The sequence below is a fragment of the Salinibacterium sp. NG22 genome (assembly GCF_015864925.1).
Taxonomy (GTDB): domain Bacteria; phylum Actinomycetota; class Actinomycetes; order Actinomycetales; family Microbacteriaceae; genus Rhodoglobus.
In genome coordinates this window covers 57672-284602 of record NZ_JADYWG010000001.1, presented here as the reverse complement: position 1 = coordinate 284602, position 226931 = coordinate 57672, and the positions used below count along the sequence as shown (strand labels likewise).

The following is a 226931-nucleotide window of genomic DNA, read 5'->3' as shown; positions in this document are numbered from 1 at the left end:
TTGTGGTGTTGGGCAGATCAACAATCATGGTCGTCTCCAGACTCGTCCATCGCGTTCCATGAGGTCGTCGGCAGATTTGGGACCCCACGTGCCTGGACGGTACTGCTCCGGTGCGCCTTGCGTTGCCCAGAACTCTTCAATGGGATCGAGAATCTTCCAGCTAAGCTCGACCTCTTCGTGACGAGGGAACAGCGGCGGATCGCCAAGCAATACATCGAGGATGAGTCGTTCGTAAGCTTCGGGGCTGGCCTCGGTGAACGCGTGGCCGTAGCCGAAGTCCATGGTGACGTCGCGCACATGCATTTCGGCGCCGGGAACTTTCGACCCGAAGCGAATCGTGACGCCCTCATCGGGCTGTACGCGGATTACGAGAGCGTTTTGCCCCAGCGCCGAAGTGCGGCTCTCTTCAAAGAGATACTGCGGAGCGCGCTTGAAGACGACGGCAATTTCGGTGACCCGTCGTCCGAGACGCTTTCCAGCGCGGAGGTAGAACGGAACGCCTGACCATCGACGCGTGCCAATGTCGAGGCGAATCGCTGCGTAGGTTTCTGTCTCGGATTCGGGATTCATCCCGTCTTCTTCGAGGAAACCGGTGATCTTTTCGCCACCTTGCCAACCGCCGGCATACTGCCCGCGCGCGGTGTGCTCGCCAAGATTGTCAGGAAGGCGAACCGCCGAAAGTACCTTCTCCTTTTCGGCGCGCAGATCCGCGGCGTCAAAAGAAACAGGTTCTTCCATCGCCGTGAGAGCGAGAAGCTGAAGGAGGTGGTTCTGGATGACGTCGCGAGCTGCGCCGATTCCGTCGTAGTACCCGGCCCGGCCCCCAACTCCGATGTCCTCTGCCATCGTGATCTGAACATGATCGACGTGGTTGGAGTTCCAGATCGGCTCAAAGAGCTGATTGGCAAAGCGCAACGCGAGGATGTTCTGAACGGTCTCTTTGCCCAGATAGTGATCGATGCGAAACACACTGTCGGGAGGGAATACCGATTCAACGACGTCATTGAGCTCGCGAGCCGTCGTGAGATCGCTACCGAATGGCTTCTCGATGACAACGCGACTCCACTGCCCGTCGCGCTGTTCTGCGAGCCCGGAGTTACGGAGCTGCTCCGTTACCTGCGGGAATGACTTCGGAGGGATCGAAAGATAGAACGCGTGGTTGCCCATCGTGCCTCGCTCACTATCCAAATCGGAGAGTGTGTCCTTCAGGCGTTCGAAGGCCGCGGCATCATCAAACTCACCCTGCACGAAGCGAATGCCTTGAGCCAGCTGCTTCCACACATCCTCGTCAAAAGGCGTGCGAGCGTACTGTTTGACAGCGTCGTGAACGACTTTCTCGAAGTCTTGGTCTTCCCAGTCTCGTCGAGCAAAGCCGACGAGTGCGAAGCCTGGGGGAAGTAGCCCCCGGTTGGCGAGGTCATAGACGGCCGGCATGAGCTTCTTGCGCGACAGGTCGCCGGTTACGCCAAAAATGACCAGAGCGCTCGGACCAGCAATACGGTTAAGCCTGCGGTCAGAACTCAACCGCAGGGGATTGAATTCAGCACTGATGTCAACGGGGGACATACTTCTCCTCTACGTGCGGCACGTACGTGCTGCAGCTATCCGATCGCGTCGAGAACCTGCGGCAACGACACCTTCGGGTTCGATACCGTGAGGCTCAAGACGGGGCGGCCGTGCTCAGCAAGCACGCTAGCGTCACCGGCAGCCTGAGCGCGGATGAGCTGTCCAAACGTGAATGGACGGTCGGGAATCTGCAGATCAGATTCTTCGACCACAATGATTTGAAGGAACACACCAATTGCAGGCCCGCCCTTGTGGAACTGACCAGTGGAGTGCAGGAACCGGGGTCCCCAACCGAAAGTGACTGGGCGCTTGGCGCGCGCCGCAGTCTTCTCTCGAAGTTCCGAAAGTTCCGGGTAGCCAGTGCGGTCGGCGTAGACCTGAATGGCGACGTAACCGTCGTCATCGAGGTAGGACAGAAGCGAAGACACAACTCCGGCGAGGTCGCTGCTATCAGCCACTACGCCCTCGGTGCCCCGAACCTCGATGTCGCCAACCGAGAAGGCAGGCGCCTGCTGAGGAGTCGGGTTATCAATGAGTTCCCGCGCTGCGTTCTTTGCAGCCTCAACATCGGGCTGATCAAAGGGGTTGATGCCGAGAAGGCGACCAGCGACGACAGTGGCGTACTCCCAGAGCAGCAACTGTCCACCGAGCGAACCAGCGATTTCAATCTCGCCCTCTGCTACCTCTTTGGTGTCGTCCCAGTCTCCGACGAGTCGAACGATTTGGAGGTCATCCAAACCTTCCGTGACCTCGGGGGAGTCAGTGCGCAGGACAACGGGAAGAAGTCCCTTGCCGAGCTTTCCCGTCGACTCAGCGATGAGCTGCTCAGCCCAATCTCCAAAGCCGAGGATGTGGGTTCCGTCGGTCACGATGCCGAGCTTGTCTTTCAGCGGGTCAGTTCCTGCAATCGCAGCGCCAAGCACGAGACCAGGGTTGCTCTCGTTGTCGACAGCAAGCTCAACCATGACGGCTTCGGCCTCGTCGAGAAGCTCGGTCAGATCGACACCAGCCAGTCCAGACGGAACGAGTCCGAAGGCGGTGAGCGCCGAGTAACGGCCGCCGACGTTGGGATCAGCGTTGAACACGCGGTATCCCGCAGCGCGAGCCGCGACATCCATCGGCGAACCGGGATCAGTGACGATTACGATGCGCTCCCGTGGGTCGATTCCGGCATCCGTGAAGAACTTTTCGTAGATGCGTTTCTGGGAATCAGTCTCGAGCGTAGAGCCCGACTTGGACGAGATGACGACGGCCGTCGACTGAAGACGATCCGCGAGGGCAGCCTGCACCTGTGCGGGGTCTGTCGAGTCGAGAACTGTGAGTTCAACTCCGTACGTGCGAGTAATGACCTCAGGGGCAAGCGACGAACCGCCCATACCGCCGAGGACAAAGTGATCCACGCCGTCGGCGCGCAGTTTGTCGCGCAGAGCGTAGATGTCCTCGATCATCGGCCGACCGACGGAAACAGCTTCGACCCAGCCCAGGCGCTTCGCCGACTCTTCTTCGGCCGCAGGGCCCCAGAGAGTTGCGTCGCCGCCAGTGATGCGGCTTGCAACTAGATCATTGACGAGCTGCGGAACGATGCGGTCGACGGCTTCTGCCGCCGCACCGGATACTGCAAGCTTCACACTCATTTTGCGGCCTCAAGAGCAGCTGACACGGTGTCGAGCAGCTCGTTCCAGGACACGATGAACTTCTCAACGCCCTCCTTTTCGAGCAGCGCGGTCACCTCGTCATACGAGATTCCGAGTGCGGAGAGTGCGTCGAGAGTGAAGTTTGCCGCGTCGTAGTGAGCCGTGACCTGCTCGCCCTCGATTACGCCGTGGTCGAAGGTCGCTTCAAGCGTCTTCTCCGGCATCGTGTTCACCGTCTCGCCAACGGCAAGCTCCGTGACGTAGAGCGTGTCGGGCAGGCTCGGGTCCTTCACACCGGTGGAAGCCCACAGCGGACGCTGCTTGTTTGCGCCAGCGGCAATGAGAGCCTGAGCGCGCTCCGTAGCGAAGGCGTTCTCGTAGACCTGGTACGCAAGACGAGCGTTTGCAATACCGGCCTTGCTCTTGAGAGCCTTGGCGTCATCGGTGCCGATCGCGTCAAGACGCTTGTCGATCTCGGTGTCGACGCGGGAGACGAAGAACGACGCGACCGAGTGAATCTTCGAAAGGTCGTGGCCGGCAGCCTTCGCCTTCTCCAAACCAGCGAGGTAAGCCTCGATAACTTCGCGGTGACGCGCCAAGCTAAAGATCAAGGTGACGTTGACGCTGATTCCGGCTGCGATCGTTGCAGTGATGGCCTCAAGGCCCTCAACGGTCGCGGGAATCTTGATCATTGCGTTCTCGCGGGCAACCTTCGCCCAGAGCTGCTGAGCCTGAGCAATCGTGCCAGCGGCATCATGAGCCAGTCCAGGTTCAACCTCGATCGAGACTCGACCATCGCGGCCGTCAGTTGCGTCATATACGGCGCGGAAAATGTCGCTGGCGGCAGCAACATCATCGGTCGTGATCTCGAACACAGCATCAGTGACGCTCGTGCCCTTGGCCGCCAGAGCAGCGACCTGCTCGTCGTAGGCCTCGCCCTTTGCCAACGCCGTGGCAAAGATCGTGGGGTTAGTCGTGACGCCAACAACGTTGCGTGAAGCAATGAGCGACTGGAGTCCACCCGAGTTGATTCGCTCACGCGAGAGGTCGTCGAGCCAGATGCTTACGCCGACGCCCGAGAGCGCTGCGGTGGGTGTTTCGTTAGTCATTTCTTGTCTCCTTATCTGGGGCGCCTAGACGGCGTCCAGAGAATCGCGTGCAGCGGCCACAACGGCCTCGGTGGTGATTCCAAACTCACGGAAAAGAGTCTTGTAGTCGGCGGATGCTCCAAAGTGATCGATCGAGATGCTGCGACCTGCGTCGCCAACGTACTCGCGCCATCCAGTGGATACTCCTGCTTCAACCGATACGCGTGCACGCACAGTAGAAGGCAAAACGGACTCGCGGTATTCCGCGGTCTGCTCGGCGAACCACTCAAGGCTAGGAGCGGATACGACGCGCGCATTGATTCCGTCAGCCTTGAGCGTCTCGCGCGCTTCCACAGCGAGCTGCACTTCAGAACCGGTGGCAATCAGGATTACGTCCGGAGTTCCGTTCGGCGCCTCAGCGAGCACGTAAGCTCCCTTGGCTACGTTCGCAGCGGAAGCGAAGGTCTCGCCAGACGCGTCGGCATCCCCACGATCGAATGTGGGCACGTTTTGACGGGTGAGGGCGATACCCGCTGGGCCGTTACGACGCTCAAGGATGGTCTTCCATGCCCAGGCGGTCTCGTTGGCGTCGGCTGGGCGAACTACGTCCATGCCAGGAATCATGCGCAAGCTAGCAAGCTGCTCGATCGGCTGGTGAGTAGGACCGTCTTCGCCGAGGGCGATCGAGTCGTGAGTCCAGACAAAGATCGACGGCACACCCATGAGAGCGGCCAGTCGAACAGCAGGACGCATGTAGTCGCTGAAGATCAGGAACGTTCCGCCGAAAGCACGAGTGTTTCCGTGAAGAACGATGCCGTTGATAATCGCGCCCATGGCGTGCTCGCGGATACCGAAGTGGAGTACGCGGCCGTACTCGTTTCCGCTCCACTCGCCGGTGGAGTGCTCGCTCGGCACGAAGGACTTCGCCCCGGCGATGGTGGTGAGGTTCGATTCGGCGAGGTCGGCAGAGCCACCCCACAGCTCGGGCATGATGGCACCAATAGCGCCGAGTACCTTGCCGCTTGCCGCACGAGTCGAGACGTCTTTGCCTGCTTCGAACTGGGGGAGTGCTTCTTCGACGCCCTCAGGCAATGCACCAGAGAGAACACGGTCGAGTAGAGTCTTGCGCTCGGGGTTTGCCGCAGCCCACTTGTCGAAGGATTCTGTCCACTCAGCGCGCTGTTGCTTGCCACGGTCGATAGCTTGACGCGTGTGAGAGATAACGTCGTCGTCGACGACGAAGCTCTGTTCGGGATCAAAGCCGAGAGCCTTCTTAGTGCCAGCAAGTTCTTCAGCGCCCAGAGCGGATCCGTGGATCTTTCCGGTGTTCTGCTTGCTGGGGGCTGGCCAGCCGATAATGGTGCGCAGAATGATGAGCGAAGGCTGGTCGGTGACGGACTTGGCGTCTTCGATCGCGGCGTTGAGCGCCTCGACGTCTTCGACGTATTCGCCGGTCTTCTTCCAGTCGACGACCTGTACGTGCCAGTTGTAGGCCTCGTAGCGCATCTTAACGTCTTCGGTGAAGGCGATGTTGGTGTCGTCTTCGATAGAGATCTGGTTGCTGTCGTAGATCGCAATGAGGTTGCCAAGCTTCTGGTGTCCCGCGAGGGACGAAGCTTCTGCTGATACGCCTTCTTGAAGGTCGCCATCACCGGCAATGACATAAACGAAGTGATCGAAGGGGCTCGTGCCTGCTTCAGCCTCAGGGTCAAATAGTCCACGCTCGTACCGTGCTGCGTAAGCGAAGCCGACAGACGATGCGATTCCTTGCCCGAGAGGGCCCGTGGTGATTTCTACACCCTTGGTGTGCCCGTACTCGGGGTGCCCCGGAGTGAGCGAGCCCCACGTGCGTAGAGCCTTGAGGTCGTCGAGTTCAAGCCCGTACCCCGCGAGGTACAACTGAACGTACTGAGTCAATGAGCTGTGGCCCACCGAGAGAATGAACCGGTCGCGGCCAATCCACTGATCGTCGCTCGGATCGCGACGCATCACCTTCTGAAAGAGCAAGTACGCTGCAGGCGCCAAACTCATCGCGGTACCGGGGTGACCGTTACCTACCTTCTCAACAGCATCTGCCGCCAGAATTCGAGCGGTGTCTACCGCTTTGTTGTCGATGTGATCCCATTGAAAAGCTGCCATGAGAATAATGACCCTTCTGCAAGCGAAGTGCCTAGCCAGAAACGGCTAGGGCACATGAACGACCCGCCACACGCCTTCGTTGGCTCGGTCAGTGGTTTTGCCGTAGTGCACTGGTGGTGCGCGCGAGCATGCCACCGACAGGCGGGCACCCCAAGTATAGGGAACCCAGTAGATGATCGCTCCCTTGCTACGGTGACGGTCAGCAGTTTTTGTTATGCGGTTTAGAATCGTAGGTATGGATGTCACTTTAGAAGCCCCCACGCAGCAGCAACGCATTGGCATCCTTCGCAAGATTCGCGCCTACGTTGCTCTCACGAAACCGCGGGTCATCGAGCTTCTGCTCGTCACCACGGTGCCCGTTATGGTGCTCGCCGCTGGCGGAATCCCTAATCTGTGGCTGGTTTTGGCCACCTTGGTCGGTGGAATTCTCAGCGCATCCTCGGCTAATGCCTTCAATTGCTACATCGACCGCGATATCGACCGCGTGATGGCCCGCACCAAGAACCGACCTCTCGTGACAGGCGAGCTCAGCGACCGCGAGGCTCTCTTGTTCGCGTGGATCAGCGGAGTCGGCTCGGTTGTGTGGCTCGGGTTGCTCACGAACTGGCTTGCAGCAGCGCTGTCGCTGTTCGCGATCCTCTTCTACGTTTTCATCTACACGCTTCTTTTGAAGCGTCGTACACCCCAGAACATCATTTGGGGTGGCATCGCCGGTTGCATGCCCGTGCTTATTGGCTGGGCTGCCGTCACCAATGATCTCTCGTGGGCAGCGTGGATCTTGTTCGCCGTTGTCTTCCTTTGGACGCCGCCGCACTACTGGCCGTTGTCAATGAAGTACCGGGCTGAGTACCAATCTGTTGGCGTTCCCATGCTCGCTGTCGTTCGTGGCCGCGCCGCTGTCGGACTCCAGGTGATCTTGTACGCCTGGGCAACCGTCGCGTGCTCGTTGCTTCTTGTACCGGTTGCTGACATGGGCATCGTATACACGCTCGTAGCGAGCCTGAGCGGCGCCTGGTTCATTATCGAATCTCACCGTTTGTACTCGACGGCGATCCGTCATGGAGACGTCAAAGCTATGCGCGTATTCCACAGCTCGATCAGCTATCTGACGCTCGTATTCCTCGCGGTGGGCATCGACCCGCTGCTGCCGTTCTAGCAGACACAGCAACACCGGGTCGCACCTCGCGGGCTACGTTGTGGCGAAAGACTTCTCGTCGGCTGCCGCTCGCTGCGTAACGCTGGGGCGCAGCGAGAGCACTACGGCCGTCATAGCGGCCGCAATTGCACAAGCAATAACCATGTGGCTACCGACCAGAAGGATCGGCAGTCCACTACGGGACTGAATGATTCCGATTGTGGCCTGAACGACTTCGAGCACGAGCAGAATCACTGCGAAGTCAAGGATTCGACGGTGGCCGCCCTTGGCGAGCAGAATCACCAACGCGAGAGTCGTAGCGAGAAGCACATAGCCCGGCCAACTGTGGACGTGTTGCAGGATGCCCGCATCCAAACCATTGCGCGCCGTGCCATCGTCGCCCGCGTGCGGACCAGCACCGGTCGTGAGAATACCGGCAACGATCGTCAACGCGACGAAGAGGCTCGTCACATGGGTCACGATCGTGATGGGGCGCGACACTTCACTCTGGGTCCCACGAAGCCCGGTCCAGACTCGATAGACGAGGGCCGCGCTCACCGCGACAAGGATCGCTGAGATCGCGTAGTGGACGCCTACGATGCTGGGGTCGAGCTGAACGCGCACGGAAAGCCCACCGATGAGTCCCTGGAGAACGGTACCGCCGAGGATCAGAAGGGCGAGCGACATCAGGTCGCGACGTTCACGGCGGATTCGCAGCACCATAAGAACCATCAGGATGGCGACGAACCCCACGATGATCGATAGCAGTCGATTGCCGAATTCGATAGCGCCGTGCAGCCCCATCTCCGGGGTTGCCACGAGAGATGCGTCGGTGCACAGCGGCCAAGTAGGGCAACCGAGGCCAGAACCAGTCAATCGAACGGCCCCGCCCGTCGCCACGATCAGTATTTGGATGACTAGCGTCGCCACTGCAAAAATTCTCACTCGAGTGTCTACAGATTGGGGCAATCGTGCGATGACGGCGTTCACGGCCGTACCTCCTGTTATTTCGGGCTTCTGCCTGTAGAATGGATTGCGTTCAGGAACACAGCCCACGCCGGGAAGTCAATGTTGACAGCGAGAGAATCTTTCGCTCGTCCTGTTTCAGTCTAAGTTCGCCCGCGCAGTGTTGTGACACAGCGCACGCGGCCCCACTAAATATTCCCGGCAAAGTGCTGTGCGAAGGAATGCCAACGCAGCCACCTTGGTTGATAGGGGCAGGAAAAGAGGTACCAATGTCCGACGTGCTGATCGATCGTCCGGAACTCAATGGCATGGGCCAGTATGAGTTTGGCTGGGCTGACTCCGACGTTGCGGGAGCCTCTGCGCGACGGGGCATCAACGAAGAGGTCGTTCGCGACATCTCTACGCTTAAGAACGAGCCTGAATCTATGCTCAAATTGCGGCTTAAGGGCCTTGAGCTCTTCGGTCGCAAACCGATGCCGAAGTGGGGCGCCGACTTGTCGGGCATCGACTTCGACAACATCAAATACTTTGTGCGCTCCACTGAAAAGCAGGCGCAGACGTGGGAGGACCTTCCCGCAGATATTCGCGATACCTACGAGAAGTTGGGTATTCCGGAGGCAGAGCGCAACCGTCTGGTTTCGGGCGTTGCTGCACAGTATGAGTCCGAGGTTGTTTTTCACTCGATCAACGCCGAGCTTGAAGCCAAGGGCGTCATCTTCATGGACACTGACACGGCGCTGCGCGAGCACCCCGAGTTCTTTGACGAGTACTTCGGCACTGTGATTCCCGCCGGCGATAACAAGTTCGCTGCGCTGAACACCGCCGTGTGGTCGGGTGGTTCCTTCGTTTACGTGCCCAAGGGCGTCCACGTTGAGATCCCGCTTCAGGCCTACTTCCGTATCAACACGGAGAACATGGGCCAGTTCGAGCGCACGCTGATCATCGCTGATGAAGGTTCGTACGTTCACTACATTGAGGGCTGCACGGCTCCGATCTACAAGTCGGACTCGCTTCACTCGGCGGTCGTTGAGATCATCGTAAAGAAGGACGCTCGCGTTCGCTACACGACGATTCAAAACTGGTCAAACAACGTGTACAACCTCGTCACCAAGCGCGCTATCGCTCACGAAGGCGCAACCATGGAGTGGATCGATGGCAACATCGGCTCCAAGGTCACGATGAAGTACCCGTCGATCTACCTGGTGGGGGAGCACGCAAAGGGCGAAACCCTTTCGGTGGCCTTCGCCGGCCCCGGTCAGCACCAAGACGCCGGAGCCAAGATGATCCACATGGCGCCGTACACGACATCCTCGATCGTCTCGAAGTCTGTGGCGCGCGGTGGTGGTCGTGCTGGTTATCGTGGAGAAGTCCGCGTTGACGAGAAGGCCCATCACTCAGCAAACACTGTTCGCTGTGATGCGCTGTTGGTCGACACTATTTCGCGCTCTGATACGTATCCGTCGATTGACATTCGAGTGGATGACGTTCAGCTTGGCCATGAAGCAACGGTTTCCAAGGTCAGCGCTGAGCAGCTCTTCTACCTCCAGTCGCGCGGCATGGAAGAAGATGAGGCGATGGCGATGATCGTGCGTGGCTTCATCGAACCCATCGCGCGCGAACTGCCCATGGAGTACGCCTTCGAACTCAATAAGCTCATTGAACTGAGCATGGAAGGATCCGTCGGCTAAATGACCGTCGTTACACCAGAACAGCACGGACTCACGGCTCACAGCGACGGTGGATGGGACGCAAGCGAAAAAGGCTTCGTTCCCGTTCAGACTCGCTCAGCACGCCCTCAGTCTTTCGAACACACCGATTTCGCTCCCGTCAACGGGCTAGAAGCGGAGTGGAAGCTCACGCCAGTGAAGCTCATCAAACCGCTCCTTGACGACGCACTTGACGGCGCTCCCTACGCGATCGATACCGAGGCCCCTGAGGGCATCAGTGTCGAGTGGGTAGCGCGTGACGACGCGCGCATTGCTTCGGCAGGCGCGCCAGAAGAGCGTGCCTCCGCCAATGCGTGGACCAGCTTCGAGCAGGCCCTCGCCATCACCATTACGGGCGAAGAGCACTCAACCGTGCGAATCTCTCGCTCAGAGTTGGGCAGCACTGCACGCGCCGGCCACATCGTGATTACCGCGCGCCCACACAGCAACGGCACCGTCATTGTGGAGTCCACTGGCTCCGCACTTCTCAGCGAGAACGTTGAGGTCGTTGTTGAGGAAGGCGCAACGCTGAACTTTGTCAGTGTTCAGGACTGGGCAGACGACGCCATCCATCTCGCGAGTCATTTCGTACAGGTCGGACGCTCAGCCACGCTCAAGCACACGATCGTGTCGCTTGGCGGCAAGGTTGTTCGCGTCAACCCTTCGGTGCACTTGTCAGGCGAAGGCGCCGACGGCGAACTCTACGGTCTCTATTTTGCGGATGCGGGACAACACCTCGAGCAGCGTGTTTACCTTCACCATGAAGCGGCCCAAACTCGCGGTCGCGTCAGCTACAAGGGTGCCCTTCAGGGCACCGGTGCACGCACGGTATGGGTCGGAGACGTCCTCATCGGCCCTCACGCTGCCGGCACCGATAGCTACGAACAGAACCGCAACCTCGTTTTGACCGAGGGAACGCGCGCTGACTCAATCCCGAACCTTGAGATTGAGACTGGCGACATCCAGGGTGCCGGCCACGCTAGCGCAACCGGCCGTTTCGATGATGAGCAGTTGTTCTACCTGCAGGCTCGCGGTATCTCCGAGTCAGAAGCACGACGCCTCGTCGTGATCGGCTTCCTCTCTGAGATCGTTCAGAAGGTCGGCGATGAGCAACTCGAAGCCCGCCTTCACACCGCCATTGAGGCGGAGCTGGAAGGAACCATCTCGTGACCGCTCAGCGCGTGTGTGGCGTGGACGAACTTGAACCCAACAAGGCCTACCGCGTAGAGCTTGAGGGCACAGCGATCTGTGTCGTAAAAGACTCTGCCGGCACGGTCCATGCCATTGGTGACACGTGCACTCACGGCGACATTTCGCTTGCGGAAGGTTTCGTCGAAGACGGAGCCATCGAGTGCTGGGCCCACGGCTCACTCTTTTCGCTCGACACCGGTAAGCCCTTGAGTTTGCCCGCCTATGAACCTGTACCGGTCTTTGTAGTGAAGATCGACGACGACGGAGGGGTCCACATCGACCCCGAGGACACCGTCGCCATCGAGAGCTAATAGCTCTCCATACGAGACCATTAAGGAAAGAAATAATGTCAGTACTGTCAGTCAAAGACCTGCACGTCAGCGTCGAAACCGAGCAGGGCACGAAGCAGATCCTCAAGGGCGTCAACCTTGAGATCAAGCAGGGCGAAACTCACGCCATCATGGGCCCTAACGGTTCGGGCAAGTCCACGCTTGCCTACACAATTGCGGGTCACCCCAAATACCACGTCGAAAGTGGTTCCATCACGCTCGATGGTATTGAGGTGCTCGACATGAGCATCGACGAGCGCGCTCGCGCAGGTCTCTTCCTCGCGATGCAGTACCCGGTTGAGATTCCCGGTGTCAAGGTCGCTGACTTCTTGCGCACGGCAAAGACCGCTCTTGCTGGCGAAGCTCCGGCGCTTCGCCCGTGGATCAAGGAAGTCAACGGTGCGATGAAGGCACTGCGTATGGACAAAGCTTTCTCCGACCGCAATGTCAATGAAGGCTTCTCCGGTGGCGAGAAGAAGCGCAACGAGATCCTCCAGCTTGAACTGCTCAAGCCAGGCTTCGCAGTCCTCGACGAGACCGACTCCGGCCTTGACGTCGACGCCCTCAAGATTGTGTCCGAGGGTGTTAATCGTGCGCAGGAAGCAACGGGTCTCGGGCTGCTGCTGATCACTCACTACACGCGTATCCTTCGTTACATCAAGCCCGACTTCGTTCACGTCTTTGTTGATGGTCGCGTTGCTGAACAGGGCGGACCCGAGCTTGCAGATCGCCTTGAAAACGAAGGTTATGATCGATTTTTGACCGACACGAGCGTAGCGTAGGCGTATGTCTACTGTTTTGGCGCCCGCCCTTTTCGACGAGGTCGAAGAGGCTCTCAAAGATGTTGTAGACCCTGAGCTCGGGGTCAACATTGTCGACCTCGGACTCATCTACGACCTCAGCTGGGATCCCGAGAACAACGCACTGATCATCAGCATGACGCTCACGTCCGCGGGTTGCCCGTTGACCGACGTTATCGAAGAGCAGATTGCACAGTCGCTCGACAATGTCGTAGAGGCATTTCGCATCAACTGGGTCTGGATGCCCCCGTGGGGTCCAGAGAAGATTACTGACGATGGTCGCGACATGATGCGGGCTCTCGGCTTCTCGATCTAACGTAGGTTTCTGCGCCTCGCAGATTCCGGAACTTGTTGGTTCGGCTCTGCAGCACGGGAATCGTGTTGCAGAGCTTTTCTCCATGCGTAGGAGAGCAAGGTTGCAGCGAGGACCACTTTGATTGCTGCGCCGACTAGAAACGGTGTGACCCCGATATCGACGAGGTCCGGCAGGGTGTACTCGCGGCCCAGACTAGACAGAGCGCGCGCCAACCCCAGCAGTCCCATTGCGTAAATGGCTGCCGCTCCCAGAGCTGCAGCTGCTGTTGTCTTCCAGAATGTTCGATCCCAGCGCCGCTCGGCAAGCGCACCCATCAGCCAGGCGCCAACGATGTAACCGATGATGTAGCCGCCTCCGGTGCCCGTCAATACGTCAAGCCCTCCGCCAGCGTCACTAAAAACCGGGAGCCCCAGCGCGCCAAGCACGGCGTAGAGCACCATCGCCAGGGCTGCCCGAGTTGCCCCCAATGAGAGTCCTACGATCATGACGGCGAGTGTCTGACCGGTAATCGGAACTGGGTACAGAGGAATCACGAACTGCGCAGCCAGCGCAGTGAGCCCCGCTCCAGCCACAACGTAGATGACGCTCGCAGCCCAATTCGGCCCGAAGATGAGATCGACAATAGTTGGCTTGAACAATCGAGTAGCGATGCTCACGATGGCAGCCTCTTGCCTCTCTAATCTCCGAACTGCACTGCGCAGTGGATGGTAGGAAGTAGACTAGTTGGTTGGTGCTGTCGCCCACTAACCCCAACCCCCAAGATTTGGACGTTTTGCCGTGCTTGCTGTGCATGATCTCGAGTTGCGCGTTGGCGCACGCATGCTGATGCAGGGCGTCAACTTCCGTGTCGATCGCGGAGACAAAATTGGGCTGGTTGGCCGCAACGGCGCTGGCAAGACCACGCTCACTAAGACGCTCGCCGGGGAACTCGAATCCACAGGCGGCAAGATTGAGCGCACCGGCGAGATCGGGTATCTCCCGCAAGACCCCCGTTCCGGAAATCCGGAAGACCTCGCCCGCACCCGCATTCTTGATGCTCGCGGCCTCGGCAGCATCGTATTGAAGATGCGTCAGGCGCAGGACGAGATGGGCAGCAGCGATGCCGCGGTGAGCACCGCTGCGATGGATCGTTACGGCAAGCTCGACGATCAGTTCATGGCCTTGGGCGGATACGCCGCCGAGGCTGAGGCAGCTTCCATCGCCAGCAATCTGAGCCTTCCCGATCGCATCCTTGACCAGCAACTCTCCACGCTCTCGGGTGGTCAACGCCGCCGCATCGAACTTGCGCGAATCCTGTTCTCTGGCGCAGACACCATGCTCCTCGATGAGCCCACAAACCACCTCGACGCCGACTCTGTTGTGTGGCTGCGAGAATTTCTGAAGAACTTCAGTGGCGGTCTGATCGTGATTAGCCACGATGTTGAGCTAGTCGAAGACACTGTTAACAAGGTCTTCTACCTCGACGCGAACCGTCAGCTTATCGATCAGTACAACATGGGTTGGAAGCACTACTTGCGCCAGCGCCAGTCAGATGAGGAACGCCGCAAGAAGGAACGTGCCAACGCCGAGAAGAAGGCATCGACCCTTCAGGCTCAGGCTGCTCGCTTCGGGGCCAAGGCCTCCAAGGCGGCGTCTGCTCACCAGATGGTTGCTCGAGCCGAGAAACTGCTTGCCGGTCTCGACGACGTTCGGACCGCTGATCGTGTTGCCGCTCTGCGCTTCCCCGATCCTGCTCCCTGTGGTCGTACGCCGCTCATGGGCCACAACCTCAGCAAGAGCTATGGCTCGCTCGAGATCTTTGCGTCCGTCGACCTCGCAATCGATCGCGGTTCGAAGGTAGTCATCCTCGGCTTCAACGGTGCGGGAAAGACGACCCTGCTCCGGATGCTGGCCGGCGTCGATGAGCCAGACACCGGTGAAGTCGAAGCTGGTCATGGCCTGCGCATTGGTTACTACGCTCAAGAGCACGAAACCATTGACGTCAAGCGCTCTGTTCTCGAAAACATGGTGTCGTCGTCGCCGAACATCACTGAGATGGAAGCACGTCGAGTTCTCGGCTCCTTCCTGTTCAGTGGGGATGACGCCACGAAGCAAGCCGGCGTGCTGTCGGGTGGAGAGAAGACTCGTCTCGCTCTCGCAATGATCGTCGTGAGCGGTGCCAACGTGCTCCTCCTCGATGAGCCCACTAACAACCTTGACCCGGCCAGCCGTGAAGAGATTCTCGGTGCTCTCGCGAGCTACACGGGCGCTGTTGTGCTTGTAAGCCACGATGAGGGCGCTGTCGAAGCCTTGAACCCTGAACGAGTTCTGATCTTGCCTGACGGCATCGAGGACCACTGGAACAAGGACTACGCCGACCTCATCAGCCTCGCCTAGCTAGGGGAGCGCGGCGACGACGACGCATCCGGCTTATTCCGCGAGCGGAAGCGTCGGGTGCTATTTAGGCGTCGAGGATCGCGTCTTCGATTTCCGCATCAGTAGGACCGCGTTTCACTGCCTTGTCGCGACGTTTCTTAGCGCGCTCCCGTTCAGCGGGATCCTCTTCGTTGACGAGACGATACTCCTGACGCACAGCCCAGGCGAGCCCAATGAAAGCAAGCACGCCAAAAGCGACCCACTGGAAGGCGTAGGAGAGATGCGCGCCTTCATCGAGGAGAGGTTTCGGGTAGGCCAGTGGCATATCGGCCACCGCGGGGGACTCAGACGCCAACAGGCCGTACCCGCCGACATAGGTTGGTTCGCCCACTAGTTCCGCAACGGTCGGCAAATGAATAGTCGCGATCTGTCCCTCGGGCGCTGAGCGGTTGTAGACCGTTGGTTCGCTCGGCTTGAGTCGGAGGACAAGGTCAACCTGTCCCGTGGGGGCAGCGGGCACAAAATCGGGTTCGTCTTGGCTGTTTCCCGACGGAACCCATCCGCGGTCGACAGCAATAATTTCGCCGCTGACGAGTTTGAAAGGCACGAGCACTTCGAATCCCGGCTGGCCACCATACGGTCGCCCGCGCACAAGAAGTTGTTCAGCAGTCAGGTATTCCCCAGTGACGGCCACCGACATCCACTTGTTGTCGACATCGAACTCATCGAGCTCGGGCATCACGCTCGCGAGATCCTGAGGCGTTGCGTCCCAGTTGTCACTGACGCGCGCAACTTCAGCGGCCGCTTCCTCCCGCCGGTCAAACTGCCAGTGTGAGAGAAAAACGCAGCCGATAGCGAAGGCGATGACCAAGGCTAGGTACCCAAACCACCGGCGAGAAAAAGCGAAGCGCCACCGATTCATGCGCCGCTCCCATCCGGAACCACAGAAACGGCCTCAGTGAGATCGCTCACTACGACAGGAAAATTGCGGGTTGTTAGATACTCACTGAGGTAATCGACGTGGTCAGTACACGCCAGCCACACCTTCACCCGATCCAAGCCGTGGATGCGCGGATTTCGCCAGTTAACATTCCACTGCGCGGGCGCTGTGCACCCTGCGCGCGAACACTGTTGTGTGCTCGGGCCGCTCTCACCGATCACCGAGCGGCCTCATCCGTTCCTTGAGCGCCGAAGGAGTCACCTGAGGTCAACGCGAATTGGCCTGGCGTAGTGACCGTGTCTCCACGCCGGGAACCAACGTTGGCCATCACGACGGCAACGTACGGGAGAACGACAGCGCCAAGCACGGGCAGCACAAGCCACCACCCCCGCACAAAGACGCACAGCAGGACGCACACGATGCGGATCCCCATAGCTATGGAGTAGTTAATGACACGGCGACGCCGTTCATCATCGGGCCGCTCAGGGAGCGACGTAATCGACTCAGGAGTGTTCATGGGCTTTCTTAGGTTGCCGAGGTGACTGCACCCTAAGCCTACGCCGCTGCTGGCGACTATATGCTGGGAACCATGAGCACCACAGCAACTGAATCACGAATCGTTCTCGTCACCGGCGGTAACCGCGGTATTGGCCGAGCAATTGCCGAAGAGTTTGTGGCTCAGGGCTACCGCGTGGCCGTCACCGCCCGATCGGGCACGGGCCCCGAGGGCACCCTCACGGTGACCGCAGATGTCACGGATGCGGCAAGCATCGATGCTGCCTTCAGCGAGGTTGAGTCCAAGCTCGGCCCCGTCGAGATCGTTGTAGCGAATGCCGGAATCACCCGCGACATGCTGCTGATGCGCATGAGCGATGACGACTTCACCGATGTCATCGACACCAACCTCTCTGGAGCTTTCCGCGTCGTGAAGCGTGCGTCCAAAGGCATGATGAAGGCCAGATTTGGCCGCGTCATCCTCGTCTCGAGTGTTGTAGGCCTGCTCGGCTCGGCCGGCCAGGTCAACTATTCCGCCTCCAAGAGCGGACTAATTGGACTCGCTCGGTCTCTCACTCGTGAGCTCGGCAGCCGGGGGATCACCGCCAATGTTGTTGCTCCCGGCTTCATTGAGACCGACATGACTGCGGCGTTGCCTGCCGAGCAACAGGATGCCTACCTCAAGCAGATTCCCGCGAACCGTTTTGCACAGGCCGCTGAAGTCGCAAAGGCGATCACGTGGCTTGCCAGCGACGATGCCGGCTACATCTCAGGCGCGGTCATCCCCGTCGATGGCGGACTAGGAATGGGTCACTAGCGAGGTTTCGTTCTCGAGTCTCTAGCCGCGGAGGCCCAGTAGCGGTAGGACCGCGCTGAGGTCACGCGTGTCAATGTGCACGTCAGCATTTGCTCGCACAATCGGCTTAGCCGTGATGCCGATGGAAAGCGCGGCAGCGGCCATCATCAATAGATCGTTGGCGCCGTCACCGACCGCAATGGTGCGAGACAGGGGAGTGTCGGAGTCGGCCGCCCACTCTCGCAGTGAATCTGCTTTGGCCTGAGCGTCGATTACGGGGCCGAGGACAGCGCCCGTGACCAGACCGTTTTTCACTTCGAGGCGGTTAGCGCGGGCGTAGTCCAGACCGAGGCGCGCGGCAAGAGGATCAAGAAGCTCATGGAAACCGCCAGAAACTGCCGCAACACGGCCGCCGGCCGCTTTGACGCCAGCTATGAGCTCCTCAGCGCCGTTCGTGACGCGGATGTCGCGAGCACACTCGGCAATCACTGACTCGGGCAGTCCGGCCAGGGTCGCTACTCGCGCTCGAAGGCTCTCTTCGAAGTCAAGTTCCCCGTTCATCGCGCGCGTAGTGATCTCCGTCACCTGCGGCTCGGACCCTGCCCGCGCAGCGAGTAACTCGATTACCTCGTTCTCGATCAACGTGGAGTCGACGTCAAAAACTACGAGAAATTGTGCCAAGGCGAGGACCCTTCAATCGACGGTTCATGTCGTGGGTTTCGAGAACCGCACGACTTCACTCGTCAGACTATCGGGATCGCCCTCGTTGCCTCGCCCATGGGAGCCAGCAAAGCAATAGGATGAACACATCATGGCTAGCGTTCTCACCTTCTCCGACGTCACCGTCACTCGTAGTGGCAATACGATCCTCGACTCTGTTTCTTGGAGTGTAGAAGCTTCCGATCGGTGGGTGATTCTCGGTCCCAATGGGGCAGGCAAGACCACGCTGTTGCAGCTGGCCGCCGCTCAGATTCATCCAAGTTCGGGAGAGGTCACGGTGCTCGACAGCACTCTTGGCGCCTCCGATGTATTTGATGTGCGTCCGCGCATTGGTTTCGCCTCGACCGCTCTTGCCCGCCGCGTTCCCGGCAACGAGAGTGTTCTCGATGTTGTCTTGACCGCTGCATACTCGGTGACGGGTCGCTGGAACGAGCAGTACGAGAATGTCGACGTGCGTCGTGCACGTCGCGTGCTCGCCGAGTGGAGTCTCTCGCACTTGGAAGAACGTCGGTTCGGCGATCTGAGCGATGGCGAACAAAAGCGGGTGCAGATTGCACGCTCCGTGATGACCGACCCAGAACTGCTCTTGCTCGATGAGCCGGCAGCAAGCCTCGACCTCGGCTCGCGTGAAGAACTAGTTCAACTCCTGAGCGGTTACGCTCAGGCAGATACCGCGCCAGCAATCGTGATGGTGACGCACCACGTGGAAGAGATTCCGCGAGGATTTACCCACGCGCTGGTTTTGTCCAAGGGTTCCGTGCACAGCGCGGGTAAGATCGATGACGTTGTTACGTCAGAGAACTTGAGTGCCGCTTTCGGTCTCGAACTCATCATCACAAAAGACTCCGGCCGCTACACCGCGCGTGCTGCCTAATCCTCTGATAGGCTTGTGTGTCGGTCCGCGTGACCGCCTACGTCTTTTATTTATTCAAGAACCCAGGGAAATCCAATGAAGTCCGAGACCCACCCCACATACATGCCCATCGTCTTTCGCGACCTCGCGTCTGGCTCCACGTTCCTCACTCGTTCAACTGTGACGAGCGAGAAGACGATCGAGTGGGAAGACGGAAACACCTACCCGGTCATCGACGTCGAAATCTCCTCCGAGTCGCACCCGTTCTACACGGGTAAGCAGCGCATCATGGACTCCGCAGGACGCGTTGAGAAGTTCAAGAACCGTTACAAGGGCTTCGGCAACTAGTAACACCCAGTTTTTCCTGAAGGCGATCGGTTATCCGGTCGCCTTCAGTCGTTAACGGCACGACCTCATTCGTGCACCGTCACCGTGCGGCAGCAACAGCAACCACAGAAAATGCGCAACGTTCCACAGAACGTTGCGCATTGCTGATTAAGGCTGGGGGAGCGCTACTGCGGGAACGAGCGTACTGGCCACTCCAGGTTCGCCACGAAGCTCTCGTCGCCCTTGGACCTGCGGATGAACTCCTGAAAGCTTGCCGACTGCTCGGCGTACCAGCGCTGTTGCAGCGCGTGCAATTCGCCAAATGGAATGCTGAGCTGCTCCGTGTACTTCAGGAGCAAGGCCTGAGCAACGCGGGCGGCAGCGATCGCATCGGCGCCGGCGTCGTGCGCATCGTCCAGAGTGACACCGTACAGCGCCGAGGTCGCTTCGAGAGTGCGCTTGCCCCGGCGGTAACGATCAACGCCTTTGTCGATAACCAGGGGATCGATGACGATATACGGCTCCGCAAGGCCCTCGATTGAATGCCGGCGACATTCGCGGTCGAGCAGCGAAAGATCGTATGGCGCGTTGTAGACGACCAGGGGAATGCCCTGTGCGCACGTGTCTTTCAACGTGTTCGCAATCTCAGCGACGACAGTCGCCGCGTCTCGACCCTCAGCTCGTGCTCGTTCAGTAGTAATTCCGTGAATCGCGGCAGCGCCATCCGGAATCTCAATGCCCGGGTCGGCGAGCCAATCCCACCGAGACGTCACCACTCCCACCTCATCGACGAGGGCGATACAGGCGGAGACGATGCGACTGGTCTCCACGTCGACGCCAGTGGTTTCAAGATCGAAGGTGGCTAAGGTGCCGGAGTTGCTCATGAACTCAGCGTAGGGCGAGACACTGACACCGGGAACTCGGCTCGCGGAGTTGCGGCGTCGAACTCGCCGGGCAACGCATTCGAAGCCAGGATGTCAGCAACCACCGGCACACTGCATAAGATTGTTCGAATGAGACCAGCATCGCCGTACGGAGCACTGCTCGACGCCACCCCGGCGAGGCACTCCGTTGTTGAAGTGCTCGGCTCATCAACGCACTACTGGGAGTACGGCCCGAAAGATGCCGACACCGTTCTGGTTCTGGTGCATGGTTTTCGGGGCGACCACCACGGCCTCGAGGCAGTCTGTGCTCACATTCGCGGCATCCGCATCATCAGTCCCGACATTCCGGGTTTCGGTGCGTCCGAGCCGCTCAGCGGTCGGGCACACGACATCGAGGGGTATGCGCTCTGGCTTCAGAGCTTCGTCGAAGGACTCGACCTCAACGGGAGCGCCATTATTCTCGGGCATTCCTTCGGATCGATTGTGGTCTCTGCCGCACTTGCCCGTGGCCTTGTTACGCCACGGCTCATTCTCGTCAATCCCATCGCAGCGCCGGCACTCTCGGGGCCCAACGGCGTGCTCAGCAAGATAACGCTCTGGTTTTATCAACTCGCCCGGGCTCTGCCGCACGCGATCGGCGCGCCAATGCTCAGCAACTGGCTCGTCGTGCGCGTGATGAGTCTTGCCATGGTGAAGACTCACGACCCAGAACTTCGACGCTGGGTCCATCACCAGCACCACGCGCACTTCAGCAGTTATGCCAATCGCGACAGCCTGCTTGAAGCCTTCGAGGCATCCATCGGATCGGACGTCAGCATGTTTGCCTCGGAGATCACCGTTCCCACGCTCTTGATCGGGGCTCGCAATGACCCCATCAGTCCCGTTCCTGCTCAGGAGCGACTGCACACGCTCTTCGCTGACTCACAGCTCGAAATTTTCGACAACGTTGGCCACCTCATCCACTACGAACGGCCGCGCGAAGCCGCCGAACTGATCGTTAGGTTCCTGAATGCGGGAACAGTTGCGGAGCCAACCTCATGAAAATCATTTTTGATTGCCGCTACACGCGCATCGGCCGCCACGACGGCATCAGCCGCTATGGGGCGCGCCTCGTCGAGGAATTGAGCAAGCTGCACCCCGTGACGATGTTGGTTTCCGACAAGCGCCAACTTGAGCTGCTGCCTGACTTGCCCTGGGAACTGGTCTCATCACCCACGGGCATCCTAGAACCGCTCGTTGCCCTGCAGGTCAATAAGTTGAAGCCGGATGTCGTGTTCACCCCCATGCAGACGATGGGCCCGTTCGGTCGCAAGTACACTCTCGTCACGACAGTGCACGACCTCATCTACTACAAGCACCCCACTCCGCCTCGCAACCTGCCGTGGGCAGTGCGTGTGATGTGGCGTGCGTATCATCTGACCTGGGCTTTCCAACGGGCACTTTTGAACAGAGCAGATGCCCATGTCTCCGATTCCCAGACGACACGTGACCAGATGCTGGAGCATAACCTCACGCGCAACCCCATTGCCGTCGTGACTCTTGGCACCGATAGTCCAGCCGAATACGTTCCCCGGGTGGCACCGACGACTCGCGAACTCGTCTACATGGGCTCGTATATGCCGTACAAGAACGTGGGGCTGATTGCTCGTGCACTCCACGATCTGCCCGGCTACACCCTGCACCTGATGAGCCGCGTAGACGAGACGACGAAGGCAGAGTTGACAGCACTCGCGCCGGAGTCGAGCCTCATCTTCCACAACGGAGCAAGCGACGAGGTCTACTCGGAGACACTCTCGCGGGCGACCGCTCTTGTGACAGCATCTCGCGATGAAGGCTTTGGCCTCCCACAGGTTGAGGCGATGGTTCTTGGCACGCCGGTGGTCGTCAGCGATACGGCGATCTTCCGCGAAGTTTCAGGCCCCGCCGGCGGATTCTTCAACCCAGACAAAACTTCAGAACTAGCACGGGAAGTCAAAGCCCTCGAGGATCCCGCTACCTGGCAAGCGCGCTCAACCGCCGCTCGGCAACGGTCTGCAGAATTCACTTGGCAAAAGGGTGCCGCAACGCTTTACCAAGTCCTTCAGGATGCCGTAGCTGCCCGCGAGGCGAAAAAGAACGGTTAGAGAGAAGCTACCCGTCACCCTCGCGTCGAGCTAGGGCGTTCTGTGCTGCGAAGTCGTCGCCGCCCTGGCGTTCTGATTCCTCTTCGATGGGGTCATCGAAATCGATGAGCGTCAGTGTGCCTTCGTCGTGGCGGAAGCTATGCACTGAGCCGTTGGCGATTCGTCCGTGGGGGTGCCCCGGAGCGACCGTGGCGAGCACCGTCGCGATGACTCCGCCGTGAGCCACCACGATAATTGACTCGCCGTGATGGTGCTCGGCCAAACGAACGAGAGCGGGAACCACACGCTTCGCTACATCCTCGCGTGGCTCTCGGCCAGGAACCTCAACGTCGGTCGGATAACGGGCATCGATTTCACTATCGGTGCAGCCTTCGGCAACACCATAGTTGCGTTCGACAATCGCGGCTACGGGTTGGGGAGCAGGAAGCCCGACGATGCCCGCAATAATCTCTGCGGTTTCCATCGCCCGTGAGAGCGGACTCGCGAAGATACCGTCCCACTGACGGCGAGCAAGAAGTTGCCCAGTTGTGCGTGCCTGCTCGCGACCCGTGTCATTGAGAGGAATGTCGGTACTGCCCTGAATGCGACGCTCGAGATTCCAGTCAGTCTCTCCATGGCGCACGAGATAAATGAACACAACGCTCCGCTCACAACACAATGATCAGCACAGAACACTCGGGCGATCTGCGCTGCTAGGCAGCTAAGCGCTCCACAAGTTCGCCAAGAACTGCGGAAGCGCCACCATCGATCTTAACGTCGGCGCGCTTATCGGCTTTGGTCACTCCACGATTGATGATGACAAGGGGGATCTTCTTGCGCATCGCTCGCTCAACAAGGCGGATGCCGGAATTGACGACGAGAGATGACCCCGCGACGATCATGGCATCCGATTGGTCCACGAGCGAGGCACCCAGCTGGAATTTTCTCGTGGGAACGAACTCGCCAAAGAACACGACATCCGGCTTCAGAACGCCGCCGCAGACGGTGCACTCGGGGATCACGAAGTCATCGACATTGTGCACGTCAGCATCGCCGTCTGGATTAAGCGTGTGAGAGTCATCTTGTTCGAGCCACGGGTTCAGTTCAGAGATACGGGCCGCTAGGGGAGTGCGGGCAAAATACTGTCCGCACCGCAAGCACCGAGCACGATCGATGCTGCCATGCACATCAACAACACGGGTGGAGCCAGCGCGTAAGTGCAAACCATCGACGTTCTGAGTCACGATGCCGTTGCTGATCCCTCGGCGTTCAAACTCGGCAAGGGCATCGTGGCCCTCATTCGGCGTCGAAGAAGCGAAGCGTTTCCAGCCAAGGTGGCTACCCGCCCAATAGCGTTTGCGAAAATCGGGCGAACTCTGGAACTGTTGAAAAGTCATCGGATTGCGCACCGCGGCGCCTTCACCGCGATAATCGGGTATGCCTGAATCGGTGCTAATTCCAGCGCCGGTGAGTACGCTAATGACCTTGCCCTGAAGCAGTTCTGCAGCACGATCGATTTCGTTGCTGATCGGGAGTGTGTTCACTCTCCAAGCGTAAGCACTTCAGGCTCGTCCTCTGCCATTTCAGATTCACCTGATGGCGAAACCGCACAGTAGGGAACACACCGTGAACGTCATTCGGGTAACCGATCTCTCCGATCCTCGCCTTAGCGACTTCGCCAACCTCACGGATGTTGCTCTGCGTCGCCGCACAGAACCGGCTGGCGGTCTCTACATTGCCGAGTCGTCCAAAGTGATTGCGCGTGCACTTCGGGCCGGTCATGTGCCACGCGCGGTACTCGTTCTCGAACAGTGGCTCGACGACGTGGCCGAGTTGCTCGGAGATTCTCCGGTTCCGGTATACGTGGGGGAGTCGCAGCTGCTTGAACAGCTCACGGGCTTCAATCTGCACCGCGGCGCCCTGGCATCCATTCACCGTCCTGCCCTTCCCAGCGTTGCCGATCTAGTGGCGGATGCGCGCCGCATCGTCATCCTGGAAGACATCGTTGATCACACCAACGTCGGTGCAATTTTCCGCTCTGCCGCTGCGCTTGGAGCGGACGCCGTGCTCATTACGCCACGGTGCGCCGATCCGCTTTACCGGCGGAGCGTGCGGGTCAGCATGGGAACGGTTCTTCAAGTGCCGTGGACTCGCCTCCAGAACTGGCCTGCTGACGCGGCCGATCTCAAGGCCGCTGGCTTCCATCTCGCAGCACTCGCCCTCAACGATGACTCCGTCGACCTCGATACCTTCGCCGCTGATGCCCCTGAGAAGGTTGCGCTGATCTTGGGGACAGAGGGCGATGGTCTTTCTCTGAGCACGATCGAAGCGGCCGATACCGTCGTCAAGATTCCGATGATGCACGGCGTCGATTCGCTCAATGTCGCCGCCGCCAGCGCAGTGGGTATGTACATGCTTCGAGCACGCTAGCCACCGCCATAGCTTCACCTGTTAGCGTTATCCGGTGCCGCTGACTCAACGCCAAATCTTCCGTCGCCGTCGTATTGTCGTATTTGCTGTTGTTGGTGCCGTTCTGGCGACAGCGTTCTATCTGCCGCTGACGCTACTCGCGCCGCTCGACGAGGTTTCGGCCCACGTTCTCCCCCTTGATGCACCGGTGCCAACGGAGCCCGAACTCACTCTTCCCAGCTATGGCGCCTCGGCGATCGGCGCCCTCGACCGCCCCGGCGTGCTCGCGCAAGCGGGCAGCACTGATGCGGTTCCCATCGCATCGATTACGAAAATTATTACCTCTCTTGTAGTGCTCGACGCTAAACCGCTTGAGGTGGATGAAGCGGGCCCGACCATTACGTTCGGACCGACCGACCTCGACTACTACTACGAACAGCTCGCGCAATACGGGTCGGTTTCACCGGTCTATGACGGCCAGCAGCTGTCTCAACGCGACGTCATGACTGTTGTTTTACTCCCCTCAGCCAATAACTATGCTCAATCACTCGCGCACTGGGCATTTGGCTCTGAGGAAGCGTTCGTCGCCGCGGCGGCAACGTGGCTGGCTGACAACGGCCTCGAAAATACGACCCTCACAGAAGCATCCGGAATTCAGGAAACGAATCGAAGCACGGCGGGCGACCTCACTGAAATCGCGCGCTTGGCGATCGAGAATCCGGTCATCGCGCAAATCGTATCGACCTCATCCGCAGACATTCCGGGTATCGGTGCAGTTCACAACAGCAACCAACTTCTCGGCATCGACGGCGTCGACGGGATCAAGACGGGAACTCTCGACGTGGGGTGGTCCTGCCTTCTGTTCTCCGCCGACGTGACCGTTGGTGATGAAGTCATCACCCTGGTTGGCGCGGTCGTCGGCGGGCCAGACCACCCCACGATCAATGCGGCGATTCGCGAGCTCATTGCGGATGCCACTGCCGGGTTCTCCGAAGTTGAAGTGGCGACAGATGGGGAAGAGTTCGCGGACTATGACACGCCGTGGGGCGATGAGTCTGCTGCGATCGCTGCGTCGACCGTTACGGCTGTGGTGTGGGGCGAGGATGAGATCTCCGTAACAGTGGAAGCTGCCCCTGTTCGCCTTGCTGCGGCCGGGGAAAACGCGGGCACGCTTCACGTGCAGGTCGGCACGGAAACCTTCGAGATCCCACTGGTGTTTAGCAACGAAATCGATGATCCAGGGGCCTGGTGGAGGCTCACAAACCCACAAAGTTTGTTTTAGTTATGGAATAAACACGGCACTCACAGGAGGTCGCGATAAGGTGGAGTGCATCTGGAGCACCTGCTCGATTGACAAATGGCTGGGAAGTCATTCAAAACATCTGAGGTCACGTGAGTAGTTCTCTCTCAGCCGATCCCACACGAATCATCAAGACTGGGCCCCGCGGAGTCGGTAGCCCGATGAGCGAATTCGCATCATTGTTGCGCACCGTTCGCGAAGCAGGTCTGTTGCGTCGCAACAGACGCTTCTACATCATCACTTTTGCCGTGATTACCGTCGCTATGGCCGCCGCTTGGGTTGGTTTCGCGATGCTTGCCGGCACGTGGTACATCTTGTTGATCGCCGCGGCGATGGGCATCATTTTTACGCAATACGCATTTTTGACACACGAACTGGCGCATCGCCAAGTTTTTCAGTCCAGCAAGCTCAATGACACTCTGGGGCGGCTTATGTCCGACCTCGTCGTGGGTATTAGCTACGCCTGGTGGATGAACAAGCACTCGCGTCACCACGCGAACCCCAACACGGTCGATAAAGACCCTGATATTGAGACTGACTTCATTATTTTCCAGAAGGAAAAGACTGTCGGCCTCAAGGGTATGACTAAGTTCATGGCGAAGCGCCAGGGCTACCTGTTCTTCCCAGCGCTTTTGCTTGAGGGCTTCAACCTTCATTCACACGCTTTCCAAGAGGTCTTCAACTTCAAGAAGAAGGTCGACAAGCGCTGGCTCGAGATCAGCCTCTTGCTCGTGCGCAACATCGGCTACCTTGCCGTCGTGTTCAGCTTCCTCCCGCTCGGCATGGCATTTGCCTTCTTGGGCGTTCAAATGGGAATCTTCGGGCTTTACATGGGCGCATCGTTCGCTCCCAACCACAAGGGAATGCCGATCTTGCCCAAGGGGTCGAAGGTTGACTTCCTGCGTCGTCAAGTTCTGACGAGCCGCAACATCCGTAGTGGTGTGTTCATGAACCACTTCATGGGTGGACTCAACTTCCAGATCGAGCACCACCTTTTCCCCACGATGCCGCGTCCGCATTTGCCTCTCGCCGCTGAAATGGTGAAGGAGTACTGCAAGACCAAGGACATCAAGTACACCGAGGTCGGACTCGTCACTTCGTACGGCATAGTGATTCGCCACCTCAACGAAGTCGGCCTGAGCGCTGACGGTGATCCCTTCGACTGCCCCGCAGCCGGCCGCACCGGTTACACCGGGTAGCGAGCTAAGAAACATAAGAAAAGAGGGCCCCTGCCAATGGCAGGGGCCCTCGTTTCGTCTCCAGCCGCTCACTAGCGGTGCGCTGACCACGCGGGTGCTGTGGCGCGCGTTGATGCCCTCACGGGCCTCCTAGAGTCCGTGAGGGGCGCTTACGTTTAGAAGCCCGGTCGTTTCGCTGTGACGTTGTCGCCCGACGACTGGTGACGGATTCGACGCAACACCCACGGCACAAGGTGTTCACGCGCCCAGCCAATGTCTTCGACGCGCGCTTCGCGCCAGAGACGCGGAGGAAGCGGCTCAGGCCGGAAAGGTTCAAGTTCGTTGGCAACATTGAGCGAGTCGAGCACCATGCGAGCCACCGTGTGATGACCAACGGGGGAGAAATGGAGGCGGTCGGGTGACCACATGCGTGGGTCGCCGAGTTCGCGCAGGGCCCACATGTCGGCGACAACGGCATCGTGGCGTTGGGCTACAGCGCGAATGTTTTCGTTGTAGATGGCAACCTTGCCGCGCATGCGATTGAGGACGGGAGTCATCCCGATATCAGGGCCGGTAAAAAGCACGACGGTCGCGCCGTCCCGGCGAAGCTGCTCGACGAGAGTATCTACGCGCTGAGCGACCTCATCGGCATCCGAACCTGGGCGGATGATGTCATTGCCGCCAGCGGAGACGGTGATGAGATCAGGCTTGAGCTCCATTGCCGGCTTGAGCTGTTCAGCGGCAACCTGGTTGAGCAGCCGACCGCGAATTGCCAAGTTGGCATACGCAAAGTCTGGTTTGTGGGCGCCGAGCACTTCCGCAACGCGGTCAGCCCACCCGCGGTTACCGCCGGGGGAGTTGGGTTCGGGGTCGCCGATGCCCTCTGTAAAGGAATCTCCGATGGCAACATATCTGCTCCACGGGTGTTGTTCTTGCATACGTCTAGCCTGTCTCAAAATCTGCCTGTGCGCTACCCGGGTGGTTCCTGTGAACAGCCTGTATTGCTTTGACCCCCGGATAGGGCACGTGGTTATCTCTTCTCTGTTGGTTTTCATACCGAAGACCACTTAACAACCGTTTGGAGAACACACAATGGGAATCATCGGCTGGATCGTACTGGGACTCATCGCCGGAGCTATCGCTAAGGCAATCTTGCCCGGACGCCAGGGCGGCGGTTGGCTCGCAACACTCCTTCTGGGTGTCGTTGGAGCACTCGTCGGAGGATTCGTGGGAGGCGCCATCTTTGGCATTGGCCTCGAAGAGTTCTTCTCCATCGAAACGTGGCTCGTAGCCATCGGCGGCTCAGTGCTCGTGCTCTTCCTCTATGGACTGATCACGCGCGGCTCACGTCGCTAAACACTCTTGGGTAAAAGGGGCGGTGCACTTCGGCGCACCGCCCCTTTTCTGTCGTTGCCGCGGTTCTCCGGCGACGGTGTCCGAGTCTTGTCCTCACCGTCAGAGCCACCTGCGACAATGGCGCTATGGGTAAGCAAGACGGTCGCACGCGGCATGTAACCGCGCCGGGCGTTGACGACAGCACTGCCACCATCCTGCACGTCGACATGGACGCGTTTTTCGCCTCCGTCGAGCTGCTCGATCACCCCGAGCTCATCGGCAAGCCCGTCATAGTGGGACACAACTCCGTTCGCTCAGTGGTCACAGCTGCGACCTACGAAGCTCGCAAGTACGGCGTCAATTCTGCGATGCCCATGGCCCTTGCCCTGCGCCGGTGCCCGAATGCAATCGTCCTAGAGCCACATTTCGAGCGCTATCAACATTTCTCTTCCGTCGTCTTCGATATCTGCGACCAGCTCACACCCAAGGTGGAACGGCTGGGCATCGACGAAGCATTTCTGGATGTCGCGGGCGCACGTGCCATCTACGGCTCACCCATCGAGGTAGCCACGCTGCTGCGCCGGCGGGTATTTGCAGAGACCGGCCTCGTCTGTTCGGTAGGGGCCGCCGCATCGAAGTACGTGGCGAAGGTTGCGTCGGGGTTGTCTAAGCCCAATGGACTGCTGGTTATTCCTGCCGACCAGACGATCGAATTCTTGCATCCGCTGCCCATCACCGCCCTGTGGGGCGTCGGCGGCAAGACTGCTGAGTCGCTGCAGCAGCGTGGTTTCAGCACAATCGCAGACATCGCCCATGCAGACCGAGAAACTCTGACGCGCGCGGTCGGTGAAACTGGCGCAGTGAAGCTCCACAACCTCGCCTGGGGCAACGATCCCCGCAGCGTCGTTGAACGTGCCGCGGAGAAGAGCATCGGCCACGAGACGACCTTTGAGTACAACGTGTTAGATGCCGATGAGATCCGCCGCGAATTGCTCCGGCTCTCCGGGAAGGTTGCCGCACGGTTACGAGGCGCTGGAATGGAGGCGAGCACCGTGGTGTTGAAGCTTCGGTTCGAAGACTTCAGCACAATCACCCGGTCGAAGAAATTGCCCGCCCCCACCGATCTCGGCCGGACCATTTACGAGACCGTGAGAGACGTGTATGCCGACTTCGCTCGCGAAGGTCGCCCCGTACGCCTTGTCGGCGTGCGCGGTGAGCAACTCGTCGAACCGGGCGGCGGACAGCTGAGTTTGTGGGACACCACCGACGGATGGCGAGACGCCGAAGAGGCCATGGAAGCGGCATCCGCTCGCTTCGGAACCGGTGCCATTGGACCAGCGCGTCTCCTGGGCTCGCAACGTTCAGAACGGCCGCGCCTAGGTCAACGCGACTAATCGCTCGCGCTTTTCACGCCCCCAGGCCCGAAACGCTCCGAACACGAACTCAGTTGTCAGTAGAGAACGGTAAAGTCTTATCAAGTGAGCACTCCATTGCCTGGCCCCACCGTGGGCACCTTCGCGGCGGAACACCTCTCACCGTCGTACCCTGAACGAGCCGCCCGAGGCACCGCATCCAAATTGCGAGCGTGGCAGGCAGAAGCCCTCGATCTCTATTTTGAGAAAGAGCCCCGCGACTTTCTTGCCGCCGCAACTCCGGGTGCAGGAAAGACCACATTCGCACTCCGACTGGCCGTTGAACTCTTCGCCAGACGGGAAATCGATCGTGTGACCGTCGTGGCGCCGACCGATCACCTCAAACGCCAATGGGCCGACGCCGCCAACCGCGTCGGAATCCGCCTCAATCCCTCGTTCTCCAATGGAGACGCGTGGGGTGGTCGCCGTTTCCACGGTGTCGCCGTCACCTATGCCCAAGTCGCCATGAAGGCGTCGCTGCATCAGGAAATCACAGATTCGGCCCGCACCCTCGTGATTCTCGATGAAGTGCATCACGGCGGAGACGCCCTCAGCTGGGGCGATGCCATCCGCGAATCGTTTGGCCGTGCCACCCGGCGGCTCTCGCTCACCGGCACCCCGTTCCGCAGCGACACCGCCCCGATTCCCTTCGTGACCTATGCGCCCAATCATGAGGGCATCCGCACTTCGGTCACTGATTACAACTACGGTTACGGTCGCGCGCTCGAAGACGGCGTTGTTCGTCCGGTCATCTTCATGGCCTACGCCGGCAAAATGCGCTGGCGCACCCGCATGGGCGACGAGATGGAAGCCCGCCTCGGTGAAGGCGACACTAAAGACGTCACCGCGCAGGCGTGGCGCACAGCTCTTGACCCCAAGGGCGAGTGGATGCCGGCGGTGTTGCGGGCGGCAGATCGTCGCCTCAGCGAAGTGCGGCATTCGGTCCCTGATGCCGGAGGGCTCGTCATTGCGACCGACCAGCTCACCGCTCGCGCCTACGCCACACTCATCAAGGACATCACGGGGGAGTCCGCCACGATCGTGCTCTCCGACGAGAAAGAGTCATCGTCGCGCATCGAGAAGTTTGCCGAAAGCGATAGTCGCTGGATGGTGGCCGTGCGCATGGTGTCTGAAGGTGTCGACGTTCCGCGACTTGCCGTCGGCGTGTATGCGACCTCGGCATCTACCCCGTTGTATTTCGCTCAAGCTGTTGGTCGTTTTGTGCGCACCCGTCGCCGCGGTGAGACAGCATCAATCTTTTTGCCGAGCGTTCCGAACCTGATGAATCTCGCCGGCAAGCTCGAGAAAGAGCGCGACCACGCTCTCGATCGCAAAGAGTCGCCCGATGACCTGCTCGATGACAGCCTTCTCGATGCAGAGAACCGTGAAGAGAAGACCAGCGATGAACTCGCCGACGAGTTCACCTGGGAAGCCATTGAGTCCGAAGCAAACTTTGACCGGGTGCTCTTCGACGGCGCCGAGTTTGGTTTTGCCGCCGAACCGGGCAGCGACGAAGAGCTCGACTTCATTGGGCTTCCCGGCATTTTGGAGCCAGAGCAAGTGCGCGAACTTTTGCTGCAGCGCCAAAAGCGCCAGTCGAAACGCGCCGAGAGTCGCCCCAAGGAAGAACAGCCGCCGCCCCTGTACCGCACGCTCAAAGAACAGCGAACCCTATTGAACAACCTCGTGGGCCGCAGAGCGAAGCTTTCTAACGAAGCGCACGGATTGATCCACGCGGAACTCCGTCGCGTCTGTGGCGGTCCTGCGGTTGCTCAGGCTACGGTGACGCAATTGCAGACCCGCATCGATTACCTGCGTAAGGGCATGCACTAGTCGCTAGCAGCGAGGCCTCACAGGTGTCGCGTTGTGCGTTTCGCCGGGCGAGACGCGAAGACCGCCGGGTGCTGCGCGTGTGGTTAGTCGTGCATCCGTCTGTTAACAAGAAAACGCCCCCGGTATAGGACCGGGGGCGTTCTCATTACTGAACTATCAAGATCAGAGGGGGCGGATGTTCTCCGCCTGGGGACCCTTGGGTCCCTGTGTGATGTCAAACTCAACCTTTTGGTTCTCGTCGAGCGACTTGTAGCCATTTGTTGCGATGGCCGAGTAGTGGGCGAACACATCAGGACTTCCGTCCTCGGGGGCGATGAATCCAAAGCCCTTTTCTGCGTTGAACCACTTGACGGTACCTAGTGCCATTTAAAACTCCTCCAGGAGCGTTCCTCAGGCCCCGACAGTCGAGGCCTCATTCATGCCTTTGTCTAGAACATGAACGATGGCCTAAGGCTATATCAGGAAAGCCCTGCATGTGTCATCTATTTCGAAAAAGTCACATAACGGTAATGAAGTCGTCATCAGTGGAAATCTCGTGATCGGGTGTGGGGGAGCCCCGAAAGCGGTTCAAAGCGGTCTGCGACAACATTAATCACACCGTCAACGGAGCGTTCAAGAACGCCACGAACGATGAGCGCTGCGCTGTCACGAGCCACTCGACGGTAGCGCCCCCAGACTCCAACACTGCAAATAACATTGATAAGGCCGGTCTCATCTTCGATGTTCATGAACGTGATTCCGCTGGCCGTTGCGGGACGTTGGCGATGAGTGACAACACCGCCAATTTCGATACGACGCCCGGATTCAGCGGTCATCAGGTCGGTTGCGCTCAGGATTCCTCGCGCGCTCAGGGCCGACCTCAGATGGGCAACCGGATGGCTTGCCGGCGAAATCCCCGTAGACCAGAGGTCGGCCATCAGATCATCCACCGGGCTCGACATCGAAAAAAGTGGCGGCTGAACGGTGACCATACTGTGGGGAAGATACTCCTCGCGATCCTGTGCCGCGCTACCCGCATTCCACATTGCTTCACGACGAGTGAGCTCGAGAGAGTCGAAAGCTCCCGCCGCTGCCAAGGCCTCCAATTGTTTCGTCGTGAGACCAACCCGCCGCACCAGATCATTCATCGACACGAACTCGCCGGACTCCCGTGCGGCCACAATTTTCTCCGCAATCGCCGTTCCGACACCCTTTACTTCGTCAAATCCCAGACGGACCGCAAATGCTCCGTCACGGCGGTGGTCGTCGGTATCGAAGGGCGCTGAACGGTCGAATGGTCCAACGGGAGGTTGTTCTGCATCGAGGCAGCGGTCGCTTCCTGTCGCCTCGACCCCGTCTCCCAACGCTTCCAATCCGGCAAAGACACCCGAGCGCTGGAGGTCAGGGCCCAGCACGACCACACCGTGACGGCGAGCATCCGCCACCAAAGATTGCGGCGAATAGAAACCCATTGGTTGCGCCCGCAGTAGAGCAGCCAAGAACGCAGCGGGGTAGTGGAGCCGCACCCAGGCACTCGCGTACACGAGAAGCCCAAAGCTCAAAGCGTGGCTCTCGGCAAAGCCAAACCCGGCAAAGGCCTGGATGCTTTCGTAGATACGGTCGGCATCCGCGTCGATGATGCCGTTGCTTGCCATTCCCGCATAGAGCTTGGTGCGCAGCTTGTCGATGCGTTCAATCCCACGTTTCGACCCCATTGCCCGCCGGAGCAGATCGGCATCGTCAGCCGAGCATCCGCCAACTGCGACCGCAATTTGCATCAGCTGCTCTTGAAAAATCGGAACGCCAAGAGTGCGTTCGAGCGGCTCTTTCAAGTTGGGGTGCAGGTAGGTGATCGGTTCGGCGCCCATCTTGCGACGGACATAGGGATGCACAGCACCACCCTGAATCGGGCCGGGGCGCACGAGCGCAATCTCGACAACAAGATGGTAAAACTCGCGCGGTTGAAGACGCGGCAGCAGCCCCATCTGAGCACGGCTCTCGACCTGGAAGACGCCAATGGCATCTGCTCGACACAGTTGGTCGTAGACGCCCTGCTCTTCAGCGGGGATAGTCGCAAGATCCCATCGTTCGCCCAGCGCCTCGTCAACGAGATCGAAACTGTATTGCATCGCCGACAGGATGCCGAGACCCAGCAGGTCGAACTTGACCAGCCCCATCCACGCACAGTCGTCTTTGTCCCACTGCACCACGGTGCGTTTGTCTTTGCGCGCGTGCTCAATCGGCACGACCTCACCGACCGGTCGCTGCGTGAGCACCATGCCACCAGAGTGGATGCCGAGGTGCCGCGGAAACTTCATCACCTGCTGGGCAAGCTCCAAGACCGAATCGGGGATGTCATGGTCAACTCCCGAAACGTCGGAGCCCCAGCGCTCCATCTGTTTCGACCACGCATCTTGCTGCCCTGGGCTGTGCCCGAGGGCTTTCGCCATATCGCGCACCGCAAACCGGGGACGGTACTGAATCACGTTCGCGACCTGCGCCGCGTTCTCGCGCCCATACCGTTCGAACACGTACTGGATCACTTCTTCACGACGCTCGGAGTCGAAGTCGACATCGATGTCTGGTTCCTCTTCTCGCATCGCTGAAATGAAGCGCTCGAACGGGAGCTTGTACCGCAAAGGGTCAACCGCCGTGATCTTGAGCAGGTAACAGACCACAGAACTGGCGGCCGAACCGCGCCCCTGGCACAGGATGCCGCGCCCGCGCGCAAAGGCGACAATGTCGTGCACGATCAGAAAATAGCCGGCGAAGTTTTTCTCTTCGATGACATCAAGTTCCCGCTGAATGCGTGCCCGGTTAGCTTCCGACAATTCAATAGAGCGGTCTTTTACTCCGGCCCACGTCAACTCGCGCAACCAACTCGCGGGCGTGTGCCCTTCGGGAACGTCCTGATCAGGAAGTGCCGGCTTCGCCTGCCGAAGTTCGAATGCTGCCTCGTCTGCGATCTCCACTGTCGTCGCTACTGCTCCGGGATAACGCGCAAAAAGAGCAGCCATCTCAGCTCCCGACCTCAGATGAGCTGTGCCTGCAGCCGGAAGCCAACCATCCATTTCGTCGAGACTGCGACGAGCCCGCACTGCCGAGATTGCCGAGTGCAAGTGATGCTGGCGAGGAGTCGCGTAGTGAGCGTTTGACGTTGCAACGACCCTCAAGCCGCGTTCGGCCGCGAGCACGACAAGAGCATCGTTGAGAGCGGAGTCGAGCGGGTAACCGTGGTCGAAGAGTTCAACGATCACCGCCTCTGGCCCGAATAACTCACTGAGCCGATCAAGCTCCGCTCCTGCCGCGAGCATGGATGCCGTGGTAGGAGCGCCATTACCCTCGGGGCCGCTGAGCGCACGACGAACCGCCCCCTTGCGACATCCCGTGAGCACAAACCAATGCCCGGATGCCAGCTCGGCGAGTTCGTCGAGATCATAACGAGGTCGCCCCTTTTCGCCGCCAGCCAATTGAGCTCGCGTAATGGCCAAGGCAAGACGGTGGTAGCCCTCCTCTTTTCGGGCAAGCACGAGAAGATGATCGCCTTCGGGGTCGGCTATACCGTTTTGGGGCCCGCTGAGCCCGAGCGAGAGCTCGGCGCCAAACAGAGTGCGCAACCCCAATTCAGCGGCAGCCTCGGCCATGCGCACAATTCCATAGAGCCCATCGTGGTCGGTGAGAGCCAGAGCACTCAGCCCAAGCCGCGCTGCTTCTTCTGCGAGCTTCTCGGGCATACTCGCGCCATCGAGAAAGCTGAAACTTGAGTGAGCATGCAACTCTGCATACGGCACGGCGGTGGCGTCCGGGCTCGCCGCGGCTGCCTCGTCGGTCGGCGGCGCGCTGGGAGCGATGTAGGGAGCGCGTTTGCTGGAGACCAGCGACATAGCTCGACCATCACCGGCTTCACCAATCGGCGTGACGGTGCCAAAACCCGACAGCGTGCGTTCAAGCTGCCGCCACGGTATGGGTGGATTAGACCATGCCATCAGTCATACCTCGCTTCAGCCCACCAACCGCCGTCATCGAGCACAAGCAGCCACGCACAGCCGGTGTCGTCAACAGCTTGAAAACGCCACGAACGACCAGGAGAATCAGCCTCCCACCAGCGCTCAGCGAGCGGCCACGGCCCCGCCCACGCCGTGAGGGTGCGGGAACGCGAATCGCTGGTGGAAAATTGGGCGGGCGGTGCAGCAACGTGGCCACGCTCATCCACCGACACCGTGGTGCCATCTTCGGCAAACACGTGCACGGCATGACGGGTGGAGAAGACTGTTCCCGGCAGTGGAGCAGGTAAGACGCCGGGCCACGGTCGTTGTGGTGATCGTTCGGTGACGCTGCGGTCGCCCCACGCGGTGAGCCGTTGACGCGATTGCAGAGTTCGCCCACCCTCAATCGTGGGCACAAGAACACCACCGTGACCGAGCATGCTCTGCACTCGAGAAAGTCCGTGATGGATGCGCGGCTCTAGCCCCGACCCCCACAGCCCCGTCTCATGATTGCCGATCTCATCCACTGTTTCGGGCACGATGCGCACCCGGCTAATGCCCGAGCTGAGCCCGGCTTCGATGAGATTGGACCCTTGCACTTGCCAGCGCACGCGGTCAACAACATCGCTGGCGCTGAACGACCGCGGATGCAACCACACCCGTTCGGCGACCTCACCCGATTCTGAATCAAGTTCGATTCGAATCGCGGTCGCCACCAGTCGAGCCCGGACAAGGCCCGCTACAAAATCGTCGGCGCGACTGCGAATACCGAAGGCAACCTGATCTACGCGATCAAGGGCAGGTTCAAAGTCGATCACGACGTCAAGGTCGAGTGGGGGAGTACGTGCGATAAAAGCCTGCGGATCCCGGCCGCTGGCAAGAGCGTGCAGTCGACCGCCGAGTTCCCCAAAACGAGAGCGAACGTCGAAGCGATCGAGGTTCGCAAACTCACCCAGTGTTGAGATGCCGAGTTTCATCAACAGCGTCACGATGGGTGGCTCTTCTAATACCGCAATCGGAAGTGGCGCCAAAAATTCGGCAGAGCCGCCAGCGGGCACCAACCGCACTCGCCCTCCTCGCGAACGCGGGTCTGCGGCAATGGTGCTGCGCGCAGCGTGAACCGCAGTGAAAAGGGCGTCAGCGATGCCTACCCGTGCATCGGATACCGCAATCTCATTTACCCGATCGACAACAGTCAACGCCGCGGCTTTCTCTCCGCCGTAATACTGGGCAGCACCCCGCACGCGAACGGCACACATGCCTGGTCGCAACACCTGCACTCCCGGAATCAGCTCTTCGACCCCGGCAAGCACTGGTTCGAACGCTCGACTGTCGAGAGCCGGATCGTAGGGTCGGTCGATAATTCCCGGAAACCGCGACTGGGCTTCTCGCAGCCGCAACCCGCGAGTGATGCCCTCGGCGCGAGCAGATGCTGCCGCCGCAAAGACAAGCCCATTCTCGATGAGGACGAGCGGGGCATCCGCTGGCAACTTCTCCTGTTGTCGCGCAGCAACCACGGGCCAATCCGGAGCCCAGAGGACCAGAACTCGGGGGAGTGGCTCAGGCAACGCCCCCGACCTGGCATTCATGCCGAGACCTGCTGCGGCAAAAGCGTCAGCGGCGCAGGAGCCATCTCCGGCGCGCCATAAGCACGAATTTGTTCCGAAGCATCAGGTAGCCAGATGCGTGCGCTGCGTGGTCGCCCCGCATTCTTGCTCGTCACCGTGACCGTCACTTCACGCGCAGCCAAATGCCCATGGCCGTTGCCAATACCGTGCCACTGGCTCTCGCCCAATGACACCATCGCCTCACTCTGCGGCCACGACCCCACCATGAGCAGCGTTGATTTGCGTTGCCTGAGCCGCGAAGCCAACCTGGCCACCGCAGAATCGGATGCCCGTGCCGGTGGGCGCGCGACGACGACCTCCACAACGTCAGCAATCGCTGCTGTCACCGCCAACCACTGGTCACCCGGATGCGGCACCAGTACGAGTCGTTCAAGATCGACCCCGAATCGTTGAGCAGCTTCGATCCCAAACTCGGGAATCCCCACGACAGCACACCACGACCCTGCTGCGGAGGGAGCGGCTAAGAGTGTCATGATGAGCATCGCCGAACTATCGACCGAGTAGACGCTGCCCTGCTGCAAACCGCCGCCAGGTAGTAACGACGCAATAGCGGGATGCGTGGGAATGAGCGTTGAGCTCAGCGTGCGGGACTGCATCTGGCTGATGCGGGACTGCAATTCAGCGACGCGTTCTGCCGCCGTGAGTGTGCTCCCGACACGGGCTTCTCGCCCAGCCGAAAACTCTTCAGCGGTCGCTGAAGTGGCGGAGGCGGATACAGGGGACACCTGTTCATATTCGAACATATGTTCGAGTGTGTCAATTGCGTACGACATCCATCGGCGTGTCTTTGCGATGTCGCCGGCATGTTCTAGCGTTACCCCGTGAGTTATATCGAAGCAGTAGATCTCAAGAAGACGTATACGCCTAAGGGCGCAGCCCCGGTGCATGCCCTCGACGGCCTCAACTTGGAGGTTCCTCAGGGCACAGTAACGGCTCTGCTTGGTCCGAATGGTGCGGGCAAGACGACCACCGTGAAAGTCCTGACGACACTCATCCGCCCCGATTCAGGTTCAGCGACCATCGACGGTGTCGATGTCATCGCTTCCCCTGAGCGCATCCGCCCCATGATTGGCGTCTCCGGCCAATATGCCGCCGTCGATGAGAACCTCACTGGCTTCGAGAATCTCGATATGGTCGGCCGGCTTTACCACCTCGGCGCTAAGCAATCTCGCGAGCGAGCACGCGAACTTATCAACCTCTTCGACCTCACCGAAGCCCAAAACCGTCCCGTCAAAGGATTCTCCGGCGGCATGCGTCGCCGCATTGACCTCGCCGGTGCCCTTGTTATGCGCCCACCGGTGCTCTTTCTCGACGAGCCAACCACCGGTCTCGACCCGCGCAGCCGCATTGGCATGTGGGACGTCATTACAACGCTCGTGGGGGAGGGCACCACTGTGCTCCTCACCACCCAATACCTTGAAGAAGCAGACCAACTCGCCGACAGCATTTCTGTCATCGACGACGGCAAGGTCATTGCCCAGGGCACCTCAGATGAGCTCAAAGCATCCATCGGCGGTCAGCGAGTTGAAGTGAGCCTCGTGTCGCGGGATGACGCGACCGCCGCCCACGAGATCCTCACTCGTTTCGGCAGCACCGAACCTGCCGTGAGTCTCGACGGCCGCGGCCTGACCGTCAACGCGGAAGATGCTCCCGCCGCGCTGCAGTTGATTCTCACGGAGTTCGCGAGCCGCGGCATCCAGCTCTACGACGCAGGAATGCGTCGCCCCACTCTCGACGATGTGTTCCTCAAGCTCACCGGACACACGGCAAGCGCCGACGAAACCGACACTGATACGACGGATGCAGCACCAGCACAGAAGGCACAGAAATGACCGCCACAGCACCCACGACAGCACCGAGCCCGACCGCCACGTCATCGGTCATGAACTGGCTGAATGACGGGTGGATCACCACCCGTCGCAACCTCATCAAGATCAAGCGTGTGCCCGACATTCTGGTCTTCACCACGTTGCAGCCCATTATGTTCGTGCTGCTCTTCACCTACGTCTACGCCGGCGTGATCGATATTCCCGGCAGCACGTACACCGAGTTCATCATGGCTGGCATCTTTGCTCAGACAGTGGTGTTCGGGTCAACCTATTCGGGGTCGGCGATGGCCCAGGACCTCAAAGACGGCATCATCGATCGCTTCCGCACTTTGCCCATGAGTCCCTCCGCGGTATTGGTCGGTCGAACCAACGGTGACCTTCTCATCAACTCGATATCGATGATCGTCATGATGGCCACGGGTTTGATTGTCGGATGGCGCATCAACTCGAGCCCGTTCGAAGCGATCGCTGCGATCGCTCTGCTCTTGCTCTTTGCTTATGCGCTGTCGTGGGTGATGGCATTTATTGGAATGAGCGTGCGCAGTCCAGAGGTCATCAACAACGTCTCGTTCTTGGTGCTCTTTCCACTGACCTTCATCTCCAACGCCTTTGTTCCCGCCGAGACCCTCCCGGGACCGCTACGCACGTTCGCTGAGTTAAACCCTGTCTCAGCTCTCGTTCAGGCAGCCCGCGAGTTGTTCGGAAACACCCCGGCCGGGGCGGTGCAGTCCGGTGTGTGGTCACAACAGCACCCCGTCCTTACGGTGCTGATTGGCATCGTCGTGATGCTCGCAATTTTCGTTCCGCTCGCGATCCGCAAGTTCGCGAGCATCAGCACGCGCTAAGCGTGAGAGCGCGACCACTCCTTGAAAAATCTAGGCAGTGGACCCCAACGGTGCTAAGGTGCGGATACTTAGAGACGCCCCACCCACCGGGGTAATTGCGCCACGATAAACCTCCGGGCGCACTCCGACACCGCCCGAAACGGAGTTCGAGATGTTCGCCACCCTTGGACACGTCGTCATGAAACTCTTCATGCTCGCCTGGGTCCACACATCTCCTCATTCGTGGCGCGGCCTCCCCAAACCGGAGGCTGGCCCACCCGTCCTCGCCGACGGACCCCACGTCCAGAAGGTTCTGCTGTGCGGCTCCGGAATCGTCGTGGGATACGGGGTTGCGTCTCACGAACTTGCCCTCGGGGGATCGCTCGCTCGCTCGCTCGCCGCTCTGACGGGTCAGGGCATCGAGGTTGCGACCGTCACGAGTGCTCGGCTGACAACACGCGAGGCGCAAGCAAAGGTCGCAGTAAGCGACCTCACCGATGTGAAAGCGGTCGTCTTGTCCTTCGGCGTCTTCGAGTCACTCACCTTCACCCCGGCCCGCACATGGGGGCGCGACATGGCACGGCTCGTCGATTTTCTACTAGAGAACTCCACACCCGATGTCGGAGTCTTCATTTTGGGATGCGTGCCGCCCAAGATGTCACGCTTTCCCGATAGCTATCAACGCCGCATCCACCTGATGACCGAGCGCTACAACACAGAAATTGAGCGGTTGGTGGCACACCGCGAGCATGCCCACTATGTGCACTTCTCGCCACCCATCGAAGACCCTGAGGCAATCGACGGCCGTCAAAGTTATCGGGCGTGGGCCGACGCCATGGCCCCCGATGTCGCAGAATTCATTCTGAGCGGCTCGGTCAGCGAATAGTCGTTGGACCTTGTGCGGTTAGCCCTTGCGCGGTTGGGGACGGAAGCTCTTTGCGCGCGCGGGGCGCTTCGACGCACCCTTACCGTTGTGGGTGCGTCCCGATGATCGAGCTCCGGTGCCCTTTTTATTTCCACTTCCCGACTTCTGAGCCGCTCGGCTCGGGGGAGCGTCCTCGGCAGCATCGTTGGCGGTTCCGGTCCCGCGCGAGCTGCGCGCCGTGCGACCACGCACGATGCCGATGAACTCTTCCACGAGCGGGTCGACTGAACCATCGCGCCAGACCACGGCAACCTGCCACTCGGGGCCGTCGTCGAGCATTCGGGCAACAACGTCTTTTCGTGTCAACGCTCGAGCAACTGCTTGGGGCAGAACAGCAACCCCCACGTTGGCAGCGACGAGCTCGACCGCATCGCGCCAGTCGCCACGAATAACGTTCTCGGCTTCCAGCTCAGCGAGAGCAAGCGAATCAAGCGCTTCGATGGCATGCCCCTTGGGAACAACAACGACGGCGCGCTCCGTATAGAGCGGAATAGCGGCGAGTGGCCGATCACTGTTCTCAGCACGGTCGACCGGAAGGCGCAGCAATGCGACATCAGCTGTTCCCGCCCGCAGCATGTCGAGCGCAGGCTCTTGTTCTGCTGCGACAAGATCGAGAGTCGTCTCGGGCAGGCGTTCATTCCAGACGCGAGCCCACTTACCGGGAGTCGCTCCGAGCACAAATGCGACCGTGAATGGTGAAGACATGTCTTCAGGTTAGTCTTGGGGGGTGCCAGTCCAGACCATGAAGCCCGCAACCGTCGCCAAAAAGCTGGGGATTTACCTCCCCGCCGCTCCGGAAGAGTTCCGCGATTCCGAGATCAGTCGCGAACAGTTCGCAGAATTGCTCGCCACTCCGCCCGAGTGGCTCACGCAGTTGCGTGCAGAAGGACCGCACCCACGGCAGGTTGTCGCCCAAAAGCTCGGCGTTTCCACGTCGGGGCTCGCCCGCGCCGGAGCACCCGACGTCATGACTTCGGATGAAATCAAGGCACTTCTCGTCGAAATGCCTGCGTGGCTCGTCGAGGAGCGCGCAGTTCACGCCGCCGTCAACAATGAGAACGCGCGAATCAAGACAGAGCGCGCCGCCAAAGCAGAACGCAAATAATTTCAGTTTTCCTCATTCTCGCTGGTTCTGAATAGTTTTCAGCTCTATACTCGTTACCTTGAGGGTGCCCGTGTCTGGGCGTTCGGGTGGGGAATTGATTGCTACGTAGCTATGCTGCGCTATTGGCGTGGCCAATAGTCAAACTGTGGCTTGCAGTGAAGCCACAACGGTGGCGCGCGCTCACTCTTCCCGCTGATGACCCCCGCGTCGAAGCGATTGGCCCCGATCCCGACCGCGTACTCCTTCTCGGTCCAGGAAAATCATCGGGCTATGGCGTGCACACGCATCAACTCGGACTCGGCGGTCATCTCGCTCGAGAACTGTCATCCCTGACCCAGCGCGGTTGCAGCGTCGACATTGTCTCCGACCCCTCGATGTCTGCCGCTGATACCGGTGTCGTCATCCGATGGGCAAACCTTGAACGATTTGACGCCCTTGTGCTCACGCTCGGCGGGGGAGATGCCCTGCGTTTCCGATCCCTTTTCGCTTGGCGAAGGGATGTCACTGACCTGTTGAACACGATCGAAGAGTGCGGCGGCGGCGCAATGCACACGTTCATCGTTGGCGTAGCTCCGCTCGATGACTTCGTGTCGCTTCCCGCACCGTTGCTGCGCATCGTTAACCACAACGTCGCCAATCTCAACGCGATTAGTCAGCAGTTGTGCTCTACTCGCCCGAGCGCGACCTTCGTTCCCGCCACGGCATCTGCGGGAAACACTCGGGTGTCGCTCGATAGCCCCACCTACGAGCACTGGGCCCGCGCACTTGCGCCCGCCGTTGCGCGTTCTCTCACTGCCGTGGCTGTGCCTCCCACTGAACGCCCCGGTTCGATTGTCACTCCGCCACCATTCGAGAGTTCAGTACTCACCCGCAAGACGGTGTCGACATCGTTGGCAACAATCATGAATTCGGCGCGCGAGCTTTTCGGCACAGCAGGCGCCGCTATTACCTTCCATGATCAAGACGCCCACTGGTTCACGTCGATATCGGGCGTTGGCTCGATGCATCGTGATGAAGCTGGCGCGTTCTGCAGCGCAGCGTTCACGGATCGTGGTCTTGTCGTTTTGGAAGACACCCTGAACGATGAACGGTTTGCCGATCATCCGTGGGTCATCGAAGGCCCGCGCATCAGGTTTTATGCTGGCTACCCGGTAGCAGCCCCCAACGGCGACATCGTGGGGGCCGTGTGTATCTTCGATACGGGGCCGCGCCGCTTCGATCCCAGCCACGAAACATTGCTGCGCGAGCTCGCTCATCGTGCAGAGACGGCGATACGCAGTCGATAATTGCCGTACCTTGGATACGGAGGTCATTTCTGAACTCCGAGAAAGGCTCCAATGTCTGGCACTGAGTGCATCCACGGCTTCGAAAACGGTCTCTGCGATTCCTGCTTTCCGAAGGCTGTCCCTGTCAAGCCGGTAACGCGTGCCACGACCTCTTCTCGCACCAAGCGAGTTCCCGGAACTCCTCGCGCGTCGAGCGCGAAGGTCCCGTCGCTGTCGGACCAGCGTGTGTATCACGTCACGCACATCAGCAACTTGGAGAGCATCCTTCGGGAGGGTCAGCTCGTCGCGGCCGCCTCAATTGAGGATGCAATCCTCGACATCAGTTCGCCCCTCACTCGCGAGCTCCGCGGCGCAGCATCGCTCAGCACCGGCGAGCCTGTTGACCGCTACGTTCCGTTCAGCTTGGTCCCGGAATCCGCCGCGTGGCGCGAGCTCCGTGCCGGCGCCTCAGAACCGCGCTGGTCAGATGCCGCTCGCACTGCAACTCCCACAGATTTCGTGTTCTTGGTCAGCACTGTTCGCGCTCTCGGCGAGGATGCCGTTCTGGCAGATGGCGACGCCGCAGCAAGCTTGACGCGCTTCGCCACTGATGAAAAGGCCATCACCCGGATGCTCGGCAACCTGCGTGCCGATGAGCTCACCGACGACGCTGAAGTTCTCATTCATGGCTCCTTCGCTTTCGACGATGTGCAACTCGTCGGAGTTGCCAGTGATAAGGCTCGCGAGCGTGTGAAGTCGCTTCTTGATGGCGCCTCGTTTAAGACGAAGGTGGCGGTTTATCCGCCATGGTTCATTCTGTAAAGTTCGCGGTACCGTTGGTACATGGCCAACGACTTTTCGCACCACCCTGTTGATCCCACGTCGGCTGCTGCCCTCGCTGCAAGCGGATTGCGTTACGACCTAGTCGATACGTCTAATCGGGCTGCGTTCGAGGCGTGGTTTCAAGCTGATTCCCGTGGATTTCACGGCCCGGCGATGTCGAAAGAACAGGTCGATTCAAGTTTTGCCGGCGTAACGTATCGCCGCACGATCGGTGTTTGGGATGACCGCTTGGTCGCCCCGGAGGTTCCGGTCGCAACCACCAGTTCGTGGACCGAGCAGTTGACGGTTCCTGGCGGCACGAGCATTGCTGCGTGGGCTATCAGCTCGGTCACGGTGTCGCCGACGCATCGTCGTCGCGGAATCGCTCGTTCGCTTCTCGAAGGCGAACTGCGCTCGGCCGCTGCGATGGGTCTGCCGATGGCGATGCTCACCGTGTCGGAGTCGACGATCTATGGCCGCTTCGGATTCGGTCAAGCCGTCTTCGCTGCTGATCTCACGATCGATACGACTCGGGCTTCGCTCGTGGCTCATGAGCGCCGTGGCACTCTGCAGCACGTGGCACCCTCCGTCTTCGTCAGCGAAGCGCCTACGGTGTTTGAGCGTGTCCGTCTGGCCACTCCGGGACAAATCGCCGTGTGGCCGCTGCGCTGGGAGCAGATCGCCGGCACTTCGCCCGGCGATGAGGAGTACACCAAGAACACCCGTGTGGTGCGATTCGATGACGAGAGCGGAACGCCGCGCGGATTCGTGGTGTACCGGGTGGCGGCCGGCGGAGCCGACTTCACCCACCACAAGCTCACGGTCGATTATCTGCTGGCTGAGACTCCGGAGGCCTATGAGGCGCTGTGGCGCTTCGTGTTGGAGGTCGACCTGGTGCGTGAGGTGAAAGCAGAACTTCGCTCTATCGATGAACCGTTGCTGTGGCTGCTGTCCGACATGCGTGCCGCCCGAGTGTCCCCAATTGACCACTTGTGGTTGCGCATCCTCGATGTGCCCGCCTCGCTCACCGCTCGCACGTACTCGACGTCCGCCCAGCTCGGATTCGATGTCAGCGATGACCTCGGCTTCGCGCACGGCCGCTTTGTGCTCTCGACAGATGACGCCGGGATGCCGCAGGTGCGTCAAGTAGACGATCTTCCCTCCGATATTGCCTCGGTGTCCCTCTCGGTCAATGAACTCAGCTCGCTGTATCTCGGCGGAGTCACGGCATCAGCGCTGGTTGCTGCCGGCCGCGTTCATGAGCTGACTGAGGGTGCTGCGGCGGTGGTGGAGCGTGTGTTCCACGCACCGACGACGCCGTGGTTGAGCATCTGGTTCTAGCCGTCACTCGTGCGCTGCTGGGCGTTGCTCACGGCGAACAGTGCGAGAATGAGTCCATGACTGCTGCCCTGAATCATGTCCACGATCTTGCCTCTTTTGTCTCCGCATCACCGTCGTCTTTTCACGCCGTAGCGGAGGCTGCGCGCCGCTTGCGTGACGCCGGTTTCAGCGAATTGCACGAGGCTGATGACTGGAATGGCGCGCGCACTCGCAAGGCAGCGAAGTACTTCGTGATCCGCGACGGTGCGATTGCGGCATGGATTCAGCCGACGAAGGCTACCGGCACGACGCCGTTCCGCATCCTCGGCGCCCACACTGATTCACCAAGCTTCAAGCTCAAGCCAAAGCCCACCACAGGCTCGGAGGGGATTCTTCAGGCCGGAGTTGAGATCTATGGTGGCCCGCTGCTTAACTCGTGGCTTGACCGCGAGCTTGAGTTTGCTGGCCGGGTTACGTTCCGCGATGGCAGCACTGAGCTTGTACGCACCGGTCCGTTGCTGCGTTTTCCGCAGCTCGCCATTCACCTCGATCGTGGCGTCAATGACAAGCTCACGCTCAAGCGCCAAGCTCACATGAACCCCATGTTCGGTTTGGGCGAGCGCGACGACGCCGACGTGCTCGGTCATCTCGCCTCAATCCTGTCGTCGAAGGCAAAGAATCGTTCTGCTGAGGACATCGACGGGTACGACATTGTGGTTGCGGACACCGCGGCTCCCGCCGTCTTTGGTCTCGATGATGCGCTCTTCGCCTCCGGTCGTCTCGACAACCTGTCGTCAGTGCACGCCGGTCTCGTCGCTCTGCTCGGTCTCGACACCAAGCTCGATCACATTCCGCTGTTCGTCGCGTTTGACCATGAAGAAATTGGTTCGGCATCACGCTCAGGTGCTGGCGGGCCGTTCCTCGCCGACCTCATTGCCCGCATCAGTGCTGGTTTGGGCGGTTCCGAAACGGATCGGATGCGTGCCGTCGCTGACTCCTGGTGCCTGTCGTCGGATGCCGGCCACGCCGCGCACCCGAACTACCCCGAGCGTCACGATCCCGCCAACCGTCCGCGTCTTGGTGGGGGACCGCTGCTCAAGATCAACGCGAACCAGCGCTACGCCACCGATGCGCTTGGCGCTGCGGAGTGGGCTCGCGCGTGCCGTCAGGCTGGCGTTGAGTACCAAGAGTTCGTGTCGAACAACGACATGCCCTGTGGCTCCACCATCGGGCCCATTACGGCAACCCGGTTGGGCATCCGAACGATTGATGTGGGGCTTCCGTTGCTCTCGATGCACTCCGCTCGCGAATTGTGCGGCGTCGCTGACCCGCTGGCGCTCAGTTCAGCAATCGCCGCGTTCTTCTCGCCCGAGTAAGGCGAGCGCTCGGCGCCCCAAGCCCGACTGTACTGACAGCGCGCTCATGCGGCACCGCCGCTGATCGCCACGCTGTCTAAGCCGCGACGGGTTAGAACAGGGGAGCGATCTCGTCGGTTGCGCCGGGCAAGCTAGCGTCACTCGCGGTGGCTCCGGGGTAACCGGGGCCTGCGGGGCAGACTGAGCGGCGCTGGAATGCTTCGGCAGCACCGCGCGCTCTGACATCCGCAGCCTCGTTGAGCGGATGCCCTACGTGCCCTCGGACCCATTCGAAGCGGTAGCGGCGGTCGGTGATGGCGTCGTCAATCTGCTTGATGAGGTCGACGTTCATGACGGGCTTGCCATCGCCTTTGCGCCAGCCCTTTTTCTTCCAGCCGGGCATCCATTTGGCGATCGAGTTGATGACGTACTGGCTGTCGCACAAGATCAGCAGATCATCGTCAACATGCGCCGTTGCCCGGAACAACTGCAGCACCGCCATGAGCTCACCCTGGTTGTTGGTGGCGTGATCCCAGCCGCCAGCTGCCCAGGTATTGTCGTCGACGTACCACGCCCATCCGGCTGGCCCGGGGTTGCCGAGCGCCGATCCGTCAGCAGCAGCAGTAATCGTCATAACAACCTTTCGAAGAACTCGCGGAGTGAGAGAACTGCCGCGTCCTATCGACTCTAGTAGCTGGTTATCGTCACAGATTCTGCAGGACACACCTCTCTGAGGACGAATCGGTTTTAGGGTAGTACCGTGCCCGAAACCCCCACTCTCGTTCCTGCGCTTGAAATAAGCGGACTTACCAAGCGTTTTGGCGAGAAACTCGCCGTCAACGCTGTCGACCTCACGGTTCCCCGTGGATCTTTTTTCGGCCTCGTTGGTCCCAACGGTGCTGGCAAGACCACGACGCTCTCGATGGCCACGGGCCTTCTCCGGCCCGACGCTGGCACCGTTTCCGTGCACGGTCTTGATGTGTGGAGCAATCTTGTCGAGGCAAAGAGGCGCATCGGCGTGTTGAGCGATGGTGTTCGGCTCTTTGACCGCTTGACAGGCCTTCAACTCGTAACCTACGCGGGCCTCTTGAGCGGGATGGACCGTGCCGTCGTCGCCGAACGCGCCGCTGATCTTCTCGAGTTGTTCGACCTCGATGCCGTGAGTGGCACTCTCGTCGTCGATTACTCCGCCGGCATGACGAAAAAGATAGCGCTCGCCTGTGCTCTGATTCACGCCCCGCAGTTGCTCGTGCTCGATGAGCCGTTTGAATCCGTTGATCCGGTGTCTGGCGCCAATATCCGTGACATTCTGCACGGGTTCGTTGAGTCCGGCGGCACCGTCATCGTGTCCAGCCACGCCATGGATCTCGTTCAGCGCATGTGCGACCATGTTGCCGTGATCGCCGATGGTCGAGTGCTGGCATCCGGAACCACGGATGAAGTACGCGGCTCATCGACTCTCGAGGACCGCTTTGTGGAACTCGTCGGCGGGCGCCGTCACGGAAAGGGCCCCGAGTGGTTGCGCATCTCGTAAGGCTGCGCTTCAGGCTCCTTGCCAATTCGCTCACTCGAAGTCCGTGGCAGGCGGTTGCCGTGGTGCTCGGCACTGTCTACGGCATGTTCATGCTGTTCCTCGTGGTCGTGGGCCTCCTCTTCCTCAGTACGGCCCCCGAAAGCCTCGGGCGCACCGTCAGCGTTGTTGGCGGTGCCATTCTGGTGCTGGGATGGACCTTCCTACCGCTGCTTAGTTCGGGCATCGACGAAACGGTAGACCCGGCACGGCTCGCAACCTTCCCCATCCCCATCAACACGTTGCTGCTGGCCCTCGCCGTGAGCGGAGTTCTTGGGGTCCCCGGAATCATCACCACTCTGGCCGCGCTTGCAACGAGTCTGGTGTGGTGGCAAACGCCACTCATCGCGATCGTCGCTCTGCTCTGTGCGGCAATCGGTGCCCTCACGAGCGTCGTAGGGTCACGGATGCTCGCTGCCCTCACGGTGCGCATCTCGTCGGGGCGTCGAGCTCGTGAAGCAAAGACAGTGCTCGTGTTGATTCCGCTCTTGCTGCTCGGGCCGGCGGTGCTCGCGCTGTCCACACTGTTTCGTGAGCTTCGAACCGTGCTTCCGATCATCGCCGACGTGGTGGCTTGGACGCCGTTCGGGGCTATTTGGGCTGTTCCTGGTGATCTGGCTCTCGGGCGGCCGGGCGCAGCAGCTCTGCACGCCCTCATCGGCATCGGCACGCTCATCGCAGCGACCGCGGTATGGCGCTGGGCATTGGATCGCGCCCTCGAGCGCCCGGCGACCTCCACATCCCACAGCAGTGCTCAACGCGGACTCGGTTGGTTTGCTGTTTTCTCCGGCACTCCCACGGGCGCCGTGGCAGCCCGCGCACTCACCTATTGGGCGCGCGACCCGCGCTACGCACAGTCGCTCATCAGCGTGCCGCTCGTGCCCGCGATCGTATTCTTCTATAGCGGAGCAAGCGGCGATTTGAGCGGTCTGCTCTTCGTCGGCCCCATCGTCGCGGTGCTTCTGGGCATGTCGATCTACACGGATGTGTCGTACGACAACACCGCTTTCAGCCTCCACTTGCAGTCCGGGGTGAGCGGCCGCGCCGATCGATGGGGAAGGGTGATCGCCGTGAGCGTCTTTGCCGTCCCTACGACGATCATCCTCACGGTTGCGAGCGTCTGGGTCAGTGATAGCTGGGAGAGACTGGCCGGGATGCTCGGCATCTCCCTTGGCCTCTTCATCACCGGTCTGGCACTGTCATCGCTTGTTTCCGGGCGATTCGCATTCGCTGTGCCAGCTCCCGGAGACAACCCATTCAAGTCCCGCCCCGGCGGGGGATTCACCCTTATGCTCTCGATGTTTGCATCGTGGACCGCATTGGCGCTCTTGGCTCTTCCCGAAATGGTGCTCGCCATTATCGGTTTCGCAACGTTCAACCAGTCACTCGGCTGGGTCTCTCTTGCCGTCGCACTCGTGCTGGGAGGCACGCTGCTGATCATTGGGGTGCGCTGGGGCGGAAAGCTGCTCGATGACAACGGGCCAGAGATGCTGGTGCAACTTCAACGCCAGAAGTAGCAGACCGTCGCTCTGAGCGTCGGCACCTCACAACGGCCGGCACTTCACAAGAATTGCCGAGCAGGCTAACGCGTGAGCAGCTCCGCCCGCTGAGGGTTAGCTTCGAACCAATCGGAAACGTACCAGCACATGGGCAGCACGCGCAGCACCGAATTCACTTCGACATCATCGACCGCAAACTTCACAAGCTGGGCCGCGTAACCCTTGCCGCGGTGAGCGGGCTGGGTATACGTGTGGTTGAAAGAGATAGACGATCCGTTAGTGCGATAGTCCGCAACGGCAACTAGCGCGCCATCAACTTTCATGATGTACCGCGCAGCATCTTCCTCATGCACAAACTCTGTAGCCATAACTCTCTACCCTAGGCCGGAAGTGCCGCTTCGATGGCACCAACGATGGCCGGGTCATCCGGAACCACCGTCGGGCGAAAACGAGTGACGTCATCACCTGGCGTCACGAGGAACTTTTCGAAGTTCCACGCGACTCGACCAGCTTTGCCTGAACCATCCGCCGTCTTCTTGAGCTCGGCGTACAACGGGTGGGCTGACTTGCCGTTGAGCTTGACCTTCTCAAACATGGGGAACGTGACGCCCCAGGTCGTGGAGCAGTATTCCGCAATCGCTTCTTCCGTGCTCAGTTCCTGCAAGAACTGATTACTGGGGAAGCCCAAGACAGTGAAACCGCGATCACCATACGTCTTCTGCAGTTGCTCCAACTGCTCGTACTGGGGCGAAAGGCCACACCGTGATGCCACATTGACGATGAGCACCACCTTGTCTTGATAATCCGCCAGCGTCGTCTGGTTGCCGTCAATAGTGGTGAGGGGAATGTTTCTCAGTTCGGTCACGTTTCAAAACTACGCCCGCAGTCTGTACGCGCGCCGACGACATTCCGAATGTTGCCAGCGAGGGTCGGTAGCATGGGAGTTTCCCCACTTCCGCATTCGTGCGGTTCACCGAAAGTGAGTTCATGCCCGATAGCCCCCTGTCAGCAAGCGCGTACGAGGTGCTTGGTGTTGAGGCGTCGGCATCGGAGTCTGAGCTGAAGAAGGCATTTCGGCGGGCGCTCCGGGAGACTCATCCCGATACCGGGGGAGACCCCACACGGTTCGCAGCCGTTCAGGATGCGTGGGAACGTGTCGGAACGCCCGAGAAGCGACGTCACTACGACGCCGGGGCAGGATCACACGCTCGCTCCGCCTCCGGCAGTTCTTCTTCATTCTCGTCACGCGGGTCAGCGCCACCGCGGGAGGATTCTCGACCCCGCGCTCGAACCCACGGTCACCCTGGAGGATGGCGCCGAGAACGATTCCTCGCCAGTATGCGGGAATGGGCGGGCCGCGGTGTCTCGCTCGACAACCCTTACGACCCAGCCCTAGTTCGGAGCGCTCCGCGCGAAATTCGCCGAACCCTCGCCGACGCCCTCGCCGAAGAAGCAACCGCCCGCACAGTGAGTGCTCTCGGCATTGGGTTCACCATTTGGCACGACGTCTCCACCGGCCCCCCTGAGCGCAAAATCGATCACGTGGTACTTGGTCCGACAGGCCTCTACGCGATGCTCTCAGAGGACTTTGGTGGGCCCGTGAAGGTGCGCCGCGGCGAACTCATCGGGCCTGACGTTCAGCCCGAGAAGCCCATGCACGAACTTGCCTCGCGCGCCAAAACTCTTAGTCGGCAGCTGAAAGTCAATTTCACCTGCTTCGTGATCGTCGTGCCAGACGATGCGCTCGCCCAGCCCCAAGAATCACTCGGCACCGTCAAAGGTCAACCTGCCGTTGCTGTGCGTCAGAGCGTTCTGGCGCATCTGCTTCGCACAGGCCCAGAGTCGAGCCACGGGCGCCAACTGGGCGGCAACGAACTCTTTGATGTTCGCACTCGACTCTCGAACGGCATCCGCTTCGTCGAATAGCGAGGTGCCGGTCGCTGTTTCACGCGGCGACACTGAGCGTTCATCTGCGAGAAGCGCTTGGTGCGGCTGACGGTGTTGATCGCGGGAGTAGGGTGAACCCGTGAACACCAACGCCACGCTTGCTCGGCGATTGACCACAACTGATGCGACGGTCATCGGTGTGGGATCAATGATCGGTGCCGGCGTCTTTGCGGCGTTTGTTCCCGCGGCTCAGGCAGCAGGCGCCGGACTTCTAATCGGCCTAGGCATCGCAGCGATAGTCGCGTGGTGCAACGCGGCAGCAAGCGCCCAGCTGGCTGCGGTGTATCCCGTCGCGGGTGGCACCTATGTCTACGGTCGAGAGCGTTTGGGCCCCTGGTGGGGCTATTTCGCGGGGTGGTCCTTTATCGTCGGCAAGACGGCCAGCTGTGCCGCCATGGCTCTCGTTTTCGCGGCGTACGTAGCGCCGGACGGATGGGAAAAGCCCGTCGCTGTGCTTGGCGTGGTGGCTCTCACGATCGTGAACCTTCTCGGGGTCACACGCACTGCAGCAGCCACAAAGGTGATCGTCGTCTTCGTACTCGTAGTGCTTGTCGGTGTATTGATAACCGTTGCGGCGTCGCCCCTCGTGGAACCCGAACCGATCTCTCTCTCGGGGCCGATCGATGCGTACGGCGTGCTTCAATCAGCCGGCATTCTCTTCTTTGCATTCGCTGGCTACGCTCGGATCGCGACACTCGGCGAAGAAGTGTCCAATCCACACCGCGCCATCCCTCAGGCGATCATGATGGCTCTGGCCATCACGGCCGGGCTCTATCTGGTGCTTGCAATCACGATGTTGTCAGTCCTCGGCCCTGAAACCCTCGCTGCCTCTCAAGCGCCGATTGCTGACCTACTTGTCGCCGCTGGCTGGGGCTGGGCCACGGGCCTGATCTCGCTTACCGCTGGCGTAGCTGCGTTGGGCGCACTGCTGGCATTGATGGCGGGGATTGGTCGTACCACCCTCGCAATGGCTCGAAACTCTGACCTACCGCGCTGGCTAAATGCCGTGCATCCTCGTTTCAGGGTTCCTCACCGCGCAGAATTGGTGCTCTCCGGTGTTGTAATCGCCGTCGTGCTTGTGTCGGACCTTCGCGGCGCAATCGCGTTTTCGTCTTTCGGCGTTCTGCTGTATTACTTTGTTGCCAACATCGCAGCCTTTACTCAACCTGCGACGCAACGCCGCGTTCCCCGAGTCATCAATGTCATTGGGGCACTCGCGTGCCTCGTTCTCGTCGTCACGGTTCCGGTAGTGGGACTCGCGGTTGGAGCAGTAGTCCTTATGATGGGGATTCCTGTACGTTTGCTCTCCAATCGCCAATCTCGCAAACTTTCTGACCATGACGCATAGGCTGGTTCTCTCTTAAGAAAGAGGTAAATAGGTTCGTGATTCGCGTAATTAGCTACAACCTTCGCAAGCACAAGGCCGCCATCGAACTTGATGCGCTCGCCCAGACTCCTGATCTCGATGTTCTCTGTCTTCAAGAAGTCATTTCGTCTCAATTGCCCGACGAAATTGGGGGATTACACTTGGCAGACTCGACCAAGAACAATCGGCTTGGCCTTGCCGTCTATTACCGCCGTGACCGCTACGAGCATCGCGCTAGCCAGTCGTTCGAGCTAAAAAAGTCTCTGCATGACCGCATTTTCACCCCGACCACTGAGCGCTTGGTCGGCACCCATCTTGTCGATCGCGCCACCGATGAGGACATGATCGTCGCATCGTTCCACGCGGCACCGCTGACCGCGCTCAATTCGCTTCGCCGTAACCAAATCAAGGCCGCGCACGAGATGCTTCACACCCTCGGGTCAGGTTCGCCTATCTTGATGGTCGGGGATTACAACTACCCTCTCTTCAAAGATGGCCTGACGCAGCGCGTCAAGCAGACTGGGTATGACCTTTCGTTGAGCGATCGCACCACGTACACGAACTACAAGTTCTTCCGTGGGCACTTCGATTTCGTCACATCGCAGGGGTTCTCGATCGAGGGCGTCGAGACGCTTGCGCGAGGGGTATCCGACCACTTGCCCATCTTGGTGACGGCCTCGTACGGCACTGAGAGCACGCATAAGTCAACAATGTCGGCTGAGCCGCTCGCGAGCTAACTCTCCACTCTGTGAGTCACACAACGAGGGCCCACTACGCAATTGCGTAGTGGGCCCTCGTTGTCTGTCGCGAACGTTGTTTGTCACGAACGTTCTGTGCTGCGAACGGTGCCGTCAGCGGACTGTGACTAGCCTTCGCCGCCGAGATTTCCGGCAAGACGCTCGTGCATGTACTGGCTGGCTTCGTTCATGCCGACGAGAACGACGCGCTTTTCTAGACGCTCGTATTTCGTCGTGATCGCGTCTAGCGCCGCAACCGTCGATGCGTCCCAAATGTGGGAGTTCGACATGTCGATGATGATGCGGTCCGGGTCATCGGTGTATTCGAACTGTGTTGTGAGGTCATTGCTCGAAGCGAAGAACAACTCTCCGTTGACACGGTAGTAGGCGGTCGGCACAGCCTCGTCATCGGGCAGCGTGCGCTCAACTGTCGCGAAGTGCGCAACGCGGCGTGCAAAGGCAACCATCGCGACGATCACTCCGACTAGCACGCCAATTGCAAGGTTTTCGGTTGCTACTACGACGGCAACGGTTGCGACCATCACGGTCGTTTCGCTCTTCGGCATGCGCTTGAGCGTCGACCAGCGGATGCTGTGCCAGTTGAACGTCGAGATTGAGACGATGATCATGACTGCCACCAGCGCGGCCATCGGGATGATCGCCACGACGTCGCCCAAAACCACCACCAGGATGAGCAAAAAGATGCCGGCGAGGAAGGTCGAGATGCGGGTGCGCGCACCCGATGCCTTCACGTTGATCATGGTCTGGCCGATCATTGCGCAGCCGCCCATGCCACCGAAGAGACCGGAGAGCACGTTGGCAACGCCCTGGCCCCACGCCTCGCGAGTCTTACGCGAGTGGGTGTCGGTAATGTCGTCGACCAGCTTGGCGGTGAGGAGCGATTCGAGCAGTCCCACGAGAGCCATTGCGATCGCGAACGGTCCGATGATCTGGAGAGTCTCCAGGGTCAGCGGCACGTTGGGAATGAAGAGCTCCGGCAGGCTACGGGGAAGTTCACCCTGGTCGCCAACGGTGGGGACTGCAATGGCCATCGTGACCGTGATGACTGTCAGGAGCACGATAGCGACGAGGGGTGCGGGAATCACCTTTGTGAGTCGTGGCATCAGCACCATAATGAACAGCCCCGCTCCGACGAGGGGGTAGACCATCCACGGCACGTGAATGAGGTGTTCAAGCTGAGCCATGAAAATCAGGATCGCGAGCGAGTTCACGAAGCCAAGCATTACGCTGCGCGGGATGAAGCGCATGAGCTTGGCAACACCAATCACGCCAAGGAAAACTTGAAGCAGACCGCCGAGGATGACCGTCGCGATGAGGTAGTCCATGCCGTATTCACGCGCGACGGGCGCGATCACGAGAGCAATCGCTCCGGTTGCCGCAGTAATCATTGCAGGGCGGCCGCCAAGGAAGGCGATGGAGACAGCCATCACGAAGGAGGAAAAGAGCCCAACTCGTGGGTCGACTCCGGCGATGATCGAGAACGAGATTGCTTCAGGGATCAGGGCGAGAGCAACGACCAACCCGGCCAAAACCTCTCTAGTGAGGATGCGTGGCGTGCGCAGTGCCGTCATTACTGACGGATCTGCACGATACCGGTTTGACTTGGGTGCTTGAGCAATGGCGATGAGATTCTCCTACGGACAGTGCTGCGCGGTCGCGCGGCGGGAAAAAGAGTGAGGAGCCTGAGTGCGTGATTCGCACGACTCATTGCCGGCGACAATGCTGACAAGAGACCAGAGATGATCCGATCAGACGAGAGCGGACGACAGTAGGTGTGTCTGAGTCCTCGTCCACGATAGCCGATCGCGCAGATTCATGGGTGACTCCCAGCCTGCGCGACGCCGTTAGAACAGTCGGGTGCGCGTAAAGACGCCAGCGAAGAGCGCATGGGTCAGAGGAAGCGCCGAGCTAATCATCAGCACCAGGCCGAGCGTCGGATCGGTGGCGCGCAGCAGAATGCCACCGATGAGAAGCGCCGTGAAAAGAACAGAAGAGAGCACACGACGAACTAGCTGTTCAATGGCGCGAAGGCGCTTATCGGCGCTTGGCGTCTCGACGGCGAGTTGGCCACGCTGCATGAGGGTCGCAACGCTCTCGAGTTGCTGCGGGAGGCGCAGAATGAGGCCAGCGGATGACAGAGCTTGTTTCGCGAGCTCCTTCACTGTTCCGCCGCCTTCGTTTCGGGCAAGACGTGCGGCGAACGGCTCAATCGCGGTCCACACGTTGTAGCCGGGGTTGAGGTCGCTGGCGACGCCAGACGTCACCGACACTGCACGGATGATGAGCAGAAAGTTTTCGGGTAATTGAAACGGCATGGTGCGTACGACTTCGCTGAATTCGTTGCCAAACGCACGAAACTCTTGGGGATCGACCTGTTGAAGTTCGCTAAAGCCCATTCCGCCGAAGCGGTCGAACAGTTCTCCCATGGCGCGTTCGAGAGGCGCGCTTTCAGCGGTGCGCAAGAGGATTCCCATGTCCCGCACGCTCGCGACCAGCCCGGGGGCATCTCTCGCGGCTGCGGCAATGATGAGGCGTTGAAGACCGCGACTGAGGTTCTCGGGAACTTCGCCCATCATCCCGAAGTCGATAAACGTCAGCGTCCATGCCGGGGTGGACACGTCGGCACGGGCAGGATCTGCCGGCGTCACGAAGATGTTTCCCGGATGCGGGTCGGCATGGAAGAAGCGATGAATGAAGAGTTGTTCAAACATTGCGCGCGACAACTCGTCGGCAACTTCAGCAGGATCAATTCCAGCCGCGATAAGCCGTGCATGATCGTTGATCTTGATGGCGGTCGCGTCGGCGAGGGTCAGAATCCGGCGAGTCGACCGCTCCCAGACCACATCGGGAGCGCCAATGCGGGGGTCGTCAGCGAAGTTCTCCGCGAAGCGTTCAGCGTTGCTGCCCTCATTGAGATAGTCAATCTCTCGCAAGCTAATAACGGCGAACTCTTCGAGCAGAGCGGGCAGATCGACGCGCCGAGATACAAAGCGAACACGACTGAGCCATCGGGCAACCCGGCGAAGGGCTGCGAGGTCGACGGTGATGATGTCGGCGATACCTGGTCGCTGCACCTTGACTACGACACCGGAGAAACCGACATCCATCGCGTCGCTAGGAGTGAGGCGTGCTCGGTGCACTTGACCGAAGGATGCCGCGGCCACGGGCGTTGCATCGAAGTAGTCGTAGGCACGTTCGAGAGGAATGCCGAGTTCTCGTTCGACACTCTCGCGGATGAGTGTGAAATCGACCGCAGGAACTTCATCCTGCAGTCCCTCAAGTTCGCGCGTGATCTCGCCCGGAAGCACGTCGAGGCGCGACGACATGAATTGCCCGACTTTGATCATGAGCCCGCCGAGGTCGACCGCGAGGCTGTGAAAACTCCGAGCGATATGGGCTGCACGCGCAAGACGGCGTCGGGCAGCAATCCATTCGAGCCCGAAGCGTGGCAGAACGAGTTCGAACCACCACTCGAGGACCATGTACCGGGCAGCAAAGCGCAGGATACGACGATAGCGAGCGCGCAGCTGTCGAGTGTCGGTCATCAATTCTCCCTAGTGCCGACGATGGCGGCTTGTCCGCTCAGTCTTGGGCGAGGATCGCGTAAAGCTTACGGCGCGCATCATCGATGACACTGATGGCTTCTTCCACCTGTTCGGGGTTTCCGGTGCGCATCAGCGGCACAACTGCCTCCGCCAGTTTCGCGGCGGCGTGGGGGAGTGCGGTGGGGCGCGAGGAGTCCTTCGCTTCAGAGTTCTCCCACGGAGCTGGGCGGCCAGCCTGAGCTTCGCCGTGGCCCTTCTCAGTGAGCGTGTAGGTCTTCTTGCCGTCGGCTTCGTGCGCTTCGATCAGCCCTTCGTCCGCGAGCAACTGAAGGGTGGGATATACGGAGCCGGGGCTCGGCTTCCACGCTCCATTACTGCGCTTGTCGATTTCTCGAATGATTTGGTAGCCATGCATTGACTCCTCCGCCAGCAGGGAGAGGATGGCGACGCGAACGTCTCCGCGGCCCATGCGGGGGACTACGCGACGTTCGAACTCGGAGCGCACGTTGTCGAGCGCGTCCCAGAGTCCTTTGCCTGCGTGGTCGAATGCGTCTGCGAACGGACGGCGAGAATCCCGGCCGCCGGTTCCGAATGAGTTGTTCATGCTGATCCTCCAGTCGGTGGATGCGGGGCACGAGCGGCCTCGCCGATACTCAACGATACATCGTTACCATTCGCTCTCCACAAAGCTCAGCGAACCCGCAGCATTCTCGTCGATGGCGGCGGCAACCGAGTCAGTTCGCTGTGATCGTGCAGGTGGGAGGAGTTAACTGGGGGCATGGCAGCTACCGTCTCAGATCAGCTCATCGGCCAACTACAACACGCAGGGGTCACCCGCATCTACGGAATCGCGGGTGACAGCCTCAACCCCATCGTCGACGCGGTGAGGCGCACCGGCGGGTCCGCCAAAGGCGGCATCGATTGGATTCATGTCCGCAACGAAGAGGCCGCAGCATTCGCGGCCAGCGCCGATGCACAACTGACCGGACAGCTCGCGGTCTGCGCCGGCAGCTGCGGGCCTGGCAACCTGCACCTCATCAATGGCCTCTTCGATGCGCACCGCAGTGGAGCGCCGGTGCTGGCAATAGCCAGCCAGATTCCCTCGGCTGAAATCGGCAGCGAATACTTCCAAGAGACTCATCCTGACCGCCTCTTCGTCGAGTGCTCCAACTACCGCGAACTCATCTCAACGGCCGCACAAGCTCCCCGAGTTGTGAACTCCGCACTTCGCCATTCGATTAGTCTCGGCGGAGTTTCCGTCATCACGCTTCCCGGAGACATCGCCGGGCTCGACGCTGTCGGCAGCGCACCACAGCTGGCTCGCCCGGGTATTCCGGTCTTGGCCCCTGCGGCTACCGATGTGGCGTCTCTCGCTGAGGCCATCAATTCATCAGAACGGATCGCGATCTTCGCGGGAGCCGGAGTGGCGGGCGCGCACGATGAGGTCGTAGCGTTCGCAGACCTGCTTGCCGCTCCGGTCGGCCACACCCTCCGGGGCAAAGAATGGATCCAGTACGACAACCCGTTCGATGTCGGGATGACCGGAATGTTGGGTTACGGCGCAGCGCACGATGGCATCCACGATGCCGATCTCCTCATCCTGCTCGGCACCGACTTTCCCTACGAACAGTTCTTGCCCGATGGCTCACACGAACGCATCGCTCAAATCGACACGAAGGCAGAGCATTTAGGGCGACGCACCAACGTCGACATCCCTGTTCACGGCGACGTGGCAGCCACTATCTCCGCCGTGACACCGTTGATCACGAACCGCCCCAACCGGAGCTTTCTGGAGAAGACCCTCAAGCGTCATCACCGTCTGTTGAATAGCGTGGTTGACGCCTATGCCAAGAATGTCGACAAGAAGATTCCGATTCATCCTGAGTTCGCCGCGTCGCTGCTCGACGATCTCGCCAACGACGACGCGATCTTCACGGCCGACACGGGCATGTGCAATGTATGGCAGGCCCGCTACATCAACCCCAACGGCCAGCGCCGTCTCATCGGCTCGTTCCTGCACGGCTCGATGGCGAACGCTCTACCTCAGGCCATTGGCGCTCAAATGAGCCACCCTGACCGGCAGGTGATCGCAATGTGCGGTGACGGGGGACTCTCAATGTTGATGGGCGAATTGATTACCGTCGCTTCGCACAAACTGCCAGTAAAGATCGTCGTCTTCAACAACTCAACCCTGGGCATGGTCAAGGTCGAGATGCTTGTTGACGGGTTTCCCGACTTCGGCGTGGATGTTCCGTCCGTTGACTTTGCGGCGGTAGCGAATGCTCTCGGAATCTTTGGCCAGCGAGTAGAAAAGCCCACCGACATCCACTCGGCACTCGAAGCGGCGCTCGCCCACGACGGGCCAGCGCTCGTCGATCTCGTTACCGATCCGCTTGCGCTGTCACTTCCGCCCACCATCACCGGAGAAATGGCCCGTGGATTCGCACTTGCGATGTCGAAAGTGGTCATGAATGGGGGAGCGGGCGAGGCTGTGAAGCTCGCGAAAAGCAACATTCGGTTGCTCCCGGGCGCCCTGTAACCCGGCCATATCAGGCGCCTGCGGAAGCTCCCACGAGTTTCTGCAGGCGCGCATTCTGGCCCGGGTGATCCGTCAGGGCAAAAAAATAGCTCGGACCCATAATCATGGATCCGAGCTATTTCGATGTCTTACGACACCTCGCTGTGCGCGAAGGGGGACTTGAACCCCCACGCCCTTTCGGGCACTAGCACCTCAAGCTAGCGCGTCTACCAATTCCGCCATCCGCGCGCATCTGCGGCGCTACAAGAGCACCGCCGAGATAAGAGAATAGCATCCTTTTTGAGCACCAGATGACGCCATGAATAACCACCAGCGAGAGTCCTGTTTCGGGTATGCCGTGGCGTGCAGATATTTACTGGCGAGACGGCTAGCGTGGGCATATGACTTCTGAGCCAGAACTCGAGCGCACAGCACGCATTGCGCAAGATCTCATCCGTTTTGATACTTCCAACTATGGGGAGGGTCGATCGAACGGCGAGACTGATGCAGCCGAATACTTGGGTGCGTTGCTCGAGGAGATGGGCCTCACCACTCAATACTTCGATGCTGCCACCGGCCGCACGACGGTCATTGCCAAGGTGGAAGGCAGCTACGACACCGAGTCTTCTGCGCCGCACGCGAAAGAGCGTCCCGCGCTCATTCTGCACGGCCACACGGATGTCGTGCCGGCTGATCCCAAGAACTGGTCAGTAGATCCGTTCGGAGGAATCATCCGCGACGGCCTCCTGTGGGGCCGCGGCGCCGTGGACATGAAGAACATGGATGCCATGATCATCACGGCGCTCGGCGACATTCTGGGTGCCGGCAAGCGCCCCGCTCGCGACCTCACGATCGCCTTCTTCGCTGACGAAGAAAACGGCGGCGAATACGGTTCGCACTTCATGGTCAAGAAGCACCCCGAAATTTTTGCGGGAGCAACCGAAGCCATCAGTGAGGTGGGCGGCTACTCTGTCGATCTCCAGGGCCAACGCGCTTACCTTCTGCAGACGGGCGAAAAGGCTCTTATGTGGATCAAGCTCACCGCTCGGGGCATGGCCGCTCACGGCTCGCGCGTTATCAGCGACAACGCTGTCACGAAGCTCGCGGAAGCTATCGCGATCCTTGGCCGCCAAGAGTGGCCAGTGCATCTCACTGACACTACGAAGCTGCTCATCTCTGAGCTCTCTCGCATTCTCGACATTGATCCAGAAGAGGTCGGTCCCGATCAGTTGATTCTGGCTACCGGCACCGCTTCTGGGTTCCTGCAGGCGACGTTGCGCACCACAAGCAACCCGACGCTACTGAAGGCCGGCTACAAGCACAACGTTATTCCAGACGTCGCAGAAGCACTCGTCGACATCCGCACCCTTCCCGGCGAAGAGGATGCGGTGCTCGCGCAAGTGCGTGCACTCTTGCCCGATGAGATCGAGATCGAGATGATGCACCGCGACATCGGCCTCGAAACAAGTTTCGATGGGCCCCTTGTCGATGCGATGGTCGCAAGCCTCGGAGTCTTCGATCCCGGTGCCCCTGTTTTGCCGTACCTCATGTCGGGTGGCACGGACAACAAAGCGCTCAAGCTTCTCGACATCACCGGCTATGGTTTTGCTCCGTTGCAGTTGCCGCCCGAGATCGACTTCCCGGGGATGTTCCACGGCGTTGACGAACGTGTGCCGTTGGACGCATTAGTCTTTGGCAGGCAGGTCTTGGGAGACCTGCTTCTCAAGTACTAGTTCTTACCTAAACGGGAGCGTTCCATGGGGTTCATTGAGGCCATAATTCTCGGGCTTGTTCAGGGCCTCACGGAGTTTCTTCCGATCTCTTCGAGCGCCCATTTGCGCATCATGGGCGAGTTTTTGCCCTCCGCGAGCGACCCGGGTGCCACATTCACGGCAATCACCCAGTTGGGCACTGAGCTCGCCGTCATCCTCTTTTTCCGCAAAGATATCGCTCGCATTCTGAGTCGCTGGTTTCAGCAATTCCGAAAGCCTCATGGTTCCCACGGCGAGAAGATCGATCGAAATCATCCGGATGTACGGCTCGGCTGGCTTGTCATCATCGGCACTATTCCCATTGTGCTCGTGGGCTATTTCGCTCAGGAGTACATCCGTTCGACGTTCCGTTCACTCTGGTTGGTTGCCACAGTCCTGATCGTGTTCGGCATCATCTTGGGAATCGCTGACTACCTCGGCAAGCGCACGCGCGCTCTGGAAGACATGAGCTACGGCCATGGCATCACGATCGGCCTTGCCCAGATGCTCGCCTTGGTGCCGGGTGTCTCACGGTCAGGGTCGACGATGACAGCGGGCCTCGCTCTCGGCTACACGCGCCCCGCTGCGGCACGCTTTGGCTTCTTACTGGCGATCCCTGCCGTCTTCGGCAGCGGACTCTATGAGCTCGTGCACAGCTTTGGCGAGCCCAACCAAGTGTTTACCTATGCAGAAACGGCCGTCGCCACGGTGATTGCATTTTTCGTGGGCTACGTCGTGATCGCAGCGCTTATGCGCTACATCGAAAAGCGTTCGTTCCTGCCGTTTGTCATCTACCGCGTGGTCTTGGGCGTGACGCTGTACGTGCTGCTGTCGCTCAACGTGATTCAGCCGGTCTAGCCGCACTAGAGTTTCGGGCCGGGCTCGTCATGTTGCCCTGGCCCTTTCCACGGTCAGAACACCGAACAGAGCGCGATTAGTCCTTGCCGCGCCACGGCTCGTCGCCGGCGGCACCCGGATCGGGCTTGTCATCGCCGCTTCGCAAGTATTTCTCGAACTCTTGAGCAATTGCTTCGCCGCTGGCCGAAGGAGAGTCGACCGTGTCGCGAGCACGTTCGAGCTGCTCGATGTACGACGACATGTCATCGTCTTCACCGGCGAGAGCGTCAATGCCTGTTTCCCAGTCGGTCGCTTCAGTCACGAGATCGCCGCGGGGAATCACAACATCCACAATTTCTTCGAGCTTGTCGATGAGAGCGAGAGTCGCTTTCGGCGATGGTGCGTTGTGCACATAGTGCGGAACGGATGCCCAGATCGACATCGTCGTAATGCCGCTAGCTTCTGCGGCCTGACCGAGTACCGACAGGATGCCAACGGGGCCTTCGTAACTGCTGCGCTCGATGTCCAATGCGGTGCGAACGGCGGAATTTTCGCTCGACGTGAAGACTGAAATGGGGCGAGTGTGGGGCACATCGGCCAGCATCGCTCCGAGGAACACGATCGAAGAGATGCCGTTGTCGACCACGGTCTCGAGGATGTCGCGGGTGAATGCTTTCCAGGAGCGCGAGGGTTCTGTGCCGAGCAAGAGATAAATGTTCGACTGATTGTTGGCGCTCAACTGCAGTTCTGCATCAGCGGCGATACTCTCAGGACGCTCGGCGTTGGGGCGAGACGGGCCGTACATTGTGACCGACGGCCACGTCATGACGCGGTTGCCGTCGTCGTCGTGGGAGAGCACTGGACGGTTGAACTGGTAGTCGAAGTATTCTTCGGGATCGACTTCTGAGATGGGATACACGTCGAGTTGCTCTTTGAGCGATCGCACTGCGCCGCTCGCTGCTTCACCGGCGTCGTTCCACCCCTCGAAGGCGACGACGAGGAGTCGTCCGTTCGCAAATGGGGTGTTAGTCACTGGTCTCCTTGTGGTGCGTGGCAGGAATGTTGTTCAGTCAAGGATAGAACTACGATGGTCCGTTGTGACTCACTCCACTCCGGCGGCCGTCTTGTGGGACATGGACGGCACCCTCATCAACTCCGAACCGTACTGGATTTCTGCGGAAACCACGCTTATCGAATCGTTTGGCGGCACTTGGACGCATGACGATGCCATGGCCTGTGTGGGCAAAGGACTTTTCGAGTCCGCTCGAGTCATGCAGACGAAGGGCGTCACTCTCGACGCCGTCACGATCGTTGACCGTCTCACCGACAGCGTGATGGCGCAACTCAAGGAATCCGGCATCCCGTGGCGACCGGGAGCTCGCGAACTATTGCAAGAACTGCGCACTGCTGGTGTTCCCACCGCAGTCGTCACCATGTCAGTCGGCCGCATGGCTCATCACGTTGTCGAGAACCTGGGCTTCCACGGCTTTGACGCCGTCATCTCCGGGGACGACGTCGAAAACGCTAAACCCCATCCTGAGGCCTACCTCGCGGGCGCGGCGGCACTCGGTGTCGAAATCACCGACTGCGTTGCCATCGAAGATTCCCCTCCCGGTGCCACTTCGGCGTTCGCCTCGGGTGCCACTGTCATCGGTGTTCCCTTCATGGTGGACATCCCCGAAGACAAAACCCACGCACTCTGGCCAACTCTTGACGGCCGCACCCTGAACCATCTCTCCGAACTGCACACAAAGGTGACCACGCGATGAGCGACGTATTCCGACGACAGAGCGGCCCCTTCCGTGAAGGGGACCGCGTACAACTCACCGGGCCCAAAGGGCGCCTCAACACGGTGACTCTCGAAGCTGGGGGATCGTTCCACACTCACCGTGGCGTCCTCAGCCACGACGTCATCATCGGTCAGCCGGATGCCAGCGTTGTAACGAGCACCAATGACATCGAATACTTGGCGATGCGCCCACTGCTCACCGATTTCGTCATGTCGATGCCGCGCGGTGCCGCAATCATTTATCCGAAGGATGCCGCCCAGATCATCGGCCAAGCCGACATCTTCCCTGGCGCCCACGTTGTAGAAGCCGGTGTCGGTTCAGGTGCGCTCTCCCTATGGCTGCTGCGCGCCATCGGCGCGAGCGGACAGTTGAACTCCTTCGAGCGTCGTGAAGAGTTTTCTGAGATCGCTCAATCGAACGTCGAGACCTTCTTAGGCGCGAAACCCACGAACTGGACGGTCACGGTTGGCGACCTACAGGAGCAGTTGCCGGCATCCGTTGAGCCAGGTTCTGTTGACCGCATCGTGCTGGACATGCTCGCGCCCTGGGAGTGCATCGAGGAGTGCGCCGACGCGCTCACTCCCGGCGGAGTGTTGCTCTGCTACATCGCAACGGTCACCCAGCTGTCTCGTGTCGCGGAGGCGATCCGCGCTACTGGCCTCTTTACGGAGCCCGATTCCAACGAAACGATGGTGCGCGGCTGGCACGTTGAAGGACTCGCCGTTCGCCCAGATCACCGCATGGTCGCCCACACTGGTTTTCTCATGACGGCCCGTCGTCTCGCGCCAGGATCAGTACTGCCCGAGCTCAAGCGTCGCGCCTCAAAGACTGACTTCAAGGACGAAGATGTCGAAGTCTGGACACCCGGAGCGCTCGGCGAACGAAACGCCAGCGCCAAACGTCTCCGCAAGACGGCGCGCGAAGCGAAGGCCGCGGCTGAGGCCGGGGCTTCTGACCGGTAGAGTGTTGGCGATGTCTGTGACGATGAAAAGAGTGTTTGTGCGCAAGCTTGCAGTGGTGGCCCTCAGTGCCGGAGTTGTTGTCTCGTTGGCGGGTTGTGCCAATGGTCCGTTGAGCTTCGCGGACTGCACCCCGGTTTATTCCTCTGGCTCCAATTCCGCGCTCGTGAGTGCTTCTGGCGCTCTCAGCACCGACCCCGAGGCCGAGTTCCCGACTCCGCTTATTTCAACGGATGTCGAGAGCGAGCTCGCTATTGAGGGCGACGGCGATAAGGTCGGCGCTGGTGACATCACGACCCTTCAAATCACGATTTACAGCGGCGAGACCGGCGAACAGCTCATCTCGACCGGACACGACACCGCGGGATTGCGTGTGGCTGTCACCGAGGGTGCACCGCACTTTGGTGACATTGCTCAGTGTGCGACTGTCGGTTCGCGCATTGTGACCACGGGCACGGCAGGCGACATTCTCGGCACAGAGAACATCGCTCAGAACCAGCTTCCGCTCGCCGACGACGACACCATCGTGATGGTGAGCGACGTCGAAAATCGTTATCCCGGCAAGGCAGATGGAGCCAACAAGCTCGCTCCTGCAGGATTCCCCTCCGTTGTGCTGGCTCCGAATGGTCAGCCCGGTTTCACGTTCCCGTCCGGCGATGTGCCGAGTGACCTCATGTTCACAGCGCTGAAGGTAGGCTCTGGCGCGCCTCTCGAAGAGGGCGACGCAGCAGTAATGCACGTGAGCGGAATCGAGTGGGGTGCTGAAAGCACGTTCACCAATAGCTGGGCAGAATCTGGCGTTCCCGGAACCTTCCTCGTAACGGGCACAGAGACCGCCGATTCGAGCCTCCCTCCCGGACTCACCGAAGCCCTCATCGGCCAGACTGTTGGCTCGCAGGTGCTCGTCGTGTTGCCCGCGGATGTCGGCTTCGCCGCTGATGCCTTGCCGACTGGCGTCACGAGCGGCGCCACCCTCGTCTTCGTATTCGACATCCTCGGAATTCAAGAGCAGTAACCGCAACCCACGACACGGCCGGGTGTCAGAGACATAGGATTTGACTCGTGCCAACACCGAAAGTTCCCAACGAAGAACGGCTCTTTAGCCTCGTTTTGGCGTTGCTTTCCACCGAAAATGGGCTCACAAAGAGTGAGATCCTGTCGACGGTGCAGGGCTATCGCCAACGCTTCGTACACTCGGGGGATAACGCGAACCTTGAGCGCCAGTTTGAGCGCGATAAGGACGACATTCGCGAGCTTGGGGTTCCGCTCGAAACGATCGAGCCTCCCGAGCAGGCTGGTAATAATCAGAATCTTCGCTACCGCATCCCTCGCGTCGACTACGAACTTCCCGAGGACATCAAGTTTTCGGCGGAGGAATCCACGCTTCTCGGTCTCGCCGCGATGGTGTGGCGTGAGGGTTCTCTCTCTGAGGGTTCACGCCGCGCCATGGTAAAACTCCGATCGCTCGGCATCGAGACGGCGGAGCCGGTCCTCAGCTACGCGCCACAATTGCGGGTGCGCGATGCATCCTTCGAACCGCTCCGCGAAGCGATGGATCGGCGCGTGCTTGTCAGCTTCGAGTATTTGAAGCCGGGGGAGCAGTCATCGACTACTCGGCTCGTAGCGCCACTCGCGCTCGTGCAACATCAGGGCCGCTGGCACCTGTATGCCAAAGACCCGAAGACGGAACAGTTCAAGACGTTCCTCTTGCGACGCATCGTCAGCGACATCCAGCGCAGTAAAAAGACATTCGACTACGTAACGGATGACGCCGCTGCTCAGGCCTTGTCTGGGCTTGAGCAGGTCTGGCAGTCCAACGTCGCTGTGCTGCGGGTGGAACCCGGCACCGACGCCGCTACTCGTCTGGGCAAACGTCGTGGAGCGGTGTTGCATCCGGATTGCATGCTTGAGGTCAACTTCACTGACGTCAACATCATGGCCGACGAGCTCGCCAGCTTTGGGCCCGAGGTTGTTGCAGTGTCTCCGCCCCATTTGCGGTCCGCCGTTATTGAACGACTCACGAGAACGGTGGCAGACCATGGCTAAAAAAATTCCGCCGCTGCGCGCTCAAGACAAGCTGGTCTTTTTGCTCGCGCTCGTGCCTTATCTCATGGACCGTGACCGCGTCAGTGTCGCAGAAACAGCTCTTCACTTTGGCGTGCCCGAGCAGAACATTCGCGACGCAGTACGACTCATCGCGGTTTCAGGAATCCCTGGCGATACCGCTACCTATCAGGCAGGCGATCTCTTCGATATTGCCTGGGACGACTTCGAAGATAACGACCAGATCGTGTTGACGCACCTGGTCGCTATCGATGACACGCCACGTTTCTCCGCCCGTGAAGCGTCTGCGCTCATCGCGGGCTTGCAGTACCTCTCGAGCCTGCCCGAGCATGCCGATCGCGAAGCTATCGCAACCCTCACCTCGAAGCTGTCACGGGGAGCATCCGCGCAACCAACGGCCGTCGCGGTAGAGTCGAGTGCGCTCGACGAGACGCTTGCCCTCATCCGTGAGTCCGTAGCAGCGGGTACCCAAATTGAGTTTGACTATCGCAACTCGCGCGGCGAGTCCGAGCGGCGCCGGATTGACCCGCTCCGGGTTGAATCAGTGGACGCGGACTGGTACGTGCGTGGCTGGTGCCATTCACGGGAGGATGTGCGCACCTTCCGTCTCGACCGCATCTCCAAACCGGCGATGACAACCGAGGCGATCACGCACACTGCTGGCGATGTGAACTTGCCGGAAACGCTCTTCGATACTTCTGCCGAAGACATTGAGGTCACCGTCGAGGTGGCCCGGAGCGCCATCGGCCTGCTGGGGGACTACGTGCCAGAAGATGCTGTTCTGGTACCCGCGGGGGATCGCGTGCGCACGGTGGTTCGTGTTCCCCACTTTCACGGTCTCAAGCGACTCATCGCTGGCCTCCCCGGCGTCGTAACCGTCGTGGCGCCCGACGAGGCCCGACGTGCGGTAGCGGGCTGGGCCCAGGCTGGGTCCGACCTCTACGCGGAACAGCGATAGGTGCCGCGATGATTGCATGGTGGGGCTGGCTGCTCATCTGGGTGGGGCTCGTACTCATCTTGGTCGCGATGCTGGGTGTTGTTGCGTGGATCTTGTTCCGTAAGGCAATGGTTCTGATGAAGGATCTTTCGGATGTCGTCGAGAAGACGTCGATTCTGGATGTCGAGTCGGAGAAACTCAGCAAGCCACAACTGGCAATCCTCACCGAGATGGTGGAGATTCGCGATCGCCATGAAGCGCACAAGCGCCAGCGCGCTGAAGTCAAGCTCGCTAGGCACGAACGCCGCATTGCTCGCGCTAAGACAATCACTAAGCGCGACGCTTCTCAGATGCAGTGGCCCAAGGAGTGGTCATAGGTGGGCTGGGTCTTTGCTGCTGGCCTGATTCTCATCGCTCTGCTCTGGTTCGCAACGTGGTTGCGACGCCGGACTATCCGGGCGTATTTGCTCACGGCCGGCGCGCAGACAGCGGGCATCAGTAGCGAGTATCGCCGCCGACGGCGAGCTCCCCGCATTGCGGTGCGCTACACCGACAGCGCGGGAATCGAGCGAGTAGTCGTGAAGTCGTTGGTGAGCGCGGGCGATGCGCAATTGCTCGCGAAACCCGCCGTGGTGCTTTACCACCCCAAGCATCGCAGCCGTTCTGATTACGTTCTTCTCGGCTTTGGGCGACAGCCTCAACGGTGGTTTCCCGTTGAGTTCGCACCGCGCGAACCATCAGCCCGATAACGGTTCATTGTTCGGCGCATCACGGCAAATCTAGGTATGATTGGCCAACGCAGCCTTCGATTTTTAAGGAAGTTCTCCATGCTCGGCAATCTCAGCGGTTGGCACCTCGTTATTCTCTTGGTCGTCATCCTCTTGCTCTTCGGCGCACCGAAACTTCCTGGGCTCGCGCGCAGTCTCGGCCAGTCAATGCGCATCTTCCGCAGCGAGGTCAAGACGATGAAAGACGAGAACAGTTCCGATTCCCCAGCCGACACTTCGGCGGATTCGAACAGCGACACTCCTCCTAAGTCCTAGCCCCTATGGCAGTTCGCGCCGAGAGGTGGCGTTCCAAGAGTGAAGAACGGATGTCACTCGGCGCGCACCTCGTAGAGCTCAAGAAGCGGTTGTTCATTTCCGCGATTGCGATCATTGTGACCGCTATCGCAGGTTTTATCTTTGCGAATTTCTTTATCGACGCCTTGCGCGCACCGATTACCAACATCGCTGACGCAACCGGCCGCGGTGCCGCTCTCAACTATGACGCGGTAACTCAAGCATTCGATATCCGTATGCAGATCGCGTTCACGGTGGCGATCGTCGCCGCAAGCCCGGTGTGGCTGTACCAAGTCTGGGCGTTTTTGGTTCCCGGCCTTGTGCGCAAAGAAAAGCAATATGCAATTGGCTTTTTAGCAACCGCGATTCCCCTGTTTCTCGCAGGGTGTGCCGCCGGCTGGTATGTAATGCCGAACATCATCACGCTCATGTTGGGCTTCGCGGGTGACCAAGATCTCTCCAATCTGAACGCAAAGTACTACTACGACTTCATCGTGAAGCTGCTGCTCTCGGTTGGGATCGCTTTCGTATTGCCCGTTTTTGTGGTGCTTCTCAACTTGGTGGGGGTGCTGTCGGCGAATGCAATTCTCAAGGGGTGGCGCGTCGCCATTTTGACGATCTGCATCTTCACCGCAATCGCTACGCCTGCCGCCGACGTCATTTCAATGTTCCTGCTCGCCATTCCGATGATCATTCTCTACTTCATCGCAGCACTGATTGCGTGGCTTCATGATCGACGTGCGGCCAAGAAAGCTGCCGCCGTTGACGCCGAGTTGCGAGCAGAAGGCTAAGCAATCACCGTTTAGGCTGTAGTCAATGACTGAACTGTCTCCCGCCGAACGGTACGCCGCGGCAAAGAAGCGTCGGGGATACCCCGTTCTTGAAGCCTTTCGCGCCAGCCAGCGCTTCGATCTCGATGAGTTTCAGATCTCAGCCTGCCAAGTTGTCGAAGACGACAAGAGCGTTCTCGTCGCTGCTCCGACTGGAGCTGGCAAGACGATCATCGCTGAGTTCGCTATCTACCGCGCCATGCAGCTCGATGGGCCGAAGGTGTTCTACACGGCGCCGATGAAAGCGCTGAGCAATCAGAAATTTCAGGAGCTCGTCGCCGAGTACGGTCCCGAGAACGTAGGGCTGCTCACCGGTGACACAAACGTCAATGCCAGCGCGCGCATTGTGGTCATGACCACCGAAGTGCTGCGCAACATGCTCTACGCCAAGTCTGACCTGCTGAAGAACCTCAGCACGGTCGTGATGGATGAGGTGCACTTCCTGGGCGATCGCTTCCGCGGCGCCGTGTGGGAAGAAGTGATCATCCATTTGCCTGAGGACGTTCACATGGTCTCGCTGAGCGCGACTGTGTCGAATGCTGAGGAGTTTGGTGACTGGCTGCAGGCCGTTCGGGGCGATACCGAAGTAATCGTCTCAGAAGACCGCCCAGTGCCTCTGGAGCAGCATGTGCTCGTGGGCACGAAGCTCATTGACCTCTTCGACTCGTCAGGCTTGGCCGCAACGAACCGCGTGAATCCAGAACTCGCGCAGATGGCGCGCTTCGGTGGTCGAAGCCAGAGTGTCGGCAATCGCAGAAAGAGTAGTCGCCATGACTCTCGCGGCGGTCGCCCGGCACGTTCTCGCATGGATCGCGCCGATGTCGTCGCAATGCTGTCGTCAAAGAATCTTGTGCCAGCCATTTTCTTCATTTTCAGTCGCATGGGCTGTGATCAGGCGGTGAATCAAGTGTTGCGCGCGGGCGTTCGCCTGACGACATCCGAGGAGCGCGACGAGATTCGCGAGATCGTGGAGGCTCGCTGCCGCACGCTCCTCGATGAAGATCTGGCTGTTCTCGGCTATTGGGATTGGCTCAGCGGTCTCGAGCGGGGCGTTGCCGCCCATCATGCTGGCCTTCTTCCCGCATTCAAAGAGGTCGTCGAAGAACTTTTCCAAAAGAAGCTTGTCAAGGCTGTTTTTGCGACAGAGACGCTCGCGCTCGGCATCAACATGCCGGCCCGTACCGTTGTGCTCGAAAAGCTTGAGAAGTTCAACGGCGAAGCTCGCGTTCCGATTACTCCGGGGGAGTACACCCAGCTCACCGGTCGTGCCGGCCGTCGCGGCATCGACATCGAGGGTCACTCCGTCATCCAGTGGGTGGACGGGCTCGACCCGCAGGCGGTGGCATCCCTCGCGTCACGCCGCACCTACCCGTTGAACTCGAGCTTCAAGCCGACCTACAACATGGCCGTGAACCTCATCGAGCTGTTCGGTCGGGAGCACACTCGCGAGATTCTGGAATCGAGCTTCGCGCAATTCCAAGCCGACCGCGCTGTCGTCGATTTGGCTCGCAAGGTTCGTTCGCAGAAGAACTCGCTCGACGGCTATGCCAAGTCAATGGAGTGCCACTTGGGCGACTTTGGCGAGTACTCCCGCATCCGTCGTGAACTCAATGATCTTGAAAAGAAGTCGCAGCCCAAGAACGATGCGGGGCACCGCGCCGAGCGTGAACGGCGTCAGCGCAAGCTCGCCGATCTGCGTCGCCAGATGCGCAAACACGAGTGCCATGCCTGTCCAGAGCGCGAATCTCACGCACGCTGGGCCGAACGCTGGTGGCGCCTGAAGCGCGAGACGGATCAGCTGACTCGTCAGATTCAGAACCGCACAGGAGCGGTTGCCAAGATCTTCGACCGCGTCACCGATGTGTTGACCAAGCTCGGCTACATCGAGCCGGGAGCCAACGGTGAAATGACGATCAACTCCTACGGCCGCACGCTGCGACGCATCTATGGAGAACGCGACCTCCTCGTTGCCGAATCACTGCGACACGGGTTCTGGAACGAGCTCGACGCCCCCTCTTTGGCCGCTATGGCTACGACGCTGGTGTACGAGCCCCGTCGCGACGAAGGTGACCTCAGCGATCGTTACCTCCCGCGTGGTGCCTTCCGTGAGGCCTTCGACAAGACGACCACGCTGTGGGCAGAGCTCGACGATCTCGAGCGTGACAACCGTCTCCCCGGCAGCCAACCACTCGCGGCTGGGCTCGCGCTCGCTATGTACCGCTGGGCGAACGGAGCCAACCTTGACTCCGTGCTCGATCTCGCGGATATGGCTGCGGGTGACTTTGTGCGCGTCACCAAACAGACGATCGACCTTCTTGACCAGCTCTCGGTCGTCGCTGATGGCAATGTCGGCCCGACCGCGCGCAAGGCGCTCGACGGCATCCGTCGCGGAATCGTCGCCTACAGTTCTGTCGCTTAGGCTCGAACGCGTGATGCCCGATAAACCCGTTGCTGTGCTGCCCTTCTGGGCTGCGATTGTGGTTGCACTGGCATCCGGCCCCATTTTGGATGCAGGGTTCCCAGACAAGAGCGTCTGGCCGATGACCTTTGTCGGCATCGCGCTCGTGCTCATCGCCCTTCGCGGGCGGAGCTCCCGTGGGGCATTTCTCGTCGGTTTCCTTGGCGGAGTGGCGTTCTATTTGACGCACATTTCCTGGGCATCTCTCTTTTTGGGCCCTGTGCCGATGCTGGCACTGTCGTTTCTTGAGTCGCTGTTCGTCGCGCTCGGCGGGCTCGCAATCACCCTGGCCTATCGCTGGTTGCCGCGCGCTTTTGGAGCGGGCTGGGGAGCAACGCTGGGCCTCGCCGTTGTGGTTTCAGGCCTCTGGACGGCGCGCGAAGCGTGGATGAGCGTCTGGCCCTATGGCGGCTTCTCCTGGGGCCGCGTTGCTCTATCTCAGTCGGAGAGCCCGCTTGCAGCCCTCTTCCCGTGGCTCGGCGTCTCGGGCGTCAGCTTCGTAATGGTTCTTGTTGTCGCGCTTTCGCTTGCCGCCGCCGAATACACCTGGCGTAACTACCGCGAACTTCCCTTGGATGAACGCGCCCAGCACCTCTCGCGGGCGCTACGCACCGCCTTCATACCGGTAACGGTCGTCACTCTGCTGCTGAACGCACCCTCGTGGCACGCGACCCTCGACGGAACACTCCGCGTCGGCGCAGTCCAAGGAAATGGAAAAGCCGCCTATTTCGACGAGCGCGACCGCGGTGACCTACTTCAGGCGCAACTCACCGCCACCGAGCCGCTCTACGGCCAGGATCTCGATCTCGTGGTGTGGCCCGAGGGCGGCACCGATCTCTCGCCGCTGAGCAATAGTTACGCGGCAGCAGCCTTCGATTACGTCGTCGATAACGCCAATGCACCGCTGATTTCCGGCGACATCACCGAGCGTGACGGAAACATCTATAACAGTCAGTTGTTGTGGATGCCGGGGGAGGGCGTCGTCGATATTTACGACAAACGCCATCCCGTTCCCTTTGGCGAGTATGTCCCCAACCGCGAGATCTGGGAGCAGTTTGCGCCCGACCTCATCGGGCTCATTGGGCGCGACTATTCAATCGGCAGCACCGATATGGTCTTCGATGTGAACGGTGTGACCCTCGGCGTCAACATCTGTTTCGACATCGTCGACGACCAGATCCTTACAGAGTCCGTCGAAGAGGGCGCTCAGCTCATCATCGCGTCCTCCAACAACGCGGATTTCGGCCGCACCGATGAGAGCGCCCAACAGCTCGCAATGGCCCGCATTCGCGCGCTCGAACTCGGCCGCAGTGTCGTCAATATCTCGACTGTCGGTTTGAGCGCGATCATCGCCCCCGACGGAACCACAATTGCTGAAGTACCGTGGTACACGGCGGCCACCATGGTCGAAGACGTGCCGCTCTCCACCAGCATCACTCCGGCCGTTGTCTGGGGTCGCGAGCTCGAGTGGCTCGTGTCAGGAATAGGGCTCGGCGCACTCATCGTCGCAGCAATGGCCGGTCGGAGAAAAAATGCCTAACGTCGTCGTGGTCGTCCCGACCTATAACGAGATCGAGAACATTTCCGCGATCGTTGGCCGACTTCGGCAAGCCGTGCCACGCGCCCACGTGCTCGTGGTCGATGATTCGAGCCCTGACGGCACGGGGGAGCGCGCCGAAGAGCTCGCCGCCGCCGATCCGGGCATCACTGTGCTGCACCGCGCCAAGAAAGAGGGACTCGGCAAGGCCTACCTCGCCGGCTTTGCGCTGGCCCTTGAGCGCGGTTATGACTACATCGCGGAGATAGACGCCGATGGTTCCCATGATCCGTCTGATCTTCCGGCGATGATTGCTCTCGCCAAAGCAGGCAACGATCTTGTCATCGGTTCCCGCTGGGTGCCCGGCGGTTCCGTCAAGAACTGGCCATGGTTTCGGCACACCATTTCGCAAACGGGGAACGCCTATGCCCGCGCGGTGCTGCACTCCGACATCCGGGACATCACTGCAGGGTTCAGAGTGTTTCGCGCGAGTGCGCTGCGAGAGTTAGGCCTCGACGGAGTCTCGTCGCAGGGCTACTGCTTTCAAGTAGAAATGGCCTGGAACTTGGAACGTGCGGGCTACCGAGTGGCGGAGCATCCGATCACGTTCGTTGAGCGCTCAACAGGTCGATCAAAAATGCATGCAGGAATTGTTGCAGAAGCACTGCTCAGGGTCACCGGCTGGGGAATAGCGGCGACCCTGAATGCAGCACGTCGTTAGTTAGGCGCCGATCTTCTGCTGGCCGCGACGGGCACGCAAGAAGTCGAGACGCTCTTGGAGAAGCTCTTCTAATTCGGGGCGGGTACGACGTTCGAGAAGCATGTCCCAGTGGCTACGGGGAACCTTCACGTCGACCTCATCGAGTTCTACCAGCTCGCCGTTGTCATCGAGGAGTGTTCCTTCGTGACCCGTCTTGGCGTCAAGCCACTGCTGGGGAACTTCGGCGTCAGACGAGAACATCACTTCAAACGTGGTGCCGTCGGCCGCCTTGTATACGCTCTTTTTCCGCGGGGAAAACTCGACACCCTCTTCGCTCTGTAAGCTCTGGGTACCAAGTCTCATGCCGCGCAAGCTGCGATCTGCCATCGTGTGGCCTCCTTCAATTCGCGGTTTCTACAAGTAATAAACCCTCTTGCTGAACGTATGCTTCCAAGGGCGCACTGTTCACAGCGACTTGTCAGCATTTGCCAACATTTTCGCTGCCCAGAAGTGGAGTGTGCGCCGCCTTGATCAGGCGCGCGATTTCACAACTTCGAGGGCGAGGTCTGCTCGATCGGTGACGATTCCATCGACACCGAGGTCGAGCAGGTGACGCATTCGCTGCGGTTCATTGATCGTCCAGACGTGCATCTCGAGTCCGAGAGTGTGCACGCGGTCGATCATCCGCTGAGTGGTCACACGCAACCCTAGTGCCTTCTCGGGTACTTGGATGGCAACCAGTCCACTGAGCGCGCGGCGAACGGCGGGCGAAATTCCGGTCTTGGCGCTCAGTAGCGCCAGAATGAAACGTCGAGCGGATGCCGAACTCGCCACTCCTGGCAATTGTTCGACTGTGGCGGCACGGCGGGCTTCATCGAATGAAGTCACGAGCACTCGATCGACCGCGTGGATATCGCGGATCGCGCGCGCGGTGGGAAGCACCGCGCCTTTGTTCTTGACGTCGATATTGAAGCGAGTCTCGGGAAAGGCATCGAGAGCCTCTCCCAACGAGCAGAAGCCTTGACCTTCGCCCAGATCAATTCGCCGCAACTCTGTCATCGTGAGCTGATCGACCATGATGTTCCGGCCGGCGACGCGAGTGAGACTCGGGTCGTGAGCGACCACAGCTACACCGTCGAGGCTGACGTGAACATCCGTCTCGATGTAGTGCGCACCCACCGCGACAGCTTTCGCGAACGCAAGGAGCGTGTTCTCGGGTGCTTCCACCGCAAGCCCCCGGTGCGCGAGCACTCGGGGGCGAGCGGGGGAGAGGAACGACGAGTTGGCGCTAACGCGCGACTGGTCCTTTGCCACTAAAGAATCCTTCACCAATGCCCTTGAGCGCTTCCGTCAGTTCAGACGGGATAATCCACATCTTGTTGGAATCACCTTCTGCAATCTTAGGCAGCGTCTGGAGGTACTCGTACGCCAGCAGCTTCGGGTCGGGGTCGCCCTCATGAATCGCCGCGAAGACGGTCTTGATCGCAGCAGCTTCACCATCAGCACGCAGCACAGCAGCCTTAGCCTCACCCTCAGCCTCAAGGATCGCTGCCTGGCGCGAACCCTCCGCTTCGAGAATCGCGGCCTGCTTGGTTCCCTCAGCGGTCAAGATCTGCGCACGGCGGTCGCGCTCGGCACGCATCTGCTTTTCCATCGAATCTTGGATCGAGAGGGGCGGGTCAATGGCCTTGAGCTCGACGCGACCTACGCGAATTCCCCACTTGCCTGTTGCTTCATCAAGAACAACGCGCAGTTGCGAGTTGATGTTGTCTCGGCTCGTGAGCGCCTGTTCAAGGTTGAGGCCACCGACAACGTTTCGCAGCGTCGTGGTCGTCAACTGTTCAACGGCCCCGAGATAGTTGCCGATCTCGTAGGTCGCGGCACGGGCATCCGTTACTTGGAAGAAGACGACGGTGTCAATGGAGACGACGAGGTTGTCTTCGGTAATAACGGGCTGCGGGGGGAACGAGACGACCTGTTCACGCAGGTCGATGAGGGGCAGCATCCGGTCGATAAAAGGAACAAGGATGTTGAGGCCCGGCAGCAAGGTCTTGCGGTACTTGCCGAGGCGTTCGACGACTCCGGCACGCGCCTGCGGAACAATGCGGATTGCACGGAACAACGTGACGATCACGAAGATCGCCAGAACGACGAGCAGAATAATCACAAAGATCTGGCCTATGAAGCCAGCAGGATCAGTCACTTTTCTTCCTTTCTCGGCGATTTTGTGGTCGCACGAGGTTGAGTGGAGCCGGGTTTGGCAGATTCAAGAACGACAACGGCCATGGCACCTTCGATGGCCGTGACCGAAATTCGCTTGCCGACGGGAACCGCCGACGGTGGCGAGCTGTCTCCGATGCGGGCAGTCCAGGTTTCGCCATTGTCGAGTTTGACTTCGCCAATGCCATTGGCGAAGGGGCCTGTTACGCGACCGCCGAGATCATAGAGAGCGTCGACGTTGCTCTTTGCAGGGTCGGATCCCTTTTCGAGATTCATCAGCAAAACCGGCCTGATGGTGAAGATGAGAAGGCCAGAGATCGCTGCGGCGAGAGCGATCTGGATGTACCACGGCCAGCCGAGAAGGTTGGAGCCGAGCCCACCGATGAGAGTGCCCGCGGAGATCATGAGGAACGTGAATTCGAGAGTCATGACTTCGATCACGATGAACAACACGACGAGGGCAAGCCAGAGAATCCAGAGGTACTGGGTCAGATCAATAAGCATTGTTCCGGCGCCCTTCATCGTTGCGCGGTTCGACAAATCTTCAGTCTCGACGCTAGCACTTACCTCACTGCACAGCACGGCATTGACCGCTAAAGTCGTAGGGTGAACAGCGATAATTCGAATCCTCTGGCAGCCCACTCGCTCGATGGCGCTCGCGCGCTCATCACTGGTTCTTCGCGGGGGATTGGCGCCGATACGGCCGCCTACTTCGCCGAAGCGGGCGCCCGCGTTGCCGTGAACTACCGCAACAAAGAGGCTCGCGCCCTCAAGCTTGTCGCTCAGCTCAACGAGACTGACGGTTCGGCGATTGCCATTGGCGCCGACCTCACTAACCCCGAGACTGTTTCTGCCCTGTTCGAGACGGTGAAGACTGAGTTCGGCGGGCTCGAGATTCTGGTGCTCAATGCCTCCGGCGGCATGGAGGGTGGCATGGCTGAGGACTACGCCATGCAGCTCAACCGCGACGCTCAAGTCAATTTCTTGAAGACCATGATGCCGCTGCTGCACGAAGGTTCACGCGTTGTCTTCGTCACTAGCCACCAGGCGCACTTCATCCGCACCGTTGAGACGATGCCCGAATACGTTCCGGTCGCGCTGAGCAAGCGTGCCGGCGAGGATGCCCTTCGCGAATTGATCCCTGAGCTTGAGGCTAAGGGCATCGGCTTTGTCGTTGTCTCGGGCGACATGATTGAGGGAACGATCACCGCGACGCTGCTGCAGCGCGCCAACCCTGGAGCGATCGAGGCTCGCAAAGAGGCTGCTGGCCGCCTGTACAACGTGAGCGAGTTCGCCGCCGAGGTTGCTTCTGCTGCCGTTGAGCCTGTGCCCGAGAACAACACTCGCTACGTCGGCGACGTCTCAGACTTTCTGAACAAGTAGCGACCCGCGGATGCCGGTGAACCGAACTACCAGCCGTGTGCTGTTGTTCGACCGCGAGCAGCGCTTCTTGCTTTTTCTGACGAAAGCGCCGGATACAAGCGGTGTCGCGCGCTGGCTGACGCCGGGTGGCGGCGTGGACCCGGGGGAGTCACACCACCAAGCGGCACTACGCGAGCTTGAAGAAGAAACCGGACTTGTTATCGAGGATCTCGGTGCTCCCGTGTGGTCGCACGACTTCGTGGTGGAGTGGGATGAAGCTGATCATGACACGGGTCACGCCGAGTTCTACCTCGCTCACACGGATGCCTTCGAGCCGTCACAAGAACAATGGACAGCCGACGAACGCGTCGACGTGTTGGCACACCGGTGGTGGACCATCGATGAGTTGGCCGCCACATCCGATCGTTATGAACCCGCCGAGCTTGTCGGCGTCATTCGAACGCACCTCCAGGAGATGAACTGATGAGCCGTCCGCTACCGCACTACTCAGTGCCGGATGTCGAGTACTTGAATGAGATTGAGTTCGACACCATCACCAATGATGATGCTGTCGCGCTGGGGCTGATTGCCGTACAGGTCATTCAGGAATGGGATCTCAATCTCGCAGTCGAAATCGTTCTCCACGGTGACGTTGTCTTCAAGGCGAAGCTGAAGTCGACAAACGCAGACAACGACCCCTGGCTGGCGGGAAAAGCTGCAGTTGTGAACCATTTCGGCGAAGCGTCGCTCGTGGTCAAGCTGCGCCACCTCGCGACCGGTACGCCGTTTGAAGATCGAACGGATGTCGACCACGACAGGTACAAGGCTCACGGTGGATCGATTCCGCTGTGGGTCGACGGCGCCATCATCGGCACAATGACCATGTCGGGGGAGCCTGACGCTATCGATCACGAAGCCGCTGCTGAGGCGCTGGCGAGGTTCGTCAGCAGCCGTAATCCGAGTTTTTAGTGTGCTGCTGCAGTGAGCACGGGTAGAACTTCATGTCCTCAAACCGGGGCTTAGTTGACAGACTCTCATGTTTTTGCTAACCTGCCTATGCGGCTAAGGCGCAAGCCTTCGACGCCAGCGCAAGGTGAAATCACGAGTGTTTAAGTGGGGGAGCGCCATGAGCGAGGTGCGCAGCGGGCTGCACATTGTTGCCGCTGCGGCCGTTATGGCGATGCTGACCGGGTGCACCGGCGCCTCAGAGGCAGACGTCGAAGTGAGAGTTCACGCGCCGGACCGCACAAACACGGCCAGTGATTCCGTTATGTCAGAAACTCCAGAATTGATGGCGTTCGACACCGAGGGCGAGGTTGTCCTAGCGACGAGCACCAATGCCGGCGGCTCTATCGATGTGTCGCCATTCGCCCCCACAACAGAACGAATCGCAGTGTATTCAGATTGTGTTGGTCTTGGCCGCATGACAGTGTCGCTCGGTGACGTCGCACAGTCTTCTCACGACTGTCGCGAGAGTTCAGATGACGCAGTCCACCGAGACGAGCTGGATATCGATCCCAGCGGCAGCTATTCAATCGCAGTAACGACCGACAACCAGCAGCCCTGGACCGTGGCGGTCGTGGCGTTGCCGCCGTTGCAGCCCTGACCTCTGCCGCCCCTCTCGTATACGTGTTTAGTATCCGATAATGCACATTATGTCAGCTCAAGGAGATTTCAACACTCTCTAGCGTTTAGCCGACCGGCTGGCAACGAACAAAGGATTCCGGAATGGATTTCGTTTTCACCGTCGTCGTCATCGTCATTCTGTTTTATGTGCTGCACCGAGTCGTTCGCAGCGCCGTGCGTGATGGCATCCTCTTGGCTGACGAGGAACGCCAGTCAGTCGATCACCACAAACCTGAATAAATCTCTATCAAGAACTTGGTTCGAGAACAAAGAAAGGGAGCAGGCAGCCCGATCGGCCGCCCACTCCCCTGCGCCCTCGTCAGATAACGACGAGAGGTGACCTAGTACTTGTAGGACTGCCCGCCATCGATCGGCAGAACGGTTGCGTTGACGTAGCTGGCGTCATCGCTCAGCAGGAATGCCACAACGGCCGCGATCTCAGGTGCTTCACCAAAGCGCTTGGTCGGGTTTCCCTGAATGAACTGCTCGGCAGCGCCACGCGGGTTTTCGGCATCAAGCTGCTTCATCGAGTTTTCGACCATCGGCGTCCAGATGGCGCCTGGTGCGATCGCGTTGATACGGATGCCGTGCTCAGCATATTCAATACCCGAGTTGCGAGTGAGACCCACGACGCCATGCTTGGCTGCTGCATAGCCGGACTGGTTTCCGATCCCGCGGATGCCGCCAACGCTCGCCGTGTTCACGACCATGCCGGAACCCTGCTCGCGCATGATCTTGAGAACCTTCTCGAGGCCCAAGAACACACCGCGCAAGTTAATGGCGACGACCTTGTCGAACTCTTCTGCGGAGAAATTTTCAGTGAGGTTCTGCTTACCTTCGATGCCGGCGTTGTTGAAGAAGCCATCGATGCGACCGAAGCGTTCTACGGTTTCCGCGACGTAACGATCAACATCCGACTCTTTGGACACATCAGCGACGACAGTGAGAACTTCGGCGTCGGGCGCGGTCTCAGCGATCGCGGTGACGGAGTCGGCCAAGCCGCTTTCGGATACGTCGACGAGAGCGAGTTTGGCGCCCTCCCCCGCTAGTCGCACTGCGGCCGCCCGGCCGAGGCCTGACCCTCCGCCAGTGATGAGAACTACGCGGTCTGTGAAGCGATTCATGAATTGCCTTTCGAGTGGTTTCACCGCTCAACTGAATTCAGAGCGGCGGTAATGAGTGCGCGTGATGCTGTCCAGCGCACAACCTCAGCTCGAAAAGTCAGAAGCGTGCGTCGAACGATTGCACAAGTTTGACTATACGATTGCTGGCTGAATGTCGCCTCAGAACTATCACCGCGATTCTCCACAGCGCTCGGTTGCGGCAATGCCAGCCCATCGTGATGCGGGACGAGCCACGCGTGCCCGAATCCCCGCTCGGCTCTCCGGCTGGCCAGCCTATGTGCGTTGGGCTGGCCGACCGAAGTGGGAGTTAGAACGCCGCGTTGATATCTACGACGTCAATGACCTTCTTGTTCACGAACTCTTGAATACCAAGGTTGGTGAGCTCGTGGCCATATCCCGAATGCTTAACGCCACCGAACGGAATGTCAGCCTTCACCATCGTCGGGTGGTTCACGTACACCATCCCCGTGTCGATCTTTCTGGCTACCTTTTCACCGTTCACGGTGTCCCTCGTAAAGACCGAGCCGCCAAGACCGAACGGCGAATCGTTCGCCACCGCAATCGCCTCCGCTTCATCTTTGACCCGGATGACGATGGAAACAGGTCCGAAGAACTCTTGGTAATAAGACGGATTTTTCGAGTCGATTTCGGTGAGAATCGTTGGCTGGAAGAACGCTCCGGTTGTGGGCACCGGTGTGCCGAGGGTTTCTGCCTTCGCTCCCCCGGCAACGGCATCCTTCACCTGGTCTGCAAGCTTGTCCGCTGCTGACTGAGACGACAGCGGAGCGAGGGTCGTCGCCGCATCCATCGGGTCGCCCGCTTTCAAAGCGGATACGCCGGCGCGGAACTTCTCGAGAAACTCATCGAACACATCGTCGACCACGATCATTCGCTTGGCTGAAACGCACACCTGACCGGCATTCCAGTGGCGGCCGAATACGGCCCACTCGACTGTTTTGTCCATATCGGCGTCCTTGAGGACGACGAACGCATCGGAACCGCCCAGTTCGAGAGTGCTTTTCTTCACCGCTTTCGCTGCGTAGGCCGCAATAATCGACCCCGCTTCCTCACTTCCGGTCAATGCAACACCGCGCACGCGCGGATCGTCAATGACGTGCTGAGTGAGGTCATGAGGCAGGTAGAGGTTCTTGAATCCGCCCGCGGGAAGCCCCGCACGCGCAAACAGATCATCGAAGATTGCCGCGGACTGCGGAACATTGCTTGCGTGCTTCAGGAGGATGGTGTTGCCCGCGACCAACTGCGGCGCGGCCACACGAACCACCTGGTAGTAGGGGAAGTTCCAAGGCTCAACCGTCAGGAGAACACCGAGCGGCTGGCTAACGATCTCGACGTTGCCCTCTGCGGCGTATTCCACGGGAACCTTCTCGGTTTCCAGCAGCGACTCGCCACGCTCTGCGTAGTACTCGAGGATGTCGGCCGATAGGTCAACTTCGGCCTCAGCCTCGGCGATCACCTTTCCCATTTCCAGAGTGAGCAGCTCTGCGTAGCGACGCTTGTCGGCTCGCAGGAGCTTCGCGGCCTTGGCCAACACCGCCATCCGGGTCGCATACGAGGCTTCGCGCCACGACAAAAATGCTTCGTGCGCCGCGGTGATCGCTTCATCCACTTCACTCACCGTTGCATCGGGGAAGGTGGCGACGACTTCATTCGTATACGGGTTAATCGTTTGGTAGGCCATTCTGGCTGATCCTTTCGTTGGTTGATACTTTTCGGGAGGGAAAACTGCGGCTTACTGGGCCGCGGAAAACGATACGAGCCGGGCGAGCGCGGACGAGTCACTCAGTGTGGAAGGGTCGATCGGTGTTGGCGACACGAGCGTGGCCGCTGGCGCGACAGGAAGAAACCTTTGCGTGGCTTTCGCAGTCTCGGTGAGAGGAACGATGCGAAGCGCTGCGGCTTTAAGGGTGAAAATTGCGGTCATGGTGGTCCTCAGGCGAGAGCGAAAGATATTCGCTGCCGAGGACTAGAGCAACAAGATAAACGTTACTCCTCATGCCTGAGAGTTTCGCAAGTCTCGGGCATTTACGAGACGGAGAATTGTGCCTATGTGTGCAAAAAACTCGCCGTGCCGCCCCAGAGTTCTGAGTTGCGGATCACGGCGAGTCTCGTGTTCATGGGGCGCTGCCCCACCTGTAGTCAGGTTACGTCGGACTATTCCTTGTCCAGGTTCTGAGGACCGTCCTCCGAGTTGAGTTCGTGTTCGTCATAAACCGGAGAAACCTCGTGGAGCTCTGAACCTTCGGGCGCACCGCTCTCGGCAAAAGGAACGACTGGCTCGCCCGCGACCGCATCGTTAGTGGCGACCGCATCGGCTTCAAAAGCGTCATCCGGGTACTCGAATCCGGATGGAGTGGAATCTGACTTCATGGTGCAGCCTTCCTAGGTTGAGCAATTGCGCAGGAGTAACCTCACGCGTCTGTGTCTATTGAACGCCGCAGTGGCACCTAGGGCAAGCGTGATTCTCCGCTGAGGAGTGCCCCGACCTCGCGGCGACGAATCATGACCAGCGCGAGGCCAGCGACGAGCAGCATCAACGGCAGTTGAATCGGCAACACTGACCCAGAACCGGTGAACGCGAGCGAACCAGACTCAAGTGCGGTGATCGTGATGTTCGCCCAACCGATCAAGGAGCCATCCGCTGCGGTAACTGCCAAGCGGTGAACGCCTGGTGTGAGCGTCGAAGGAATAGTTGCTGAGACAGTTCCGGCGGCGGTGACCGTCGGCGATCCCAATAGAGTCGGCGTGGAGTAAATCCACGTATTCACGACATTGCCGGCATGCGCTGTGCCCACAGTGATCGTGATGGTCTCCCCCGGACTCGCGCTCGTGGGGGCAGACACCGAACCCCGGTTCGCCGCCGTGAGGGTGGCTTCAGGAACAGCTACAGGAGTAGTCGGCGTCGCTGGATCAGTCGGATCGGTCGGGTCAGTGGGGTCAGTGGGATCAGTGGGATCAGTCGGGGCCGTCGTCACCGTGCAGTCGATGGTGCCGGCCCGCAGCGCGATGCCGTCGGTGTTCGAGTCATCCGACCAAAACACCGCTTTGGAGTCGGAGACGCACTCGGACTGCGGCACGATCGTGAAGCCCTCGTTGTTGAGGTTCGGCATTCCTGTGGGGCGTTCGAAGACGGTGGCGACTTCGAAGGAACCAGCCGTGGCGCCATCCTGAGCAATCTCGAGAATGGCGCTGCGACCGTTGCAAGTGTCGTCACAGATCGCCCAGAGTGCCCCGAGAGCGGGGTCGAACTCGAGTTCCATGACGCTAGAGAAGCCACTCTCGATCGTTGCAACCCGCTGGAATGCACCCGAATTCTGGTCGAGCGCGTAAGCGTAGATCGTGCCATTGGCTTCGAGCCCCACGAAGAAGAGTCCCTCACCGTGGCCGGCGTAGGTGCTGGGATTGTAGAGCGCGCTCGTGGTCTCATCCCTGAATCCTTCAGCGACCAGGTAACTGTCGGGAACCCACGCGATGCCCTCAAGCCCCGCATTCGCTGCCACAGCGGGCAGGTCAGCGGTGAGGTTCCACTCCTGGCTGGCCGTCAATTCGGATGCAGCGCCCGCCACCCCATAGCGAAGAATTGTCGGGCGGCTCACCCCGCTGTTCGCGTTGTCACGTTCGCTCGCGATGAAAACTCCCCCGGAGGCGCCAGCCGAGGTCAGCGCGACGCCTTCGGCATCCACGTCTCCGGTACCGTCGGCGTAGTGCAGCAGCTTGCCGTCGTTCCACGAGTTCGTTGCCACTGGCGCCCAGTTGGTGCCATCAAAGACAAGCTTGTACAGCGCACCGGGGCCGTTCTTTGCCGCCCAGAGCACGTCACCTGACACTGCGGCTTCAAAAGCAAGCCCGCTCATGTTGTCGCTGAACGCGTCCTTCGCGTTCGCCGTCGAAATCGTCGACGCCCCAGGCCATGTCGACGTTTCGAGTTCACCTACGCAACTGTTGGGCGTCCCTCTGGTCGAGGCCTTCGACGTCGCGAAATCGCCGGTGCCGTCGGGGCAGCGCGCGTAGGTTGTGGCGGCATGCGCCGTCCAGACGTAACTGTCGATCAGGGTCACGCCGTCAGCATCGAAGAGCCTCGCCGAGTCTCCCCCGCCGAGCCCAAAGTCGGGCTCGACGACGAGATAGTCGCCCGCAGCAATCGTCGTGCCGGCAGCGAGCGTGAAGGCGTGACTGTCGTCGTTGTCCTTGAGGATGAAGCCCGAGACATCCATTGAATCTGAACCGTTGTTCTTCAGCTCGACCCAGTCGCTCGAATCGCCGCTTGACTCGATTTCGTTGATGCGGATGGGCGCGCTGCAGTCGTTGACTGAACCCTTGGTGGAGCTTGTCGTGTCGCCAAACCCAGTGCCGCACACCCCGAGGGTTGTGGGCGAATGGCCGCTCCAACTGCGTGAATCGATTGCGGTGAAGCCGTCGGCAGCGAAAACGCGGACCGAGTCGGCCGTGCCGAGGCCGAAGCTCAACGCCGGCTGGTCAAAGACGTAGAAAGCCCCGGCCGCAAGTGATGTCCCGGCAGGGATCCGCGCGACGTGGCTATCGTCATTGTCTTGGATGACCCAGTTAGAGAGGTCAACAGGGGTGCTGCCGCTATTGAAGAGTTCGATCCAATCGGTAGCATCACCATTCGACTCGATTTCGTTGATGCGAACGCTCGGGAGCTCGGTGGCAACGCAGTCGTTGGCGGCACCCTTTGTCGTGGTGTTCGTCGTCGCAAACTCGCCGATGCCGTCTGGGCAGCGGCCGTAAGTAGTGCTCGCGTGCGTTGTCCAGCTGTAGCTATCGATCAGCGTCGTGCCGTCGGTGTCAAAGACGCGCGCGGCATCCGCACCGCCCAAGCCGAACGATGGCTCAAACGCGAAGAAGGCGCCCGGCTCGATCGTCGTCCCGCTAGGGATCGAGTCGGTGCGGCTGTCGTCGTCGTCCTTGAGAACGAGGCCCGACACATCCACCGCAAAGGCGCTGATGTTGGTGAGTTCGATCCAGTCGCTCGTATCGCCGCTCGACTCCACCTCGTTGATGCGTACCGCGGCTGCGGCCGTGATCTCGCAGGCGTTCGCTGCGCCCTTGGTGGATGCCACAGTGTCGCGGAACTCCCCCGTGCCGTCAGCGCAACGCCCATAGGTGGCAGTGGCGTGGCCATCCCACGCAAACGCGTCGATAGCCGTAATGCCGTCGGCGGCAAAGAGGCGCGCGGTGTCTGCCTTACCGAGTCCGAAGCCCTCCGGATTGGCGTCGTCGTTGACGTTGATGACGAGGTACTCGCCGGCCGCGATGCTGGAGCCGGCGGGGAACGCTAGGGCGCGCTCGTCGTTGTCGTCCTTGATGATCCAGCCCGAGACATCCACTGTGTCGGTTCCCGTGTTCACGAGCTCAACCCAGTCGAAGTCGTCGCCGTTCGATTCAATTTCGTTGATGCGCACCGACGACAACTCGGCGGCATCCGCCGACACCGTCGAAACGGTCGCGGAAGTCACTACGAGCGGCACCGCCAACGATAAAGAAATGAGGAGGGCGGCAAGGGGCCGTCTGCGCATGGGGAATGCCCTTCGAGGCTGCGGTGAGGATGCCCGGTCGGGAGAGCAGGCGTGCGCAGTCTTGGGCAACGATGTGAACCACCGGTGAACGCGAATCGACCGGATAGTTCGCAATCAGCGACGCCGACTGGTTTCCCATGAAGCCGTCATAGAACTATCCGCTAGTATCAGCGGCGCTCGCGATCACCACCCGCGCGGCCAGATTCTTCTAGGGGCATTTGCCATGATCACTCGCTCGATAACCTCACGCACAGCACTCGCTTTGTCGCTGGGGGGAATTCTCATCCTCTCCGCGTGTGCGTCAGGCGCTGCCGACGACACGGCGACCGCTACCGCGACGCCGAGTATCGAGCCGAGCGCTGCAGCGTCTGCGATCGACATCCCGGATGCCTGGTCTGGCGTCATCGACGCCACTGCCATTCCGCTCGGAGACGACCGCACCTCCACCTCCCCCGCTGTCGACTATCTGTACTCCTGCAAGACCGACTTCAGCGGGCGCGGACCCGTGAACGGCGGACCGTGGATCGACTACGACGCTGGCACGTGGGATGCCACGACAAAGGACACCGTCGAGGGCGCCGTCTCGTGGCCACAGGCCTATTACGAGGAACAGGTCGGCCACGACACTCGCACCATCCTGACTGCCAATGTGCCGACCGAGCAAATGACCGGCACGTTCCCCATCGCCGATACCGACCCGGCAAAAGAATTCGACCGCAACCCCAACGAGATTGACGAGAAGCTTGTTGAGCTCACTCTTAGCGTCGCTCCCACCGTTGCCGCCGAGCCAAGCTGTGTTGCGATGGGGGCCGTTGGAGTGCTCAAAAATGGCGTCTACCTCTATAACGCGGTGGATGCCTCGGGCGGGGATGCGGTCGCCCACGAAACCCAAGACCTGTGTGACGGGCATCCGGATGGCGGCGATTACTACCACTACCACGACGTACCGTCGTGTCTCTTGGATGCCGCCCCTGAGACCGGATCGACCCTCGTCGGCTACGCCCTTGACGGTTTCGGCATCTACATCGAGCGCGACTCGAACGGCAATCTCCCCACCAACGCTGACCTCGACGAATGCCACGGCCGCACCAGTACCGTGCTCTTCGACGGCGTTGAGCAAGAGATGTACCACTACAGCGCCACGATTGAGTTTCCGTTTACGGTCGGATGCTACGTCGGCGACCCTGCACCCGTGCCGTCACACGAGCACTGAGCATCGGCCGCGTACGCTGCCGAAGTTCCTCAGGAACTCCAAGCGCTGCGGATGGCGGTGACCACATCCTCTTCGCGAACCTCATGCCCCTTCGCCTCGAAGACCAGTTCACGAATGCGTGACACGATCGCCCCCGGCAACACGGATGCGCCTTCTGAAACGCGGGTGCCAGCACCCGTGCGCGAGTAGACGAGCCCGTCAGCTTCAAGCATCTTGTACGCCTTCGCAGCAGTTCCGTTTGCCACACCAAGGTCGCTCGCGACCTGTCGCACCGTGGGGAGCCGCTCGCCGCTGCCTACCTGACCCGAGACGATCATCCCTCGAAATTGCTCGTAGATTTCGTTGGCGTCGGTCACGAGCGCACCAACTCCGGAGAAGACACACGCGACCGCTTGCCCTGAATCCCTGTCACAAGCATGAGCAGTGCGGCCCCCTGCAGCACTGCGCCAGCGACAGCGATCGGCCCGGCGAAAGATGCATAGCCCAACGGTACAAAGTAATCGACGGAATCCACCGAGATCACGCTGGGATACATCGCAGTTTGACCGATAAGAAGGAGGGCGCCGCCCAACGGAAGTAAGACCGTCGCGATAAATAGTCGAAGCACGATAGAGGCGGTGCGCGTACGCTCGCGAGTCTCCGCAGTGACGGATTCGGGGCTGGCGAATGGGCGAACAGAAATGGTGCGCAAGACCCACCACACCTGAGCAGCGAGCGCCACAGCGAGAATCATCACCGGGACCGAGTAAGCCCAGCCGTAAAATGTGCTGGCTCCGTACTCATCCCAGGCAGCATCGGTGACGCCGATAGGTCGCGGCCCGCTGACCAAAGTATGCAGCCCGAATCTGTCGGTGATCGAGTGCACTCCTGCAAATAGCGAGACACTCACGAGCGCGCCGAGAGCGCTTGCCGCGCTTGCGAGCTCTTTACGACTGGCGAAACTAGTCCACCCACGCGGCTTCAATGACAACACCGGCGTCTCGACCGTCACGGACTTTCGTGCAACCCGCACCATGACTACGGCCAGCACCACGACCGCGACGATCAACGGCAGCGGATAGCGCCACCACGCATACGCCCACGGCTCGGGGCTGAAATCGACGTTCAAGTTCGGCAACAGGTAACGCTGCGCCAAGTCGAGTAGCGGAAAGAACTGGACCGCGAGATGCACAATCAATACCGCCACTGACCCTGTGACTGAGACTGAACGCATGAACGCACTGCGTCCCGGCAGGACAGTTTCGGCGGTTCGCCCTCGCCTCGCGAAAAGGAGGATGACGATTGCGATTGTCGCCAGGATGAGTGGAGACTGTAAGACGAGCAGTAGGTACGACATTGACGGCTCCTTCAACTTGTGTCACTCGCATGATACAAGATTGAAGTGATCGATTGTCAACACTTCAACGCAAGATCTGCCGGAATACTTGCGAAAAACTCACATACGTTACACTTTCCAGATGGAAAGTGATTCCGCGGACTCCCCCACCGCCCCAGATTCCGCCCCACAGTCCACGCGGGTTGAAGCCTCTCGCCAGCTCCAACAGCAACAAGAAGTGCGCGATTCGTTGAACCAGCGAGGGCCGTCCCGAGGCTTCGCTTGGTTCAGCCTCTGGAGCGCTCTGATGGCAGCGAGCTATATCGGCGTGTTTCTTTTCGCATTTTCCGTGAGCATCGGCACAGCCGGCGACAGCAACCCCGACAAGTTCTCGCAGACATCGCTACTCCTCGTACCAATACTGGCCTTCACCACGATGACCACGGGCACCCGTGAACGGTTCGGCATCCGAAGAGCACTACCGCGAGCAGTATGGATTCCCTTGGCCCTCGCGATCATCGCGATGACCTTTCTGTCGGGTCTGTCGGTGTTCGACGTGCCCTACTCCCCGTGGCTCATCGCACTCGTCGCTCTCACCGTCTTCGTTCCTCTGGCCGCTCCCGCCATAGCTCAACTGATCCGGGTGCCACGTTCACGCACCCCGGCGGGCCGCAGCCCCGAACCGCTCAGCACACCCGTGCGCTGGAACACCGGGATCATGGGAGCGGTAGCGGGCTTGCTCATCTCATTCGGCACTATTCCGATCGTCTCAGCACTGCTGATGATCGCGGCGCTCGCGGGCATCGCGTTCACGTACGTGCTGAACGAATCTGCATGGGTCTTGCCCCGCGTCGGTTTCGAATGGGGCTGGATACAGTGGACTGCCTTCGGCATCACCACGAGCACGCTCTTTGCATTTGCGATACTCGCTCCGCTGGCACAGTCGCCATCCCTCGCGGCAACGATAGCTGCCGGAATCGCGGTCTTTCTCGTCATGCTCGCGGCTTCCGCGCTGCCTGCGCACCGAGACGCACGTTCATGAAACAGCATCCTCGTCACCAGCTGGACGACGCATTTCTGACCCCGGTGAGACTGTCGCTCATGGCCGCACTCGGCCCGAGAAACGAGATTGACTTCACGACGCTAAAACAACTCCTCGAAGTTGAGGACTCGGCTCTCAGCAAGGCGATCAGCTATCTTGCGGATGCCGGCTACGCGAAAGTCATCAAGGGAACGGTCGGCAATCGTCCGCGCACGTGGGTCACCTCGACGGCATCCAGGTATCGCGCGCATCAGCAGCACCTGCTGGCATTGCGAGCGATCACAGAGCAGGGCTAGCCGCGCAGAAGTTAGCCGCATCTTCGCCAAGAACTAGGGACTCGGCTGCCGTTATTCGCGAGAGCGCTCCCTAGGAGGGCTTTCACAAATTCGACCGAATAGGCTCGGACTGCACATCTGTTCCCTGCCCACGCACTCGACGACAGGACCACCTGAATGCCACCCCGCGACTCGCAATCCTCCCCAAACGCATCATCCGGCAAAGACCTCACTGTGAAGCAGCAGCGCGATGCGCGCCGGGCCACAAAAGTCGCCGCGCTAAAAAAGAAACAAGCCGCCGAGAAGCGTCACCGTGTCATCGGTATCGTCATTAGCAGCGTCGCCGCGGTAGGCGTCCTAGCATTGGTCATCGTAATGGTGGTGGCGAACGGAACTCCGCGAACTAGCCCCGAAGCCATCGAGATCGACGGTGTGCAGAATTATCCGAATCTGGTCGCCGGTCATGTTGAGGGCACCGTCGATTACGAGCAAAGCCCGCCGGTGGGCGGTGAGCACGCATCCGTGTGGCTGAATTGCGGCGTGTACACCGAGCCAGTGCCGAACGAAAACGCCGTGCACGCTCTTGAGCATGGTGCCGTGTGGGTGACGTACGACCCGGAGCAAATCTCGGGTGACGAACTGGAAACGTTGCAGGATGCAGTTCCGTCGACCTATTCAGTGCTCTCGCCCTTCGAGGGCCTTCAGGCACCCGTCGTGATTTCTGCGTGGGGAAACCAGGTTGAACTTGACGGGGCAGATGATCCCCGTATGCAGGACTTCGTTGACAAGTTCTGGCAGGGCGGCGAAGCACCTGAAATTGGGGCTTCGTGCTCCGGCGGAATCGACGGCGGCGGACGCATCGCATGACCGACGGCGATGGCGGTTCACCACGTCACCGCTGGCTCCGCTTAAGCGCCATGGCGATCGCAGCGCTGCTGCTGGTTGGAGTCGGCGTTCTCGCTGGGCAAAAGTTGTTGCCCGCTGAATCCTCGGATCCCTTGACGACGAGCGCCGAAGCCGGTTTCGCGCGCGACATGCAGACGCACCACCTGCAGGCTGTCGACATGGCGATGATCATTCTGGAAAAGAGCGAGAATCAAGCCATACGCACCTTGGCCTATGACATTGCGACGGCGCAGGGCCAGCAAGCGGGACAAATGTTCGCGTGGCTCATCATGTGGAATTTGCCGCAAGCCTCGAGCGAACCTGCGATGACGTGGATGATGGATGACGGCGAGCACGACTCGCACGGCGCCTCGGATTCCGACTCCACGACCGCGATGGCAATGCCTGGCCTCGCGACGTACGACCAGATGGAAGCGCTCAGAGCGAGCACCACGGATGCGGACGCGATGTTTCTTGAGCTCATGATTGCCCATCACGCGGGCGGTGTTGACATGGCGGAGGGCCTGCTCGAGCGCTCCACCAACGATGTCGTGACGTCGTTGGCCGAGGGAATGGTTGCCGTGCAAATGAGTGAGATCAACTACATGAACGAGTTGCTCGCAGGTCTTGAAGGATAGAACTCAGACTCCACGGCGACGAAACAGCACCCACGCGATCGCTAGGCTTCCGGCCGCCCACAGAAACAGCGCCACCATGCTCGCGCCGGGTGGAAGCTGCAAAATATTTCCATACTGAAACCACGGCTGGAAGGTATTCGGGCCCAGCGTTTCCGCTGCGTCGCGCCCCGACGGGAATACTCGGCCAATGTTAGTCAGCCAGACAAGCGGGGTGTCGACGGTTATGCGTTCCATTTGGCTCGTCAGCGTCGACACGACGACGAAGATCGTCGCCAAGGCGAAAAGTGCACCGGAGGCCGAACGCGCGATCATGCCGACACCGCATCCGAGTGCCGCGACTAGCCCGAGCGCAATCGTCCCTTTGGCGATAGAGATCCATACGATGCTCGCTGACAAAGTGGCGGGGAAACCTTGGTCCTGCTGGATGGGCGTCGCCACTATCGCAGCCAGCAGTAACGCGATTGCCCCTACAGCCATCGCTGAGGTGACCGCAATCCCGGTTTTCGCCGCCAGCAACCATCCGCGCCGGGGTACCGCCGCTAGCGCCGGCCGGATGTTTCCGGTGGCAAAGTCCGAGGTCGCGACAAGAGCGCCGAACGCTGCGATGAGGAACTGGCTGAGGGCCAGCCCACCGCTTATCACTGTCATCTGATCGTAAAAGGTCAACGAAGCTAAATCCCAGGCGGTAATTGGCGCCTCGAGAATGTCAGCTGGATTTCTCGCGACAGCCCAGCGCCACGCCATAAACACAATTGCGCCCGCACTCAACGCCAACAACCACCGCGAGGAGGGCAAGGTAAGTGCCTTCAGCGCCTCGGATCGAACTACTCCCGTAAAGCTCAATCCGCGAGCAGGGCTCTCCACTCGCATCGCCGGCCGCGAGGCTTGTGACTGGCGACCGTTGCGCGCGACTTCCAGATGAACTGACCGTCGGGCAAATATCACAGCTGCGGCAGCGAGGAGGAGCGCTGATCCGGAGGCGAGCACAGCGAATCCTATGGACGGCTCCAGCGCTGATGCGCTAGTCCCTTCCAGCACGAATGGCTCTGCCGGAGCTCGCGTCGTGAGCGCTTGGAGTGCGCTGGCAGGGAGCATCTCCACGAACCGAGGAGCCCAGGTTCCTCCGAGATAGAAGAGCGTGCTTGGCATCAACAAGACGATCCCAACGAAGACGATTGAGGCGGTCACCGCTGATCGCGCAAGCGCACCAAATGCAAGACCCAGGACCGCGAAACACCCAGCGCCCGCGACGACGCTGAGCAAAAGATCAGCCGAGCGATCGAGGCTGGGCACTGTGTAACCACGCGACGTCAGCGTTATGGATGCAATCCAGCCGGCAATAGACGTCCCTGCCGCTACGGAAAGTGCGGAGAGGCCAATGGTCGGAAGGGTCTTCGCCAAGAGGAGCTTTACACGCGAGGGGACGGCAACCAACGACCCCGCCAAGGAGTCGTCTGTGTACTCCGAAGTTATGGAGATGAGACCGAGCGTCGCGGATAACACCGCCAGCGGAAGCGCACTCACCGATATCGATTCGAAGAGCACTGAGGTGCCATCGGTGTCCAGATCGGTGCCGACAACCAGCGGCACGAAGAACACGCGAACCGTCGCCAGCGCAACCGGCAGTATAAACATCAGTACTGTGATCAGCCGTGGTGGACGAAGAGACCAGAGCTTGAGCGATTCCGAACGGAGAACGCCCCAGATTTGCGCGAGCTCCTTAGCCTCGAGTGCGCGTGCGAGGTCGGGACTCACTCCTCCGATCCCTGTCGAAATTCGACACTCGAATCGGTGAGTTGACGATACGTTTCTTCCAGGGATTCCACCTGAGTGCGAAGCTCAATGAGCGGGATGTTCAACCGCGCCGCTAGCAGTCCGACGTCTGCGGCAGTCGAACCTTCAACTGCCAGCGCATCGCGCTCCTCGACTGCCCGCGCCCCGGATGCGGCGAGCGGCTCGATCAGTTCGCGCGCGCGCGGGCTGCGTACGATTACGCGTTCAGCGCCCTGCAGCCGCGCAATATCCGACAGCGTAGAGTCCGCAAGGACCTTCCCGCGCCCGACAATCACGACGTTGTCAGCAGTGAGCGCCACCTCGCTAATGAGATGCGAGGAGAGCAGCACGGTGCGTCCTTCCGCGGCAAAATCGCGCACCAGTTCCCGAAACCACATCACGCCATCGGGATCCAAGCCGTTCACCGGCTCATCGAACACGAACACCTCGGGATCGCCCAGCATCGAGGCCGCGATGCCTAGCCGCTGGCGCATCCCCAGCGAATAGCCGCCAACGCGACGAGAGGCCACAGCGCTGAGCCCGACCTCCTCGAGCACAAATTCAATGCGGTCGTTGGATATCCCGTGGGTGAGTGCAAGAGCGCGCAAATGGTCGAAACCTGAGCGCCCTGGATGCGCGTTGCGAGCATCCAGCAGAGCCCCCACATGGAACAGCGGGTTCTTGATCTCCCGGTATCGCCGACCACCGATAAGAGCTGCCCCTGAACTCGCGGCTTCGAGCCCGAGCAGGATTCGCATCGTCGTGGTTTTGCCTGAACCGTTTGGGCCGAGAAACCCTGTGACACGTCCGGGCGCGGCCAAAAAGCTCAGATCATCGAGCGCGAGCTTGCCGCCAAACCGCTTCGAAAGGTGACGAAACTCGATCAAGTTACCTCCGGTTGCCGATGTTGGGCCAACACGCCCCGTTTAGACGTGCTGTGCGAATGGCGCGCGCACACTTCATCTAACGCGTCTCAGCCCGAACATACAGACTCGCGGCGCAACTTGCGTGGGTATTGACGATGTTGGCACCCCCATTGATGCGCACCCACGCCCCAGTATCAGTCCACGACGGGAATGGCCACACCGCATTGCAGGTAACGTTTACTCGCGCCGAGCCAACGCCGCTGCACGACGCTGTGGCAACGTTGTTGAGCGAACCAGCATTCCAACAGCTGGCCGCCGCGTTTGCGGGCGCGGCGATAAGAAGTGGACTCAGAAGAGCGAGGCCGACCGCAGCGATGAGTCCCTTGGAACGTAGTTGTGAAGATTTCATAATAATTCCTCTCATTTCCGTTATTGGAAGAATACTCACACCTTTAGAACGAGTTGTCTACCCCGACTTTCACAAACTTTTAGGGACTGTCGCAATAATGGTCACAAGCATCCGCGAACCCGCAGAGCCGCGACATCCGCACCGCTAGGGAGGCACCCACGATGGCCAGCACGAGCACCCCCGACTCCCCCAGTTCTCACGCGGCCGATAGCCACGACATCATTCGGGTGCGGGGCGCTCGCGAGAACAATCTCACGGACGTGAGCATTGACATCCCGAAGCGCAGGCTCACGGTCTTCACTGGCGTATCGGGCTCAGGCAAAAGTTCACTCGTGTTCGGCACAATCGCTGCCGAGTCGCAGCGCATGATCAACGAGACCTACAGCGCATTCTTGCAAGGCTTCATGCCCTCGCTCGCTCGCCCCGACGTCGACCTGCTTGAGGGCCTCACGACGGCGATCATCGTCGACCAAGAGCGCATGGGCTCGAACGCCCGCTCCACAGTTGGCACCGCGACTGATGCAAATGCCATGCTGCGCATCGTCTTTAGCCGCCTCGGCCAGCCCCACGTTGGCTCGCCGCAAGCATTCTCGTTCAACGTGGCCTCTATCTCCGGCGCAGGCGCTGTCACCTTTGAGAAGGCTGGCGTCACGACGAAGGAGCGCCGCGAGTTCAGCATTACCGGCGGCATGTGCCCGACGTGCGAAGGTCGGGGCACGGTCAACGACATCGACCTCACGCAGCTCTACGACGACAGTAAGTCGCTCGCCGAGGGCGCGTTGACGATCCCCAACTACACCGCCGATGGCTGGATGGTGCGCATCTTTACCGAGTCAGGCTTCCTCGATCCCGACAAGCCCATCAAGAAGTACACCAAGACTGAGTTGCACGACTTTCTCTACAAAGAGCCGGTCAAAGTCAAGATGCAGTCGATCAACATGACCTACGAGGGGTTGATCCCCAAGATTCAAAAGTCGATGCTGTCGAAAGACCGCGAAGCGATGCAGCCCCACATCCGGGCTTTTGTCGATCGCGCGGTCACGTTCACGGCCTGCACCGATTGCGGCGGCACTCGACTCAACGAGGGTGCCCGAGCATCCACAATTGCCGGAATCAATATTGCGGATGCCTGCGCCATGCAGATCAGTGACCTCGCCGAGTGGGTGCGCGGGCTGAACGAACCATCTGTAGCCCCGCTGCTCGAAGCGCTGCAGCAGACGCTCGACTCGTTTGTGGAGATCGGCCTCGGCTATCTCTCCCTCGACCGTCCCGCCGGAACCCTTTCTGGCGGCGAAGCGCAACGCACCAAGATGATTCGCCACCTCAGCTCGTCGCTCACCGACATCACCTACGTTTTTGATGAGCCAACCGTCGGTCTCCACCCGCACGATATTCAGCGGATGAACGAGCTCCTGTTTCGCCTGCGCGACAAGGGAAACACCGTGCTCGTGGTTGAGCACAAGCCAGAAACGATCTCGATTGCCGATCACATTATCGACCTTGGCCCTGGTGCCGGCACCGAGGGCGGCCAGATTTGCTTCGAGGGCAGTTTCGACGAGCTGCGCCAAAGCGACACCGTCACCGGCCACCACATTGACGACCGAGTCTCGGTCAAAAACGAAGTGCGCTCCCCCACCGGCATCCTGGAGATTCGCGGCGCCGACTCCCACAATCTTAAGAACGTGGATGTCGACATCCCGCTGGGCACCCTCGTCGTCGTGACGGGCGTTGCCGGTTCGGGCAAGAGCTCATTGATTCACGGATCGGTGGTGCCCCGCGACGGCGTTGTGTCCGTCGATCAGGCCGCCATCAAGGGATCACGCCGCAGCAACCCCGCCACGTACACCGGGATGCTCGAGCCCATTCGCAAAGCATTCGCCAAGGCCAATGGCGTCAAGCCCGCCCTGTTTAGCGCCAACTCCGAAGGCGCCTGCCCCAATTGCAACGGCGCCGGCGTGATCTACACCGACCTCGGCGTCATGGCCACCGTCTCGACCCCGTGCGAGGTCTGCGAAGGAAAGCGCTTCATGGCCTCCGTGCTGGAGTACACGCTCGGCGGGCGTGACATCAGTGAAGTGCTCGGGATGTCCGTCGCCGAGGCCGAAGCGTTCTTCGGCGAAGGCGAGGCACGCACTCCCGCGGCCCACGCCATCCTCGACCGGCTAGTTGATGTCGGGCTGGGCTACCTGCGCCTCGGGCAACCACTGCCCACGCTCTCGGGCGGAGAACGTCAACGTCTCAAGCTCGCCACCCAAATGGCTGACAAGGGTGACATTTATGTTCTGGATGAACCGACCACTGGCCTGCACTTGGCCGATGTTGAGCGGCTCCTAGGCCTGCTCGACCGCCTCGTCGATTCGGGAAAGTCCGTGATTGTCGTCGAGCACCATCAGGCGGTCATGGCCCATGCAGACTGGATCATCGATCTCGGTCCTGGTGCCGGAAACGATGGCGGCTCGATCGTTTTCGAAGGCACTCCGGCAGATCTCATCGCCGCGAAGTCAACCCTTACGGGCGAACACCTCGCGGCGTATGTGGGCGATGGCGGGTAAGACAAACCGCGCACTACACACTCCTGTTGCGGTCTACCAGCTATAGATTCGCGGAATGATCGCGTGGCGCGCCGACTCATCGGGTCCAGGAAACACCACGAAGATCGGCAAATGGTCAGGGTCTCGGCCCTCGAGCACCTCAATCCCATCGAGCTGTTCACGACGGACGTGGCTCGACTCTCGACGCATCGCATCTTCACACTGTTGCAATTCTTCCAGGGTGTCGGCACTCCAAATGAGGTACTGGATACCCACTGAGCCGAGTACGCGACTCGGCTGCGCATGCTTACCGCGAAGGTAGAGCTCATAGTTCTCAGGGCCAACCAACAGCGCTGCCGACTCATCAAGAATTGAGCATGTGAGCCCGAGAAGATCGCAATAGAACGCGACCGATCGATCAAGATCTGAAACAAATGCGACGGCGGATGAGAGACGCACGATAGCTCCTCACTGAACGATTGTGAGCTTCGCCGATTGGCGCGCTCACTCTGGCGGTGAGCAGTGGCACCAGCAGTTCGCTCGCTATTCAAGGTACGCTCACGATGCCCGAGCAGCGAGTCTCTTCACCGTTTCCTCAGGCAGCGTTCAGATTCGATGCCGCCCGAGACGCTGTCGACGCCGAAGCCGTACGCTTAGTGCACGCCACCTAACTGGGGAGAGATCGTGACATTTTTTGAGTCCATCGCCACCGTATTCCGCAAGTACGCGGACTTCACCGGGGTCGCAAGCCGCCCCGAGTACTGGTGGTTCGCGCTCTTCTCCTTCATCACGTCGGGAATCGCTGCTTCGCTTGACCCGAGCAGTGGCAACGATTTTGGTCACATGGGAGCAAACTTCGGGCTTTCAGTGGGTCTGAGCGCCGCCTGGTCACTCGCTCTCCTCGTTCCTCAACTCGCCGTCACCGTTCGCCGTTTGCGCGACACCGGCCGCAATTGGACGAACATTTTCTGGATACTGGTTCCGATCGCCGGTGCGATCGTTCTGATCGTTTTCCTGACTCAGCCGAGCGTTACGCAGCAGAGCGTTGCCGGGCAAGTTCCCCCGCAGGTCGCAGAGACTTCATAAGGAATCCATAGACTTCTGGGCCAACATGGCTCTCCTCACGATCAGGAGAAACCATGAATCGACTTGTCACAACCGTGGCCACTGCAAGTGTTCTGCTGCTAGCGCTTGCCGCCTGCACTACTGCTTCAGTAGAACCCACCGAAACCGCCGAAGCAACCCCAGAATCGACCGAGACGGCTACAGCCTCGACAGCCACCTTTGCGGCATCCACGGGTGATTGCGACGCCATGGCTGCGACACTCCGTGACGTCGAAAGCGCGAACGCTGACCTCGCGGATCCCGAACTCACGGCAGTCTGCGATGGCGACACCCTCACCATCAGCAGCAACAGCATCCCCGACTATCTCTACATCGCGACGACACCGGGCTCGCCCAAGGTGTCCGAACTCACTATGACGATCCCTGTCACCCCTACGGAAGCTGACGAACCCGGCTCCGTGCCGTACCTCGGTGCTCTCGGAGTTGCCGTCAATGGAGTTCCCATCTACGGGCCGACCGAAGGCACCGGTGGAGATGTGCAATCCCTAGAAGGCGCGCTTTCGGTCTGCGGCAGCCACAGCGGCCCGACCGACTTCCACATCCACTGGTTTGGTTACGCCGATGGGGTCGACTGCCTCTACGACGCTGACGAAGTTGAAACCGGTGAATCACTCGTCGTGGGATGGGCTGCCGACGGCTACCCCATCATGTCCGGAGTCGTGTGCTCAGATGACGACTGCAGCGAGGTTGTTCAGCTCACGAGCAGTTGGCAACTCACCGACGAATCTCAATTCGCCACTGACACTTGGGCGGCCCACAGCTACGTTGAAGGCTCCGGTGACCTCGATGAGTGCAACGGACGCGTCGATAGCGACGGCCAATACCGTTACTACTCCACCACCACGTTTCCGTACTTCCTCGGCTGCTACTACGGCGATGTGGCAGATGACGCTTTGAGCGGTAACAACGCCGCAGCTCCCGGTGGCGGCCCTGCATGATCCCCGCGACTGAACGCGCGACAAACGCCGTAAATCCGGCCCGCCGTAACTTTCTCGCGTTCGGGTTACTCGCCCTCACCGGCACAGCGCTCGCCGCCTGCACAACCGCCGCCGCTGACGACGACGACACCAGCGCAGCTGAAGAAACGCCTAACGACACCGATATCGGTTTCTTCACGGACATGGCTCTGCACCACGAACAAGCCCTCGCTATGTGCCAGCGCGTGCTCGGTCGCGACAACGGCGACTCTGTGCAGTCGCTCGCCGCCGACATCCTTCAGAATCAATCGTTCGAACGGGGCGTCATGCACACGTGGCTCACGGTGTGGGGCGAGAGCACCGCGCCGCCTGAGACGGTGATGGCTTGGATGGGAATGGAGATGCCCGCAGCCGATATGACGGGTCTCGCCACTGACGAACAGATGAGCTCCCTCTCGACCACAACTGGGATGGATCAGGGGCGCCTCTTCTTGAACCTCATGCGCGCGCACCACGTCGGCGGTGTCCACATGGCGGCCTATGCGAACGAGCACGCCGCGGTGAGCACAGTACGGGCAACAGCCGAGCGGATGGATGTCATCCAAACGTATGAGATTGGGATCATCGACCAGCTGCTCTCGACCACCTACCTCTAACGGGCCGCTCTTATTCAGAGTGATAGCCTCGATTGAGATACCCCCTCAGCCAAGGCCATCATGCTTTCGAAACCAAAAATAGCCGGAACACAAGCGTCCGCTGATGACTGCCTGTGTTCACCTTTCGTGACTGCGCTTGACGTTTCGGGCGCCGCTATCTCGGTCATCGGCGAACACGGTAACCAATCGACGGTGTGTGTGAGCGGCCGCCTCGCTGGCCGACTGGATGCTCTCCAGTTCGAACTCGGCGAGGGTCCAGGCCTGCAAGCACTCACTACCCGATCCCCTGTTCTCTGTTCCGACCTCGCTCACGTCCCCGACTCGGCCTGGCCCGTGTTTCTGGGTGCCGCACGGGAGCTCGGCGTTGGCGCTATTTTTAGTTTCCCGATGATGCTGGGCACCGCGGTAGTCGGAGTGGTCGATTTGATCACCACGACACCTCGACCCGCTGACGCCGAGTTCATCTCGAGGGCCCAAGCGCTGACCCGTGATGTGGCGCTCACTGCCGTCGAACGAGCACTCACGGCCGCGCAACAACACAGCTCGCCCGAGTCTGATCAATCACCAGCGCTGCGACGCGAAGTCCATCAGGCGACAGGCATCATCATTTCGCAGCTGGCGCTCTCGGCACCGGATGCGTTTGCCCGACTACAGGCCCACGCATTCTCGACTGGGCGCCCCATCGACGATGTAGCACGTGACATAGTTACGCGCGTGCTTGAGTTCGATCCCCTCACCGAATAACCGCCTCCCCCGCAGGAAAGAAGCTTCAGATGGATGGAACAACCCGCGAGGCCCAGATCAGCGCCGCATTTGTCACTGTTGCGGAAACGCTCACTGTCGACCATGACCTGGTCGACGTGCTTCACACGTTTGTCGAGCGTTGCGCAGAGATCGTTCGGATGGATGCTGGCGGGCTCGTTCTGGTTAACGACGCTGGTGAACTCCAACTCATGACATCCACGAACGAAGCAGCCGTCATGCTCGAGAGTATGCAACTTGAGGCAGCCGAAGGACCATGCCTCGATTGTTTCCACACCGGAAATGCGGTGGCGATCGACAATATTTCAGCGTCCGAGGCGTCGACCGAATTTCGTGCCGCTGCCGTTGCCCAAGGCTTCAACTCGCTGTTGTCGATCCCCATGAAGGTCCAAGGCGCGGTTATCGGCACCATGAACCTCTTTCGCGCAACGACAGAAGCCGTCAGCTCTCGAGACGCTGCGGTAGCTCAAGCGCTCGCGGACGTCGCGACGATCGGCATAACCCACGAACGCGCACTCCAGCACGCTCACCTCGTAGAGGAACAGCTGCACAACGCTCTCAACAGCAGAATTGCCATCGAACAGGCGAAGGGCGTCATCGCAAACGGCTTGTCCCTCAGCATGGACGATGCCTTCGCACTCCTGCGCAAGTATTCCCGCGACTGCAACCGAACGATTCGGACAACCTCCGAAATGGTCAGCCGGCGCGAGATTACGGTGCAGCAGATTGTCGAAGCCGCAACCAAGAGATAGTGCTCTCAGCATTTCTTCAGAATCCGGTTACAAGCCCGGGTGTACGCTTTAAGTAGTTGCTCCAGACCTTGGCAACGGAATTTGTTCCGTTTCGACCAAGGATGGCAATGTCCAGCTCAGGTACAAGCCTCACCATCGGGGTTCTCTCCGAACAAAACTCTCGCGAGCATCGGGTCGCTCTCGATCCGACCGCGACCAAACACCTCGTTCACGAGGGCTTCACAGTGCTCGTCGAAGCGGGGTGCGGATCAGGGGCGAGCTTTACCGATGAAAACTACGTCGCCGCCGGAGCCACCCTCACTACCTCGTCTCAGATAATCGCTACGTGCGATGTACTCGCTTCTCTCTCGCTTCCCTCGTCGGATGTTACTGACGGTCTCACCGCGGGGCGGACCGTTATCGGCCTTCTCGACCCGCTGAACAATCTCAGCCAGGTGTCAGCGCTTGCTGGCCAGGGAATCACTCTCGTAGCGCTAGAGCTTCTCCCCCGAACGCTCAGCCGTGCCCAATCGATGGATGCTCTGAGTTCGCAGTCAAGCGCTGCGGGCTACCGCGCGGCTATCGTGGCCGCCGAAAAATTCGGACGCTACCTCCCGATGATGATCACGGCATCCGGTACTGCAACTCCGGCGAAGGCAATCGTCATTGGCACCGGCGTCGCCGGACTCCAAGCAATCGCCACGGTGAAGCGACTTGGTGCTGTCGTTACGGGCTACGACGTGCGGGAAGCATCCCGCACCGAGGTCGAGTCGCTCGGCGCTAAATTTCTCACGTCCTCGGTAGCTGCTGGCGCCGGAGAGGGCGGCTATGCCCGACCGATGACTGCGGCTGAGCAAGCCGTCCAGCAGAAAGAACTTGCGGATGCCCTCGTGAGCTTTGACATCATCATTACGACCGCAAAGGTGCCGGGTCGCACTCCCCCGCTGCTGGTCTCGCAAGACACTCTCGCCGCGCTGAAGCCCGGCACGGTGTGCGTCGACCTTGGCGCCAGCGACAAGGGCGGCAACGTATTCGGCTCGAGTGATGGTGAATCCTCAACGACCGTAAATGGCGTCGTAGTCGTCGGCGCCGGCAACCTTGCCGCCGACCTTCCTGCCTCGTCGTCTCTGATGTACGGCCGAAACATCGCTGCTGTTCTCGAAGCGCTCGCCCCTGAAGGCGCAATCGCGATCGATCCCAGCGACGAAGTCCACAGCGCCATCGTCGTTTCCCATGCAGGAGATGTCACGAGTGCCACCGTGCGTACAGCCCTCAATCTTGAGCCGCTCGGCTCCACCGAACCTCTGAAAGCTCAGGCCAACTGATGGAAACCCTGTACAGCAATCTCGCCATCTTCGTTCTCGCGCTTCTCGTGGGCGTTGAAGTGATCGGCAAGATTCCCTCGACCCTGCACACCCCGATGATGTCGGGATCAAATGCCATCCACGGGGTCGTGATCGCTGGTGCCGTTGTCACGGCATCGCTCGCCGACTCCCCTACCGGCTACATCCTGACCTTCATTGCGGGTGCCTTCGCGGCCGCGAACGTCTTCGGAGGCTATGTCGTCACTGACCGGATTCTGAAAATGTTCACGAGGCCGACGCCTCCCAAGACCGCTGAAACCAGCAGCACCACGGAGGACGCATCATGACCGGCTTCGAGTTTCTCGTCGGAATTCTCTACTTACTCTCGGCGTCGCTCTTCGTCGTCGGCCTTCACATGATGCGGGCACCCGCGACCGCCCGAAACGGTAACCGCATCTCTGCTGTCGGCATGATTATTGCCGTCCTAGCGACGATCATGCTTGCCCTCGTTGTCGATGGCGGCGAATGGATTGCGTGGGTTGCCCTCACTGCGGGCGTGCTCGTCGGTGCAGTGTTCGGGGTTTACCGTGCTCGCACCGTAAAAATGACCGATGTCCCTCAGCTCGTGAGCGTGTTCAACGCCGTCGGAGGCAGCGCGGCTGCCGCAATCGCCTTTGCCGCGTTCATTCTCGCGACGAGTGCCGATCCCCTCGAATTGACGGTCTCTATCCCCGTCGTGCTCGATGTCCTCATTGGCTCCATTACCTTCTCCGGCTCGCTGATCGCGGCTGGAAAGCTCCAGGGCATCATCCCCGGCAATCCCGTGACGTTCCCCGGCTCCCGCCTGCTCAACGCGCTCGTCGCGGCGATCGCGCTCGGTGCGAGTGTCGCGGCAGTGATGCTTCCCCACAACACACTGTTGCTCCTAGTGGTGCTCGTGACCGCACTCGTCCTCGGCATTCTTATGGTGCTGGCGATCGGTGGCGCCGATGCTCCCGTCGTCGTTTCGCTCCTCAACGCCCTGACCGGCCTCGCCGTGGCCATGGCTGGCTTTGCGATCGACAATCAGGCGCTCATCATCGCGGGTGCTTTGGTCGGCGCAGCGGGCACCATTCTGACGCTGCAGATGGCGCAAGCGATGAATCGCTCAGTGCTCTCGATCATCGTCGGCGGCTTCGGCACTGGCGAGGCTACGGCGACGGCAGGACCAGCGGATGCGGATCTCACCAATGTGCGAAGCCTCACCTCCGATGATGTCGCCATTCAGCTTGCCTATGCGCAACACGTGCTGATCGTGCCCGGCTACGGACTCGCCGCCGCCCAAGCCCAACATGAAGTCGCGGAGCTCGCCGCTCTGCTCATGGCGCACAATATCGACGTCAAATACGCGATTCACCCGGTTGCCGGCCGTATGCCAGGCCACATGAATGTGCTGCTGGCCGAAGCCAACGTGCCCTACGAACAAATGCTCCAGCTCGACGAGGCAAATGCAGCATTCGATAACTGCGATGTTGCTCTCGTAATCGGCGCCAATGACGTCTGCAACCCGGATGCTCGAAAGCCGGGCAATGCCGTCTCCGGAATGCCCATTCTCGACGCTGATCATGCCAAAGCCGTTGTCGTCATCAAGCGGTCGATGCGGCCTGGCTATGCGGGCATCACGAATCCACTGTTCACCGATCCCAAGACGGGGATGCTCTTTGCTGATGCCAAGAAGGCGCTCAAGGACATCACCGTCGCTGTCAAAGAATACGTCTCGGCCTAAACCGAGCAGAAGCCACCCGGCTTCGCTATCACCCATCCCTGAAGGAGCACGACGATGACTACACGCCCAGCCACCGCCCCCACTAGCTCGCTCCACGAGACGCCGAAGGCGGTGGCACTCGAGAGCGATCTCGTAATCTCCGTCACCGGTCGTCGCGTTCTGGCAGCGTTGCGCCTTGCCACAGGATTCCTCTTCCTGTGGGCGTTCCTCGATAAGACCTTCGGGCTCGGTTTTTCTACCCCGGCCGAACGAGCATGGATCAATGGGGGCGGCCCGAGTCAGGGTTTCTTGACCGGTGACGCGGTTGTCGGCCCTCTAAAACCGGCGTTTGCCGCAATCGCGAGCCCCGCCTCCGACATTCTTTTTATGCTCGGGATGATCGGAATCGGTGTCGCAGTGATGCTGGGCATAGGCCTACGCATCAGTGCCGTCGCCGGAACCATCATGATGCTCCTGATGTATCTGGCGGAGTGGCCGTTCGCCGCGAACGCCGGCTCCACTAACCCGCTGGTGGATTACCACATCATCTACGCCCTCGCACTCATCACCATCGCTGTTCTGTCAGCCGGGGATACCTGGGGCGTTGGCCGGGCGTGGAAGCGCCTCAGCATTGTGCAGAAAATGCCGTGGCTCGTTTAGCAATTCGACCTTGCAACTGACAACCAACCCTTAATCGCTCAGGAGAAAGAAGAAAACCATGAAGGCAGCACGTTTCCACGGACGCAAAGACATCCGCATCGATGACATTCCGGAACCAGAGCTTCGGCCCGGCGCAGTCGCTATTGATGTCGCGTGGTGCGGCATCTGCGGCACAGACCTTCACGAATATCTCGAAGGCCCGATCTTCATCCCCGCAGCGGGGCATCCGCACCCACTGACTCACGAAGAAGTTCCCGTGACTATGGGTCACGAATTCTCGGGAACAATAACTGCTCTTGGCGAAGGGGTCACCGACCTCACGGTCGGAGAGAACGTAGTCGTGGAGCCGTACTTTGTGTGCGGCGAGTGCGCCCCGTGTCGCGCCGGCAACTACAACCTCTGCACAAAAATGGGCTTCATCGGGCTGGCTGGTGGAGGCGGTGGCTTGAGTGAAAAGATCGTCGTCGAACGTCGCTGGGTTCACCCGATCGGTGACATCCCCCTCGATCAGGCCGCGCTCATCGAACCCCTTGCTGTCGGCCATCACGCGTTCGTGCGCAGTGGCGCTAAAGCCGGAGATGTCGCGTTCATCGGTGGCGGTGGCCCTATCGGTCTTCTGCTCGCCGCCGTGCTCTCCGCCGAGGGAATCACCGTCATCATGTCTGAGCCAGGGACAGCGCGCCGCGAAATGGCGCTCTCGACGGGGGTCGCCGATCACGTGATCGATCCCAGTGTTGAGGATGCCGTAGCCAGAGTCATGGAATTGACCAACGGAGTCGGCGCCGACGTCGCATTCGAGTGCTCGAGCATCAACGCCGTACTCGATCAGCTTTTTGATGCGGTGAAGCCGACTGGCGTAATTGTGAACGTCTCCATCTGGGGTCACCCGGCGCAACTCGATATGCAAAAGCTCGTACTCAAAGAGATTGACCTGCGCGGCACGATTGCCTACGCCCACGACCACCCTGCAACCATCAAGCTCGTTCAGGATGGCAAGGTCAATCTTGAACCGTTCATCACCGGTCGGATTCATCTCGACAAGCTCATCGACGAGGGCTTCATGACCCTTATCGATCACAAGGAGACCGCCGTGAAGATCATTGTTCGTCCGGAGGTCAGCAATGTCTCATGACATGACGGAGGCCGGCTGGTCTCCACAGGGACCGGTCGTCGAGTTGTCCGATCAGGCAAGTCTGGATCTGCTTGCCAGCAAGAGCTTTGGTCATCTCGCTCTGAGCAATGATGGGCGGCCGGATATCTTCCCGGTCAACTACTACTGCGACAAGAAGACGATCCTGTTTCGCACTGCGTCAGGCTCAAAACTTCACGAGCTCACCGAGAACATGCATGTGGCTTTTGAAGTCGATGTGAAGACTCCCGACGACGTGTGGAGCGTCGTAGTCAGAGGGCTGGCAACGGTTCTTGACGATGCCTCTCAGGTGACTGCTCAGGCACTGAAGACCCTCCCCGATTGGGTTCCCATCGAGTCATTTGTCTACATCCTGATCGAACCAGAATCTATCCGCGGCCGCCTCTTCGAACGCCGCCTTCCGATAGGACACAGCTAACGCTCAGCACTGCAACGATGGTCGGCCGCTTCTCTGAGCGACCGACCATTGTTGCGTCCCGGCGAAACACGGTTGAGCCGCCGCGAGAGAAGCGCACTGCACGGCAACTAGTTACGCTGGGGGGATGAACGCATGCCCGTGCCAATCGTCCGAAACCTACGACGATTGTTGCGGCCGCTTCCATCGCGGTGAGGCACTGGCCCCCACCGCTGAACGGCTGATGCGTTCGCGCTATAGCGCCTACGTGCGTGGCGAAACCGATTACCTCCTGAAGACCTGGCATCCGTCTACCCGCCCGACAACGCTTGAGCTTGATCCGGATGTGCGCTGGTACCGTCTCGATATCGTCGCGCGCACGGGCGGCAGCATGTTCGACACGGCGGGTACTGTCGAGTTTCGGGCCCACTATCGCTTCGATGGCGGAGCCGACCAGCAACACGAGAACAGCAGATTTGTGCGCGAAAATGGCGCCTGGCTTTACGTTGATGCCGTCTAATGAGTGAGAACCAAGGAGAACCGGTGAACTACATACTCTCGATCGATCAGGGCACCACCAGCACCCGTGCGATCATCTTCGATCACGATGGCAAGCCGGTCACCTCTGGCCAGCTTGAGCATGACCAGATTTTCCCGAAAGCGGGCTGGGTCGAGCACGATGCCGCCCAAATTTGGAACAACACTCGAGAAGTAATTGGTCAGGCGCTCTCCAAAGCGAACGTCACGCGCCACAGCATTGCCGCTGTCGGCATCACTAATCAGCGCGAAACGGCCATCATCTGGGACCGCGCGACCGGCAAGCCCGTGTACAACGCCATCGTCTGGCAAGACACCCGCACCCAGGCGATCATCGATCGCATTGCGGACGGCGACACCAACAAGTTCAAGAAGATCACCGGGCTGCCCCTCGCCACCTATTTTTCGGCATCCAAAATTGTGTGGATGCTCGAGAACGTCGACGGAGTTCGCGAGCGTGCCGAGGCAGGCGAGCTTGCCTTCGGAACCCCCGACACCTGGCTGCTGTGGAATCTCACCGGCGGGCCTGACGGCGGAGTTCACGCCACCGACGTCACCAACGCGAGCCGCACGCTGCTCATGGATCTCGAAACCCGCACGTGGAGCGAAGACATTCTCGCGGAACTGGACATTCCCGCATCGCTTATGCCCGATATCCGCAGCTCGTCTGAGGTCTACGGCACTGTCTCCACGTCGAGTTTGCTGCGCGAGGTGCCCGTTGCTGGCATTTTGGGCGACCAGCAGGCCGCGACCTTCGGGCAGGCTGCGTTCGACGCCGGCGAATCGAAAAACACTTACGGCACAGGCAACTTTCTGCTGACCAACACGGGCACTGACATCGTGCATTCCGAAAACGGCCTCATCACGACGCTCGCCTATCAGCTCGGCGATGATGCACCCCGCTACGCCATCGAAGGCTCGATTGCCGTGACGGGTTCACTCATTCAGTGGCTGCGCGACAATCTCGGCATCATTTCTCGGTCTGAAGAGGTTGAGACCCTCGCCGCCTCAGTCGACGACAATGGTGGCGTCTACTTTGTGCCAGCCTTCTCTGGCCTCTTTGCGCCTCATTGGCGTCCGGATGCCCGGGGAGCGATTCTCGGACTCACTCGTTTCGCCAACAAGGGCCACATAGCTCGCGCCGCGCTCGAAGCCACTGCGTTCCAGACCAGCGACGTCATCGAAGCCGCCAATGCGGATGCCGATGTTGCGATGACAGAGTTGCGGGTAGATGGCGGCATGGTCGCCAACTCCGCACTCATGCAATTTCAAGCGGACATCCTCAACATGCCGGTCATCCGACCTGAGGTCGCAGAGACGACAGCATTGGGCGCTGCCTACGCTGCGGGCCTTGCGGTCGACTATTGGAGCGGCCTCGATGAGCTGCGCGATCGCTGGAGCGAGGGCGAGCGGTGGGAACCGACGATGGACGATGCCGAACGTGAGCGCCTCATCCGCAATTGGAAGAAGGCCATCACGAAAACTCTGGATTGGGTCAACGAAGACACCGACTAGGCGGTTCTAGCGGTTGGTGGCAGCGACCCACTCGTCGAGCTTGCTCGCGGCAAGTCCTGAATCAACGACGTGCTCGGCGCGCTCAAGTTGCTCTTTCAAGCGTGCCAGCAGCGGACGCTGACTCTGCTCTGGATCCTTCGCCAGCTCGAACGAGGCGAAGCCTGCCGCGGCGTTCAGCAACACAACGTCACGCGCCGGCGACTTTTCGCCAGCGAGAATCGAGCGGATGACCTGGGCGTTGTACTCGGGATCCTTGCCCAGTAGCGCCTCGATCGGCGCCCGCGGGATACCCAACTCCAGCGGGTCAAGATCGTGTTCGGTAACGAAACCGCGCGACACTTCCCAGACGTGACTGTGCCCCGTGGTGGTCAGTTTGTCGATTCCATCGTCGCCGCGGTACACCAGCGCCGTCGCTCCGCGAGTCTGGAACACTCCGACGAGGAGACTGACACGTTCGCGGCTGCCGACACCGACCGCCGAGGCTTGCGGGCGGGCGGGGTTGCAGAGCGGACCAAGAATGTTGAACAGCGTCGGGATTCCTAGCTCGCGCCGTGTCGGGCCGGCGTGTGCAAAACCGGGGTGGAACAGCGCAGCGTAAACGAACGTGATGCCCACCTCGGCTAGCACTTCGGCTACTCGCTCGGGCGTGAGATCCAGCTTGAGCCCCAGCGCGCTCAGAACATCGGATGCTCCGCTCTTGCTGCTCGCGGCACGATTGCCGTGCTTAATCACTGGCACGTCCCCCGCTGCCGCGATGATCGAGGCAACGGATGAGATGTTCAGCACGGCGCCGTAGGGGTCGCCACCGGTACCGACGATGTCCAACGCCATGGGATCCACGGGCAACGGCACGGCGCTGGCCAACGCAGCATCGCGAAAACCAACAATCTCGTCAACGGTCTCGCCCTTGATGCGTAGGGCGATCAACATCGCTGCTAATTGAGCGGATGTTGCTTCTCCGTTCATCACGGATTTCATCGCCCACTCAGCCTGACTAATCGACAAATCGGTGCGGGAAACAAGCGTCGTAAGGATTTCTGGCCAAGTTGGGGATGAAGACATGAGTGAAATCCTACCGATCCTGAACCGACAGGCCGGGGATTGAAAAACTAACGCCGAGTTATCAGCCATAATAGATACGTGACCACAGCTGCCCTCAACCGCTCTCTTGGAGCCCAGTCTGTCCAGCGACCGAACACTGTTGCGGTCGGTACCATCGTTTGGCTTGGTAGCGAGGTGATGTTCTTCGCCGGCCTTTTCGCCATCTACTTCACTCTGAAGTCGACGTCCCCCGAATTGTGGGCGGAGCAGACCGCCAAGCTCAATGTGCCATTTGCGACCACGATCACGATCATCCTCGTGCTCTCGTCGGTCACGTGCCAGTTCGGCGTCTTCGCCGCTGAGCGCATGCAAGTGCGTCGCACAGGCAAGCTCTTCGACATGCGCAAGTGGGGCATGACGGAATGGTTCTTCCTTACCTACTCCATGGGTGCTGTCTTCGTAACCGGTCAGGTTTTCGAGTACGCCACGCTGGTTTCTGAGCACGTGAGCCTCTCGAGCGACTCCTACGGCTCAGCCTTCTACATCACCACCGGATTCCACGGACTCCACGTCGCCGGTGGCCTCATCGCCTTCTTGCTGGTTCTTGGTCGCGGATTCGCTGTCAAGAGCTTCGGACACAAAGAGGCAACGAGCGCAATCGTTGTTTCCTACTACTGGCACTTTGTCGACGTAGTGTGGATTGGCCTCTTCCTCATCATCTACGTGCTCAAATAAGAAACGGAATAGACGTAATGGCCACCAAGGCAGCTCGCGCGTCACGCAGGTCACAACCTGTCGGTCGACGCCATCCTCTTGCGACTGTAGCCCTCCTGCTCGTCGGTCTTCTGGGAACGGGCGGCGCGTACGCGCTGTTCACCTCGAGTGCAACGGCAGAGACCAGCGCATCCGCCGAAGCTCTTGTCGAAGAAGGCGGAAAGCTCTTCGCTGCAAACTGTGCAACGTGTCACGGTCTCGATCTCGAGGGCACGACTCAAGGCCCCACCCTCATCGGTGTAGGCGCCGCGGCGACTGACTTCCAAGTGGGAACGGGTCGCATGCCCCTCGCGTTCTCCGGACCGCAGGGTGAAGTAAAGCCCGTGCAGTTCACTGAGGAGCAGATCCAGGCTCTCTCCGTTTACGTCGCATCGCAGGGCCCCGGCCCCGCAATTCCCGCCGACATGTACCTCACGGGTGACGCTGATGTATCAAACGGTGCTGAGCTCTTCCGCATCAACTGCGCAATGTGCCACAACGTTGCTGGTGCCGGTGGAGCACTCACCGAGGGCAAGTTTGCTCCCGCGCTCGCTGATGTAACCCCGAAGCACGCCTACGAGGCAATGCTCACTGGCCCACAGAACATGCCCGTGTTCAACGACACCAACCTCACGCCTGAAGAAAAGGCCGACATCATCACGTACCTCAAGTACCTCGATGAGACGCCCTCTGTTGGTGGATTCACGCTTGGATCACTTGGCCCCGTTTCTGAGGGACTGTTCATCTGGATCTTCGGCCTTGGCGCGATCGTGGCAATCACGGTCTGGCTCACGGCTAAATCAAACTAGTTAGCGACCGCTGTACAGCGGACGGTTGAAGGGATAAGAATGGCAGACGACCACGGCGATACCGCCGGCAGCACCGCTGCGGGTAAGGACGTCGAGCAGCACGGGGCTCCTGCGCACAGCGCAGGTACCGCCGTCGTCGCAACCGACGAGGTGCCCAACCCTGGGTTTCCCCCGCATCGCCCCCGCGTAACGGATCTCGACCCCAAGGTCGACAAGCAACAGGAACGCCACGTTTCGACGCTGTTCCTCCTTTCCATCGTGGGAAGTGTGCTTGCCGTTGTCGCTTACTTCGTGTTCCCGATTGAGCCAGGAAATATGCAGTCGGTGCGTAACAACACCCTGTTCCTGGGTCTCGGCATAACACTGGGGCTGCTCGGTATCGGCATCGGTGCCGTTCACTGGTCCAAGGCTCTTATGCAGGGTCACGACCTTGTTGAGCAGCGCCACGGCACGCGAGGCAGCGAAGAAACTCGCGCCAAAGCCGTCGAGGTGTTCACTCTCGGCAACAAAGACTCCGGATTCGGCCGTCGCACCCTGTTGCGTCGCTCCCTCATCGGTGCCCTCGTTGTCACCCCGCTTCCCGCGATCGTGCTGTTCCGTGACCTAGCTCCGGCTGACGACCCGGTAGCTCTTCTCAAGCACACCTTCTGGGAAGAGGGCATGCGCTTGACGCGTGACCCCAGCGGAACCCCCATCAAGGCATCGGACCTCACCATTGGTTCGGCCTTCCAAGTGATCCCTGAAGGCCTCAACGACTCTGAGCACCGCATCGAGGAGAAGGCGAAAGCCTCCGTTCTCCTCGTTCGCCTCAAGCCTGAAGACCTCGAGGTCTCGGAGGGTCGCGAAGACTGGAACTACGACGGCATCGTCGCTTACTCCAAAATTTGCACCCACGTTGGATGCCCGGTGGCACTCTACGAACAGCAGACGCATCACTTGCTGTGCCCGTGCCACCAATCACAGTTCGACATCAAGCGCGAAGCAGCCGTGATCTTCGGCCCAGCGAAGCGTCCACTTCCGCAATTGCCGATCACGGTCGACTCAGAGGGCTACCTCATCGCTAAGAGCGACTTCACTGAGCCCATCGGACCAAGCTTCTGGGAGCGCAAGCTATGACAACCACCCCCACCCAGGACGCACAGCCCAAGACACGCGGACAGCGTTTCACGGGAGCTGCAGCCAACTACATTGACGAGCGCACCAGCATTTCTGGGCTCGTCAAAGAGGTAGGTCGCAAGATCTTCCCCGACCACTGGTCGTTCATGCTCGGAGAGGTTGCTCTCTACAGCTTCATCGTGATTCTTCTTTCGGGAACGTTCCTGACGTTCTTCTTCGAAGCGTCGATGGTTGAAGTCCACTACGAGGGTTCTTACGCACCGCTCAAGGGAATCGAAATGTCAGCCGCCATGGCGTCGACACTAGACATCTCCTTCGACATCCGCGGCGGACTCTTGATGCGCCAGATCCACCACTGGGCAGCGCTGCTGTTCGTGGCCTCGATCGGTCTGCACATGCTCCGCGTGTACTTCACCGGCGCGTTCCGCAAGCCGCGTGAGATCAACTGGTTCATCGGCTTCGTACTCTTCGTACTCGCCATGGCAGAGGGCTTCACCGGCTACTCGCTCCCCGACGACCTGCTTTCCGGTAACGGTCTGCGCATCATCGACGGAATGGTCAAGGGAATCCCGGTCATCGGCACGTGGATCTCTTACCTGCTGTTTGGTGGAGAGTTCCCCGGCGTCGACATCGTCAGTCGCTTGTACATCCTGCACATCATGCTGCTGCCGGCGATCATCATCGCTGCAATCGGTATTCACATGCTGCTGCTCGTGATCAACAAGCACACCCAGTTCGCTGGCCCCGGTCGCACCAACGACAACGTCGTCGGTTCGCCCGTCATGCCTGGCTTCGCTGCGAAGGCTGGTGGATTCTTCTTCATCATCTTCGGTGTCATCACGCTGATCGCATCCACGTTCTCGATCAACCCCGTGTGGGTCTACGGCCCCTACGACCCCTCCCCTGTTTCGGCAGGTACCCAACCTGACTGGTACATCGGATTCGCCGACGGCGCTCTCCGACTCGTTCCGCCGGGGTGGGAAACCGAGTGGTTCGGCTTCACGTGGTCGTTCAACATCATCGCGCCGCTGGTGATTCTGGGACTCTTCATCGCCATCGTGGCCTTCTACCCCTTCATCGAGGCGTGGGTTACTGGCGACAAGCGTGAGCACCACATCGCTGACCGTCCCCGTAACGCTCCGACCCGTACCGCTATCGGTGCAGCCGGCGTCACGTTCTACGCAGTCCTCTGGGCCGCCGCGAGCTCTGACCTCATAGCAACTCACTTCAAGTTATCTATCGAAGGCGTTATCCACTCCTGCCAGGCTCTCCTTATCTTCGGGCCGATCATTGCGTACTTCCTCACGAAGCGTGTGTGCATCGGGCTCCAGAAGAAGGACCGCGAGATCGCTCTTCACGGTTACGAGTCGGGTCGTATTGTGCGCCTGCCGCACGGTGAATACATTGAGGTGCACGAGCAGCTCGACGACTACGAACTGTGGAAGCTCGTCAGCTACGACGACTACAAGCCGCTCATGGTGCGTCCGGATGCTCAAGGCCGCATCACCGTCGGACAGAAGTTCCGAGCGTCAGTGTCTCGCTGGTTCTTCGAAGACCGCATCGCGCCGGTCTCGCAGAAGGAAATCGAACAGTCCAAGGATGAGCACCACTAAAGCTGCTCCCCGCTACGACTGCTGTGGGCCTCGCCGAATTCATTTCGGCGGGGCCCACACTCGTTTAGGCACTCGGATGCCGCGCCGGTTGCTCCCCCACCGCGGGCCGGCAGGAGTCCGCTCCACCGCACACGTCACCGTGCGCCGACTCGCTCACGCCATGGCCGGCGACGGCGGCTCAACGCTGCTCAGCCAGGCCGCCGGACTGCCGGAGTGAGGGACTGCTGCTCCACCCGTGCGGTTGCTAACTAGCCCGCGGAACAGCTTCGGAGACCTGATCTGATTGTCTATGCGGTCAATCCGCGACGCGATTAGTCCGCGACGCCAGAAACGCTCTGGCGCCGATCGGACACCTCGGTAGCCGGGGCTGGATTTCCCCTGTCGTCACCGCACGCGTGCCGCATCGCTCCCATACGCGCAGACGCAGAGTGCGGCACACAGGGAACTGGGCACGGCCTGGCACGGCACGGCCTGGCACGGCCTCGCACTACTGCACGGCCTGGCGCAACCCGACACGGTTCGACACAGCAGGCAGCATCGCATGGCATGGCATGGCCTCGCATGGCCTGGCCTCGCATGGCCTGGCCTCGCATGGCCTGGCCTCGCATGGCCTGGCCCGGCACGGCCCGACCGGGGAGACGGCACGGCGCCACGGGCCTCTGCGCAGCTCGGAAGCAACCCTCTGCAGCCCCTAGTGGCCTATTGACGTGGCATGTGTGGCCGGCCGCGACGCCGATTCCAAAGTCGCGTCGCCCCGTGAGCATCCTGAGCCCCAGCACCCGACACCCAACACCCAACAGTGATCCGGGCACAGACTTCCACGGAAGCAAAAGACGGCGCGGACGCAGTTGGGGACGCTAGAGTCCCGTGGAGTTACTAAAAGACGCGCTTGAGAAAGTCCGCCGTCGACATGTAGCCGATGCGCTCAAAGAAGTCTGCAGAGCCGCGGCTGGGCACCGTGAGCTGGCGCACGCCACGCTCGAGACATACAGCCTCGACAGCTTCCACTAGTCGCGTACCGATTCCGGTGCTCTGAACAGTGCTATCAACAACGAGCTCCTGTAGTTGAGCGGAGCTGCCGTTGGTGTGCAGCAGGTGCGCAATCGTCGCGAAAGCGTAGCCGACGACGGCACTTTCCGATTTCTCGGCAACGAGGAGGAGCGTTGTCGCCCGGTCATCGACAGCATGTACAAATGCGGAGTCAAATGCCGACCGGTCCGGTGCGTACTCAGTTCCGAGTTGCTTGAGCAACTCGAACACTGAGGCAGCGTCGTTGGCGGTGGCAGGGCGAATCTGCACCGACTTAGCGGGCGAAGTATCCGCGGTAGTACTCATACGTCCACCCTACGAGGCTAACGACGAGGATACCTCCGCCGATGAATGCAATCCAGGCTCCAATGGCAACGCCCAGGAACACGAGCGAAGCAGCGCCGGCGAGAACGATCGGCCACCAGCTCCACGGGCTGTAGTGCCCTTGCTCGGCGTCGCCATCTTCGATATTGGCGTCGAGGCGATCCTCAGCGAGTTCGCCGCCCTGAGCTGCGTGCACCTTGCTCAGGTAGAAACCGATGAGAAGGAACAGGAGCCCGCTCAGCAGGAGAGCAATGGTGCCCACCCACTCGATGCGCTGGTGACTTGCGTCCAGTAGCGACCACACCGTGTACAGCCCTGAGAGGAGAAGGAAGAAGACGGTCAGAATCCAGTAGAGCTTGACGTTTGCATTCATCGGTTACTTCACCTTCTCGTCTGCGAGGTCGTAGACCGGTGCGTCAGGCGCATCCTTGCCTGGACCGATGCCAACAGGGATACCCGCTTCGGGGTGGTTGAGGTCGAATGCCGGAGATTCTGAACGAATTCGTGGGATCGACGTGAAGTTGTGTCGCGGAGGCGGGCAGCTTGTGGCCCACTCGAGCGAGCGTCCGTAGCCCCATGGGTCGTTGACAGTGACCTTAGGCGCCTTGCGCGTGGTCATGTACACGTTGAAGAGGAACGGGATCATCGACACTGCGAGGATGAACGCACCGATGGTTGACACCTGGTTCATCCACGTAACACCATCTTCAGCAAGGTAGGTGCGGTAACGACGCGGAAGCGCGACTACACCGGCCCAGTGCTGGATGAGGAACGTCATGTGGAAGCCGATGAAAAGCAACCAGAAGTGAATCTTGCCGAGACGCTCGTTGAGCATCTTGCCGGTCCACTTGGGCCACCAGAAGTAGAAACCGCTGAACATGGCGAACACGACGGTTCCAAATACGACGTAGTGGAAGTGAGCCACAACGAAGTACGTGTCAGAGACGTGGAAGTCGAGCGGCGGGCTAGCGAGGATAACACCGGTGAGTCCACCGAAAGTGAAGGTCACGAGGAAGCCAATAGCCCAGAGCATTGGCGTTTCGAACGTGATGGAGCCCCGCCACATTGTGCCAACCCAGTTGAAGATCTTCACCCCTGTAGGCACTGCGATAAGCATTGTCATCAGAGAGAAGAACGGGAGCAACACAGAGCCCGTGACGTACATGTGGTGAGCCCACACCGTTACGGACAGCGCAGCAATCGAGATTGTTGCGTAGACCAGAGTGGTGTACCCGAAGATCGGCTTGCGGCTGAAGACCGGGAATACTTCAGAGACGATTCCGAAGAACGGAAGCGCAATGATGTACACCTCGGGGTGGCCGAAGAACCAGAAGAGATGCTGCCACAACAGAACTCCACCATTGGCGGGGTCATAGATATGAGCGTCGAACACCCGGTCAGCACCGAGACCAAACATGGCCGCGGCCAAAACGGGGAACGCCATCAGGATCAGCAGCGACGTCACGAGGGTGTTCCAGGTGAAGATCGGCATGCGGAACATCGTCATGCCAGGAGCGCGCATCGTGATGATCGTAGTGATGAAGTTCACGCCACCCAAGATGGTACCGAAACCGCTCATCGCGAGACCGAATACCCAGAGGTTTCCACCGATTCCCGGGGAGAACGTGGTGCTGGAAAGCGGTGCGTAGGCGAACCAACCGAATGATGCCGCGCCCTGCGGGGTGAGGAATCCAGCGACAGCAATCAGCGAACCGAAGCTGTAGAGCCAGTAGGCGAATGCGTTCAGTCGCGGGAAGGCAACGTCGGGAGCACCGATCTGAAGCGGCATGAGTACGTTCGCGAACCCAGCAAACAACGGGGTAGCAAACATCAGCAACATGATCGTGCCGTGCATGGTGAACAACTGGTTGTACTGCTCACCCGTTGCCACGATCGACAGTCCCGGCTCAAAGAGCTGGGCGCGGATGACAAGCGCCATCACACCGCCGAGAAGGAAGTAGAAGAAAGAAGTGATCAGGTACATGTACCCGATTGTTTTGTGGTCGGTCGAGGTGATCCAGTTCACCAAGACGTTGCCCTTACGTTCGACGCTCATGAGCCCTATTCCTCGTCGCTGCTGCCGTTGCCGGGCAAGTTCTGGTTGACGTTGTAATCGAGACCGAGTTGACCCTCGAAGCCAGCAGCACGCTGGGCGTCAATGTAGTCCTCGTACTCAGCCTCGGAGACGACCTTCACAGTGAAGAGCATGAGCGAGTGGTATTCACCACACAGCTCAGCGCACTTGCCCTGATAGGTGCCTTCCTTGGTGGGGATGAAGTACATGTAGTTGGTCTTGCCTGGCAGCATGTCCTTCTTGTACAAGAAGTCCACGACCCAGAACGAGTGAGCGACGTCGCGCGCCTCAACCTTGATCTCGACCTTCTTGTCGACAGGGAGAACCAGTTGGGGCAACGAGTCAACGTTGATGGTGCCATCCGGGTTGAAGTCTGCTTGAACACCGGGGCTGTAGACGTTTTCGTCAATGTAGTTGAAGTCCCACGCCCAGCGCTTTCCAATGACCTCAATCTGAACATCCGGGTTAACTTCAACAGCTTCAATAGCCGCCTGGTCACGCGCGGTGAAGGCGAAGAAGCCCAGAACCAAGATGAGCGGTACAACCGTGTAGAAGATCTCAATCGGCATGTTGTAACGGAGCTGGACCGGAAGACCGGTCTGTCCGCGACGACGGCGGTACACAACCGCTGCCCAGATGATGAGGCCCCAGGTGATGACACCAACGACCAGCAGAACGATCCACGATGTGACCCAGAGGCCAATCACGCTACTCGTGTGGTTGGTGGTGTCTGGACTTCCTGGCAAATATCCCTGCAACTGGTCCTGAGTACAGCCGGTCAGGACCAACATCGTAACCAGAGCGAGTGGGATCGCTGCCAATCGAATTCGGCGGTTAGAGCGCACCTGTGACCTCTCGAAGAACACGGACTAATACCTTTCCAGTGTATATGCAGCGAGAGGGGGTAGTGATTACCGGCTCGCCCCGCACAAGCGAAAAGGTGCACCGAATCGGCGCACCTTCTCAAAAAATTGCTATGAAATTAGTGGAAACTGTCGCCACAGGCACAACTGCCCTCGGCGTTGGGGTTGTCAATAGTGAACCCCTGCTTCTCGATCGTGTCTTCAAAATCGATGCTCGCACCGTCGAGGTACGGAACACTCATTTTGTCGACGACTACCTCGACACCCTCACCGAAGTCACGACTCACGTCGCCGTCGAGGAAGCGCTCGTCGAAGTAGAGCTGATAGATGAGTCCCGAGCATCCGCCCGGCTGAACGGCAAGCCGAAGACGCAAGTCATCGCGCCCCTCTTGCGACATGAGGCTACGAACCTTGTTCGAGGCAGCCTCAGTCAGTGCAACACCGTGGGTGTCAGTTTCAACAGCGGAATCAGTCATGACGTAATTCTACGCCCGACGTTCCAACTTTGCGAGCAGCAGCGCCTCCGTGAGGATAGCCCGCTTGAAAACGCCAAGGTGAAGCGACTCGTTGGGGCTGTGCGCCCGCGACTCGGGATCTTCGACTCCAGTCACAAGAATCTGGGCTTCAGGAAAAACTTCGACAAGATCCGAAATGAACGGAATAGAGCCGCCAATTCCAGTCTCAAGCGGTTCGTTTCCCCACGCCTCGCGCATGGCTGACTTCACGACGTCTACAGCCCACCCGCTCGTATCGACGAGGAAAGGGCTACCCGTGTCGACGTCGGAAATTTCGAGATGCGCACCGAAGGGCGCGTGGGATTCGAGGTGGCTGCGAAGCGCTTCGAACGCGTCATCCGCATCCTGTCCAGGGGCAATTCGTGCACTCACCTTGACTGTGACAGTGGGCGCCAACGTGTTTGACGCGTTCTGGACGCTAGGCGCATCGATCCCGGTAACAGTGATTGCCGGCTTGTCCCACAATCGACTCAGCACACTTCCCGAACCCACTGAGGTGACGCCCTCGAGCAACCCTGCCTCGTGACGAAGTTTTTCTTCACTGAACTCCGGAGTCTCGGATTCACGACTCGTCAACCCCTGAACAGCGACAGCACCGTTCTTGTCGTGAAGGGTCGCCAGCAGTTTGATGGTCGCAAGCATCGCATCCGGAACCGCTCCCCCGAACATTCCCGAGTGAGAGGCGTGCGCCAACGTGGACACCTTAAGCTTGAAGGTCACGTTGCCACGGAGGCCGACCGTGAGCGACGGCGTGTTCACATCCCAATTGTCGGAGTCAGCAACCACGATCACATCAGCCGCGAGCTTGTCGCGGTTCTCGACGATGAAGTTAGCAAACGACCGCGAACCGAACTCCTCTTCGCCCTCGAAGAAAGCAACAAGGCCGAGATCAAAGTCGGGCCCAACGGTGTCGACGAAAGCGCGGATCGCCGCAACATGCGCCATGATCCCCGCCTTGTCATCAGCCGCGCCGCGACCGTAGAGACGATCACCGCGCACTGTCGGCTCGAAGGGAGGCGAATCCCAATCGGCATCCTGACCGGGAGGCTGCACATCGTGGTGCGCATACAAGAGAATGGTGGGCTTTCCGTTCTTCGCCTTGCGCGTGGCAAGCACAGCCGGATGCCCGAGCGTGTCGCCATCGATCGGCGCCTGAGCCAGCTCAACGGTGTCGAAAATTCCAATGCCGTCGATCAACGCTCGCGCAGCTTCAGCACTGCGAGCGACCTGATCTGCATCGAAGCCATCCCATGACACTGAAGGGATGCGAACCAACGTTGACAACTCCGCAATCGTGGCCGGTAAAGCGCCATCGACAGCCTCAGTTAGAGCAACGAGCAAAGGATCGGGAGTCGTCGACGCTGACGTCGGCTGCGGCGTGTGAGTCATACGAGTAATCTTAGATTGACACCAACGCAAGGAACCCCGTGGCAAAAACATCTTCGACCGAAAACACTCCCAATCCTGAGAACTCCGACGCGAACGACAGCGTCAGTTCCGGCAAAGGACGTCCCACCCCCACGCGCAAAGAACGTGAGGCCGCAAACCTTCGCCCGCTGGTCTCCAACGACCGCAAAGAAGCTAAGCGTACCGCTCGGGCCCAAATGCAGGTCGAACGCGAACGAGCTCGCGTGGGCATGGCGAACGGTGAAGAAAAATACCTGCCGATCCGCGACCGCGGTCCGCAGAAGCGTTTCGTGCGCGACTACGTAGACGCGCGCTTTAACGTGGGCGAGCTGCTTGTCCCCGTGATGTTCGCCGTGATTATCCTCACGTTCATCAACGACCCCACGATTCAAGCCCTCGGCTTGCTCTTCCTGTGGGGCTTCTTCATCATCGCCGCAATCGACGCCGTTCTACTCGGACTGCGCTTGCGCAAACTGATCAACGCCAAATTTGGTGAGTCTCGCGCCGAGCGCGTGCGCTGGTACGCCGCGATGCGTTCGCTTCAGCTGCGCATCATGCGTTTGCCGAAGCCTCAGGTGAAGCGCGGCCAGTTCCCGAGCTAGTCACGACGCCGGCCGGTTCCTGAGGGAATCGGCTATGCAGCGTTCTCTGCGCGAAACAGTTTCGAGAGACCGCGATTGATTGAGCGCGCCCACAACGGGCCGCGATAAATGAAGCCTGTGTAGCCCTGAACGAGCGTCGCTCCCTCGCGGAGACGCTCAGCGACATCCGCAGCCGTTTCGACGCCGCCCACTGAAATCACACAGAAATCGGCGGGAACAACGGCGCGAATTACGCGCAAAAGCTCGAGCGAGCGAGCAGCGACAGGCTTGCCCGACACTCCCCCGGCTCCGGCGGCCTCAACGACGTCGACAGGGGTCGCAAGGCCCTCACGCGACAGGGTCGTGTTCGTGGCGATGATGCCGTCGAGTTCGTCGACCGCAAGCTGAGCAATGGCCCGAGCCTCGTCATCCGAAACATCAGGGGCAATCTTGACCAGCACGGGAGTCTGGCCAGCAGCCGACTTGACCGCAACCAACAGCGGCTTGAGCTTGTCGATCTCCTGAAGGCCACGTAGCCCCGGAGTATTGGGGGAACTGACGTTCACCACTAAGTAGTCTGCGAGCGGCGCGAGGGCACGAGTGCTCGAGAGGTAGTCCGCAACGGCATCCTCGACGGCAACAACGCGCGACTTGCCGATGTTGATGCCGATGATCGGACGCCCCGGGCGTTTACGAGCGCGCTCAATCACCATCGAGGCTTTGGACGCCCCCGCATTATTGAAGCCCATACGGTTGATAACTCCGCGGTCGGCAACAAGCCGAAACAACCGCGGCTTGGGGTTGCCAGGCTGCGGTAACGCCGTAATCGTGCCGACTTCAACATGGCTGAAGCCCAATTGTCCGAGCCCGTGGATGCCGGAACCCGACTTATCGAAGCCTGCTGCGACACCGAACGGTGAATCAAAGGTCAGCCCCAGAGCTTTCACCTGAAGCGCAGGATCCACCGGACGCTGCAGTAGCGTGCCCACACCAATCACCGGAAGCACCTTGATCACCGAAAAGGCCAGCGAATGAGCAAACTCAGGGTCGAGTCGTTTGAGAACAGTGCGGAAAAAGAAGTCGTACATAGCTAACGGTGCTCTCAGCGATAGAAGGCGGGAAACAGCGAAACCGGATGGTTTAGTTAGAAGCGGTGCCGTGATCCAACCGCAGTTGGCTAATAGCAGCATCAAAATCGTCGAGCGAGTCAAACGCCTGATAAACGCTCGCGAAACGCAAGTAGGCGACCTCGTCGAGATCGCGCAGCGGCGAAAGAATCGCTAGGCCGATCTCGTTGGCATCAATCTGAGCAGCGCCTGTCGCACGAATGGCCTCTTCAACCTTCTGCGCCAACACTGCGAGGTCAGTATCCGTGACCGGGCGCCCCTGGCACGCCTTGCGCACGCCGCTCACGATCTTCTCGCGGCTAAAGGACTCGACAACACCGTTGCGTTTGATGACGTTCAACGAAGCGGTCTCGGTGGTCGAGAAACGGCGACCGCACTCGGGGCACTGCCGGCGACGACGAATCGAAAGACCATCATCGCTGGTGCGCGAATCAACAACCCTGCTGTCAGGATGCCTACAAAAAGGGCAATACATAATGCCTTAAGAGTACCCGCTTAGCGGTCGCGGAATCGTTCACTCACAGCCGAACCGTGGGCAGGAAGATCCTCAGCAGAACTCAACGCCACAATGTGCGGCTCCAGCTCGCGGAGAGCGTCATGGCTGTAGCGAATGATCTGCTGCGGGCGAAGGAAGGTATACGCCCCGAGCCCGGAAGAGAAGCGAGATTGACCGCCTGTAGGAAGCACGTGATTGGAGCCAGCGAGGTAGTCCCCCAAGCTCACGGGTGATTGATCACCCAAGAAAATTGCTCCGGCGTTATCGATCATGTCGAGCACGGCACCAGACTCTTCCGTCTGAATCTCGAGGTGCTCCGGGCCATACGCATTGCTGAGCGCGGCAGCGGCTGCCATATCGCTCACGAGGACGATCGCTGATTGCTGGCCGTCGAGAGCGGCGCTCGCGCGAACGGAGTGCGGCGTCACGGCAAGCTGCTCGGCCAGGTGCGTGCGAACGGCATCCGCAAGTTCTTCTGAGTCTGTAACAAGCACGGCGGCCGCAAGTTCATCGTGCTCTGCTTGACTCAGCAAGTCGGCAGCAACGAGGCGCGGATCAGCAGAACCATCAGCGATAATCAAAATCTCGGTAGGGCCGGCCTCGGAATCGATGCCAACCACACCACGAACGGCACGTTTCGCCGCCGCTACGTAGACATTTCCCGGACCAGTGATGATGTCAACAGGGTCGAGCCCCAACTCCTGAACGCCATAGGCAAACGCGCCAATTGCACCGGCACCGCCCATCGCGTAGACCTCATCGACGCCAAGAAGACCGGCGGCGCCGAGGATCGTCGGGTGAACTGCTCCCCCAAACGCTCGTTGAGGCGGAGAGGCCAAGGCCACGGAAGAGACACCAGCGACCTGCGCCGGAACGACGTTCATGATCACACTCGACGGGTACACGGCCTTGCCGCCGGGAACGTAGAGACCGACCCGGTTGACAGGCTGCCAGCGCTGAATAATCTCGGCGCCGTCGCCCAACTGAGTCATCATCGCGGGCGGCACCTGCGCTTTGCTCGCAGTGCGCACTCGGTCGATTGCGAGTTCGAGAGCCTCGCGTACGGCAGGTTGGAGCGCCCGCGTGGCGCGAGTGATCTCATCCGCGTGAATTCGTACGCGCTCAGGAAGCACTCCATCGAGGCGCTCTGCTTGATCGAGCAACGCTTGCTCGCCGTGTTCGCGTACATCCTCAATCAGTTGGATGGCCGCGGCAGACGCAACAGACACGTCCATTTGGGCGCGAGGGATGACACGAGTGAGTTCCGCACGACTCAAAGCGGCGGACCGAAGATCAATAGTATTCAGCGACATAGCTCAACCATGCTAGTTCGTTATCTGCAAGGAATGCGCCTACTCCAATTAGGGTTGTAGCAAGCACATGGAAAATTCAGAAGTAGCAGACGGAATCGACGCCTTCAAAGGCGCCTTCAGACGACACGCAGCCGGCGTCGCAGTGATCACTTCGCTCGCGCCCGACGGCCACCCTGTCGGCTTCACCGCCACGTCTCTCGCCTCGCTTGCTGCCGTGCCACCGCTAGCCACCTTCAACATGGCTCAAGTCTCCAGTTCTTGGCCTGCCATCACCGTCGGCAACAGAGTTGCTATCCACATGCTCGGCCCGCGAAGCCGTCATCTGGCCGAGAAGATGGCGGCCGATCATGACCTGCGATTTGTGGGCGACCACTGGAGCCCAGGCGAACACGGCCTCCCGCTGCTTGAGGAAGCGACCGCGATCGCGATCGGACACATCATTGAAGTGCATCCCGTGCATAACAATGCGATTGTCGTCGTCGAAATCGACCACGGCACCCTTGGCACCGAAGACGAAGCATTGCTCTACCACGAACGCACTTATATGCGTCCCGTCGAGCTCACGGACGACGAGCAGCGCTAACGCGTTTCGTGCAGTCCTAGCCGAGGCAGCCCGGGCCAAGCAGCGACTTCAACTCTCCGTAGAGATCTGCCGAAACTTTCACCCGATACGGGAGCTCAAAGACCCGCGCAACATCGTCACGCACGAGGCGTAATCGCACCTCGATGTTTCCGGAATGACGGATGAGGACCTCGCCAAGTCCCGAAACAACCTCGGTCGTGGCTCGCTGTTCTTTTAGCGTCAGTACGATCGGCCCAGAACCCAAACTCGCACCTAGATCGGGCGAGAACATGCTCACTGCGTGCAGGTTCATGCCATCGTCGCGAGCACTCGCGCGACCGCGAACCACGACGATGGAGTCATTGACCAGCCCGGGCGCAAATTCTTGATAGGTCTTGCCCAAGAACATGACGTCGATTTCGCCGCCGAAGTCTTCGACGGTGACGATTCCGTACTGGTTACCGCTATTGCGGGCTACCCGATGTTGCACACTCGTCACCAACCCGGCGATCGAAACATGCTCGCCATCCGCGACCACGTCGCCCGAAAGCACCTCAGTGATGGTGAAGTCTTGATGCTTCGCCAGCTGAATCTCAAGACCCGATAGCGGGTGATCAGAAACATACAGGCCCAGCATTTCGCGCTCAAACGCGAGCTTGTCGCGCTTCGACCACTCCGGCCGCTCGGGAACGCCATCCTCGTCTTCGTTGAAATCGAAGATTCCGCCGAAGAGGTCTACTTGACCGTTGGCTTCGTTTCGTTTGAGGCTGACGGCTGAATCGCACGCGTCTTCGTGAATCTCCAACAGGCCACGACGGGTCGCCCCGAGCGAATCGAAGGCTCCCGACTTGATCAGAGACTCGACCGTGCGCTTGTTGGCGACTTGGATCGATACCTTCCGCAAGAAATCGTGGAACGATTCGAAGCGCTCCTTTTCAGTGCGCGCCCGAACGATTTGCTCCACAACCGCAGCGCCCACGTTGCGCACTGCTCCGAGACCGAATCGGATGTCGCCAGCCACAGCGGTGAAGTTCACCGTCGACTCGTTAACGTCTGGCGCCAGAACCTTGATGCCCATGCGACGGCACTCGCTCAAGTACATGCCCAGCTTGTCTTTGGAGTCACCAACACTCGTCAACAGCGCTGCCATGTATTCGGCGGGATAATTCGCCTTGAGGTACGCCGTCCAGTAGCTGAGCACGCCATAGCCGGCGCTGTGCGCCTTGTTGAAGGCGTAGTCGGCAAAGGGCATCAGGGTTTCCCAGAGGACCTTTACGGCCTCTTTACTGAAGCCGTTGTCGAGCATTCCGGTTTCGAAGCCGATGAACTGCTTGTCGAGTTCTTCCTTCTTCTTCTTACCCATTGCGCGACGCAAAACGTCGGCTTGACCCAGAGTGAAGCCTGCGACCTTTTGCGCCACAGACATCACTTGCTCTTGGTACACGATGAGGCCGAAGGTCGTGCCGAGAATTTCTTTCAGCGGCTCTTCAAGCTCGGGGTGGATCGCATCGATCCCTTCCAAGCCGTTCTTACGCAGCGCGTACTTGGTGTGGGAGTTCATGCCCATAGGACCCGGGCGGTACAGCGCGATTACAGCCGAGATGTCTTCGAAGTTGGTGGGTTTCAGCTGCTTGAGCAGCGCTCGCATGGGGCCGCCATCAAGCTGGAACACCCCGAGAGTGTCGCCTCGCGCCAGCAAATCGTACGTCTTCTGGTCGGCATCGAGATCGAGGTCTTCAATGATCAAAGGTGAACCAGTATTGGCAGCGATCATTTTGAGAGCATCTTCGATCACCGTGAGGTTACGAAGACCCAAGAAGTCCATCTTGATCAGGCCGAGGCTCTCCAACGGCGGCTGATCAAACTGGGTAATGATAGCGCCGTCATCTTCACGACGCATGATGGGAAGCACATCGAGCAATGGCTCTGCAGACAGCACAACGCCGGCGGCGTGCACACCCCACTGGCGCTTGAGTCCCTCGAGGCCAACAGCGGTTTCGAAGACCTTCGCCGCTTCATGGTCCGTATCGAGAATGCCCCGGATGTCGGCGGCTTCTTTGTACCGTGCCGCATCTTTATTGCGCACGTCGCCGAGGGAAATATCCTTTCCCATGATGGCGGGAGGCATCGCCTTCGTCAGCTTCTCACCGACCGAGTACGGCATTCCGAGCACGCGAGCGGAGTCTTTAAGAGCTTGCTTGGCTTTAATCGTTCCGTAGGTGACGATCTGCGCAACCCGGTCGTCACCATACTTGTCGGTGACATAGCGGATGACTTCGCCGCGGCGCCGGTCGTCAAAGTCGACGTCGACGTCGGGCATCGACACACGCTCGGGATTGAGGAAGCGCTCGAAGATTAGCCCGTGCGCAAGAGGGTCAAGTTCTGTGATGCCCACGGCATAGGACGCCATCGAGCCGGCGGCGGATCCACGCCCTGGTCCGACGCGGATGCCCTGGGACTTTGCCCATTCGATGAAGTCTGCGACCACCAAGAAGTAGCCGGGAAACCCCATCTGTTGAATGACATCGACCTCGTACTTCGCCTGGGCGAGGTGCGCGTCAGACGGTGCGTTGTTGAACCGTTTGTTCATGCCACGGGCGACCTCTTTTTCGAACCAGGTCGCCTCGGTCTCCCCTTCGGGAACAGGGAAACGTGGCATGAGGTCGCGGCCTTCGAAGCTGATCTCACTGCGTTCGGCAATAAGCAGCGTGTTGTCGCAGGCTTCAGGATGTTCGCGGAACAGCGACCGCATTTCAGCAGCCGTTTTAAGGTAAAACTCGCTCGAATCGAACTTGAAACGGTTCGGGTCGTCGAGCGTTGATGCCGACTGCACGCACAGGAGCGCGGCGTGTGCCGTGGCATCGTGAGCATGCGTGTAATGCAAGTCGTTCGTCGCGAGCAGAGGCATATCGAGCTCTTTAGCGAGCTTCAGAAGATCGAGCATTGTGCGGCGCTCGATATCGATGCCATGATCCATGATTTCAGCGAAGAAGTTTTCTTTGCCGAAAATGTCTTGGAACTCAGCCGCGGCTATTTTCGCCTCGTCGTACAGGCCAAGGCGGAGCTTCGTCTGAACTTCGCCACCGACACAGCCGGTTGTGGCGGTAATGCCCTTGGAGTACTCGCTCAGAAGTTCGCGGTCCATTCGAGGCTTGAAATAAAAACCTTCAATAGATGCTCGTGACGACAGCCGAAAGAGGTTGTGCATGCCTTCGTTGTTCTGGGCAAGCAATGTCATGTGGGTGTAAGCACCACTACCACCGACGTCATCACGCGTCTGGTGGCTACCGCCCCAACGCACCCGCGTCTTATCTCTTCGCGACGTGCCAGGGGTGACGTATGCCTCTGTGCCGATAATGGGCTTGATGCCGCGGGCTGTCGCCTGTTTCCAGAAGTCGTAAGCGCCGAACATGTTGCCATGGTCAGTGATGGCGATCGCGGGCATGCCCTGCTCAACAGCGGCATCCAAGAGCGGACCGACGCGAGCCGCTCCGTCGAGCATCGAGTACTCACTATGAACGTGCAAATGCACAAACGAGTCGTTATTGGCAGCCAAAGACACTCCGAATTCTTTCGAAATCCAGCCTAAGCCAGCGGGCCGACGAGACTATAACTGACGCGCCCTAGTCGGCTCGAAGCACCTCAAGTGCTGCCTGAAGGTCAGCCGGATACGGCGACTCGAACGAGACCTGTTCGCCCGTTGCGGGATGGGCAAAACCGAGCTTATGGGCATGCAACCACTGCCGCGTTAGTCCCAGCCGCGTCGAAATCGTGGGGTCGGCACCGTACATGGTGTCCCCGACACAGGGATGCCGTTGCGCGGCCATATGAACACGGATTTGATGCGTGCGCCCGGTCTCTAAGTGCACCTCGACCAGAGCGGCCGACGGGAACGCTTCCAACGTTTCGTAGTGGGTAATCGAGTCTTTGCCGCCCGAGACCACTGCAAATTTCCAGCTGGAGCCCGGATGACGCCCGATCGGCGCATCGATGGTGCCGGCGAGCGGGTCGGGGTGCCCCTGCACGACAGAGTGATAGATCTTGCTGACTTCACGGTCATGAAATGCACGCTTGAGTTCGGTGTAGGCCAGCTCAGACTTCGCGACCACCATGAGACCACTTGTTCCAGCATCTAGACGGTGGACGACTCCGGCACGCTCTGCGGCACCCGAGGTCGAAATGCGGTAACCCGCACCTGCTAGCGCGCCAAGTACCGTAACGCCATCCCAGCCAATTGAAGGGTGCGCCGCCACTCCGGCTGGCTTATCGACAACAACAATGTGCTCGTCGTCGTAGATAATGCCAAGAGAGTCAAGAACTACGGGGACGATCTGAGGCTCGGTCTTGGAAACCCACGATACTTCGAGCCAGGAACCGTCAACGAGGCGGTCAGACTTACCGACGGCAACACCATCCATCGTCACTCCGCCGCCCGCCGCTACCTCAGCGGCGAAGGTGCGGGAGAAACCCAGCAGTTTGGCGAGAGCTGCGTCGACGCGCTGCCCCGCAAGGCCCTCAGGAACCGGCAAGCTTCGGGTTTCCATGATGCTCCTTGATAGTGATGCGTTTAAACGGACGTGCCGCACTCCCCCAGCGCGGCTGGGATTGGTGCGAACACAGCAAAAGCCGCCAGCGGCGGCGGAGCCTAAGCTCTCACCGACCGACTGACGGCCATTGCAGAAAAACTAGCTACCGGAGAATCCGGAGAAGCTGGCGGGAGGCTGCTGTGCCGACTGAGGCGCAGCGAAGTCTTCCGGAGTCAAGTGACCAGAAGGCTGCGATGCCGGAGCCTGGCCCTGCTGAGCTGCTGAACCACCAGCGGTGACGAGGCTCGAAGAATCGAGATCGTGAAGCTGGCCTTCGATGTAGCTCTTGAGCTTCTCGCGGTACTCACGCTCGAAGCTGCGAAGGGACTCGATGCGACCCTCAAGAGCTTCACGTTCGCGTTCGAGAGTGCCGATCTGCTCGCGCTGCTGCGCTTCAGCCTCGGCAACGAGCTCAGCGGCTGTTGCCTTGCTTGCAGCCACAACTTCGGCGGCAGATGCCTTGCCCTCAGCGAGAATCTCGGCAGCGGATGCCTGACCCTCAGCGATAAGAGCGTCGCGCTTCTGAACGCCTTCGCGGACGTGCTCTTCGTGCAAGCGACGCGCGAGCTGAAGAAGATTGTTGGTGCTACTAGCGTCGTCGAGGACCGACGACGCCGGCTCGATGGCGGCGGGTGCAGCAGGAGCGGGCGCGCTTTCAATTGCAGCGGGCGCCGGAGCGGCAATCGCGGCAGGAGCAGCGGCAGCAGGAGCGCTACTCGCGTTCTGCTGAAGTTCAGTTGCGCGAGCCTCTGCAGCGCTCAAGCGCTGACGAAGCTCGTCGTTCTCTTGGTTAAGACGGCGCAATTCAACAACAACCTCGTCGAGGAAGTCATCGACGTCATCTTGGTCGTATCCCTCGCGGAATTTAGTTGATTCAAACCGCTTGTTGACCACGTCTTCTGGAGTCAAAGCCATTTCCGCCACCTCTAACACTTTCTTTCAACGTATACACAACGTTCAACGTTCGCATCACATCGTAGTAACGAAACCTGATTAGTTGCCGCATGCTCTCCGATAAGAGTACATCTGTCGCGGCTAGTTCTAAAAGCCCCGCAAAATGGAGGTAAGGATGATGCATACGAGCATGACCAGCATCCACGACAGATCGAGTGCTCCGTTGCCGATTCGAATCATCGGGACAACTTTGCGAACCGCCTTGATCGGAGGATCAGTGATCGTGAACACAAGCTCAGAAAGAACCAGTCCAATGCCGCTGGGGCGCCATCCTCTAGCGAAGACGACGACGAGATCGAGAATGAACCGAGCCCACATCGCGAACATGAACAAAGTGATGGCGTAGTAAGCCACCAGGGCGATAACAGAAACGGGATTCACCCCTCTAGATTAGCGGGCTTCACATCACCCGCCGTGCAGTGCGGCTACTGAGCGAAGAAGGAAGCGTCGACGTCAGACTCAACTTCAGCCTGTTCGCCGCTCACGGCAACGTGTGCCGGAGAAAGCAAGAAGACCTTGCTAGTGACGCGCTCGATCTTGCCGTAGAGGCCCTGCGAGAGTCCGCTGGCAAAGTCCACGAGACGACGAGCATCCGGCTCGCTCATCTGCGACAGGTTGATGATCACGGGGATGCCCTCGCGGAAGTTCTCAGCAATGAGCTGAGCATCCTTGTACTGGCGCGGGTGCACCGTCAAAATCTCGTTCATCTCTGCCTCCGCAGTGCTGGGTGCAGCGCGACGCAACGGAGTAACCGGGGCACGGTTAGAACTCGCTGGTGCGGGTGCTGCTGCAACAGGGGCAGCCGGCGCGGCTGGTCCCTGCTCGTACTCGTAGTCCTCATCGGCGAGGCCGAGGTAGACCATTGTCTTGCGCAGTGGGTTGGCCATGATAATCCTCCGAATGGTGAAGCTTCTGCTTCGAGATTAACCATGGTCGGGTCGTTTTCCCGTGATTGCCGTGCCAATTCGTAGGTGTGTCGCGCCTTCGGCAATAGCCTCGGCGAAGTCTCCTGACATGCCCATAGACAACGCTGCAGCCTCGGGATGGTTCAGCTGCACGCGCTCGGACAACGCCCGCAGAGCGGCGAAGGCAGGCCTTGGGTCGCCGTTGAGCGGCGCAACGCCCATGAGGCCGCGTAACCGCAGCCCTGACGCGGCAGCGACGCGGTCGGCGAAGGCTTCCAGCTCAGCGGGCACTACGCCACCGCGACCGGAATCATCGGTGAGGTTGACTTGAACGAACACATCAAGCTCAGTGTCAGCGTCGTCGTTGGCCAGCGCGGTGATCAATGAATCACGATCTACGGAGTGCACCGCCTGACAATAGGCCCGCACCTGGCGTGCTTTCTTGCTTTGCAACTGACCGACAAAGTTCCACCGCAAATCGAGGTCAGCCAACTCGGCCGCCTTCGGTTGCGCTTCCTGATGACGATTCTCGCCAATGTCACGAACGCCCAATCCGTGCAGCTCTCGGACGAGGCTCGCCGGATGGAACTTGGTAATGACGATGCGCGTGATTGACGACAGATCGCGGGATGCCGCGCGTGCGGCATCCGCGATCGTGTCGTCGACCTCTGCGAGTCGTTCGCCTAACGGAGTCAGGTCGACCATTGCGACTACTTCAGGAAGTCAGGAACGTCGAGATCGTTGTCGTTCTCGTCGTCATCATCGAAACTGCGATCGATCGGTGTCGCGGGAACTGCACTCGGCTGCGACTTCCAATCGGCTTCCTTGCTCGGAGCCTTCTCGTCAGCTGCGATGTGCTCGGCCGGGGGCTCGGGAACAACGTAGTTGGTGCGGCGACCCTCAACAGGCTTAGCCGAGGGCTCTCCCCCGTCGAAGCCAGCGGCAATGACGGTGACGCGAACCTCGTCGCCCAGAGTGTCGTCGATGACGGCACCAAAGATGATGTTGGCCTCACGGTGAACGGCTTCTTGAACCAGACGAGCGGCATCGTTGATTTCGAAGATACCGAGGTTTGATCCGCCCTGAATCGAGAGCAGCACGCCGTGCGCTCCGTCAATGCTGGCTTCGAGCAACGGTGACGCCACAGCAAGTTCTGCTGCTTTTATCGCCCGGTCGGCCCCGCGTGATGAGCCAATACCCATCAGTGCAGAACCGGCACCCTGCATGACCGACTTGACGTCGGCGAAGTCGAGGTTGATCAGACCCGGGGTCGTGATGAGGTCGGTAATGCCTTGAACGCCAGCAAGCAGAACCTGGTCGGCGGTCGAGAATGCTTCGAGCATGCTGATGCCGCGGTCGCTGATCTCAAGGAGGCGGTCGTTGGGAACGACGATCAGGGTGTCGACCTCGTTCTTGAGGGTCTCTACACCGATCTCTGCCTGAGACGAACGACGCTTGCCCTCGAAACCGAACGGCTTCGTGACAACACCAATCGTGAGCGCGCCGATCGACTTAGCGATGCGGGCGACGACGGGAGCACCACCGGTGCCCGTTCCACCACCCTCGCCTGCGGTAACAAAGACCATGTCGGCGCCCGCAAGCGCCTCTTCGATCTCTTCGGCGTGATCCTCGGCAGCACGACGGCCAACCTCAGGATCGGCGCCGGCTCCAAGTCCGCGCGTGAGTTCGCGACCGACGTCGAGCTTGACGTCTGCATCGCTCATGAGCAGCGCCTGGGCGTCGGTATTGATCGCAATAAACTCGACGCCTCGCAGGCCGAGCTCGATCATCCGGTTGACAGCGTTCACGCCACCGCCACCGATGCCGACTACCTTGATGACTGCGAGGTAGTTCTGGTTTGATGTCACTTTTCGGCCTCCACTGGAAACTATCAACCTCGACTTGAGGTTTAAAGTTATGCTCAGTATGTATTTCTTTTGTTGAGAGTATGCGGACAGCACCCCACACGGATGCACAACTGGCCGCGTGTCGGAAAGTGTTCTGGCAATTAGCGGCCTTGCCGCACGCTCAGCGCTCGCGAAGGGCTCGCGAAGGGCTAGCTGGGACGGAAAATGCCATTGCTGGGAGCCGACACGTCGAACTCGCCCGCTTCATCCGACGATCGAGTAGAGATGAGTGCTTCGAGCAAAGCTGCCTTTTCGTCCGAATCGCTAGCGCTGCCCCACACCACACGCTGACCTACCCCGGTCAACACAAAGGACACGTCATCCTTGGTGGTCGCAGAAACGCTTTCGACCCGCGCTCGAAGCTCCGTTGGCAGAGATAACAAAACCTCCGTCGCCGCGGTAAAGGCAGAACTCGAGACATCCGCTCCCCCAATATCGATCAGCGGCACTCCGGGGATCCGTTCTGCTGATTCCTGGATGGTGATTCCAGCGGGATCGAGCAACGTGAACACTCCGTTGATCTTCACTGACCCAATCGGTTCGCGTTCAACAATGTGCACGAGCAAAGTATCGGGCGGCACAATTTCGGTGACATAACTGCGGATCAACGGGAAGACCGACAGTTCTTCGTTGATGGCATCAAAGTCTAGGAGCGCGAGCGGCGTTCCCTGTTGGGTCTCCACGGCAGCTTGCACCTCAGCGGGATCGATGCGGTTCGTTCCGTCAACAACTACCGTGCGCAACGCCAGAATCGGCGAGAACACAGCGACCGCGATCAGGGCGAGCAACACGGCGACGAGCCCAGAAACCGAGAGCCACACAAACTTACGCGTGCGTGCGCGACGCGTAAACCGGCGAAGCTCCGCTTTCTCTGCACGCTTGCGCGCCCGCGCAGCACGACGAAGCTGTCGCTTCGCGTGAACTTCAGGATTGGGTTCTCTGCGCTGCTTTGTGGGGCGCGGACGCGGGTCGGCCGCGGGCTTCGGCGCCGCTTCCGGCTTCGCTTCCGGCTTCGCTACGGATAGCCCGGGCTTCGGCGTGCGTGCGGATGTGGCGTCTTTCGCCGGCTGCGGCGAACGCTTTCGGCGAGACTTCGCCGGAGGCGGATCCGGCTGGGCAGCAGACTTATCGAACCCTTCAGGCCTCTTCACTCGGCACCTGATCTGCGACCGTCCCGGATGCCTCGACAACGGGATAACGATCGATCGCTGCGACAAGCTGCGGGATGATGCGATAAACATCGCCACAGCTCAGGGTCATGACGATGTCACCCTCCTGAGCAATCTCAGCGACGCGTTGCGCCGCCAGCTCCCAGTCGGGCTGGTAGTCAACCCGCGAAGGATCGGCGAAACCAGACGAGACGAGTTCTCCGGTGACACCAGGAATTGGGTCCTCGCGCGCACCGAACACTCCAAGAACAACGGTGTGATCTGCCAACCGTTCGTAAACCTCGGCAAATTCAGGCGCCATGTCGCGGGTGCGGCTAAAGAGATGCGGTTGGTGCACAGCGATCAGCCGGCCGTTGCCCAACACACTGCGGGCGCCGCTGAGGGCTGCTTCGACCTCGGTGGGGTGATGAGCGTAGTCGTCGTACACGCTCACTCCGTCGACGACAGCATGCAGCTCGAAACGGCGCTGCGTGCCCGCAAAAGTGGAAACCGCATCAATGGCGGCTCCCAGTTCGTGACCAAGCCCGATCAGTACCGCAATCGCGCCTGCAGCGTTGAGAGCGTTGTGGTGCCCAGGAACAGCGAGTTGCACCCGCTCTTCGCGACCGTCGACAACGACGGTGAATGCCACGGGCCCGAGAGACGTGACGGAATGGATGCGCACGGTCGCGTCATCCGCTTCACCAAACGTCACCACGTTGTCGTGCGTGAGTCGTTTGGTCACCCGAATTGCGCCAGCATCATCGCTGGAAACGACGACGGCTTCAGTAGCCCGCGACGCAAACTCTACGAAAGCGTCATCGAAGGCCTCGTGGGAGCCGTAGTGGTCGAGGTGATCCGCATCGACGTTGGTAATCAGGGCGACAGCGGTGGAATAGAGCAAAAATGAGCCATCAGACTCATCTGCTTCGACCACAAACAAATCATCGGTTCCTGAGCCCGAACTAGTGCCCAAGCCCTGAATCACGCCGCCGTTCACAAAGCTGGGAGACGTGCCCAGTTCGCGCAGCGCGGTGATGATCATTCCGGTCGACGTTGTCTTGCCGTGGGCGCCCGCGACGGCAACCAGACGAGTCGAGCCCACGAGCCATGCGAGAGCATGAGAGCGGTGGAGCACAGGAATGCCACGCTCAAGCGCAGCGAGGTACTCGGGGTTATCGGGCCAGAGCGCGCCCGTGTACACCAGCGCTTCCGCTTCACCGAGGTGAGCGGCGTCGTGGCCGATCGAGATCGTTGCACCCGCTGCGTTCAGCGATGCGGTGTTTGCGTTCGCGGCCTTGTCAGAACCGGTGACCGTAATTCCGGCATCCAAAAACATGTGGGCGATGCCGCTCATACCCGCGCCACCGACACCAACGAAGTGCGCCGAACGCAATGGTCCGGGCAACGGCATAGACAAGTCGGGAAAGATCATGATGTCAATGGTAGATCGCGGCCGAGGGCCAGATCGACGAGTTCAAGCATCCGGTCGGTTCCGTCGAGGGAACCAACGCTCGAGGCGCGGGCAGCCATGTCCGCAATAAGGGCACGTTTGCGCAGCATCGGAACGAGTTCGGAACTGACCCATTGGGGCACGAATCGGGAATCCGTGACGAGCACTGCGGCTCCGGCCTCTACTGCTGTACGAGCGTTGTATTTCTGCTCGCCATTGCCGACAGGGTACGGAACGTAAATCGCGGGGACGCCGAGCCCGGTGAGTTCGGCGACAGTTGATGTGCCCGCCCGCGCAATCGCAAGATCGGCCGCCGCGAGGGCGAGCTCCATGCGGTCGCAGTATTTGACCACGATGTAGCCGGGGAGTTGCTGATCATCGACAGCGTCTCGGTACTCCCCCGTAATGTGAAGCACTTGCCAGCCCGCGCCCAAAATGCGCGTGATCGACGCAGAAATAGTGTCGTTGATGCGTTTCGCTCCCGAAGAACCACCCGTCACCAGGAGGGTCGGCTTCTTGGGATCAAGGCCGAAAAAGGCATCCGCCTCGGTGCGCGCCGCAAAGCGGTCGAGATTCTCAATTTCGGCACGCAAGGGCATACCGACGACTACGCCGCCACGAATCGGAGTGCGGTCGAAGGCTGTGCCCACAAACTTCGTAAAGAAAGAGCCGAGACGGTTCGCGATGCCCGGGCGACTATTGGCCTCATGGATGACGAGAGGAACCCCCGCCTTGCGCGCGCCCAAGTAGGCCGGCGCCGCAACGTAGCCGCCGAACCCGACGACCACATCCACGCCGCGCTCGGTAATGATCGAGACGACCTCGTCGATAGTGGCGCGCAGCCGAGCCGGAAACTTTAGTGCAGCGCGGTTTGGCCGACGCGGAAACGGAAGCTTCGCGATCGTGAGAAGCTCAAAGCCGCGGGCCGGGACCAAGCGGGCCTCTAGCCCCTCCTTCGTGCCCAGAATCAACACCTCAGAGTCGGGTTCGCGCAGGCGAATCCGTTCGGCTACTGCGAGCAAAGGATTAACGTGGCCGGCGGTACCCCCACCGGCAAGAAGGTAAGTAGTCATCGGCGTCCTCGTGCTCGATTAGCCGCCAGCATGCGGGAACGGTCAGCTGCAGTTTGAGCAGGAGCAGCCGCGGGGGTCGCGGCACTCGGGGCCGCCGTAGGAGCACTCGCCGGCCCCGAAGGCCGAGGCGCAGCGGAGGCCGCCTTGTGGTCAGACCTCGCGAACGACAGCACAATTCCGATAGCCAGCAGCGTCGCGATGAGCGCAGAGCCACCCGTGGATATCAAGGGCAACGGAACTCCAAGAACGGGAAGAACTCCCAGCACCACCGCAAAATTCACGAACGCCTGGCCGACCGTCCACACCATAACGCCCGCAGTCGCGATGCGAACGAAGCTGTCGTTGGTGGTGCGGATGATGCGGATAAAGGCAACTGCCAACACGACGAACAACAGCAGAACGACGATCGCGCCAATAAGCCCGAGTTCCTCGCCGATGATCGCGAAAATATAGTCGTTGTCAGCGTGAGGCAGCCATCCGCGCTTGGCAACCGAGTTGCCAAGCCCGCGACCAAAGAGGCCCCCACCGGCGAGAGCCCAATTTGCGTGATCGATTTGCCAGCACGAATCCTGATAGTCGAGCTCGGTGCATCCGTTCAACCAGATATCAATGCGCGAGGTACGAGAACTACTAGTGGTGGCGAACAGCAGCGCCCCGACAACAACGGCAAGGACACCGATCGACAGGAACTTCAGCCGCACACCGGCGAAGAAAAGGCACGCGAAGACGATGAGAAGCATGATGGATGCTGTTCCCAAGTCATTACCGATAAGCACGAACCCGATAGCGGCGCCGGCAACCGGCACAACAGGCAGCACTACCTGACGCCACTCACTCAGCACGTCTTGCTTGGTCGAGAGCACCCAGGCCACCCAGATGATCACGGCGACCTTCACGAACTCAGACGGTTGTGCGCTGAACGATCCGATTTGAATCCAGTTTCGGTTACCTCCGTACTCCAAACCGATACCGGGGACGAAGACGAGAAGCTGCAAGACCGCGCCAAGCACAAGCCCAGGAAACGCCCACCGCTTCCAGAATCTTGTCGGCGCGCGTGACGCAATGAGCATCAGCGGGATGCCCAAAAGAGCGAACAACCCCTGACGCAAGAAGCTGCCGAAGAATCCTTGATCGGCGGCGTAGGACTCCACCGATGACGATGAGAGCACCATCACGAGCCCAAAGATTACGAGGAAGAGCGTTGTTCCCAAGAGCAGGAAAAAGTTGCTCGATTCTCCCGAGAAAATGCGTTTGACCGGCACGCGAGCCGCGACAGGCTCCTGCTGCTTCGGAGATGCGTCCGCGGATGCGGCGTCAGGTTGCGAGGCTTTCGGCCCGTTGGTCGGCCCGCTACTCGGCCGCTGGGGTCGGTGTGGTCGCTGAGGAGGCGTCATCGTCGTTCCCTCCTACTCGTTCGAGCACTGCTGCTGCGAACTTGTCTCCGCGATCTGCGTAACTCGTGAATTGATCCATGGATGCTGCCGCTGGCGCCAACAAGACGGTGTCGCCTTCGGCAGCGATTCCGTGCGCCATCTCGACAGCACGGGGCATCACGTGATCAGTGTCAGTCGAGTCAACCTCGAAGACCGGAATCTGGGGCGCGTGTCGCTGGAATGCGGCCTGTATTGCCAGCCTGTCGTTACCAATGACAATTGCCGCCTTGAGCCTCGGTGCATGTTTTGCGATCAGCGGTGCGACATCAATGCCCTTGAGGAGGCCGCCCAGAATCCACACCACAGGGTCGGCCGCGGAAAGCGATGCACTCGCGGCGTGCGAATTAGTGGCCTTGGAATCGTTGATCCACGTCACTCCCCCGCTGACGAGCACAACCTGGTTACGGTGGCCATCAATTTCGAAACTAGCTACGCCCTCACGCACTGCGTCGATGCTTACGCCAGCGGCTCGAGTGAGTGCACTCGCCGCGAGAACATTGGCGACCATATGAGGCGCCGCAAGGTTGCGCTGGCGCAGCTCGTCGAGCGTGAAGAGTTCGAGGGCAGCGTTGTGGCGGTCATCGCCGAACGCGCGGTCAGCGAGCAAGTCGCTCACTATCCCGAAGTCGCTGGGACCCGGCGTATCGAGTCCAAAACCGATCGCCCGGCATCCCTCGACCACCTCAGCATTTTCGACCATGGCGAGCGTCTCGGGCACCGCGCGATTGTAAACAGCGGCAATCTTCGTGTTGGCGTACACAGTCGCTTTTGCGTACGCGTAGGCGTCGCGAGAACCGTGCCAATCGAGGTGGTCGTCGGCAAAATTGAGACAGACACTGGCGAGCGGTGAGATCGCACCAGCGCCCTCTCGCGGCATCCCATGAAGTTGAAAACTCGAGAGCTCAACGACGAGAAAGTCAAAGCCATCGGGGTAGCGAATAGCGTCAAGTACCGGGATCCCAATATTGCCGACTGCACCAGCTCGGAAGCCTGCCGTTGTCAGAATGTGGGCGGTCAGCTGAGCCGTGGTCGTTTTGCCGTTGGTGCCTGTGATGGCGATCCATTCGGCAGGCGTGCCTGTTTTGTCGCGCAGACGCCAAGCGAGCTCAATTTCGGTCCACATCGGCACAGCGTTTGTGCGGCACCACTCCACGAGAACGTGATCGAGCGGATAGCCAGGTGACACGATGACGACGTCCGGGGCGTGAGCGGTGAGCGCGGCCAGTTGTTCGTCGGCGCTTCCGCCAAGTGCCAGCTCGGCACCGATAACCTGCGTCATTTCAACGCGGTTCGCGGATGCGGCGTCTGCGACCACCAGCACGCGAGCCTTGAGTTCGGTGAGGGTGTCAGCCGCCGAGAAGCCGGTTGCACCCAGCCCGAGGACCGCGACGCTCAGTTCGCTCCAGGCCGAGTTCCAGCTGGTGAGTGAGGTGAGATCGCGCACGACTACTGATTGATCCATTCGAGATAGAAGGTTCCGACGCCGGCCGCGACGAAGAGCGCCGCAATAAGCCAGAAACGCACCACAACAGTGACTTCTGCCCAGCCTTTGAGCTCGAAGTGATGATGCAGCGGGCTCATGAGGAAAATACGCCTACCGCCGGTGATCTTGAAGTAAGCCCGTTGCAGAATCACGGAACCGGTGACGATAAGGAAGAGTCCACCGATCAGGATGAGCAGCAGCTCGGTGCGGCTCATGATTGCGAGAGCAGCAAGCGCGCCACCAAGGCCAAGTGAGCCGGTGTCGCCCATGAAGACCTGTGCCGGTGACGTGTTCCACCAGAGGAAGCCGATGAGAGCACCAACGATCGCGGCAGCGATGATCGCGAGGTCGAGCGGGTCGCGGACTTCGTAGCACTTGTACAGCACTTCGCGATCAATGGTGGGGTTGCTGCACGACTGATTGTTCTGCCAGAAACCGATGACGATGTAGGACGCGATCGCGAAGATCGCTGAGCCGGTCGCGAGACCGTCAAGACCGTCGGCCACGTTCACACCGTTAGACGTGCTGACGATGATGAGAGTCACCCAAATCGCAAAGAGAATCGCGCCGGTAACCACTCCAAAAGTGGCGAGGTCGAGCCAGCTGATGTCGCGTAGTCCCGAGATCATCGATGATGCTGGTGTGAGTCCGCCAGGATCGGGGAAGTTGAGAGCGAGAGCAGCAAAACCTGCGGCGACGATGACCTGCCCAGCGACCTTCGACCAACCGCCAAGGCCGAGACTGCGCTGCTTGCGAGTCTTCATGAAGTCATCGATAAAGCCGATGATGCCAAGGCCAACCATGAGGTAAATAACCAGGAGGCCCGACAGTGTCACGTCCTCGCTGGCGACCCAGTGTCCGACGAAATAACCGATCGTCGCGCCCAGAATGAAGACGATTCCGCCCATTGTCGGGGTGCCACGCTTGGTGTGATGGCTCTCGGGACCGTCGTCACGAATGAATTGGCCCCACTTGAGGCGCACAAAGAGCTTGATGAAAAGCGGCGTGAGCAGCAGCGTGAAGAAAAGGGAGAAGCCCGCTGCAACGAGAAGCGCGATCATGCGGTCACCCCGGCGATCCGGTCACCCAGGTGCCGCAAGCCAGCAGAGTTCGACGATTTCACTAGCACGACGTCGCCCTCTCGCAGTTCTTCACGCAGCACAGCGTATGCCTCTTCGACGCTATCCACGAGGACCGACTCTCCATCCCACGAACCTTCAAGACCCGCTGCATTGTGGATGTGGCGAGCTTCGTGCCCGACCACAATGAGCTTCTGTACGTTCAATCGCACGATTAGCCGACCGATACGGTCATGCTCGTCGTTCGCATAGTCGCCGAGCTCAGCAAGCTCACCCAGCACCGCAACGGAGCGATTTTCGGGGCCAACGATCTGAACAAGCGTCTTGAGCGCAGCCGCCATCGAGTCAGGGCTCGCATTGTAGGCATCATTGATGACGGTGATGCCGCCGGGAGCCTCCAACAGCTCCATCCGCCAACGTTCGGCGCGCTCGATGGATTCGAGCGCCGCAACCGCGCGCGCGGGATCGATGCCCAGAGCGCGTGCTGCCGAAATCGCCGCCAGAGCGTTCGTGACATGGTGTTCGCCGAGAATGCGCAACTGCACGGGAATCATCGCGCCTCCGACGTGCAACTCAAACGCGGTTCCGTGGACCGTAGCCTGAATGTCGTCAGCCCACACCTCAGCACTCGAGTCGAGCCCGAACAGGGTGACCTTGGCCTCCGTCTGCTGCGCCATAGCTTTGACGCGACCGTCGTCGTTGTTCAAGACGGCAGTCGCGGACGAAGGCAGATGGGAGACCATCTCGGACTTTGCTCGGGCCGTGACTGCGGCATCCCCGAATTTGCCGATGTGGGCCAGACCCACCATCAGGACGATGCCGACGTCGGGCATGACAATCGACTGAAGGCGCGTGATGTCGCCAAGGCCGTCTGCTCCCATCTCCACAACGAGAAATTGAGTGGAATCAGTGACGTTGAGCATGGTGATGGGCGCACCGACATCGTTGTTGAACGAGCCCTGAGGCGCAACAGTTTCACCCTCGTGCTCCAGAATCGCGCGCAGCATGTTCTTCGTCGTCGTTTTACCGTTGGAACCGGTCACCGCGACAACTTTGAGATGACCCTTGCTTCGCACAGAAGCAACGACTGCGCGCGCGAGAGCTTGGAGAGCGATTACCCCGTCGGCAACAATGATCTGCGGAACGTCAAGATCGAGTAGTCGTTCGGCGACAACGAGCGTTGCGCCATTCGCTACTGCGGTGGCCGCGAAGAGGTGACCATCAGTGCTTTCGCCGCGCAGAGCAAAGAAGATGGAGCCTGCAGTGCTGAGCCGGGAGTCAGTTTGCACGCTGCTCGCGGGGAGGCGTTGCTGACCGTCGCTGCCATCACGGAGTTCTCCGCCAACGGCGGTGGCAATCTCGGCAATGCTCAGTTCGATCACGTGATGTGCTCCAGGGGTAGGGGGCCGCGGGGGAAGCTCACCAACGCAGCGGCAGATCCGGTCCCGAAGTGTTTGACGGGGTAACACGGTAGGTGGTGAGCGTTTGGGCCATGATGTCGCGGAAAGTCGAGGCAATGGCGCCGGAATATATGCTATCCGGGATCCCGGCTGTCGCGATCACTATGTACTCAGGGTCATCTGCTGGGGCGAGCCCCGCATAGGAAATCACTACGTTGCTGCCATAGGCACCGTTCTCGGCAACCTGCGCTGTTCCACTCTTTACGGCGACCCGATAGCCGGGAATCTGAAGATTCGGAGCCGAACCACTAGCGCTGTACACCATCTCCATCATTTGGAGAGTCTGATCAGCAGCCGTCTCGGAAATAACCCGAGTGCCTTCAGTTGACGGCGTATCGGTGACCGTGCCGTCAGGCCACGTGCAGCCCTCAACAAGAACGGGAGGAAGTCGAATACCATCGTTGCCGAGCGCCTGGTACGCGCTCGCCATCTGAATGGATGTCGTGCTGAGACCTTGGCCGAATTGAACGGCGTAGTTCGTACGCGCGTCCCAATCCTTGGCTTCGTAAAGAGTGCCGCTCGATTCACCGTTGAAGCCGATACCGGTTGCTTCACCGAGCCCGAACTTCTGAAGGTAATCATGTCGAGACGCGGCATCGAGAAGATCCGTGTACTGAGCAACGGCTGTATTGGAAGATTCCACAAGTGCTCCCGCGAGAGTCAATTGTTGGTCTTCGTGATAGAAGGAGTCGCTGATCGTTCCGCCGCCGTTGGTCAGCTCTAGCGCATAGGGCGAGACAACTTGCGTTTGCTGGTTGGCCACGCCCGCATCGATCAGAGAGGCAGCAGTCAGTGCTTTCACGGTCGAACCGGGCTCATAGGGCGTACTGAATGCTCGCGAGCCCAGGGCTCCACGCTCGGCGAGGTCGACGTTGTTGGGGTCCACGGTCGGCCAGTCGCTGACGGCAAGAAGGTGAGCATCGCTGACGCGCATCACGACACCCGTTGCCCACGTAGCGCCGAGCGACTCCGCGGTCTGCGCCATCCGCTGCTGAACGTAGAACTGAAGATCTCGGTCTATCGACAGCGCGAGCGTGCCACCGTCTTGCGGTTCGATCGATTCCACCGCGCTTCCGGGCAACGCGACGCCATCTTCACCACGCGCGTAACTCGCTTCAACGTCTTGACCGGCGAGGCACTCATCGCCTGTCAGCTCGACGCCGGCCTGCGGACCGTCGGTGCCGATGAATCCCACGAGGTTGCCGGCGATTTCGCCGTTCGGGTAACTGCGTTCTGGACTCAGTTCGTAGTAAAGCCACGTGATGCCTAGCTCGCCAACGGTCTGATACTGCTCGAGAGTGATGCCCTTCGCCAAGTACTCGAAGTCTGATTCTGGGTTGTCCAGAATCATGGCGAGCAATTCATCAGGATCTCCCCCAATGATGTCCGTGATCTTCGTCAAGTCCTCAAGCACGACCACAGAAGCGTTCTCACGCAACAGGGTCACCCGTGGCGAAATGACGATATCGAAACGTTCGACACTGTCAGCGAGAACGGCGCCCTTCGTGTCAACGATGTCCCCGCGCGTTCCGTACGTCACCCGAGTCAGGGTTCGTTTGGTATCAGCTTCAGCGTTGAGCGTTTCTGCCTGCACGATCTGCAGGTCGACGAGACGAACCATGAAGACACCCGTCAACACCACGATGGTGAGGATGACAAATGCCACTCGCGCGCGAGTTGAGCGTGGTTTCATCGAGTCTCCCCCAGAAGGTTCATCTCAATCATCGCGTGACAGGTGCCGGAATCGCGTTATTGGAAGGCTGTGGCGCGGCGGTAGCCGAATCCGCAACAGCAGTTCCTGACGTGCTAGCAGCAGTCGTTGCGGCAGCAGTCTTGGCTGCGGCGGCGGCCGCAGCATTTTCCGCACTCACGAGCGGAACACCAGAAAGCAGCGTGTTGCCGACAAGGCCACAGTTGCCACCACATCCGGTGGGATCCGCACTGCCCGGCAGGCGGAATACCGAACCATCCGAGATGTTCAGCGAATATGGCGTCGTGTTGGGAACCATGCCGAAGCCTGCTGCCTGAGCAGCGAGATTCTGTGACGACGACTGCAACGAGAGCGACTCAAGCAAGCTTTGCTCGGTGCGGATCAGCACCTTCTGCTCGTACTGCAACGAATCGATCTGGTAGGCACCCTGGGTTACCACGATGCTGAGCAAGAGCTGCGCCGCAAGAATCACGAACAGGCTGCCAACGGTCACCACGGCGTAGAGCATGCGCGGTCGAGCTTTGCGCTGTGCCTTCGTCGTGACGATCTCGATGTGAGACGGGCGTTCCGTGGGCTGGTAAAGCGGCTGTGGCTGCGCATAAGCGAGGTTGGTGCTCATGAGATGACTCGCATTCGTTCTATTGCTCGCAGTCGTACGGGCTTTGCTCGAGGGTTAAGGGCTTGTTCTGCTTCGCTCGCTTGCTCAGATCCACGAACAAGGAGTTTGAGCTCCGGCTTGTGCTCCGGAAGTTCAACCGGAAGCCCTGCCGGCGCAGTGGACTTGGAGCGGCGCTGTAGCTCACGCTTGACGATGCGGTCTTCCAGCGACTGATAGGCCAGCACGACCATTCGTCCGCCGAGGGCGAGCGAGTCGACGGCAGCGGGAATCGCCCGCTCGAGCACCGAGAGCTCTTGATTGACTTCGATTCGCAGCGCCTGGAACACGCGCTTTGCGGGATGTCCCGCACGCTGTGCTGCCGCCGGCGTAGCCGCAATGACCAGTTCCACCAGTTGAGCGGATGTCGTCAAGGGCTGCTGCTCACGGAACTGGACGATGCGGCTGGCGAAACGCGGCGCTAGCTTCTCGTCGCCATACGCGTAAAAGATGCGGCGAAGTTCGAGCTCGCTGTACGTTGCGAGGATGTGCTCGGCCGTGACCGGCGTCGAGGTATCCATCCGCATGTCTAGCGGAGCGTTTTGAGAATAGGAAAACCCGCGCTCGACACGGTCGAGTTGGAGTGAGGAGACTCCGAGGTCGAAGAAGATGCCCTCGACTGACGAGATTCCCAACGTAGCGAGTGCCTGCGGAATTTCGTCGTAGACAGCATGAACAAAGTGCGTGCGGCTAGCGAAAGGCTCAAGCCGGCGTCTAGCGATAGCAAGAGCGTCCTCGTCTCTGTCGATGCCCACGAGCGTGAGGTCCGGGAAACGCTGCAGGAAAGCCTCCGCGTGCCCGGCCATGCCGAGGGTGCCGTCAACAAGAACGGCTCCAGGAGCGTTCAGCGCCGGCGCGAGCAACTCAATCGAGCGCTCAAGGAGTACTGGGGTGTGGATGGTGTTGTCAGCCATGGCGTAAGGGCCTAGTTCTTGGATGCTGATCCCCATCCGATTCGACCTGATATCGGGGAAGAAAATCAGGGCGTTCGGCTGGGAGTCAGCGTCGAAGAGCTAGAAGAGTCCCGGAATCACCTCCTCGGTGGTGTTGACGAAATCGGCCTCGGTGGCCTCGTAGTAGTTGTTCCAGGCTTCGGTGTCCCAGATTTCAGCGCGGTTACCCGCACCGATCACAGTCAGGTCTCGCCCTAATCCGGCGTACTCACGTAGCCCAGCGGGGATCGTTACCCGGTGCTGCTTGTCAGGCGTCTCTTGGTTTGCACCAGAAAGAAAGAGACGCAAAAAATCGCGCCCCTGCTTGCTCGTGACAGGCGCCTTGCGAATCGCCTCGTGCATTACTTCGAACTCGCGCTGGCTGAAGACGTAGAGGCAACGTTCTTGGCCACGAGTGACCACGACGCCGGACGCGAGCTCCTCGCGAAACTTCGCCGGAAGGATGATGCGGCCCTTGTCGTCGAGCTTGGGGGCGTAGGTGCCTAGAAACACGGCGCCCTCCCCTCAATCTCCGGCCCGGATTCTGGTTGCCTCCACTTTACTCCACTTTCAACCACATATCTAAGGTTTTCGCGCACATTGCGTAAAAGTTATCCACAGAGGCCAATGAATACAAGGAAACTAGGGGTGGAGGAAAATGGAGCAGAATCGACCGAATATACGTTTCCAACCCCGTTCTGGGCACAAAAAAAGGACCAGCCCGAAGGCTGGTCCTTGAAAGTGGAGAAGGTTGGAGTTAGCTATTGCCGTCCTGGCGGCGATCCCAACGCTGGTTGATTGTGTCCATAAATGACGTGCCGCGCTTGGCGGAGCGGCCCGATGAAGCCGACGACGGCTCCGGTACTTCGTGGTCGTCTCCAGCACGAGGAGGCGCCACGAAAAGCAGAACACCAACGAACATGACGACGAACCCAAGCACGCCCACGAGAGGCTGCTGAATGATCACGCCTGTCAACAATGCAATGATTCCAGCGACCCCGACTAGGACGCCAACAACCATCATTCGATAGTTGGGCTTGCCTTTGCGAGGGCTGACTGCGCTGACGAAATCGGCGTCGTTTTGATAGAGGCTGCGCTCCATCTCATCGAGGGCCCGCTGCTCTTGCTCTGAAAGCGGCATTCCGTTCCCCTCTCTCTGGGATTTACGGCTAGGTCTCTATAGTACGCCCCCATTCACTAGGTAGGCTAGACGAGTGCCTGAGAGTAACCAGTTAGTTGACCTTGTCCAGCTGAAAATCGATGAATTTCTCGCCGAGAAGCGCAATGAGCTTGACGCAATCGCCCCCGAGTTGACCGCCCTCACCGACGTTGGTAGCGCGCTCTTGTCTGGCGGCAAGCGTTTTCGGGCGCTTTTTTGCTACTGGGGATGGCAGGCAGTCGCCGGGCTCGCCTCGTCTGATGACCCGTTTGCTGAGAACTCCGTGAGTAAAGACCTCACGGGCGTACTGCTGTCAGCCTCCGCCCTCGAGCTCTTCCACGCCGCAGCGCTCGTTCACGACGACATCATGGATCGCTCCGACACCCGCCGCGGTGCGCCTTCAGCCCATCGTCGCTTCGAGAAGATGCACCTCGACGGCGGATGGAGCGGCAACGCCGAGGCGTATGGAGAGTCATCCGCACTCCTGCTTGGTGATCTACTCCTGGGCTGGAGCGACGAGCTCTTGGGCCGTGGGATCGCGACACTCCCCCGCCCTTCGGCTTTGGCCGCGCGTAAGGAATTCATGACGATGCGCACGGAGGTCATGGCCGGGCAGTTCTTGGACATCCATGATGAAAGCGCATGGGCAAGCTACCCCGAGTCAGAAGCCCTTGACCGTGCGCAGCGCGTCTTGATCTACAAGTCTGCGAAGTACAGCGTTGAGGCCCCTCTTGCGCTTGGCGCCAGCCTGGGCGCCGGCACTGACGAACAAATGGCCACTCTTCGCGCCTTCGGTTTACCTCTCGGCGTTGCTTTCCAGCTGCGCGACGACGTGCTTGGTGTTTTCGGTGACCCGGAAGTGACGGGCAAGCCCGCCGGCGACGATCTTCGTGAAGGCAAGCGCACCGCCATCATCGCAATCGCTCGCGAAAAACTCTCGAAGAGCGCCAACGCCATCCTTGACGAACTGCTGGGTGACCCCGATCTCAGCGATGAGCAAGTGAACATGATTCGTTCGACGCTCGAAGAGTCGGGCGCCGTCGCGAAGGTTGAGAAGGCGATCTCGCGCAATCTCGAACGTGCGTGTGAGGCAATCGAGAACGCGGACCTTGCACCGACAGCGCGCGCACGCCTACTCGAGCTGGCCGAAGCGGCGACTACGAGATCGTTCTAGAGCGCTGGTGCGCAAGCGCACCGCGCAGCTAGTGATCTGGCGCGCTACGAGATCTTAGAAGCCGAGGGCCTGAGCGACGCGGCGGACTTCGGCCTTACGTCCAGCCCGGAGTGCTTCAACCGGCGCTACACCCAAACTCGGCTCGCTCGAAAGCAACCAGTTCATTGACTCATCGAGCGAGAAGCCCGCGTCAGAAAGCACGACAACGGTTCCCCTGAGCTCGCGCAGCGGCGCTCCGTCGACGATGAACACGTCGGGAACCTGCCACACTCCATCGATTTTGCTCGCGAGGAGAGCGCCTTCTTCAATGAGGCGACGCACTTGGCTCACCTTGAGCCCGAGAAGCTCGGTGAGGTCTGGAACAGTAAGCCAGTTGATGGTGGGTGATTCAGTCACACCTTAAGACTGCCACGACACTGGAGTTAAACCTGACAGTTCGCACGGCATACCCAGAATATTCACTAGCAACTTAGGTAACACCAGTCACATTGGCAACACCAGCCACAATGGTTGACACTAATAAGCTTCTGTGACAGCGTTGAGCCGGTGATCTCAGTGATCGCATGTACCTTCTCGGGGCCGGGAGCAGGAAGAACGCTATGACACACTTCATGATGGACGACACAGACAGCATTGCTGCGACCGTTTTTGCGGGGCTAGTGCCCGCACACGCAGTCGACACGCCTGATCGCGCTCGACGGATCGCCCAGCAGCGCTCCCGCATGAACCGCAGCGTCATGAACACGGTTCCTGTTCTCCTGGTTGGGTCCCTTGCCGCTGCGACCTTCAACCTCACCGGGCCCGTCGAACCGGTCAACGCCAGGACGCCTGATGACCCCCGGCTCTCCACTGAACGTGCCACTAAGCCTTCTCGTGTGACGACTCCCACGATCAGCGAGGCTTCGACAACGATCATCGGGCCCGCTCCGGCGAGCTACCGCGTTGCCGAAGGCGACACCGTCAGCGACATCGCTTCTCGCTATGGCCTCTCTACAGCATCCGTTCTGGCGCTGAATGGGTTGAGCTGGTCGTCAATGATCTTTCCCGGCCAGGAACTCAAGCTGACCAAGGATGTCGTCAACACCGTTCCCAGCGTGAACCACGTCAAGACCACCAATGGTCAGTACACAATCGTCGCTGGTGACACGATCAGCGGCATCTCGCACAAGTTTGGCGTCTCGACGATCTCGGTGATGTCGGCAAATGGCCTCGGCTGGTCGAGCATCATCTACCCGGGTCAATTGCTGATTATTCCCGGGAACTTGAGCTCTCCCACGCAAGAAACCGAAGAATACGATTTCACTGCGGATGAGGACGACGCCCCGAGCGACAGCGCTTCTTCGGCAGAGAGCGAGGATGCCGCAGAGGCTCCAGTCGAAGTTGTGGTTGAAGCGCCGGCGCCGGTAGTTGAACCAGAGCCAGCACCGGTAGCCGAAACGGCCCCCGTCGAAGGAAGCACCTACCTCGTTGTTTCTGGCGACACCGTATCGTCGATCGCATCACGCGTCGGCATCTCGACTCAAGCGCTACTCGACGCAAACGGCCTGTCATCGTCAACCGTTATCTTTATCGGCGACAAACTGACGATTCCCTCATCGAGTTCTGTGCCGGCCAGCACAGGTGGAAGTGTCACCTACCTCAACTCCGAGATGCGGGCGAACGCAGAAGTCATCATTCAAGTCGGTCGCGATCTTGGCGTTTCCGACTATGGCATCACTATTGCCCTCGCGACTGCGATGCAAGAGTCGAGCCTACGCAACCTCACCTGGGGCGATCGCGACTCCGTTGGTCTCTTCCAGCAGCGCCCAAGCTCAGGCTGGGGAACTGTCAGCCAACTCACGACACCTTCCTATGCTGCGAAACTTTTTTACGGCGGACCGAGCAACCCAAATAAGGGAATCACGCGCGGATTGCTGGAGATCTCAGGCTGGCAGAACATGAGCGTAACGAAAGCGGCACAGGCCGTGCAGATCTCAGCTCACCCGGATGCCTACGCAAAATGGGAGACTTCCGCCCGATCTTGGCTAGAACAGCTCGGCTAAGAGCCAGAACAGCCGTGTCTAGCGGCACTCTCGAAGCTCAGAACTTTAGACTCTGAAGGTGAATGCGAACTCTACTGATCCGATGATCGGCCGTCTGCTCGACGGTCGGTATCAGATTCGTTCGCGGATCGCGCGCGGCGGCATGGCAACCGTGTACCTTGCTACTGACCAGCGTCTCGAGCGCAAAGTCGCCATCAAGGTCATGCACGGTCACCTTGCTGACGACAGCAAGTTCAAGGAACGCTTCGTGCAAGAGGCTCGATCCTCAGCGCGGCTAGCCCACCCCAACGTCGTCAACGTCTTCGATCAAGGCCAAGACAGCGATATGGCCTACTTGGTGATGGAATACCTGCCTGGCATCACGCTGCGCGATCTGCTGCTGGAACACCGCATCCTCACTACCGAGCAGACGCTCGACATTATGGAAGCCGTGCTCGCCGGCCTCGCCGCCGCCCACAAAGCTGGCATCGTTCACCGCGACCTCAAACCAGAGAACGTCTTGCTCGCCGACGACGGCCGCATCAAGATTGCTGACTTCGGACTAGCGCGCGCCGCTAGCGCCAACACCGCCACCGGCGCCTCGCTGCTCGGCACAATCGCGTATCTCTCCCCCGAACTGGTGACTCGTGGACTGGCAGACACCCGCAGCGACATCTACGCCGTCGGCATCATGATGTACGAAATGCTCGTAGGCGAGCAGCCTTTCAAGGGCGAGCAGCCCATGCAGATCGCTTACCAGCACGCCAATGACGCCGTGCCGAGCCCGAGTTCACGCAACCACCTGGTGCCCGCCGAACTCGACGACCTCGTACTGTGGGCTACCGCGCGCGAGCCGGACGACCGCCCCAAAGACGCACGCGTGCTGCTCGACCAGCTGTACCAAACGCACAGCTCACTCATGACCGCCCTGCCGCCCACGGCATCCACCGCAGTACAACGAACGATGGTGCTCCCGAGCGCGCCGGCAGAAGAACCACAGAACTCGACGGCAGACACCCAGGTGTTCGGCGCAGAACTTCAGCAGGTTGCAGCTCCGGCTCCTACCCAAGTGTCCGAGAACACCACCACCCTGTCGACACGAGCCACGAAACGAAAGTCACGCGGCTGGTGGCTGCTCATCCTCATCGTTCTACTCGTCGGCGGTGCAGCCGGTGCTGGCTGGTACTTCGGGGCTGGCCCTGGCTCACAAGTGACGATTCCTGACAGCATCCGCAATGCAACGCCGGAAGAAGCCCAAGCAATCTTGGAAGATCTCGGGCTTGTTGTCAGTGATGAACTTGGCGAAACCTACGACCCCGTAGTCGCGGTCGATCTTGTGGCGAACTCAGCTCCCGAAGTGGGTGCGAGTGTGCCGAATGGCTCTCCCGTGCAGTTGCTGATCTCGCAAGGTCCCCGACCGCTCGCTGTGCCTGACTTCTCTGGAATGACGGAAGAAGAAGCGCGTGCTGCTATCGAAGCAGCCCCCTTCACTCTCGTAGAGCCCATCATCAAACAGTTCGATAGCGATATCGCCGCCGGTCTCGTCGTTGATGCACTTGGTGCAGACTCTGTATCAATTCTCGGAGCCGAAAACTACGGTGAGCTTCAAGACGTAACCCTCGTCATCTCCGCAGGCTCGCTGCCCGATGTCACGTGCTCTACCGTCGACGAAGCAACGCAAACTCTTGCCGGCGTCGGGCTGAACGCGGAGACCGGCATCGAAGTGTTTAGCGATTGCCAAGAAGGCAGCGTCGTAGCCATCGACTCCGAAAAGAACGCGGATGGTGTTCCCCGCACATTCCGCGAAGGCGACACTGCGACTCTCATCACCTCGAAGGGCCCTGACCTCGTGCAGGTTCCTGACGTTTCTGGAGAGACAATCAACGGTGCCATCGCAGAGCTCGAGGAACTCGACTTCATCGTCAACGTCGAGACCGACCTGCCGCAGGGGTTCTGGGGGTCCGGCCTCGCCATAGTTTCCGGCACTGACCCATCAGCGGGCGAGGCGATCAAGCGCGGCTCTGAAGTCACCGTTTACGGTCCGCAGATCTAGCTACGGTTCCCGCCACTGCACCAAGTGGGCTGTGGCTCACTACACCGCGAAAAACGCCCGCCACCCGTGACGCTCTCCTGAGAGAGAGTGTGGGGATGGCGGGCGTTTTCAGTGATGCTAGAAAGCGCGAAGCTCCTCGGCTACCAAGAAAGCGAGTTCAAGCGACTGCATGTGGTTGAGTCGCGGGTCACACAGCGACTCGTAGCGAGTTGCGAGAGTAGCCTCATCGATCTGCTCCGAACCGCCCAGGCACTCCGTGACATCGTCGCCGGTGAGCTCAATGTGGATACCGCCGGGGTAGGTTCCCGCAGCGCGGTGCGACTCAAAGAAGCCCTTGACCTCATCAACAACATCGTCAAAGCGACGTGTCTTGTAGCCAGTGGGTGTGGTGAGCCCGTTGCCGTGCATCGGGTCGGTGATCCACAGCGGCGTCGCGTCCATCTCCTTGATGGCCTCAAGCAGCGGCGGAAGCGCATCGCGAACCTTGCCAGCACCCATGCGGGTAATGAAGGTCAGACGGCCGGGCTCGCGCTCAGGGTCAAGCTTGTCGATGAGCTGCTTCATGGTCTCGGGCGTCGTAGTCGGACCGAGCTTGACGCCAATCGGGTTACGCAGTCGCGAGAAGTAGTCGATGTGAGCACCATCGAGGTCGCGCGTGCGCTCCCCGATCCACAAGAAGTGGGCGCTCGTGTTGTACGGCGTGCCAGTGCGCGAATCAATGCGCGTCATCGGACGCTCGTAGTCCATGAGGAGACCCTCGTGACTCGAGTAGAACTCGGTGCGCTTGAGCTCGTCGAAGTCAGCGCCTGCCGCCTCCATGAAGCGCACAGCCTTGTCGATCTCTTTAGCGAGGCTTTCGTACTGGCGATTCGCCGGGTTAGCAGCGAAGCCCTTGTTCCATGAGTGCACCTGGCGAAGGTCAGCAAATCCACCCTGCGTGAACGCACGGATGAGGTTCAGTGTCGACGCTGCCGTGTGGTAACCCTCAACCAGACGGGCGGGGTCAGCAGTGCGAGACTCCGGCGTGAAGTCGTAACCATTAACGATGTCGCCGCGGTAGGCCGGCAACGTCACGTCGCCGCGCGTCTCAGAATCACTCGAGCGAGGCTTAGCAAACTGGCCAGCCATGCGGCCCATCTTCACGATGGGCTTCGAAGCGCCATACGTGAGGACTACAGCCATCTGCAGAATCGTCTTAACACGATCACTAATCTGCTGCGCGGTCGCGCCCGCGAAAGTCTCGGCGCAGTCACCGCCCTGCAGCAAGAATGCCTCACCCTGAGCTGCGCGCGCGAGGCGCGTACGCAGACGATCTACTTCGCCCGCGAAAACGAGGGGCGGCAGCGACGCAATCTTGCTGGAGGCTTCGCCAACGGCGTCGGCATCCGGCCATTGCGGCTGCTGCTTGATGGGGAGGGTGCGCCAGTTGTCTAGCCCCGCAAGCACGGCGGGATCAGCGAGCACGACTGGTTCTGACGGGTCGACCACGAGGAGTTTCCTTCATACAATTACTGCGAAAATGAACGGGTTTGTGACCCACTACGAGCCTACCGGCACAAGTGGGTGCTGAGTGTCACCGTTACGGCACTGCTCCACGGTGAGGTGTTGCACCACATAACCGACCGGCTGCTACCGACGAGCGGCGCGATCCTTCACTGATGTTGCGTAGACATCGACGTACTCTTGACCGCTGATGCGGTTGAGTTCATACATGATCTCGTCGGTAATCGAACGAAGGATGAACCGGTCACCCTCCATCCCTTCGAAACGGCTGAAGTCGAGGGGCTCACCGAACACAATTCCGATGCGGCCCATACGAGGGATCTTCGTGCCGATCGGCATCACTTTTTCGGTGTCGATCATGGCGACGGGAACAACAGGCACGTGGCCTTCAAGAATCATGCGTGCGACGCCGGTGCGGCCGCGATACATTTTTCCGTCGGGGCTGCGCGTTCCCTCGGGATAGATGCCGAGCACCTCTCCGCGAGCCAACACGGCTAAGCCCGTGTTCAAGGATGCTTCTGATGCTTTTCCGCCGGAACGGTCGATCGGCAACATGCCCGTGCCATTGAAGAAGGCACGCGAGAGCCAGCCCTTGATGCCTCGGCCAGTGAAATAGTCACTCTTGGCGAGAAAGAAGATGCGGCGGTCCATGATGAGCGGCAAGAACACCGAGTCGATGAACGACAGATGATTGCTAGCCAGAATGACGCCACCCTTGCGCGGGACGTTCTCCAGACCGGAAACCCACGGACGGAAGACGGTCTTCAAGATGGGACCGGCAACCAGATTCTTCATAAACCAATAGAACATGGCACCTCAATTCCTCGTCGCGGGACTCCCCACTCTACCGTTTGCCGGAACGTACCCCACAAACGGGTGCAAATTTTCTCCCGCGCCAATGCGCACGTGGTTAGGCGTGCCTGACCTCGCTAGAGTGGAGTAGACCACCTACCGGTGCCAAAGGAGTTGCCGTGAAACAGTTTGATGTACCAGCCATAGTTGAGGCTGACCCGGAAGCAAACGCTACCGATCTTTTGATGGATCGCGTTGCGGCCACACCCAATAACGCGTTGTTCTCGCTCCCCACCGCCAATGGTGGCTGGAGCGATGTGACTTCGTCAGAGTTTCTTACCCAAGTGAAAGCCCTGGCCAAGGGACTCGTCGCTGCTGGCATTGAGCCCGGCGACAAAATTGGCCTCATGTGCAAGACCCGCTACGAGTGGACGCTCATTGACTTCGCGACTTGGTTTGCGGGCGCAGTGCTCGTGCCAATTTACGAGACCAGCTCGCCCAGCCAGATTCTGTGGAACATCACGGACTCCGGCGCAACAGGGATGATCACGGAAACGCCCGATCACTTCGCACGCTTCGACGAGATTCGTGCCGACGTGCCGGGCATCGCCAATCTGTGGCAGATCGATTTGGGAGACCTCGACAAACTCGCCAAGTCGGGTACCGACGTCAGTGACGACGAGATCGAACGTCGCCGCAATCTGGCCAAGGGCTCCGATCTCGCGACGCTGATCTACACCTCGGGAACTACTGGAAAGCCCAAGGGCTGCATCATCACGCACTCCAACTTTGTTGAGCTGTGCCGCAACTCGCAAAAGGCGATCCCCGAGGTCGTCAACCCCGATTCGAGCACGCTGCTCTTTATTACGACAGCGCACATCTTTGCTCGCTTCATCTCGATCCTCTGCGTCCACGGCGGCGTCAAGGTCGGCCACCAGCCTGATACCAAGTTGCTGCTGCCCTCGATGGCGTCGTTCAAGCCGACGTTCCTCCTGGCTGTGCCGCGGGTATTCGAGAAGGTCTACAACTCTTCCGAGCAGAAGGCCGAAGCTGGCGGCAAGGGCAAGATCTTTCGCAAAGCTGCCGATGTCGCGATCGCACACTCGAAGGCACTCGATGAGGGACACGTGCCTCTGGGTCTCAAGATCCAATTCGCTGTCTTCGACCGTCTCGTGCTCTCCAAGATTCGCGCAGCACTCGGCGGGCGCGTTAAGTACGCGGTCTCCGGATCCGCGCCACTCGGATTGCGTCTCGGTCACTTCTACCGCAGCCTCGGCCTCACGATCCTCGAGGGTTATGGGCTCACCGAGACCACGGCGCCGATTTCGGTGAACAAGCCGTCCAACTTCAAGATCGGCAAGGTCGGCCCGCCGCTCCCCGGCGTTTCGGTGCGGATTGCCGAAGACGGTGAGATTCAGGCCAAGGGCGTGTGCGTCTTCGAGGGGTACTGGAACAACCAGGCTGCCACCGACGACGTCTTTGAAGACGGCTGGTTCAAGACCGGAGACATCGGTCAGTTCGACGAAGATGGATACCTCGAGATCACCGGTCGCAAGAAGGAAATCATTGTGACCGCCGGAGGTAAGAACGTTGCTCCCGCAGCACTCGAAGACCCCATCCGCGCAAACCCGATCATCGGCCAGGTAATCGTCGTGGGTGAACAGCGTCCGTTCATTTCGGCCCTTGTCACTCTTGATGAAGAAATGCTGCCCGTGTGGCTCGCCAACAATGGGCTCGATGCAACCTGGACGTTGGAGCAGGCGGCGAAAAATCCCGCCGTCCTCGCCGAAGTCCAGCGTGCGATCGACGTGGGAAACTCCCGCGTCTCTCGTGCCGAGTCGATTCGTAAGTTCCACATCCTCGATGCGGACCTCACCGAGGAGAGCGGTCACCTGACGCCCAAGATGAGCATCAAGCGGAATGTGATTCTGGCTGACTTCGCCGATGTGATCGAGTCACTGTACTCAAACTCGCCTGCGACAGAAGGAATCTCACTGAAGTAGCACGACAATCGTTGAAGGCCCCGTCATACGCAAGTATGGCGGGGCCTTTGTCGCGTAGATCCCCCACAGCATGCGCTAGCGGGCGCACTCGATTGCACGCCCTTTCTCGAAGCGAGAGGGCGCGTGACGCGGGTGAGGTTTAGTACCAGGGTGCCTGACGGATGGCGCGCATCGCTTCGCGCTTAGCCTCAGGTTCGAGGCCCTCGATATACAAATGGCCATCGAGATGATCCGTCTCGTGCTGCAGCGCTTGGGCCATAAGCCCTTCGCCGCTGAGCTCAACAGGCTCGCCCGCGAGATCGACTCCGGTCACTCTGGCGAAGGGATAGCGGCGACGCAGGAAATAGAAGCCGGGCACAGATAAGCAGCCCTCATCCACCAGCTCCGACTCCCCCGAGACTTCGGCAAGCACCGGGTTGATGATGTAGCCGATATCGCCATCGATGTTGTAGCTGAATGCGCGCAAGCCGACGCCGATTTGGTTAGCGGCGAGCCCGGCGCGGCCGGGCAGCTTGACCGTCTCAATGAGGTCGTCGATGAGCGCAGCAGCACGGGCATCACCGATAACAATGGGATCGCATGCTGAGCGAAGGACGGGATCGCCAAACAGGCGAATCTCACGAACAGCCATAGTGTCAGTTAGCCCGAACTGCGGGAAGACCATCCATGACAACCGCCGCGAGTTCGCGAGCAGCAGCCTTGGTCAACCGGTTGAGGTCACGGTAGTGAACGACCGATCCCGTAGCCAAGCTGGGGTCGTAGGGCACGCGAACGATCTCACGAACGCGCGACTTGAAGTGAGCCTCGATCTCCTCAAGCTTCACCAAGTTGGTGCCCTGAGTGGCGGTGTTGATAGCCACGACAGCATTCTTGACGAGATCTTCGTGCCCATTGGATTCGAGCCACGTGAGAGTCTCTGATGCGAGACGCGCTTCGTCGACGCTGCCACCGGAAACGATGACAATCGAGTCAGCACGCTGCAGCGTTGCCCGCATCACCGAGTGAACAATTCCGGTTCCACAGTCAGTGATGGCAACCGAATAGAAACGTTCGGCCATATCGGCAACGACGTTGTAGTCGTTTTCGTCAAATGCTTCTGACACGTGCGGGTCAGTGTCGGATGCCAAAACGTCGAGACGAGTCTCGTCACGAGACACCACTGTTTGGAATTCGCTAAACGTATGGAGCGACTCTGCACGCATCACGACATCGCGAACCGTTGCACGGGTTTGCTTATCGATTCGCTCGGCAAGCGTTCCGCGGTCGGGGTTGGCGTCGATCGCAATAATGCGGTCCTCGCGGGTATCTGCCAACGCCATCCCAAGAAGGGCTGTGATGGTGGTCTTACCGACCCCGCCCTTGCGGGTGAGAACAGGGACGAAACGCGTTCCACCGACGAAAGTCTTGGTAACACGAGCCTCAAGAGCCTTGCGCTCTTTCACGCGGTACGAATCGCCGAGGTTCACAAGATGGAACGTCGCAGCGTAAACGAGTTCTTGGAAGAATCCCTCGGGTGCTGCGGTGCGATTCTTCTTGCCAGGCTTGATCAGGCGCTCAGCGGTCAGCATCGTCGCCGTCTCTGGCGTCGTCGCGCGAACCTCGGTGCGCTGGCGACCGCGACGAGTCGTCGGGCGGTCTGCCGGTGGCAGCTCCGGAATAACAGCCACCTCGGGCACGGACTCGGGCGGGATAGTCACGACCGACTCCGGCGCAAACGTAATTGTGGTGGTTGCCATGGTTGCGACATCCACTTGATGAGCGTTGACAGCAACATCGTCGATCGCCACGGCAGCTTCATGCTCGGGCGTCTCGCGAACAGCGACCGGCAGCGAGAGCGTGAACGTCACGTTATCGGGGTTCGGAGCCTGCTCGACTGTCGACTCCTTCGCATCGTGATCGGTCGACGTATCGCGCTCGTCGACGGACGGCTGCACATCAGGTTCATTGCGCTTCGTAGTCACGTATCGATCCCCTCCAGAAAGCAAACACACCACTTTACCGCGTTAACGAGCGAGACGTGACCGATGTGCTTACAACGATCACGTCCCTACCCTACAAACTTCTGCGGATTAGCTGGGTTCGATTTCCACAAGCAAGTCGCCGCCGTCTACCTGCTGCGTCTTCGGAATGGCCAATCGCTTGACCGTTCCTGCAACGGATGCCGTGATTGCGGCTTCCATCTTCATCGCTTCGATCGAAGCCACAGTGTCGCCAACGGCAACGGTTGCGCCCTCTTCTACCTGCAACGTGACAACGCCGGAGAACGGTGCCGCGACGTGTCCAGGCTTAGACGCATCAGCCTTCTCAGCCGCAGTCGAGTCGACCTTGATGCTCTGATCGCGAATGAACACCGGACGCAACTGGCCATTGAGGGTCGCCATTACTGTGCGCATACCCTTCTCGTCAGCTTCACCGATCGCTTCGAGACCGACGAACAATTGCACGCCCTTCTCGATCTCGACAACGTGCTCGTGACCCTGCTGGATGCCGTAGAGGTAATCCTTGCTATCGAGGGCCGACAAGTCGCCATAGGTTTCGCGAGCCGTCTCAAAGATCTGGGTGGGACCAGCGAACAGCAACCGGTTGAGCGCTGAGCGTCGTTCCTGAGGTTCGCCATCGAGCGCGGCCTGATCGTCAGCACTGATTTCCTCAATGCCGATCTTGACGTTGCGCCCCTTCAGCACCTTCGAGCGGAAGGGCTCAGGCCAGCCACCGGGCAGTTCGCCCAATTCGCCAGCCATGAAGCCAATCACCGAATCAGGGATGTCGTACTTGTCGGGGTTCTCTTCGAAGTCGGCAGGATCGGCGTGCGCCGCTGCTAGAGCCAGCGCAAGGTCACCGACGACCTTCGACGACGGGGTGACCTTCGGCGGACGGCCGAGCATCTTGTTGGCCGCAGCGTAAAGGTTCTCGATTGTCTCGAACTGGTCAGCGAGACCCAGCGCAATCGCTTGCTGACGCAGGTTCGACAGTTGACCACCCGGAATTTCGTGGTGGTAGACCCGCCCTGTCGGACCGGGAAGGCCCGATTCGAACGGCGCGTAGGCGTGACGCACTGCCTCCCAGTAGGGCTCAAGATCGGAGACGGCGTCAAGCGAGATGCCCGTATCGCGTTCGGTGTGGGCGAGAGCCGCGACCAAAGCCGACATGGATGGCTGGCTAGTCGTTCCTGCCATTGGAGCGCTCGCGACATCCACTGCGTCTGCACCGGCACGGGATGCCGCCAGCAGGGTAGCCAGCTGGCCGCCTGCCGTGTCGTGAGTGTGAACGTGCACCGGAGCATCGAAACGCTCACGCAAGGCCGTTACAAGCTTCTCAGCGGCTTCCGCCCGCAAGAGACCAGCCATGTCCTTGATCGCGAGCACATGGGCGCCGCTCTCCATGATCTGGTCGGCAAGCGTGAGGTAGTAGTCGAGCGTGTAGAGATCCTCATTCGGGTCAAGCAAGTCACCCGTGTAGCAGAGGGCAACTTCAGCAACAGCAGTGCCCGTGTTCAGCACAGCATCAATCGCCGGTCGCATCTGCGAAACATCGTTGAGCGCGTCAAAGATGCGGAAGATATCGACACCGGTATCAGCGGCCTCACGTACGAAGGCATCCGTAACTTCGGTCGGATACGGCGTGTAGCCAACCGTATTGCGACCGCGCAACAGCATCTGGATCGCCACGTTCGGCAGAGCTTCGCGCATGGACGCGAGACGCTCCCACGGGTCTTCAGCGAGGAAGCGCAGAGCGACGTCATACGTTGCTCCACCCCATGCTTCGACCGAGAGCAATTCTGGCGTCATGCGAGCCACGTGTGGCATTACCGCGACAAGGTCACGAGTGCGCACTCGAGTGGCGAGCAACGACTGGTGGGCGTCGCGGAAAGTGGTTTCGGTCACGGCAAGCGACTTCTGCTCGCGCAGAGCCGAGGCGAACCCGGCCGGGCCGAGCTCCAACAAACGCTGACGCGACCCCGCCGGAGCTTCTACCGAAAGATCGACCTCGGGCAGCTTCAATTGCGGGCTGATGATGCCAGCGCCATCGCCATTGGGCTGGTTGACCGTCACATCGGCCAACCACGTGAGGATCTTTGTTCCGCGGTCCTTGGAGCGATGCGAGTTGACGAGCCACGGGCGCTCGTCAATGAACGCGGTGCTCAAATCGCCCGCAATGAACTCGGGGTCATCGAGCACACCCTGAAGGAACGGGATGTTCGTGGTCACTCCGCGAAGGCGGAACTCAGCGAGTCCACGGCGGGCGCGACGCACAGCCGACGCGAAGTCGCGTCCACGGCACGTCATCTTGACGAGCATCGAGTCGAAGTGCGGAGAAATCTGTGAACCAGCAGAAACCGTTCCACCATCCAGACGGATGCCGGCACCGCCAGGCGAGCGGTAGGTCGTGATTTTGCCAGTGTCGGGTCGGAACCCGCTGGCCGGGTCTTCGGTCGTGATGCGGCACTGCAGCGCCGCTCCACGCAGCTTGAGCTCGTCTTGACGCAGCCCTAACTCGTCGAGGGACTCCCCAAACGCGATTCGCATCTGCGATTGCACGAGGTCAACATCGGTGACTTCTTCGGTCACCGTGTGCTCAACCTGGATGCGCGGGTTCATCTCGATGAAGACGTGCTCGCCCTTGCGCTCCCCCGCCGTGTCGAGCAAGAACTCGACTGTGCCGGCATTGACGTAGTCAATTGACTTCGCAAAAGCGATCGCATCGCGGTACATCGCTTGACGCGTGTCTTCGTCGAGGTTTGGTGCCGGTGCGATCTCGACAACCTTCTGGTGACGACGTTGAACCGAGCAGTCACGCTCGAACAAGTGGATGGTGCCGCCATGGGCATCAGCGAGAATTTGGACTTCGATGTGGCGAGGGCGAACAACCGCCTGCTCAACAAACATCGTGGGGTCACCGAAAGCGCTGTCAGCTTCACGCATCGCCTCTTCGAGGGCGCCGCGCAAATCTTCCTTCTTCTCGACACGGCGCATACCGCGCCCTCCGCCGCCAGCTACAGCCTTGGCGAAGACCGGGAAACCAATCTCGTTGGCACCCGCGATGAGTTCATCGAGATCGGTGCTGGCCGGAGTTGACTTGAGAACGGGAACTCCCGCTGCAATTGCGTGTTCCTTGGCCGTGACCTTGTTGCCGGCCATCTCAAGCACCCGGGTCGGCGGTCCGATGAAAGTGATTCCCGCTTCCGCCGCTGCGCGAGCGAGGTCAGGATTCTCCGAAAGAAAGCCATAACCGGGGTAGATCGCGTCGGCGCCGGATTCTTTGGCGACGCGAATAATCTCCGAAACATCGAGGTATGCGCGGACAGGATGCCCCTCCTCACCGATCTGGTAAGCCTCATCAGCTTTCAGACGATGAACCGAATTTCGGTCTTCGTAAGGGAAAACGGCCACAGTTCTTGCCCCGAGCTCGACAGCCGCACGCATTGCGCGGATAGCAATCTCACCTCGGTTGGCAACGAGAATCTTCTTAAACATTCGGTCCTTCCTGACAAAAACCAAGCCTAGAGTGATTGAACTCTGGCAGTTTCCTCAAGGGTGCGCAAAAGTTGGCGGTGTTTTAGGTTTCTTAACAGTAGTGAAGGTATCGTCGTTACTCGTGCACGTACTTAGCGTTAGCTCCCTCAAGGGGGGCGTGGGAAAGACGACCGTCACGCTTGGGCTCGCTTCGGCAGCTTTCGCTCGCGGTCTTCGAACTCTCGTCGTCGACCTTGATCCCCAGTCCGATGTTTCGACCGGAATGGACATTGATGTCGCCGGTCACCTCAATGTGGCTGACGTGCTCGCGTCCCCGAAGGAGAAGATCGTGCGTGCCGCGATCGCGCCGAGTGGCTGGACCAGGGGCCGTCCCGGCAAAGTGGATGTGCTGATCGGTTCGCCGTCCGCCATCAACTTCGACGGACCGCACCCCAGCATCCGCGATATTTGGAAGCTTGAAGAAGCCCTTGCCAATGTCGAAGCTGACTACGACCTCGTGCTCATTGACTGTGCACCATCTCTCAACGCGCTCACCCGCACCGCGTGGGCTGCCAGCGATCGTGTAGCGATTGTTACCGAACCCGGCCTGTTCTCCGTTGCGGCTGCCGACCGAGCCCTCCGCGCGATTGAAGAAATCCGCCGCGGACTCTCCCCTCGCCTTCAGCCGCTCGGCCTCATCGTGAACCGACTGCGTTCGCAGTCGCTTGAGCACCAGTTCCGCATCAAAGAACTACGCGACATGTTTGGACCGCTCGTGCTGTCACCACAGCTCCCCGAGCGCACATCGCTTCAGCAGGCACAGGGTGCCGCGAAGCCGCTCCACGTGTGGCCAGGCGAGAGCGCTCAAGAAATGGCGCGCTACTTTGACCAGCTCCTTGATCGCGTCATGCGTGCGGCACGCATGGGCGAATACAGCAACGGCCAGTAGCGCACATTCGGCTTCACCGAAGCCGGCGTAACGCCGCGGCTGTTATGGCGAGCCCGAAGAGGCTCTGGCGAGCGCTGTCTAGGAAGCGCGGGATGCGCGGCGCTTAGCCAACTCATCCATGGGGTCTTCACCCTTGACCGTGTCGAGGTCGATGAGGCTTGTTTCGACCTCACGCAGGACCTTGCCTACGGCGATGCCAAAGACACCCTGGCCGCGGCTGACGAGGTCAATAACTTCGTCGTTTGACGTGCACAAATAGACACCGGCACCGTCACTCATCAGAGTGGTCTGCGCGAGGTCGTGAATGCCTGACTCACGAAGTTGGTTAACGGCGATACGGATCTGCTGAAGCGAGATTCCCGTATCGAGGAGGCGCTTAACAAGTTTGAGCACCAAGATGTCGCGAAAGCCATAGAGTCGCTGCGAACCTGACCCTGCCGCGCTGCGGACAGTGGGCTCAACGAGCTGCGTGCGAGCCCAGTAATCGAGCTGACGATAGCTAATGCCGGCCGCCCGGGCAGCGACGGCGCCACGGTAGCCAGAGTTGTCGTCTAGGTCTGGCATTCCATCGGTAAAGAGGAGCCCAAGATCGTAGCGTGACTCTTCGCTACGGTTCACTTCACTCATGGCTTTGCCCCTTTAGTTCTGATTGATCAGCACGAAAACAACGAACCTTCATGTTGAAGTTGACGCTTAATGTTTCGTGTTACCCCACGGTAGTCACGCCCACTGCCTCTATCAACGACATTCGCAAAAAATCGGCGGCGTGTCGGAATCAGTCGGGTAAAACTGGGCCAACCTCGCGAAACCGCGTTCGGTGCGAGCCGAAAAACGGTCAACAGATCGACCGTACTACGAATCCAACCGACTGAGTGCGGATCGGATAAGACTGCTTCGAACAATCTCCAACTGGCCCGCAATTTCTCGCGCCATCTCCGCAGCACGTGCTCGACTTGACGCATCCTTGCGACGAGCAACCGGCATAAGAGCACTCTCGATAAGCCCCAGCTCCCGCTCTGCCGCCGCGCGGAAGCCACGAAGGTGTCGTGGCTCAATACCGCTGCGTTGGAGCTCTACAAGCGACTTGAGAACCGCAAGGGCATCTTCACCAAAAACATCGGAGGCAACAATGAGAGACGACGAAATAGCATCGCCCAACAGCATGGGGCTGGCGCCGGCTTCGCGGATCAGCTCATCGCGCGTGAGCTTGCGCTCAGCCGACAACATGGACGCGGCAGCAACCGCCCCGCCAGGCAGCTCAGGCGTGCGCCCGGCATCCATCTCTTCTAAATAGCCACGAATGACCTTCAGCGGAAGATAGTGGTCACGCTGCATCGTAAGAACAAAGCGCAAGCGCTCCATGTCTGCCGAAGAAAACTTGCGGTAACCCGAAGCAGTACGCGCCGGGGACACCAACTTGCGCTCTTCAAGAAAGCGCAGTTTTGAGGGAGTTAGATCAGGAAATTCAGGACTGAGCTTGGCAAGAACCTGCCCAATGCTCAGAAGCGCTGGTGCAGGAGTTGAACGCGTTTGACGCGCGACCCCAGCCACTAATTACCAGCCGCTGGCGCAAGATCGCGACGCGAAGGATAAAACGTGAGCTTGTACTTGCCGATCTGAACCTCAGCGCGGTCGCGAAGAACAGCAGTGGACTCAATGCGGTCGCCGCCAAGATAGGTGCCGTTGAGCGAGCCGAGGTCTTTGACCTCGAAGGCTGTGCCCGAACGCAAAAACTCGACATGGCGACGGGAGACCGTGACATCGTCAAGGAAAATATCGGCCTCAGGGTGACGGCCCACCGTGGTGACGTCAGCATCTAAGAGGAAACGGGCACCCACATTCGGGCCGCGACGGACAATCAACAGCGCAGAACCCGAAGGCAAGGCCGCGATCGCGTCTTGCTCGTCGACGGAAACATCAACACCCATAGCAGCTACCTGCGCCGCGAACTCGTGACTGTACGTAGCAGTGGTGTCGATCCGCTCGACAATAGGCTGCGCGGACGTCTCATTTGCCGACTCTACGTCGGCGCCGTGACCATTATTCATTGACTCAACCATCGCAAACCTCCCTGACTGACCAGCGTATCGGATCAGAACACAACTCAGACCCTCGGAAGACGAGAAATACGGACGGATTGCGCAACATAAATGAAGCCAGCCCACCAATACAAGAACGCGCCCCAGAGCGCGAACGCCCACCCGATTGGATCAGTGACCCCGGCGATAGCCGGGAAAGCTTGGCCCAGCATCAGAATCGGCAACGCATAGAACAGTGCCGCCGTGGCAACTTTGCCCAAATGGTGCACCGGTAGCGGGCCAAAACCGTAGTTCGCCGAGATGATTCCCAAAATCACCAGCATGATGTCGCGCCCGACGATAACCAAGAACATCCACCAGGGGATGACGTCGCGCGCGGCGAGACCAATCAACGCGGCAAAAATAAACAGTCGGTCGGCCGCCGGATCAAGCAACTGGCCGAGCCGCGTGATTTGGTTGAAACGACGAGCAATCACGCCATCGAGGTAGTCGCTCAGACTGGAGAACACAAGAACGATCAAAGCCAACGCGTCTTGGGCAGAAATGATCAGATATAAGAAGACCGGAACCAACGCGAGCCGGATGAAGCTCAAGACATTGGGCACAGTCCACACACGATCGCTGATCTCGGGTGAACTACGGGTGGCCACCTTCTGAGTCTAGCCAGCATCCGCACGCAAAATGCCGCGAATGCAACGCAAACTTGTCGCGACGCAGGCGTACCCTTGAATGCATGTCATGCATCCGCTTCAATACCCCAGCCCAGCGGGAACAAATGCGAGCAATGGCCCCCTCGATGCTCACGGCCGAGGAAGCCGCGGAACTTCACCCTGCGCCCGAGGTAACCGCGAGCAAAATCGCGAGGATCCGCATACTGGCGGCCGACCCCAATCCGAAAATTCGCGAGAGTGCCGCAAGTAACCACAACACGCCCATCGACGTGTTCGAAACGCTCGCCCGCGATACTGACGACGGGGTGCGCGCCTGTGTGGCTCGCAACGAATACGCTCCCTGCGACGTGCTTCGGATGCTCGCCGACGACCCCTCGGAGACCGTGCGCGGTTTCTTAGCAATCAACTTCTTTGTTCCCGAAGACACCATGCTCACACTCGCCGCGGACACCAGCGCCACTGTGCAGCGACTCGTGCAGTGGAAAACTGAACTCGCCTCCGTCTAATGGCTGCCGGAACAGTTCGCGTCGATAGCTGGTTGTGGGCGGTGCGCGTCTACAAGACTCGCTCTCAAGCGACCACCGCGTGCCGTGCTGGCCACGTAAAGATTGGTGGAGCGAGCGTAAAGGCAGCGCAAGCTGTAAAAGTCGGTGACCAAGTGCGCGTTCGTATCGCCGGATTCGACCGCATTTTGGTCGTCAAACAGACCATCGTGAAGCGCGTTTCGGCAGTGACCGCTGCCGAGAGCTATGTCGACGAGACTCCCCCACCGCCCACTCGCGAAGAGCGTGCCTTCGCACCGATGCGTGATCGTGGCGCCGGTCGTCCCACCAAACGTGAGCGACGCGAGCTCGAGAAGCTACGCGGCCGAGACAGCGCAGACACCGGCGACGAATGGATGACCGAGCTTTAGCTCGCCTCAGTCCGATCCTCGGGCGCCCCCGCGTGCGCTTGAGCCTGATGTTGCGCCTCCGAGCGGGCCCGACGTGACACTAGCCACACAACTACAGCGGCAGAGGCAGACACCGCAACCACCCCGAGCAAGAACACCACGTTATCGATGCTCGCGCCCGTTGTGGCGGCCCATGACTCTGCACGGTACTGAGCGGTAATCGGGACGAAACCGCCCAGCGACGCGGTTCCGTCGCTGACCAGCAGAAGGACGCCGATCCCGATCGTGAGCGCGCCAGAAATAATCATGGTCCACGAATTTGACCAGTTGCGGATCCTGAGCGTGCGCGGACGCAGCCAGGAACGCCCACGAGATCCCACCCGCTTCCACACCGCAGCAAGCACGAGTAGAGGCACCGTGAGCCCGAGCGCATAGAGCGTAAGCATGATGGCGCCGTACGCAGCGTTTCCACTCAGAGCCGCAACCGCAAGCACCGAACCAAGGATGGGGCCAGCGCAGACACCGGCGACCGCGTAAACCATGCCGAGGGCGAAAACGGAAACTGCAGAGGTTCGATCCGTCGCGGCATCCGCTTTTTCTGTTCGGCTGAAACCGGGAATCGGGATGCCGAACAGCTGAATTGCTCCAGCGACGATCACCACGATTGCAGCGCCAACCACGAGAGCACCGCGATGCTCATTAACGAGTGACCCCAGCGTGGCCGAAAACACTCCCAGCGGAACCAACGTGGTCACTAAACCACCAAAGAACAACCCCGTTCGGGCGAAAAGCTTTGCCGCTGAACCAAACGCATAGGCAAAAAACGCCGGCAGCAGCATGACCGAGCACGGGCTCAAGAGCGCAAATAACCCGCCGATGAACGCCCCGGCGTACCCGATGTCCACCGTTACTGGCCTGCCAATCGGAGTTGCTCATCGATCACGTCACGGAACACCTGAAGAGGCTGAGCACCCGCAATCGGCACATCGTCGATCACGATGGACGGCACACTCGAGACACCAATTTGCTGCGCTTCGGAAACGTTCGCTTGAACCCGAGCAATCAGAGCCGGACTGCTGAGGTCTGCCTCAAACTGAGCAAGGTCAGGAACCCCAATGTCGCGGGCGTACGCAAGAAGCTTTTCTCGGTCAATCTCGAGATGTCCCGTTTCGGGCGCCGATTCATACACCGCTGTGTTGTATTCCCAAAAAAGACCTTGCTCGCCCGCCGCGTGGGCTGCAACAGCCGCCATCACCGAGGTTTCACCAAAAATGGGGTAATCGCGCCATTCGATGCGCAGCTGCCCAGCGTCGACGTATTCGCTGATCAGCTCAGGAAGCGTCTCGCGCGACAACACACCGCAGAACGGACAGCGATAGTCCGCATATTCGACGAGCACGACGGGAGCATCAATCGCTCCCATTGCCGTGGGGTCTCCTTCGATTCGACGCGCCAAGTCGATCGTGGGCTCGCTGCCCTCTTCGGCGGAGACCGACGGCAATGCCTGAGGCGTTGACGATCCGGAGTTTGCCTGGGCCCCGGCTACGAACGCGACGGTGAGCAGCGCCAGCGCGCCGAGACCGCCGAGCAACATGCCGAGTTGCTTGCGAGAATACTTGCGGCGGCCCCGTGGAGCTCGGTTCGACTGTGGCTGGCCGCTGTTTTTCACGCTACAGATCCTCTCGGGGCACTCAACTACCCTGCTGCTCGACCCCAAGAAGAGTCATCCTCCACCCTACCCAGTGACGACGCACAGAAGCACCAGAGCACTGCCCGTCGGCATGCTCAGACCGCGCGGTTAGACCGGTTTGCTTGCCGCACCATCGAGCCACAGCGTGTCTGACTCGTCGCTATGCGTGCCCGAAGTGCCAACATGTTTGGAGTCGATACGAGCACCCTTTCTCGATGACTCGAGAAGCCTCCTCTTAGTCTGCGGCGAGCAGGGCGTCGATCTGGCCGATAGCCTCTCGCATGCCTTCTTCCATACCCATCTTCACCATCTCTTCGAGCTGCTCTGCTGACTCGAAGCCCGACAGGATCGTCAGCCGGGTGCCGCTGTCAATGGGCTCGAACGTTAGAAGAGCGGTCGTGACACCGATATCCCCCGATGGTTCGCCCTGGTCATCCGCAAACTCATCTTCGATGGAAACTTCGCGCGGCTCGGTAATCGACAAGATGCGCCACATACCGTGCATTCGCTCACCATCAGGACCTTGCATGAAGTAATGAGCGCGCCCACCCGGCACAAACTCGTAGCGCACGAAAGTTGCCGGCCACTCGGGCGGCCCCCACCAGCGCTCGAGCTGACGCGGATCGCTCACCAGCTGCCAAGCGCGCTCAAGAGACGCGGCAAGTTCGGTGGTCGTCGTCAGGGTGAGTGCTTCAGGATCAGTGTGAGTTGTGACGTTCATTGCTTCACCATTTCTTTAGTCGTGAGGGATATCGACCCGAGCCCCTGAACTCGTGGGGCTCGGTGGTGCCTCAGTGGTTGCGTCATCCCGCAACACGTCAGCCATTTGCAGTGCACGCTGCTTCCACACCGCTTCGAAGTGAGAAAGAAGCTTTTGGATGTGATGAATGGACGCGAGATTGCCGCTGACAATCTGCTCGCGACCCTGCCGGGACTTTGTCACCAACCCTGCTGCCTGCAGGACGGCCACGTGCTTTTGCACTGCGGCGAAACTCATGTCGTAGCGCTCGGCGAGACGCGACACTGAAGCATTTTCGTGCAACACGCGATCGATGATGTCACGTCGGGTGGCATCGGCGAGGGCGCGGAACATCGCGTCAACTTCGGAGTCTGTCAATTCATATACAACCATTTGGTTGTATATTATGGCAGCGGGAAAATCAGCGCAAGGGGTAGCGAGAAAACTCTCGCCGCAGGCGCGCGCTGGGGAACGCTAGACCTTACGCAGCGTCAAGATTTGCTCGGCGCGACCGAACGGCCCCTGCTCGTCGTGGAGCACCGTGGAGGTCAGGCCAATGCCATCCGAGCCAAAGTTCACCGCATTCTCGAGACCAAGCCACTCACCAGCCGGCAGTCGGTACAAGTGCACCTGCAGGTCGACGTTGGGGAAGGCATACCCGCCCGCCCCCGGTTTGACGCGAGTTGCGATGCCGTTGCTGGTGTCAACGAGGCCAGCCAACCGAGCAAAGTCGCTCACCGGCTCATCAGCGAGCAAGGGATAAGGGGTGCGCAACCACACCCGGCCGCTGCCGGCGACATGTTCAGGAAGCGCCCGCGCTTCAATCGATTGGATATAGCCGCCGGGCCACTCGGAGAGGTTCACTGGCTCCCCCGCGAGCTCACGGCCGGGCATCCGTTGGTCAACGATTCCCTCAACCTCTGAGGTATCCGAAATTTGGAGACGCCACGCCGTCGCGCGCACGGCAACACGGCCGCCCGCACTGAGCTCCGCCTGCACTAGTTCGATTGTTCGCCCTGGCCGCACCACCGACGCTACGATCTCGAAGTCGCCGACAGGGATGAGACCCAAGATCTCGTAACTAATGCGAGCGATGCGGAGGCCTTCGCGTGCCTCAAACGCTTCGAGGACGTGCGCCAGAATACCGGCGACCGGAGCCATGTGCTGCTCGTGCGGATTCCACGCACCCTGCGCGTGAATGGTCGACTCGAAATGGGTGGAATCGTGTCGGAGATAGTAAGACTCTGCTTGTGGGGTCACTCCCCCAGACTAGTTAGCTCGTCGCGCGCCGGCATCATTTCGAAGCCCGCACTGCCCACCGACCACGAGCGCACCTCTAGTGCGATCGAAGTAACTCGATCAATTCAGCCTTCCTGAGCGCCGAATACCCCTGGAGACCCAGTTCCCGGGCTCTCTTCTTAAGATCTGCCACGGTCCAATCGTCATAGGAACCTGCCTCGCCCCCGCGGTGTCCCACCTCGGAACGCCCGTCCCGCGCGGCAGCGTTAGAGATGCGAGCCGCCTTCTCCGCGGAAGCGCCGTCATCCCTCAACGACTCGTACAGTTCAGGATCCTTGAGGCGGGAGTTTTTGTTCTTAGGCATCTGCCTTCACCTTCCTGACGTTACCGACCACGGCGATAGTGAGTAAGTCGCGCTCTGGGCCGGGCGCCGCCGTTCGTGTTCTGCGAAACGTTACGCACCGCATCCGGCGTTATTGACGATTGTGCGCGAACGCTCAGCGAGCACGGACTGGATACCCAGCAAGATGGCGACTACAGCGACAGCGAGAGCGACGAAGACAGCGCTAGAAGAGGGTCGGTTGCGGCATTGCGCGCGCCGCCAGCTCGGGTGGCATTTCCTCGGCGATGAGCGAACGACCGACTAGACCGGAATGTACCGGCGTATGGGCACGGGAACCGACGATTCCTGTCGCGGGATCGAGCAGTGTTCGCTCCAGCCCGTGACGACGGATAATCGGCTTCAGCTTGGCGGCCAACCACTGGCGATATTCCTTCGGCGCATAGTTGCCTCGCGAATACATCGAACGATATTTGCCGAGCAGTTCAGGATGCGCCTGCTCAAGCCACCCGAGGTACCACTCCTTTGTTCCCGGCTTCAGATGCAGTGCCGAGTACGTAATTGAGGTTGCCCCGGCCTCTTTAGCCTGAGAAACGGCACGCTCAAGATGGTCTCGCGTGTCGGTCAAGAACGGCAGAATCGGCATCAAAAAGACAGCGCAATCGAGTCCAGCATCGCGCACAGCGCTCACCGTCGCCAAGCGAGCCTTCGCGGTAGGCGTGCCAGGCTCGACGGACTGCTGTAGCTCGTCGTCGTAAATCGCGATCGACATCCCTACATCAACAGGCACATGCTGGCTTGCCTCGGACAAGAGGTCAAGATCGCGCCGCAACAACGTGCCTTTCGTCAAGATTGACAGGGGCGTTCCGGATGCCGCAAGGGCGGCAATGATGCCGGGCATCAGCCGATACCGGCCCTCCGCGCGCTGGTACGGATCCGTATTCGTGCCGAGCGCGACCGGATGCCGACCCCAGCTGGGTTTGCTGAGCTCCTTAGCCAGAACCTCAGCCACGTTCACCTTGACGATGATCTGCGTGTCGAAGTCTTTGCCCGCGTCAAGATCGAGGAACTCGTGGGTCGGACGAGCGAAGCAATACGTGCACTGGTGCAGGCATCCGCGCATCGGATTGATCGTCCAACCGAAGGGCATATCGCTGGCCGTTGGCACTTTGTTGAGGGCGCTCTTGGCAAGTACTTCGTAAAAGGTGACGCCGTCGAACTCCGGGGTTCGCACCGTGCGCACCAAGTTGTTGAGCTTGGCGAGACCAGGCAGCGCGTCGGGGGCCTCGCTATTGACCTGCTGCCCACTCCATCGCATACCGTATATTCGAACACATGTTCGAATAGTGCGCAAGCCGACGCGCGCGAGCCTAGGCCGCAGACACCAGCTCCCGCGCGAACTGTGCAATATCGCGAACCTGGGCCGAATCTCTCGTGAGCTTGGCCGTCGTGAGCGCGCCGTCGTAAAGAACAATGAGCCGCGTGATCACGCCCTCGGCCGCATCCGGCCCCATGATGTGGGTCACATGAGTGCGAAGCACCCGACGGTATCGGGCAATCGATGACTGCACGTCAGCCATGTCGGGGCACTCGATGGCCGCATTAGTGAAGGGGCAGCCATAGAAAGTGCCCTCATCGACTTGATCGGCGACCGCGGTAAAGAGACGCGCGACGCGTTCTGCGGTCGAGGCGCGCTCGTCGTCGAACTCCGTCACCCGGTCCAACCAGGCATCCGCCTCTTCATCGAGGTATGCCGCGATGAGAGCTTCTTTGCTCGGGAAGTGGTGATACATGCTGCCTTTGGCAACTCCCGCTTTCGCGATCACCGTATCGATTCCGGTGGCATTGATGCCATGCGTGTAGAAGAGATCCGCCGCGGTAGCGAGGAGCTTCATTCGCGAAGTCACGCGGATCTGAGGAGTTTCTGAGGCCATGTTGCAATTCTAGACGAATCCGTCTATATTTTCTAGACGGATCCGTCTAGAAACGCTGGATGGCCAACACAAGGAGTTTTCAATGTCAGACCTCAAGATTGCCGTCGTCATCCTCGAAACGCTCGAGAACAACAACGCTCGCGTCTACCGCGGCCTCAAGACCGCCCTCGAATTCAAGGCCGCTGGCGACGACGTGATCGTCATGTTCGACGGTTCAGGCGTTGAAACCCTCGCGAAGATTGCTGACGCTAGCCACCCCATGCACGGGCTCGTTACCGCTCTTGGCGACACGATCATCGGTGCCTGCGAGTTCTGCTCCAAGTCGCACAACGTCTTCGAGCCCATTCGCGATGGCGGCTTCCCCCTGCTTTCCGACAACGGTGGCGAAGCCAGCGTTCGTAAGCTCGTCGTCGACGGCTACCAGATCTTGAACTACTAGCGCCAACTCCCCCGAGCAGCGCAACGGCCCGGCGTGACCCACCACGACGGTGGGCACCCGGGCCGTGCACAGTTCTTCATCGACGTGAAGCGAGAACGCGCACTGCAACCAATCCGAGGATGACACCGAAGATCATGTGGCCCATCAAGGACAAGAGCGCCGCGGTATCGATAGCGAAGAGCGCACCGCCGAGCATAAGCGGCATCATCATGAGGGGTCCAAGGACCCACCAGATCGCGCCGTAGACGAAACCGACGACCGCACCACGGGCGTAGTTCGTGAGAAGCAGGTTGCCGAAGAGGACCGTTAGCCCGATTCCGATCATGATCGAAATCATGAGGTGAACGAGGAATCCCACGACGGCCGATTCAGAACCAACCATCATGGCGAGCGTGGGCAGCATGCCCATCATTGCCATCATCATCCCGAAGACGACACCACCGGCAACACCGCCGACGACACCCGCCAGGATGCGACGACCGAACGTGGCGGAAGGGTGAGAGGTGCTGGATTTGTTCGCGGTGGTGGAATCATTTGTTGCAGTCATTGAACTACCTTTCCCGTAGGTGTTGCATGTAATTGGCGACACTACGGAAGGGGTGAGACGAGTTCAGCAATCTCGAATACACAGCGACGACCGAAACCGCGTCCGGTGTTGTCAACACCGAGGGATGGCGATAATTCGCCACACGATTGAGCACCGCTGGCTCGCGAGCAGCGCTAGCGCTGCTATCGTCGTGGGAGTGTTTTCTAAAGTGACTGTTCCGACAACTCTCCAGACGCGAGACGGCGAAATGATTCTTCGCTACTCCGCTCTTGGCGACATCGACACCATTCTGCAGCTCCTCGCAGACGACGCGATTAGCGCGCTTCGAGGCGACAACGCACGACCAGAAGACCGCCCCGCCTACGAAAAGGCGTTCCACGCCATCGCCACGACGCCCGCGAATGCCCTCCTCGTTGTCGAAGCGCCCTCAGGGGATGTCGTCGCCACCATGCAATTGACCGCCATTCCCGGAATGGCCCGCCGTGGCTCGCACCGCCTCCAAGTCGAAGCCGTGAGAGTAGCCGCGAGCCAGCGTTCGAGCGGAATCGGCGGCGCAATGATGCGCTGGGTTATCGATACCGCAGCGCCCACGCTCGGTGCCTCCCTCATCCAGCTCACTTCTGACGAAGCCCGCACCGACGCCCACCGGTTCTACACGAAGCTTGGCTTTGAGGCGTCTCACATTGGTTTCAAGTACGCCGTCGACCTGCACCGCGAAACCCCAGCTCAGTAAACGCGGGTTCGCGGTGCACTAGTCACGGCAGGTGACTCCTCACGCCGATAGCGTGCGCCCGCATGCTCCGCCGGCAGCCTGTTGCCACGCCCATGCAGCTTGTGGCGCAGCGTGCCTTCGACGTATTCCTCGGGATAGGTTCCGCGAGCCCGAAGCACCGGAATGACGTGCTCGACGACATCCTCAAACGTGCCCGGCGTGATCGCGTAGGCAAGGTTGAAGCCGTCGACATCCGTCTCTGCCACCCACGCCTCGAGCTCATCGGCGATCTCTTCGCCAGAGCCAATGATGAACGGCCCTAAACCACCAATCGCACCAAGCCGCGCGATGTCCCGAACCTTCCATTCGCTGCCGTCGTCATTGGCCTGCTGAAAGTTCGCCACCGTCGACTGGATTGCGTTGCTCTTGACATTGCCAATGGGCTCATCGAGGTCGTACTGCGAGAGGTCGATGCCCATCCATCCCGACATGAACACCAGCGCACCTTCTTCGCTGGCGTAGCTCAAGTAGTCGTCATACTTGGCGTGAGCCTTCTCCGTTGTCTCGTCCGTGATGATCGTCAGAAGCGTATAGATGCGCGCCGAGTAGCGATCGCGCCCTGCCTCTTCAAGAGCATCCCGGATGCGGCCCACCGTTGCTTTGAGCCCTGCCTTGGTCGATGCCGCGACGAAGATCGCCTCAGCGTTACCTGCGGCGAACTGGATTCCTCGCGGCGAAGCACCGGCCTGGTAAATGACCGGTGTTCGCTGCACCGACGGTTCTGACAAGTGGATGCCGGGAACAGTGAAATGTTTGCCCTTGTGCTCGATGTCATGCACCTTGCTGGGGTCAGTGAACACACCGGACTCCCGGTCACGAATCACAGCATCGTCTTCCCACGACCCCTCCCACAACTTGTAGAGCACCTCAAGGTATTCGTCAGCGTGGTCGTAGCGATCATCGTGTTCGAGCTGATCGTCGTTACCCATGTTGCGGGCAGCCGAGGGCAGGTAGCCGGTCACGACATTCCAACCGATCCGACCCTGCGTGAGGTGATCGAGCGTCGACATACGACGAGCAAAGGGGTAGGGATGCTCGTAGGCGGTTCCCGCCGTGATGCCGAATCCGAGGTTTTCCGTGACATGCGCCATGGCCGAGACGAGCAACAGCGGATCGTTCACCGGAACCTGGGCACCGTGGCGAATGGCGGCCTCATTCGAGCCGGCGTAGACGTCATAGGTGCCGAGGACATCCGCAATGAAGATGCCGTCAAAGGTTCCCTTTTCGAGCAGCTGCGCGAGTTCGGTCCAGTAATTGAGGTCTTTGTAACGCCACGATTGGTCGTCGGGATGGCGCCACATTCCGGAGGACTGGTGAGCGACGCAGTTCATATCGAAGGCGTTGAAGCGAATTTGTCTAGGCATGCCCTTATGGTGCGCCGCAGCATCCGATAGCGCACCTGAGCACGAAACAATCGGCGAAACAGAAGGACACATATCGACATATTCTCGCTTCGTCGCGTGCTCGGGTGCACGCTTGTCCGCATCCCCGAAACATTGGATGGACGAATGCACACGACAGCCCCCACTGCGCCTCGCACCGTCGAGCGCGCCCACCGCTCCGACGCCGATGCCCTGCCCGCCGCCGGGCTGAGTGCGGCCGAGTTTGCGGCTGCCTTTCGCCAGTATCCAGGTGGAGTTGCGATTGTGACGGCCGACTCTCCCCTCGGCCCTGTCGCCGTCACTGTGACGTCGATTGTGTCTGTGAGTGCGGATCCCCCGCTATTTGCGTTCTCCATTGGACATCAGGCATCCACCGCTACGGGGATCCGGAACGCGGATTCCTACGTCGTTCACTTTCTCAGCAGTGAACAATTGCCGATCGCGGAGCTGTGCGCGACAAGTGGCATCGATCGGTTCGCCGACCGCTCGCTGTGGTCGCGGCTGCCGAGCGGTGAGCCATACTTTCCGAGCGCTCCTGTGCGGATTGTTGGCCAGCGGGTCGATCAACTCGACACGGCGTCCGCGTCGTTAATTCTGGTTTTGGCGCAGGCGTCTCATGTGGGAAGCGAAACGGATGCTGCTCCCCCGCTGGTCTACCACGACCGCGGCTGGCACGAACTCGGCGAGCACTCGCAACTCGGGAAACGCTAGCTCCAGACTTTAGCTTGCAGTCGTTTCTGCCGCGTGGGCAGGCGCAGCGTCCTTGTCATCGCCCCAGCTCTCGACGAGCGTGATGCGGCCGCGGGATTCCTTGACCGCGAGCACCAGCGCGATGATACCGGTCGCTATTCCGATGACTCCCAGCGGGTTCGCGATACCGATGGCAATGCCGAGAGCGGGTTCGTTCGGCCCACTCACGATTGTTTGCAGACCTTCTGGGGTGTTATCCGGAATCATGAGCCCCAGCAAGAACGCACAAACGCCGGAGGAAATGAGCATCGCGTGGGTGATGGGTCGCGTGCCGAAACCGCGAGTCTGCGTGCGCCGCATAGCCAGCCCGACGAGTACAAATACGACGCCGAACAGTATTCCAAGCGTTGTCGCATAGACGATGGTGAGATCTCCACCGATGCCAAAGAGATGGCGGCCGAAAGAGACCCAGCCAGCCACCGCGATCCCGAAGCCAATCACGGCGACACCCGTGCGGCCAGATCCGGGCTCTCCTGGAGTCTCTCGAACTCGAATAGCGCTATACGTCACTGGCAATCCTTAATCTTGCGGCGTGTGATCAATCGTAGCGATGACGAAACAGAAGGCGCGCCTCTCCCCACGAGAGACGCGCCTTCGTCAGAGAAGCAACGAGCGTGAGCTACGGAGCTACGCACTCCTGAGACATCGTTCCCAACCCGGTAATTGCGCTGCGCACAACTTCGCCCGCGCGCAAATAGCGGGGCGGGTTCTGGCCGAAACCGACGCCGGGCGGTGTGCCGGTGAAGATCACATCGCCGGGGCGCAACTCGACAATGGACGAGAGTTCACTGACGAGTCGCGGCACAGAAAACACCATGTCGTTCATCGGTGCGGTCTGCACGAGAGCATCATCGATCCAACATTCGAGAGTGATCGATGACTGCTCCAGAAAGCTTTCCGTGTCAACGAACACTGGCCCGAGTGGTGCAAACCCTGCGAACGACTTGCCGAGCGAAAACTGCGGTGGCACTCCTCGCATCTGCACGTCGCGCGCCGAATAGTCCTGACCAATGCAGAAGCCTGCGATCGCCGCGAGTCCGTCGGCTTCGGCTATGTTGCGACCGCCAGAGCCCACGACAGCGACCAGCTCCACTTCCCAATCGACACTGCCGGTCGGCAATTCGAGCGGCTCAAACGGGCCCGAGATTGACGACGCAAACTTTGTGAAGACCATCGGATGCTCCGGAACGTTAAACCCAGACTCCACAGCGTGATCAACATAGTTGAGTCCGACCGCGAAAATCTGCTGCGGGGCGTGCGCGAGCGCACCCCACTGAGCAGGTTCAACTTCGGACTCGCTACGGTCGCTTGCTACGGCATCCGCCGCCCACGCCTGGAACGGCGCCCAGTCGCGGTAGAGCTCGTCGACCGTGGCCGAGAATCGACCAGCACTCGCACGCTCGATATCGACAACGGTGCCGTCGACGAGGAGCGACGATCGCCCGTCAATGACTGCGAGACGCATTGCTATTTCTCGGGAAGCGCGACGATCGCGTCGAGCTCAACGTCGAAGCCACGAAGGTTGGCCTGAATCGTCGTGCGCGCCGGGAGCGGTGCCGTGAGGAACTCTGCCGCGATCTCGTTGAACTCAGCGAAGTCATCGAGCGTCTTGAGGTACACGCCGTAACGTACGGTGTTTTCAAGGCTCGTACCGGCAGCCTGAGCAACGGTCTCGAGGTTGCGGAAGGTCTGGCGAACCTGCTCAGCGAAGGTCTCGCCGACGCGGTTGCTGTCTTTATCGAACGGGCCCTGACCGGCAAGGAACACGAGCGAGCCTGCGACGACAGCAGAGCTGTAGGTGCCGGCGGGCTGAGGAGCGTCTGGGGTGGTGATTGCGTGGAACATTGATGCCTTTCTTTGGGGTTGGTTGGGGTGCCCGCACTAAACCGTGCGGGGCTGATCGCCATGAAGGCGAGGAACTGACGCGAGAAGTTTCTTGGTGTAGTCGTGCTGAGGTGAGGTAAGAATGTCGGCGGCCGCGCCTGATTCGACGACTTCACCGTGATACATCACGTAGACGTAGTCGCAGAATCGCGCAACAACGCCCATGTCGTGAGTGATCATGAGCACCGCCATGCCGCGATCGTCAGCGAGAGCACCGATGGTCTCGAGCACTGCAGCTTGCACGGTCACGTCGAGCGCACTCGTCGCTTCATCCGCAATAAGCAGTCGGGGTGACGATGCGATCGCCATCGCGATCATGATGCGTTGGCGCATTCCGCCGCTGAGCTCGTGAGGGTACTGACGGTAGACCGCAGCGGGGTTGCGGATACCGACCGCATCCAAACTCTCGATAACGAGAGCCTTGGCCGTCTTTCGCAGCTCGGGGCGGTGCGCCACGAGAACGTCGCGCACTTGGTGCCCTACTCGGAACACCGGGTTGAGCACCGACATCGGGTCCTGGAAGATCATCGAGGCTTTCGCACCACGTACGCCCTGGATCGCCGAGAGCGGCGCTTTGAGAAGTTCACGACCATCGAGGGTGATGGACGATTCCTCGCCATAGTGGGCGATTCGTTCGTCATTCAAGCGCAACACCGACATCGCAGTGACCGACTTGCCGGAGCCCGATTCGCCAATGATTCCCACGCGAGTTCCCGCCTCGACGCGAATGGAAACACCGCGCACAGCGGGCGGGGCGGATGCCGAGAACCGTACCGAAAGGTCCCGGATTTCTAAGAGTGCTTGGTCGCTCATGCGCGGCTCCTCGTCACGTTTATCGGGCTAGTGAGATCGGGGTCGATCGACAGCGGACGGTGCCGCGACGCCGGATCGGGCTCAAGAACCGCTTCGATCAAGGCACGAGTGTAAGGGTGCTGCGGGTTGCTGAAGACTTCATCAGACGTTCCGTACTCCACAATCTCCCCCAAGTACATGACAGCGACTCGATGCGACATGGCGCGCACGACGCCCAGGTTGTGGGCAATAAACAGGTACGCGATTCCTTGAGTGCGTTGGAGCTCTTGAAGAAGTTCGAGCACTTGAGCTTGCACCGATACATCGAGCGCACTGGTCGGTTCGTCGCAGACGATCAGCGACGGGCTAACGCCAAGCGCCCGGGCAATCGCGATGCGCTGGCGTTGACCACCAGAGAACTCGTGTGGGTAGCGGCCTGCCATCTCCACCGACAGCCCAACTTGCTCGAGCAGTTCGCCCACGCGGGCACGGGCGCCTGAGCGCGGCACGATCTTGTGTACCAGCATGGGCTCCGCGATTTGCCGACCGACCGTCATCCGCGGGTCAAGTGTGGCGTACGGGTCTTGAAAGATCATCTGCAGGTCGCTGCGGATAGCGCGCATGCGGGTCGGCGTCACTTCGGCAAGGTTCTCACCTTGGTAGGTGATGGTTCCTTTGAAAGGCATCAATCCGAGCACGGCGCGCGCGACGGTCGACTTGCCCGACCCTGATTCGCCCACGAGCCCGACCGTCTCGCCGGCGGCGAGGGACAGCGAGACGTTATTGACGGCGGGCTTAGCGTTGCCCGTGCCATAGCGAACCGTGAGGTCTGAAATTTCTAGTAACGGTGAAGGGGTCATGCTGTTCTCCTTCTCAAGACGTGGCCAGGCAATTCATGGGTGTGACGGCCGTCGCGCACTACCCGTACGCCGTTCACAAAAACGTGGGTGACTCCTTGCGGCGCTTCCAATGGGGACGCGTAGGTTGCCCGGTCCGCAACGGTCGACGCATCGAATACCGTGACGTCAGCGCACGCACCCACAGCGAGCACGCCGCGGTCGGTGAAGCCCAGTCGAGCTGCCGGCTTCGCAGTCATCTTGTGCACGATCTCCACGGTGGTCATGCCAGCACGCGAGAGTTCGTCGAACGAACGCGGGAAGGTACCGATCGACCGCGGATGAGGCAGATTGGCCTCGTGGGTCAGGCTGAGGGCGAGCCCGTCCGATGCCACAGAAACGAGCGGATGCTGCAGTACCCGGAGTGCGTCGACGGGACGCGTACCGACGACAATCACGTCAACGTTGAGATCGTTCGCACTGAGGAGTTCCACAGCGAGGGCGCCCCACGACTGGTGAGCGGAGTCAGCAACCAGTTCTGCGAGCGTCTTGCTGACCGCGAGAGGAGTCGCCGAAGCCTTAGCGACCGTGATGGCTTCCGGTGGGAACCCTGCTCCCGACTCGAGCATCCCGGCAACGGCGGCCGGAGCCTCGGCAATGCGCTGGGCGATCTCGGCCACGGGAAGTGCTCGCAGCTCGGTCGGTAAGAGTTGAAGCATTGTGGTGTGACCGGCGAGATACGGATACGCATCGGCCTGAACATCGACCTCCGCGTTCTCGACGAGATCGATCGCGGCGTCAAGGGCGCTGCCATCGTCATCGCGGATTGAGCGAAAGTGGGAGATCTGGAGGCGTGCTCCGGAGGTCTCGGCGATCTGCAGCGCCTCGGTTACGGCAGCGGCTAGCCCATCGCCGTCGTAGGCACGCATGTGCATACTGAGCAAGGCGTTGTGCTGAGCGATCGAACGTGCGAGTTCAGTCAGTTCGTCCACGGGGCTCAGCTCGCCCGGCGAGTACATGAGGCCCAGGCTCAAGCCCCACGCGCCTGCCGCTAGTGCCTCCTGCAGCTCGGCGACCATGATCGCCCGTTGCTCGTTTTCCTGACCGGCGCCGAGCCCCGCCCGGGTCTGCGCGGCGAGCACAATTGTTCCGTGCCCCACCAGTGGTGCGACATTCGTCGCCGCCGGTGTGCTGTCGAGCGCGGCAAAGTACTCGCTTACCGAGTTCCAGTGCACGTCGACGTCAGCGACGATATCCACCGGGCCGATGATGGCGCGTACGTCGCCGGGGTTGCCGCGGATCGGCGCCGGGCTCAACCCGCAGTTGCCAATCACTTCGGTAGTGATGCCCTGCAGTACCCGAGATTCACATTCGGGGTACGCAAAACGGGTGAGATCGGAGTGCGTGTGGATGTCGATGAATCCTGGCGCCACGATGAGGCCGGCGCAGTCCACGACCACGTCGGCATCGCCCTCGGGAAAGTGACCGATGCCGGCGATCATTCCGTCGGCGATCAGCACGTCGGCGTCGAACAGCGGGGCGCCAGTTCCGTCGGCGACCTGCCCTCCGCGCAAGAGCGTGATGTGGGTCATGAGCGGCGCCGCCGTCTCATGGGGTTGGCGGATTCAGCGATCAGTTCGCCAGCGAACATCAGCACGGCAGCGACGAAGGTGATGACAAGGCCCGCCGAGATCGCGTACCAGGGAGACGTGACGTAGTAGTTCTTCGAAGCCTCAAGGATCGTGCCCCACGTGGAGGCGGGCAGATCGACGCCCAAACCGAGGTAGCTCAGACCGGCTTCGATCAGAATGGCTTCTGCCATCAGCGTGGGGATCAGCGTCAACAGTGGACCGGCGGAGTTAGGAAGCACGTGGAGGCCCAAGATTTGAGTCGGTCGCACTCCCCCGACCCGCAGTGCTGTCACGAACTCGCGCTCCTTGAGACTGCGCGTTTGCGCTCGCATCAAAAGAAAGACGCGAGGGAAGAAGAGGAACCCAATAATGACCGTGAGCGACAGACTCGTGGTGCCGAAGCTCGCGACCATCAGAATGGCAAAGAGCACGAGAGGGAAAGCGAGCGTCGCCGAAGCGACACTCGTGAACGCGCCATCCACAAACCGTCCGGCGTTTCCGGCGATGAGGCCGGTGGGGAGACCGATGACGAGAGCAACGAGAACGCTGCCCGCCGCGATCACGAGTTCGAGTTGAGTGGAGTACACGAGTCGAGCCCAAACGTCGGCGCCCGCTTCATCCGTTCCCAGCGGATGCGCAAAACTCGGAGACAACAGGATGGACGACGCGTCAATCGCCGACGGCGAGTACGGGCTGAAGAGTGAGGGCCAGACCGCCATGAAAAGGGCTATCACGCCGACGACAATGAGCGAGAGTCTCGCGGGGCCGACGGCGGCGATGACAGCGAAGGTGCGCGACAGGGGTGTTCCGCTCGTGCGGGGTTCTGTGAGTGTCATTCTGTGATCCTCGGGTCGACGAGACGGTAAGCGAGGTCTGCGAGGTAACCAACGAGCAGCACCACAATCGTGGTGAGCAAGACGGCGCCCTGCACTACTTGGTAGTCACGGTTGAGAACGCTCGACAGCAGGAGTTGGCCGATGCCGCCGAGGCCAAAGACGGCCTCCACGAGCACGGCGCCTCCGACGAGCGCTCCGATCTGTACTCCCACGATCGTGATCATCGGGGTGACAGCATTGCGCATGGCGTAGATAAAGACTCGGCGCGGTGTCGAAATGCCCATGGCCAGCGCTGTGCGCATGTAGTCCTGACGGAGAACGTCGGAGGCTTCGGCATAGACGAATCTCGTCAACACTCCCCCTAGGAAGATCGCCAGCGTCGTGACCGGCAGAATCATCTGGATGAAGAATTCCCCGAAGTCCTCGAAGGGGCTGGTGAATCCACCCGACGGCAGAATGTCGAGCGTGACCGAGAAGATGATGATGAGGAACAGGCCGAGCCAGACCGCAGGAATCGCGATCGCCAATGTCGTAACCAGACGCACTGCCCGGTCGACGATTCCGTTGCGGAAGTACGCAGCGGCCATTCCGAAGATTATGGAGAGCGGTACGGCAATGAGCACGGCTCCCAGGATGAGGAACAACGTGGGCGGAACAGCGCCCGCTACGAGTTCAACGACGGCTACCCCGCTGCGGCTCGAGACTCCAAAGTCTCCGCGCAGTATGTCGCCAAGCCAGATGCCGTACTGAACCGGCCAGGGCTGGTCGAGCCCCATTTCTGTTCGTAACCGCGCCAGCGTTTCCGCCGCATCCGGCCGCCCCGCCTGGGGACCGAGCAGCAGAACTGCCGGATCCCCAGGGGTGAGCCGAAGAGCGAGGAAGGCGAACACCGAGACGAACCACAAGACCACGGCGAGCTTTGCCGCCTCTATTCCTGCGCGTCGCATGATTTTCACGATGCTGCCTCCCTCGTTTCTTCTTCGTGTTGCGTGCTGTGTTGTGCGCGGTATTACTTGCTGACGGTGACCTGCGAGAGCAGAGCCCAGCCGAGCGGGTTGACCTCGTAGCCCGAGACATCCGGACCAGCGATCGAAGCAACCGGGGTCGACTGCACGATCATGATGGGGAGTTCGTCAACGAGAATCTGCTGGAGTTCGCCGTAGAGCTCGCCCCGAGTTGCCTCGTCAGAGACGCGGGTAGCGTCAAGAACGAGATCGGATACCGTCTGGTTCTGGTAGTCATCCGCAAGGTGCGGAGTCATGATGATGTCGAAGAAGGAGTGGGGGTCCGCTCCTACGTTGAACACATTCCAGGTGGCGTCATAGCCGCGGCTAACGTAAGCGTCGAGCCAAACCGAAATCTCTGTGATGTTGACGTTCAAGGTCACATCGATTTCAGCCAAGGATGCCTGCCAGACGCGGGCGAGCTGTTCAGCTTCCGGGAAGCCGGAAGGTACTTCGAGCGAGAACTCGAGGTCAGACTCGCCAGCAGCAGCGAGCATTGTCGCGGCCTTGTCGAGGTCGTACTCGTAGCCATCCTGCTCGGAGTAGGCCCAGCTGCTCTCAGGCAACGGGCTCCAGCTGCTCGAGCCGCCGCCACCGTAGGCGATGTCCCGAATGGAGTCCTTGTCAAGGGCGTGTGCCAGAGCCTGGCGCACCATCGGGTCAGCAAGCTTTCCCGATGAGTTGAACTCGATCAGCGAGAGGCTGTTCGATGCCACTGGCTCCACGAGGGAGGCCCGGTCGGCGTCGAGCTGTGACACCGTCGCGGCCGATGCGCTGGCAAGAATGTCAACGCTTCCGCTGTAGAGGTTGTTGAGCGCGACCTGCTGGTCGGTGATTGGCTGCAATCGAAGAGTTTCCGTCGGCGACACATCACCGAAGTAGTCATCGAAGCTGGTCAGCACGATCTCAGTGTTCGCCGTCCAGCTCTCGAACTCGTACGGGCCTGAGCCCACCGGGTCAGAAGTGGCGGTTTCGAAGCTCGAGGGAGCCACGATGGCGATCGATGCGAGCCCTGCGAGGAACGTAGCATCCGGGTTGTTGAGGGTGATGACGACAGTCGACTCATCCGTTGCCTCGTACGAGGCGACGTCGGCAAGACGGCCCGACCAGATGGAGTCTTCTGCTGTGCCGGCGCGCTCCATCGAAGCGATGACAGCATCAGCGTCAACTGAGGTTCCGTCGTGGAATACGGCATCCGGCGCTAGGCTGAACGTGAACACCGTTGCGTCTTCGTTTACCTCGTACGTCGCGAGGTCGGGCTGAAGCTTCAGCTCGGCGTCGTAGTCGACGAGAGACGAGAACACGAGCTCACGAATCGCAAATTCGAAGATGATGAGCTGATTGGTGTGAGGATCGAAGTTGTCAATGTCGCCCGCCAGAGCTACGACTACCTCATCCTTGATTGCTGCTGGGTCGTCGTTATTCGATGACTCAGCAGCGCATCCTGTAAGCACGAGCGAACTTACTGCGGCAAGGCCGATCAACGACCGACGCCATGGTGACTTGTTACTCATTGCGCTACCTTTCTGTTACTTCTCTTGGTTGGTGCAGGGGTGTTACTAGTGACCCGCGGGCTGGTTAGTGCCTACCGACGGGATTCCAGATGTCGACGACTTCGTTGCCGTCGACCACGTGTACGCGACTGAACATGTTCACGACGCCACACGCATGATTAGGGATGATTCGAACTCGGCTTCCGAAGCCGAGTTCGTCGATGCCGGCTCCGTTGAGGATGCCGTGCTCTTCGTACGCACGCTCGAAAACGATGTTGTCGGCGAGAGCTCCTTCGGGAGCCGTCACGAGCCCCAGGGTGTCGCCGCGGTTAGAGCGGTCGGAGCTCATCGCCTTGATGCCCGCATCAATAACGCGACGATCGGCAGCGGGAACGCTCACCACGGTGCTGAGCACGGTAAGGGCGCACTGTGCGCTCAATGCCGATCCGAGTCGGAATTGGTTGGCATCGAAGAAGACGTAGGTTCCGGCGCGGGCTTCGGTGACACCAGATACGCGCGGTGCAGATTCCCAGCCGGGCGTCGAGCCGACTGAGACCACCGAGATGGTGTGACCGGATGCTCGCAGCTGTTCCGCTACGGCGACCAACGACGAGGCGGCGCCCGTTCCAGCCGCGACGATCTCATCGCGAGAGCCCTTGAGGCTCGCAAGCTGACCTTCGTGCATATAGACGCCATCGAGCAGGATGCCCGGCAAGGCGGCAATTTCAGCCGCGACGTCTTCCGCTGCGGCAGCCAGCACTCCCGTACGAGCGAGGCCAGTGTCGATCTCCAGAATGACCGGGATCGTAGAGTCAGCCGCCACTGCAGCCTGGGACAACACTGCAGCGAGTTCGACCGAGTCAATTCCGACCGCTAGGCGCGCGGTGTGGTTGGCCTCGGCGGCAAAGCGAGCCTTCTGAGCAGAAGCCGGAGCATTCGCCCAGAAGACGTCGTCGATTCCCGCCGCGAGCAAGGCCTCGGCCTCCGCCATTGTCGCGCAGGTGAATCCAACAGCGCCGGCCTGCAACTGCAGTCGAGCGACTTCAATCATTTTCGAGGTCTTGAAGTGAGGACGAAGAGCAACCTCCGCCTTCACCGCGAACTCCGCCATCATGCTGATGTTGCGCATCATCTGCGCGCGATCGATCAGCAAGGCCGGGGTCTCCACAGAATCGAACAGGGTGGGGCTGAAGGTCATGATCCGCTCCTCATCATGTCGGCGGCATCCCGAATCCACGAGAGTGTCGGTGCGGTTGCTGTGCCGTAGTTGTAGAGGGCGAGCTTGCTCACTCCCGAACCGCGGATGGCATCCACTTTCGACAGAAAGCTGTCTTTCGTCGGGTGGAAGCTAGTCCAGAGAGTGATCGCGGAGGCCAGGGACTCTGCTCCACGATCGGAGAGCGCGGCCGCGGCGAGAGTGTGGTCGAGTTCACGAGCAACCTCGCCAGCGGTCGGATAGTAGCTTTCGAGAACGAACGAGTCGGCGACAGCAACACTTGCTGCGACATCCACGCCCTCCATCCAGTTGCTGAAGGCGGGTCGGCCCCAGACGGCTGCGCTGAGGTCGAGCACTGCGCCCTTGGAGCGAATCTCGCGGGCAACACGGCCAGCGAGCTCGGTGACCACGTCGTTTCGCATGCGGGTGTACGCCGCAAGGTCGGGCCACATCATGTGGAGCGATGCAATCTCGGCGCCATCGTCGGCATCGCGACCCGCAGGCGCTTCGGCGTTCCAGGTGCGGTGAAGCTCCTGCGAGACTCGAAGGCGAAGAGCGCCGACGTCGACTCCGCGGGCCGTTCCCTGCTCGCGGCAGTGGCTGCAGAAGCACAGTGATAGTAAATACCGCGTGGTCGGGTCGAGGCGGGCGCCCCAGAGTTCGTGCGGGTGACCGTGGTTGTAGAGCAGGTACGAGAGGCTTTCGACCAACACGCGGTCGAACAGGCCAGAGCCAGCAATCTCGCCCACAAGCTCCACCGCGTACTGCTGTGCAGCCGGATTGGCCGGGCACAGTCCATGAGTGAAAGCGTCGCCGAAGCAGTTCTTGATGGCTGCTTCAGGGTGCTCAGTTGCCATCGTGGTGTTGTGGAAAGCGATGCCCCATCCGCTGAGAGCGACGCCGGCAACATCCGCAGCGCGCTTGAGCGAGGGATAAAGATCCGGATGCTCGGTCGCGATGGAGGAGGGCGGAACGGCCAAGCCGCTGAAGTTGTTGAAGCCGAGGGGCAAGTGACTCGTATTCGCTTCCGCCACCGTCGAGACACGGTCGAATCGGCGAGGAGAAATGACTTCGGCCGAGTGATACGCCGTGGCGATGACGAGGCGGTCAACACCGAGTTCGGCAACCGTCTCGACGACACGTTCGGGACCGTCAGCGATGACGTCCCAGGGGTAGATGAGAAGTGATACTTCAGACAACGGGAACCTCCTGATAAATCTGTTCGATCAAACCGAGAGTGGGTTCGAGATCGTCGAGCCCGAAACCCTCTTCTTCGTCGCGGAAGCTTGTCCACTGGCTAATGAACGGCGCCCGGTCGATGTTTATCGAAGGTCCGCTGCGCTCGATGCCGATAGCCGAGATCGACCACGAGCCATCCATATAAATGCGGGCCGTTCCTCTGGTGCCCATCACGATGAGCCCTGTACCGATGGGATCGAACGGCACCCACGACATATCAATGGTTGCAATCGTCGAGGCTCCGGCCCGCGCGACAACACTCGCGTGGTCTTCAGTCTCGTGAGCGGGGTTGACGCGCACGAGAGCTGCGGTTTGGAACTGCAACTCCTCACCGAGGATTGCGCGAGCACGGTCGAAGGCATGCACGCCATTCGTCACGAGCACTCCCCCGCCGCTGACAGCGGAGTTGAAGTACCACCCGGGAAGGCTGTCCTCTTCGAGATGAAACTGCATCCGGTCGCTGTAAGTCAGAATCTCGCCGAGTTCTCCGTCAGCGACGGCACTAACCACAGCTTTAACGCCAGCCCAGTGGCGGGTGGACATTCCGACGAAAAGTCGCCCACCTTTACTGAGAGCGTCACGCAGCGGTGCAGGATCTTGCCCAGGAACACGATGGGGTTTTTCCACGAGAACGTCGAGCCCCGCCGCAACCAGCTCTGTCGATTGCACGAGGTGCCCGGCAGAGGGAGTAGCGATGATCGCGCTATCGAGGTCGTGCTCCTGAGCAAGCGCCTCCTGCACGGAGGTATAGGTACTAGCGCCAGAGTCTATGACGCTAGCTCGCGCCAGGTCCGTGTCGACGACAGCAGCAATCTGGTCACCGACAGCACGAACTGCAACGGCCTGACGGTGACCCATCACCCCCGCACCAACGACAAGGACCCGGCGCGCACTCATGCGAAAATTCCTTCGCTCTTCATTTCCTGCAGTACGTCGCGAGCGGCCTCAAGAGTGAGGTCGATGTCTGCTTCGGTGTGCGCGAGCGAAATGTGGTTGCGCTTGAGCGTCATGGGGTACATAACGAAACCGCGGTCGGTCATCCGACGGTGGAATGTGGCGTAGGCAACGTCGTTGTTCTCCAGAAGGTCGTTGTAGCTCTTGGGCTCACGGTCCATGAAGTAGCAGATGAAGACGCTGCCGAGGCCGGTCACGTGGGCCGCAATGCCGAGTTCGGTGGTGATGTCGCGAAGCCCATCCCGCATCCGAGCACCGAGGCGCCCGGTGTACTCGTGCATTCCCACTTCAGGATCACTGGCGACCGTCATGGTGGCAATTGCTGCAGCCATCGAGACGGGGCCGCCGTTGAAGGTACCGGCGAGCATCACGCCACCACCCGCTGACGAGAAGTTGTCCATAAGATCAGCGCGACCGCCGAGTCCCGCTACGGCGAAACCGTTCCCCATCGACTTGCCATAGCTGGTGAGGTCGGGGGTGATTCCGCAGATCTCTTGGTAGCCACCGGGAGCGTGACGGAAGCCAGTGATGACCTCGTCAAAGATCAGGATGCTTCCCTCAGCCTGGGTGATTTCACGCAAGCCTTCCAAGAAGGACTGGTCCGGAAGCAGGGCTCCAACGTTGTGAGGCACGGGTTCGAGGATGATCGCTGCGATCTGATCCGGGTAGCGCTCGTATAGCGCGCGAACCGAATCGAGGTCGTTGAAGTCAGCGACGAGCGTGGAACCGAGTGCGTCTTCGAGGATTCCGGTGGAGAGCGGGTCGACAGTTCCGATGCGGTCGGCGGGCGACGCGACGTTGCGAGCAACGGCATCTCCCCAGCCGTGGAAGCAGCCTTGGAACTTGAGAAGGTACTTGCGGCCGGTGACGCCACGAGCAAGTCGAACAGCTTGCATCGTGGCTTCGGTGCCACTCATTGTCGTGACGGATTTCTCAACCGAAGGGATGAGTTTCGCCACCATGCGAGCAACCTCGACTTCGAGTTCGCTCACGCCCAGCCCTACGAGGTCAAGGCCGTTCAAGCTCTGCGTAACTGCGGCTGTTACACGTTCGTCAGAGTGCCCCAACAAAATGGCACCGAACGCTGCGTGGTAGTCCACATAGCGGCGACCGTCATAGTCCGTCAGGTAAGCGCCCTGAGAATCGCGGAAGGCATACGGCGCACCAAAGTTCCGAGTTGCCGAATTCACTCCTCCGGGAATAAATTCTTTGGCTTCGCTGATCAGCGCAGCGGCTGTCCTAGGCACGGTATCTTGCTCCTTTTTAATCGATTGGGTATTCATCGCGGCGGGCTATCTGGCGAGCCGTGGGTCAGGGATCTCGAGAATCGAAAGAGCATCCTGGTGAAGGATCGACTCAACGGTTTCTTCGAGAACGTGGGGCAGGTTGCCCGCACGGAAGTCGGCAAGAGAACGGAAGCGCGCGATGGCGTCGGCCGGCTCCCATAGCGGGTAGTCGCTGCCGAAGAACAACTTGTTGACGACGCCCCACTCTTGAGCCATGACAAGAGCCATGAAGCCGTCCATGGGGCGGTGCCAGCTAGCTGACACGTCGGCAAACACGTTGGCGTGCTTGCGCAGAACGACAATGGCGTCGCGCTGCCACGGGTGACCCATATGCGCCATGATCTGCTTGAGATCCGGATGCCGGCGAGCGACTTCTTCGACAACGAGCGGTTGGCTGAGCGAGAGTCGGCCCTGCGCACTCGGTGTGGCTCCCATGTGCCAGAGGATGGTCATCCGGCGTTCGGAGCAGAGTCGGTAGAACTCATCGAACGCGGGGTCAAGCGGATCGAAGAGCGAGAGAACCGGGTAGAGCTTGACGCCCTTGAAGCCGAGTTCATACGCCTCATCGAGCTGGTCACGCCAGTCGGCGTCTAGCGGATCGAGCGCAGTGAAGGCGACCGTCGGCGTTGACAGCTGGGCGCAGTAGTCCGCGACGAAGCGGTTTGGAGTGTGCACGCCAGCACGGGTAGCGGCGAGGCCGAAGACGATCGCGACGTCGACGCCGGCCTTCTTCATCGCGGCGTCGTACATTTCCGGCGAGATGCGCGGGTACGGTTCGCCGTACGCAGGTTCCCAGTTCTTCTTGTGCTCGTCGCCCCAGTGTTCGGGCTGGTGGTTGTGGGTGTGGACATCAACGATCATGGTTATCTCCTTTTCGCTGGCCGCCGCGCTCAGCACGGAACGCGGCAACAAATCGTGGGTCGGCGGCAAGTTCGGCCGCCACATCGTGAACGCGCTGGGATAGCGATTCGCGCAACTCCGGCGCTAGCTCGCCGGCTGGCCCAGACACACTGATCGCGACAGGAACGTCGAGCCCCAGCGGGATAGGAACCGCGAGGCAAATAACGCCGAGGTCGCGCTCTTGGTCATCAAGGCTGTAGCCGCGTTCGCGAATGGTGGCGAGGTTCGCATCCATCTGCTCGCGATTCACGATCGTGTACTCGGTGAAGCGCGCATAGGGCTCTTCGGGGAGGTGCTGGCTGATCTGATCTTCTTGGATCTCTGAGAGCAGCATCTTGCCGATGCCGGTGCAGTAGGTGTAGTCAAGTGAGCCGTCACGAGAGCGGAAGCGCAACGGACGGTCTGGTTCTTGCACGCACAGGTGCAGAGCCCAACGACCTTCAAGAACACCGAGGTTGGCGGTGAGACCTGTCGCATGAGCGAGAGTCTTCAAGTACGGCGCGGCGACGTCGGCCGTGTTGGCGACTCGACGGTACGACTCGGAGATATCGAGCACTGCATGCCCCAGCGCGTACACCGGGGGGTCACCCTCGCGGTAGACAAAAGCTTCTTGCTCGAGCACCGAGAGCAACCGGATGAGGGTCGACTTGGGGAGTTCGAGCTCGACCGATAATTCAGCGAGGCTGAGCGCTTTCTCCTGCGCGCCGAGCACCTTGAGCACTTTGAGGGCCTTGACTAGCCCCTGTGAATGATACGACGTGGCACTGCGTTCCATGTGAAGGACTCTAACCAGCGCACTGCCAAAAGTGAAGCACATGGAATGTTAATTCCATGTTGCGCGATGTGGAACCCAGCGGAGCCTGCGGAGTCGAGAAAATGTCGCCAGGGTCGCTCCCCAGTGATTGCCCCGAATGCGGGGATTGTCTTGAGAGAGCCTCACCAGAAGACTGAGAAGAACTTTTTTTCTCGAGGAGACCAATTGGCTATGCCCAGCGACGGCCGTGTTGCCGTGTACATCGATTTCGACAACATCGTTATCTCGCGCTACAACCAAATACATGGCAACGGGCAGTTCTCCAAAGACAAAGCTCGAACTCATAACTCGGCTCGCACAACGCCGAGTGCTGTCGGCGTCAGGCTGCTCGAGGCCGAAGTGGATGTCGAGGCGATCCTCGACTACGCCTCCTCCTTCGGAACAGTTGCCTTCAGCCGCGCCTATGCCGACTGGTCTGTGCCGGTGAACGCCAGCTACCATAAGCAACTTGTCAATCGTGCCGTGGTTCTGGTTCAGCTCTTCCCCCTCACTGCCTTAATGAAAAATGGCGCCGACATCCGACTCGCCGTGGATGCCATGGAAGACATGTTTAGACTCCCTGACATCACACACGTCGTGATTGTGGCTGGTGACTCTGACTATGTGGCACTTGCCCAACGCGCGAAAACGCTCGGGCGCTTTGTCGTCGGAGTGGGAGTTGCCGGAGGAATAAGTGACGCTCTCACCTCATCGTGCGACAAGTTCGCAGACTACGACTCGCTGCCAGGCGTGCAGTACAAGACGCCGCCCACGCAGCCAGACCCCGGTGTGAGCGCCCAAGCGACCTCGTCAGCCCGGGCACCACAAGAGTTGACGCCCGCCGCGCCCTCCGTGAAGAAAGTCGTCAACGTCGCGAAGAAAGCCGCAGTTACGAAAGTCGTCAAGACCGCCCCCGCACAAAAGAGCGCCTCAAGCACCAATAAACCTGCGACAAAAGCCTCCCTGCCTAAGGCAGCGCCGACAAAGCAGGCGGCTACCGCCTCTCAGCCAACAAGTACTTCAACCGCCGTCACTCCAGCCATCGGAATGCGGCCCTTCAAAATGCTCGTGCGGGCCATGCGACTTGTTCAGCAAAAGGAGGACTCCGAGTGGCTCAACAGCTCGGCGGTTAAAAACCAAATGCTGAGAATCGACCCATCTTTCAACGAGGCCGCGTTGAATTTCAAAACTTTCCGAAAATTTGTGGACTCACACAGCTCGAACGTCGAGGTGCGAGACCGAGAAGGAGCGCAAGAGCTGCGACTGCGCGCGAACGCGACTCAACCCAAGTAGCACTCGGAGGCACACCCACTGCAGGATGCGACGCGCGGTCGCGAAAAGCGAGCCATCAGCTTAGCGAGTGCGATCACGAGCACGCACGCTGAGAGCACGATGGTCACGAGACCACGACTTTGCGTACAGCTCCACCGTCGGGTCCGCGAACGAGTGCTGCAGTCGACGCTGCGCCCCCACCGGAGTGGCGTTCAGCGGGCACGTCCACCCGCAGGACTCAGTTGAGCAACCGCTCCGCAAGCAGTTCGAGAGCGCGCACGCGCACAGGCGAGGTGTTCGCCGCGTCCGCATTGTGAGCCGACAACCCAGGCACGACCATTACTTCGTCTACGCCGAAGCGGGTCGCGAGCGAGCGAATGCGTTGCGCTGCAGCCACGGGTTCGTCGATGACCCACCGTTCGGCCATGTCATCCACCATCTGTTGCTGCGGCGCAGCGAGTTCGGTGGCGGCGGCCTCTTCGATTGTCGAGAGCGGGCCGAGCGGCATGCCGCTGAGCAGGCGCGCCATTTGCTGAAGTTGGGGCAGGGCTGCGGCACGCGCATCCGCCGCCGTTTCGGCGACAGCCACGTTCAAAGTGAGGAACGTCTTGGGGGCCTTCAGCAAGTCTGACGGCACAAAGTTGTCGCGGTAGAGGCCAAGAATGCGCGCGGTTCCTTCGCCCGAGAAGTGGTGGGCAAAAACGTACGGCATGCCCTGAGCTGCGGCCAGCCGGGCCGAGTAGTCGCTGGAGCCGAGCAACCAAAGATCCGCAACGGATGCCGCGTTCGGCGTTGCCGTGAGTTCGTAGCTGCGTCCTTGCTGCAGTTGCAACGTGGCGCCCTCGGGATTCATGAGGCTGCGGATATCGGCCACGTTGCGCGGGAACGCGTCGACGTCGCTAGTGGTGCCGGTCATCCGCAAGTAAGAAGTGATTACGGGGTCGCTGCCGGGAGCGCGACCAATACCGAGGTCGATACGACCAGGGAATGCCGCTTCAAGAATCGCGAACTGCTCCGCGACGACGAGGGGCGCGTGGTTGGGAAGCATGACTCCGCCAGAACCGACACGAATGCGCTTCGTTTGGGCCGCAAGAATGCCAATCAATACTGCAGGGTTCGTGGACGCCACGGCCTTCATATTGTGATGCTCGGCGACCCAGTACCGCGAGAAACCGAGGTCGTCGGCGCGCTGCGCGAGCGCGGTTGTCGCCGCCAGCGCGTCGGCCGAAGTCTGGTTGCTGCGAACAGGAATGAGATCAAGAACAGAAAGGCGAAGTGGTGTAGTCATCACTAGTATTCAACGCTCCCTAGGCGCGGATATTCCTGAGTGTGGCTGTGAGATTCGGTCCGTCGCCCCCATGACCCCCGAACAGATAGCTATGGTGTCCAAATGAAGATTTCGGAGTTGAGCCAGCAGACCGGGGCTTCCGTGGCCACGATCAAGTACTACCTGCGCGAAGGCTTGCTGCCCGCGGGCGAGCGCTCGGCACCGAACCAGGCGACCTACGACGAAACTCATGTGCGCCGCATCCACATGATTCGTGCATTGACGGATGTGGGCGGGCTGTCTGTCTCCGATGCAAAACGAGTCACGAATGCAATCGACGGCGAGCTGCCCCTCACCCGCGCGTTTGAGATCGCCCAGAGCACCGTGTCGGAACACGTGCAGACCGAGTCGCTGGATGCAGACGCCCTGGCCGCCGTGGATGAGGCCGTCGCCGGCTGGGCATGCGGCCCTGACGACCCAGGACGTTTAGCTGCAGCGCGCGTGGTGACGACTTTGCGCCAAGCCGGCCAGGGCGCTGAGGCGCCCTGGCTCAAGGCCTATGCGCAGGCGGCCGAGTTGGTGGCTGAGGCGGACCTCGACCTTGTGGACACGCGCAGTGACCTTGCGTCACAGGCAGAAACAGTGGTGGTGGGCACCGTTCTTGGCGACACACTTTTTGCGGCGCTGCGTCGGAGCGCGCAAGCGGCGGCGACCATTCGTCGCTACGGAGACCCCGGTCGGTCGTAACGCCGACCAATTGCAGGGAAAAGGTACTTACGGATAGTGAAACTATCCGATAGTGTTGCTATCGACTTGAGGAGCAACCATGACCGCCACGCCCATCGCACCGTTCGGACTCAACCGCGCACTACTCCACGCACCGTTGCTGTGGCTCGCCATTCTGATGGCCATAGCGAGCATCCTGGCCGCGATCGGACTCGTTGTAGATCCGCGCCTTGTCACCGGTGCTCCCCTGTGGGCTAAACCCCTCAAGTTTTCCCTGTCGATCGGCCTGTACGCACTGACCTTGGCGTGGCTACTCGGAATGCTGCAACGACACATACGACTGACTTGGTGGCTCGGCACAATCACCGCCGTCTTTTTGGCAGTTGAAATGGTCGTCATCGGCGGCGCCGCTGCACTCGGCACCACGAGTCACTTCAACGTAAGCACCCCGCTCACGACGACACTCTGGTCGGTGATGGCAGTGTCGGTCGTGATCGTCTGGAGTGCCGCTATTTTCGTGGCGATCTTGCTGTGGCGTCAGCAGCTTTCGGACCGTGCTCGCGCCCTTGCTATCAGGGCTGGCCTCGTCATTGGCGTGGTCGGCATGGGATTGGCCTTCTTCATGACGTCGCCCAATGCTGAACAACTCAGCGATTTTCAGGGCATCGCCGGTGCACACACGGTTGGTCTCCCCGACGGTGGCGAGGGGTTGCCCCTTCTTGGCTGGAGCACCGTCGCCGGCGATCTCCGCGTTCCGCATTTCATTGGGATGCACGCCCTGCAGCTTCTCCCCCTCAGCGCACTCTTCTTAGAGCTCCTCGGACGCCGCTTCGGCGCGCTCCGCAACGAGGCCGTGCGACTCCGCATTGTGGCGATCCTCACGGTTCTCTATGGCGCGATTACCGTGGTCCTCACCGCGCAAGCGCTCAGCGGGCAATCGATCATGCAACCGGATGGCGTCGTGATCGCGGTCACCAGCGTGTTGTTGGCGAGCGCTGCTACCGCAATCGCATTCTCGCTGAAAGCGCAGCATCCGGTCGCCGCGCACTAGTCCGCCTGCGCGGCGCTGGCCCCTCACTCCCTAGACTGGGGCGATGCACGCTGCTGATTCGCCGCCATCCGATCCGACTTCGCCCATTGCGTCAGCGGAGCCGACGTCGACGGATGACACTCGAGAGCCGAAACGAACGCGGCGCCTCACCCGCACCATCTTTATTTCACTCGCTGCAATCGTTGTGCTGCTCGTGGCCGGAATGCTCGTGTGGGCGAACGTGGGGGTGATGCAGGCAGAGCCGGACGCACTGGAGAGCGTGCGCACGAACCCGGCCGTGCACATCACCGAAAATCAAAACTCCTTCATCCTCACTCCCACCGGTGACGCTTCAGGCGAAGGTCTCGTGTTCATCCCGGGAGCAAAGGTCAGCGCGGATGCCTACCTCTACAAGCTCTCTGGAGCGGTGGCCGAATCAGGGCTCACGGTTGTCGTGACGAAGCCCATCCTGAATCTCGCATTTTTCGACCAACGGTCACTTGACACTTTTACGGCGGCGGCGCCCGACGTCGATGAGTGGATAGTCGGCGGACATTCGCTCGGCGGCGTTCGAGCATGCCAATACGCCGAACAGCCCGACGTGAGCGGCCTCATTCTCTTCGGAAGTTACTGCGCCAACGACCTTTCCGAGGTTGACGCTCGCGTTCTGAGCATCAGCGGAAGCAATGACCTCCTGAGCACGCCCGAGAAAATCATGGATGCGGCCGACCTGCTGCCGACATCCACCACCTTCTTTCCCATCGACGGTGCCAACCACGCCAGCTTCGGTGACTACGGAGTGCAGGCCGGAGACGGTATCGCGACGCTCGATACGTCCGTAGTGCGCGACGTGATCGCCGCTGAAGTGAACAGTTTTGTGACCAATGGATAGCACCGAAGAAGCTATGGAATTAGCGAACTGGGGTCTCGTGCTGATCCCAATTCTGGCGGTCATGGCACCATTGCTGGCGCGCGCGCTGTCTCCCCTAGTCCGCATCTCGATCGTTGTCTTCGAGCTTCTTCTCGGCATCCTGATTGGGCCTAGCGTTCTTGGCTGGGTTGGCGAGTCAGAGTTTGTCGAACAACTTTCTGACTTTGGCCTCGCCATGCTGTTTTTCATGGCCGGGAACGAGATCCGGCTCAGCAACATTCGTGGTCGGAATGGTCGGCGTGCGTCGCTGGGTTGGCTTATCGGCTTGGTCGCCGGAATCGCCGTTGGCTTTCTCATCGAGCCAGGCTTCGGCGCTGTAGTCATTGGCATCGCATTGTGTTCGACTGCGCTCGGAGCGATCATGCCCATCCTGCGCGATGCCGGCGAACTTCCCACTCGCTTCGGCGGCTCCGCAGTCGCACTCGGCGCTGTCGGTGAATTCGGTCCGCTGATCGCCATCTCTATTTTTCTCGGCGCTAGCTCGCTCGGAGTCTCAACTGTCGTGCTTGGCGTATTCATCCTGATTGCGATGACCCTGTTGTTCCTCGCGGCGCGCATCGAACACAACTCGCTCCACCGCCTCGTGACCGCAACCCTGCACACCTCAGGTCAGTTCGCGATCCGGCTCGTCATCTTTATCGTTGCTGCGCTTGTTGTGCTGAGCATCGTTCTCGACCTAGATATGCTCCTCGGCGCATTCGTTGCCGGATTGCTCTGGCAGGTCATGATGCGCCAAGCGCCCGAGCGCGACCGCGCGATGGTCGACTCGAAGTTGGATGCCATTGCATTCGGATTCCTTGTTCCGATCTTCTACATCAACACGGGAGTGTCTTTCGAGCTCAGCGCTCTCACCTCAGACTGGAGCGTTGCGGCGCTCGTTCCGGTCTTCCTCGTGCTGCTGCTCATTGTGCGCGGAGTGCCCTCGATGTTTGCTGCCCCGAAGGGCTCCAGCAAACGTGATCGCGCCGCCCTCGGCCTTCTCGGAGCAACAGGGCTTCCCATCATTGTCGCTGTTACCGCAATCGGCGTCGACAGCGAATACATCGACTCCGGCACCGCTGCCGCTCTGGTCGGCGCCGGCCTGCTCTCCGTGCTCATCTACCCCGTAATCGCGATGGCCTTGCGCGGAGACGCAGCGGAATTGAAGTCGAGCAGAGCCGGGGACGGCGTTGAAGATTCTCCCCACGAGCCGCACATCGTCGAAGAGGCGTAAGAACCGCCGCGACCGGCGCCGCCGAGCCGCCTCCGTGCTTACGCGAGGATCGGGATTGTGCCTGTCGCGGTGTACCCCGCGGAGTGAGGCAATGGCTCGCCAAGAACATCCGACGTGTCGTGCGCGATAACGGCCGCTTCGGCAGGAGTCTCGACGTGGGCGTGAATGATCGGAATGGACTCGGTGAGCGCCACCAGGCCGTCGCTGATCGTGACGAGCGGATCGGCATCCGTGCTGGAGAAAATCGGGAACGAACGCCCCTCATCGGGCAAGCGGCGACCACGGCGAATGACCACAATCGTGGCGGCGGCAAGCGGGATGGCGACAGCGCTGGGAGCAGCAACCCAGAACGACGAGCTCATGAGCCCGTAAGCGCCCCACACGCTGTAGCCGAAGACCAACAACCACTGGGTCGTTTCGGAAATACCGGCAAGACGCACCGCGTCGTTGCGGCTCTGCCACGTGATGCGTGCCTGAGGAACCCACATGAGGAACGAGAAAACGGTGCCCGCGAATCCGAGTGCGTTAATAGCGATTTCGGTGATGTTCATACCGGTTGATCTGATCTTTCTGACGGCCTAGGGAAGAACTCCCGAGTGGGCACGATTGCCGGGCATCAACGCGATGTCACGCTCATTCTAAGCACAAATTTTGTCGTGCACCAGCACCCCTTTCGCGCGATTTTCAGACAATAGTCAAGGTCGAACTAATAGGGTAGGAGGACCCAACAACCGGGGTCACATGCGCGACGCAGCGCAACGAAATGTGATCGACGCATGCCACCCCATTCAGGAGGAATTAATGCGCGCTGTCATGTTTAACCAGTGGAAGACATTTCCGACGCTCGAAGAGGTCGAGAAGCCTACCCCCGGCCCGGGTGAGGTTCTTCTCAAAGTTGCCGGCGCAGGTGCCTGCCACTCCGACGTTGCTGTCTATAGCGAGATGGATGAGACGATCGCTGGCCCGCAGCTTAAGCCAAGCTACATTCTGGGTCACGAGAACTCAGGCTGGGTTGAGGAAGTCGGCCCCGGCGTCACCGGAATCACCATCGGAGATGCTTTCCTCGTATACGGCCCCATTGGATGCGGGCACTGCCCCGCATGCTCACGCGGCCAAGACACCTATTGCCACAATCAGGCTGACATGCCCTACTTGGCGTCGGGCCTCGGACGCAACGGCGGGATGGCCGAGTACATGACAGTGCCGGCACGCAATCTGGTGCCGCTGGGCGATGCCGACCCTGTTGCCGCGGCTCCCCTCTCTGACGCAGGCCTTACCCCGTACCATGCGATCAAAAACTCACTTCCAAAGCTTCAGGGCGGGGGCAAAACAGCTCTTGTCATCGGGCTGGGCGGACTCGGCCAACTCGCCGTGCAAATCCTCACGGCCATCACCGGCGCCACCGTCATTGCGACGGACACGAAAGAAGATGCCATGGAGCGAGCCGCGAGCCGTGGCGCTATTACGGTTCCGGGAGGCGAAGACCAGGCAGCGCGCATCCGCGAAATTACCGGTGGGCGCGGAGTCGATGTTGTCTTCGACTTCGTGGGAATTTCACCCACCGTGGAACTCGCGATGAAGTCAGTTGCCGTGCAGGGTCGCGTCACGATCGTCGGAATCGCTGGAGGCACCTACGAGTGGGGATTCTTTACGGTGCCGTACGAAGCCGAACTGCTCAGCACCTATTGGGGAACCATCGAAGATCTCTACGAAGTGGTTGCGCTGTATCGCGCCGGCAAGATCACGCCCGATGTCGAGATTTTCGACATGGATCACGCACTTGACGCCTACAAGAAACTCGAATCCGGCGAACTCACCGGTCGAGCTGTGGTGGCACCGCACGCCCGAAGCTAAACACTCTCGGCTTCGGCCGCGTCGCGTTAGTCCCCTTGCGGGAGGCTAGCGCGACGCGTTCCACTTCCAATCAGCGACTTCGGGCATGTCTTCGCCGTGTTCGCGGGTGTATTGCTGCGCGTGCAGACGAGTGTCGTGCATCTCTTGCCAGAACGCAGCATGCCTCGAGGTGAGGCCCGGCACGCGCTCGAGCACGTCAATCACCAAGTGATAGCGGTCGAGGTCGTTGAGCATCACCATGTCGAACGGTGTCGTCGTCGTACCCTCGTCTTTGTACCCACGCACATGCAGATTGGAGTGCCCGGCTCGCTTATACGTGAGGCGATGGATCAGCCACGGATAACCGTGGTGCGCAAAGATCACAGGCTTGTCTGTTGTGAAGATCGCATCGTATTCGGCGTCACTGAGACCGTGCGGATGCTCCGACTCGCTGTGCAGACGCATCAAGTCGATGACGTTGACGACGCGCACCCGCAGCTCGGGGATCCGCTCGCGCAAGATTTGCGCGGCCGCCAACGTTTCTAGGGTCGGGACGTCGCCGGCGCAGGCGAGTACGACATCCGGTTCTTCACCAACGACTTCGGTGCCTGCCCAGTCGAACAGGCCGATGCCGCGCGTGCAGTGCTCGATGGCAGCCGGCATATCGAGCCAGTTGTTTTCGGGATGTTTGCCCGCGATGACGACATTGATTTTGTCGACGGAACGAAGGCAGTGGTCGTAGGTGGCGATGAGGGTGTTGGCATCACACGGCAGATAGGCGCGCACCACATCGGGCTTTTTGTTCATGACTAGGTCAAGGAAGCCGGGGTCTTGATGCGAGGCACCGTTGTGATCTTGACGCCACACGTGCGAGCTCAGCAGATAGTTGAGCGACGACACTGGTCGACGCCACGGGATCGCGTTCGCCCCCTCAAGCCATTTGGCGTGCTGGTTGAACATCGAATCGACGATGTGGATGAACGCCTCGTACGAATTGAACATGCCGTGGCGGCCGGTGAGGAGGTATCCCTCGAGCCAGCCCTGACACTGGTGTTCGCTGAGCATCTCCATTACGCGCCCCGCGCGAGCAAGATGATTGTCGGCGTCGATGGGCAGGAACTCGGCATCCCACTGTTTGTCGGTCACGTCGAAGACCGCGCTCAGTCGATTGGATGCCGTGACGTCGGCCCCAAAGATGCGGAAGTTGTCGGGGTTGTCGCGCACCACATCGCGCAGCCACTCCCCTAGCGCGCCCGTTGCCGAGCTAGTCGTTTCACCCGGATTCGGCACGTCAACGGCATAGTCCCGAAAGTCGGGCAGCCGCAACGGTGCTCGCAGGAGTCCGCCATTGGTCACCGGGTTGGCACTCATACGGCGATCGCCAGTCGGCGCGAGCGCGGTAGTTAGCGCGTTCGGTGCGCCACTCTCGTCGAAGAGTTCCTCAGGACGATACGAGGCCATCCATTCGTGAAGCTGCAGGAGGTGTTCCTCGGTATCGCGCACACTCGCGAGCGGCACCTGATGAGAACGCCAGTTGTTTTCGACAGGATGTCCGTCGACCACTTGTGGGCCCGTCCAGCCCTTAGGAGTGCGCAGAATGAGCATCGGCCAGGCCGGGCGCCCCTCGAGCGTTCCCGCCGCCGCATCCGCTTTGATCTGAGCGATGTGATCGACGATGTCATCGAGAGTCGCTGCCATGCGTTCGTGCACGGCGCGAGGGTCCTCGTCGTCAAACCCGCCCGAGACAACGTAGGGCGTATGCCCGTAGCCACGCATCAGGTCGCACAGTTCATCTTCAGGGATGCGGGCCAGCACAGTGGGGTTCGCGATCTTGTAACCGTTGAGGTGCAAGATCGGCAGCACGACACCATCACGTTCGGGGTCGATGAACTTGTTCGAGTGCCAGCTCGTCGCGAGCGGCCCGGTTTCGGCCTCGCCATCGCCGACAACTGCCGCGACAAGAAGATTCGGGTTATCGAAGGCGGCGCCGTAGGCGTGCGACAGGGCATAGCCCAGCTCGCCACCCTCATGGATGGAGCCGGGAGTTTCGGGAGCCGCGTGGCTCGGAATGCCACCCGGGAACGAAAACTGTCTGAACAGCTTGCGGATGCCATCCGCGCTCTTATCAATATCGCCGTACGTTTCGCTGTAGGTGCCGTCGAGGTACGCACTCGCGACAACAGCGGGGCCGCCGTGTCCGGGGCCAGCAACAAAGATCGTGTCGGTGTCGCGTTCCTGAATAATGCGGTTCAGGTGAGCCCACACAAAGTTCAGGCCGGGCGTTGTGCCCCAGTGACCGAGGAGTCGGGGCTTAGTGTGCTCGCGGCGGAGGGGTTCACGCAACAGAGGGTTGTCGAGCAGATAGATCTGGCCGACCGCAAGATAGTTCGCTGCTCGCCACCACGCGTCCAGTTGGTCGAGAGTGTGGGGCTGCACTTCGGCGGCACGAGGGCCACACCAAGGCTGACGGGCGACGGGTTCTTGAGCAGGCACGAGATTCTCTCTTTTCTTCACGATGATGTGGTTGAGGTCATCCGTTCGATCGCTACTCAACTCTCGTTGAGGGCGCACCGCCAGTGTAGGAGCAGACCTCAGCCCTGTGGGCCGAGTTCAGCGAGTCTGAGGGTACGCCGATACCGCGCACAGCGGCTCAGGCAGTTACCCTCAATACATGAGTTCCCGAAGCGCACGACAGCAGGGTGCGCTGGCGTCATGGAACGACGAACGTGGCTTCGGTTTTATTACCGTTGACGGCCCGAGCAGCGCCAACGGCGCGGGCAGCACTGGTCGCGGCAACCGCACCGGCGAAAGCGTCTTTGCCCACATCTCTGCCTTCCCACGCCGCGACGCCCGCCCGGCGCCCGGCGAACGGGTCAGCTTCACAGTCGAAACCACGAACGACGGCAAGACTCGAGCGCGCAACATCCGCTACCTCTCCGCTTCAGGCCGCCCCATCCGCGCCCGCAAGAGCCGCCCGGGAACAATGAGTTACGTCGTATTGGCCACCTTCGCGATCGCGATCAGCATCGTCACCGCAATCGGTGCACTCCCGTGGCTCTTCGCAGCGCTTTACCTCGTGATGAGCGTCATCACTTATGCCTCTTACGCCACCGACAAGAAGGCCGCCCAAACCAGGCAATGGCGGGTCACAGAAAGCGCTTTGCTCGGGCTCGGACTCTTCGGCGGCTGGCCCGGAGCCATCGTTGCCCAACAGCGTCTTCGCCACAAAACTCAGAAGCCAATGTTCCGCCAAGCCTTCTGGGGCACCGTGGTTCTCAACATTTTGGTGTTCGCCATTCTGACAACCGCGTTACGCGAACCTGTTATCGAACTCTTTCGCTTGATCGTGACCGCAACCGCGCCCTAGCGACCAGCCGTTACGCGAGCGAGAGAAAGAGTTTCTCGATCTCTTCTGATTGAGGCGAGCCTTCAGCATCCGGATTGATGAGGCACTCTTTCATCGCTTCGGAGATCACGAGGAACCCTGCGCGGTCGAGAGCTTTCGAGACTGCAGCCAGCTGGTGCACGACGTCGCGGCATCCGGCTCCCGTCTCGACGGTGGCGATCAGTGCGCCCAATTGCCCCTGAGCGCGACGCAAGCGATTCGCGATTTTCTTTTGCGCGTCGGGATCGGCTACCGACACTGATTCGGATGTGAAGGAATCCATAGTTGTCTCGCTTCTCTCGTGTGAGTTGACAGTTTCGATACCCCATGGGGTATAGTCTGAGCATACCCCCTAGGGTATTGCAACGGATAGCCAATCAACGAAAGCAGAGTTATGTGCAGAGCAGTCACGTGTCGCGTATGCGACAAAACAACGTGGGCCGGATGCGGAGACCACATCCAGTCCATCAAGCGCAGCGTGCCCGCATCCAACTGGTGCAACGGCAAGCACTCGCAATCCGAGATTGACGCCGCAAAATCCACTCAGGGCGGCTTCTTTGCCCGCCTCTTCGGTCGTTAGGAGACCCTATGTGCGCACAAGTTACTTGCCAGAACTGCAGTAAACCCACTTGGGCTGGCTGCGGAGAACACATCGAGGATGCCCTCGCCAACGTTGCCGAAAGCGATCGTTGCCACTGCTAACACGCAGACACCGTTAACGACCCACCGTCGCTAACACCATCCCTCCCCCGGACATAGCGAACACTCACTGGAGTAAACATGCTTCTCGAACGCATCTATGACACCGACCTCGCTCAGGCTAGCTACTTCATCGGTTGCCAGGCCAAGGGCGAAGCGATCGTTGTTGACCCCCGCCGCGACCTCGACGTTTATCTTGAGATCGCCGCCAAGAACGGGATGACCATCACGGCCGTCACCGAAACCCACATTCATGCCGACTACCTTTCGGGCACCCGCGAGCTCGCCGCTCGCACCGGCGCGGAAATTCTCGTGTCAGACGAAGGTGGCCCCGACTGGACCTACGGAAGCGCTTTCGACGGTGCTGTGCGCATGAAAGACGGCCACATCATCACCCTCGGCAACATCACGCTGAAGGCTGTTCACACTCCCGGGCACACGCCCGAGCACCTCTCGTTCCTGGTGACTGATGGTGCGCAAGCGGATGCTCCCGGTTTCATGCTGAGCGGAGACTTCGTCTTCGTCGGAGACCTCGGCCGCCCCGACCTTCTCGATGAAGCTGCCGGCGGCGTCGACACCCGTTTCGGCGGAGCGAAAGACATTTTCGCGAGCCTGCGTGACCGCTTCCTCACTCTCCCCGACTATGTGCAGGTTTTGCCTGCCCACGGTGCCGGTAGCGCTTGCGGCAAAGCTCTCGGTGCAATTCCGACAACCACTGTCGGTTACGAGCGCGCGTTCGCGTGGTGGAGCCACTACGTCGAGAACAACGACGAGCAAGGCTTCATCGACGAGCTGCTCAACGGTCAACCGGATGCTCACGCCTACTTTGGGCGCATGAAAGTGCAGAACCGTCAGGGCCCGAATGTCATGGGCACCGTTAGCCCGCTGCGTGAATACACGACCGAGGAAGTTGCGGCGGCTCTCGACGCCGACAGCGCCATTCTCATCGACACCCGTCACAACAGCGAAGTTCACCGTGGCACTGTGCCGCGATCCCTCAACGTTCCGGGCCCCGAGAAGGCCGCAAGCTACGGCGCCTGGGTGTACAACCCCGACGCTGAGACGCGACCCGTCATCCTGCTTGCCGACGACCTTGAACACGCACAAGAGTTGCGCAATCACCTCGTGCGCGTGGGCATCGACACCGTGTCAGGCTTCGTGACGACCCTCGATGGACTCACCCTCGTGGTGCCCGAGCTCGTCGACCCCGCCACCCTCAATGACGTCGATCGCGTGCTTCTGCTCGACGTTCGCAACAAAACCGAGTTCGCCGAGGGACACATCCCCGGAGCAGAACAACTGAGCGGCGGCCGCGTCATGTGGTCGCTCGACCAACTCCCCCACGAGGGAACCATCGTGACGTATTGCCAAAGCGGAGTGCGCAATAGCGTGGCCGCGAGTGCCCTGCGCCGCGCGGGCTACCACGTTGCCGAACTCGATGGCTCGTACCTTGGTTGGCTGGCAACTGCCAGCGCAGTACCCGCGGTGTAACGCGCCCTCATGGAGCCGAATCTGATTATCGCGCTGGCCCTCGCCGTGCTCGTGGGAGTTTCTCTCGGGATGCTCGGCGGGGGCGGCTCGATCCTCACCGTGCCGATCCTCACCTACGTTGCCGGCTTTGAGCCGCAGCAGGCAATTTCGGCTTCGCTATTTATCGTGGGCGTCACGAGCGCCGTCAGCGTTTTTCATCATGCTCGAGCAGGGCGCGTTCGCTGGCGTACCGGATTAATTTTCGGCGTCGCTGGAATGGCAGGCGCTTTTGCCGGAGGCATCGTCGGCGGCTATATCCCTGGCACAGTGCTGATGGTGCTCTTCGCCGCCATGATGGTCGCCACCGCGACGGCCATGATCCGCGGGCGAAAGAAAGTACCGGCAGGATCAATTCACGAGCCCACACAGCTCCCGGTCATCCGCATTATTCGCGACGGCTTCTTCGTCGGCATCGCCGCCGGGCTCGTGGGTGCTGGGGGCGGCTTCCTCATCGTGCCCGCGCTCACTCTTCTCGGCGGGCTTCCGGTGGCGGTCGCCGTGGGCACCTCGCTGCTGATTATTGCGATGCAGTCGTCGGCAGGGCTCGTCGCCCACCTCTTTACCGTTGAGCTTCCCTGGCCAACCATCACCGCGTTCACCGCGATCGCCGTAGCGGGCTCGTTTGTGGGTGCAGCCCTCGCGGGGCGCATTCCCGAAACCGCTCTGCGCAAGGGATTCGGAATCTTTGTTCTCGTGATCGGAGCCTTCGTTCTCGTGCAAGAAATCCCGCAGTTTATTTCGCTCGTGACAGGAGCGTGACCGGTGTCGACCACCACGCCAACTAAAGCTCCCACCGTCGGCTCCATTGTCGAGGGCTACAGCATCCCTGTCGTGAACGAGCGTGCAGTTCGCGTGGCTGCGGGCATGCTCCTTATTGGCGGTGCCGTCTCGATCGGCTTCGCGATTGTCGAGCATTCTGCGGTGCCGCTTCGCCCCTTCGGAGTGTTCTTCATGATGGATATGCTCCTGCGCGTCACGGTGGGTGATCGCTGGTCACCCACACTCGCGCTTGGTCGCCTCATCGTTCGCACGCACGAACCGAACTGGGTCGGCGCCCCGCAAAAAGAGTTCGCATGGTGGCTCGGTTATGGTCTTGCGCTGATCTCCTGCGCCGGCATGGGGGTGCTCGGCGCTCCGCTCGAAGCGACCCTCGCACTCTGCAGCCTGTGCCTCACCATGCTGTTCCTGGAAGCCGCGTTCGGCATTTGCGTTGGGTGTTCGCTTCAACGACTGCTTTCGAAAACTCCACCCCAATACTGCCCAGGCGACACGTGCCGGGTTTCCGAATAACCACTCGTTCCACAAGGAGAAATAATGTTCCGTCCCCTCACCGCTCTCGCCGGTTCCCTCGTCGTGCTGGCTTCGATTGCCGGATGCTCGGCCGCAGGCGATTCCGTCGAACTCAGCGCTGACACCATCCTCATCGACGTTCGCACCCCGGCCGAATATGCGGCAGGGCATCTTGAGGGCGCTAACCTCCTCGACCTCAACGGAGGCGAATTTGCTGCAGCACTTCCCACTCTCGACCCCGAGGCTGAGTACGCCGTCTATTGCAAGTCAGGCAACCGTTCAGGTCAGGCCGTCGCGCTGATGGAAGATGCGGGCTTCGAGAACGTTATTGATCTCGGCTCCATCGGTGAAGCAGAAGCATCCACCCAGATCGCAGTTGTGCAGTAACTCAACTCCGTCCGTTCGTGGCCGCACATTCAAGCAATCGATGGATGCTGCGGCTCCGAACCACTGCGGTGAACACAACGCCCGCTTCCAGTACGCACTTCAGCGCCGACAACCGGTTTGACCGCGCCACCGCGGGGTTTTCCCGCGTCGTGGTGCCCACCGCTCTCGGCGACGTTGTTGTGCACGTGGATCCGAATGCAGCTGCGCGCTCAGATACCGCCACTGTGCTTCTCCACGGTGCCGCAGGTTCGTGGACCACATGGTTGCCCCTCATCCGCGCCGCTCACAGCGCGCACGAACCATTGCAGAATGTGGTTGCGATCGATCTTCCCGGCTGGGGTGAGAGCGGAAGTGTCCGCCCTGGCACCTCGGTCGAAGACATGGTGGATGCAGTGGCCCACGTCACGAGCACCCTCGGCTTTGCGAGGTGGAACGTCTTCGGTCACTCTCTGGGAGGGCACCTCGCGCTCACGCTGGCGGCTCGGTATCCGGAGCGCACGTTGAGCGTGACGGCCATCTCGGCGACCGGACCTGGCGCGCTGGTGGTGCTGCGGCATCCGATTCGGCGTTTCACCGTTCTGCCGCTGTTGGCAGGGATGCTCGGTGCCATGCGGTTACTTTCCGCGCTCGGTCCTGCCGGACGAGTGGTCGTGCATGCGTTGCACCGCATGAGACTCCTCGCACCGCTCAGTGCTCCCCTTTTTGAGAACCGACGTGAGCTCGACAGTTCAGTATTCGATTCACTCGCCGCCGAAATCCGCCCGCGCTCGTTCGTTCAGGGTGCGGAGGCTGCGGCCCGTTACGACGAGCGAGAGTGGTCGAACATTGAGTGCCGCGTCACGCTGGTTCGTGGCGAACGAGACGCTTTTGTGAGCGCCACTGACGATGTCTGGTTTGCGAAAGCACTCCCTCATGCCACCCAGCAGGCGCTGGCGAATGTCGGCCACTTTGCGCACATAGAAACTGTAGGAGTGCGAACGTCGACTCCTCGGTCACGACAACTGGCTGCCTAGCGCAGCACTGCAGCACTGCGGCAGTCTGCAAGAGAGGATCACGCGCGGTGTCGCTGAGATCAAGCAACTCGGTGCGATGAAGCACCGCGAGGGAGCACCTCTCAGTCCTGCGAGTGGCTAGCGTTGTCGGTAGTTAGTTTTTCTGTGGATAAAGGCGGTACTGGTGCTCCAACTCGACAACATCACCAAGAGCTTCGGGGTGCGCCCTGCACTCGACGGGGTGACCTTTGCCGTGCGCGATGGGCGCATGACGGGTTTCGTTGGTGGCAACGGCGCGGGCAAAACGACGACGATGCGCATCCTGTTGGGCGTTCTCAATGCGGATGCCGGTGAGATTCACCTCGACGGCAAACCTCTGGGCGCAGAACAACGGCGTCGTTTCGGCTACATGCCCGAAGAACGTGGGCTGTACCCGAAGATGAAGGTGCGGGAGCAGCTCGTCTATCTCGCTCGGCTCCACGGCTTCACGCAGGCCGCGGCTGGCCGCAACGCTGACAGCCTGCTTGAGGAACTCGGCCTCGGTGAGCGTCGCGATTCCACCCTCGAGAGCCTCTCGCTCGGAAATCAGCAGCGCGCGCAAATCGCAGCATCTCTCGTGCATGAGCCTGAAGTACTCGTGCTCGATGAGCCGTTCTCGGGGTTGGATCCCCTCGCCGTCGACACAGTCGTAGAGGCGCTCAAGCAGCGGGCGGCATCCGGCGCATCGGTGTTGTTCTCCTCGCACCAACTCGAAATCGTCGAGCGGCTCTGCGACGACCTAGTCATCATTGCGGATGGCAGCATCCGGGCATCCGGAGAACGCGAAGCTTTGCGCACCCAACACTCGGCACCGCGCTACGCCATCGCGTGCAGTAGCGACCTCGGCTGGCTTCGCGGCGAACCTGACATCACTGTGGTCGAGCTCGATGGCGGCCGCGCCACTTTCGATGCTGCCGAGCCCGCCGCGGCGCAGCGCGTCTTACGACGGGCACTCGCCGACGGCGACGTCACCTCTTTTTCGCCTCAGCGCGCATCCCTCGCCCAAATCTTCCGAGAGGTCATCTAATGAACGCCACTACTGCTGACCGCCGCTCCCCCCGCTTTGCGCACTCGGTAGCGCTTGTGGCCGAACGAGAAATCACCACACGACTGCGCTCCAAAAGCTTCCTCATCACCACCGGCATCCTGCTCCTTCTCGTTCTTGGCGGAGTGATTGCCGGCGGAATCATGTCGAAGAGCGTCTCGACCACGCCGGTGGCCGTTGTCAGTTCGGTGTCGTCCGAACTCTCGAACATCCCCGGACTCGAGATTACGGTCGTGGACAACCGCACTGAAGCTGAAGCCCTCGTCACCGAGGGAACCGTGGATGCCGCGGTCGTGCCGTCGGAGGATGGCTCAACGATTCCCGTTACCGTCATCGCCGCAAGCGATGCGCCGTCGTCGCTCATGCAGGGGCTCAGTGTGAGCCCGGAGCTGATCCTCCTCGACCCGAGCGACACGAGCTACCTTCTGAGCTATCTCGCTGCGTTCGGCTTCGGCATCATCTTCTTTGCTTCGGGCATGACGTTTGGCCCGATGATCGCCCAGAGCGTTGTGGAAGAAAAGCAGACACGCATCGTGGAGATTCTGATGTCGGCAGTGCCCGTTTCGGCGCTCATGGCCGGAAAGGTCATCGGCAACTCGCTACTGGCCTTCGCTCAAATCATCGCGATTGCGGTGCTGGCGATCGTCGGCCTTTCGGTCACCGGCCAGGCTGAGCTGCTGGCACTTTTGGGCGCACCGCTGCTGTGGTTCGTCGGATTCTTCATCATCGGCTTTATTCTGCTCGCGGCTCTGTTCGCCGCTGTTGGTGCCATGGTGTCCCGTCAAGAAGATCTGGGAACAACGATGACGCCCGTGACGATGCTCATCATGTTGCCGTACTTCGCAATCATCTTCCTGCACGACAACCCCGTCGCTCTGACGATCATGTCGTACGTGCCGTTCTCTGCACCGGTGGGGATGCCGATGCGCCTCTTCCTCGGAACCGCCGAATGGTGGGAGCCACTGATTTCCCTCGCGATACTCGTCATCACGGCCGGGCTCGCCATTCTTCTGGGCTCGCGCATCTACAACAACTCACTGCTGAAGGTGGGAAGCCGGGTGAGCTGGGCTCAGGCCATCAAGGGCTAACGAACGGTGATGTGCTCGTTGTCTGCCGGCATCGCGTCGCGCTCTTCTGATTCTTCGTCAACTGACACGGAACCGAAAACCATCGGTATTCCGTGCGCGGTCCAGACAGAGGCGCGATCCATCAACTGAGCGTGCACGTGGGGCTCGCTGGAGTTGCCTGAATTTCCGCAGGCGCCGATGGGCTGACCAGCTGTGACCCTGTCGCCAACACCTACGATCGCTGATCGCTGCTTCACGTGGGCAACGAGGGCGAACACCCCGTCATCACCACGAATGGTGATGGTGTTTCCCACGATGAAACGCGGGCCGCCTAGTTCTCTGAGCGTGCCTTCGACCATCATGTAGCCGAAACCAAGCAGTGATGCACGGGCTCGGTGGTCTCGCTGCGAGTCGGCAACACGCACCACGACCCCGTCGATCATCGCTCGTACCGGCTCGCCAAACGCGGGATATTCGGTGGGGTATCGCAACACGATCCCGGTGCCGAATTCGGGCCTCACCCGATCTGCGGGGTCACAGACGAGGTCCACAGCGTGCGTCTGGCCGTAAGCGCGAACCCCGTGGCTTGGCACGCGCGTTGCGGGACTGTTCAATGCCATCCACCGGCCGGTCACCGGCGACGTCACTGTCCGTGGCTCCCACGTGGGCAGGAGTTTCACCCCGGGAATGACTACGGCGAGAACGAGCAGCATCCCCAGAATCCCCACCAAGGGCAGCACCGATGCCACCGTTTTTACCGGGACAAACGGAATAACCTGGGCGCCAATTGTGCCCACAAAGATCGCAATAACCGACACGAAGAGCAGCACGCCCCGCGCCCGGTAAATCGCACTGATCAGCCCATTCATAGCGTTGCTTTCTTTGCCGTGGATGCGCTCGTGCGCGCCTCTGAATTGCCGGCGGTTAGCTGGCGAACCACTCTGAATCTCTCCAGCACCACGATGGTGTCATCGTTAACTGTGAACGCTGGGTCGCCGAGGTACGCACGCATGTCGTCGCCGTGCCAATAGCGTTCGTGACCAGCGCGCCACTGCGCAACCGAGGAATAGCCTTCGCCTTCGTCACGAGCGTGCTCCCACCCCACGTCGGCAAGCCGCCTCTGCTCGACAGCCACAATTTCGATCACGGCAACGGGGTCGTCTTGCGAATCCACCACAGCGCAGCGCTCCCCTGCCGCAGGCAGAGGGTCGTTTTCTATGCCGTATTCCACCAGAGTCGACGTCGTCGACGTTTTCTCTCCGGCCAGAATGGCCGCCACCAAGGTGTCGCGCAGCGCCCCGGGAAAACCGAATTCTGAGCGCGGCAAATCGCTCTCGTTGCTCGCCACTTCTAGTCTTCGGCAACAGGCTGCGGCGGAAGCTTGCGCACCTTTGCGCGGCGGCGACGGCGTGCCGGGATCATTGCGCGCATCTCTTCGAGCTTGCCGAAGCAGAGTAGGCGGTCGTTCGCCTCGAGCACAGTGCTGCGCCGGGGGTTCGGCACAACGTTGGAGCCGCGGTGCAGGGTGAGCACGGTGATGTCTTTCTCGCCGAGACCCGATTCGCCCAGCTGCTTGCCCACAAAATCTGCGTCGCTTCCGACAACGATTTCGGCAACGCCATAGCCGGTTGACACGCTGAGACGCTGGCGAACATCGATCTCGGGGAATGCCACCTGGTTGGCGATGTAGTCAATGATCGCGCCCGCGACATCCAACCCGGTTGCACGCTCAATGCCCTCAAGCCCGGGCGAGGAGTTGACCTCCATCACGAGCGGGCCATCTTTGCCCTCAAGCATGTCGACGCCGGCAACGCGCAAGCCCATAATCTGGGCGGCCTTGACGGCGGCGCGGTGGTACTCCGGCGTGAGTTCAACAGCTTCGACGTTGCCGCCGCGGTGCACGTTCGACCGAAATTCGTCGCCAACCGCAACGCGACGCATCGCCGCAACAACGCGGTCACCGACGACGAGGGCGCGGATGTCGCGGCCCTTGCTCTCAGAGATAAAGCTCTGAATCAGCACGTTCTGTTTCGTCGAATGCAGGGTCTCGATGATCGCCTTGGCGACCTGAGTGTCGGGAGCCAGAATCACGCCAATGCCCTGCGTGCCTTCGAGCAGCTTGATGACGACGGGCGCACCGCCGACGCGCTCGATGGCCATCTCGACATCCGCCCGGTTGTGCACAAAGGTGGTCGCCGGCATGGCGATGTCGTGGCGAGAAAGAATCTGGGTGGCACGCAGCTTGTCGCGCGAGTTCGTAATTCCGCTCGAGGTGTTCGGCGTGTAGACATCCATTTGCTCGAACTGGCGAACAACAGCCGTGCCGAAGTAGGTGATGGAGTTGCCGATGCGGGGCAGGATGGCGTCGTAGTCCGACAGCAACTTGCCGCGATATTGCAGATCAGGTTCGTCACCCGTGAGGTCGATCGCGAAGCGCAAAGTGTTGAGAACCTTCACCGTATGCCCACGTTGCTCAGCGGCCGCCCGAAGTCGCACAGTGGAATACGCCTGCGGCGCACGGGAGAGGATAGCGAGTTTCATCGAATGACCTGCCAAGATAAGGGGGTGATAGAGCCCACCCATTCAAACACGATCGCAGGCTGGCGTGAGTGGGTTTCCTTGCCCGATCTTGGCGTGCCGTGGATAAAAGCCAAACTCGATACTGGGGCGCAGAGTTCTGCCCTCCATGCCGACGATATCGAAGAATTTGTGCGCGCCGATGGCAGCGAGTGGGTGCGTTTTCGCGTCCGCCCGTGGCAGAGGTCCGATAAGGACGACGCTGTAGTCGAATGCGCTATCCACGATCGCCGCACCGTACGTAGCTCGTCGGGGCACCGCGAGGATCGCATTGTCGTGTTGATCGATGTTGTGCTCTGCGGGCATACCGTCACCTCCGAAACGACGCTCACGAACCGTGACGAAATGGGCTTCCGGATGCTCGTGGGCCGCGAAGCACTCAGTCAAGAGTTTCTTGTTGACTCAGGCAAGTCATTTCTCGGCGGTCGACCGCCTCGTGTGACGCGTCGTCGCAATCAAGGCCAGGGCTAGTCGGGCTGCTGGCTCGTCATCATCGTGCTGATCATTTGCCGCAGCCACGGGCAGCCCGAAAGCGCACCGGCATGAGAAAGTTGTGGCCCCAGCGGCCGCTCACGCGAGTCATCGCCGCCGTTGTTGCGACCGCGCTGCTGGCTGCCGCGACCTTCGGCATCATCGCGGCCGTGCAATCCGCCGCGTTTGCGGCAACGTTTGTACGCGCCCACGGCACCGACCTCGTGCTCCACGGCGAGACCTTCGAGTTCGCCGGTGCCAACAATTACTATCTCGGGCACAAGCCCGAGAGCACGGTAGTCGCGCTGCTTGACGACGCTGAAGCGGCAGGGCTCAGCGTCATCCGAACCTGGGGGTTTCAGGACTACGGAGACACCGACGGTTCGGGAGTTGCACCGCACGACTTCGAGGGTGTCTGGTACCAAGTGTGGGATGAGGCCGCGGGTGCCCCTGTCGTGAACTCGGGAGCGACCGGACTCGAGCACCTTGACATCGTGATCGCCGAGGCAGAAGCACGCGGCATCAAGCTCGTCATCCCCTTCACGAACAACTGGAATGCTTACGGCGGCATGGACCAGTACGTTCAGTGGGCTGGCCTCGACGAGCACGCCGATTTCTACACCGACGAACGCATTCGCGACTGGTACAAAGACTGGGTATCGACGGTACTGAATCGCACCAACACGATCACGGGCGTGCAGTACAAAAACGACCCGACGATCCTTGCCTGGGAACTCGCGAATGAGCCCAGCTGTGCAAGTTCAGGTGTCTTCGCCGACGGAGAGTGCGACACCTCAACCATCACCGAGTGGGCGGATGAGATGAGCACCTACGTGAAGTCGATCGACCGCAATCACCTGCTCAGCGTTGGTGACGAAGGATTCTTGTGCGGTGACGAAGACTCCTGGACGCTGAATCAACAATTTGGGGCATCTGGTTACGGCGCCGGCTTTGGCGAAAACTGTTCCAACGGCGTCGACACCGTTGCCCTCGCAGCTCTGCGCCACATCGACATCATGTCGGTGCATCTCTACCCCGACACCTGGCAGGTCTCTACAGAATGGGGCACTGGCTGGATCGAGAAGCACGCCGAGGCCGCAGCAGAACTTGGCAAGCCCGTGTATCTGGGCGAGTTCGGGGTGAAGGATGGGTCAACCCGGTCTGACACCTACGCGACGTGGTTAGCAACAGTGCGCGACGGCGGCGTGGATGGTGCCCTCTTCTGGATGCTGGCATCCGACCAAGAAGACGGAAGCCCGTACCCGGACTACGACGGCTTCACCGTGTACTGCCCGAGCGATGCGTGCTCGGTTGCCGGAGATCACGCGGCGGTGATTCAGGGCGAGAACTAGCCGTTTCTCACACGCACTCACCTAGTCGACCATAGTGACCTGATTGCGCTCCCAGTCGTTCTGAGTATCGTGACCCCATGAGCATCGACATCCCCTCTCATGAAGACCTAGTAGCACTTTCGCAGCAGCGCAACGAGGCAAGCGTTTCGCTGTATGTCTCGCCAGGATCGACCGATGGCGGGCCACCGATCGGTCGCGACACTGAGGCGGCGCGACTCGCGCTCCGCTCGGCAGCCACGGAAGCGATGGCAGAGCTCGGCGTGCTTGGCGTAGAAAAAGCTGAGTTAGACGCGATCGGCCAGTCGCTAGGAGCCTTGGATCACGACACCGGTTTTTGGGCTTCTTCTGCGCGTTCAGTCGCTGTCTTTGTCTCGCCAGAGATCACCCAGTCGTTCCGCCTGCGCAATGAACTTCCCACCCTCGTTGCCGTTGGTGATCGATTCGATCTTGGCCCGCTGCTGCGTGCAACCACGTTCGGTCACTCCGGCTATGTGCTGGCCGTAACACTGGGCAGTGTGCGACTTCTCTCCCTCAACGCCGATGATTCGAGCGACGAGATCGCATTGCCCGACCTCCCCGAGGATCTCGGCAGAACGCTTGAAACCGCCGACAATCACGGCAAGGCAGACACTCCTCGAGCGGATGGCGCCTTGGGGTCAAAGGTAGAACTTCGTCGCTACTGCTCGCTGATTCAGGAGGCGGTGCTCTCCGTCATGGGCAACTCGGGGTTGCCTTTGGTACTTGCCGCATCCTCCGACCTGAAGCCCGCCTATCGTGAAATCTCTACCTATCGTGGACTGCTCTCATCAGCCATTGACGCGAATCCCAGTTCGCTCTCGATCGACGATCTTGAGGATCGCGGCCGTGCCATTCTTGCCGAACACCACACCGACGAGCTCGCGTCGTGGCGCACGAAGTTCGGCAACAAACAGAGCAATGGACTCGCTAGTTCGCAGTTGAGCGATGTTTCCCACGCCGCCGCCGCCGGTCTCGTTGACACGCTTCTGTTCGATCTGGCGTCGACCGACGAGGGCAGTATCGACGAGTACGGCCAAATTGTCTTCGCCAGCGAGCCCGGCCCGAGCACGTACGGTCTCGTTGACGAGCTCGCCGCGCGCGTCTTGAGAACCGGTGGCACAGTCAAGGCAGTTCGACGCGATGACCTCCCCGACGACTCGCCCGTTGCCGCAACATTCCGCGGACCGCTCTAGGTCTCGAATGCTGAAGGGCGCTGCAGCGGAGGTTTACCCTCGGCTGCAGCGCCCTTCGGCGTGGGTGGCGCGCAATGCACTCAGTGGGCGCCGTGCGCCCACCGGTCCACCGCAGTGGATGCGCCGGTGCTCGCCCCTTCGAGAGTTACTGGTGGGCGCCGCCGTCGATACGAATCTCGGTGCCGGTCACAAATGCGCCATCTTCACTAGCGAGCATGGCGACGACTCCGGCAACTGCTTCGGGCCCCGCGTACCCTTCCTTGATCGCTGGGCTCATCTTCATGAACAGCGAGTAATCGGCGTCTTCAGGAATACCAGGCCCCATGCTCTGCTTGCTCTCGCCGACGCCTTCGGTCATTCCTGAAGAGATCGATCCGGGCTGAACGGCAGTGAATCGGATTCCCTGCTTCGCGTACTCAGCGGCAAGCGCGTGCGTCATCGACTGAACGCCCCCCTTGCTCGCGGCGTACGCGGACATGTAGGGGTGACCAAAAGCCGCCGAGGTCGAGCTGAAATTTACGACCGCGGATCCGTTGCCCTCGAGCAGCGCGGGAATGGCCTCCCGAATCATGAGGAAGGTACCGACCAAGTTGACGTTGAGTACCTGCTGAAAGAGTTCAAGGGACGTCGAGTGGGTGTGCGACGAGCGCAGGATGCCAGCAGCGTTGACGAGAACATCAAGTCCACCCAGCGTGCCTAGAGCAGTTGCGACAGCGGATTTCACCGACTCCTCGTCGGCAATGTTCACTACGACGGTGGAAAGGCGCGCTCCAGCTTCGCCCGCTTTGCTGACCGTATCTGCCAATCCCGCTTCGCTCACGTCGGCGGCAACGACGTCGCCGCCCTCGGCGAGGAGTCGAAGCACGGTGGCTTGGCCGATGCCTGAGCCTGCGCCGGTGACAATGGCGCGACGTCCGGAGAACCTGTTCATTGGGTGCCTTTCTAGGTGGGTGTTGGCCCCACGGTACGGCAAAGTGGCACAATGTGCCAGAGTGACAGTTGATGCAGTTCACCATTCAGCGCGTACGCTCCTCTATATGAATGCAGAACCTCTCAGCCTTACGGAGCGTCGCAAGCGCGACACTCAGCTTGAGATAGCTCGCACAGCCGCGCGACTCTTCTCGGACCGCGGCGCGGCCGCAGTGACCGCCGAAGAGATTGCCCAGCAGTCCGGTGTTGCCGTACGCACCTTTTACCGGTATTTCAGCAGCAAGGAAGATGCCGTAGCTCCTCTTTTGACGATCGGCGCGGACCAATGGCACGCGCTCGTCGCCGCAGCCGACCCTGACGAAAATGTGCTCGCCGCCCTCGAACACACGATCTCCGCCGTACTTACCCCTCGCAATGCCGAGGAAATCGAGGGGCTGCGCTGGACACTTGGTCTGCTTCACGCCGCCACCAGCGACGCCGCTTTGCAACACGTGTGGCACCGCGTGAACTCCGACTCAGAGGTGCAACTCAGGTTGGTCCTTGCCCCCATAATGCCGGCGGAGACAACCCCGTTGACTCTGCGCTTGCTCGCCGCAGCGGCCACGAGCGCTCTGCGCATCGCCCTCGAAGCCAGCGCTGAAGCCGATCGCACCATGAAGGATCCCAGCGTGCTCGCCTCGCACGCGTTAGACGCGTTCAGGCAGCTGACCAGCGGGCTAGATTTCGCACCGACCCCGAGAGCTAGTTAGCCACGCCACTCTCGCCCCAGCAGCAGATTCTGCTGCTACCAACCCATCGTGCCCGGCGCGCCCTTGAACGGCCCGACGAGGTTCTTGGTGATCCACCCGCCGTAGAAATCTCCCTCTTGGGAGGTCACTAGCTCGCCGTCGATCTCGCACGAGTCCATCTGGCCCGGGTAGAGCGCAACTCGGGGCCCCAAGGCATCGAATCCTCGAGCAGGGTCGGGGTAAGTCCACCCCGCACGTTCGGCCACGACTCCCCCGGCGACCACGTCAAAGTAGTGCGCTTCGCCCTTGAACTCACAGAAGCTTGTGCCCACCACCGGCCGGAGCGCTCCGTCTACGAAAGACTCGATGGGCAAGTAGTAGACGGGCGGATGACTCGTCTCCAGCACGCGCACAGTACCGGTGGTATCCGCAATCACTTCCCCGCCCAGTCGCACCACAACCCGCTGCGACATGTGCTCCACGCGTGGAGGACGCGGGTAGTCCCACACTGACTCTTGCCCCGCTTTCGGCGTGATGGGCTTGGGACGGGGAAGGCGGCGAGGTGCGGGTGCGGGCGTCATATACCCATCCTGCCGTTGGCTGCTGGGATGCTCCTGCACGAGTATGTACTGCTAGCGCGACGCCGTTTCGAGGGCGCCCGGAACGCGAGCCGTGCGATAAGTATCGACGACAATCACAGTGCCCACGATCACGAGAGACAACGCCATCGAGGCAAGCACATCACTCGTCCAGTGGTAGCCGAGATAGAGGCGACTGACCGCTGTTCCGATGACAAAGATAACGGCCGTAACGTATGAAAGAGCGGCGATCCACGGTGCATGGCGGCGCGAAAACACAAGGAACGTGAGGATCAGAAAGAAGTCTGCAACGCCCAAAACATGCCCCGAGGGAAACGAGAACGTCATGTCGTGGCCGTAGAGCATGAGGTCAAGTGGCGGGCGGTCGCGCTGCACCACTCGAGTAATGATCTGCACAATGACGACGCCGGTAAGCGTGCCGGCAGCGAGCAAGAATGGTCGCCAGGAATGCTCAGCGCGGATGCCCCACGTGAGCGTCACCGCCAGCACGATAATCGGCAGCGCGATTGGCCCAAATATCTCGGTGAAGATGATCATCAGGAGAGTCAGGCTCTCTGATTGGTTCGACGCGAGCCATGCCTGGATCGCGGTATCCATGGGCTCAAGCACGGTGGGCTGCAACACTGCCCACCAGAGAAAGCCGAGGGCTGCAGCCCCTGTTGTCACCAAAATGCCGGCGACGACATACAGTCGCTTCTTCGTCGAAGTGGTCACGAGTCGCTCTTCGCTAAAGAGTCTGGAATGCAGTCGTGCTCGACGGGAATTGTTCATAGATGATGCGGGATCGTTCATGCTCCGGCTTCCGAGTGTGTCGTGGGGATAGGAGATAGTAACCCGAGAGGTGCTTCGCATACACTGTCCGTCATGAATGATGTTTCAGCGACTGGCGCAGCCCGCGGCGCACACAACAGCACGGCTCTTCGTGTTCTTGCACGACTTGGTTTTGCCGTCAATGGTCTTGTTCATATCTTGATCGGCGCTTTGGCCATTGGCATCGCGACGGGTGGCGGGAGCACGGATGCGGATCAGTCGGGCGCCTTCCGCCAGCTGGCATCCAGTCCGGGCGGCGTCTTTCTCTTGTGGTCCGTTGTGATTGGCATGTTTGCGCTCGGCCTCTGGCTGCTCATTTCGGCCTTCTTGATGAAGGGAGGCGATTCCAAACGCCAGTGGGCACGACGCGGTGCGGAAGCCGCTAAGGGGCTCACCTACTTCGCTCTGGGTTCAACGGCGATTCCTTTTGCACTGGGCGGCTCTAGCGATTCCTCCAGCAGCACGAGCAGTCTCAGCGCTGACCTGATGGCCAACCCCGTTGGCCTTGTTGTGCTTATGGTGGCGGGAGTGGCCGTCGTGGGTGTCGGGGCGTATTTCGTCTACAAGGGCGCAACAAAGAAGTTCACCGAAGACATCTCGCTTCCTCGTGAGCCTCTCCGCAAAGCAGTCATTGGGCTCGGTATCTCTGGGTACATCGCTAAGGGAATCGCTATCGCCATCGCGGGAGTGCTTGTGGTGGTCGCGGCTATTACGCACGACCCCAGCAAGTCCTCGGGCTTGGATGGCGCACTGACGAGTCTCACTGAGTTGCCGTTCGGCGTGGTGTTGCTGATCGTCATCGCGATCGGACTCATCGCCTACGGACTCTATTGCTTCGTTCGCGCTCGGTTCGCTCGCTTGTAGATCGCGCTCGCCTCGCGAGCATTGAGCGTGCACGATGTTCGCGTATTTACGCCCCGGTACCAGCACCAGCGCTGGTGCCAGCGCTGGTGCCAGCGGCATTATTTTCTGGCCCACGCCGCTTCCCTTTATGGATTCGGCGCTCACCATCGATCTTTGCCGCAAGCGGTGCGGCCACCACGATAGCGACCCCCACCCCGAGCAGGAGGGCACCGACCGTATCGGTGAGCCAGTGGGCTCCTAGGTAGGTACGACTCAACATCATGAGCACCGTGTAGATCGTTCCCGCGATCCACACCCATACCCGTGGGAAAAGGATCGCGAGAACGAGTGCCATCACGGCGGCATTACCGACGTGCCCAGAGGGGAACGAACCAAAGTCCACCGTCACGAGGATCGTGTCGGGGCGCGTTCGTGCAAAAAGATGCTTGAGCAGCTGAACTGAACCGCCGGTGAGCACCGTCGCGATGGTGAAATACAGGGCAGCCCACGGGCGTTTGATGAGCAGCAGAGCAATGATGATCACGCCGGGCACGATGAAACTCGCCACGATCCCCGCGCCGAGAAAGTTCATCATGAGCGATAGCGACTGCCAGACCGGGTTTCGATAATCGGCAAGCACGGCCATCCACCACTCGTCGATGCCGAGGGGCATCCCCTTGTCTCGCAGCACGATGAGTGCTCCCAGGGCGATTACGAGCCCGAGGGAGGCGAGACCACTGATGAGCGGCCACAGACGACGGACGCGATGGGCGCGTTCGTCCGCTTCAACTTCGGGATGCGTGTTCACCATGACGCAATGCTAAAACTTTGTTCGGCGGGTTGCCTACCTTCGCAGAACTCCCTCGCCCGCAAGCGACTAGAGTCATCTCACTGTCGACTCCGGCCGGCACACAACGGCAGCAGCCACACTGTCCGACGACCACCTAGCCACACCTGCGCCCCGCGGTGCAGCCCGACACGATAGAGGGAAACCGATGACCGCGAAGTCCACTAGAGGTGCATCGTCGCCGCACTCCGCCGCCGTGGTCTACAACCCCATCAAGGTTGATCTGGATGCCATTAAGGCAGCGGTCGCAACTCTCGAAAGCGAGACGGGCTGGGCGCCGACCACGTTCCACGCCACCAGCAAAGAAGATCCTGGTGTCGGTGCAACGAAAGAGGCTCTGGATGCTGGCGCCGATGTCGTGATCGTTGCGGGCGGCGATGGCACTGTGCGTGCTGCCGCGGAAGCCGTTCACGACAGCGACGCCGCTCTGGCTCTCATGCCCTCGGGCACCGGTAATCTCTTTGCGCGCAATCTGGGCCTTCCCCTCGACGACATTGAGGGTGCGGTTCGAACCGCCTTCACCGGGGTCGATCGAGCAGTCGACATCGGGCTCATTGACATCCGCGATGAGAACGAGAAGGTTTCGAAGCACGCATTTGTCGTCATGGCCGGCCTGGGGCTCGATGCCAAGATGTTGGCTAACACCGACGATGATCTCAAGAAAAGAATCGGCTGGCTCGCCTATGTGAGTGCGATCGCGAAAGCCCTCACCGACAGCAGCGAACTGCGCTTGGACTATCGTCTCGACTCTCGGCGTTCACGGTCTGCACGCGCCCACACCGTCATCGTGGGAAATTGCGGTTCACTGACGGCTAACGTTCTGTTGCTTCCGGATGCTGCCCCCGACAACGGATTCTTTGACGTCGCGGTGATGCGCCCTCAGGGCATCATCGGGTGGGTTCAAATTCTGGTGAAAGTGCTGTGGGAGAACGGAGTGCTTCGCCGCATCAGGGGTGGGAATCGCCTCACCACCAGGGACGTGCGAGCGCTGAGCTATGTGAAGGCGAAGCAATTGACGGTTCGTCTGAGCACGGCCGAAGAGATCGAGCTCGACGGCGATGGCTTCGGCAGGGCTATCGCTTTCAAGACGCGCATCAAAGCGGGCGGATTGCGGATTCGGATGCCGCAGGTCGAATCGAAGTAGCCAGACGCAGGGACAGGGCCGAGTGCTGACTGCCGCATGCTGAGTTAGCTCGGCTAGCTCGGCTCGCTCGGCTCCACCACCTCTGCCGCCGTCTCAGACTCAGCTTGCTCGGCTTGCTGTTTCTGCTGTTCGTGCTCGGCGTGTTCCAGCCGCGCGTTCAGAGCCGCGAGGATGCGGGCAATGTCCATGGATATTGCCGCGGAGGCGCCCATTGTCGTCGCGTTTGCGTCGGCTTTGCGGGCATCCAGTTCAGCCGTCAAGGCGGCAAGAGCATCGGCGGCGAGAGCGTGTGCCTCTTCCCGTTCTTCCACCGAATCCCAGTCGCGTAGGGCTGTTGCGAGAGCGGCCAGCGATGCGCTCAACGCTGGTCGCAATTCGGGCCGCAGCTGCACCTTGATTGGCGTGCCCCAGACGGCGCCGGTGAGCACATCCGTGATGTCGCGCACATGGAAGGTCACGTTTTCAAGCGCCGCGAGATCTTCATAATCCGCTTTCACGTCGCGGCGGTAGCGGCGGGCGCGCGGGTTTGCTTTGCGACTTTCGTCGGCGAGGAGCACAGCTTCGCGCACCTCGCCAGATACGGCGAGAAGGGAATCTTTGCCGGACGCCCAGCCGTCGCGTTCCGGCGGCCAGCTCTCGGCGAGGGCCTCAGCGATCTCGGAGAGATGGTCAGAGAGCACCGCGCGAAAGTTCGAGAGCTGCTGATCAACCGCGTTGTGGGTGAGCGCGGGAAAGATCAAAAGGTTGACGAGCAGCCCAACGACGATACCGAGAGTCGCCTGCTCGAGGTAGCCGAGCGAGTAGTCGTCGGCATCCGGCCCGCCAATGATGAGCACGAAAAGTACTGTGACAGGGATGTATTCGCGATTAGCGCCGAACCAGCCCGTGGCCGCGACGAGCGCCCCGGCACCGACGGCGAGGGACATCGTGAGCACGCTCGGCGAGCTGAAAATAATCACGGCGCCCGCAAGTACGATCGCGACGGCAAGGCTTCCCAGAGTTTGCGCCGCGTTCCTCATCGACCCCATGAGCGTGGGATACATCGCAACGATCGCGCCAAGAGGGGCGTAGTAGGGGTAGTTGTCGGCCACGCCCGGTAGGTAGGGCGCGATCGTCCACGCGATTGCGACGGCAAGGCCGGTTTTCGCGGCCTGCAGCATGCGGGTTCGGGTGATATCGGACCGCATCCGTCCCGCCGTTTTTTTGACAGGCTGCAGCGTATTTTTCACCGGCTGCAGCCTAATGTCGTCGAGTCGAAGGCGTTTCACGCGTTCACCGTGATCTCAGCTGTGCCTGGAGATGGTTCCGGATGCTCGATCCTGACGCGATCGGGCCGGAAGCCGTGCTCGATCCCCCACAGCACCGCAGTGGTGCGGCTCGTCACGCCGATGGCGCGGTAGCAGCTGCGAATGTAGGTTTTGATCGAGTTGATCGAAAGGTGGGTGCGTTCGGCGATCTCCAAATTCGAGAGACCCTGGGTGATGAGGGCAAGCACTTCTGCTTCGCGCTCGGTGAGGCCTTCCTCGCGGCCGGGCCAGTCTCCCGCTTGGACAGTGGGAATGTTGGGGCCGCCAAGATGCACGCGTTCACTGCCCACGTGGATAGCTTCAAGAGCCGCCACAAGTTTGGATGCGGGCAAGCCCTTCGACACGTAGCCGTCGGCACCATTGCGCAGCACCGCCGCGATGTGTGCCGGGTCTAAGTTCCACGAGTACACAACGACCGCGCCGATCGAAGAATTCGCGGCAAGCTGATGCACTACGGCTCGGTCACCTTGAGTGCCCGCAAAGGTGTCGTACAGGGCGATGTCAACGCGCTCATCCACCTGTTTATTGAGGTCGAGCTCTACGACACGGATGCGGTTGGTGTACGACCGCAGCATCCCGACGACACCACGGGCTACCACCTCGTAATCGTTGACGAGGGCAACATGCAGAGCTTTCATGTGTCAACGATAAGTGTCGCTGCCTGACCGTGGGGAAACTTCACCCCTAAGGGTGAAGTCATGCAGGTACTGCCCAGAATATTCTCAGCCTGTGGCGTGCCTGCCGCTCTACGCCAGCGCTGGCAGGCACGCCACGCCAACCCCCACTCCCCCACACGAATAGGAACTCTCATGAGCGCATCAGACAAGGTCGAGAACGCCGCCGAAGACTTCACCGGCAAGGCAAAAGAGGCGGCCGGCAAGGTCACCGATAACGAAAAGCTCGAAGCCGAAGGCCGTGCCGACCAAGCGAAGGCCGACCTGAAGAAGGCCGGCGAAAACGTGAAAGACGCGGTTTCGGAATAGCCGCTACCGTTCCCTGCAGTCTCCCCCACTAGTTCTTCCCGAAAGGCACATCATGAACACCCTTCTCATCATCGTCGCAATTATCGCCGTTGCCCTGCTCCTCACCGGCGGACTCGTGCAGTCGCTCAACTTCCTCCTCTGGGTCGGAATTGTGCTGGCTGTCATCGCCGTCATCGTCTTCCTCGCTCGCAAGCTCACCGGTGGTCGGGTCTAACACCAATAGTTTGCAGAGCTAGCTGAAGCAGTTCATCAGCCCTCCCCCCAGAGAACGATGAACTGAACGAGGTGCGCGCAACCCCCTGGTTGTGCGCACCTCTCTGTTAACGACGCACGACCCGAGGATCCCGAATGTGTAAAAAAGCTAACGCTCGCTCTAAGAACACCCCGCAACTTCCCGCTGTGACGGTTGAACCACCGTGTGAAGGGGATTCGGATGTGATCGCGCCGCCGTTCCCTCCGCTCTCAGCGAGCGAGCACGCAGCACTCCACGCGAACGACGACCCGATCGCCGAGTGGATAGAAGAACTCGCTCCTACGACCGGGCTTTAACTAGGCGCGTTTCGTCGCGACGTACACGGTGTTGGATGAGACCCCACCGGTGAGCGCATTGTCAAAGTCGACCGCATGCGCGATCGGGTTCTCGAACACCTGGCCGAGGCGCTCCATGAATTCATCGTCACTCGGGTCATCCGACCACAGAGCAAAGACTCCGCCGTCAGTGAGATGAGCGCGCACGCGACGAAGACCCGCAACGGTATAGAGGTCAGCGTGGCTGGGGTCGAGTTGGTGACGGGGTGAGTGGTCGACATCCAGAAGGATCACGTCGTAGGGCTCGGTCGGCTCGGCGCGCATCACGGCGAAGAAATCGGCGTGCGTGAGCGTGGTGCGGCTGTCGCTGGTAAGTTCTGCGGATACCGGGAGCAGGCCACGATTGTGCCAATCGATCACGGCCGGTAGAGCATCGATCACTTCGAGTGACGCCACTCGCGAGTCGGCCAGAGCCGCGACGGCCGTGTAGCCGAGACCGAGTCCTCCATTGACGACGCGCAATGCGTCTCCGTTAGCCGCCGCAAGCCCAAGATCGGAAAGCGCGATTTCGGCCACAGTGAAGAGGCTCGACATGAGGTATTCCTCACCGAGCTTGACCTCATACACGTCAACATCGAGTGTTGGCTCACGTCGGCGTCGCAGGTTGAGTTCCCCCATCGGGGTCTCTTGAAAGTCGAGCTCTTCGAAGCGGGAGATAGCCATGGGTTGAGCCTACGTGTCGACGACCGTCGCCGACACCGCGCGGGTCTGGGCCGCTCTAGGCTGCAGCACCAGCAGCTGTTGCCTCCGGTACTTCGACGAGCTGTCCCGTGGAGACATCGTAAATGTAGCCATAGACCGGAATGCCGCTCGGCACCAGAGGGTGAGCTTTGATTCGGGTGACGTCTTCGAGAACGCTCTCGGCCTGGTCCGCGATGGTGAGCCAGTCAATATATTTGGCTTCGGCCGAGCCGGGACCGGTGCCCACGTCTTCGAATCCGGCATCGCCCAGAGCAGCGGCCTCAAGGCTGTTGGCCAGAAGCCCCCGCATTACGTCATCGGTGAAGAACTGCATCCCGCAGTTGGTGTGGTGAATCACGAACCACTCCTTCGTGCCGAGGAGTTTGTACGAAATCACGAGTGACCGGATGGCGTCGTCGGATGCGCGTCCTCCCGCATTGCGGATGACGTGCGCGTCGCCCTCGGTCAACCCGGCGTATTGTGCAGGGTCTAGGCGCGCATCCATGCAGGTGAGGATCGCGAAGCCACGAGCGGGTGGCAAAGCGAGTTCGGATTTGTCGCCAAAGTTTTCGGCATAGGTGGCGTTGGCGGAGAGGACTTCGTCGAGCACTGACATGGTGCGCTCCTTCGTGGGTTCGGGGTTAGCAACGGATGTCGTTGACACGTCGCGAGCATAATCACCGATCCCGGGTAACGGCCGATTGTTTCGCTACGCTGCAGAGCTGCGCCTCACTGTCAGCTTTCTGCCGAGGCGCGCGAATATCCGAATTCGCCGTGATCCGTGGCGCGACTATGGCCTGCGCTGCGGCCGTTCCCTATGCTGAGGAAATGACAACACTTGCGTGGGATGGCTATATCAATGCTCGAGATTTGGGCGGCTTTCCCACGGCGTTGTCACGCAGCGGCGTAACAGCAGCGGGTCGAATCGCCCGCGGACCGCGCCGAGAGCGGTTGACCGCGGCCGGATGGGATGATGCGCGGGCCTGGGGTTTGGCATCAGTTGTTGATCTCCGCTGCGAGCACGAGGTTGGCCCCGGTGAGGGCGATCACGTGATTTCAGAGGCGGTGCTCGATGGCATCATGATCGTCAACTCCCCCACTGAAGATCAGAACGATCCCGAGTTCTGGGAGACCTGCGCCCCCATTCTCGACTCCCCCGAATACTGGCAACACAACTGGCGGTTGCAACCCCAACTAGTGCGGGGCGCGCTCGAAGCAATCGCCGCTGCCACCCCCGGAACGCTCGTGCATTGCAGCGCCGGTCGCGATCGCACCGGCATGATCAGCGCTCTACTCCTCGGCAACGCTGGGGTTGATCCCGCCGCCGTCGCCGCCGACTATGCAACCTCCGTGCACGCGATGGCCGCCGTCGAGCAGCTTGCTCCCGGCGCCGAACCAGAGGAGATCCGCTCACCCGCTGAGGTGGACGAATGGATGCGCGACAAACTCCCCATTGTTCACGGGACTGCCACGCGAACCCACGAGGTCTTCGACCTGCTCGGTGTCTCGATCGCGACCCGTTCGGCACTGCGCAGGCTGCTGATCGCCGAGCAGCCCACGCAATAGTCCAACGGTCGGGGTTTAGGGCGTCTCCGGAACTTCCGGCCCTTCCGGCGGTGCGGCCGGTGCGGGTGCCGATGCATTTCGGTGCCGCCCGGGTTGCGGTTTCTGATGACCCATTTCGCCTCCGATGCGGCCGCCAAACGGCCGACCGTGGTCAGCGTATTCTTCGCGGAAGAACCCGAGACGCCACTCGCCCATTTCCATTCGCGCGCCCGTTCTGAGCGTGCGTGCGCCGGGATCCTGCCCTGTGAGCGGGCGCGATCCGCCACCGACGGCACCGATGGCGTGGAGCACGTACTCATCGTCGTCATCGTGGCGGATTTCGGCGTGGATTGGCTCGAGGCCGGGAAGCTGCAGGTCCGCGGCAGAAGACGATCCAATAGTGGTGACTTCTGATCGCAACTCGAACTCGCGCGGCATTTGGCCGTTCCAGTTTTCGGAGCCGACGACAAAGAACAGTCGAGGTCGCCCCGCACCCGCC

The 226931-nt window shown here is 60.2% G+C and carries 232 protein-coding genes, 1 tRNA gene and 1 pseudogene (2 of these 234 cut by a window edge); 111 read left to right on the top strand and 123 right to left on the bottom strand.

Annotated elements, in window-relative coordinates; all coding sequences use genetic code 11:
* The 5 genes in view from I6E81_RS01440 to tkt are tightly spaced (at most 35 nt apart) and all read right to left on the bottom strand, a layout consistent with a single transcriptional unit that may run on beyond the window.
* A protein-coding gene (locus I6E81_RS01440) for a glucose-6-phosphate dehydrogenase assembly protein OpcA (RefSeq protein ID WP_197105645.1) crosses the window boundary here: on the bottom strand, nucleotides 1-28 show its 5' portion. The gene continues 947 nt to the left of window position 1, outside the view; only the first 28 of its 975 coding nucleotides appear in the window; it begins with the start codon at nucleotides 26-28; its stop codon lies off the left edge, out of view.
* Nucleotides 25-1566 (bottom strand): glucose-6-phosphate dehydrogenase, encoded by a 1542-nt coding sequence (gene zwf / locus I6E81_RS01435; RefSeq protein WP_197105644.1) that lies wholly within the window; start codon nucleotides 1564-1566, stop codon nucleotides 25-27. The genes I6E81_RS01440 and zwf overlap by 4 nt, the downstream gene beginning before the upstream one ends.
* A gap of 35 nt (nucleotides 1567-1601) precedes the next feature.
* Complete coding sequence (locus I6E81_RS01430) at nucleotides 1602-3200, bottom strand: glucose-6-phosphate isomerase (protein WP_197105643.1); 1599 nt, start codon at nucleotides 3198-3200, stop codon at nucleotides 1602-1604.
* A complete protein-coding gene (tal, locus tag I6E81_RS01425) occupies nucleotides 3197-4309 on the bottom strand; it encodes a transaldolase (RefSeq protein WP_197105642.1) in 1113 nt (370 codons plus the stop codon). The genes I6E81_RS01430 and tal overlap by 4 nt, the downstream gene beginning before the upstream one ends.
* 24 nt (nucleotides 4310-4333) lie before the next feature.
* Nucleotides 4334-6427 carry a transketolase gene (gene tkt / locus I6E81_RS01420; RefSeq protein ID WP_197105641.1) on the bottom strand — a complete coding sequence of 698 codons (2094 nt, stop codon included), beginning with the start codon at nucleotides 6425-6427 and terminating at the stop codon, nucleotides 4334-4336.
* Between the two features lie 235 nt (nucleotides 6428-6662).
* Here tkt and I6E81_RS01415 point away from each other — a divergent pair, with 235 nt between their 5' ends.
* Nucleotides 6663-7583 carry a heme o synthase gene (locus I6E81_RS01415; RefSeq protein WP_197105640.1) on the top strand — a complete coding sequence of 307 codons (921 nt, stop codon included), beginning with the start codon at nucleotides 6663-6665 and terminating at the stop codon, nucleotides 7581-7583.
* Between the two features lie 33 nt (nucleotides 7584-7616).
* Here the strand turns inward: I6E81_RS01415 and I6E81_RS01410 are convergent, their stop codons facing one another.
* A complete protein-coding gene (locus I6E81_RS01410; protein ID WP_307784077.1) occupies nucleotides 7617-8507 on the bottom strand; it encodes a COX15/CtaA family protein in 891 nt (296 codons plus the stop codon).
* Nucleotides 8508-8797: 290 nt separating this feature from the next.
* On the opposite strand from I6E81_RS01410, the gene sufB reads away from it, so the two are divergent.
* From sufB to I6E81_RS01385, 5 genes are read left to right on the top strand one after another with little or no spacing between them, the layout of a single operon-like run.
* Nucleotides 8798-10216: a Fe-S cluster assembly protein SufB gene (gene sufB / locus I6E81_RS01405; RefSeq protein WP_197105638.1), complete on the top strand. Its 1419-nt coding sequence runs from the start codon at nucleotides 8798-8800 to the stop codon at nucleotides 10214-10216.
* Entirely contained in the window at nucleotides 10217-11404 is a 1188-nt protein-coding gene (gene sufD, locus I6E81_RS01400) for a Fe-S cluster assembly protein SufD (protein ID WP_197105637.1), read from the top strand.
* Nucleotides 11401-11736, top strand: coding sequence for a non-heme iron oxygenase ferredoxin subunit (locus I6E81_RS01395; protein ID WP_197105636.1), 336 nt, complete (start codon nucleotides 11401-11403; stop codon nucleotides 11734-11736). The genes sufD and I6E81_RS01395 overlap by 4 nt, the downstream gene beginning before the upstream one ends.
* 35 nt (nucleotides 11737-11771) lie before the next feature.
* A complete protein-coding gene (gene sufC / locus I6E81_RS01390; RefSeq protein ID WP_197105635.1) occupies nucleotides 11772-12536 on the top strand; it encodes a Fe-S cluster assembly ATPase SufC in 765 nt (254 codons plus the stop codon).
* Between the two features lie 4 nt (nucleotides 12537-12540).
* Nucleotides 12541-12870, top strand: a complete 330-nt coding sequence (locus I6E81_RS01385) for a metal-sulfur cluster assembly factor (RefSeq protein ID WP_100388990.1) — start codon at nucleotides 12541-12543, stop codon at nucleotides 12868-12870.
* On the opposite strand, the gene I6E81_RS01380 is transcribed toward I6E81_RS01385, so the two are convergent.
* Nucleotides 12867-13526, bottom strand: coding sequence for a biotin transporter BioY (locus I6E81_RS01380; protein WP_197105634.1), 660 nt, complete (start codon nucleotides 13524-13526; stop codon nucleotides 12867-12869). The two genes, I6E81_RS01385 and I6E81_RS01380, sit on opposite strands and share 4 nt — an antisense overlap.
* 121 nt (nucleotides 13527-13647) lie before the next feature.
* On the opposite strand from I6E81_RS01380, the gene I6E81_RS01375 reads away from it, so the two are divergent.
* Complete coding sequence (locus tag I6E81_RS01375) at nucleotides 13648-15246, top strand: ABC-F family ATP-binding cassette domain-containing protein (RefSeq protein ID WP_197105633.1); 1599 nt, start codon at nucleotides 13648-13650, stop codon at nucleotides 15244-15246.
* A gap of 64 nt (nucleotides 15247-15310) precedes the next feature.
* Here I6E81_RS01375 and I6E81_RS01370 read toward each other — a convergent pair whose 3' ends face one another.
* Genes I6E81_RS01370 through I6E81_RS01365 form a run of 3 tightly spaced genes read right to left on the bottom strand, consistent with a single transcriptional unit; the run spans nucleotide 15311 to nucleotide 16682 of the window.
* Complete coding sequence (locus I6E81_RS01370; RefSeq protein ID WP_197105632.1) at nucleotides 15311-16147, bottom strand: SURF1 family protein; 837 nt, start codon at nucleotides 16145-16147, stop codon at nucleotides 15311-15313.
* Complete coding sequence (locus I6E81_RS14285) at nucleotides 16144-16383, bottom strand: hypothetical protein (protein WP_307784136.1); 240 nt, start codon at nucleotides 16381-16383, stop codon at nucleotides 16144-16146. The genes I6E81_RS01370 and I6E81_RS14285 overlap by 4 nt, the downstream gene beginning before the upstream one ends.
* Nucleotides 16383-16682, bottom strand: coding sequence for a DUF3099 domain-containing protein (locus I6E81_RS01365; RefSeq protein WP_197105631.1), 300 nt, complete (start codon nucleotides 16680-16682; stop codon nucleotides 16383-16385). The genes I6E81_RS14285 and I6E81_RS01365 overlap by 1 nt, the downstream gene beginning before the upstream one ends.
* Before the next feature lie 72 nt (nucleotides 16683-16754).
* Between I6E81_RS01365 and I6E81_RS01360 the strand changes: the two genes are divergently transcribed.
* Nucleotides 16755-17477, top strand: coding sequence for a beta-ketoacyl-ACP reductase (locus tag I6E81_RS01360; RefSeq protein ID WP_197105630.1), 723 nt, complete (start codon nucleotides 16755-16757; stop codon nucleotides 17475-17477).
* 21 nt (nucleotides 17478-17498) lie between these two features.
* Here I6E81_RS01360 and serB read toward each other — a convergent pair whose 3' ends face one another.
* Nucleotides 17499-18137: a phosphoserine phosphatase SerB gene (gene serB, locus I6E81_RS01355; protein ID WP_197105629.1), complete on the bottom strand. Its 639-nt coding sequence runs from the start codon at nucleotides 18135-18137 to the stop codon at nucleotides 17499-17501.
* Nucleotides 18138-18267: 130 nt separating this feature from the next.
* Between serB and I6E81_RS01350 the strand changes: the two genes are divergently transcribed.
* On the top strand, nucleotides 18268-19050 hold the full coding sequence (locus I6E81_RS01350; RefSeq protein WP_197105628.1) for an ABC transporter ATP-binding protein: 783 nt from the start codon (nucleotides 18268-18270) through the stop codon (nucleotides 19048-19050).
* Between the two features lie 75 nt (nucleotides 19051-19125).
* Complete coding sequence (locus tag I6E81_RS01345) at nucleotides 19126-19377, top strand: type B 50S ribosomal protein L31 (protein WP_197105627.1); 252 nt, start codon at nucleotides 19126-19128, stop codon at nucleotides 19375-19377.
* 164 nt (nucleotides 19378-19541) lie between these two features.
* Here the strand turns inward: I6E81_RS01345 and I6E81_RS01340 are convergent, their stop codons facing one another.
* Nucleotides 19542-20240 (bottom strand): exonuclease domain-containing protein, encoded by a 699-nt coding sequence (locus I6E81_RS01340; RefSeq protein ID WP_197105626.1) that lies wholly within the window; start codon nucleotides 20238-20240, stop codon nucleotides 19542-19544.
* A gap of 129 nt (nucleotides 20241-20369) precedes the next feature.
* Here I6E81_RS01340 and I6E81_RS01335 point away from each other — a divergent pair, with 129 nt between their 5' ends.
* Together I6E81_RS01335 and I6E81_RS01330 are read left to right on the top strand one after the other, a co-directional pair.
* Nucleotides 20370-21281: an alpha/beta fold hydrolase gene (locus I6E81_RS01335; protein WP_197105625.1), complete on the top strand. Its 912-nt coding sequence runs from the start codon at nucleotides 20370-20372 to the stop codon at nucleotides 21279-21281.
* Nucleotides 21278-22363, top strand: a complete 1086-nt coding sequence (locus I6E81_RS01330) for a glycosyltransferase family 1 protein (protein ID WP_197105624.1) — start codon at nucleotides 21278-21280, stop codon at nucleotides 22361-22363. Before I6E81_RS01335 ends, I6E81_RS01330 begins: the two co-directional genes overlap by 4 nt.
* A gap of 7 nt (nucleotides 22364-22370) precedes the next feature.
* Here the strand turns inward: I6E81_RS01330 and I6E81_RS01325 are convergent, their stop codons facing one another.
* Together I6E81_RS01325 and I6E81_RS01320 are read right to left on the bottom strand one after the other, a co-directional pair.
* Nucleotides 22371-23000 (bottom strand): histidine phosphatase family protein, encoded by a 630-nt coding sequence (locus tag I6E81_RS01325; RefSeq protein ID WP_197105623.1) that lies wholly within the window; start codon nucleotides 22998-23000, stop codon nucleotides 22371-22373.
* 55 nt (nucleotides 23001-23055) lie between these two features.
* Entirely contained in the window at nucleotides 23056-23886 is an 831-nt protein-coding gene (locus I6E81_RS01320; RefSeq protein ID WP_197105622.1) for a Sir2 family NAD-dependent protein deacetylase, read from the bottom strand.
* A gap of 82 nt (nucleotides 23887-23968) precedes the next feature.
* Between I6E81_RS01320 and I6E81_RS01315 the strand changes: the two genes are divergently transcribed.
* The 3 genes from I6E81_RS01315 (at nucleotide 23969) to I6E81_RS01305 (ending at nucleotide 27250) form a co-directional block, all read left to right on the top strand.
* Nucleotides 23969-24772, top strand: a complete 804-nt coding sequence (locus I6E81_RS01315) for an RNA methyltransferase (protein WP_197105621.1) — start codon at nucleotides 23969-23971, stop codon at nucleotides 24770-24772.
* A gap of 34 nt (nucleotides 24773-24806) precedes the next feature.
* Nucleotides 24807-26033, top strand: a complete 1227-nt coding sequence (locus I6E81_RS01310; protein ID WP_307784076.1) for a D-alanyl-D-alanine carboxypeptidase — start codon at nucleotides 24807-24809, stop codon at nucleotides 26031-26033.
* Nucleotides 26034-26143: 110 nt separating this feature from the next.
* A complete protein-coding gene (locus I6E81_RS01305) occupies nucleotides 26144-27250 on the top strand; it encodes an acyl-CoA desaturase (protein ID WP_197105620.1) in 1107 nt (368 codons plus the stop codon).
* Between the two features lie 155 nt (nucleotides 27251-27405).
* Here I6E81_RS01305 and I6E81_RS01300 read toward each other — a convergent pair whose 3' ends face one another.
* Nucleotides 27406-28167 (bottom strand): SGNH/GDSL hydrolase family protein, encoded by a 762-nt coding sequence (locus tag I6E81_RS01300; protein ID WP_197105619.1) that lies wholly within the window; start codon nucleotides 28165-28167, stop codon nucleotides 27406-27408.
* Between the two features lie 154 nt (nucleotides 28168-28321).
* On the opposite strand from I6E81_RS01300, the gene I6E81_RS01295 reads away from it, so the two are divergent.
* The 3 genes from I6E81_RS01295 (at nucleotide 28322) to I6E81_RS01285 (ending at nucleotide 31809) form a co-directional block, all read left to right on the top strand.
* Complete coding sequence (locus I6E81_RS01295) at nucleotides 28322-28585, top strand: GlsB/YeaQ/YmgE family stress response membrane protein (protein ID WP_197105618.1); 264 nt, start codon at nucleotides 28322-28324, stop codon at nucleotides 28583-28585.
* Between the two features lie 125 nt (nucleotides 28586-28710).
* A complete protein-coding gene (dinB, locus tag I6E81_RS01290) occupies nucleotides 28711-29958 on the top strand; it encodes a DNA polymerase IV (RefSeq protein ID WP_197105617.1) in 1248 nt (415 codons plus the stop codon).
* Between the two features lie 84 nt (nucleotides 29959-30042).
* Complete coding sequence (locus I6E81_RS01285; RefSeq protein WP_197105616.1) at nucleotides 30043-31809, top strand: DEAD/DEAH box helicase; 1767 nt, start codon at nucleotides 30043-30045, stop codon at nucleotides 31807-31809.
* 162 nt (nucleotides 31810-31971) lie between these two features.
* Here the strand turns inward: I6E81_RS01285 and I6E81_RS01280 are convergent, their stop codons facing one another.
* The 4 genes from I6E81_RS01280 to I6E81_RS01265 form a co-directional block, all read right to left on the bottom strand.
* Entirely contained in the window at nucleotides 31972-32175 is a 204-nt protein-coding gene (locus I6E81_RS01280; protein ID WP_100389010.1) for a cold-shock protein, read from the bottom strand.
* A 155-nt stretch (nucleotides 32176-32330) separates the two neighbouring features.
* Nucleotides 32331-35774: an error-prone DNA polymerase gene (locus I6E81_RS01275; RefSeq protein WP_197105615.1), complete on the bottom strand. Its 3444-nt coding sequence runs from the start codon at nucleotides 35772-35774 to the stop codon at nucleotides 32331-32333.
* A complete protein-coding gene (locus I6E81_RS01270) occupies nucleotides 35774-37363 on the bottom strand; it encodes a DNA polymerase Y family protein (RefSeq protein ID WP_197105614.1) in 1590 nt (529 codons plus the stop codon). The genes I6E81_RS01275 and I6E81_RS01270 overlap by 1 nt, the downstream gene beginning before the upstream one ends.
* On the bottom strand, nucleotides 37360-38145 hold the full coding sequence (locus I6E81_RS01265; protein ID WP_231603836.1) for a hypothetical protein: 786 nt from the start codon (nucleotides 38143-38145) through the stop codon (nucleotides 37360-37362). The genes I6E81_RS01270 and I6E81_RS01265 overlap by 4 nt, the downstream gene beginning before the upstream one ends.
* A gap of 78 nt (nucleotides 38146-38223) precedes the next feature.
* Between I6E81_RS01265 and I6E81_RS01260 the strand changes: the two genes are divergently transcribed.
* The 3 genes from I6E81_RS01260 (at nucleotide 38224) to I6E81_RS01250 (ending at nucleotide 40941) form a co-directional block, all read left to right on the top strand.
* Nucleotides 38224-39234 carry an ATP-binding cassette domain-containing protein gene (locus tag I6E81_RS01260; protein ID WP_197105612.1) on the top strand — a complete coding sequence of 337 codons (1011 nt, stop codon included), beginning with the start codon at nucleotides 38224-38226 and terminating at the stop codon, nucleotides 39232-39234.
* On the top strand, nucleotides 39231-40076 hold the full coding sequence (locus tag I6E81_RS01255) for an ABC transporter permease (protein ID WP_197105611.1): 846 nt from the start codon (nucleotides 39231-39233) through the stop codon (nucleotides 40074-40076). The genes I6E81_RS01260 and I6E81_RS01255 overlap by 4 nt, the downstream gene beginning before the upstream one ends.
* A 151-nt stretch (nucleotides 40077-40227) precedes the next feature.
* Nucleotides 40228-40941, top strand: coding sequence for a GDSL-type esterase/lipase family protein (locus I6E81_RS01250; protein ID WP_197105610.1), 714 nt, complete (start codon nucleotides 40228-40230; stop codon nucleotides 40939-40941).
* An 18-nt stretch (nucleotides 40942-40959) separates the two neighbouring features.
* Here I6E81_RS01250 and I6E81_RS01245 read toward each other — a convergent pair whose 3' ends face one another.
* Complete coding sequence (locus I6E81_RS01245) at nucleotides 40960-41685, bottom strand: LysR family substrate-binding domain-containing protein (RefSeq protein WP_197105609.1); 726 nt, start codon at nucleotides 41683-41685, stop codon at nucleotides 40960-40962.
* A gap of 37 nt (nucleotides 41686-41722) precedes the next feature.
* Here I6E81_RS01245 and I6E81_RS01240 point away from each other — a divergent pair, with 37 nt between their 5' ends.
* From I6E81_RS01240 to I6E81_RS01220, 5 genes are all read left to right on the top strand, one after another.
* Nucleotides 41723-42085: a DUF5997 family protein gene (locus I6E81_RS01240; RefSeq protein WP_197107118.1), complete on the top strand. Its 363-nt coding sequence runs from the start codon at nucleotides 41723-41725 to the stop codon at nucleotides 42083-42085.
* Nucleotides 42086-42240: 155 nt separating this feature from the next.
* A complete protein-coding gene (locus I6E81_RS01235) occupies nucleotides 42241-43371 on the top strand; it encodes a GAF domain-containing protein (protein WP_307783875.1) in 1131 nt (376 codons plus the stop codon).
* A gap of 51 nt (nucleotides 43372-43422) precedes the next feature.
* The gene (locus I6E81_RS01230) at nucleotides 43423-44172 is read left to right on the top strand and encodes a DarT ssDNA thymidine ADP-ribosyltransferase family protein (RefSeq protein ID WP_231599698.1); all 750 of its coding nucleotides are present in this window, start codon (nucleotides 43423-43425) and stop codon (nucleotides 44170-44172) included.
* 21 nt (nucleotides 44173-44193) lie between these two features.
* Entirely contained in the window at nucleotides 44194-45513 is a 1320-nt protein-coding gene (locus I6E81_RS01225; protein WP_197105608.1) for a GNAT family N-acetyltransferase, read from the top strand.
* Nucleotides 45514-45569: 56 nt separating this feature from the next.
* Nucleotides 45570-46868 (top strand): M18 family aminopeptidase, encoded by a 1299-nt coding sequence (locus tag I6E81_RS01220; protein ID WP_197105607.1) that lies wholly within the window; start codon nucleotides 45570-45572, stop codon nucleotides 46866-46868.
* Nucleotides 46869-46959: 91 nt separating this feature from the next.
* Here the strand turns inward: I6E81_RS01220 and I6E81_RS01215 are convergent, their stop codons facing one another.
* Nucleotides 46960-47481 carry an RNase H family protein gene (locus I6E81_RS01215; RefSeq protein ID WP_197105606.1) on the bottom strand — a complete coding sequence of 174 codons (522 nt, stop codon included), beginning with the start codon at nucleotides 47479-47481 and terminating at the stop codon, nucleotides 46960-46962.
* A 126-nt stretch (nucleotides 47482-47607) separates the two neighbouring features.
* On the opposite strand from I6E81_RS01215, the gene I6E81_RS01210 reads away from it, so the two are divergent.
* Both I6E81_RS01210 and I6E81_RS01205 read left to right on the top strand, forming a co-directional pair.
* Complete coding sequence (locus tag I6E81_RS01210) at nucleotides 47608-48381, top strand: ABC transporter ATP-binding protein (RefSeq protein WP_197105605.1); 774 nt, start codon at nucleotides 47608-47610, stop codon at nucleotides 48379-48381.
* A 59-nt stretch (nucleotides 48382-48440) separates the two neighbouring features.
* Nucleotides 48441-49934, top strand: a complete 1494-nt coding sequence (locus I6E81_RS01205; RefSeq protein WP_307784074.1) for a transporter — start codon at nucleotides 48441-48443, stop codon at nucleotides 49932-49934.
* 65 nt (nucleotides 49935-49999) lie between these two features.
* Here the strand turns inward: I6E81_RS01205 and I6E81_RS01200 are convergent, their stop codons facing one another.
* Nucleotides 50000-50284 (bottom strand): GNAT family N-acetyltransferase, encoded by a 285-nt coding sequence (locus I6E81_RS01200; protein WP_197105603.1) that lies wholly within the window; start codon nucleotides 50282-50284, stop codon nucleotides 50000-50002.
* A gap of 11 nt (nucleotides 50285-50295) precedes the next feature.
* The gene (locus tag I6E81_RS01195) at nucleotides 50296-50781 is read right to left on the bottom strand and encodes a glutathione peroxidase (protein WP_307783878.1); all 486 of its coding nucleotides are present in this window, start codon (nucleotides 50779-50781) and stop codon (nucleotides 50296-50298) included.
* A 122-nt stretch (nucleotides 50782-50903) separates the two neighbouring features.
* Between I6E81_RS01195 and I6E81_RS01190 the strand changes: the two genes are divergently transcribed.
* The 3 genes from I6E81_RS01190 to I6E81_RS01180 all read left to right on the top strand — a co-directional run bounded on the left by I6E81_RS01190 (nucleotide 50904) and on the right by I6E81_RS01180 (nucleotide 53966).
* Complete coding sequence (locus tag I6E81_RS01190) at nucleotides 50904-51842, top strand: DnaJ domain-containing protein (protein ID WP_197105602.1); 939 nt, start codon at nucleotides 50904-50906, stop codon at nucleotides 51840-51842.
* A 100-nt stretch (nucleotides 51843-51942) separates the two neighbouring features.
* Nucleotides 51943-53211: an APC family permease gene (locus I6E81_RS01185; RefSeq protein WP_197105601.1), complete on the top strand. Its 1269-nt coding sequence runs from the start codon at nucleotides 51943-51945 to the stop codon at nucleotides 53209-53211.
* Nucleotides 53212-53249: 38 nt separating this feature from the next.
* Complete coding sequence (locus tag I6E81_RS01180; protein WP_197107114.1) at nucleotides 53250-53966, top strand: endonuclease/exonuclease/phosphatase family protein; 717 nt, start codon at nucleotides 53250-53252, stop codon at nucleotides 53964-53966.
* A gap of 128 nt (nucleotides 53967-54094) precedes the next feature.
* Here the strand turns inward: I6E81_RS01180 and I6E81_RS01175 are convergent, their stop codons facing one another.
* The 3 genes from I6E81_RS01175 to I6E81_RS01165 form a co-directional block, all read right to left on the bottom strand.
* A complete protein-coding gene (locus I6E81_RS01175) occupies nucleotides 54095-55558 on the bottom strand; it encodes a SulP family inorganic anion transporter (protein ID WP_197105600.1) in 1464 nt (487 codons plus the stop codon).
* A 273-nt stretch (nucleotides 55559-55831) separates the two neighbouring features.
* Nucleotides 55832-57532 (bottom strand): AarF/ABC1/UbiB kinase family protein, encoded by a 1701-nt coding sequence (locus tag I6E81_RS01170; RefSeq protein WP_197105599.1) that lies wholly within the window; start codon nucleotides 57530-57532, stop codon nucleotides 55832-55834.
* 37 nt (nucleotides 57533-57569) lie between these two features.
* Nucleotides 57570-58136, bottom strand: a complete 567-nt coding sequence (locus I6E81_RS01165; protein WP_197105598.1) for a PadR family transcriptional regulator — start codon at nucleotides 58134-58136, stop codon at nucleotides 57570-57572.
* A 174-nt stretch (nucleotides 58137-58310) separates the two neighbouring features.
* Here I6E81_RS01165 and I6E81_RS01160 point away from each other — a divergent pair, with 174 nt between their 5' ends.
* Nucleotides 58311-60071 carry a pyruvate dehydrogenase gene (locus I6E81_RS01160; RefSeq protein WP_197105597.1) on the top strand — a complete coding sequence of 587 codons (1761 nt, stop codon included), beginning with the start codon at nucleotides 58311-58313 and terminating at the stop codon, nucleotides 60069-60071.
* 144 nt (nucleotides 60072-60215) lie between these two features.
* Here the strand turns inward: I6E81_RS01160 and I6E81_RS01155 are convergent.
* Nucleotides 60216-60299, bottom strand: a tRNA-Leu gene (locus I6E81_RS01155).
* A 152-nt stretch (nucleotides 60300-60451) separates the two neighbouring features.
* On the opposite strand from I6E81_RS01155, the gene I6E81_RS01150 reads away from it, so the two are divergent.
* Both I6E81_RS01150 and I6E81_RS01145 read left to right on the top strand, forming a co-directional pair.
* Nucleotides 60452-61783, top strand: coding sequence for a M20/M25/M40 family metallo-hydrolase (locus I6E81_RS01150; protein ID WP_197105596.1), 1332 nt, complete (start codon nucleotides 60452-60454; stop codon nucleotides 61781-61783).
* A 24-nt stretch (nucleotides 61784-61807) separates the two neighbouring features.
* Nucleotides 61808-62659, top strand: coding sequence for an undecaprenyl-diphosphate phosphatase (locus tag I6E81_RS01145; protein WP_197105595.1), 852 nt, complete (start codon nucleotides 61808-61810; stop codon nucleotides 62657-62659).
* 76 nt (nucleotides 62660-62735) lie between these two features.
* Here the strand turns inward: I6E81_RS01145 and I6E81_RS01140 are convergent, their stop codons facing one another.
* Nucleotides 62736-63671, bottom strand: coding sequence for a proteasome assembly chaperone family protein (locus tag I6E81_RS01140; protein WP_197105594.1), 936 nt, complete (start codon nucleotides 63669-63671; stop codon nucleotides 62736-62738).
* A 64-nt stretch (nucleotides 63672-63735) separates the two neighbouring features.
* Here I6E81_RS01140 and I6E81_RS01135 point away from each other — a divergent pair, with 64 nt between their 5' ends.
* The 12 genes from I6E81_RS01135 (at nucleotide 63736) to I6E81_RS01080 (ending at nucleotide 74995) form a co-directional block, all read left to right on the top strand.
* Nucleotides 63736-64407 (top strand): HAD family phosphatase, encoded by a 672-nt coding sequence (locus I6E81_RS01135; RefSeq protein WP_307783880.1) that lies wholly within the window; start codon nucleotides 63736-63738, stop codon nucleotides 64405-64407.
* Nucleotides 64404-65390, top strand: coding sequence for a tRNA (adenine-N1)-methyltransferase (locus I6E81_RS01130; RefSeq protein ID WP_197105593.1), 987 nt, complete (start codon nucleotides 64404-64406; stop codon nucleotides 65388-65390). The genes I6E81_RS01135 and I6E81_RS01130 overlap by 4 nt, the downstream gene beginning before the upstream one ends.
* A gap of 22 nt (nucleotides 65391-65412) precedes the next feature.
* A complete protein-coding gene (locus I6E81_RS01125) occupies nucleotides 65413-66402 on the top strand; it encodes an FKBP-type peptidyl-prolyl cis-trans isomerase (protein ID WP_231599990.1) in 990 nt (329 codons plus the stop codon).
* A 47-nt stretch (nucleotides 66403-66449) separates the two neighbouring features.
* Nucleotides 66450-67433: a YafY family protein gene (locus I6E81_RS01120; protein ID WP_197105592.1), complete on the top strand. Its 984-nt coding sequence runs from the start codon at nucleotides 66450-66452 to the stop codon at nucleotides 67431-67433.
* Nucleotides 67426-68409 (top strand): YafY family protein, encoded by a 984-nt coding sequence (locus I6E81_RS01115; protein WP_197105591.1) that lies wholly within the window; start codon nucleotides 67426-67428, stop codon nucleotides 68407-68409. Before I6E81_RS01120 ends, I6E81_RS01115 begins: the two co-directional genes overlap by 8 nt.
* 8 nt (nucleotides 68410-68417) lie before the next feature.
* Nucleotides 68418-68765, top strand: a complete 348-nt coding sequence (locus I6E81_RS01110) for a hypothetical protein (RefSeq protein ID WP_197105590.1) — start codon at nucleotides 68418-68420, stop codon at nucleotides 68763-68765.
* Entirely contained in the window at nucleotides 68766-69137 is a 372-nt protein-coding gene (locus I6E81_RS01105) for a hypothetical protein (protein ID WP_197105589.1), read from the top strand.
* A gap of 78 nt (nucleotides 69138-69215) precedes the next feature.
* A complete protein-coding gene (gene tatA, locus I6E81_RS01100) occupies nucleotides 69216-69431 on the top strand; it encodes a Sec-independent protein translocase subunit TatA (RefSeq protein WP_197105588.1) in 216 nt (71 codons plus the stop codon).
* A gap of 50 nt (nucleotides 69432-69481) precedes the next feature.
* Nucleotides 69482-70240: a twin-arginine translocase subunit TatC gene (gene tatC / locus I6E81_RS01095; RefSeq protein WP_197105587.1), complete on the top strand. Its 759-nt coding sequence runs from the start codon at nucleotides 69482-69484 to the stop codon at nucleotides 70238-70240.
* Nucleotides 70241-70265: 25 nt separating this feature from the next.
* Complete coding sequence (locus tag I6E81_RS01090) at nucleotides 70266-72698, top strand: RNA helicase (protein WP_197105586.1); 2433 nt, start codon at nucleotides 70266-70268, stop codon at nucleotides 72696-72698.
* 13 nt (nucleotides 72699-72711) lie between these two features.
* Complete coding sequence (gene lnt, locus I6E81_RS01085) at nucleotides 72712-74277, top strand: apolipoprotein N-acyltransferase (RefSeq protein WP_197105585.1); 1566 nt, start codon at nucleotides 72712-72714, stop codon at nucleotides 74275-74277.
* Nucleotides 74270-74995: a polyprenol monophosphomannose synthase gene (locus tag I6E81_RS01080; protein ID WP_197105584.1), complete on the top strand. Its 726-nt coding sequence runs from the start codon at nucleotides 74270-74272 to the stop codon at nucleotides 74993-74995. Before lnt ends, I6E81_RS01080 begins: the two co-directional genes overlap by 8 nt.
* Here the strand turns inward: I6E81_RS01080 and I6E81_RS01075 are convergent, their stop codons facing one another.
* From I6E81_RS01075 to I6E81_RS01060, 4 genes are all read right to left on the bottom strand, one after another.
* Nucleotides 74996-75361 carry an RNA polymerase-binding protein RbpA gene (locus tag I6E81_RS01075; protein ID WP_197105583.1) on the bottom strand — a complete coding sequence of 122 codons (366 nt, stop codon included), beginning with the start codon at nucleotides 75359-75361 and terminating at the stop codon, nucleotides 74996-74998.
* Between the two features lie 144 nt (nucleotides 75362-75505).
* Nucleotides 75506-76288 carry a glycerophosphodiester phosphodiesterase family protein gene (locus tag I6E81_RS01070; RefSeq protein WP_197105582.1) on the bottom strand — a complete coding sequence of 261 codons (783 nt, stop codon included), beginning with the start codon at nucleotides 76286-76288 and terminating at the stop codon, nucleotides 75506-75508.
* Nucleotides 76263-77177 carry an SPFH domain-containing protein gene (locus tag I6E81_RS01065; RefSeq protein WP_197105581.1) on the bottom strand — a complete coding sequence of 305 codons (915 nt, stop codon included), beginning with the start codon at nucleotides 77175-77177 and terminating at the stop codon, nucleotides 76263-76265. The genes I6E81_RS01070 and I6E81_RS01065 overlap by 26 nt, the downstream gene beginning before the upstream one ends.
* Nucleotides 77174-77734, bottom strand: a complete 561-nt coding sequence (locus I6E81_RS01060; RefSeq protein ID WP_231603834.1) for an NfeD family protein — start codon at nucleotides 77732-77734, stop codon at nucleotides 77174-77176. The genes I6E81_RS01065 and I6E81_RS01060 overlap by 4 nt, the downstream gene beginning before the upstream one ends.
* A gap of 66 nt (nucleotides 77735-77800) precedes the next feature.
* On the opposite strand from I6E81_RS01060, the gene I6E81_RS01055 reads away from it, so the two are divergent.
* The 5 genes from I6E81_RS01055 (at nucleotide 77801) to I6E81_RS01035 (ending at nucleotide 80422) form a co-directional block, all read left to right on the top strand.
* Nucleotides 77801-78577: an SDR family oxidoreductase gene (locus I6E81_RS01055; RefSeq protein WP_197105580.1), complete on the top strand. Its 777-nt coding sequence runs from the start codon at nucleotides 77801-77803 to the stop codon at nucleotides 78575-78577.
* A 10-nt stretch (nucleotides 78578-78587) separates the two neighbouring features.
* Nucleotides 78588-79040: an NUDIX hydrolase gene (locus tag I6E81_RS01050; RefSeq protein WP_197105579.1), complete on the top strand. Its 453-nt coding sequence runs from the start codon at nucleotides 78588-78590 to the stop codon at nucleotides 79038-79040.
* The gene (locus I6E81_RS01045; RefSeq protein ID WP_197105578.1) at nucleotides 79040-79525 is read left to right on the top strand and encodes a heme-binding protein; all 486 of its coding nucleotides are present in this window, start codon (nucleotides 79040-79042) and stop codon (nucleotides 79523-79525) included. Before I6E81_RS01050 ends, I6E81_RS01045 begins: the two co-directional genes overlap by 1 nt.
* Nucleotides 79526-79682: 157 nt before the next feature.
* Nucleotides 79683-80162, top strand: a complete 480-nt coding sequence (locus I6E81_RS01040; protein ID WP_197105577.1) for a hypothetical protein — start codon at nucleotides 79683-79685, stop codon at nucleotides 80160-80162.
* A gap of 122 nt (nucleotides 80163-80284) precedes the next feature.
* Nucleotides 80285-80422 carry a hypothetical protein gene (locus I6E81_RS01035; RefSeq protein WP_197105576.1) on the top strand — a complete coding sequence of 46 codons (138 nt, stop codon included), beginning with the start codon at nucleotides 80285-80287 and terminating at the stop codon, nucleotides 80420-80422.
* Nucleotides 80423-80523: 101 nt separating this feature from the next.
* Here I6E81_RS01035 and I6E81_RS01030 read toward each other — a convergent pair whose 3' ends face one another.
* The 4 genes from I6E81_RS01030 to I6E81_RS01015 all read right to left on the bottom strand — a co-directional run bounded on the left by I6E81_RS01030 (nucleotide 80524) and on the right by I6E81_RS01015 (nucleotide 86861).
* Entirely contained in the window at nucleotides 80524-81306 is a 783-nt protein-coding gene (locus I6E81_RS01030) for a glucose 1-dehydrogenase (RefSeq protein WP_197105575.1), read from the bottom strand.
* A gap of 307 nt (nucleotides 81307-81613) precedes the next feature.
* A complete protein-coding gene (locus tag I6E81_RS01025; protein ID WP_197105574.1) occupies nucleotides 81614-83005 on the bottom strand; it encodes an NAD-dependent succinate-semialdehyde dehydrogenase in 1392 nt (463 codons plus the stop codon).
* Between the two features lie 473 nt (nucleotides 83006-83478).
* On the bottom strand, nucleotides 83479-83694 hold the full coding sequence (locus I6E81_RS01020; protein WP_197105573.1) for a hypothetical protein: 216 nt from the start codon (nucleotides 83692-83694) through the stop codon (nucleotides 83479-83481).
* 77 nt (nucleotides 83695-83771) lie between these two features.
* Nucleotides 83772-86861, bottom strand: a complete 3090-nt coding sequence (locus I6E81_RS01015) for a lamin tail domain-containing protein (protein ID WP_197105572.1) — start codon at nucleotides 86859-86861, stop codon at nucleotides 83772-83774.
* Between the two features lie 223 nt (nucleotides 86862-87084).
* Here I6E81_RS01015 and I6E81_RS01010 point away from each other — a divergent pair, with 223 nt between their 5' ends.
* Nucleotides 87085-88074, top strand: coding sequence for a YHYH protein (locus I6E81_RS01010; protein WP_197105571.1), 990 nt, complete (start codon nucleotides 87085-87087; stop codon nucleotides 88072-88074).
* 29 nt (nucleotides 88075-88103) lie between these two features.
* On the opposite strand, the gene I6E81_RS01005 is transcribed toward I6E81_RS01010, so the two are convergent.
* A complete protein-coding gene (locus tag I6E81_RS01005) occupies nucleotides 88104-88430 on the bottom strand; it encodes a GntR family transcriptional regulator (RefSeq protein WP_307783881.1) in 327 nt (108 codons plus the stop codon).
* On the bottom strand, nucleotides 88427-89410 hold the full coding sequence (locus tag I6E81_RS01000) for a hypothetical protein (protein ID WP_197105570.1): 984 nt from the start codon (nucleotides 89408-89410) through the stop codon (nucleotides 88427-88429). The genes I6E81_RS01005 and I6E81_RS01000 overlap by 4 nt, the downstream gene beginning before the upstream one ends.
* A gap of 121 nt (nucleotides 89411-89531) precedes the next feature.
* Here I6E81_RS01000 and I6E81_RS00995 point away from each other — a divergent pair, with 121 nt between their 5' ends.
* The 4 genes from I6E81_RS00995 (at nucleotide 89532) to I6E81_RS00980 (ending at nucleotide 92229) form a co-directional block, all read left to right on the top strand.
* Nucleotides 89532-90431 (top strand): hypothetical protein, encoded by a 900-nt coding sequence (locus tag I6E81_RS00995; protein ID WP_197105569.1) that lies wholly within the window; start codon nucleotides 89532-89534, stop codon nucleotides 90429-90431.
* Nucleotides 90428-90727, top strand: coding sequence for a transcriptional regulator (locus I6E81_RS00990; RefSeq protein ID WP_197105568.1), 300 nt, complete (start codon nucleotides 90428-90430; stop codon nucleotides 90725-90727). The genes I6E81_RS00995 and I6E81_RS00990 overlap by 4 nt, the downstream gene beginning before the upstream one ends.
* A 213-nt stretch (nucleotides 90728-90940) precedes the next feature.
* Nucleotides 90941-91573, top strand: a complete 633-nt coding sequence (locus tag I6E81_RS00985) for a DUF3105 domain-containing protein (protein WP_307784072.1) — start codon at nucleotides 90941-90943, stop codon at nucleotides 91571-91573.
* The gene (locus I6E81_RS00980) at nucleotides 91570-92229 is read left to right on the top strand and encodes a DUF305 domain-containing protein (RefSeq protein WP_197105566.1); all 660 of its coding nucleotides are present in this window, start codon (nucleotides 91570-91572) and stop codon (nucleotides 92227-92229) included. Before I6E81_RS00985 ends, I6E81_RS00980 begins: the two co-directional genes overlap by 4 nt.
* 3 nt (nucleotides 92230-92232) lie before the next feature.
* Here I6E81_RS00980 and I6E81_RS00975 read toward each other — a convergent pair whose 3' ends face one another.
* The 3 genes from I6E81_RS00975 to I6E81_RS00965 all read right to left on the bottom strand — a co-directional run bounded on the left by I6E81_RS00975 (nucleotide 92233) and on the right by I6E81_RS00965 (nucleotide 95277).
* The gene (locus I6E81_RS00975) at nucleotides 92233-93984 is read right to left on the bottom strand and encodes an ABC transporter permease subunit (RefSeq protein ID WP_197105565.1); all 1752 of its coding nucleotides are present in this window, start codon (nucleotides 93982-93984) and stop codon (nucleotides 92233-92235) included.
* Nucleotides 93981-94889 (bottom strand): ATP-binding cassette domain-containing protein, encoded by a 909-nt coding sequence (locus I6E81_RS00970; RefSeq protein ID WP_197105564.1) that lies wholly within the window; start codon nucleotides 94887-94889, stop codon nucleotides 93981-93983. Before I6E81_RS00970 ends, I6E81_RS00975 begins: the two co-directional genes overlap by 4 nt.
* 76 nt (nucleotides 94890-94965) lie before the next feature.
* On the bottom strand, nucleotides 94966-95277 hold the full coding sequence (locus I6E81_RS00965) for a hypothetical protein (RefSeq protein WP_197105563.1): 312 nt from the start codon (nucleotides 95275-95277) through the stop codon (nucleotides 94966-94968).
* Between the two features lie 161 nt (nucleotides 95278-95438).
* Here I6E81_RS00965 and I6E81_RS00960 point away from each other — a divergent pair, with 161 nt between their 5' ends.
* Entirely contained in the window at nucleotides 95439-97829 is a 2391-nt protein-coding gene (locus tag I6E81_RS00960) for an excinuclease ABC subunit UvrA (RefSeq protein ID WP_197105562.1), read from the top strand.
* Between the two features lie 33 nt (nucleotides 97830-97862).
* On the opposite strand, the gene I6E81_RS00955 is transcribed toward I6E81_RS00960, so the two are convergent.
* Nucleotides 97863-98267 (bottom strand): VOC family protein, encoded by a 405-nt coding sequence (locus I6E81_RS00955; RefSeq protein ID WP_197105561.1) that lies wholly within the window; start codon nucleotides 98265-98267, stop codon nucleotides 97863-97865.
* Between the two features lie 225 nt (nucleotides 98268-98492).
* On the opposite strand from I6E81_RS00955, the gene I6E81_RS00950 reads away from it, so the two are divergent.
* The 13 genes from I6E81_RS00950 to glpK all read left to right on the top strand — a co-directional run bounded on the left by I6E81_RS00950 (nucleotide 98493) and on the right by glpK (nucleotide 109303).
* On the top strand, nucleotides 98493-98894 hold the full coding sequence (locus tag I6E81_RS00950) for a DUF805 domain-containing protein (protein ID WP_197105560.1): 402 nt from the start codon (nucleotides 98493-98495) through the stop codon (nucleotides 98892-98894).
* Between the two features lie 53 nt (nucleotides 98895-98947).
* Nucleotides 98948-99871 (top strand): YHYH protein, encoded by a 924-nt coding sequence (locus I6E81_RS00945; RefSeq protein ID WP_197105559.1) that lies wholly within the window; start codon nucleotides 98948-98950, stop codon nucleotides 99869-99871.
* Nucleotides 99868-100506: a DUF305 domain-containing protein gene (locus tag I6E81_RS00940; protein WP_197105558.1), complete on the top strand. Its 639-nt coding sequence runs from the start codon at nucleotides 99868-99870 to the stop codon at nucleotides 100504-100506. The genes I6E81_RS00945 and I6E81_RS00940 overlap by 4 nt, the downstream gene beginning before the upstream one ends.
* 126 nt (nucleotides 100507-100632) lie before the next feature.
* Entirely contained in the window at nucleotides 100633-101250 is a 618-nt protein-coding gene (locus I6E81_RS00935) for a GAF and ANTAR domain-containing protein (protein WP_197105557.1), read from the top strand.
* A gap of 29 nt (nucleotides 101251-101279) precedes the next feature.
* Entirely contained in the window at nucleotides 101280-102020 is a 741-nt protein-coding gene (locus I6E81_RS00930; RefSeq protein WP_197105556.1) for a GAF and ANTAR domain-containing protein, read from the top strand.
* A gap of 107 nt (nucleotides 102021-102127) precedes the next feature.
* On the top strand, nucleotides 102128-103324 hold the full coding sequence (locus I6E81_RS00925; protein WP_197105555.1) for an NAD(P)(+) transhydrogenase (Re/Si-specific) subunit alpha: 1197 nt from the start codon (nucleotides 102128-102130) through the stop codon (nucleotides 103322-103324).
* Nucleotides 103324-103650 (top strand): NAD(P) transhydrogenase subunit alpha, encoded by a 327-nt coding sequence (locus tag I6E81_RS00920; RefSeq protein ID WP_231599702.1) that lies wholly within the window; start codon nucleotides 103324-103326, stop codon nucleotides 103648-103650. The genes I6E81_RS00925 and I6E81_RS00920 overlap by 1 nt, the downstream gene beginning before the upstream one ends.
* Entirely contained in the window at nucleotides 103647-105068 is a 1422-nt protein-coding gene (locus I6E81_RS00915; protein ID WP_197105554.1) for an NAD(P)(+) transhydrogenase (Re/Si-specific) subunit beta, read from the top strand. Before I6E81_RS00920 ends, I6E81_RS00915 begins: the two co-directional genes overlap by 4 nt.
* 54 nt (nucleotides 105069-105122) lie before the next feature.
* On the top strand, nucleotides 105123-105707 hold the full coding sequence (locus I6E81_RS00910) for a DoxX family protein (protein ID WP_231600608.1): 585 nt from the start codon (nucleotides 105123-105125) through the stop codon (nucleotides 105705-105707).
* A gap of 58 nt (nucleotides 105708-105765) precedes the next feature.
* On the top strand, nucleotides 105766-106839 hold the full coding sequence (locus tag I6E81_RS00905; protein ID WP_197105553.1) for a 2,3-butanediol dehydrogenase: 1074 nt from the start codon (nucleotides 105766-105768) through the stop codon (nucleotides 106837-106839).
* The gene (locus tag I6E81_RS00900; protein ID WP_197105552.1) at nucleotides 106829-107275 is read left to right on the top strand and encodes a pyridoxamine 5'-phosphate oxidase family protein; all 447 of its coding nucleotides are present in this window, start codon (nucleotides 106829-106831) and stop codon (nucleotides 107273-107275) included. Before I6E81_RS00905 ends, I6E81_RS00900 begins: the two co-directional genes overlap by 11 nt.
* Before the next feature lie 124 nt (nucleotides 107276-107399).
* Complete coding sequence (locus I6E81_RS00895; protein WP_197105551.1) at nucleotides 107400-107771, top strand: YchJ family protein; 372 nt, start codon at nucleotides 107400-107402, stop codon at nucleotides 107769-107771.
* Between the two features lie 23 nt (nucleotides 107772-107794).
* Nucleotides 107795-109303 carry a glycerol kinase GlpK gene (glpK, locus tag I6E81_RS00890; protein ID WP_307784071.1) on the top strand — a complete coding sequence of 503 codons (1509 nt, stop codon included), beginning with the start codon at nucleotides 107795-107797 and terminating at the stop codon, nucleotides 109301-109303.
* 6 nt (nucleotides 109304-109309) lie between these two features.
* Here the strand turns inward: glpK and trpD are convergent, their stop codons facing one another.
* Nucleotides 109310-110365, bottom strand: a complete 1056-nt coding sequence (trpD, locus tag I6E81_RS00885; protein WP_197105549.1) for an anthranilate phosphoribosyltransferase — start codon at nucleotides 110363-110365, stop codon at nucleotides 109310-109312.
* Between the two features lie 78 nt (nucleotides 110366-110443).
* On the opposite strand from trpD, the gene I6E81_RS00880 reads away from it, so the two are divergent.
* From I6E81_RS00880 to I6E81_RS00860, 5 genes are read left to right on the top strand one after another with little or no spacing between them, the layout of a single operon-like run.
* The gene (locus tag I6E81_RS00880; protein WP_197105548.1) at nucleotides 110444-111079 is read left to right on the top strand and encodes a heme-copper oxidase subunit III; all 636 of its coding nucleotides are present in this window, start codon (nucleotides 110444-110446) and stop codon (nucleotides 111077-111079) included.
* A gap of 17 nt (nucleotides 111080-111096) precedes the next feature.
* Nucleotides 111097-111906 (top strand): c-type cytochrome, encoded by an 810-nt coding sequence (locus I6E81_RS00875; protein ID WP_197105547.1) that lies wholly within the window; start codon nucleotides 111097-111099, stop codon nucleotides 111904-111906.
* 39 nt (nucleotides 111907-111945) lie between these two features.
* Complete coding sequence (locus tag I6E81_RS00870; protein ID WP_197105546.1) at nucleotides 111946-113022, top strand: ubiquinol-cytochrome c reductase iron-sulfur subunit; 1077 nt, start codon at nucleotides 111946-111948, stop codon at nucleotides 113020-113022.
* On the top strand, nucleotides 113019-114635 hold the full coding sequence (locus I6E81_RS00865) for a ubiquinol-cytochrome c reductase cytochrome b subunit (protein ID WP_197105545.1): 1617 nt from the start codon (nucleotides 113019-113021) through the stop codon (nucleotides 114633-114635). Before I6E81_RS00870 ends, I6E81_RS00865 begins: the two co-directional genes overlap by 4 nt.
* The gene (locus I6E81_RS00860; protein WP_197105544.1) at nucleotides 114622-114852 is read left to right on the top strand and encodes a hypothetical protein; all 231 of its coding nucleotides are present in this window, start codon (nucleotides 114622-114624) and stop codon (nucleotides 114850-114852) included. The genes I6E81_RS00865 and I6E81_RS00860 overlap by 14 nt, the downstream gene beginning before the upstream one ends.
* A gap of 659 nt (nucleotides 114853-115511) precedes the next feature.
* Here the strand turns inward: I6E81_RS00860 and I6E81_RS00850 are convergent.
* The 6 genes from I6E81_RS00850 to I6E81_RS00825 form a co-directional block, all read right to left on the bottom strand.
* Nucleotides 115512-115970 carry a GNAT family N-acetyltransferase gene (locus I6E81_RS00850; protein WP_231603832.1) on the bottom strand — a complete coding sequence of 153 codons (459 nt, stop codon included), beginning with the start codon at nucleotides 115968-115970 and terminating at the stop codon, nucleotides 115512-115514.
* Entirely contained in the window at nucleotides 115939-116361 is a 423-nt protein-coding gene (locus I6E81_RS00845) for a cytochrome c oxidase subunit 4 (RefSeq protein ID WP_197105542.1), read from the bottom strand. The genes I6E81_RS00850 and I6E81_RS00845 overlap by 32 nt, the downstream gene beginning before the upstream one ends.
* A gap of 3 nt (nucleotides 116362-116364) precedes the next feature.
* Nucleotides 116365-118044 carry a cytochrome c oxidase subunit I gene (ctaD, locus tag I6E81_RS00840; protein ID WP_197105541.1) on the bottom strand — a complete coding sequence of 560 codons (1680 nt, stop codon included), beginning with the start codon at nucleotides 118042-118044 and terminating at the stop codon, nucleotides 116365-116367.
* Nucleotides 118045-118049: 5 nt separating this feature from the next.
* The gene (gene coxB, locus I6E81_RS00835; protein ID WP_197105540.1) at nucleotides 118050-118928 is read right to left on the bottom strand and encodes a cytochrome c oxidase subunit II; all 879 of its coding nucleotides are present in this window, start codon (nucleotides 118926-118928) and stop codon (nucleotides 118050-118052) included.
* Between the two features lie 116 nt (nucleotides 118929-119044).
* Complete coding sequence (locus I6E81_RS00830) at nucleotides 119045-119401, bottom strand: iron-sulfur cluster assembly accessory protein (RefSeq protein ID WP_197105539.1); 357 nt, start codon at nucleotides 119399-119401, stop codon at nucleotides 119045-119047.
* A gap of 9 nt (nucleotides 119402-119410) precedes the next feature.
* Complete coding sequence (locus I6E81_RS00825; protein WP_197105538.1) at nucleotides 119411-120829, bottom strand: dipeptidase; 1419 nt, start codon at nucleotides 120827-120829, stop codon at nucleotides 119411-119413.
* A gap of 38 nt (nucleotides 120830-120867) precedes the next feature.
* Here I6E81_RS00825 and I6E81_RS00820 point away from each other — a divergent pair, with 38 nt between their 5' ends.
* The gene (locus I6E81_RS00820; protein ID WP_197105537.1) at nucleotides 120868-121449 is read left to right on the top strand and encodes a DUF3043 domain-containing protein; all 582 of its coding nucleotides are present in this window, start codon (nucleotides 120868-120870) and stop codon (nucleotides 121447-121449) included.
* A 32-nt stretch (nucleotides 121450-121481) separates the two neighbouring features.
* On the opposite strand, the gene I6E81_RS00815 is transcribed toward I6E81_RS00820, so the two are convergent.
* The 3 genes from I6E81_RS00815 to hisD are packed head-to-tail and all read right to left on the bottom strand — an operon-like array spanning nucleotide 121482 to nucleotide 124364.
* On the bottom strand, nucleotides 121482-122516 hold the full coding sequence (locus tag I6E81_RS00815) for a quinone-dependent dihydroorotate dehydrogenase (RefSeq protein ID WP_197105536.1): 1035 nt from the start codon (nucleotides 122514-122516) through the stop codon (nucleotides 121482-121484).
* 52 nt (nucleotides 122517-122568) lie between these two features.
* A complete protein-coding gene (nrdR, locus tag I6E81_RS00810) occupies nucleotides 122569-123030 on the bottom strand; it encodes a transcriptional regulator NrdR (protein WP_197105535.1) in 462 nt (153 codons plus the stop codon).
* Between the two features lie 20 nt (nucleotides 123031-123050).
* On the bottom strand, nucleotides 123051-124364 hold the full coding sequence (hisD, locus tag I6E81_RS00805; RefSeq protein WP_197105534.1) for a histidinol dehydrogenase: 1314 nt from the start codon (nucleotides 124362-124364) through the stop codon (nucleotides 123051-123053).
* Nucleotides 124365-124431: 67 nt separating this feature from the next.
* On the opposite strand from hisD, the gene I6E81_RS00800 reads away from it, so the two are divergent.
* Entirely contained in the window at nucleotides 124432-124947 is a 516-nt protein-coding gene (locus I6E81_RS00800) for a flavin reductase family protein (RefSeq protein WP_197105533.1), read from the top strand.
* Between the two features lie 16 nt (nucleotides 124948-124963).
* Here the strand turns inward: I6E81_RS00800 and dnaE are convergent, their stop codons facing one another.
* The 19 genes from dnaE to I6E81_RS00705 all read right to left on the bottom strand — a co-directional run bounded on the left by dnaE (nucleotide 124964) and on the right by I6E81_RS00705 (nucleotide 146846).
* Nucleotides 124964-128482, bottom strand: a complete 3519-nt coding sequence (gene dnaE / locus I6E81_RS00795; RefSeq protein WP_197107106.1) for a DNA polymerase III subunit alpha — start codon at nucleotides 128480-128482, stop codon at nucleotides 124964-124966.
* Nucleotides 128483-128549: 67 nt separating this feature from the next.
* On the bottom strand, nucleotides 128550-129470 hold the full coding sequence (locus I6E81_RS00790) for an RluA family pseudouridine synthase (RefSeq protein WP_197105532.1): 921 nt from the start codon (nucleotides 129468-129470) through the stop codon (nucleotides 128550-128552).
* A 141-nt stretch (nucleotides 129471-129611) separates the two neighbouring features.
* Entirely contained in the window at nucleotides 129612-130427 is an 816-nt protein-coding gene (locus I6E81_RS00785; RefSeq protein WP_197105531.1) for a DivIVA domain-containing protein, read from the bottom strand.
* 126 nt (nucleotides 130428-130553) lie between these two features.
* Complete coding sequence (locus I6E81_RS00780; RefSeq protein WP_197105530.1) at nucleotides 130554-130847, bottom strand: YggT family protein; 294 nt, start codon at nucleotides 130845-130847, stop codon at nucleotides 130554-130556.
* A gap of 44 nt (nucleotides 130848-130891) precedes the next feature.
* Nucleotides 130892-131353: a cell division protein SepF gene (locus I6E81_RS00775; protein WP_197105529.1), complete on the bottom strand. Its 462-nt coding sequence runs from the start codon at nucleotides 131351-131353 to the stop codon at nucleotides 130892-130894.
* 36 nt (nucleotides 131354-131389) lie between these two features.
* On the bottom strand, nucleotides 131390-132076 hold the full coding sequence (locus I6E81_RS00770; protein WP_197105528.1) for a YggS family pyridoxal phosphate-dependent enzyme: 687 nt from the start codon (nucleotides 132074-132076) through the stop codon (nucleotides 131390-131392).
* A gap of 5 nt (nucleotides 132077-132081) precedes the next feature.
* Complete coding sequence (gene ftsZ, locus I6E81_RS00765) at nucleotides 132082-133239, bottom strand: cell division protein FtsZ (RefSeq protein WP_197105527.1); 1158 nt, start codon at nucleotides 133237-133239, stop codon at nucleotides 132082-132084.
* Between the two features lie 188 nt (nucleotides 133240-133427).
* Entirely contained in the window at nucleotides 133428-134429 is a 1002-nt protein-coding gene (locus I6E81_RS00760; RefSeq protein WP_307784070.1) for an FtsQ-type POTRA domain-containing protein, read from the bottom strand.
* Nucleotides 134416-135861: a UDP-N-acetylmuramate--L-alanine ligase gene (murC, locus tag I6E81_RS00755; protein ID WP_197105525.1), complete on the bottom strand. Its 1446-nt coding sequence runs from the start codon at nucleotides 135859-135861 to the stop codon at nucleotides 134416-134418. The genes I6E81_RS00760 and murC overlap by 14 nt, the downstream gene beginning before the upstream one ends.
* On the bottom strand, nucleotides 135858-136952 hold the full coding sequence (locus tag I6E81_RS00750) for a glycosyltransferase (protein WP_197105524.1): 1095 nt from the start codon (nucleotides 136950-136952) through the stop codon (nucleotides 135858-135860). Before I6E81_RS00750 ends, murC begins: the two co-directional genes overlap by 4 nt.
* Nucleotides 136949-138346 carry a putative lipid II flippase FtsW gene (gene ftsW / locus I6E81_RS00745; RefSeq protein WP_197105523.1) on the bottom strand — a complete coding sequence of 466 codons (1398 nt, stop codon included), beginning with the start codon at nucleotides 138344-138346 and terminating at the stop codon, nucleotides 136949-136951. The genes I6E81_RS00750 and ftsW overlap by 4 nt, the downstream gene beginning before the upstream one ends.
* Nucleotides 138303-139847 (bottom strand): UDP-N-acetylmuramoyl-L-alanine--D-glutamate ligase, encoded by a 1545-nt coding sequence (gene murD, locus I6E81_RS00740; RefSeq protein ID WP_197105522.1) that lies wholly within the window; start codon nucleotides 139845-139847, stop codon nucleotides 138303-138305. Before murD ends, ftsW begins: the two co-directional genes overlap by 44 nt.
* A complete protein-coding gene (gene mraY / locus I6E81_RS00735; RefSeq protein ID WP_197105521.1) occupies nucleotides 139832-140929 on the bottom strand; it encodes a phospho-N-acetylmuramoyl-pentapeptide-transferase in 1098 nt (365 codons plus the stop codon). The genes murD and mraY overlap by 16 nt, the downstream gene beginning before the upstream one ends.
* Complete coding sequence (gene murF, locus I6E81_RS00730; RefSeq protein ID WP_197105520.1) at nucleotides 140926-142329, bottom strand: UDP-N-acetylmuramoyl-tripeptide--D-alanyl-D-alanine ligase; 1404 nt, start codon at nucleotides 142327-142329, stop codon at nucleotides 140926-140928. Before murF ends, mraY begins: the two co-directional genes overlap by 4 nt.
* A gap of 37 nt (nucleotides 142330-142366) precedes the next feature.
* Entirely contained in the window at nucleotides 142367-144100 is a 1734-nt protein-coding gene (locus I6E81_RS00725; protein WP_197105519.1) for a penicillin-binding protein 2, read from the bottom strand.
* Nucleotides 144101-144128: 28 nt separating this feature from the next.
* On the bottom strand, nucleotides 144129-144737 hold the full coding sequence (locus I6E81_RS00720) for a hypothetical protein (RefSeq protein ID WP_197105518.1): 609 nt from the start codon (nucleotides 144735-144737) through the stop codon (nucleotides 144129-144131).
* Nucleotides 144734-145687, bottom strand: a complete 954-nt coding sequence (rsmH, locus tag I6E81_RS00715; RefSeq protein WP_197105517.1) for a 16S rRNA (cytosine(1402)-N(4))-methyltransferase RsmH — start codon at nucleotides 145685-145687, stop codon at nucleotides 144734-144736. Before rsmH ends, I6E81_RS00720 begins: the two co-directional genes overlap by 4 nt.
* Before the next feature lie 99 nt (nucleotides 145688-145786).
* Nucleotides 145787-146218 (bottom strand): division/cell wall cluster transcriptional repressor MraZ, encoded by a 432-nt coding sequence (gene mraZ / locus I6E81_RS00710; protein WP_129071303.1) that lies wholly within the window; start codon nucleotides 146216-146218, stop codon nucleotides 145787-145789.
* Nucleotides 146219-146462: 244 nt separating this feature from the next.
* A complete protein-coding gene (locus I6E81_RS00705) occupies nucleotides 146463-146846 on the bottom strand; it encodes a DUF3040 domain-containing protein (protein ID WP_197105516.1) in 384 nt (127 codons plus the stop codon).
* Nucleotides 146847-146919: 73 nt separating this feature from the next.
* Between I6E81_RS00705 and I6E81_RS00700 the strand changes: the two genes are divergently transcribed.
* Nucleotides 146920-148038: a polyprenyl synthetase family protein gene (locus tag I6E81_RS00700; protein ID WP_197105515.1), complete on the top strand. Its 1119-nt coding sequence runs from the start codon at nucleotides 146920-146922 to the stop codon at nucleotides 148036-148038.
* A 54-nt stretch (nucleotides 148039-148092) separates the two neighbouring features.
* Here I6E81_RS00700 and I6E81_RS00695 read toward each other — a convergent pair whose 3' ends face one another.
* Nucleotides 148093-148434 carry an Rv2175c family DNA-binding protein gene (locus tag I6E81_RS00695; RefSeq protein WP_197105514.1) on the bottom strand — a complete coding sequence of 114 codons (342 nt, stop codon included), beginning with the start codon at nucleotides 148432-148434 and terminating at the stop codon, nucleotides 148093-148095.
* A 203-nt stretch (nucleotides 148435-148637) separates the two neighbouring features.
* Here I6E81_RS00695 and I6E81_RS00690 point away from each other — a divergent pair, with 203 nt between their 5' ends.
* Together I6E81_RS00690 and pknB are read left to right on the top strand one after the other, a co-directional pair.
* The gene (locus I6E81_RS00690; protein ID WP_197105513.1) at nucleotides 148638-150080 is read left to right on the top strand and encodes a LysM peptidoglycan-binding domain-containing protein; all 1443 of its coding nucleotides are present in this window, start codon (nucleotides 148638-148640) and stop codon (nucleotides 150078-150080) included.
* A gap of 58 nt (nucleotides 150081-150138) precedes the next feature.
* A complete protein-coding gene (gene pknB / locus I6E81_RS00685) occupies nucleotides 150139-152112 on the top strand; it encodes a Stk1 family PASTA domain-containing Ser/Thr kinase (RefSeq protein ID WP_307784069.1) in 1974 nt (657 codons plus the stop codon).
* A 117-nt stretch (nucleotides 152113-152229) separates the two neighbouring features.
* Here the strand turns inward: pknB and I6E81_RS00680 are convergent, their stop codons facing one another.
* Together I6E81_RS00680 and I6E81_RS00675 are read right to left on the bottom strand one after the other, a co-directional pair.
* Nucleotides 152230-153600 carry a class II 3-deoxy-7-phosphoheptulonate synthase gene (locus tag I6E81_RS00680; protein WP_307783887.1) on the bottom strand — a complete coding sequence of 457 codons (1371 nt, stop codon included), beginning with the start codon at nucleotides 153598-153600 and terminating at the stop codon, nucleotides 152230-152232.
* 141 nt (nucleotides 153601-153741) lie between these two features.
* Entirely contained in the window at nucleotides 153742-154425 is a 684-nt protein-coding gene (locus I6E81_RS00675) for a 1-acyl-sn-glycerol-3-phosphate acyltransferase (protein ID WP_197105512.1), read from the bottom strand.
* A gap of 161 nt (nucleotides 154426-154586) precedes the next feature.
* On the opposite strand from I6E81_RS00675, the gene I6E81_RS00670 reads away from it, so the two are divergent.
* Nucleotides 154587-156410 (top strand): long-chain fatty acid--CoA ligase, encoded by a 1824-nt coding sequence (locus I6E81_RS00670; protein WP_197105511.1) that lies wholly within the window; start codon nucleotides 154587-154589, stop codon nucleotides 156408-156410.
* A 139-nt stretch (nucleotides 156411-156549) separates the two neighbouring features.
* On the opposite strand, the gene I6E81_RS00665 is transcribed toward I6E81_RS00670, so the two are convergent.
* The 3 genes from I6E81_RS00665 to I6E81_RS00655 form a co-directional block, all read right to left on the bottom strand.
* Complete coding sequence (locus I6E81_RS00665) at nucleotides 156550-157041, bottom strand: peptide deformylase (protein ID WP_197105510.1); 492 nt, start codon at nucleotides 157039-157041, stop codon at nucleotides 156550-156552.
* Between the two features lie 4 nt (nucleotides 157042-157045).
* Complete coding sequence (locus tag I6E81_RS00660; protein ID WP_197105509.1) at nucleotides 157046-158371, bottom strand: MinD/ParA family protein; 1326 nt, start codon at nucleotides 158369-158371, stop codon at nucleotides 157046-157048.
* A 108-nt stretch (nucleotides 158372-158479) separates the two neighbouring features.
* Nucleotides 158480-161884, bottom strand: coding sequence for a pyruvate carboxylase (locus I6E81_RS00655; RefSeq protein ID WP_197105508.1), 3405 nt, complete (start codon nucleotides 161882-161884; stop codon nucleotides 158480-158482).
* A gap of 121 nt (nucleotides 161885-162005) precedes the next feature.
* On the opposite strand from I6E81_RS00655, the gene I6E81_RS00650 reads away from it, so the two are divergent.
* A complete protein-coding gene (locus I6E81_RS00650) occupies nucleotides 162006-162812 on the top strand; it encodes a ParA family protein (protein WP_197105507.1) in 807 nt (268 codons plus the stop codon).
* A 78-nt stretch (nucleotides 162813-162890) separates the two neighbouring features.
* Here the strand turns inward: I6E81_RS00650 and I6E81_RS00645 are convergent, their stop codons facing one another.
* From I6E81_RS00645 to I6E81_RS00630, 4 genes are all read right to left on the bottom strand, one after another.
* The gene (locus I6E81_RS00645) at nucleotides 162891-163439 is read right to left on the bottom strand and encodes a MerR family transcriptional regulator (protein WP_197105506.1); all 549 of its coding nucleotides are present in this window, start codon (nucleotides 163437-163439) and stop codon (nucleotides 162891-162893) included.
* Between the two features lie 225 nt (nucleotides 163440-163664).
* Entirely contained in the window at nucleotides 163665-164363 is a 699-nt protein-coding gene (locus I6E81_RS00640) for a MerR family transcriptional regulator (RefSeq protein ID WP_197105505.1), read from the bottom strand.
* On the bottom strand, nucleotides 164363-164872 hold the full coding sequence (locus I6E81_RS00635) for an FHA domain-containing protein (protein ID WP_197105504.1): 510 nt from the start codon (nucleotides 164870-164872) through the stop codon (nucleotides 164363-164365). Before I6E81_RS00635 ends, I6E81_RS00640 begins: the two co-directional genes overlap by 1 nt.
* Nucleotides 164873-164916: 44 nt before the next feature.
* The gene (locus I6E81_RS00630) at nucleotides 164917-165501 is read right to left on the bottom strand and encodes a CDP-alcohol phosphatidyltransferase family protein (RefSeq protein ID WP_197105503.1); all 585 of its coding nucleotides are present in this window, start codon (nucleotides 165499-165501) and stop codon (nucleotides 164917-164919) included.
* Between the two features lie 83 nt (nucleotides 165502-165584).
* On the opposite strand from I6E81_RS00630, the gene I6E81_RS00625 reads away from it, so the two are divergent.
* On the top strand, nucleotides 165585-166028 hold the full coding sequence (locus I6E81_RS00625; RefSeq protein WP_197105502.1) for a hypothetical protein: 444 nt from the start codon (nucleotides 165585-165587) through the stop codon (nucleotides 166026-166028).
* Nucleotides 166028-166435 (top strand): RNA-binding S4 domain-containing protein, encoded by a 408-nt coding sequence (locus I6E81_RS00620; RefSeq protein WP_197105501.1) that lies wholly within the window; start codon nucleotides 166028-166030, stop codon nucleotides 166433-166435. The genes I6E81_RS00625 and I6E81_RS00620 overlap by 1 nt, the downstream gene beginning before the upstream one ends.
* Here the strand turns inward: I6E81_RS00620 and I6E81_RS00615 are convergent.
* The 9 genes and pseudogenes from I6E81_RS00615 to I6E81_RS00580 form a co-directional block, all read right to left on the bottom strand.
* Nucleotides 166432-167319, bottom strand: a complete 888-nt coding sequence (locus I6E81_RS00615; RefSeq protein WP_197105500.1) for a cytochrome c biogenesis CcdA family protein — start codon at nucleotides 167317-167319, stop codon at nucleotides 166432-166434. The two genes, I6E81_RS00620 and I6E81_RS00615, sit on opposite strands and share 4 nt — an antisense overlap.
* Nucleotides 167320-167321: 2 nt before the next feature.
* The gene (locus I6E81_RS00610) at nucleotides 167322-168083 is read right to left on the bottom strand and encodes a thioredoxin domain-containing protein (protein ID WP_197105499.1); all 762 of its coding nucleotides are present in this window, start codon (nucleotides 168081-168083) and stop codon (nucleotides 167322-167324) included.
* Nucleotides 168084-168212: 129 nt separating this feature from the next.
* Nucleotides 168213-168317, bottom strand: a pseudogene (locus I6E81_RS14280) (DUF4287 domain-containing protein); the annotation flags it as partial.
* A 22-nt stretch (nucleotides 168318-168339) separates the two neighbouring features.
* A complete protein-coding gene (locus I6E81_RS00605; protein WP_197105498.1) occupies nucleotides 168340-168825 on the bottom strand; it encodes an SRPBCC domain-containing protein in 486 nt (161 codons plus the stop codon).
* Between the two features lie 15 nt (nucleotides 168826-168840).
* A complete protein-coding gene (locus tag I6E81_RS00600) occupies nucleotides 168841-169236 on the bottom strand; it encodes a helix-turn-helix transcriptional regulator (protein WP_197105497.1) in 396 nt (131 codons plus the stop codon).
* Nucleotides 169237-169317: 81 nt separating this feature from the next.
* A complete protein-coding gene (locus tag I6E81_RS00595) occupies nucleotides 169318-170103 on the bottom strand; it encodes a thioesterase family protein (protein WP_197105496.1) in 786 nt (261 codons plus the stop codon).
* 76 nt (nucleotides 170104-170179) lie between these two features.
* Nucleotides 170180-170446 (bottom strand): Rho termination factor N-terminal domain-containing protein, encoded by a 267-nt coding sequence (locus I6E81_RS00590; protein WP_197105495.1) that lies wholly within the window; start codon nucleotides 170444-170446, stop codon nucleotides 170180-170182.
* Between the two features lie 202 nt (nucleotides 170447-170648).
* A complete protein-coding gene (locus tag I6E81_RS00585) occupies nucleotides 170649-171740 on the bottom strand; it encodes an Rv2578c family radical SAM protein (protein WP_197105494.1) in 1092 nt (363 codons plus the stop codon).
* A gap of 52 nt (nucleotides 171741-171792) precedes the next feature.
* Nucleotides 171793-172356: a TetR/AcrR family transcriptional regulator gene (locus I6E81_RS00580; RefSeq protein WP_197105493.1), complete on the bottom strand. Its 564-nt coding sequence runs from the start codon at nucleotides 172354-172356 to the stop codon at nucleotides 171793-171795.
* A gap of 82 nt (nucleotides 172357-172438) precedes the next feature.
* On the opposite strand from I6E81_RS00580, the gene I6E81_RS00575 reads away from it, so the two are divergent.
* Nucleotides 172439-172795 (top strand): sulfur reduction protein DsrE, encoded by a 357-nt coding sequence (locus I6E81_RS00575; protein WP_197105492.1) that lies wholly within the window; start codon nucleotides 172439-172441, stop codon nucleotides 172793-172795.
* A gap of 76 nt (nucleotides 172796-172871) precedes the next feature.
* Here the strand turns inward: I6E81_RS00575 and I6E81_RS00570 are convergent, their stop codons facing one another.
* Entirely contained in the window at nucleotides 172872-173342 is a 471-nt protein-coding gene (locus I6E81_RS00570; RefSeq protein ID WP_231603830.1) for a hypothetical protein, read from the bottom strand.
* A gap of 124 nt (nucleotides 173343-173466) precedes the next feature.
* Between I6E81_RS00570 and I6E81_RS00565 the strand changes: the two genes are divergently transcribed.
* A complete protein-coding gene (locus I6E81_RS00565; RefSeq protein ID WP_306790135.1) occupies nucleotides 173467-174075 on the top strand; it encodes a GNAT family N-acetyltransferase in 609 nt (202 codons plus the stop codon).
* On the opposite strand, the gene I6E81_RS00560 is transcribed toward I6E81_RS00565, so the two are convergent.
* Nucleotides 174069-175478, bottom strand: a complete 1410-nt coding sequence (locus tag I6E81_RS00560) for an LLM class flavin-dependent oxidoreductase (RefSeq protein ID WP_197105491.1) — start codon at nucleotides 175476-175478, stop codon at nucleotides 174069-174071. The genes I6E81_RS00565 and I6E81_RS00560 overlap by 7 nt on opposite strands.
* A gap of 144 nt (nucleotides 175479-175622) precedes the next feature.
* On the opposite strand from I6E81_RS00560, the gene I6E81_RS00555 reads away from it, so the two are divergent.
* On the top strand, nucleotides 175623-176207 hold the full coding sequence (locus I6E81_RS00555; protein ID WP_197105490.1) for a flavin reductase family protein: 585 nt from the start codon (nucleotides 175623-175625) through the stop codon (nucleotides 176205-176207).
* Between the two features lie 9 nt (nucleotides 176208-176216).
* Here the strand turns inward: I6E81_RS00555 and I6E81_RS00550 are convergent, their stop codons facing one another.
* From I6E81_RS00550 to I6E81_RS00480, 15 genes are all read right to left on the bottom strand, one after another.
* Nucleotides 176217-176756: a hypothetical protein gene (locus I6E81_RS00550; RefSeq protein ID WP_197105489.1), complete on the bottom strand. Its 540-nt coding sequence runs from the start codon at nucleotides 176754-176756 to the stop codon at nucleotides 176217-176219.
* Nucleotides 176757-176865: 109 nt separating this feature from the next.
* Nucleotides 176866-177711 (bottom strand): fumarylacetoacetate hydrolase family protein, encoded by an 846-nt coding sequence (locus I6E81_RS00545; RefSeq protein WP_197105488.1) that lies wholly within the window; start codon nucleotides 177709-177711, stop codon nucleotides 176866-176868.
* A gap of 2 nt (nucleotides 177712-177713) precedes the next feature.
* Nucleotides 177714-178091 carry a RidA family protein gene (locus I6E81_RS00540; protein WP_197105487.1) on the bottom strand — a complete coding sequence of 126 codons (378 nt, stop codon included), beginning with the start codon at nucleotides 178089-178091 and terminating at the stop codon, nucleotides 177714-177716.
* A gap of 36 nt (nucleotides 178092-178127) precedes the next feature.
* Nucleotides 178128-178943, bottom strand: coding sequence for an ABC transporter ATP-binding protein (locus tag I6E81_RS00535; RefSeq protein WP_197107101.1), 816 nt, complete (start codon nucleotides 178941-178943; stop codon nucleotides 178128-178130).
* Nucleotides 178940-179782 (bottom strand): ATP-binding cassette domain-containing protein, encoded by an 843-nt coding sequence (locus I6E81_RS00530; RefSeq protein ID WP_197105486.1) that lies wholly within the window; start codon nucleotides 179780-179782, stop codon nucleotides 178940-178942. Before I6E81_RS00530 ends, I6E81_RS00535 begins: the two co-directional genes overlap by 4 nt.
* On the bottom strand, nucleotides 179779-181350 hold the full coding sequence (locus tag I6E81_RS00525; protein ID WP_197105485.1) for an amidohydrolase family protein: 1572 nt from the start codon (nucleotides 181348-181350) through the stop codon (nucleotides 179779-179781). The genes I6E81_RS00530 and I6E81_RS00525 overlap by 4 nt, the downstream gene beginning before the upstream one ends.
* The gene (locus tag I6E81_RS00520; protein ID WP_197105484.1) at nucleotides 181347-182225 is read right to left on the bottom strand and encodes an ABC transporter permease; all 879 of its coding nucleotides are present in this window, start codon (nucleotides 182223-182225) and stop codon (nucleotides 181347-181349) included. The genes I6E81_RS00525 and I6E81_RS00520 overlap by 4 nt, the downstream gene beginning before the upstream one ends.
* A complete protein-coding gene (locus I6E81_RS00515) occupies nucleotides 182222-183172 on the bottom strand; it encodes an ABC transporter permease (RefSeq protein WP_231603908.1) in 951 nt (316 codons plus the stop codon). Before I6E81_RS00515 ends, I6E81_RS00520 begins: the two co-directional genes overlap by 4 nt.
* A 62-nt stretch (nucleotides 183173-183234) precedes the next feature.
* Nucleotides 183235-184743 carry an ABC transporter substrate-binding protein gene (locus I6E81_RS00510; RefSeq protein WP_197105482.1) on the bottom strand — a complete coding sequence of 503 codons (1509 nt, stop codon included), beginning with the start codon at nucleotides 184741-184743 and terminating at the stop codon, nucleotides 183235-183237.
* Nucleotides 184744-184807: 64 nt separating this feature from the next.
* The gene (locus tag I6E81_RS00505; RefSeq protein ID WP_197105481.1) at nucleotides 184808-185920 is read right to left on the bottom strand and encodes an alanine racemase; all 1113 of its coding nucleotides are present in this window, start codon (nucleotides 185918-185920) and stop codon (nucleotides 184808-184810) included.
* On the bottom strand, nucleotides 185917-187137 hold the full coding sequence (locus I6E81_RS00500) for a hypothetical protein (RefSeq protein WP_197105480.1): 1221 nt from the start codon (nucleotides 187135-187137) through the stop codon (nucleotides 185917-185919). The genes I6E81_RS00505 and I6E81_RS00500 overlap by 4 nt, the downstream gene beginning before the upstream one ends.
* Nucleotides 187130-188074 carry a Gfo/Idh/MocA family protein gene (locus I6E81_RS00495; protein WP_197105479.1) on the bottom strand — a complete coding sequence of 315 codons (945 nt, stop codon included), beginning with the start codon at nucleotides 188072-188074 and terminating at the stop codon, nucleotides 187130-187132. The genes I6E81_RS00500 and I6E81_RS00495 overlap by 8 nt, the downstream gene beginning before the upstream one ends.
* The gene (locus I6E81_RS00490) at nucleotides 188071-189378 is read right to left on the bottom strand and encodes an aspartate aminotransferase family protein (protein ID WP_197105478.1); all 1308 of its coding nucleotides are present in this window, start codon (nucleotides 189376-189378) and stop codon (nucleotides 188071-188073) included. Before I6E81_RS00490 ends, I6E81_RS00495 begins: the two co-directional genes overlap by 4 nt.
* A gap of 45 nt (nucleotides 189379-189423) precedes the next feature.
* Entirely contained in the window at nucleotides 189424-190278 is an 855-nt protein-coding gene (locus I6E81_RS00485; RefSeq protein ID WP_197105477.1) for an amidohydrolase family protein, read from the bottom strand.
* On the bottom strand, nucleotides 190268-191092 hold the full coding sequence (locus I6E81_RS00480; RefSeq protein WP_197105476.1) for an IclR family transcriptional regulator: 825 nt from the start codon (nucleotides 191090-191092) through the stop codon (nucleotides 190268-190270). The genes I6E81_RS00485 and I6E81_RS00480 overlap by 11 nt, the downstream gene beginning before the upstream one ends.
* A gap of 210 nt (nucleotides 191093-191302) precedes the next feature.
* Here I6E81_RS00480 and I6E81_RS00475 point away from each other — a divergent pair, with 210 nt between their 5' ends.
* Nucleotides 191303-192403 carry an NYN domain-containing protein gene (locus I6E81_RS00475; protein WP_197107100.1) on the top strand — a complete coding sequence of 367 codons (1101 nt, stop codon included), beginning with the start codon at nucleotides 191303-191305 and terminating at the stop codon, nucleotides 192401-192403.
* A 217-nt stretch (nucleotides 192404-192620) separates the two neighbouring features.
* Here I6E81_RS00475 and I6E81_RS00470 read toward each other — a convergent pair whose 3' ends face one another.
* The gene (locus tag I6E81_RS00470) at nucleotides 192621-193670 is read right to left on the bottom strand and encodes an MsnO8 family LLM class oxidoreductase (RefSeq protein ID WP_197105475.1); all 1050 of its coding nucleotides are present in this window, start codon (nucleotides 193668-193670) and stop codon (nucleotides 192621-192623) included.
* A gap of 102 nt (nucleotides 193671-193772) precedes the next feature.
* Here I6E81_RS00470 and I6E81_RS00465 point away from each other — a divergent pair, with 102 nt between their 5' ends.
* From I6E81_RS00465 to I6E81_RS00450, 4 genes are all read left to right on the top strand, one after another.
* On the top strand, nucleotides 193773-194396 hold the full coding sequence (locus tag I6E81_RS00465) for a MerR family transcriptional regulator (RefSeq protein WP_197105474.1): 624 nt from the start codon (nucleotides 193773-193775) through the stop codon (nucleotides 194394-194396).
* A gap of 79 nt (nucleotides 194397-194475) precedes the next feature.
* On the top strand, nucleotides 194476-195426 hold the full coding sequence (locus tag I6E81_RS00460; RefSeq protein ID WP_197105473.1) for a hypothetical protein: 951 nt from the start codon (nucleotides 194476-194478) through the stop codon (nucleotides 195424-195426).
* Between the two features lie 43 nt (nucleotides 195427-195469).
* The gene (locus tag I6E81_RS00455; RefSeq protein WP_197105472.1) at nucleotides 195470-196297 is read left to right on the top strand and encodes an alpha/beta hydrolase; all 828 of its coding nucleotides are present in this window, start codon (nucleotides 195470-195472) and stop codon (nucleotides 196295-196297) included.
* Entirely contained in the window at nucleotides 196290-197549 is a 1260-nt protein-coding gene (locus I6E81_RS00450; protein WP_231603828.1) for a cation:proton antiporter, read from the top strand. Before I6E81_RS00455 ends, I6E81_RS00450 begins: the two co-directional genes overlap by 8 nt.
* Nucleotides 197550-197587: 38 nt before the next feature.
* Here I6E81_RS00450 and I6E81_RS00445 read toward each other — a convergent pair whose 3' ends face one another.
* Nucleotides 197588-198100, bottom strand: a complete 513-nt coding sequence (locus tag I6E81_RS00445) for a hypothetical protein (protein ID WP_197105471.1) — start codon at nucleotides 198098-198100, stop codon at nucleotides 197588-197590.
* Nucleotides 198101-198350: 250 nt separating this feature from the next.
* Here I6E81_RS00445 and I6E81_RS00440 point away from each other — a divergent pair, with 250 nt between their 5' ends.
* Nucleotides 198351-199403, top strand: a complete 1053-nt coding sequence (locus tag I6E81_RS00440; RefSeq protein WP_197105470.1) for an NAD(P)-dependent alcohol dehydrogenase — start codon at nucleotides 198351-198353, stop codon at nucleotides 199401-199403.
* Nucleotides 199404-199448: 45 nt separating this feature from the next.
* Here the strand turns inward: I6E81_RS00440 and I6E81_RS00435 are convergent, their stop codons facing one another.
* Entirely contained in the window at nucleotides 199449-201818 is a 2370-nt protein-coding gene (locus I6E81_RS00435) for a phosphoketolase (protein ID WP_197107098.1), read from the bottom strand.
* 235 nt (nucleotides 201819-202053) lie between these two features.
* Between I6E81_RS00435 and I6E81_RS00430 the strand changes: the two genes are divergently transcribed.
* Nucleotides 202054-202749, top strand: a complete 696-nt coding sequence (locus I6E81_RS00430; protein ID WP_197105469.1) for a DUF1294 domain-containing protein — start codon at nucleotides 202054-202056, stop codon at nucleotides 202747-202749.
* A 10-nt stretch (nucleotides 202750-202759) separates the two neighbouring features.
* Here I6E81_RS00430 and I6E81_RS00425 read toward each other — a convergent pair whose 3' ends face one another.
* Entirely contained in the window at nucleotides 202760-203050 is a 291-nt protein-coding gene (locus I6E81_RS00425; protein ID WP_197105468.1) for a metal-sensitive transcriptional regulator, read from the bottom strand.
* Between the two features lie 497 nt (nucleotides 203051-203547).
* On the opposite strand from I6E81_RS00425, the gene I6E81_RS00420 reads away from it, so the two are divergent.
* The 7 genes from I6E81_RS00420 (at nucleotide 203548) to I6E81_RS00390 (ending at nucleotide 209837) form a co-directional block, all read left to right on the top strand.
* Nucleotides 203548-204957 (top strand): rhodanese-like domain-containing protein, encoded by a 1410-nt coding sequence (locus I6E81_RS00420; protein WP_197105467.1) that lies wholly within the window; start codon nucleotides 203548-203550, stop codon nucleotides 204955-204957.
* 9 nt (nucleotides 204958-204966) lie between these two features.
* On the top strand, nucleotides 204967-205755 hold the full coding sequence (locus tag I6E81_RS00415; RefSeq protein ID WP_197105466.1) for a sulfite exporter TauE/SafE family protein: 789 nt from the start codon (nucleotides 204967-204969) through the stop codon (nucleotides 205753-205755).
* A gap of 3 nt (nucleotides 205756-205758) precedes the next feature.
* Nucleotides 205759-206286 (top strand): DUF4395 domain-containing protein, encoded by a 528-nt coding sequence (locus I6E81_RS00410; protein WP_307784066.1) that lies wholly within the window; start codon nucleotides 205759-205761, stop codon nucleotides 206284-206286.
* Between the two features lie 24 nt (nucleotides 206287-206310).
* A complete protein-coding gene (locus I6E81_RS00405) occupies nucleotides 206311-206673 on the top strand; it encodes a rhodanese-like domain-containing protein (RefSeq protein WP_197105465.1) in 363 nt (120 codons plus the stop codon).
* Between the two features lie 68 nt (nucleotides 206674-206741).
* Nucleotides 206742-207686 (top strand): alpha/beta fold hydrolase, encoded by a 945-nt coding sequence (locus I6E81_RS00400; protein WP_197105464.1) that lies wholly within the window; start codon nucleotides 206742-206744, stop codon nucleotides 207684-207686.
* Between the two features lie 163 nt (nucleotides 207687-207849).
* Nucleotides 207850-208731 carry an ABC transporter ATP-binding protein gene (locus tag I6E81_RS00395; protein WP_197105463.1) on the top strand — a complete coding sequence of 294 codons (882 nt, stop codon included), beginning with the start codon at nucleotides 207850-207852 and terminating at the stop codon, nucleotides 208729-208731.
* Complete coding sequence (locus I6E81_RS00390) at nucleotides 208731-209837, top strand: ABC transporter permease (RefSeq protein WP_197105462.1); 1107 nt, start codon at nucleotides 208731-208733, stop codon at nucleotides 209835-209837. The genes I6E81_RS00395 and I6E81_RS00390 overlap by 1 nt, the downstream gene beginning before the upstream one ends.
* Here I6E81_RS00390 and I6E81_RS00385 read toward each other — a convergent pair.
* Genes I6E81_RS00385 through rimK form a run of 3 tightly spaced genes read right to left on the bottom strand, consistent with a single transcriptional unit; the run spans nucleotide 209834 to nucleotide 212357 of the window.
* The gene (locus tag I6E81_RS00385) at nucleotides 209834-210685 is read right to left on the bottom strand and encodes a M23 family metallopeptidase (protein ID WP_197105461.1); all 852 of its coding nucleotides are present in this window, start codon (nucleotides 210683-210685) and stop codon (nucleotides 209834-209836) included. The genes I6E81_RS00390 and I6E81_RS00385 overlap by 4 nt on opposite strands.
* Nucleotides 210682-211164 (bottom strand): ASCH domain-containing protein, encoded by a 483-nt coding sequence (locus I6E81_RS00380; RefSeq protein ID WP_197105460.1) that lies wholly within the window; start codon nucleotides 211162-211164, stop codon nucleotides 210682-210684. The genes I6E81_RS00385 and I6E81_RS00380 overlap by 4 nt, the downstream gene beginning before the upstream one ends.
* 2 nt (nucleotides 211165-211166) lie before the next feature.
* Nucleotides 211167-212357, bottom strand: a complete 1191-nt coding sequence (gene rimK / locus I6E81_RS00375; protein WP_197105459.1) for a 30S ribosomal protein S6--L-glutamate ligase — start codon at nucleotides 212355-212357, stop codon at nucleotides 211167-211169.
* A gap of 24 nt (nucleotides 212358-212381) precedes the next feature.
* Between rimK and I6E81_RS00370 the strand changes: the two genes are divergently transcribed.
* The 3 genes from I6E81_RS00370 (at nucleotide 212382) to I6E81_RS00360 (ending at nucleotide 215427) form a co-directional block, all read left to right on the top strand.
* Nucleotides 212382-212864 (top strand): RimK/LysX family protein, encoded by a 483-nt coding sequence (locus tag I6E81_RS00370; RefSeq protein ID WP_307783890.1) that lies wholly within the window; start codon nucleotides 212382-212384, stop codon nucleotides 212862-212864.
* 71 nt (nucleotides 212865-212935) lie between these two features.
* Entirely contained in the window at nucleotides 212936-214216 is a 1281-nt protein-coding gene (locus I6E81_RS00365; protein ID WP_197105457.1) for a cellulase family glycosylhydrolase, read from the top strand.
* Nucleotides 214217-214293: 77 nt separating this feature from the next.
* Nucleotides 214294-215427: a hypothetical protein gene (locus I6E81_RS00360; RefSeq protein WP_197105456.1), complete on the top strand. Its 1134-nt coding sequence runs from the start codon at nucleotides 214294-214296 to the stop codon at nucleotides 215425-215427.
* Between the two features lie 145 nt (nucleotides 215428-215572).
* Here the strand turns inward: I6E81_RS00360 and I6E81_RS00355 are convergent, their stop codons facing one another.
* Nucleotides 215573-216358: an SDR family NAD(P)-dependent oxidoreductase gene (locus I6E81_RS00355; RefSeq protein ID WP_197105455.1), complete on the bottom strand. Its 786-nt coding sequence runs from the start codon at nucleotides 216356-216358 to the stop codon at nucleotides 215573-215575.
* Between the two features lie 106 nt (nucleotides 216359-216464).
* Here I6E81_RS00355 and I6E81_RS00350 point away from each other — a divergent pair, with 106 nt between their 5' ends.
* Nucleotides 216465-217106: a TetR family transcriptional regulator gene (locus I6E81_RS00350; RefSeq protein ID WP_197105454.1), complete on the top strand. Its 642-nt coding sequence runs from the start codon at nucleotides 216465-216467 to the stop codon at nucleotides 217104-217106.
* A 35-nt stretch (nucleotides 217107-217141) separates the two neighbouring features.
* Here I6E81_RS00350 and I6E81_RS00345 read toward each other — a convergent pair whose 3' ends face one another.
* The gene (locus I6E81_RS00345) at nucleotides 217142-217666 is read right to left on the bottom strand and encodes a DUF427 domain-containing protein (RefSeq protein WP_197105453.1); all 525 of its coding nucleotides are present in this window, start codon (nucleotides 217664-217666) and stop codon (nucleotides 217142-217144) included.
* A gap of 51 nt (nucleotides 217667-217717) precedes the next feature.
* Nucleotides 217718-218398, bottom strand: a complete 681-nt coding sequence (locus I6E81_RS00340) for a phosphatase PAP2 family protein (protein WP_307784065.1) — start codon at nucleotides 218396-218398, stop codon at nucleotides 217718-217720.
* 150 nt (nucleotides 218399-218548) lie between these two features.
* Between I6E81_RS00340 and I6E81_RS00335 the strand changes: the two genes are divergently transcribed.
* Nucleotides 218549-219358 (top strand): DUF1206 domain-containing protein, encoded by an 810-nt coding sequence (locus I6E81_RS00335; RefSeq protein WP_197105451.1) that lies wholly within the window; start codon nucleotides 218549-218551, stop codon nucleotides 219356-219358.
* Between the two features lie 46 nt (nucleotides 219359-219404).
* Here the strand turns inward: I6E81_RS00335 and I6E81_RS00330 are convergent, their stop codons facing one another.
* Nucleotides 219405-220148 carry a phosphatase PAP2 family protein gene (locus I6E81_RS00330; protein ID WP_197105450.1) on the bottom strand — a complete coding sequence of 248 codons (744 nt, stop codon included), beginning with the start codon at nucleotides 220146-220148 and terminating at the stop codon, nucleotides 219405-219407.
* Nucleotides 220149-220332: 184 nt separating this feature from the next.
* Between I6E81_RS00330 and I6E81_RS00325 the strand changes: the two genes are divergently transcribed.
* Nucleotides 220333-221328, top strand: a complete 996-nt coding sequence (locus I6E81_RS00325) for a diacylglycerol kinase family protein (RefSeq protein ID WP_197105449.1) — start codon at nucleotides 220333-220335, stop codon at nucleotides 221326-221328.
* Between the two features lie 53 nt (nucleotides 221329-221381).
* Here the strand turns inward: I6E81_RS00325 and I6E81_RS00320 are convergent, their stop codons facing one another.
* Nucleotides 221382-222515 (bottom strand): aromatic acid exporter family protein, encoded by a 1134-nt coding sequence (locus I6E81_RS00320; RefSeq protein ID WP_197105448.1) that lies wholly within the window; start codon nucleotides 222513-222515, stop codon nucleotides 221382-221384.
* A 77-nt stretch (nucleotides 222516-222592) separates the two neighbouring features.
* Nucleotides 222593-223273 carry a response regulator transcription factor gene (locus tag I6E81_RS00315; RefSeq protein ID WP_197105447.1) on the bottom strand — a complete coding sequence of 227 codons (681 nt, stop codon included), beginning with the start codon at nucleotides 223271-223273 and terminating at the stop codon, nucleotides 222593-222595.
* Nucleotides 223274-223444: 171 nt separating this feature from the next.
* Between I6E81_RS00315 and I6E81_RS00310 the strand changes: the two genes are divergently transcribed.
* From I6E81_RS00310 to I6E81_RS00300, 3 genes are all read left to right on the top strand, one after another.
* A complete protein-coding gene (locus I6E81_RS00310; protein ID WP_197105446.1) occupies nucleotides 223445-223618 on the top strand; it encodes a CsbD family protein in 174 nt (57 codons plus the stop codon).
* A 52-nt stretch (nucleotides 223619-223670) separates the two neighbouring features.
* Complete coding sequence (locus I6E81_RS00305) at nucleotides 223671-223832, top strand: hypothetical protein (RefSeq protein WP_197105445.1); 162 nt, start codon at nucleotides 223671-223673, stop codon at nucleotides 223830-223832.
* A gap of 134 nt (nucleotides 223833-223966) precedes the next feature.
* On the top strand, nucleotides 223967-224167 hold the full coding sequence (locus tag I6E81_RS00300) for a hypothetical protein (protein ID WP_197105444.1): 201 nt from the start codon (nucleotides 223967-223969) through the stop codon (nucleotides 224165-224167).
* On the opposite strand, the gene I6E81_RS00295 is transcribed toward I6E81_RS00300, so the two are convergent.
* Together I6E81_RS00295 and I6E81_RS00290 are read right to left on the bottom strand one after the other, a co-directional pair.
* Nucleotides 224168-224869, bottom strand: coding sequence for a spermidine synthase (locus I6E81_RS00295; protein ID WP_197105443.1), 702 nt, complete (start codon nucleotides 224867-224869; stop codon nucleotides 224168-224170).
* A gap of 55 nt (nucleotides 224870-224924) precedes the next feature.
* A complete protein-coding gene (locus tag I6E81_RS00290) occupies nucleotides 224925-225551 on the bottom strand; it encodes a carbonic anhydrase (protein WP_307784064.1) in 627 nt (208 codons plus the stop codon).
* Nucleotides 225552-225715: 164 nt separating this feature from the next.
* On the opposite strand from I6E81_RS00290, the gene I6E81_RS00285 reads away from it, so the two are divergent.
* Complete coding sequence (locus I6E81_RS00285; RefSeq protein WP_197105442.1) at nucleotides 225716-226453, top strand: tyrosine-protein phosphatase; 738 nt, start codon at nucleotides 225716-225718, stop codon at nucleotides 226451-226453.
* A 15-nt stretch (nucleotides 226454-226468) separates the two neighbouring features.
* Here I6E81_RS00285 and I6E81_RS00280 read toward each other — a convergent pair whose 3' ends face one another.
* A protein-coding gene (locus I6E81_RS00280) for a hypothetical protein (RefSeq protein ID WP_231603825.1) crosses the window boundary here: on the bottom strand, nucleotides 226469-226931 show its 3' portion. Its footprint extends 515 nt past the window's final position; 463 of the gene's 978 nt are visible here — the last part of the coding sequence; its start codon lies beyond the right edge, outside the window; it ends in the stop codon at nucleotides 226469-226471.

Coding starts and splice junctions, on each gene's coding strand:
- I6E81_RS01010 (WP_197105571.1), top strand. CDS start 87,085: ATGATCACTCGCTCGATAACCTCACGCACAGCACTCGCTTTGTCGCTG.
- I6E81_RS00285 (WP_197105442.1), top strand. CDS start 225,716: ATGACAACACTTGCGTGGGATGGCTATATCAATGCTCGAGATTTGGGC.
- I6E81_RS01335 (WP_197105625.1), top strand. CDS start 20,370: ATGAGACCAGCATCGCCGTACGGAGCACTGCTCGACGCCACCCCGGCG.
- I6E81_RS01090 (WP_197105586.1), top strand. CDS start 70,266: ATGACTGAACTGTCTCCCGCCGAACGGTACGCCGCGGCAAAGAAGCGT.
- I6E81_RS01250 (WP_197105610.1), top strand. CDS start 40,228: ATGTTCGCCACCCTTGGACACGTCGTCATGAAACTCTTCATGCTCGCC.
- I6E81_RS00800 (WP_197105533.1), top strand. CDS start 124,432: ATGGAAAATTCAGAAGTAGCAGACGGAATCGACGCCTTCAAAGGCGCC.
- tkt (WP_197105641.1), bottom strand. CDS start 6,427: ATGGCAGCTTTTCAATGGGATCACATCGACAACAAAGCGGTAGACACC.
- I6E81_RS01255 (WP_197105611.1), top strand. CDS start 39,231: ATGACCGCCACAGCACCCACGACAGCACCGAGCCCGACCGCCACGTCA.
- I6E81_RS00480 (WP_197105476.1), bottom strand. CDS start 191,092: ATGGAACGCAGTGCCACGTCGTATCATTCACAGGGGCTAGTCAAGGCC.
- I6E81_RS00310 (WP_197105446.1), top strand. CDS start 223,445: ATGAGCGCATCAGACAAGGTCGAGAACGCCGCCGAAGACTTCACCGGC.
- I6E81_RS00495 (WP_197105479.1), bottom strand. CDS start 188,074: ATGAGTGCGCGCCGGGTCCTTGTCGTTGGTGCGGGGGTGATGGGTCAC.
- I6E81_RS01215 (WP_197105606.1), bottom strand. CDS start 47,481: ATGACGATTACTGCTGCTGCTGACGGATCGGCGCTCGGCAACCCCGGG.
- I6E81_RS00440 (WP_197105470.1), top strand. CDS start 198,351: ATGCGCGCTGTCATGTTTAACCAGTGGAAGACATTTCCGACGCTCGAA.
- I6E81_RS01430 (WP_197105643.1), bottom strand. CDS start 3,200: ATGAGTGTGAAGCTTGCAGTATCCGGTGCGGCGGCAGAAGCCGTCGAC.
- I6E81_RS00845 (WP_197105542.1), bottom strand. CDS start 116,361: ATGAATGCAAACGTCAAGCTCTACTGGATTCTGACCGTCTTCTTCCTT.
- I6E81_RS01295 (WP_197105618.1), top strand. CDS start 28,322: ATGGGAATCATCGGCTGGATCGTACTGGGACTCATCGCCGGAGCTATC.
- I6E81_RS00720 (WP_197105518.1), bottom strand. CDS start 144,737: ATGAGCACCAACCTCGCTTATGCGCAGCCACAGCCGCTTTACCAGCCC.
- I6E81_RS01030 (WP_197105575.1), bottom strand. CDS start 81,306: ATGAATCGCTTCACAGACCGCGTAGTTCTCATCACTGGCGGAGGGTCA.
- I6E81_RS00570 (WP_231603830.1), bottom strand. CDS start 173,342: ATGACTGCAACAAATGATTCCACCACCGCGAACAAATCCAGCACCTCT.
- I6E81_RS00320 (WP_197105448.1), bottom strand. CDS start 222,515: ATGCGGTCCGATATCACCCGAACCCGCATGCTGCAGGCCGCGAAAACC.
- I6E81_RS00305 (WP_197105445.1), top strand. CDS start 223,671: ATGAACACCCTTCTCATCATCGTCGCAATTATCGCCGTTGCCCTGCTC.
- I6E81_RS01175 (WP_197105600.1), bottom strand. CDS start 55,558: ATGACGGCACTGCGCACGCCACGCATCCTCACTAGAGAGGTTTTGGCC.
- I6E81_RS00330 (WP_197105450.1), bottom strand. CDS start 220,148: ATGGTGAACACGCATCCCGAAGTTGAAGCGGACGAACGCGCCCATCGC.
- I6E81_RS00365 (WP_197105457.1), top strand. CDS start 212,936: ATGAGAAAGTTGTGGCCCCAGCGGCCGCTCACGCGAGTCATCGCCGCC.
- I6E81_RS00830 (WP_197105539.1), bottom strand. CDS start 119,401: ATGACTGATTCCGCTGTTGAAACTGACACCCACGGTGTTGCACTGACT.
- sufB (WP_197105638.1), top strand. CDS start 8,798: ATGTCCGACGTGCTGATCGATCGTCCGGAACTCAATGGCATGGGCCAG.
- I6E81_RS00345 (WP_197105453.1), bottom strand. CDS start 217,666: ATGACGCCCGCACCCGCACCTCGCCGCCTTCCCCGTCCCAAGCCCATC.
- I6E81_RS01220 (WP_197105607.1), top strand. CDS start 45,570: ATGACTGCTGCCCTGAATCATGTCCACGATCTTGCCTCTTTTGTCTCC.
- I6E81_RS00815 (WP_197105536.1), bottom strand. CDS start 122,516: ATGTACGACTTCTTTTTCCGCACTGTTCTCAAACGACTCGACCCTGAG.
- zwf (WP_197105644.1), bottom strand. CDS start 1,566: ATGTCCCCCGTTGACATCAGTGCTGAATTCAATCCCCTGCGGTTGAGT.
- I6E81_RS00455 (WP_197105472.1), top strand. CDS start 195,470: ATGCACGCTGCTGATTCGCCGCCATCCGATCCGACTTCGCCCATTGCG.
- I6E81_RS00600 (WP_197105497.1), bottom strand. CDS start 169,236: ATGGTTGTATATGAATTGACAGACTCCGAAGTTGACGCGATGTTCCGC.
- I6E81_RS00870 (WP_197105546.1), top strand. CDS start 111,946: ATGGCAGACGACCACGGCGATACCGCCGGCAGCACCGCTGCGGGTAAG.
- I6E81_RS00295 (WP_197105443.1), bottom strand. CDS start 224,869: ATGGCTATCTCCCGCTTCGAAGAGCTCGACTTTCAAGAGACCCCGATG.
- I6E81_RS00350 (WP_197105454.1), top strand. CDS start 216,465: ATGAATGCAGAACCTCTCAGCCTTACGGAGCGTCGCAAGCGCGACACT.
- I6E81_RS01345 (WP_197105627.1), top strand. CDS start 19,126: ATGAAGTCCGAGACCCACCCCACATACATGCCCATCGTCTTTCGCGAC.
- I6E81_RS01365 (WP_197105631.1), bottom strand. CDS start 16,682: ATGAACACTCCTGAGTCGATTACGTCGCTCCCTGAGCGGCCCGATGAT.
- I6E81_RS00980 (WP_197105566.1), top strand. CDS start 91,570: ATGACCGACGGCGATGGCGGTTCACCACGTCACCGCTGGCTCCGCTTA.
- I6E81_RS00530 (WP_197105486.1), bottom strand. CDS start 179,782: ATGACCCCTTCACCGTTACTAGAAATTTCAGACCTCACGGTTCGCTAT.
- I6E81_RS00445 (WP_197105471.1), bottom strand. CDS start 198,100: ATGAACATCACCGAAATCGCTATTAACGCACTCGGATTCGCGGGCACC.
- I6E81_RS01115 (WP_197105591.1), top strand. CDS start 67,426: ATGGCTAAAAAAATTCCGCCGCTGCGCGCTCAAGACAAGCTGGTCTTT.
- I6E81_RS01150 (WP_197105596.1), top strand. CDS start 60,452: ATGACTTCTGAGCCAGAACTCGAGCGCACAGCACGCATTGCGCAAGAT.
- I6E81_RS01125 (WP_231599990.1), top strand. CDS start 65,413: ATGAAAAGAGTGTTTGTGCGCAAGCTTGCAGTGGTGGCCCTCAGTGCC.
- I6E81_RS01245 (WP_197105609.1), bottom strand. CDS start 41,685: ATGTCTTCACCATTCACGGTCGCATTTGTGCTCGGAGCGACTCCCGGT.
- sufD (WP_197105637.1), top strand. CDS start 10,217: ATGACCGTCGTTACACCAGAACAGCACGGACTCACGGCTCACAGCGAC.
- I6E81_RS01170 (WP_197105599.1), bottom strand. CDS start 57,532: ATGACCGACACTCGACAGCTGCGCGCTCGCTATCGTCGTATCCTGCGC.
- I6E81_RS00995 (WP_197105569.1), top strand. CDS start 89,532: ATGGAAAGTGATTCCGCGGACTCCCCCACCGCCCCAGATTCCGCCCCA.
- I6E81_RS00770 (WP_197105528.1), bottom strand. CDS start 132,076: ATGGTCGACCTGACTCCGTTAGGCGAACGACTCGCAGAGGTCGACGAC.
- ctaD (WP_197105541.1), bottom strand. CDS start 118,044: ATGAGCGTCGAACGTAAGGGCAACGTCTTGGTGAACTGGATCACCTCG.
- I6E81_RS00675 (WP_197105512.1), bottom strand. CDS start 154,425: ATGTTCTATTGGTTTATGAAGAATCTGGTTGCCGGTCCCATCTTGAAG.
- I6E81_RS00965 (WP_197105563.1), bottom strand. CDS start 95,277: ATGAAATCTTCACAACTACGTTCCAAGGGACTCATCGCTGCGGTCGGC.
- I6E81_RS00850 (WP_231603832.1), bottom strand. CDS start 115,970: ATGAGTACTACCGCGGATACTTCGCCCGCTAAGTCGGTGCAGATTCGC.
- mraY (WP_197105521.1), bottom strand. CDS start 140,929: ATGATCGCGCTTCTCGTTGCAGCGGGCTTCTCCCTTTTCTTCACGCTG.
- I6E81_RS00825 (WP_197105538.1), bottom strand. CDS start 120,829: ATGACTCACACGCCGCAGCCGACGTCAGCGTCGACGACTCCCGATCCT.
- I6E81_RS00475 (WP_197107100.1), top strand. CDS start 191,303: ATGCCCAGCGACGGCCGTGTTGCCGTGTACATCGATTTCGACAACATC.
- I6E81_RS00915 (WP_197105554.1), top strand. CDS start 103,647: ATGACCGGCTTCGAGTTTCTCGTCGGAATTCTCTACTTACTCTCGGCG.
- I6E81_RS01240 (WP_197107118.1), top strand. CDS start 41,723: ATGAAGCCCGCAACCGTCGCCAAAAAGCTGGGGATTTACCTCCCCGCC.
- I6E81_RS01040 (WP_197105577.1), top strand. CDS start 79,683: ATGAGCGAGGTGCGCAGCGGGCTGCACATTGTTGCCGCTGCGGCCGTT.
- I6E81_RS00300 (WP_197105444.1), top strand. CDS start 223,967: ATGTGTAAAAAAGCTAACGCTCGCTCTAAGAACACCCCGCAACTTCCC.
- tatA (WP_197105588.1), top strand. CDS start 69,216: ATGCTCGGCAATCTCAGCGGTTGGCACCTCGTTATTCTCTTGGTCGTC.
- I6E81_RS00960 (WP_197105562.1), top strand. CDS start 95,439: ATGGCCAGCACGAGCACCCCCGACTCCCCCAGTTCTCACGCGGCCGAT.
- I6E81_RS01130 (WP_197105593.1), top strand. CDS start 64,404: ATGAGCGACGTATTCCGACGACAGAGCGGCCCCTTCCGTGAAGGGGAC.
- I6E81_RS00450 (WP_231603828.1), top strand. CDS start 196,290: ATGGATAGCACCGAAGAAGCTATGGAATTAGCGAACTGGGGTCTCGTG.
- I6E81_RS01145 (WP_197105595.1), top strand. CDS start 61,808: ATGGGGTTCATTGAGGCCATAATTCTCGGGCTTGTTCAGGGCCTCACG.
- I6E81_RS01190 (WP_197105602.1), top strand. CDS start 50,904: ATGCCCGATAGCCCCCTGTCAGCAAGCGCGTACGAGGTGCTTGGTGTT.
- I6E81_RS00620 (WP_197105501.1), top strand. CDS start 166,028: ATGGCTGCCGGAACAGTTCGCGTCGATAGCTGGTTGTGGGCGGTGCGC.
- I6E81_RS01015 (WP_197105572.1), bottom strand. CDS start 86,861: ATGCGCAGACGGCCCCTTGCCGCCCTCCTCATTTCTTTATCGTTGGCG.
- I6E81_RS01385 (WP_100388990.1), top strand. CDS start 12,541: ATGTCTACTGTTTTGGCGCCCGCCCTTTTCGACGAGGTCGAAGAGGCT.
- I6E81_RS00895 (WP_197105551.1), top strand. CDS start 107,400: ATGAACGCATGCCCGTGCCAATCGTCCGAAACCTACGACGATTGTTGC.
- I6E81_RS01265 (WP_231603836.1), bottom strand. CDS start 38,145: ATGTTCGAATATGAACAGGTGTCCCCTGTATCCGCCTCCGCCACTTCA.
- I6E81_RS01330 (WP_197105624.1), top strand. CDS start 21,278: ATGAAAATCATTTTTGATTGCCGCTACACGCGCATCGGCCGCCACGAC.
- I6E81_RS01350 (WP_197105628.1), top strand. CDS start 18,268: ATGGCTAGCGTTCTCACCTTCTCCGACGTCACCGTCACTCGTAGTGGC.
- I6E81_RS00470 (WP_197105475.1), bottom strand. CDS start 193,670: ATGACTACACCACTTCGCCTTTCTGTTCTTGATCTCATTCCTGTTCGC.
- I6E81_RS01045 (WP_197105578.1), top strand. CDS start 79,040: ATGAGCCGTCCGCTACCGCACTACTCAGTGCCGGATGTCGAGTACTTG.
- I6E81_RS00540 (WP_197105487.1), bottom strand. CDS start 178,091: ATGTTCCACGCAATCACCACCCCAGACGCTCCTCAGCCCGCCGGCACC.
- rimK (WP_197105459.1), bottom strand. CDS start 212,357: ATGAAACTCGCTATCCTCTCCCGTGCGCCGCAGGCGTATTCCACTGTG.
- I6E81_RS00905 (WP_197105553.1), top strand. CDS start 105,766: ATGAAGGCAGCACGTTTCCACGGACGCAAAGACATCCGCATCGATGAC.
- I6E81_RS01110 (WP_197105590.1), top strand. CDS start 68,418: ATGATTGCATGGTGGGGCTGGCTGCTCATCTGGGTGGGGCTCGTACTC.
- I6E81_RS01200 (WP_197105603.1), bottom strand. CDS start 50,284: ATGGCTACAGAGTTTGTGCATGAGGAAGATGCTGCGCGGTACATCATG.
- I6E81_RS00385 (WP_197105461.1), bottom strand. CDS start 210,685: ATGAATGGGCTGATCAGTGCGATTTACCGGGCGCGGGGCGTGCTGCTC.
- I6E81_RS00560 (WP_197105491.1), bottom strand. CDS start 175,478: ATGCCTAGACAAATTCGCTTCAACGCCTTCGATATGAACTGCGTCGCT.
- I6E81_RS01225 (WP_197105608.1), top strand. CDS start 44,194: ATGGCCAACGACTTTTCGCACCACCCTGTTGATCCCACGTCGGCTGCT.
- murD (WP_197105522.1), bottom strand. CDS start 139,847: ATGGATCAATCAGTAGTCGTGCGCGATCTCACCTCACTCACCAGCTGG.
- trpD (WP_197105549.1), bottom strand. CDS start 110,365: ATGTCTTCATCCCCAACTTGGCCAGAAATCCTTACGACGCTTGTTTCC.
- I6E81_RS00860 (WP_197105544.1), top strand. CDS start 114,622: ATGAGCACCACTAAAGCTGCTCCCCGCTACGACTGCTGTGGGCCTCGC.
- I6E81_RS01080 (WP_197105584.1), top strand. CDS start 74,270: ATGCCTAACGTCGTCGTGGTCGTCCCGACCTATAACGAGATCGAGAAC.
- I6E81_RS00465 (WP_197105474.1), top strand. CDS start 193,773: ATGAAGATTTCGGAGTTGAGCCAGCAGACCGGGGCTTCCGTGGCCACG.
- I6E81_RS01415 (WP_197105640.1), top strand. CDS start 6,663: ATGGATGTCACTTTAGAAGCCCCCACGCAGCAGCAACGCATTGGCATC.
- murC (WP_197105525.1), bottom strand. CDS start 135,861: ATGATCTTTCCCGACTTGTCTATGCCGTTGCCCGGACCATTGCGTTCG.
- I6E81_RS00920 (WP_231599702.1), top strand. CDS start 103,324: ATGGAAACCCTGTACAGCAATCTCGCCATCTTCGTTCTCGCGCTTCTC.
- I6E81_RS00390 (WP_197105462.1), top strand. CDS start 208,731: ATGAACGCCACTACTGCTGACCGCCGCTCCCCCCGCTTTGCGCACTCG.
- I6E81_RS00945 (WP_197105559.1), top strand. CDS start 98,948: ATGAATCGACTTGTCACAACCGTGGCCACTGCAAGTGTTCTGCTGCTA.
- I6E81_RS00940 (WP_197105558.1), top strand. CDS start 99,868: ATGATCCCCGCGACTGAACGCGCGACAAACGCCGTAAATCCGGCCCGC.
- I6E81_RS01340 (WP_197105626.1), bottom strand. CDS start 20,240: ATGAGCAACTCCGGCACCTTAGCCACCTTCGATCTTGAAACCACTGGC.
- I6E81_RS00355 (WP_197105455.1), bottom strand. CDS start 216,358: ATGAACAGGTTCTCCGGACGTCGCGCCATTGTCACCGGCGCAGGCTCA.
- I6E81_RS01035 (WP_197105576.1), top strand. CDS start 80,285: ATGGATTTCGTTTTCACCGTCGTCGTCATCGTCATTCTGTTTTATGTG.
- I6E81_RS00535 (WP_197107101.1), bottom strand. CDS start 178,943: ATGAGCGACCAAGCACTCTTAGAAATCCGGGACCTTTCGGTACGGTTC.
- tatC (WP_197105587.1), top strand. CDS start 69,482: ATGTCACTCGGCGCGCACCTCGTAGAGCTCAAGAAGCGGTTGTTCATT.
- hisD (WP_197105534.1), bottom strand. CDS start 124,364: ATGTCGCTGAATACTATTGATCTTCGGTCCGCCGCTTTGAGTCGTGCG.
- I6E81_RS00645 (WP_197105506.1), bottom strand. CDS start 163,439: ATGAGTGAAGTGAACCGTAGCGAAGAGTCACGCTACGATCTTGGGCTC.
- I6E81_RS01025 (WP_197105574.1), bottom strand. CDS start 83,005: ATGGCCTACCAAACGATTAACCCGTATACGAATGAAGTCGTCGCCACC.
- I6E81_RS00775 (WP_197105529.1), bottom strand. CDS start 131,353: ATGGCCAACCCACTGCGCAAGACAATGGTCTACCTCGGCCTCGCCGAT.
- I6E81_RS01165 (WP_197105598.1), bottom strand. CDS start 58,136: ATGAACAACTCATTCGGAACCGGCGGCCGGGATTCTCGCCGTCCGTTC.
- I6E81_RS00705 (WP_197105516.1), bottom strand. CDS start 146,846: ATGCCGCTTTCAGAGCAAGAGCAGCGGGCCCTCGATGAGATGGAGCGC.
- I6E81_RS00875 (WP_197105547.1), top strand. CDS start 111,097: ATGGCCACCAAGGCAGCTCGCGCGTCACGCAGGTCACAACCTGTCGGT.
- I6E81_RS00910 (WP_231600608.1), top strand. CDS start 105,123: ATGACTACACGCCCAGCCACCGCCCCCACTAGCTCGCTCCACGAGACG.
- nrdR (WP_197105535.1), bottom strand. CDS start 123,030: ATGTATTGCCCTTTTTGTAGGCATCCTGACAGCAGGGTTGTTGATTCG.
- I6E81_RS00575 (WP_197105492.1), top strand. CDS start 172,439: ATGTCAGACCTCAAGATTGCCGTCGTCATCCTCGAAACGCTCGAGAAC.
- I6E81_RS00635 (WP_197105504.1), bottom strand. CDS start 164,872: ATGGTTGAGTCAATGAATAATGGTCACGGCGCCGACGTAGAGTCGGCA.
- I6E81_RS01230 (WP_231599698.1), top strand. CDS start 43,423: ATGTCTGGCACTGAGTGCATCCACGGCTTCGAAAACGGTCTCTGCGAT.
- ftsW (WP_197105523.1), bottom strand. CDS start 138,346: ATGACGCCTCCTCAGCGACCACACCGACCCCAGCGGCCGAGTAGCGGG.
- I6E81_RS00545 (WP_197105488.1), bottom strand. CDS start 177,711: ATGCGTCTCGCAGTCATTGACGGGCGATCGTCGCTCCTCGTCGACGGC.
- I6E81_RS00665 (WP_197105510.1), bottom strand. CDS start 157,041: ATGGCTGTTCGTGAGATTCGCCTGTTTGGCGATCCCGTCCTTCGCTCA.
- I6E81_RS00900 (WP_197105552.1), top strand. CDS start 106,829: ATGTCTCATGACATGACGGAGGCCGGCTGGTCTCCACAGGGACCGGTC.
- I6E81_RS00925 (WP_197105555.1), top strand. CDS start 102,128: ATGTCCAGCTCAGGTACAAGCCTCACCATCGGGGTTCTCTCCGAACAA.
- I6E81_RS00990 (WP_197105568.1), top strand. CDS start 90,428: ATGAAACAGCATCCTCGTCACCAGCTGGACGACGCATTTCTGACCCCG.
- I6E81_RS00460 (WP_197105473.1), top strand. CDS start 194,476: ATGACCGCCACGCCCATCGCACCGTTCGGACTCAACCGCGCACTACTC.
- rsmH (WP_197105517.1), bottom strand. CDS start 145,687: ATGGCTGACAACACCATCCACACCCCAGTACTCCTTGAGCGCTCGATT.
- I6E81_RS00325 (WP_197105449.1), top strand. CDS start 220,333: ATGACCGCGAAGTCCACTAGAGGTGCATCGTCGCCGCACTCCGCCGCC.
- I6E81_RS00580 (WP_197105493.1), bottom strand. CDS start 172,356: ATGGCCTCAGAAACTCCTCAGATCCGCGTGACTTCGCGAATGAAGCTC.
- I6E81_RS00405 (WP_197105465.1), top strand. CDS start 206,311: ATGTTCCGTCCCCTCACCGCTCTCGCCGGTTCCCTCGTCGTGCTGGCT.
- I6E81_RS01000 (WP_197105570.1), bottom strand. CDS start 89,410: ATGTCGTACCTACTGCTCGTCTTACAGTCTCCACTCATCCTGGCGACA.
- I6E81_RS00430 (WP_197105469.1), top strand. CDS start 202,054: ATGAGTTCCCGAAGCGCACGACAGCAGGGTGCGCTGGCGTCATGGAAC.
- I6E81_RS01020 (WP_197105573.1), bottom strand. CDS start 83,694: ATGAAGTCAGATTCCACTCCATCCGGATTCGAGTACCCGGATGACGCT.
- I6E81_RS01075 (WP_197105583.1), bottom strand. CDS start 75,361: ATGGCAGATCGCAGCTTGCGCGGCATGAGACTTGGTACCCAGAGCTTA.
- I6E81_RS00425 (WP_197105468.1), bottom strand. CDS start 203,050: ATGGATTCCTTCACATCCGAATCAGTGTCGGTAGCCGATCCCGACGCG.
- I6E81_RS01275 (WP_197105615.1), bottom strand. CDS start 35,774: ATGGCATGGTCTAATCCACCCATACCGTGGCGGCAGCTTGAACGCACG.
- I6E81_RS00750 (WP_197105524.1), bottom strand. CDS start 136,952: ATGACTACTTACCTTCTTGCCGGTGGGGGTACCGCCGGCCACGTTAAT.
- I6E81_RS00505 (WP_197105481.1), bottom strand. CDS start 185,920: ATGACCTTCAGCCCCACCCTGTTCGATTCTGTGGAGACCCCGGCCTTG.
- I6E81_RS00865 (WP_197105545.1), top strand. CDS start 113,019: ATGACAACCACCCCCACCCAGGACGCACAGCCCAAGACACGCGGACAG.
- dinB (WP_197105617.1), top strand. CDS start 28,711: ATGGGTAAGCAAGACGGTCGCACGCGGCATGTAACCGCGCCGGGCGTT.
- I6E81_RS00790 (WP_197105532.1), bottom strand. CDS start 129,470: ATGGAAACCCGAAGCTTGCCGGTTCCTGAGGGCCTTGCGGGGCAGCGC.
- I6E81_RS00515 (WP_231603908.1), bottom strand. CDS start 183,172: ATGCGACGCGCAGGAATAGAGGCGGCAAAGCTCGCCGTGGTCTTGTGG.
- I6E81_RS00520 (WP_197105484.1), bottom strand. CDS start 182,225: ATGACACTCACAGAACCCCGCACGAGCGGAACACCCCTGTCGCGCACC.
- I6E81_RS00930 (WP_197105556.1), top strand. CDS start 101,280: ATGGATGGAACAACCCGCGAGGCCCAGATCAGCGCCGCATTTGTCACT.
- I6E81_RS01270 (WP_197105614.1), bottom strand. CDS start 37,363: ATGAATGCCAGGTCGGGGGCGTTGCCTGAGCCACTCCCCCGAGTTCTG.
- I6E81_RS00315 (WP_197105447.1), bottom strand. CDS start 223,273: ATGAAAGCTCTGCATGTTGCCCTCGTCAACGATTACGAGGTGGTAGCC.
- I6E81_RS01370 (WP_197105632.1), bottom strand. CDS start 16,147: ATGAATCGGTGGCGCTTCGCTTTTTCTCGCCGGTGGTTTGGGTACCTA.
- I6E81_RS00605 (WP_197105498.1), bottom strand. CDS start 168,825: ATGAACGTCACAACTCACACTGATCCTGAAGCACTCACCCTGACGACG.
- I6E81_RS01280 (WP_100389010.1), bottom strand. CDS start 32,175: ATGGCACTAGGTACCGTCAAGTGGTTCAACGCAGAAAAGGGCTTTGGA.
- I6E81_RS00655 (WP_197105508.1), bottom strand. CDS start 161,884: ATGTTTAAGAAGATTCTCGTTGCCAACCGAGGTGAGATTGCTATCCGC.
- I6E81_RS00785 (WP_197105531.1), bottom strand. CDS start 130,427: ATGGCTTTGACTCCAGAAGACGTGGTCAACAAGCGGTTTGAATCAACT.
- sufC (WP_197105635.1), top strand. CDS start 11,772: ATGTCAGTACTGTCAGTCAAAGACCTGCACGTCAGCGTCGAAACCGAG.
- I6E81_RS00335 (WP_197105451.1), top strand. CDS start 218,549: ATGAATGATGTTTCAGCGACTGGCGCAGCCCGCGGCGCACACAACAGC.
- I6E81_RS00360 (WP_197105456.1), top strand. CDS start 214,294: ATGAGCATCGACATCCCCTCTCATGAAGACCTAGTAGCACTTTCGCAG.
- I6E81_RS00690 (WP_197105513.1), top strand. CDS start 148,638: ATGACACACTTCATGATGGACGACACAGACAGCATTGCTGCGACCGTT.
- I6E81_RS00525 (WP_197105485.1), bottom strand. CDS start 181,350: ATGACCCACATCACGCTCTTGCGCGGAGGGCAGGTCGCCGACGGAACT.
- I6E81_RS01360 (WP_197105630.1), top strand. CDS start 16,755: ATGAGCACCACAGCAACTGAATCACGAATCGTTCTCGTCACCGGCGGT.
- I6E81_RS00565 (WP_306790135.1), top strand. CDS start 173,467: ATGGCGATAATTCGCCACACGATTGAGCACCGCTGGCTCGCGAGCAGC.
- I6E81_RS00485 (WP_197105477.1), bottom strand. CDS start 190,278: ATGATCGTTGATGTCCACACCCACAACCACCAGCCCGAACACTGGGGC.
- I6E81_RS00590 (WP_197105495.1), bottom strand. CDS start 170,446: ATGCCTAAGAACAAAAACTCCCGCCTCAAGGATCCTGAACTGTACGAG.
- lnt (WP_197105585.1), top strand. CDS start 72,712: ATGCCCGATAAACCCGTTGCTGTGCTGCCCTTCTGGGCTGCGATTGTG.
- I6E81_RS01160 (WP_197105597.1), top strand. CDS start 58,311: ATGGCAGCTACCGTCTCAGATCAGCTCATCGGCCAACTACAACACGCA.
- I6E81_RS00415 (WP_197105466.1), top strand. CDS start 204,967: ATGGAGCCGAATCTGATTATCGCGCTGGCCCTCGCCGTGCTCGTGGGA.
- I6E81_RS00725 (WP_197105519.1), bottom strand. CDS start 144,100: ATGAAACCACGCTCAACTCGCGCGCGAGTGGCATTTGTCATCCTCACC.
- I6E81_RS00420 (WP_197105467.1), top strand. CDS start 203,548: ATGCTTCTCGAACGCATCTATGACACCGACCTCGCTCAGGCTAGCTAC.
- I6E81_RS01300 (WP_197105619.1), bottom strand. CDS start 28,167: ATGCAAGAACAACACCCGTGGAGCAGATATGTTGCCATCGGAGATTCC.
- I6E81_RS00555 (WP_197105490.1), top strand. CDS start 175,623: ATGCACACGACAGCCCCCACTGCGCCTCGCACCGTCGAGCGCGCCCAC.
- I6E81_RS00585 (WP_197105494.1), bottom strand. CDS start 171,740: ATGCGATGGAGTGGGCAGCAGGTCAATAGCGAGGCCCCCGACGCGCTG.
- tal (WP_197105642.1), bottom strand. CDS start 4,309: ATGACTAACGAAACACCCACCGCAGCGCTCTCGGGCGTCGGCGTAAGC.
- I6E81_RS00510 (WP_197105482.1), bottom strand. CDS start 184,743: ATGAGTAACAAGTCACCATGGCGTCGGTCGTTGATCGGCCTTGCCGCA.
- I6E81_RS00625 (WP_197105502.1), top strand. CDS start 165,585: ATGTCATGCATCCGCTTCAATACCCCAGCCCAGCGGGAACAAATGCGA.
- I6E81_RS01050 (WP_197105579.1), top strand. CDS start 78,588: ATGCCGGTGAACCGAACTACCAGCCGTGTGCTGTTGTTCGACCGCGAG.